The organism is Sphingobium sp. LMC3-1-1.1 (assembly GCF_040676285.1).
Lineage (GTDB): Bacteria > Pseudomonadota > Alphaproteobacteria > Sphingomonadales > Sphingomonadaceae > Sphingobium.
In genome coordinates this window covers 676,553-892,496 of sequence record NZ_JBEGHQ010000001.1, presented here as the reverse complement: position 1 = coordinate 892,496, position 215,944 = coordinate 676,553, and the positions used below count along the sequence as shown (strand labels likewise).

Below are 215,944 nucleotides of genomic sequence, written 5' to 3'. Positions count from 1 at the left end.
GCGCAGGGGTCAGCTTGTGCAATTCCGGCATGCCGTTTGCCTTTGGCCCCTGGAACCGCACCACGACGATCACATCGCGTTCCAGTTCACCCGCCTTGAAGGCGCGCAGCACATCGTCCTGATCGTGGAAGACGGCCGCCGGAGCCTCGATGGTCCAGCGCTCCTTGTCGACCGCGCTCACCTTCATGACGCAGCGCCCCAGATTGCCGGCCAGAAGCCGCATGCCGCCGTCCGGATTGAACGCATCGGACACCGGCCGGAGGATCGACAGATCCCGCGATTCGGGCACATCCTTCCAGACCAGCGCTTCATTCTCCAGCACCGGCTCCTTGCCGTAATCCGCCAGGCCTTGCCGCGCTACGGTCAGGATGTCGCCGTGCAGCAGTCCGTTGCCGAGCAGTTCGCGGATCACATAGCTGATGCCGCCCGCCGCATGGAAATTGTTCACATCGCCCGATCCGTTGGGATAGACCCGCGCCAGCAGCGGCACGACGTCGGAAATCTCCGCGAAATCCGTCCAGTCGATGACAATGCCCGCAGCCCTTGCGATGGCCGGCAGGTGGATCGCGTGATTGGTCGATCCGCCGGTAGCCATCAGGCCGATGATCGCGTTGACGATCGCCTTTTCGTCGACGCAGTGTCCCAATGGTCGATAATCATCATTGGACTGTCCCTCCTTGGTCCAACCGATGCGCGACAATTGATGCACCGCCGCCCGCGTCAGCTCCTGTCGCAACTTAGTACCCGGATGGATGAAAGATGCGGCGGGCATGTGCAGTCCCATCATCTCCATCATCATCTGGTTGCTGTTCGCCGTACCGTAAAAGGTGCAGGTGCCCGCGCCATGATAGCTGGCGCTTTCAGATTCCAGCAATTCCTCCTTGCCGACCTTGCCCTCGGCATAGAGCTGGCGGATGCGCACTTTCTCCTTGTTGGCGAGGCCCGAAGGCATCGGCCCCGCCGGAACCAGAATGGTCGGCAGGTGCCCGAAGCGGAGCGCGCCGATCAGCAGGCCCGGCACGATCTTGTCGCAGATGCCCAGAAGCAGCGCGCCTTCGAACATCGCATGGGACAGGGCGATGGCGGTTCCCAGCGCGATGGTGTCGCGGGAAAAGAGCGACAGGTCCATGCCTGCCTGCCCCTGCGTCACCCCGTCGCACATGGCCGGAACGCCGCCTGCGACCTGCGCGGTGCAGCCGACCTCCCGCGCCGCCAGCTTGATTTGCTCGGGGTAGCGGCCATAGGGCTGATGCGCGGAGAGCATGTCGTTATAGGCAGTGACTATTCCGATGTTCATCGCTCCGCCCGTGCGGATGACAGCCTTGTCTTCGCCGCTTGCGGCAAAGCCATGAGCCAGGTTTCCACAGGAAAGCTGGTCACGATTGGTGCCCGCGTCACGGCCGCGCTCGATCAGGTCCAGATATTTCCGGCGCGACGCTGCGCTGCGCTTCGTGATGCGCTCGGTGACCTCGGTGATCACCGGATGAAGATCAGTCATTCCAACTTGCTCCGTCTCGTTCGATTAGGGCAATGGCTGAGGATGGCCCCCAGTTCCCGGAAGAATAGGGGGAGGGCTTTACGCCCGCTTCCTTCCACCCGTCGATGATCGAATCGATCCACGTCCATTGCGCCTCGACCTCGTCCCGGCGCACGAACAGCGTCGCGTCGCCGACCAACAGGTCCAGGATCAGCCGCTCATAGGCGATGCGGCGGCGTTGCCCGGCAAAGGCGGCGGTCAGCGACACGTCCAGCGTCACCTCCTCCAGATGCACGTCGCGCTCCAGCCCCGGTCTTTTGCTCATGATCAGCAGGCGGATATATTCCTCCGGCTGCAGGCGGATGATGAGCGTGTTCGGTTCCAGGCCGGTTCCGCCGTTGCGCCCGAAAATGGAATGGCGCACCGGCTTGAACTGGATCAATATTTCCGACTGGCGCGTCGGCATGCGCTTGCCCGTGCGCAGGTAGAAGGGGACGCCCTGCCAGCGCCAATTGTCGATATAGGCCTTCAGCGCGACGAAGGTTTCCGTGTCGGACGGCTTGCCCAATTCGTCAGCATAGCCGGTGACGATCTGCCCGCCGACCGCGCCCGGCGTATACTGGCCGCGCACGCTATGGGTCTTGACCGTCTCGGCGGTCATGGGGCGGAGCGAACGCAACGCCTTCACCTTTTCGTCGCGCACGGCCGTGGGGTCCATACGCGCCGGCGGTTCCATGGCGATGATCGACAGGATCTGGAGGACGTGGTTCTGCACCATGTCACGCAACGCGCCCACGCCGTCATAATAGGAAACCCGGCCTTCCAGCCCCACGGTCTCACCCACGGTAATCTGCACATGGTCGATGGCCGTGGCGTTCCACAGCGGTTCGAACATGACATTGCCGAAGCGCAAGGCGAGCAGGTTCTGGACCGTTTCCTTGCCCAGATAGTGGTCGACGCGGAAAATCTGTTCCTCGGCGAACAGGGCGCCGATGCCGTCATTCACTTGCTTGGATGATGCCAGATCCTTGCCGATCGGCTTTTCCATGGCGATTCGCGTGCGGGGGGTGATCAGGCCTGCTTCGGCCAGTCCCTGGGCGGTCGGCGCGAAGAGAGACGGGGGCGTCGAGAGATAAACGGACAGGCCCTTGTCCAGCCGCCCGTCGAGCCGCTCTGCCAACGCCTTGAACTGGGCTCCATTGCCCGCCTCCACCGGTTGATAGACGATGATGTCGCGCAACTGCTTCGCGACTTCCGCATCATAGCGGTCAGCGGCAAGGAATTTCCGCAGCGCCTTGTCGATATCGTCGCGAAACTGGTCATCGGTCAGTTCTGACCGGCCCGACGCGATGATCAGGAAATCCTCCGGCAGCAGGGCGTCGGCCAGCAGATTGTACAGCGACGGGAAGATCATCCTGTGCGCCAGGTCGCCCGTGGCTCCGAACAACAGGAATGTGGCAGACGGTTCGGTCAAAGGTCTTCCCTTTTCCGTTAGTGTTTCAGGTCTGCACGAAAGCGCCCTTACACTTGGCCGCCCTCGTTACGCAAGCAGGCTATCCCGGCAAGGGTCATCTCGCAACCGCGAGAGGATGGAGGGAGTGTTTTTTGGCTGGACGCTGGCCGCCGATTTTGCCATTGGCGCTCCACCCTTGGCGTTTTCGAGGAAGATGGATCATCTTTCTCGCGGAACGCGGTTGAAGGGCATGCGGGCGTGGTGAAACTGGTAGACGCGCCGGACTCAAAATCCGGTTCCGAAAGGAGTGTCGGTTCGATTCCGACCGCCCGCACCATCTTTTTCGGATCCTGGCATCCGGCTGCCGGCCCGATGCAGGTTGCCTTCGTCATGGCTGGCTGATTTTCTGCCTTGACCGGGCAGGTCAATCCCTTGCTGCGCCCTGTTCCCTGAACCAGGGGATCATCCGGGTGATGGCATCCTCGACCCGGTCTGTGGATACCGCGAAGCTGAAACGGATGTGCCGGTGCCCGTCGACCGGATCGAAATCGATTCCGGGCGCTGTCGCTACCCCGGTTTCGCGCAGCAGTTTCTGGCAGAAGGACAGGCTGTCGTTCGTGAGATGGCCGACATCCGCATAAATGTAGAAGGCGCCGTCCGGGGGAGCGATCTCCTTCAATCCCAGGGCGGGCAGGGCAGCGAGCAGCAATTCGCGATTGCGCCGGTAGGTCGCGACATGCACCTCCAGTTCATCGATGCAGTCAAAGGCCTTCAATCCGGCATGCTGGGCCAGGGAAGGGGGCGTCAGGAACAGATTTCCCATGCGCGCCCGCGCTGTTTCTATCAGATCGGGAGGAAAGACCACCCAGCCCAGCCGCCACCCGGCCATGGAAAAATATTTGGAAAAGCTGTTCACGATGATGGCATCCGGCGTGAATTCCAGCATCGAGCGTGCAGGTTCGCCATAGTTCAGCCCGTGGTAGATCTCGTCCGAAATGATGCGAATAGCGCGCGCCCGGCAAATCTCGGCTATCCGCGCCATTTCATCGGCAGGAATGATGGTCCCGGTGGGATTGGCAGGGCTGGCGATAATCGTTCCGTCCACCCCCGAATCCAGCGCCTCCAGCGCCGCCGCGCTGATCTGATATCGTTCGGCGGATCCGCAGTCGATCTCCAGCGGCTCCAGGTAGAGCGCCTTCAACGTGTTGCGATACGCGACATAGCCGGGCCGCGCCGTCGCGATCCGCGCACCGGGTGCGAACAGGCTGGTCAGCGCCAGCACCAGCCCCGGCGACGCTCCGCACGTCAGCAGGATCTGTTCCGCTTCCACCGCCACGCCATAATATTCGCGATAGTGCCGTGCGATCCGCTCCTTCAGCGCCTGGCTTTCCCAATAGCCCATGGGATCGTTGTCGAGCACGGCATGGGCGGCGGCAATGGCAGCCGAGGGCGCACCCGTGGAAGGTTGCCCGAACTCCATGTGCAGGATGGATCGCCCTTCGGCCTCCAGCCTGTGGGCTTCGCGGCTGATGGCGATGGCGTGGAAAGGGTCGACCTGGGCAATCATGCGCTGCCTCTTATCCGCTCGGCAACCTTGTCACAATTGTTGCGTTGGCGATGGATGAATGAAACCATGCTCGATGCGCTACAATATTATGGCGCAGGCGCCGCCACCATTGCCGCCTTCATCGTCTCCCTCAATCTTGGTCGCCGCGTCACGGGCTGGGCGTTCGTCCTGTTCGTGACGTCCTCCATCGCCCTGATCGGCTGGGGCTTTCTCTCGGAGGACAGCGAAGGCATAGGCTTTCAGAATATAGCGCTGCTCCTGATCAACCTCGTCGGCGTCTGGCGTTATCTCATCTCCCGGCACAAGCCGCGCGACTGAATGTCAGGCCGAAATCCAAACCTCCACCGAAACGGCATGCTGGCATAACGCGAGCCTGATCGGCAGTTCCTCGACGGGACCGCCCGCCAGCGCCCGGTCATAGACCGCCTTCTTTGCCGGCCCGCCAATCTGGAGGAAGATATGCCGGCTGGCGAGAATGGCTCTCGCGCTCATCGACATCCGCTGGTGCGGGGCATCGGGCGGCGTGACCGCCAGCGTCAGGGCGTCGGTGGAAAGCCCCTCCGCCAGTTCCTTCGCATCGGGAAACAAGGAAGCGGTATGCCCATCCTCACCCATGCCCAGCAGCACGATGTCGAGCGGCCAGGGCAAGGTCGCAAAGGCGGCCGCGCATTCCGCCTGTCCCGCATAGGCGTCCGCCGCATCGTTCTTCATCGGCACGAAACGCGCCGCCGCAGCCTTTCCCCGCAACAGCGTTTCGCGGATCAACCGTTCATTGCTGTCCGCATGGTCAGGAGCGACCCAGCGTTCGTCGACCAGCGTCACGATCACCTTGCCCCAATCCAGGGTCGTGTCGGAAAGAGCCTCCAGCACGGGCCGGGGCGACCGTCCGCCTGACAGCGCGATGGTCGCAACGCCCCGCCTGGCTATGGCATCGTCCAGAAGCGCGACGATCCGCCGCGCCATGTCCGTTGCAGCCAGCGCGCCTTCAATGAAAAGATGTTCGGTAGGCATGTTGTTCAATCTCGGTGGAAAGGAAGGCGCAGGCAGAACTCGGCGTTCACTCGCCGCGAATCTCGGTCAGCTTGCGCTCCCAGGCGAGGGCGTGGGTGACGATCTGGTCGAGATCGGCGAACCGGGGCGTCCAGGGAAACTCGGCCATGATCGCCCGATTGTCGGAGATCAGCGCATCCGGATCGCCCGCCCGGCGTCCTTCCATCCGCCGGTCGATCTTGAGGTTCGTCACCCGGTCGACCGCGTCCAGCACCTCCAGCACCGAGAAGCCGCGCCCATAGCCGCAGTTGAGCAGGTAATTCTGCTCCGGTCTGGCCATCAACGCCTCCAATGCCAGGACATGCGCCGCCGCCAGATCGGTGACATGGATATAGTCGCGCACGCCGGTCCCGTCGGGCGTATCAAAGTCCGTTCCGAACACCGAAACATGGCTGCGCTTGCCCAGCGCGGCCTCGACCGCCACCTTGATCAGATGCGTTGCCCCCGCGGTCGATTGCCCGGTGCGCCCTTCGGGATCGGCCCCGGCCACATTGAAATAGCGCAGGGCGCAGAAGTTCATCGCATGCGCCGCGCTGACGTCGCGCAGCATATATTCGGTCATCAGCTTCGACATGCCATAGGGGTTGATCGGTCGCTGCGGCGTGCTTTCCTTGACGGGGCTTTCTTCCGGAATGCCATAGGTCGCCGCTGTCGAGGAAAAGATGAAATGCGGCACGCCCACCGCGACCACGCTCTCGATCAGGTCGCGGGTCTTGGCGCTGTTGTTATGATAATATTTGAGCGGGTTCTCGACCGATTCAGGCACCACCACCGATCCGGCAAAGTGCATCACCGCCTTTATGCCATGGTCCCGCAGCGTCTGCCGGACCAGCGGCTGGTCGGAAATGTCGCCCTCGACGAAGGTCACATCGTCGGGCACCGCCCAGCGGAATCCCGTCACCAGATTGTCGATCACGACCACGCCATAGCCAGCGTCCCGCAGCGCCAATACGGCATGGCTACCGATATAGCCCGCTCCGCCCGTGACCAGAACCGTCGGCATTTCGCTCATAAAAATAAGGTCTCCCCGGAGATATCCGGGAAGACCTAAACTAGTGGGGCAACGATTTACAGCCCATTCACGCTGCGGCGCGAGATGAAGCGGGGCGATAGAAGGTCGCGCCGCTTGCCGCCATGTCCAGCAACTGCGCGGTCGGCGCGAAGCGGTCGCCATGCGTGGCGGCCAGCCGCTCCAGAACGGCCACGACATGGCCGATGCCGACCGTGTCCATATGGCTGAACGGCCCGCCGGTATAGGGCGCGAAGCCCCAGCCGAAGATCGCGCCGATATCACCATCCTCCGGCGTTTCCAGCACGCCTTCCTCAAAGCAGCGCGCACATTCGATCAGCTGGCGATAGAGCAGGCGCTCCTTCACCGCCTCCACATCGGGCTGCACGGCGGCGCGGGGGAACATATCCTCCAGACCGGCCCAGAGATGCTTCTTCTGCCCTTCGGGATAGTCATACCAGCCCTTGGCGCTTTTCCGCCCCAGTCGGCCGAGCTCGACCATGCGCGCCATCACTGCGTCGGACGGCTGCGCGACATAGGCATCGCCCAGTTCCTTCCGCGCGGCGACCACGATCTTGTGGCCCAGCTCGATGGAAACCTCGTCCCCGACCGCGAGCGGCCCCACCGGCATGCCCAGTTGCCGCCCGGCATTTTCGATCAGCGCGGGGTTGATCCCCTCGGCCACCATCTCCACGCCTTCCTGCACATAGGTGCCGAAGCAGCGCGAGGTGTAGAAGCCGCGCGAGTCATTGACGACAATCGGCGTCTTCTTGATCTGGGCGACGAAGTCGAGCGCCTTGGCGATGGCGGCAGGCCCGGTTTCCTTGCCAAGGATGATCTCCACCAGCGGCATCTTCTCGACCGGCGAGAAGAAGTGGATGCCGATGAAATTCTCCGGCTTCGACCATGCCTTCGCCAGCCTGGTGATCGGCAGGGTGGAAGTGTTGGAGCCAAAGATCGTATCCGCGCCCAGCACCTCCTCGACCTTCTTGGTCACTTCAGCCTTGATCGCGACATCCTCGAACACCGCCTCAATCACAAAGTCCGCTCCCGCGAGCGCGGCATAGTCTGTCGTGGGCGTCACGCGGGCCAGCGTCTCCGCCATCTTTTCCGGCGTCATGCCCTTGCCCAGGCGCTTCTTCAGCACCTCCTCGACATGCGCCTTGCCCTTTTCCGCAAAGGCCTGATCACGGTCGAACAGCACGACCTCGATGCCCGCCTGCGCGGCAACGGTGGCTATCCCTGCACCCATCATGCCCGCGCCCAGCATGGCGAGTTTCCTCGTCGGGGCCTTGGGCTGGTCCTTCGGGCGCCGCGCGCCACGCTCGGCTGCCTGCTTGTTGACGAACAGGCTGCGGATCATGTTCGCCGCCTGCGGATCGGCGGCGACCTTGGCGAAATATTTGCTTTCGACCCGGATCGCCCGATCGATTGGCAGGAAGGCCCCTTCATAGACGGCGGAGAGCAGCGCGATCGGCGCGTTCATGTTACGCTGCGTCTGCTTGAGCGTCATCGGAAGGGCACCCGCCATGGTCTGCACGAAGGCCGGATTGAACCCGCCCGCGCCGCCGGGGAATTTGAATCCCTTGACGTCCCATGGCTGAACCGAGGCGCTGGGATTGGCCTTCACCCATTCGCGCGCGGCCTGCACCGCCGTGCCCTGCGGCACGACCTGATCGACGACCTTCATCATCGCGGCGTCAGCCGGGCGGAACAGCTTGCCCTGCAACATGTACATCAGCGACGCCTGCACGCCCATGATGCGCGGCAAGCGCTGCGACCCGCCGCCGCCCGGGAACAGGCCGATCAGGATTTCCGGCAACCCAAGCTGCGTCCGGGGACTGTCGCCCACGACACGGCGATGGCAGGCGAGCGCCAGTTCGAACCCGCCGCCGACGCATGTGCCCTCAATGGCGCAGGCTACCGGCTTGCCGCATGTCTCCAGCCGTCGGAACAACTGGTTCAGGACAAAGACCTTGTCGAAGATTTCAGCGGGAGAGGGGCGTCTGCCGCTTTCGCTGACCAGCATGGATCCGAAATATTTCAGGTCCATGCCCGCCATGAAGCCGCTGTCCTTGCCGGATGCGATGACGGCGCCCTTGATCGCCTCTTCAGAGGAGATGCGCGTGATCGCCTCTTCCAGATCGGCTAGGAATTCCGGGCCGATGACGTTCATCGACTGATCGGGAACATCGATCGTCAGGGTGGCAATGCCATCCGCGTCGATGTCGAAAGTGATGGTCTGCATTGGAGGCAACCTTTCCTATCTCCGTTCGTGCCGCTCGGACGCCAGGTCTGTCGAAGACTGGTATCGAAGCATTTAATCCTTCGACCTGCCATTCCGACAGGCTCGATGGTCACTCGGCACGGACGGTTCCTATGTTCAAACGCGTTCGATGATGATGCCGGTGCCCATGCCTGCGCCGACGCACAGGTTGATGAGCGCGGTGCCCTTGCCGCTGCGCTCCAGTTCATCCAGCGCCGTGCCGAGCACCATCGCTCCGGTAGCGCCCAATGGATGGCCCATCGCGATCGCGCCGCCATTGACGTTGATCTGGCCATGGTCGAGGTCCATCGCCTGCATGTAGCGCAACACCACGCTGGCAAAGGCCTCGTTCAACTCCCACAGATCGATGTCGGACTTGCTCATGCCCGCCCGGTTCAGCAGCTTGCCCGCAACGAATTCCGGCCCGGTCAGCATGATCAGTGGTTCCGAGCCGATAGAGGCCATAGCCTTTATCCTGGCGCGGGCCTTCAGCCCATATTTCTCGCCCATCGCCTTGTTGCCGACCAGCACCGCGGCCGCGCCGTCGACGATGCCGCTGCTGTTGCCGGCATGGTGGACGTGATTGACCTTCTCCAGCTCCGGATAGCGCAGCAGCGCCACGGTGTCGAAGCCGGGCATTTCCTCGCCCAGTGCCGCAAAGCTGGGCTTGAGTGCGGCCAGCGACTGCATCGTTGCGTCCGGCCGCATATGTTCGTCATGGTCGAGCACGACCTGGCCGATCACGTCCTTGACCGGCACGATCGACCTGGCGAAGCGCTTCTCATCCCAGGCCGCCTTGGCGCGGCGCTGGCTTTCGACGGCATAGGCGTCGACATCGTCCCGGCTGATCCCGAACTTGGTCGCGATCACGTCGGCGCCGATGCCCTGCGGCGCGAAATAGGTCTTGTATGCGACCGCGGGGTCCATCGCCCAGGCGCCACCATCCGACGCCATCGGCACTCGGCTCATCGACTCCACCCCGCCGCCGATGGCAAGTCCTGCCTCGCCGGAATAGACCTTCGCGGCCGCCATGTTCACGGCCTCCAGGCCCGAAGCGCAGAAGCGATTGATCTGCACGCCCGGCACGGTCTGGGCATAATCGGCATTCAGCACCGCGACGCGGGCAATGTCCGCGCCCTGCTCGCCCACCGGGGTGACGCAGCCCAGGATGACGTCATCGACATCCGCGGTATCGATTTCCGTTCGGTCCCGTACCGCTTCCAGCATCTGCGTCGCCAGCTGGATGGGGGTGATTTCGTGCAGCGACCCGTCGGCCTTGCCCCGGCCTCGGGGCGTCCTGACGGCATCATAGATATAGGCTTCCATGCTATTCGTTCCTCTCCGCTGGGCGCCGGATGTTCGCTGCGAATGTATTTACGTTTACGTAAAGTGCAAGTCTCAATCGCCACCCCGCCCGACCGTAACGTCATCGGGCTGCGACGGTTGCTCTGCATCAACCGGCTGATCGCTTCGTCATTTTACCGATTCGCGGATTTGACCCGTTGGCCTTATTCCGCTTCATGGAGGGCGTGTCAGAATCGGACCCTTCCCAAGCACCTTCGCCCTTGTCGATCCCGATCTTCCGGGCGATCTGGTGGGCCAGCCTCGCTTCCAACTTCGGCGGGCTGATCCAGTCGGTCGGCGCGCAGTGGATGATGACCTCATTGTCCGCCTCGCCCCAGATGATAGCTCTGGTTCCGGCCGCGACGACACTGCCGATCATGTTGCTCTCGCTTTGGGCAGGCGCCGTGGCGGACAATAGTGACCGGCGCGTGGTGATGCTGCTGTGCCAGCTTTTCATGCTCCTCGTTTCCGCCCTGCTGGCTCTGTTCGCCTGGATGGGGTGGGTGACCCCATGGGCGTTGCTGGGCTTCACTTTCCTTGTCGGTTGCGCCACCGCGATCAACGGGCCGGCCTGGCAGGCGTCAGTGGGGGACATGGTGCCCAGGGCGGCCTTGCCCAACGCCGTTTCGCTCAATTCCATGGGTTTCAACATGGCGCGCAGCATCGGGCCGGCGTTGGGAGGGGTGATCGTGGCGGCGGCCGGTGCGGCGGCGGCCTTCCTGGTCAACGCGATCAGCTATGTGGGCTTGGTTGCGGTGCTTGCCCGCTGGCGTCCCGAACGGCCACCTCAGCTCCTTCCGCGCGAACGCATCGGTCTCGCGATGCGGGCCGGAGTCCGCTATGTCGCCATGTCGCCCAATATCCAGATCGTCCTGCTGCGAAGCGCGGCGTTCGGCATCGGGGCAAGCGCGGTGTCGGCGATGATGCCGCTGGTTGCGCGTGACCTGCTGGGTGGTGGAGCATTGACCTTCGGCGCGCTCAGTGGGGCCTTCGGCATCGGTGCGGTGCTGGGGGCGTTGTCGACGGGGCAGTTGCGACGCCGTTTTTCGGTCGAGGCCATTGTCCGCTCGGCTGCCATCGCCCTGGCGGCCGGGACGATGCTGATGGCCGTCAGCCATTGGCTGGTCCTGGCGCTGGCGGGTTTGCTGCTGGCGGGCGCCGGCTGGGTGGTCGCCCTTTCGACCTTCAACGTTTCCGTCCAGATGTCGGCGCCCCGCTGGGTCGTGGCGCGCGCCGTGGCTCTCTATCAGATGGTGGCCTTCGGCGGCATGGCCGGCGGCGCATGGCTGTTCGGCACGCTGGCGGAGGATCATGGCGTGCTCGTAGCGCTCTACGGCGCGGCGGCTGTCCAGTTCGCCTCGGCCATGATCGGATATATCCGGCCGCTCGCGCAAATAGGCGAACAGAATCTCGATCTTCAAAATCTGTGGCGGGAACCGCAGACGATGGTTCCGATCGAGCCCCGGAGCGGTCCTGTCGTCGTCACCATAGAATATCGCATAGCTGCCGGATCGGTGGTGCCCTTCCTTGCAGCGATGAGCGAACGTCGCCGCATACGCCGTCGCGATGGCGCCCATGGATGGTCGCTGCTGCGCGATCTGGGCGATCCGGAACTGTGGCTGGAGCGCTATCATGTGTCCACCTGGCTGGACTATGTCCGCCACAACAGTCGCCGGACGGTGGCCGACAGGGCGAACAGCGAAGCGATCCACGCCCTGCACTGTGGGGCCAATCCGCCGGTCGTGCATCGCATGCTGGAACGTCAGACGGGTTCGCTACCGCTTGGGCGTTCGGCCGATCCGCGGGAAATGGGCGATCCCATGACCGATCCCACCCGTTCCAGCTGATCTACGATTTCGGCTCCGTCCGTGGCTCAGGATCCAGATCCTCGGGCGTGTCGATGTCCCGCAGGTTGGCACCCATGGTTTCGATCTGCACACCGTGGCTGAGCAGCGCCCTTGCCCCCTGGTCGCCGCGCAAGGCCAGAAGTTCGGGAAAATGCTTGCGCCCGATGAATGCGGGGGGCGAGGATGAAAAGCCGTCGGTGCTCGCGACGACGGATCGGATGTCCTCGGCCGCGAGGCAGATCCGGTTGTAATGCGTCTGGGGCACGTCGGGCATGTCCGCCAGGCAGACCAATATGCCGCGGCATTTCCGTATCGGCATGACATGTTCGACGGCGCGGATGATGCTGCCCGACATGCCGTCTTCCGGACGGTCATTGACGATGATGGTATAGCCGCGCCGTTCCAGCCGGCGATGCAGGACCGGGGCTTGGCTTATGGGACGCACCACCGCCACCAATTCCCCAAAGATCATGGAGGCGATGGTTTCCAGCGCATGGACGAAGACGGCCTTTCCGCGCAGGTCGGCCATCAGCTTGTCTTCTTCCCCGAAACGGGAGGAAGTGCCCGCTGCAAGGAGGACGGCGGCGATCTGTTCGGTCCGCATGGTTCCGCTGCGATGATGTGTTGCGACCCCGGTTCACCCGGTTTGGTCAGCATGTGCCACCGACGGCATGGCATGTCCAGCGTGGCAAAGGGGGCTGGCGTTCGTGCGAATCAGTCGCCATATGCCGCTGAGCAACAGAGGAGTGGTGCCGTCCATGGAATATGATCCCGACGCGGAAACTGCGGGCGAGTCGGTCAAGATCCCGGTTCCCGCGAACGTGGCCGATGCTATCCGGACATTGATCCGCTGGTCTGGCGACGATCCGGAGCGGGAAGGACTGATCGAGACGCCTGAACGCGTGGCACGCGCGTGGAAGGAATATTGCCGGGGTTATGAAGATGATCCGGCCTATCATCTTTCGCGCATCTTCCATGAGGTTGGCGGTTATGACGATGTCGTCCTGTTGAAGGACATTCCGTTCCAGTCGCATTGCGAGCATCACATGGCGCCCATCGTGGGTGTTGCGCATATCGCCTATCTGCCTGGCCAATATGTCGTGGGGATATCGAAGCTGGCGCGCGTGCTGCACGCGTTCGCCCATCGCCTTCAGGTGCAGGAGCGACTGACTTCGGAGGTCGCCAATTGTATCTGGGAGAATCTGAAGCCCCAGGGCGTCGCCGTTGTGGTCGAAGCGACGCATGGTTGCATGACCGGTCGGGGCGTTCGTACGCCCAACGTCGTCATGAAGACCAGCCGCATGCTGGGCGTGTTCCGCGATGATGAGAAGAGCCGTGAAGAAGTGCTCAAGCTGATTGCATCGTGACCGAGCCGGAAGTTCCTGCCTATCGGCCCCTTGGGGGCTCCCGGCAGCGCGAGGAACAGGCCGGCGCGCGTCCGCTGGCGCAAAAGCGGCTCGCGCTGGTGACGGGCGGCCATCGGCGGCTGGGTGGCATCATCTCCGCCGCATTCGCGCAGGCCGGCTATTCGCTGGCGATCCACGGCAGTCACGATACCCGGCTGGATTCCCATCTGGCGCTGACGCTGGAAGATAATGCGACTGAATGGGACGGCTTCACCGTCGATTTCGCCGATCCGGAAGGGGCGGAGGAGTTGGTGGCGCTGGTGGCTGAGCGCTTTGGCAGGCCGCCGGACGTGCTCGTCAACAGTGCGGCGATATTCGGACAGGACCGGCTCGACAGTGTCAATGCCGGCGACCTGATGCGCCATTATGCCGTCAACTGCGCCGCGCCCACGCTGCTCACCAAAGCCTTTGCCACGGTTCCTGCGGGAACGGGCGATCGGTGCATCGTCAACATCCTCGACCAGCGGATCGACCACCCGCATGGTGACCAACTCGCCTATACGCTTTCGAAAATGGCCCTGGCGGGACTGACGCGGCTCTCCGCCTCCACACTGGCGCCGCAGATCAGGGTCAATGCCGTCGCGCCGGGTCTTACCATCGCGACGCCGGATTATGACCACGATCAGATGGAAAGACTGTCGACCCTGATGCCGCTGGCGCGTTTGCCGCAGGCGGAGGAGATCGCCCAGGCCGTGCTCTATCTGGCGGGTGCCAGCGCCGTGACGGGCCAGACGCTCTACATCGACGGTGGCGCGCATTTGCGAAGCTATGACCGGGATTTCATGCATCTGTGCCGATAGCGGCTGCGAAGATGCGGCTCCTCAAGGACTGGCCAAGCGCCGTCTCGCTGCATAGAGCGGATCGCAATGGGTCAATGAAGGGAGACTGCAATGGCATTCGAAACGATCCTGGTCGAACAACGGGATGCGGTGACTTTGGTCACGCTCAACCGCCCGCAGGCGCTGAACGCGCTGAACAGCCAGGTGCTGAAGGATCTTGGCGCAGCCTTTGCCGCCTATGATGCCGATCCGGCACAGCGTTGCCTTGTCCTGACCGGCAGCGAAAAGGCCTTCGCCGCGGGCGCCGACATCAAGGAGATGGTGGAGAAGGAAGCAGCGGACTTCTTCCTGGAGGATTTCTTCTCCGGCTGGCAGAGCAAGGTCGTCGCGACCCGCAAGCCGTGGATTGCTGCTGTTGCCGGTTTCGCGCTGGGCGGCGGGTGCGAACTGGCGATGATGGCGGACTTCATCCTGGCGGCCGACACGGCGAAATTCGGTCAACCCGAGATCAAGCTGGGCGTAGCGCCGGGCATGGGCGGGTCGCAGCGCCTGACCCGTGCCGTGGGCAAGGCGAAGGCGATGGAAATGTGCCTGACGGGCCGCATGATGGGCGCGGAAGAGGCGGAAAGCGCCGGGCTGGTCGCTCGGATCGTTCCCGCCGCCGAATTGCTCGACGATGCGCTCAAGACCGCCGCGACCATCGCCGGCATGCCGCCCATGGCCGCGATGGTGAACAAGGAAATGGTCAATCTGACATTTGAGACCGGGCTGGCCCAGGGGATATTGACCGAGCGCCGCCTGTTCCAGATCCTGACCGCGACCGAGGACAAGAAGGAAGGCATGGAAGCCTTCGTCGAAAAACGCGCGGGCGTCTGGAAGGGGCGCTGATCGGCGGGAGGGCGCGCCCTGGAAGCGCGCCTTCGCTAGAGCGATTTCCAAGCGATCGGAACCGATCGCTGGTTAAGAAATCGCGGAAAACAAGGAATCAGAGCGGCGATCTGATTCAATCAGATCGAAACCCGCTCTAAAATCGCTGAGGGAGGGGTAGGCCGCTTACTTCCCCTCCAGCATCTCGATCATCAGCGAAAAGTCCCGCGCCGCTTCACCGCGATTGGTGAGCAATTGATAGAGCGACTCAGCCACATTTCCCATCGGGACGCTCGCCCCCACCGAAGCGGCCGCTTCACTAGCCAGCTTCAGATCCTTCAGCATCAGCCCGACGGCGAAGCCGCCCTGATAGCCATTGTCTGACGGGCTTTGCGGTCCGACACCGGGCACCGGGCAATAGCTGGTCATCGACCAGCTCTGCCCAGACGACACGCTGGAGATATCGTAGAAGGTTTGCGGATCCAGGCCGAGCTTCTTCGCCATGGCAAAGGTTTCGCAAGTCGCGACCATCGTCGCGCCCAGCAGCATGTTGTTGCAGATCTTGGCGGCCTGGCCATTGCCGGCGCCGCCGGCGTGGATCACCGCCTTGCCCATGGCAGACAGGATCGGCTTGGCTCGGCCGAACGCCTGATCGGTGCCACCGACCATGAAGGTCAGCGTGCCGCCATTGGCTGCCGCGATACCGCCTGAAACCGGGGCATCGACCATTTCGAACCCTTTCTTGGCGGCAGCCTCCTCCACGCGCCGCGCCGTCGCGACATCGATGGTCGAACAGTCGAGGAACAGCGCATCCGCCTTCGCCGCGTCGAAGACGTCGCCCGTGTAGACGCCCTCCACATGCTTGCCCGCGGGAAGCATGGTCACGACGGCATCGGCGCCCGCAACCGCCTCCGCCGCGCTGGCGCAGCGCACCGCGCCGGCTTCGGCCGCCTTGGCCAGCGCCTCTTCCGACAGGTCGAAGGCCCGCACGGCAAAGCCGTTCTTCAGCAGGTTGACGGCCATGCCGCCGCCCATGTTGCCCAGGCCGATAAAGGCGATTGTCTGGCTCATTTCAGGCACTCCTCCTGTCTTGGAGCGCGCTGCGTCAAGCCCGACGCAACTGTGCGCTCCCGTTCTTCCTTGCCGCATCCGACCTTGCAGAGGGCCTTTCGTCGCCATTCTGCGCGATGCGCCAGATTCCCAAGTTTCCGCGACTTCCTGACCAGCGACCGGTTGCAATCGCCTGCACATCGCCTCTAACCGTCCAGTTGCGGCAGCGGCGTCCATTCCTTTTCCGGGGGCAAGGGCGCAAACAGGCTGTCGACAAGTTCTTCCGTCACATCCTGCGGCCGGGCCGGGCTCCATTTCGGCGCATTATCCTTGTCAAAGATGACCGCCCGCACGCCTTCAATGAAATCAGGACGGCGGATGACATGATAGCCGATGCGATATTCATTGCGCATATTGTCCGCAAAATCGGTGAAGGCCGCGCCCTCCACCATCTGCCGGAGCGCCACCTTGACCGTCTGCGGCGACTTGGTGGCGAGGGTGGCCGCCTGCTCCCGCGCCCAATCCGATCCGTCCGCTTCCAACGCAGCCAATATGTCCTCGAGCCGATCGGATGCGAAGAGGCGGTCTATCTCTTCCTGATGCGCTTCCCAGGCTGAGGGTGGTGGCACCTCGGCCATCTCATCCAGGATTTCCGCCAATGCATGGGGGCTGGCAATGATCCGGGCCTTCACTGCTTCCAGCTTATCCGACGCCATATAGTGGGTGGCGATGCCGATGGCGGCGCAATCCGCGCCCTTGATCCGCGCACCGGTCGTGGCAAGCCAGACCCCGGTCCGTCCCGGCATGCGCGGCAGGAACCAGCCGCCGCCCACGTCGGGGAACAGGCCGATGCCCGTTTCCGGCATGGCGTAGGTCGTCCGCTCCGTCGCAACGCGATAGCGCGCCGGATCGGAAATCCCGACGCCGCCGCCCATGACAATACCGTCGATGAAGGCGACGATCGGCTTTTCATAGACGAACAGCAGATGATTCATGCGATATTCGGTGAAGAAGAAGCGCTCGGCTTCGGAACAGTCGCCCTTGGCGCTGTTGGCGATCATGGCGATGTCGCCCCCGGCACAGAAACCGCGTGAGAGCCGGGGATCACCATCGGGCGAAGGCGCATGGTCGAGCATGACGGCAACGACCGAATGATCCGTTCTCCATGCCAACAGGGCATCGATGATGGCGCTGCACATCTGCGTGTTCAACGCATGGATTGCCTTCGGCCGGTTCAGCCTGATGCGTCCCACGCCATTGTCGACGGAAATCAGAACTTCATCAGTCATAAAATCTCCCGCGCTCATTGTCGCAGCATGTCGCGGGCGATGATCATGCGCATCACCTGGTTTGTGCCTTCCAGGATCGAATGCACGCGCAGGTCACGCCAGAAACGTTCAATGGGATAGTCCATCAGATAGCCATAGCCGCCATGCAGTTGCAGCGCCCGGTCGACCACGGAGGATCCGGTGTCGGTCGCCATCCGCTTGGCCATGGCGGCGAAGCGTGTCTTGTCCGGCGCATTCTCCGTCACCTTGACGGCCGCCGCATAGAGCAGGGTGCGCGCAGCCTGCAATTCCGTTTCCATGTCTGCCAGCATGAATTGGGTGTTCTGGAAATCGGCTATGCTCTGGCCGAACTGCTTGCGCTCCTTGGTATAGGCAAGGGTTTCGTCGATGCAGCGCTGGGCGCCGCCGAGCGAGCAGGCCCCGATGTTGAGCCGGCCGCCGTCGAGCCCCATCATCGCTATGCGGAAACCTTCGCCCTCACCACCGACCAGATTTTCCACCGGCACCCGCACGCCATCGAAATTGACCTGGGCGGTCGGCTGCGAATGCCAGCCCAGCTTGCGCTCCAGCGCGCCGAAGCTGACCCCGGGCATGTCCTTTTCGATGACGAGGCAACTGATGCCCTTCGGCCCTTCGTCGCCGGTGCGGACCATGACGACATAGATTTCATTTTCTCCGCCGCCGGAGATGAACTGCTTGGAGCCGGTGACGACATAATGATCGCCGTCCCTTGCCGCCCGCGTCTTGAGCGCCGCCGCGTCGGACCCCGAGCCCGCTTCGGTCAGGCAATAGCTGCCGATCCGCTCCATCGGTACCATGGAGGGCAGATATTTGTCCTTCACCGCCTTGCTGCCGAAACGGTCGATCATCCAGGAAGCCATGTTGTGGATCGAAATGAAGGCGCTGGTCGACGGGCAGCCATAGGCCATCGCCTCCATGATCAGCGCCGCCTCCAACCGCCCAAGGCCGATGCCGCCGGACTCTTCCGATACATAAATGCCGCCAAAACCCAGCTCCGCCGCAGCGCGGATGGTGTCGCGGGGAAAGATATGCTTTTCGTCCCACTCCGCCGCAAAGGGCGTGATTGCATCAGCGGTGAACCTGCGCGCCATCTCCTGAATGGCCAACTGGTCCTCGGTGAGATCGAACTGGCTCACAAACTCTCCTGACGTGCGATTTGAACTTCCCTCTAGATATGATGCGGAATTGCACGCAACAACGCAGTTTTGCATAGCATCCCCGCGATTTTGCAGTTAGCGGGCGATGAATGTTCGATTGGGACGATCTCAGGGTATTTCTGGCCGTGGCGCGTACGCGCAAGATCGCGCCGGCAGCGCGGTCCCTGGGCATTGATGCGACGACGATTGCCCGGCGGCTCGCCCGTCTGGAGCGCGCTCTGGGGCCTGAACTGTTCGAAATGGGGGCGGGCGAGCGCATATTGACCGCGCACGGACAGGCGCTGCTGCGCCACGCCGAGAATGTGGAAAGCGCGGCGCTCGCGGCCATGGAGGAGGCGACGGGGCGAGGGCATCATCTGGGCGGCCAGGTGCGCCTGTCCGTGGCGGAGGGGTTTGGCACCTGGGTGCTGGCGCCGGGCCTTGCGGATTTCAACCGGCGCCATCCGGGCATCCGGCTCGATCTCATCACGGCATCGGGATTTCTCAATCCGTCGAAGCGCGAAGCCGACATGGCGGTCATGCTGGCGCGTCCGCAGCGTGGCCGGCTGTCGGTTCGGCGGATGGGCGACTATCGCCTGCATCTCTATGCGTCTCCCGCTTATCTGGCTAAGGCCGGAACGCCGCGCAATCCCGCTGACCTGCGCGCTCATGTGCTGGTCGGCTATGTGCCTGAATTCATCTTTTCGCCCGAACTCGACTATCTGGATGAGGTGGAGGCGGGGCTGGAGGCCAGTCTGCGCGCCACCAGCATCAACATGCAGCATCGCATGATCGCCGAAGGCGCCGGCATCGGCGTATTGCCCGATTTCATCGCCGCCCATGATTCCGCCCTGGTGCCGGTCATCGCCGATCAGGTGGAGATCATGCGCAGTTTCTGGCTGGTCACCCATGGTGACCTCAAGAAACTGCCGCGCATTGCGGCCGTCGCGCAATGGTTGCAGGATCGTATCGAAACCTTGAAAGCATGAGGGCGCTTTGCCAACCGGCTGCCTAAAATTCATCGACGACGCTTGTCCGGCTCGCTAAGGGAGTCCCATGATACGAACATGGTCGCGTTTCGCTCATGCAGCATAAACCAAGGTGGAGTCGGGCAGTTGCCCTGCCCAACAGCGACTTTCGCACGCGGGCGGCCGAATATCTGGATTTCCTGGCCGCTTGGGTGAAGAAACCGCGCCAGACCGCCTCCGTCGTTCCCAGCAGCCGATATCTCGCCAGATTGATGGTGGAACATATCGATCCGGAGGATGGTCGCGTGATCGAGCTGGGCGGCGGCACGGGCGTTTTCACGCGCGCCATATTGGGCACTGGCCTGCCGCCTGAAAAGCTGGAGGTCGTGGAGATCAATCCCGCCTTCGCACGCGGGCTAAGGCGTCACTTTCCGCATGTTTCGGTGCTGGAAACGCCCGCCCAGATCGTTTCCACGGCAACCGCGGGAGAGGCGGGGGAATATCAGTCGGTGATCAGCGGCCTGCCGTTGCTGGCCATGGACCGCCAGATGCACGCCGACATCCTGTCCGAAAGTTTTCGCATGCTTCGTCCGGGCGGGGCCTTCATCCAGTTCACCTATTCCTTGCGCCCGCCGGTGCATCGGGAAATACTGGATGCGCTCGGACTGGACGTGGTCCGGATCGGGCAGACGGTTCGCAACTTCCCACCCGCCACCGTTTTCCGCTTTTTCCGCAAAGGCGAATAGACGGCGGTTGCGCCCGGGGCGCGGCACCCTATCTTTGCGCTTCAAAGAATAGGGGGGCATTGCCGCGCATGGCGTCCATCATCACCGTTTCCGGCCTGACCAAGAGCTATGCTTCGGGTTTTCAGGCGCTCAAGGGCGTCGACCTGGAGATAGAGGAGGGCGAGATATTCGCGCTGCTTGGGCCGAACGGCGCCGGCAAGACGACCATGATCTCCATCATCTGCGGTAATGTAAGGCCGACCGGCGGCACCGTCACCGTAGCCGGGCACGACATCATCCGCGCCTATCGCGGTTCGCGATCGGCCATCGGGCTGGTGCCGCAGGAACTGCATACCGATGCCTTTGAGCGGGTGATCGACACCGTCACCTTCTCCCGCGGCCTGTTCGGCAAGCCGCGCAACGACGCCTATATCGAGAAGGTGCTGCGCGACCTCTCGCTCTGGGACAAGCGCCACAGCAAGATCCTGGAACTGTCCGGCGGCATGAAGCGCCGCGTGATGATCGCCAAGGCGCTCTCGCATGAACCGCGCGTGCTGTTCCTGGATGAACCGACCGCGGGTGTCGACGTCGAATTGCGGCGGGACATGTGGAAGTTGATCGGGGAACTGCGCCAGACCGGCGTCACCATCATCCTTACCACCCATTATATCGAGGAGGCGGAGGAGATGGCCGATCGCGTCGGCGTCATCAACAAGGGGGAGCTGGTTCTGGTCGAGGAGAAGACCGCTCTCATGAAGAAGCTCGGCAAGAAGACGCTGACGATCGTGCTGGCGGAACCGCTGTCCGTCGTCCCGCCGGAGCTTGGCGAATGGCAGGTCACACTGAAGGCGGACGGCCACGAGATCGAATATATATTCGATACCCAGGCGGAGCGAACCGGCGTGTCGTCCCTTTTGCGCAGGCTGGGTGACATGGGTCTGGGCTACAAGGATCTCAACACCGAACAGAGCAGCCTGGAGGATATATTCGTCAGTCTGGTCCATCAGGAGCAGGCGGCATGAGTGGTTTCAATTCCCAAGGGGCAAGTCGATTCAACCACCGTGCCATCTGGGCGATCTACAAGTTCGAATTGCACCGTTTCCGCCGCACATTGCTGACCGGACTGCTGGTGCCGGTGATCACCACCTCGCTCTATTTCGTGGTGTTCGGCGGCGCGATCGGTTCGCGCATGACGCAGATCGACGGCATTCCCTACGCGGCTTTCATCGTGCCCGGTCTGATCATGATGTCGATGTTCACCGAGAGCATCTTCAACGCGAGCTTCGGCATCTACATGCCGAAATTCACTGGCACCATCTATGAACTGTTGTCGGCTCCCGTTTCGGCGGTGGAGACGATCATCGCCTATGTCGGCGCGGCGGCTACCAAGTCGCTGATCGTCGGCACCATCATCTTCGTCACCGCCCATCTGTTCGTCGACATCCATGTCGCCCACCCGGTCGCGATGGTCGCCTTCATGATGCTGATCGCCATCAGCTTCTGCCTGTTCGGTTTCATCCTGGGCATATGGGCGCAGAGTTTCGAGCAGTTGCAGGTCATCCCCCTGCTGCTGATCATGCCGATGACCTTCCTGGGCGGCGCCTTCTATTCTATCCATATGCTGGCGGAGCCGTGGCGAACGATCACGCTGTTCAACCCGATCGTCTACCTCATCTCCGGTTTCCGCTGGACCTTCTTCGGACGGGGTGATGTCGGCATCGAGTTCAGCCTGCTGTTCGTCGCCGGCATGCTGGCGTTGTGCCTGGCCGCGATCGGCTGGATGTTCCGGACGGGCTATCGCCTCAAAAAATAGCGAGCGGGCAGGCTCCCCTCTGACGCCGCTGCCCGGATTCGGGATCGATGGCAGGACGGTTCAGCTCAACCGGTCGATCGCTTCTGCATCCAGGCCGCCGGGAATGATCATGATCGGGCAGGGCAGCTTGCCCGCATCTGCACCCGCGAAGTGGGAGACCAGGACGCCCGGATGGCCACTGGCGGCCGCGCCCAGCACCAGTGCCGCGACATCGTCCATTTCATCCAGCGTGCGGCGTACGATCGTCACCGGATCCCCCTGGCGCACGGTGATGCTGGGACGGATGCCGGATTCGTCGGTCAGCGTGCCAGCGGCGCTTGTCACCAGGGCTTCGGCGCGCTGAAGTGCCTCATCCTCCATGGTTGCCTGCACGCCGCCCCACTGGACGAACTCGGCAGGGGGAATGAGGGCCAGGATGCGAACCGCACCGGCCGTCTTGGCGGCCCGTCGCGCGGCGAAACGGAGCGCCGTCTCCGCCTCTGGTGATTCGTCCACCACAACCAGATATGTCCGCATCTGCTGCGTCCCTACAGAGTAACGACCATTTGGTCTTCTACAGAACCGGCGCGCGCTGAACCCATATGGTTAGCTGTGAACCAGTGTGGTGAAATGTGGCGGATTATGGGCGGCTGCGCAAGGCTTGCCCTTGACCGTTCCGGCCAAAGCGCCGAAACGAAGCCCATCAGCCCCACGCCGGATAAGATGAGAGGCCTTCCACCCATGAGTAAGACGATCCAGATGCCCGCCCTTTCCCCGACGATGGAAGAAGGGACGCTGGCGAAATGGCTGGTGAAGGAGGGGGATACGGTATCCTCCGGCGACCTGCTCGCGGAGATCGAGACTGACAAGGCGACCATGGAATTCGAAGCGGTCGATGAGGGCGTCGTTGCGAAGATACTGGTTGCCGAAGGATCTGAAGGTGTGAAGGTCGGCACCGTCATCGCCATCATCGCGGAAGAGGGCGAGGATGTGTCTCAGGCAGCAGCAGGAAATGCCGCTCCCAAGGCGGCGCCCGCGGAGCGTGCCGCCCCGCAGGCCCAGCCGGTCGCCGCGCAGGCACCTGCGCCCGCGCCAAAGGCGGAACCGGCGCAAGCCGGGGCCGGGAAGGACCGCGTGAAGGCCAGCCCGCTGGCCCGCCGCCTGGCCGAAGCCAAGGGCCTCGACCTTGCTGGCCTTACCGGTACGGGCCCCAATGGTCGTATCGTGAAGGCGGACCTTGAAGGCGCTGCACCTGCAGCAAAGACGCCTGCTCCCGCATCCGTCGCAGCGCCTGCGGCTGCATCTGTGGCTGCTCCTGCCGCTGCGCAGGATTTCGGCATCCCGCATGAAGTCATCAAGCTCAGCGGCATGCGCAAGACGATCGCGCGGCGCCTGACGGAATCCAAGCAGCAGGTGCCCCATATTTACCTGACCGTGGATGTTCAGCTCGACAAATTGTTGAAGTTGCGCGGCGAACTCAACGCCGGCCTGGCCTCGCGAGGCGTCAAGCTGTCGGTCAACGATCTTCTGATCAAGGCGCTTGGCGTGGCGCTGATCCAGGTGCCGGAATGCAATGTGCAGTTCGCCGGCGATCAGATGCTGCAATTCCAGCGGGCGGACATTTCGGTCGCCGTGTCCATCCCAGGCGGACTGATTACCCCGATCGTGACCGAGGCCGACAGCAAGGGCGTTGCCGCCATCTCGACCGCGATGAAGGACCTTGCCAGCCGCGCCAAGGACGGCAAGCTGAAGCCGGAGGAATATCAGGGCGGCACCGCCTCGCTCTCCAATATGGGCATGTTCGGCATCAAGCAGTTCGAGGCCGTGATCAATCCGCCGCAGGGCATGATCCTGGCCATTGGCGCCGGCGAAAAGCGGCCCTTCGTCATCGACGACTCCCTGCAGATCGCGACTGTCATGTCCGCCACCGGCAGCTTCGACCATCGCGCCATTGACGGGGCCGACGGCGCCCGCCTGATGCAGGTGTTCAAGGAGTTGGTCGAAAATCCGATTGGCATGCTGGCCTGATGTCCCCGCTGGATGAGCAGCCACCGACGGAAAGTCCGGCGGTGCGGGTCATCGCCATGCCCGCCGATACCAATCCCTATGGGGATATTTTCGGCGGCTGGCTGATGAGCCTGATGGACTCGGCGGCGGGTTCCGTCGCCGCCCGCCATAGCCATGGCCGCGCGGTTACCATCGCGGTCGAGGGCATGACCTTCCTGCGTCCGGTGGTGGTCGGCGACGAGGTTTCCGTGTTCGCAAAGCTTATTTCGGTGGGCCGTACCTCCATGAAGATTGAGGTCGAAGCCTGGCGACGGACCCGTCATGACGACCGTTCCTATCGCGTGACCAAGGCGACCTTCACCTTCGTGGCGATCGGAGAAGATCGCCAGCCCCGTTCCGTGCCCGCCTTCCCGGCGGCGTAAAAAACAAAAAAGAAAAGCGAGATAGATCATGGCTGAAAATTATGATGTTATCGTTCTGGGTTCCGGCCCCGGCGGCTATGTCGCCGCCATTCGCGCCGCCCAGCTGGGCCTGAAGACCGCGATCGTCGAGCGCGAAAATCTGGGCGGCATCTGTCTGAACTGGGGCTGCATCCCGACGAAGGCCTTGCTCCGGTCGGCAGAAATCTTCCACTATATGCAGCATGCTGGCGACTATGGCCTGGCGGCGGAGAAGATCAGCGCCGACATCGCAGCGGTGGTGAAGCGTTCGCGCGGCGTTGCCAAGCAGCTCAATCAGGGCGTCACGCACCTGATGAAGAAGAACAAGATCACCGTCCATATGGGTGAGGGCAAGCTGACCGGGAAAGGCAAGCTCAGCGTCACGCGCGACGGCAAGACCGAGGAACTGACGGCGAAGAACATCATCCTCGCCACCGGCGCGCGGGCGCGCGACCTGCCCGGTACGCCTGCTGACGGCAAGAGGGTCTGGACCTATCGCCATGCCATGACGCCGCCGGAAATGCCCAGCAAGCTGCTGGTCATCGGATCGGGCGCGATCGGTATCGAATTCGCCAGCTTCTACAACGACATGGGCGCCGACGTGACCGTGGTCGAGATGATGGACCGCATCGTGCCGGTAGAGGATGCCGATGTGTCAGCCTTCCTCGAAAAGGCGCTGAAGAAGCAGGGCATGACCATCCTGACCGGCGCCGGCGTCAGCGATATCAAGGTCAGCGCGAACGGCGTGAAGGCGAAGCTGAAGGACAAGGCGGGCAAGGAGACGGCTGCCGAATTCAGCCATATGATCGTCGCCATCGGCATCGTTCCCAATACCGAGAATATCGGCCTCAAGGAACTGGGCGTCGCCATGGACGAGCGCGGTTTCCTGAAGACCGACGAAATGTGCCGCACCAATGTCGAGGGATTGTGGGCGATCGGCGACATCACCGCGCCGCCGTGGCTGGCGCACAAGGCGAGCCATGAGGGCGTGATCACGGCCGAAGCCATTGCCGGCAAGCATCCACATGCCATGGACCCCCGCAACATCCCTGGCTGCACCTATTGCCATCCGCAGATCGCCAGCGTCGGCCTGACCGAAGCGAAGGCCAAGGAAGCCGGCCATGAGGTGAAGGTCGGCATGTTCCCCTTCATCGGCAATGGCAAGGCCATTGCGCTTGGCGAGGCCGAAGGTTTCACCAAGACGGTGTTCGACGCCAAGACCGGCGAATTGCTGGGCGCGCACATGGTCGGTGCCGAGGTGACCGAGATGATCCAGGGCTACACGATCGGCAAGACGCTGGAGACGACGGAAGCGGAACTGATGCATACGGTCTTCCCGCACCCGACGATCTCGGAATCGATGCATGAAAGCGTGCTCGCCGCTTATGGGCGCGCGCTCCATATCTGATCGGCGTAAAGCCGTGGAGAAAGGCGCGGGGGCTTTGGCCCTCGCGCTTTTTTGCGTTTTGGGGATTGCCCTTCTCCAGCGGCAGGGATGGCTGGATGGGTTGAACTTCGGACTCATGGGCGTTGCGGGACGTGCGCGAGACAGTGGCGTCGGCGTCATGATCACCTGGATCATGCAATTTGCTTCGGCCGTGGGCGGAACGGCCGGGCGCTTCGCATTGCTGGCTGCCTGCTGCGTGGCGCTATGGCGCATGGCGCGGGCGCGTGCCCTGTGGTTGCTTTGCGCGGTTGTGGGCGGGACGCTGCTGAATCTTGCGGCCAAGCAGATATTTGCCGCGCCCCGGCCCGATCTGTTGCCGCATCTCGACCTTGTGCACAGCTACAGTTTTCCGAGCGGCCATGCGGCGGGGAATATGATCTTCTTCGGGGCACTGGCGATGCTGGGCGGGCGGCGCTCTGTCTATGTCCTGATGGCGACGGCAATCGCGCTGATCGGGATCAGCCGGGTGTGGCTGGGCGTCCATTGGCCCAGCGACGTGCTGGCCGGATGGATCGAAGGGCTGGGCTGGCTGGCGCTGTGTCGCGTCTGGCTACCAGCGGGGGGAAGGCAGGAGGAGCTGGCGGATCGGGTCATGATGCGGGGGCATTCCGTCGGCGGTGACGAAGCCATGGACCCAGAAGCTGTCGAACACCGTGGCGGCGGCAATGCACAGTAGCAGCAACGCCGATCCGCCGAACAGCACGCCGGCACCGCGAAAGGGCGCGGCGGGCATGAGGGCGAGTAGCGCGAGAGGCAGGATGGGCAGGAAATAGCGTCCCTGCGTGCCCTGAATATAGTCCGCGCCGAGCGGCGTGCCCGTGAGGTACATGGCGGTTTCTATCAGCAGCGCAACCCCGGCGGCGACGGCGAGCCACCAGAGTCTTTGTCGCCAGGAAAGACCTGTGCCCGCCCCGCTGCAAACCGCGCCGGCCAGCATCGCGAGTGCCAGCGGATAGGCCAGCAAAGGCAGCAGGATAGCGTTCCAGCCAAAGCGGCCCACGATCTGAAACGCATAGACCGGCGCGCGTTCTGTCACGCTGGTCGCCAGGACATGAAGATAGGCCAGCGGGTCGTGCAGGATCACGGCAAATTGCCGGGCGAGCGGGGCTGTCGTGACCATTTCCCCCGTTTTGCGCGACATAATATGGTAAAGCGCCTGGCTCCCGCCGGAGAACTTCATCCACATAAGGAAGGCGAGCGCACCGGCCGCCATCGCGGCAAGAAGGCAATAAGGGCGAAGATCACGGCGGCTCTCTGGCCTGCGCAATCCAGCCGCCATCAACGGCAAGTAGACGCCCTTCGCCAACGCCAGCAAAGGTGCCAGTAGAAGGAGGGCGAGGCCGCGCTTGGCCGTAAACCCCATAAAGCCCGCCCGCAGCGCCAGGGCGAGGCCCAGAAAGCCCGTGCCGTTGATGACCGCATCGGGGGAGAGCGAACCATTTTGATAACAGAAGGTCGGCAGCAACGCCGTGCCGAGCATGGCAAAGCGACCGAAGGGCATGAGGCGGAGCGCAACAGCAAGCGCGATCAGCGCAAACAGCGCATTCACGATCCGGCCGCTGTAGAATGCACCCAAAGGGGGCAGGCCCAAAGCCTCACCGATTGTCAGCCCGATGGCACCCGGCAGATAGAGGGTGGGCGCATAATTTGCCACATTGGGGAAATCGGCAAAGCTGCGCTCGTCGCTACGGGTTTTCCCCTCATTCCATGCCGTTTTCAGCATCGAAGGGTGGAACAGGCGAACACCGGGGGAGGTTTGCGCCGTAAAATGGACATCGTGCAGGTCGATGGCCGAGCGAGGAAGGTCCGCGCCGATCATCTCGCCACGCCTTTGGGCCAGTATGCCGCCCTCGGAAAGGAACAGCGTCTTTACATAATGCTGGTTCTCATCAGGAGCCTGAAAGGGCGGCGTGACGCAGGCAAAGAAGAGCGTCGAGATGCAGATCAACGCATAGAGCCGCTTTTCCAGGCCGGTCCATGGCGCGTGGTCCACCGTCACCGGACCTGCCAAGCTGGATATTCGTCCGTCCCGTCGCATCGATCGCCCCCTTCGTCCCGGGGAGGCCTAGCGGCAAGCCCTTAATATTTCGCGCCGATGGCTGATCTGCATCGACAATTTGAGCAGGGCCTGCGTCAGGGCGGGATCAGTCCTCTTCGCGGATTTCCCGTTTTGCGGGCGGGTGCAGTCGCAGACGGCTGACGCGGCGTCCGTCGCTGTCCAGGATTTCGAGCTTCCAGCCGCTTTGGTCATGCTCGATGATTTCGCCCGGCTCAGGAACGCGACCGGCGATCACGAAGGCAAGGCCGCCCAGCGTATCGACATCCTCCTCGATGTCCGCCAGCCTTTCGTCGATTTCCTTCGCGACATCCTCCAGCTCGGCGCGCGCATCGGCTTCCCAGAGGCCGCCTTCCAGCGGAACCAGCATCGCTTCGGGTTCCTCATCATGCTCGTCCTCCACCTCGCCGACGATTTCCTCGACCAGATCCTCGAAGGTGAGCAGCCCTTCCGTGCCGGAATATTCGTCGAGCACGATGGCGAGATGGGTGCGCTTGGCCCGCATTTCCGCGAGCAGATCGAGCGCGCCCATGCTTTCCGGGACATAAAGCGGCTGGCGGATCAGCGGCTCGAGCGTGTCGGGCACCGGCGCCTTGCCCGCCAATATGGCGAAGGCGTCGCGAATGTGGATCATGCCGACGATGGTGTCCAGATTTTCGCGATAGACCGGAATGCGGCTGTGTCCCGCTTCAGCGAACAGCGCGGCGAGATCGGTGAAACTGGCCTTTTCCTCGATCGCGACGATGTCGGCGCGGGGGACAGCCACGTCATCGACCGTATGTTCGGAAAAATGCAGGAGGTTGCGGACCATCTGGCGTTCGATGGCGGACAGGTCGCCCTTGGCAGGAGGGGCGGCGCCTTCCTCCTGCTCCTCCTCATCATATTCGTCGAGCGCATCCTCCAGCTCGCGGCGGAGGCTGTGGCTTTCCTCATCGCCAAAGAGCAGCGACTTCAGGCCGCTCCATAAACCGCCCTCGTGGCTGCTACTGTCCGATTCCTTCGAACCGTTGCCGTCCTTGGGACCGCCTTCCGCCATTGTACTTCCTGTTCCCTTGTTCAAAGCATCGCGTGTAAAGACCTTGCCCTGACCCTCAAAGGGCAGACGGCCTTCCGCTAAAGCCGATGCCGTGCAATATCAACGGTCCCCATAGGGATCGGAAATGCCCAGACTGATCAGCGACTGGGTTTCCAGCGCTTCCATCGCTTCGGCCTCGGCATCCTCCATATGATCATATCCCAGTAAATGAAAAGTCCCATGGACGATCAGATGCGCGGCATGATCGGCGATGGAGATGCCTTTCTCGGCGGCTTCCCTGGCGCAGACTCCTTCCGCCAGCACGATATCGCCCAGCAGCACCTCGCCATCGTCAGTGTTGGCCGTGCCCTCCAGAAGGTCGGCCTGAACCATGGGGAAAGACAGGACGTTGGTTGGCCGGTCCTTGTCCCGATAGGCGCGATTGAGACCATGCACCTCTTCATCATCGGTCAGCTTTACCGCGACCTCGTAAAAGGCCTCGTCCGTCGCGAAGGACGCATAGGGACTGTGGACGATCGCAGCCGTCACAGCGCGCTGGGCCAGGATTTCCCAGTCGGTATCGGGCCAGCCCTCTTCGTGTAGGACGGCGACTTCAATCATTTCGGGCACTCCACGCCATGCGGATTTCAGGCATCGGGGCCCTCATAGGCCTGGACAATGCGGCCGACGACCGGGTGGCGCACCACGTCGCTGATGCCGAAAGGCACGACGGAGATGCCATCCACCCCCTCCAGTCGCGCAACGGCGTCCGCCAGGCCGGAAATGCCGGGCTGCGGCAGATCGACCTGACGGGGGTCGCCGCAGATGACCATGCGGCTGCCTTCGCCAAAACGCGTCAGGAACATCTTCATCTGGGCGACGGTGGTGTTCTGCGCTTCGTCCAGCACGATGAATGCATTGGACAGGGTGCGGCCACGCATGAAAGCGAGAGGCGCGATCTCGATCTCGCCCGATGCAATGCGGCGTTCGACCTGCTCGGCCGGCAGCGTGTCATAGAGAGCATCATAGATGGGGCGAAGATAGGGGTCGACCTTCTCCTTCATGTCGCCAGGCAGGAAGCCGAGCCGTTCACCCGCTTCAACGGCCGGGCGGGAGAGGATCAGGCGATCGACGCTGCCGGTAATGAGCTGGCTCACCGCCTGCGCGACCGCGAGATAGGTCTTGCCGGTGCCTGCCGGGCCCAGCGCGAAGATGATGTCGTTGCGGGTGAGCGCTTCCATATAGGTCACCTGCGTCGCGGAACGCGGGACGATGGTCTTCTTGCGCGTCCGGATCATGACCTTGGGCGGTTCGGCCACGTCATGCCGAATGATGCCGTCCAGCGTCGGTTCGGCGGACATGGCGATCACGGCTTCCACCGCACCGGCATCGATTTCCTGGCCGGCGACGATGCGGTTGTACAGGCCGGTCATCACGTCGCGTGCGCGCGCCGCAGCCTCGGCGTCCCCCTCGATCTGGAGCTTGTTGCCGCGGGCCGCGATGTAGACGCCCAGGCGGTTTTCGATGGCTACCAGATTCTGGTCATATTGGCCGAAAAGAGCACCCAGCAGGTGCGGCCGGTCGAAAGTGACCTCAAGTCGTGCGCGCTCGGCGACTTCGGCCCGGTGGGTATGATTGGGTTTTTTCGACATTCAGCAGCCTCCCTTTTCATCAGTCACACTCGCGTAGGCGAGTATCCATCTCCTGTCGGCTAAGCCTGGTGGACAGGGCTGGAGATGGGTTCCCGTTGTCACGGGAACGACTGTAAGTAGGTTCAAGCGGCCTTCCTCCTGCTGGGTTGTCCGGCCAGACTGTTCGGGCCGGCGCTGATGATATCGACTTCCGCCATGTCGCCGATGGAAAGTTCCGGCGCGGTGACGTGGACGGACTGAAGCCAGGGCGTCTTGCCGATAAGCTGGCCCGGATGACGGCCCTTGCGCTCCAGCAAGATGTCGGTGCGGCGGCCGACCGTGGCCGCGTTGAACTCGACCTGATGACGGTTGATCAGCGCCTGAAGGCGGGCAAGCCGTTCATCCATTACCTCCGCTGCGATCTGCCCGTCCATGTCGGCGGCAGGCGTACCGGGGCGCGAACTATATTTGAAGCTGTAGCATTGCGCATAGCGGACCTGTTCCACGATCCTCAGCGTATCCTCGAACTCGGCCTCGGTCTCGCCGGGGAAGCCGACGATGAAGTCGCCGGAAAGCGCTATGTCCGGTCGTGCCGCCCGCACGCGATCGATCATGCGCAGATAGCTGTCTGCGCTATGGCTGCGGTTCATCGCCTTCAGCACGCGGTCGTTGCCCGACTGCACGGGCAGGTGGAGAAAGGGCATCAGCTTGGGTTCGTCGCCATGGGCAGCGATCAGTCCGTCGCTCATGTCGTTGGGATGGCTGGTGGTGTAGCGGATCCGTTTCAGCGCATCGATCCTGGCCAGTTCGCGGACGAGGCCGTCCATGCCCTGGGCCCGTCCCTTGTCGTCCTCGCCGGTCCAGGCGTTGACGTTCTGGCCTAGCAAGGTGATCTCCCGCACGCCGCCGTCAACCAGCGCCTTCGCCTCGTCCAGGATCGCCGACCAGCTTCGGCTTATCTCGGCGCCACGCGTATAGGGTACCACGCAATAGGTGCAGAATTTGTCGCAGCCCTCCATGATCGTCAGGAAGGCGGTGGGCCGCGCCTGTTTGGTGCGCGCGGGGAGGGCGCCGAACTTGGACGCCAGCGGCATGTCCGTGTCGACGGCCTGCTCGCCGCGCCGCGCCTGATCGATCAGGTCTGGCAGCCGATGATAGGCCTGGGGGCCGACGACGATGTCGACATTGCGGGCACGACGCTGGATTTCGCCGCCCTCCGCCTGCGCGACGCAGCCGGCGACGGCGATCATTGGGCGGCTGCCGTCCTCGCGGGTCATGCGGCCGATATCCGAATAGACCTTGTCCACCGCCTTTTCGCGGATGTGGCAGGTGTTGAGAATGACCAGATCCGCTTCTACGCCTTCGGCTGCTGCGGTCATGCCGCGCTCTCCCAGCATTTCTGCCATGCGCTCGCCATCATAGACGTTCATCTGGCAGCCGAAGGATTTGACGTGGAATGTCGCTGGAGTCTTTTGGGCGTCGTACCGATTCATGCGATCCAGCTATACAAGGGGTGCGGCTCAAGTAAAAGGCGCCAGGTGCGCGATGATGCTGCTGGCTATTCTTTCCTGTGCCATGGCGGCCAAGGCCTTGCGATCGGGGCAGATTGCCGGATCGAACGGCTCCAGGAAGCGCAGTGTGACGTCAAGCTTGCCGCTGCGTTCCAGCAGTCTCTTGACGTTCGCCCCGGCCGGCTCGTTGCCATGCCAGCTGATCTCGGCGGTCGCCGGGCCATAGTCGATATGGACCGGCTGAATCCGGACTGATCGCGGAGGGGGAAGGAGCACAGCCAGCAGGGCGGGCTTGAACGGCAGGAGGCCGCTGCCGTTGCTGGTCGTGCCTTCCGGGAAAAGCGCAACCGGTTGATGCCCCGCCAAGGCCGCCCGCAGGGTGTCGAGCTGGGAGGAAAGCGCTCCCCGCCTGTCGCGGGCGACAAAAAGCGTATTGTTCTGCGCTGCCAACCAACCGATGATCGGCCAGCGCGCTATGCCGTCATGCGCGACGAAGGCCGCGCCCGTGGCGCCGCCCAGGACCAATATGTCCACCCAACTCACATGATTGGCGATGATGAAGCTGTCGCCCTGGAAGGGATGACCATCGATCCGCACGCGGGCTCCGACGGCGCGGCCTGCCAACGCCAGAAAGCGCGGCGGCCAGGGTGACCGGCGCCCAATCGCGCGCCAGAACAGATGTGGGATCAGGCAGAGCAGCAGGCTCGCGGCCAGGGCCGCCAGGCGCATGATGCGGCGGAATGCAGCCAAGCTGCCTCAGCTCTTGCGGTCGAGCGCGACGCCGTACAGTTCCATCCGATGGTCGACCAGGCGAAAGCCGAGCTTTTCCGCGATCTGCTTCTGAAGCTGCTCCAGTTCAGGATCGACGAATTCGATGACATTGCCGGTTTCGACATCGATCAGATGGTCGTGGTGGGATTCGGGCGCGGCCTCATAGCGGGCGCGGCCATCCCCGAAATCGTGCCGGTCCAATATACCCGCTTCCTCGAACAGGCGGACGGTGCGATAGACGGTCGCGATGGAGATGCCCGGATCGATCGCTGCGGAGCGCCTGTGCAACTCCTCCACATCCGGATGATCGCTCGCGTCGCTCAGCACCTGGGCAATGACGCGGCGCTGTTCGGTGATGCGCAGGCCCTTTTCATGGCAAAGGGCTTCGACGTCGATCTTGCGGTTCATGCAGGCTCACTTGGCTGGAATTCACGTGGACCGGAAAGAGCCTAGCGGCTTTCCTCCCACTATAAAAGGGGCGCGCCATCGGGCGCTCCCCTTTTTCCTTGGGCTTTACCTGTGTTTGCGCGCTTATTTGGGTGCGCGGACGCGACGGCGCTTGGTGCCGAGGCCGATTTTCTTGGCAAGGCTGCGGCGCTGTTCGGCATAGTTGGGAGCGACCATCGGATAGTCCGCCGGCAGGCTCCATTTCGCGCGATAATCTTCCGGCGTCATTTGATAATGAGTCATCAGGTGGCGCTTCAGCATCTTGAGCTTCTTGCCGTCTTCCAGGCAGATGATGTAGTCGGGCTTGATCGAAGATCGGACCGACACCGCCGGTTCCGGCTTCACTTCAGGCACCGCAGCCGGCGAAGCAAGGCCGGAAAGCGCAGCATGCACATTCTGGATCAGGGTAGATACGTCGGAGACGGCGACGCTGTTGTTCGAGACATGGGCCGCGACAATATCCGACGTCAAAGTAATGAGCAGTTCGCTCTGCGCTGATTCGATTTCCATTTCTTTTCCCTGCGAAGGCTATTGGTTGCGCGACCCGCCCGAGGAAAATCATTTCAGGAGCGGTATGGGTCAGCTATACCGATGATTTACGTTTTGCAAGGGCGGATGAAAATCACCTGAGCATATCGATACGAAAGCTCAGTGCATCATGAAGTTGTCCATCGTTGCCGCGATAGTAACCGGGGCGGCGATGTACATATTCAAATCCGGCTTTTTCATACAGGCTTATTGCCGTATTCGACGCGCGCACTTCCAGATTCATCGACGTAATGCCCCGCTTGCGCGCCGTTCTGAGGCTATCGCGCAGCAGTGCCTCGCCAATGCCTCTTCCGCGCCAGAGCGGGCTGACGGCCAGCAACAATAATTCGCATTCGTCGAGCACCGAGCGCACGAGGGCAAAGCCGACCGGCGCGGCATCGATCCGGGCGATGGTGAGCCATGTTCCGGGCATCGTCATCACCCCGGCGAGTTGCGGCAGCGTCCATGCTTCGCCAAAAGCCGGGTCGAAGGCGCGCGCCATGATTTCCATGGCGTCGCTCATGGCGTTCCGTTCGCCATCCTCATAGGAATGGAGCGTCAGGCCTGGGGTCATGGTGCGGCCCGTTCCGCCATAGGCCGTGCATCGGCCCCACGGCAATAAATGGGGGAGGGCGGCAGGGGAGCCAATCCTGCCACCAATGGATAGTCGGCGGCATCGGGATAAAGGCTGACCGCCATGCCATGGCCGCGCGCGGTCACCAATGTTTCGGCGCCGGTGCCATAGATGGTGGAATGCTCCAGTTGGTGCGCCAGTTCGGCAATGGGCGTGGAAGCCGCCTTGCCGATCGGTTCAAGCCCATCTGCGGAAAAGGTCTGCCAGAACAATTCGCCATGGCCGCCCGTGATGGTGACGGCCACAGGTCCGCTTTGATGATATGCGGCGGCGGCCTTCGCAGCGATGATCCCGAGAGCGCTGTAGCCATGCAGCGGAATGCCCCAGGCCAGCGCCAGCGCCCGCGCCGCGGCGACGCCGATCCGCACACCCGTAAAGCTGCCGGGGCCGACATCGACGGCGATCGCATCGGCACGGCCGCCGTCTGGCAAGGCGGCAATGGCGGGCAGCAGGGCCTCCGCGTGCCCGCGTCCGACGATCTCATGAAAATGACCGAGGGGCACATCATCATCGAGCAACGCCACGGACAGCGCCTGTGTCGCGGTGTCGATGACCAATATGCGCAATGAAAACCCCTGTAGACCGCTCGCCTGATGCGATGCCCGGCTATGCGGTTAATCGATCGGCGCGGCTTTGCCAATCATTCCCGGCAAACTGTTTTTTCGCTCAGACAGCGCGAACTTCCGTCACTTCGGGCACATAATGCTTGAGCAGCTGTTCGATGCCGTTCTTCAACGTCGCTGTGGAGGAAGGGCAGCCCGAACAGGCACCCTGCATGCGCAGATAGACGGTGCCCTTGTCGAACCCGCGATAGATGATGTCACCGCCGTCATTGGCCACTGCTGGACGAACGCGCGTGTCGATCAACTCGCGAATCTGCGCGATGATCTCCTCATCTTCCGGATCGTCGGCGAATTCTTCTTCTTCCGGCACGAAAATCTCGCCGGCGGAGCCGGGCGCGAACAGCGGCATGTTGGCAGTGAAATGTTCGAGCAGGACGGAAAGAATGTCGGGTTTCACGTCGCTCCACTGCGCGCCGGGCGCGATGGTGACGGAAATGAAGTCTCCCCCGAAGAAGACGCCTGTCACGTCGCCCAGCCCGAACAGCGCGTCGGCCAGCGGCGATGCTTCCGCCTCTTCCGGTGTGGCGAAATCACGGGTGCCCATGCCCATGACCACGCGGCCGGGAATGAACTTGACGGTGGCCGGATTGGGCGTCGCTTCTGTCTCGATCAACATGCCCGCTATGTGGAGAGAAGACTGCGCAAGATCAAGCTTTCGTGCTAAATTGCGTCTCGCAAAACGCTTGGCGCCGTCGATTGAGCCCCGCCTGATGTCGAAGGGAGAGAGAAGATGAGCAACGAGACCGATATCCGCCACCGCTTCTGGACGGAATTGTCGCAAAGCCCGTTCCTGATGGTCGGCCTGAGAGGATCACCGGATCACAGCATGCCCATGACGGCGCAGCTCGATCCCGGCGCAAATCATTGCTTCTGGTTCTATACGACGCGGGAGAACCGGTTGGCCAAGGGCGGGCCGGCCATGGCGCAGTTCGCGGGCAAGGGGCATTTCCTGTTCGCCTGCGTCGACGGCACCCTGGTTGAGGAGGCGGACCCGGCGGTAATAGATCGCTATTGGACCAATGATGTCGCGAGCTGGTATCCCGGCGGGAGGCAGGACCCGCATCTGATGATGCTGCGCTTCGATCTTGGCCGCGCGGAAATCTGGCGAGCGGACATGTCGTTGGGCGGCATGTTTCGGCAGATGTTCGGCGGAGACGTGCGCGAGGAGATGCGAAGCAAGCATGTCGAGGTGACGCTTTAGGGGAGGCGAAAGCGCCGCTTGCTTTTTCCCGACATTCCCGCCATATGCGCTGCAACGCAGCAGCGGGCTTCATGCCCCCATCAGCGATTGGCAGCGTGATCGCTTCGGCCCGGACGGGTATCGGGGCCGGCCAATGAAAGTCTGCGCCAAGCTTTGAGGCTTCCCTTTTCACGCGGGTCGTTTCGTAACCCGCCTTGCGTCCCGGCCCTGCCGGCAGGCGCCGGGGCCCATTTGTGAGTTATCATTCATGCAATTTACCGACCTTGGCCTTGCCGAGCCGATCCTGAAGGCGCTCGCCGCCAAGAAATATGGTTCGCCAACGCCCATCCAGGCGCAAGCCATTCCCGTGTTGCTCAAGGGCAAGGATCTGTGCGGCATCGCGCAGACCGGCACCGGCAAGACCGCCGCCTTCGCGCTGCCCAGCCTTGATCACTTCGCCCGCAATCCCAAGCCGACACCGCTGCAGGGTTGCCGCATGCTCGTATTGTCGCCGACGCGTGAACTGGCGGCGCAGATCGCGCAGAGTTTCCGTGACTATGGCCGCTTCCTGAAGCTGTCCGTGGAGGTCGTGTTTGGCGGCGTGCCGATCAACCGGCAGATCCGGGCGTTGGGACGGGGCGTCGATATCGTCGTCGCGACGCCGGGCCGTTTGCTCGATCTGATCGACCAGCGCGCCTTCACGATCAAGGATACCGAGATTTTCGTCCTCGATGAAGCCGACCAGATGATGGACATGGGCTTCATCCACCCGTTGAAGCGCATCGCCAAACTGCTGCCGAAGGAGCGGCAGAACCTGTTCTTCTCCGCCACCATGCCGGGTGAGATCGAGGCGCTGGCCAGTCAGTTCCTGCACGATCCGGTGAAGGTCAGCGTTGCCCCGCAATCAACGACGGCCGAGCGGGTCCGGCAGCAGGCGACCTTCGTCAATCAGGTGGAGAAGCAGGCGCTGCTCAACCTGACGATCCAGAATGAGGATATTGATCGCGCGCTCATCTTCACCCGGACCAAGCATGGCGCCGACCGGGTCGTGCGCTTTCTGGAAGGCGCAGGCATTCAGGCGGTCGCGATCCATGGCAACAAGAGCCAGGCGCAGCGCACCACCGCGCTCCAGGCCTTCCGCCATGGCCATGTGAAGCTGTTGGTAGCGACCGATATCGCGGCGCGCGGTATCGACGTGTCGGGCGTCAGCCATGTCATCAATTTCGAGCTGCCCAATGTGCCGGAGCAATATGTCCACCGTATCGGCCGCACGGCGCGGGCGGGCGCGGATGGCGTCGCAATCAGCTTCGTGGCGGACGACGAGCGGCCTTATCTGAAGGCCATCGAGCGCACGACCAAGGTGAAGCTGGACGTTGTGCCGCTGCCGGAGAATTTCGTCGAGGCGGTGCGCAATCTTCCCAAGGCCGCGCCGCAGCGCAAGGGGCGCGAGCAGACGCCGGAGCAGAAAGTGCGCCGCGCCGACGGCCAGCGCCGTTATCAGGACCAGCAGAAGCAGCAGCGCGGCAATGCCGAGCGGGCGCATCGGCCGGACGGCGAAGCCGCGAACCCGGCAAAGAAGAATTTCCGGCGGCGTCGCGGGGGCGGCGGTGTCGGCACCCATAAGGGTGCGGTTCAGAAGACCGGCGGGCGGTGAATGGCGGCCCGACTGCGGGTTTAATGATATCCGATGTGCTCCTGCCCAGGTAGGAGCCCGGTTCGCGCGATAGGATTGCAGATCGGCGGCGGGGGACCAGGTGCTCGCCGCCGCAGAACCTCCGGATGCCCAATCCGGAGGGATTTTGCGCAGCAGTCGGCGCGCTTCGTGCTTTGTCAGTGGCCATTCAGGAAAATCTCTTTAGGCTGCGCGGCCATGAGCTTTCCTTTCCGACGTTCTGCCGCTTCGCTGTCCGTCCTTGCCCTTCTGCTTTCGGGCATTACCGCGCCTCTCTCGGCGAAAAGCGATCCAGCCGCCACGCCGGTCGCGCCGGGTTCCAGCCATGCACAGGTCAGGCCATGGCTCTATGAGAACAGCGACGTGCCCATCGATCCGGCGTGGCGCTTTGGCACATTGTCCAACGGCTTGCGCTACGCTGTCCGCCGCAACGGCGTGCCGCCGGGGCAGGTGTCGGTCAGGCTGCGGATCGACGCCGGCTCTCTGATGGAGCATCCCGATGAACTGGGATACGCCCATTTCATGGAGCATCTGACCTTCCGCGGTTCCCGCCATGTGCCGGACGGCGAATCCAAGCGCATCTGGCAGCGGCTGGGCGTCACCTTCGGCAGCGACAGCAATGCGCAGACGACCGCCACGGGAACGACCTATGCGCTCGACCTGCCGCAGACGACCCCGGCCAGCCTCGGCGAAAGCATGAAGATCCTGGCCGGCATGATGACCGATCCCAATATCGTCGACAGCGCCGTTGATGCAGAGCGGGCCGTCGTGCTGGCGGAAAAGCGGGAAAGCGACGGGCCGCAGATGCGGATTTCCGACGCCACCCGGCGGCATTTCTTCGCTGGCCAGCCGCTGGCCGATCATAGCCCGATCGGCACGGTCGCGACGCTGAATGCTGTCACGGCCGCGAAGATGGAGGCTTTCCACCAGCGTTGGTACCGACCGGAAAATGCCGTGATCTCGATTGCCGGCGATATTGATCCGGCTGTGGCGGAGCAATTGATCAAGGATAATTTCGGTCCCTGGACCGTCCCGGGCAAGGGGGCACCGCTACCCGATTTCGGGGAACCCGATCCCAAGGCGCCTGCGACCCGGGTGACGGTGGAGCCGGGCGCGCCGACGGGCCTGACCATGGCCTGGCTGCGTCCCTGGAAGCCGCATGCCGACACCATCGTCTACAATCAGGACAAGCTGACCGACATGCTGGCGCTGCAGATCATCAGCCGCCGTCTGGAACAGGCTGCGCGCAGTGGTGGCAGCTTTCTTCAGGCGAGTGTGGATCAGCAGGATATCAGCCGTTCCGCCGACGGCACCTTCGTCACCATCGTGCCGGCGGGAGAGAATTGGGAAAAGGCGCTGGGCGATGTCCGCGCGATCATAGAGGATGCGAAGGACACCCCGCCGAGCCAGATCGAAATCGACCGTGAATATGCCCAGATGGACACCGCGCTCGCCATTCAGGTCGAAAATGCGGATACGGAGGCCGGTGCCAAGCAGGCGAGCGACCTGGTAAGCGCGGTCGACATCCGCGAAACCACCGTCAGCCCGCAGGCGGCACTGGAAATCTTCCGTTCCGGCAAAGCGGGCATGACACCGCAGAAGATATTGGATTCCACCCGGCGGCTGTTTTCCGCAGGCGTTTTTCGCGCGCAGTTGATCACCGGCAAGGTGCAGCCGGGGGTCGACGCCCGCCTGGCGGCCGCCGTCGCCGCGCCGGTCAAGGCTGCGACCAACGCCAGGCTGGCGGACAAGGTCGTGACCATGGCGGACCTGCCCAAGCTTGGCGCGCCGGGCAGAGTCGTCTCTCGCACGCCCATCGGTCTGCCGGGAATGGAGAGCATCACCTTTTCCAACGGCGTCAAGCTGACCCTGTTCGCCAATGATGCGGAGACGGAGAAGGTGCGGATCAACGTCCGCTTCGGCCATGGCCAGCAGGCCTTTTCTCCTACCAGGCCAGTGCCGGGCTGGGCAGCCGACTATGCGCTGGTGGCGAGCGGGATCGGAAAGCTTGGTCAACGGGAACTGGACGATCTGACCAACGGGCGTCGCATGGGCATGGACTTCTCCATCGACGACGACGCCTTTGAAATGCAGGCGGTGACGCGGCCGGCGGATTATAAGGACCAGTTGCTGCTGTTCGCGACCAAATTGTTCGCGCCGGGATGGGATCCGGCGCCCATCGCGCGTGTGAAGACGGGGGCCGGGGTTGCCTATGATGCGATGGAACGGGCACCGGATTCGGTTTTGGCGCGTGACCTCAACTGGTTGCTGCACGACAAGGATGTGCGGTTCCGCACGCCATCACGCAATGAGATCGATGCACTGACGCCGCAGGCCTTTCGTGCCACCTGGGAGCCGCTGCTGGCTTCCGGGCCCATCGAGATTCAGATATTCGGACAGGTGAAGGCCGATGACGCCATTGCGGCCGTAGCCGCGACCTTTGGTGCCTTGCCGCAGCGGACCGATGTACCTGTTCCCGCCGCGAACAAGGTCATGCGCTTTCCCGCGCATGTCGAGGCGCCGGTGGTCCTGCGCCACAAGGGTGACAAGGAGCAGGCGGCGGCTGTCATGGCCTGGCCGACCGCAGGCGGTTTCGCGCTGACCAAGGAAGCGCGGCAGCTGGAAATCCTGACCCAGATTTTCAATGATCGGCTGTTCGACAAGCTGCGCTCTACCGAAGGGGCGGCCTATTCACCCAGTGTCCAGAACAACTGGCCATTTTCCTATGAAAGCGGCGGCTATATTCTGGTGACGAGCCAGGTCCGCCCGGATCGGGTCAATTATTTCTACGGCGTGGTGAAGGATACGGCGGCGGATCTGGCCAAGAATCCGGTAAGCGATGATGAATTGCAACGGGCGGTCGCGCCGATGCGGCAACTGCTGATGCGGGCCGGGACAGGCAATGCCTTCTGGATGAACCAGATGGAGGGAGCGACCCATGATCCGCGTTATGTCCAGGCCATGCAGACCATGGCGCAGGACATGCTGACGGTCACTCCGGCCGACATTCGGGCCCTTGCTGCCAAATATCTGGTATCCGCCAGAAGCTGGTCTGCGGTCGTGTTGCCCGAAGGTGTTGCCGCCAGATGATGGATCAGGCCGGCGGGCGACCCTGTTCCAGCAACTGGCTGTAGAGCCGGACATATTCCATGTGGATCGCCCGAATTTCCGGATTGCGCGAGCCGGCGGCCAGCCGTCGGTTGCGATCCAGCCGCGCTTCGAAATAGCTGCGGTTGAACGTCATATCCATGTTCATCTCATGCCTCCCGGAACGATTTCGAGGCGAGAATGTTCATGGGCTGACAAAGTTGCCGCTTCGCGTGCAGCTATCTGCTGCAATGCGGTAGAAGGAGGGGAACCGAGGGCGGGTCGATTGGTCGTCGGTGCTGGCGCGGACATCGACCTGGTTGAGCCAGATGGCCTTCCTGAAATCCTATAGCCCGCGATTTCTCGACCAGCGATCGGTCCGGTCGTTTGGAAATCCTTCTACTTCATGGCTCGCAGGGCAGCGACGATCATGAATGCCGCGCATCGCGCCGTGCGTTCGTCGTTGATCGAAGGTCTCGACAGGCTGCGATGACCAAGGCCGAAAAGACAGGCAAGGATCATTTCCTCGGCGCTCTTCAACGCTTCCCCTGACAGGCCGGGGTTGGCCAGGCAGGCAAAATCGCTGAGGGATTTGCGCAAGCCGTTGCACATGTCGGCTATCATGTCTGCGACCCGCCCGTTGCGAAAACCTTCAGCCAGAATGTCGAAGGACAGGGCTTCGTGCGGGTTGTCCATGACATCCAGCATCAGCAGTTCGAATGTCTGCTCCACGCTGATATCGCCTGCATCAAGCCGATCCTGCAGGTGTTGGATCGTCCTTTCCCGCTCTTGCGCGTCAGCTTGGACGATCGCCTCGATAATATCTTCCTTGCCTTTGAACAGGCGGTAGATCTGGCCGACCGACACTTGGGCGGCGGAGGCCAGTTCGGCCATGGCGGTCTGGTGAAAACCATTGGCGGCGAACAGGTTTCGAGCCGCGCCCAATATGCGGTTTCTCGCATTCTGTTCATGTTGCGGCGCAACCAAAAACTTTCCCCCAGGCTTTTTTACTCTTGAACAAATTGTGGCATGTTCCTACCTGCGCCGCAACCGGAATGAACGTTCATTCCGGTAGAATGCCATTGTTGAAGACGGAGCACGGCCGATGCAAAAGGGGATATTCGTCGGATTGCTGGCCTGTGCATCCGCTCTGGCTCTGGGTGGTTGCGGGGAACAGTCACCGCCTGCGCCGCCGCCTCCCTCCGTGGGCATTGTGGAACTTACGGTGCAGAACGCGCCCCTGATGACCGAACTTCCTGGCCGTATCGCCGCGCTGGAGACGGCCGAGGTTCGCCCGCAAATCAATGGTATAATCCGCCGTCGGTTGTTCGCGGAGGGCGCACAGGTGCGCGCCGGCCAGATGCTTTACGAGATCGAGGATGCGCCCTATCGAGCCGCTCTGGGTCAGGCTCAGGGCGCGCTGGCGCGGGCGCAGGCATCCATTCGCGCAACCGCCCTTCAGGCGCAGCGCTACCGGGATCTTGTCGGCATCAACGCGGTCAGCAGGCAGGAGGCCGACAATGCCGCGGCATCCGCTCAGCAGGCCCGCGCGGATGTTGCGGCGCAACAGGCGGCTGTCCAGGCAGCGCGGGTGAACCAGGATTTTACGCGCATCAGGGCTCCGATATCGGGACGTATCGGGCGCTCCCTTTTCACGCCTGGCGCCCTGGTGCAGGCGGGGCAGGCCGATCCCCTGGCCACGATCCAGCGCACCGACATCGTCTATGTAGACGTCACGCAATCGGCCGCGCAGATCATCGACCTCAAGCAGGCGATGAAGGCCGGTGGAGTCGGCGTTGCCGCTGGCGCGCGCGTGCAATTGCTGCTGCCCAATGGCAGCACTTATCCGATCGAGGGGCGTCTGCAATTTTCCGAGGTGACGGTCGATCCCAGCTCGGGCGCCGTGACGTTGCGTGCGACCTTCGCCAATCCGGACGGGCTGTTGTTGCCGGGCATGTATGTCCGCGCCCGGCTGGTCGAAGGAGAGCGGAGCCAGGTGGTCCTGGCGCCGCAGCAGGGCATTTCCCGCGACGCGCGGGGCCGGGCGACCGCCATGGTCGTGGGCACGAACAACAAGGCTGAACTGCGTCAGGTCGAAACCGACCGGGCCGTGGGCGACAAATGGATCGTCACCAAAGGCCTGAAGGCTGGAGACAGGCTGATCGTGGAAGGCCTGGTCAACCTGCGGCCCGGAACGGTCGTGAAACCGGGCCCGGCTCAGCAGGTCACCGTCGCCCAGAAGCAGGCAAATGCTGGCGGGGCGAACTGACCCATGTCCCGCTATTTCATCGACAGGCCCATTTTCGCCTGGGTCATCGCCATCGTCATCATGCTGGCCGGCATGCTGGCCATACGCTCGCTGGCCGTGGCGCAATTTCCGCAGATCGCGCCGCCCGCGGTGACGATCGCCACCAGCTATCCGGGCGCGAATGCCGAAACGCTGGAAAGCACGACCACCCAGATCATCGAGCAGCAGCTGAAGGGCATCGATAACCTTCGCTATTTTTCGTCGAGCAGCGATTCCGCAGGCAATCTGAACATCACCCTGACCTTCGAGCAGGGGACCGATGCCGACATCGCGCAGGTCCAGGTGCAGAACAAATTGGCCCAAGCCACGCCCCTGCTGCCCCAGGAAGTGCAGCAGCAGGGATTGCGCGTGACCAAGTCCGCCTCGACCTTCCTGACGATCATGGCCGTCTATTCCGATGACGGCATTCACGACCAGCAGGATGCTGGCGACTTCATCGCCTCCACGTTGCAGGATCCCATCAGCCGCGTTCCCGGCGTGGGCGACACCCAGTTGATCGGTGCGCAATATGCCATGCGTATCTGGCTGGACCCTTATAAGATGGCCAATCTGGGCGTCACCACCGGCGACGTCAAATCCGCCATCAGGGCCCAGAACGCCCAGGTTTCGGCTGGTCAGATCGGCGGCACGCCGTCGCCCAGGGGGCAGGCGCTGAACGCGACCGTCACCGCGCAGTCGCGGCTCAGAACGCCCGAAGAATTCCGGCAAATCCGGCTGCGCAGCAACAGCAATGGATCGGTCGTCTATCTGGCGGATGTCGCCAGGGTCGAACTGGGTGCGGAAAGCTACAGCTTCAGCGCGAAGTTCAACGGGCATCCCGCCGCCGGCTTTGGCGTGAGATTGGCGCCGGGTGCCAATGCGCTCGATACCGTCGAAGGCGTGAAGAGCCGGGTCAAGGAATTGTCCAAGACCTTCCCAAGCTGGGTCAAATATGACTTCCCGGTCGACAATTCCACCTTCGTGAAGCTGTCGGTGGAGCAGGTCATCCATACGCTGTTTGAAGCCACGCTGCTTGTCTTCGTGGTGATGTTCCTGTTCCTGCAGAACTGGCGTGCCACGCTGATCCCCACCATCGCCGTCCCGGTCGTGCTGCTGGGATCGCTGGCGGTCCTCTATGCGGCAGGTTTCACCATCAACACCCTGACGCTGTTTGGCATGGTACTGGCGATCGGGCTGCTGGTGGATGATGCGATCGTCGTGGTCGAGAATGTGGAGCGCATCATCCAGGAGGAGGGGCTGAGCCCAAGGGAAGCCGCCAAGAAATCCATGGATGAGATCAGCGGCGCGCTGATCGGCATTGGCCTGGTGCTGTCGGCGGTATTCCTCCCCATGGCGTTTTTTGGCGGCTCGACGGGGGTAATCTTCCGCCAGTTCTCCATCACCATCGTGTCGGCGATGGTATTGTCGGTGTTGGTCGCGCTGATACTGACGCCTGCGCTTTGCGCGACGATTCTGCGGCCCAAGGGACACAGCCATATCTGGACGGGCCCTTTGGGATCGCGGTTCGGCCGGTTTTTCGACTGGTTCAACGGTAGCTTCGACCGCAATGTCGTGCGCTATGGCGCCACTGTGCAAAAGGTCGAACGGCGCTGGGGCCGGACGATGCTGGTTTATGCGTTGATCGTCGTCGGCATGGGGATCATCTTCCTGCGTCTGCCCGGCGGCTTTCTGCCGGACGAGGATCAGGGGATCATCATTACCCAGGTATCGCTGCCGGCCGGGTCCACGCTGGGGGAAACCGAAAGAACCCTGCTGAAGGTGCGCGATCATTTCGTGAAAGCCGAGGGGAATAATGTCGCGGCCGTGTTCACCATTTCCGGCTTTGGCTTTGTGGGGCAGGGACAGAATGTCGGGCTCGCCTTCGTCCGGATGAAGGATTGGTCGAAGCGGAAGGGCGCCGATAACAAGGTGTCCGCCATCGCTCTGCGCGCCAATGCCGCCTTCCGCAAGTTGACCGCCGGCATGGTGATCGCCTTCGTACCGCCCGCCGTTCAGGAACTGGGCAATGCCACCGGCTTCGACTTCCAGCTCGTCGATCGGGCCGAGCTCGGCCACGACAAGATGCTGGAGGCGCGCAACCAATTGTTGGGCATGGCGATGGCGGACAAGCGGCTGGCGCAGGTCCGGCCAAATGGACTGGAAGATACACCGCAGCTCAAGCTGAATGTCGATCAGGCGGCAGCCGGCGCGTTGGGCATTGCGCAGTCCGACGTCAACGACACCATCAGCACGGCGATGGGCAGCAGCTACGTCAACGACTTCATCGACCGCAACCGGGTGAAACGCGTTTATGTGCAGGCCGACGCACCCTTCCGCACCACGCCGGATGCGATCGGCGTGCTGCACGTGCGCGGCAGCAGCGGCGTGATGGCGCCGATTTCTGCCTTCGCGACCACCGAATGGACCCATGGTCCCGCCAAGCTGGAACGTTACAACGGCGTGCCGTCGATGCAGATCATGGGGGCGCCGGCACCCGGCGTTTCCACCGGCGAGGCCATGAGGGCGATGGAGGAGATGGCAGCAAAGCTGCCGGCTGGCGTGGGCTATGAATGGAACGGGATTTCCTATGAGGAAAAGACATCGGGCGGGCAGGCGCCGGCGCTCTATGCGCTGTCCATGCTGATCGTCTTCCTGTGCCTCGCTGCTCTCTATGAAAGCTGGTCGGTGCCGATCGCGGTGATGCTGGTGGTGCCGCTTGGCGTGTTCGGGGCGGTTGTCGCGGCGACCCTGGTGGGCCTCAACAACGACATCTATCTGCAGGTCGGCCTGATCACGACCATTGGCGTGTCGGCCAAGAATGCCATCCTGATCGTCGAGTTTGCCGAGGAAAAGATGCGTGAGGGGCTATCACCCGCGCAGGCGGCGCTGGAAGCCGGCAAGCTGCGCCTGCGGCCGATCCTGATGACCAGCTTTGCCTTCGTCTTCGGCGTGCTGCCGCTGGCGGTGGCGAAGGGCGCGGGCGCCGGTGGTCAGAACGCCATCGGCTGGGCGGTAGTCGGGGGCATGCTGGCCGCCACGATATTGGCGATATTCTTCGTGCCGGTCTTCTTCACGGTCGTGAAGCGGCTGTTCCGCGAACATCATGGCAAGGACGGGGAAGGGCAAGCGGGCAACGCTCTGCCCGGCTCGCAGGAGGCACCATGACGATGAACAAGATCAAGCCGTTCTCGGCGGCTGTGCTGGTGCTGACGCTGGCGGCCTGCGACATGGCGCCCAAATATGTGCGTCCCGCCTTGCCTGTGCCGCAGGAAAGCCCGCAGGGGTCGGCCTATCCGGCCGGGCCGGGGCAGGCGATCGTCCCGGCGGATACGGCCTGGAAGGATTTCTTCGTCGATCCGCGGCTGACACGGGTCATCGAGACGTCGCTGGCCAATAATCGCGACCTGCGCATTGCCCTGGCCAATGTCGAGCAGGCGCGGGCGCAATATCGGGTACAGCGCGCAAATATATTCCCCAGGGTGACCGCCAACGGCAGCGCGACCTATCAGGACACGCCCTTCTCTCAGGTCGGGACGGGCCGAATGGACATTTACTCGGCGTCCGTCGGTGTTTCGGCATGGGAAATCGACCTGTTCGGACGACTGCGCAATCTCAGCGAGGCGGCGCAGGAGCAATATTTCGCATCAATGGAAAACCGCAATGCCGCGCAGACGGCGCTGATCGCGGAGGTTGCGAACGCCTGGCTGACCATGGCGGCCGATCAGGAGCGGTTGAGGATCGCGCGCGATCTGGAGAAGGCGTTCGGTCAGACGCTGGACCTGACCCGGGCGCGCTTTGCCAAGGGCATAGCGTCCGAACTGGAGGTGCGGCAGGCGCAGACCAGCCATGATCAGGCGCGATCCGACATCGCCCAGGCGACCACATTGGTCGCCCAGGATCAGAACGCGCTGAACCTGCTGGCCGGTACGACGGTCGCAGAAGGGGATCTGCCGGCGGCGATGCCTGAAGGCGACATCACTCTTTCCAACCTGCCCGCCGACTTGCCTTCCGCAGCCTTGCTCCGCCGCCCGGATATCATGGCGGCAGAGCATCAATTGTTGGCGGCGAACGCCAATATCGGCGCGGCACGCGCGGCCTTCTTCCCGAACATCTCGCTCACCGCCGCCTTCGGCACGTTGAGCCTTGGTCTCTCCAACCTGTTCAAGTCGGGCAGCGAGACCTGGTCGGTGGTCCCTTCCGCCAGCCTGCCGATCTTCGATTTCGGCCGTAACCGGGGCAATCTGCGCTATGCGCGAGCAACCTATGACGCCATGGTCGCGACCTATGAGAAGAGCGTGCAGACCGGCTTTCGGGAAGTGGCCGATGCGCTGGCGCGCCGCGGCACGATGACCGAGCAGCTGGAGGCGCAGAGTTCGTTGCGGGACGCGGCGCGGGTCGGCTATCGCCTGTCCGAAGCGCGCTTTCGGGCGGGCGTCGACCCGTTCCTGACCACATTGGACGCTCAGCGCACGCTCTATAATGCCGAACAGAGCCTGCTCGCGACCCGCCTGACCCGCGCTGTGAACATGATCGAACTCTATCGCGCCATGGGCGGCGGCCTGAAATAATTTTTGGCCGCAAGCAGCGGGAAGGCAGTCCGGCAGGTCATGCCCCATGCAGGTTCGGGCAAGGATTTGGAAGGGAAGGCATGACCTACGCCTGTCGCATGATGACCTCTCCGGTCGGCGAATTGACGCTGGTGGCGAACGAAGCGGGCCTGATGGCGGTGCTGTGGCAGGACGATGATCCCCACAGGGTCCGCTTGAACCAGCGGGTTGAGCATCGCGACCATCCGGTGTTGGACGAAGCCGCGCTCCAACTGGCGGAATATTTCGCCGGGCAGCGGGAAGCGTTCGATCTGCCGCTTCATTTCGTCGGAACGGATTTTCAGAAGAGCGTTTGGACTGCGCTGCTGACAATCCCTTTCGGGGAGACGCGAAGCTATGCCGACATTGCCCGCCAGATCGGGAAACCGTCCGCCTGCCGGGCCGTGGGTGCCGCCAATGGCCGTAACCCGCTTTCCATCATTGTCCCGTGCCATAGGGTGGTGGGTGCAAACGGCGCTTTGACAGGCTTTGCAGGTGGTTTGAAGGCCAAGAGCCATCTGCTTGGCTTGGAACGGAAATTTATCTGATTTCCATTCGCAAATGGCGCACCCAAGAGGATTCGAACCTCTGGCCTTTGCCTTCGGAGGGCAACGTATCCCCATAGTTTCATAGTATATCCGGCGATCTCCTCGCTGAAATCACAGGAACACTGTGCGAACATCGAGCGGTTTGCGGACCCGGTGCGGTCCCAGATTGGCGGTGCGGCATGAAGGTGCAGCACTTCGTTTCGATCAGCGGCGGCAAGGACAGTACGGCGGTTGCCTGCTTGGCTGTCGAGCGCATGGAGCGCCGGCCTGACTTCAGACCGCGGTTCTTGTTCGCGGACACGGGCAATGAGCATGATGTGACGCTGGAGCAGGTGAACTATCTCGCCGGCGCGCTCGGCATTGAGATCGAAACCGTTCGCGCCGATTTCTCTGACCGCTTCGCCGCTCGGCGCGAGGCGATCGCGCGAGACTGGCCGAAGGAATTGCGGCGGAAGCAGCACACGACGGAATGTCGGGAGCAGCAGGCCAACGACCTGAGCTATGCCGAGAAGGCGGCCCTGCGAGAGGAGTGCGACTGTCCGATTAAGATCAGCCCGCCAGTGCCTGATCACCTGATCCGGCGCGCCATCTCCTTTATGCACCCGACAGGCAATCCGTTTCTAGACATGGCGAAGCTGCATGGCCGCTTTCCCGGTTCAAAGACGCGCTTCTGCACGCAGGAACTGAAGCTGGACCCGATGGAGTTCATCAAAAGCCCAATTCGCATGGCTGGCACGCCTGTTGTGGAATGGGTGGGCGAGCGCGCCGAGGAAAGTCAGGCACGCGCGAAGAAGCCAATGATCGAGACGGTTCGCTGTTCATGGCGCGCGCCGGCCGTGATCTATCGTCCAATCCATCAATGGAAGGCAGCTCAGGTTTTCGAGATTGCCAAGCGACACGGCGTGAAGCCCAACCCGCTCTATCTTTTGGGCATGTCCCGCGTGGGCTGCTTCTGCATCATGGCGCAAAAGGAAGAGGTACGGCTGACCGCGATACATTTCCCCGAGGTGATCGAGCGGATCGCCGGATGGGAGGTCGAGTGTGGCAACGTCGCTCGCCACGCGAACACGTCGGTTGCGCTGGGTGAGCGCGACGAGTTCATTTCCAGTTTCCTGCCCACCGACAAGCTGCCGCCTGATGAGAACGGCAAGGTGCGGGCGAGGATCGACCGTGCTGTTGAGTGGTCGAAGACCTCGCGCGGCGGCCGGAATTACGACCTGCTCAACACCCTGGACGAAATTGAGCAGCTTTCGGACGGCCCGAAATGTTCCAGCAAATATGGGCTGTGCGAATAATGGGCCGCGTCCTAGTTGCCTGCGAGCGAAGCGGCGTCGTCCGCCGGGCCTTCGAAGCGCGCGGGCATGATGCTTGGTCATGCGACATCGAGCCGGCCGATGATGGCAGCAACCGACACATTCGCGGCGATGTCCGTGACTATCTCGATGAGGGCTGGGATCTGCTCGCCGTCATGCACCCGCCCTGCACGATCCTCTGCAACAGCGGGGCCAAGCACCTCTACATCGGCGGCCGGAAAGAGAACGGACGGAACGAACAGCGCTGGGCCGAACTGGAGGAGGCGGCGGCCTTCTACCGCAGCCTGCGCGACGCGACCCAGATCCCGCGCCGCGTGGTGGAGAACCCCGTCATGCACGGCCACGCGATCCGGCTGACCCGGCGCGGGCGGACGCAGTTCGTCCAGCCCTATTTCTTCGGCGAGCCCTTTTTCAAGAATACCGGGCTGGAGCTGATCGGCCTGCCGGACCTGAAGCCGACCAACATGCTGACACCGCCGAGGCCGGGGACCGAGGAGCACAAGGCTTGGTCGCGCTGCCATCGGGAACCGCCGGGGCCGGACCGCGCGCGACGCCGGTCGGAGACCTATCCGAACATCGCCGAAGCCATGGCCGAGCAGTGGCACCATCTGCTGCCGGACCCGCAATATGATCTGTTCCAGGTGGCGGCATGAGGCGGGAATCGAACCCGCCTGCCGGGCCGTCTACCGGAGGCGCCTTGCAAAGCGATCCGTTGAACGGTGGACCGGCGCGCAACCCAGCGCCGTGGGACGCTTAGCATGACTTGGCCCTTCGGCGACATCCCCATGTTCAGCCAGCGCGTGATCCACATTGATCCGCCGTGGGCCTATGAGATGCGCACGCCCAAGGGATACGAGAAATCCCCGCAGGCGCATTATGATTGCATGACGCTCGACCAGTTGAAGGAACTGCCGGTCGGTCACCTCGCCATGCCCGATAGCGTCATGGTCATGTGGGGCGTCTTCTCCATGATGCCGCAGGCGATCGAGCTGCTGGCGCACTATGGCTATCGCTATTGCACCGGAGGGCCGTGGGCCAAGCAGTCCAGCACCGGCAAGAAGTGGGCGTTCGGCACCGGCTATGTCTATCGGAACGCGGCCGAGTTCTGGATCGTCGGCAAGATGGGCAACCCCAAGGAGCGGTCGAAATCGGTGAGGAACCTGATTGTCGCGCCGGTCCGCGAGCATAGCCGCAAGCCGGATCAGATCTATTCCGACATCGAGGAGCTTTGGGAGGGGCCGTATATCGACATCTTCGGACGACAGCAGCGCGAGGGGTGGACAGTTTGGGGGAATCAAGTGAACAAGTTCGGCGGCCACACGGCCGGAGCTTGCCAACAATCTCCTATGCTCACATGCACATAAGGATGGGGTGCTATATCGATTGGGCGATTCTCAGGGATTTCGCCAAAATTATCTTTGATTTTGCCGGCGCTGCTGCGTGGCCACTAGCGGGCTTCAGCATCGCATTTCTATTTCGAGATGCGATAAGGACTGCAATTGGCCGCATTAAGGGCGGATCAGCCATGGGCGTTTCCGTGGAGCTAAATCCAGCCGCGCAGGATGCGCAAGATAACGCGCCTGACGCTGCCATCGCGTCCACGACACGCCAGCTTACCGTTTCCCCCGAACCGCCGGTTCATGACATTCTCTCGCCGTGCGACGCACATTATCTCTCTCTGGTGCGCTCCGAGGATTTAACGCAGGAGCAGCGTGAAAAGTGGCTCGCCCGAATCGCTAGCTCGTATACGGATTTGTGGCGTCAGGAAAATCACTACCGATTGATATTTGGCTCGCAGATCGCCTTTCTCAAAAGGCTGCATTTGTTCGGCCCGCAACCTGTCGACAGTGTAAAAGAGTTCTATGAGGCCAACGGTGCAATTCCTCCTCCCATTCCAACGTACACGTTCGAAAATTGGTTTGGGTGGCTGATCGAATCCAAAGATGTCGCGGTTGAAGTGGACCAGGTATTTATCACCCCGCTCGGCAAGCGTTTCCTTCAGTGGATGACTGAAGCGGCGGTCGTCGATCAGAAGGCTTTTTAGTCTCATGATCGCCACTCTCCTCCTTCTCGCCGCAGCCGTGACCGTCGTCGACGGTGACACCATCCGAGCCGGCGGTGAACGCATCCGCCTCCTCGGCATTGACGCGCCCGAGATCCACGGTTGCCGACAGGGCAGGGTGTGCGTCCCCGGCGATGGGCAGGCCAGCAAGCGCAGCCTCGAAGCGATGATGGGCGGCAGGATCAGTGTCCAGCGCGTCGGGCAGGACCGCTATGGCCGCACGCTCGCTCAGGTCTATGTCGGCGGCCGGAACGTCGCCTGTGAGCAGATCCGACGCGGGCAGGCGCAATATGTCGCGAAATGGGACAACGGTGGCCTGCTGGCGGCGGATTGCCGGTGAAAGACCTGCTGTTCAAGATCGAGGTCGTGGTCATCGGCGCGCTCACACTGCTGGGCAGCGCCATGATGATCTGGGGGAAGATCGGGTGGCTGTTCAACGCTTGACCGACTCGCGAACAATACGCGAACATGAGCCATGGACCAGACCGAAATCTACCGCCGCGGCAATGACCCTGCCATGCAGGAATATCACGCCATCGTGAAGCAGATCGAGGCCGGATACCCGATGCACCCGCAAGAGGTCCAGGATGTGATAGATGCACTGAACGAGGAGGGTCATCCGTCGCAGGCAATCCTGCTGGCGGCGATGAAGATCAATTGGGATCAGGGCTGATCTGACCACGCCTTCACCGCCGCCACCTTGTTCCGGCAGTCTGAACCAGCCTCCAGCGCGTCGATCAAATAGTTTGACGCCTGCTCGTCCGTGAACTTGCCGCCAGTGCCCGCAGGTGGCGGAGGAACCGGCTCGGCAGCGCAGGACAGATATTGCGGCGGAACCGGGATCTTAGCGGGCGGAGCGCTGCCGCAGGCGCTGCATAACAGCATCAACGCCAGGGCCGGCATTGTCATCGGTCGCTTTGGCATGAACAATCTCCCGCAGTTCTGCCGCTTGGGCTTTCGTCTTGGTGGTCAGGGATATGTCGATCAGCGCCGCGGCCTTTTCAGCGCGAGCAGATGCCGCCTTCAGGCGCTCAGCCGTGGCGAGGTTCTTCAGCGCCACCTTCTCATTGGCGTTGCTCTGGCCGGCGCAATAGCCGAGCGTGAGGCAGAGTGCGCTGGCACCAACGACATAGCCGATGGTCTGAAGGTTGATACCAGTGACCAGAGATTGCGCTTTGTCGATCAGTTTGGCGATCATGTGTTCAGATCCTTCCAGATCGCGCAGGCTGCGATCACGAGGCAACCGATCGCCGTTCCAGCGCCCATGACGAATCCGGCGCAGAACATCATGGCTTCGGCTCCGGTGCTGGCGGATCGACCGCTGGAGCATTGGCGAGGCTCTGGCCCATCCGATCGAGGCTGCGCTGCGTCCACCGCTCCTTGATGGCCGAGACGATCGCCATCAGGATTGCGGTATAGGCCGAGGCTTCACCCGCATGGTTCGCCGCGATCGCGCCGTGCATCACATACAGGACGCCGCCCGCGATGACGGTCAGCAGCAGGATCTCGCTGAAATGATCCGTCGGCGGCTTGATGACGACGAGGGGGCGGGTCATGCCGCCACCCGTGCGAGCCAGCCATAGAGGAAGGCTTCGTTCGCGGATCGGCCCTCGCACAGCGATAGATAGCGTTCGCCCTGCAAGGCGTTCAGAAGCAGCAGTAGACGGCGTTCGCCCTCCGCACCGCGCTTCTTCAGGAATGCGGCCAGCCCGTCGCGGGTCTTCTGCCCGGCAGCACCATCGACCACCAGGTCGGCGAAGTCCTTGCCCTGATTGTTCAGCCCATTGAGGGCGCGTTGAAGGAACTGCGCTGCGACCTTCGGCCCCATGTTGACGCCGGTATCGACCAGTTCGGCCGCGATCGGCAGGGAATGCTTGGCGATCTGGTCGAAGCCGGGCGCGATGACATACATCTTCATATAGACGCCGCGTGCGAAATCGCGCGTCATGGCCGCCATTGGTCCGGCGTAGCCACCGGCGCGCGCGGTTGCGATCGTGATGCCGAAGTTTGTCTCGCCGCCGGCGTCGCGCGTGTCGTTCACATAGCCGCCCTCGGCTTTCAACACGTCATCAATGATCGCTTCGATCGTTGCCATTACTCGCCTCCAATCGGGCGCTTGCCCTGCGCGATGTCGCGCAACGTCCGCTCCGCGCTCAGCTCCATCTGCGCCGCCTGCCGGATCTCACCCTTGACGTGCTGCTCGAGATAATCGTCAGCGCGCTTGAGGAACCACTGACGGACGAGGCGGATGATCCGTTCGGAACTCAGCCCTATGAGAGCGGCGATGGTGGCCGCATCCCCCGCATTCAGGCCGAGCCTTTCGATGATCCACCGCGCGAGCAGGACAACGAACCCCATCAGCAACAGGTCGATGAGGATCATGCGCGGCGTGATCTTGCGGCCTTCGCCGAGCGTCAGACCATATTTCGCAGCGGTCCCAATCGCCCAGCCGGCGATGATGGTCCCGTATTTGGCGGTTGCCGCCTCAAGAAATGGGCTCACCGCCGTTGTTCCCCCATGCGTTTGCATGGGGTCAACGTGTGGAAATACCGAGGCTTCCTCTACGGACGGCGCGGCCTATTTACGCGAGCAAGAAAAGTCGTCACCATCTCGTCACGAGTCTGCAAAGGGGGTGCGACTATGAAATTCAGGGCATTGGCATCGGTCATGATCGTCGCAACGGTGGTGAGTGGCTGTGCGACAAAGCGGTATGGTCGGGTGCAGCCAATTACTGGCTTCGAGAAGGTCCAGTACACTTGCCGCGACGTCGAACTGGAGATTGCCAAGGTCCAGTCGTTCCAGCAGCAGGTGACGGAAGGCGCTGAGTTCAACGCCGCTTCGGCGCTGGGCATCTTGGGTGATTTCGGGATCGGCAACTCAATGGAGAAAGGCTCGGCGATGAAGTCGGCCGCGATCCGGTTGGGGCAGCTGCGGGATCTGCAGGCTGAAAAGCACTGCGGGGCATCGTCGTCAAACGCGAGCCAAGCGACCTATAGCGGCGGCAGTGGCGGCATCGTCGACTTGGGCGATGTGCGGAAGATCCCGGCCAAGACGCCGTCAGGCTACTGCCTCATGGCGCCGGCTGACTATCGTGGCACGGGTGCGGTCAACAGCCCGGCGATCACGGACGCACTGCCGCGCTGCGGGGCTGGGATGTAGCTTAGCCGGTCAATTCTCGCCACGGCGTCATTTTTGGCGTTGCGGCTCTATATCAGGAAAATGGTTCTGCCGGGACAACCATCCCGCGATAAACCGGGTTAAAGCGCGTTGACCGCCTGCTCCTTTAGCTCGCCAGGCGTCGTCCCGGCATATGCCGAGAAGGTCATGCCATAGGCGGCCTTGTCGTATTTCGTGCCGTCAGCGCTCAGGTAGAGGTCGAACAGCGTCGGGCCTTGCAACTCGTTACCCGCGCCACCTGCGGAGCCACGGATGGAGAGATAGCGGACCCCGTGCGACCCGTTCGATCCGAGATCGACATCGAACCAGAGCGGTCCCTGATTCTGCCCGCCACCGTTCTGCCCCGACCATTTGGTCGATGTGTTACCGTCAATCCCCTTACTCGGCGTGTCCGTGCCATAAGTGTTCTGCGCCGTGGCCGCCCCCCCAGAGAGGACATTCGATCCGCCAGAGGTTGCCGACAGGCTGAACTCAGCGAAGGAGTGCCCATAATATCCGAGCGAGCGAATATAGATGCGAGCCGACCGGAAGGTGTCACGGTCGGCAGAGAGCGCGTCGCTCCAAGCCGCATAGCTGGTATCGCCGGTATAGGTGAACGGCCCCGCGAAATTGCAGGTCACGGCGCTGTTCGCGGCATAGAGGTAGACCGCCGGGATCATGGCGGGGGCGGCGGAACCAAAACTGATGGCACTCGAAAGAGAGCCGCCGTTCTTCGCGTAACGAATTTGCTTGGCATCGACATCGACATAGACATCGATCACGTCGCCCGCCGCATACGAGGCGAGACTTGCAACCGTCACATTGGTATAGACAACGTGCCCGTTACTGACATAGCCGATGCTATTGGCGTCGAGGCCGAGATAGCTTTCTCGATTGCCATACATACCGACGACACCGATGGACATTTCCGGTGGCAACAGAGCATCGATCGTAACCTGAAAACGCCACTTCCCGGTCGTCTTTCCATGCTTGGCAACGACCATCGCCACCGAGGCGCTGGCACTCTTGGTGGCTGTCCGGTTGCTGTTGGACAGCGTGACTGAGGATGTCTTGTCGTTGGGGTCAAGGCTCGTCGGGTTGGAAATTGGCGCGGATTGTCGCCCTTTGGCATTGAGGAAACTGAGCGCCCATGTGTTGGCGAGTCCCGGCATTAGCTGTCATCCGCTGCATTGGTGGTGAAGTTCAAGCGGATGCCGATCAGCTTGGCGTCGACCGAGCAAGTGTCCGATCCATTCGACGCATCGCGGTAGACCTGGAAGCAGACCAGATCGCCCTCAGCAGGCGAGCCGCCGATCGTCATCGCGGACGTGAAGGCCGACTGCATCACATCGGTCGTAGCCGTCACGCCGTCCGTGACGGTCTGCGCGGTGCCGAAGCTCGCGTCGATCACGTCATCGTCGGAGATCGCCACGCCCTGGATACCCCACACCACATTCCCGGTGTTGGAGGCTGACCAGATGAATTGCGCGGTAATCGTGCTTTCGTTCCAGGACTTGGGCATCGGGAACATGAACTGCGCATATTCCGCTGTCGAAGCGTCGAAATCGAGCGTCACCAGCATGACCTTGTTGGTGCTGCTCTCGCTTGTCCCCGCCGAGGGGCCGTTGGTCGTGCGCGATGTCATTGCCGCCGCAAGGATCGGCGTTGATTGGACCCCGCCCGAATAGCTGCTGCCCCCCGACACCGCCTGCCCGTTCGCCTTCTGATAGGCAACGCAGCGCACGACATCAGAACCCTCGGACACGAAGCAGGCCGTATCGCCCGCCGCAGTCGTGATGCTCGCGCCGCCAGGCAGGATCAGGGTCGAAGCATTGTGGGTCAAGGTCAACGCGCCGGCGAATTTGACCCATGCCGTGCGACCAGCCTTGTCCGTGGCGAAGTCAATGTCGGTGATCGTCGTGGTGCCGGTGATGTGGAAATAGCCACCTTCGCCCAGCGAGACGGTGCCGGCGCTGGCGACGTCGCTGCCCTGTTCCCACAGAGCGGCGATGGCATCGGGCGTGGCGAGCTTGCTGCTGTCGGCGCCGGTCAGCACTTCAGTCGTTGACGCGGTAGCGCCGGTGAGGGCGGAAACGAGATTGTGCTCCATATGGCCCCAGGATGCGCCCACGCTTGCCTCGGTGCCGCCGGCATTGTCGGCTGTCGCGATATACCAGTCGCCGACATCGACGGTCGTGCCGGACGCGCCGCCGATCTTGCCCGACACCGAGACGACATAGACATCGCCCTTGCTTGCCGCCGGATAGTTGGGATTGCCCGAGCAGTCGGTCGCGCCCTTGAACTCGAGCAGGCCGGTCAATGCACCATAGAGTTCGGTGAAGTTGTCGTTGATCTTCTGGCCGGCAGCACGCAGCGTGTCACCGGTTCCGTCATTGGCGGTGGCGCCAAGGTTGATTGTCTGCATTGTCATCAGTCTTGATCCATCGTCCAAGTGTCGCTGTCGAAGGTGATCCGGGTGCTGTCGAACGTCGGCGGCGCGACCTGCACCCAATGCGAGAAGGATTGCAGGCTGACGAAGTCGCCATCGTCATCTGATCGCTCGGAATAGACCCGCAATTCTACGAACATCTCGCCGCCGAAGCTCGCGTCGGGCACATCGAAGCTCGTTCCCGAAAGACCGTCATGCGTGGTGAGCAGAACGCCGTCGAAATCACGGATCTCGATGGTGGTGGTCTGTCCCGTCTCCGGCGTCATGGTCGCATCGGTCCAGGTCAAAATGACCGTGTCCTCGTCTAGCCGGTTGCGGTTCGCCCAGGTGACAGTCACCCAGGGATCGGTGCGCGCCGTCGCGTCGATATAGTCGACCTGCGTGGACCATGCTTCGCCATAGGCGGTGACATTGGCGGGCCGGTTCGGCAGCCAGGGGCGATCGGTCAGCGTGTAGCTCTGGAGCGTGGCGGCTTCGAGCGCGAGCAGGTTGACCGATGTCCGCGTCAGGATCTTGTAATCGACGACCTCCGCCGACGAGCGCACGAGGCTGTCCTCGAACAGCGTGGACTCGTCGACGAACCAGACCTTGGTGCCAGCCGGCCAGGCGCGCGGCACCGTGTCGAGCACCCCGCGCGCCAGGTCATAGTCGCCATCGTCGGCGGTGATCTGCGCGATCTCGTTCCCCGCCTCGCCATCCTCGCCGATGATGACGAAGCCCGCGTTGGTCGGGAAGGTCTGGCCGATTATGTTCTCGAAGGTGACGCTCGCCGTGGTGGCCTCGAACGGCAGGTCCGCCACCAGCTCGCCGCGCCCGATGATGTTGAGCGTCCCCAAGCTCTGCCATTGCGGTGTGCTGTTGGAGAGGGTGACCTCGTCCCACAGCTCAGCCTCGTAAATGTCGTCATTGTCGCTGGTCGCCAGCACCCCGGAGAGAACCTCGGGATATTCGGGCGTGTCGACAAAGGCCGCGACGGTCGAGTTGGCCGCGAAGAAATAGGGCAGGGTGAGGATCTCGATCTCGGAGGCTTCCTCTGGATCGCTCGAGACGTCCTCCCAGCTGGTCGTGGGCGGCGCGGCATATTCGCCGACATCGAGCCCATAGACGTCCTCCATCAGCTCGAGCTTGATGGTCGGATCGCCCGGCTTGCCATATTCGACGCTCTGGACGCGCATAACCAGCTCGGAGAGCCCATATTCGGGCCAGGTGAGCTTGACGACGCTGGCCGGGCGCTTGCTCCAGAACTCGCGGGAAACCTCGGCGGTGCAGGACGCGAGCGGCTGGCCCGCCGAGCGCAAGTCGCGCATCGCCAGATCCATCGCCAGCTGTGCGTTGCGGACGCCGTAATAGTTGCGGCTGTCCGAGACGACGCCGCCCTGGGTGGCGATGCTGGCATCGTCCTGGACGGTGATCGTTTCTTCCTGCTCGTTCTCCGGGTTCGTCCATGTCACGATGATCTCGTTGACGATGTCGCCCCACAGCTTGCGGGAGAAGTTGGTCAGGTCGCAGTTGTCGGGCGTCAGCTCGTCGAGCGTCTCCGCGTCATAGTCGCCGCGCACCAGCGAGAGCGTGAGCAGCCCGGTCGATGGGTCGACGTAGAGGACGCCCTGGATGTGATCGAGGATCTCCTGCACGAAGTCCTCGATCTTGCTCTGGCGCACCCACAGCAGGGACAGGCCGAAGCTCTCATCAAACAGCGTGTCGGCCGCAGCGGTGAAGCTGTCGTCGTCGATCGCGGGTTCGGGTGTTCCCATGCCCCATACGGTATCGGTCAGGCACTCGCGGATGATGTGCGCCGGGTTCATGTCGGCGTTGGTCGAATAAACATCAGCCTGGAGGGACAGTCCCTCGCGGTCGTCACCCGGATTATCGTCCCAGATCCAGATCGTGTAGGAACTGGCGCCGGTCAGATCGAGCGGCAGCACCGCCGCCAGTGCCGTCTCGGCGGCTGCCTTGGTTGGGTAGAGGGTCGGAAAATAATGCGTGTCAGCGCCGTTGGCATAGACGCTGATGCGCCCCATCCAGGTATTGCCGCCGTTCGAGCCGTCCGTGGGCCAGGCGCTCCAGACGGTATAGGCGCCGCCCACCTTTTGCGTGATGCGGACGATATCGCTGGGTGAAAAGCCGCTGATGGTGTAGCCGCCGCGCGCTCCGGGGACGCCAGATTCACTGGACGCGGTCAGCTCGATCGTGTGCGTGGCGCTCGGCGCGGCGCCAGATCCGATGCTGCCGATCGCCGCCTTCTCGGGATACCATTGCTCGGTGCCATCGGCGCGCTTGAAGATGCGCTGGATCTTGGCCCATACGCCCGGCAGATAGGGCGTGTTCGCGGTCCAGTAGAATCCGCGCCCGGCGACCGCCTTGGTGATGATCCCGCCGATCAGGCTGGAGAGCCCGGTCGAGCCGGTGAAGAAGATCGACGCAATGCCGCGATAGCCGGGACAGCTCGCGCCATTGGGCCGGCCGAGCTTCTGCGCCAGCCCATCGGGAAGCACCTGGTCGGCATTGCCGGGGAGATAGGTGACGATCCCGCCAATCCCCCCTTCCTTCTTGATCCCACCGAACAGATCCGGCTGGTTGACCTCGAAGCTCGCCTGCTCGGTGAGCGATCCGGTCCAGACCGTCTTTTCCTTGATGACGAGCCCCTTCAACGCATCGACCGGGCCGATGCAGATGCCGAAATGGTCCGACATGTAATATTCGGTGACTTCGACCTTCGGTTTCGACTTACCCATTGCGTGCCCTCACCGCCTGCCGCACGACCTCGAGCGCCTCGGGATCGCCGGTGGCGACCAGGTCGGCAGCGGGCAGCCCCTCCAGCACGAACCGGCGCCAGTCGAGCCCGACGCGCCCCGCGAACGTCTCCATGCCGTCGGCGCATTTGCGGCTGGCCCGCGCATCGTCGAGCGTGATGATGATGTCGGTCAGATCTACTCCGACCAGCAGGCGTTCGATCGTCCGCCGGACGACGTTGATGCCCTGCCCATCGCCAGTGTCGAGCATGTCCTGCGCGCGGATGCCAGCCGCCATGAAGGCGCGGAAGTCGAGGCCCTGCTCGTTGAACCACCGCCGCACCCCTTTCGGGCAGTGACCGGCCTTGACGCAGTCGTCCATCGTAATGCGCAGATCGTCGATCATGCCTTCACCTTGTAGGTTTTCTTGCCCTTCTCGCCGTACCAAAGGAAATTCAGTCCCTTGATCGTGATGGTCCCGAACGGCACCGGGATCGGTCGGCCCGCCTCCGATGTCGGGTCTTCGAGATCCTTGACTGTCTCCGGCTTTGACGCCTTGGGATGCGACATGAGAAGGAACTGGACCGCTGTGAGCGCGACCGCGACAAGAACAAGAACCCACCAGGGCATCGGGCTTCCTTAGTAATAGGGGTTGCGGTTGATGATGTTCTTGACGGGAATCCACTTACAGCCGCCGTAATTCACGATGTTGTCGTGCAGACCTTCGCAGTCGCCGCCCTCGTCTTCGAAAGCGTGGTGATTGCAGCCCAGGACGACATTGACCGCGTCGTCCGCCGCCAGGTCGAGCGGGAGGCCCGAGAGCGTGAGCACATTGCCCGACACGCGGATGATCGTGCGGCGCTTGGTCGACGCGCCGGCCGGGGTCCATTCGAACTGGCCGCGCAGAAACTTCGCGGGCGGCAGTGATCCCTCCCAGCCCGCATCGAGCGTGACAGCGGTGCCGGAGATCGAGGCCACGGTCGCGGCGGACGTCGCGGCTGCCTTGTTCGCCCCGCAGACGGTCGAATAGAGCGCATGGGGGCAGCCATATTGATAATGGCGCCGCAGCCCCGGGCGCTTCATCTGCGTCGAGATCGGCTCGCCTTGCAGCTCCAGCTCGCTATGCGCGCGGCTGGCCGACACGACCCGGCCCGCCCAAATGACCTTGAACTCGCTGTCGGGGTCGTCGACATGTCCCTGGTAGACGATCAGGTTCACGACATTGTCGGGCGGATAGACGCGGAACAGCTCGGCCAGATCGGTCGAGACGTCGAGCCCCAGCTTCATCGAGGACCGATCGAGCGTCCCGTTCGAGACGATCTCATCGCGTTCGACCGGCACCGGCTGATAGGCAATCTCGCCTACGCTGCCGCCATGGTCGACGACGACCTCGTCCGTATGATCGGTATAGGCGAAGAACTCGCCGACCTCGGTGCCATAGGTGAAGCGATAGAGCTGGATCGGCGCCCCGCTCTCCCGGCTGGCCTCATAGGCGTTGAACGTCATGCCCGCCCCCTCACTCGTCGACCGTCTGGAAGACGGCGCTGATGTTGGCGAAGCGCGGGCTCACCCATTCGGTCGTCAGGTCATCGGACGCGAAGCGGGTGCGCGGGAGCCAGCTGATCCGCGCGACGTTTGCCGTGGTGATGGTGACCGCACTGTTCAGCACCAGCGCCGTGTTGCCGCCGCTGGCGTTGATGTCGGTCACCAGCCGCCGCAACCGGGTGCCGTCGCGCTTAATGATCTCGATCGCCTGGGAGACGCTGGCGAAATTTACTGTGCTGAAATCGTCGGCGATGTCCCGGCCTTGCACGACGATGGTGGTGCTCGCGGTGGCGTTCGCGTTCAGCGCCATGTCGGGCTTGCAGGTCGAACGGTAGAAGCTACCGCGCATCCCCTTGGCCCGCAGGAAAACCTGCTCGAACGCCTGCGCCTGTGCTGCCGAGAGGCCCTTGAACTGCTGCTCGATGATGCCCTGCATCCGCGTGACCGGCCGGAACTGCGCCGTCCGCCCATAGCTGAAGTCCACCTGCTCGACCGGCCATATATGGTCCATGCTCGGAGTGCCCGACCAGTCGGGCTCGATTGTCACGACCTCCAGCCCGTTGAAGGTGTCGGTTGCCGTACCCTCGTCTTCGGGCGGCTCGCCGCCGGGATAGGCTGCCAGCTCAATGTCGAAGGTGGACGCGCTCGGTTTATGCCACGATGTCCTGGTCGTGTCCTTCATCAGCCCGAAAATGCCTGGACGGACAATGCGACCGGATGCCCAGGCATTGTCGAGCGTGTCGACGGTGGTGATGGTCGATCCCGCCACCGCCTCGACGACAACCGCCTCGCGGGTGCCGTTGGGCCCCATCAGGACAAGGATCTGCCCCACCGCCACCCAGGCGGGCGGGGAGGCCATGGTGAGGGTCGACGCCCCGGCCGAGCTGGAGCCGGTGAGGGCCGCAGAGCGCGAGAAGTCGGGCACCACGGCTGGCGCGTTCTGCCCGCCGCGCATGAACTGGTCGGCGGCGCGCTGGTTCACATCGGAGACGATGACGTTGAAGGCAACCGTCAATCGGGGCTTGTCTGTTCGCAGCGCGCGACGGCGTTCCTTCTTCGATCGGCTGGTGGTGATGTCCGTCAGGAAGGACCGCTTCACCTTATAGGGCTGCGACCAATCCGGCTCATGGCTCCACAGCCGCGCCAGCGAGGGGGTGGCGAGATCATAGGTCATCGGTCGAGGCTCGAGCGGAACGCGCCGCTATTCTTGCTGACCGTTTCGAACATCGCCTTGCGCCCGCCTGGCGTGTTGAACGCAGCCCGAACCACGCTGGCAGGGTCGAGCGTCGGATAGAGCTGGATCGGCGGCATCGCGGTGGTGGCCTTGCCCAGCATGTCGGCGATCATCGCCTTGAACGAGCCGTCGATGCCGAAGCCGCCGGCGCGGGACGGGGTCATGCCGTTGGGCAGCGCCCCCATGTTGGCAGGGAGAAACGGGGCGATAGGCCCGCCACCCGCCCGCGTGACGGCGGGAACCTCGCCAAACTGGTTCATGTAGGTGAGTGCCTGTGCACCGATCTTCTTGGCCGAGGACGCCTTGACGATGAACTCGCCGTCCGAAAGCATGATCGGTCCACGCGGCCCGATGGTTGTGATGCTGTCGGAGAGGCCGGTGCCACGCCCGCGCAGCAGTCCGCCGCCGGTCCGCCCGCCCATGGCATAGCCCTCGATCTTGCCGCCGGTCGCCTTGCCCTGCACCGAGCCGCCGGTGGCAATGCCGATGCCGATCGCTTTCAGGGCTTTGAGGACGAGCATGCGGATCGCCAACTCGATCAGCATTTGCGTGATCTGCGTCAGAACGCTCTTGGCTACGTCACCCAGCGACTTGAAGTTGACGATCGCATCCGCGATGCCGCTGGCGAAGCTGTCTAGGCCATGGGTGGCGATGCCTTCAAGCGCATCATTGATCTCGCCCCCGGTCTGCGGGACCGACTGCATCCACTTGCCGAGCGGCCCGACCTCGCCGCGCTCGGCGCCCTTCTTGTCGGCTTCCTGCTTGGCGCGCAGCAACGCCCGGGCCTTGTCGGCATCGGCGATCTGGCCGTTGGCGATGGCCTGCTCGAGCAGCGCGGTTTCGATCTTCTGCTGGATCTCAAGCGCCCGCATGGCGAACTCGCGGTGCGACTTGCTGTCGGTGGCGATGTCGGCCTGCGCCTCGAGCGTCTCCTGCTCGCGCTGGAGCATGTCCTGCGCCAGCCGATTCCGCTCGTCTTGCAACTCTTTTTCGACCTGCTTGCCGTAGAGCCCGCGATCAGGCGCGCTGACCGTGATCTCGCCATCTAGCCCGGTCTGCCCCTGCGCGTCGGGGTTGCCATAGAGCCGCTTGAGGGCCTCGACCTGCGCCTTCTTCTGCTCGTCGGTGAAGTGCTTGTCGTTCTCGATCTGGAGCACACGCTCCCGATATTCCTGCGCGTAGAGATCGTGCATCAGCTGCGCGCGGTCAGCCGCATCCGTCGATAGCTGGATGCGGGCCTGCAATTCCTCCTGATTGGTACGGGCGAGCGCCTCCTGGTGCCGCGCCTCGATTTCCTCGGCGGTCGACCCGGTGGGCTTCTTCGGGGCCTTCACCTTTTTCGGCTTGCCTGCGGGCGGTGCGGCCGGCGCCTGCTTGAAATCGGCGAGCCCCTGCTGCTGAGTCTTCCGCAACTCCTTTGCCGCCGTCTCCCAATTCCTCGCCGCCTCGAGCATGAGCTGCGCCTCGGGCGCGGCGCCCTTCAACGCGGCCGCGCGGGCAGCCTCGGGATTGCTCGGCAACAGATCGCGACCGAGGCCACGCTCGGCAACCGGGCGCGGCGCGGCGCGGAAGCCCTCGTCGACCTTCTCGTCGAACCGCTTTTTCGCCAGTTCGTAATTTGATTTGGCCGACATCGCCGCAGCACGGGCTTGCTCGATCGCCGCAGCCTTGGCTTCCGCGGCAACGCGCGCCCAGGCGTTCGCCAGCAGCCCTACTTCGCCTGTCAGGTTCGCCGTCGCCGTCTGGAGTTGGCGCTGCTTGCTCGACATGTTGCCGCTCTCGGCGGCTGCTTCATTTTGCTTCTGTCGCAGCGAGGCAAATTGCTGGGTTTGACCGTGGATCGAGGCGGTGAGATCGTCGGCCGCCGCTTCCGCCTCATGGTTCTTTTCGACGAGGTAGCCGACCCCTAGTGTCAGCGCGGTGATGGCGAGCCCAACCGGCCCACCGAACGCAGCTAGCATGGCGCGACCAGCCGTGGCGCCTGCAAGGCCCAGCGCCTCCATCGTCGTCGCTGCTCCAGCCGCACGGGCCTGCATGGCGAAGATCGCCGTCGACACGACCGTGGTGGACCGCGCAGCCGCCACGGCACCCGCGACATAGCGGCCGAGCAGCAGCGCCGAGATCACGCCGATGGCCTTCACCACGACATCGAGGTTCTCGGACAGGGCGATGATCGCTGCGCTGATCCGCTGTGTCGCGGAAAGCGACTGATCCGTCTCTCCGACGAACTTGCCCAGCGCATTGTTGAGCACAGTGAAGCTGTTGCCGATGGTCAGCGTCGTTTTCTCGGCGGTGGCCTCCAGTTCGCTAGCACCATCCAGGAAGGCGCGGAAGAATTGCTGGCTCGACACCTTGCCGTCATTCACCAGCGCCTTGAGCTTGCCGACGGATCCGCCGGCAGCATCGAGGTTCTGCGCCACGGCCTTGAGGATCGGCAGCGCGCCCTCGTTGACGGAATTGAACTCTTCGGCCCGCACCGTGCCCGACGCGAGCAGCTGCGAAAGCTGGAGCAGCGCGCCCTGCGCTTCGGTCGCGCTCGTGCCCTGGATCTTGAGCGCGGCAGAGACGCCGTCGGAGAATTTGATGAGGTCGGCCTGGTTGGCGCCCAGCTCCTTCGCCACCTGAGAAGAGCGAGAATAGAGGGTGCCGAGCGATTCCAGCTCGACGCCATATTTCTGTGCGATCCCGAACAGCTGCTCCTGCGTCTGGCCGAGCTTCGCGCCCTCCAGTCCTGCAACCTTCAGCTGATTGGTGAAGCGGGTATAGCCGTCCGCGAGCTGCTGCACCTGTTGCGCCGAGAAGGCCGAGGCGAAGATGCCAGCAAGGGACCGCAACTGGCTGCCGATCGCGCTGGAACTGGCGGCGATCTGCCGCTCAAGCCGCGCCATCTGGTCGCGCTGGGAGTTGGTCGCGGTCTCGAAGGTCTTGGTCGCCCGCTTGAGGTCAGCCTCATATTTGCCGACCCGCGCCTCGAATTCGACAATGACTTCGTCTGCGGTCGGCATCAGTAGAGAACCTTCACCCCTTTGGCCTCGAGCGCCCGACGCCGTTCGGCGACCTTCTGGGGATCGGGCAGTTCAAGCTCATCTTCCTCGCCGCCCTGCGCCTTGTTCCAGTGGTGCAGGAGGCCCTGATATTCAGCGAGCGTGAGCTGCTTGGCTTCGCTCGGTTGGATGTTCATCAGGGCGCAGTTGGCGAGGATCTCGGCTGGGTCGATCCGATCGGCTCCAGATCGTCCTCGTCCTCCCTTTTTTTTTGAGCCGCTTCGTGCCCGACCATGAAGGTGTTGAGGATCGCCTTGGCGACATTCCAGCTGTCGGCGAAGGGGGGAGCATCAACGCTGGTGACGTAGCGTTCGATCAGCGCGTTCACGACCGGCGGCTTCGTCTCGATCGGCTGCCCGTCCACCGCGCCACCCGCGCCGCCGAGAAGACCCTGGCGGATGATCTCGATCACGTCGGACAGATAAGCGCCGCCGAGCATCACGCGCTCGTAGATCGCCTGGATCGAAGCATTGCTCTTGCGCTCGATCTCCGCGCAACCGGACCAGGTCAGGCGAAAATCATAGGAACCATCGGCCCAATCGAGGGACAGATGCGTCTGCATGTCGCACCGTCCCCGCTTATGCCGCGTCGGCCCAGGTCAGCAGCCCCATGCCGGTGATGGTCAGCGAAACCTGCGTGTATTCGCCGTCATTGCCATCGACCTTGAAGCTCGAAATCATGCCCGGCCCCTGCCACCAGCCATCATCGACACTCTCCGTCGAGGGTTCGTCGATGGCGAAGCGCCAGTTCTGCGAAGCCCCCAGCAGACCGCGCAGTGCAGCCATCTGCGTCCGGTTGTAGAGGCCGGAACCGGAGATCGACCAGTCCTGCGCCCCGACGTCGCGGAGCGTCTGCGCCGCGGCTTCGGGATCGGTGCAATCATAGTCGGTTGCCTCGAAGGCATTGGCATAGGTGACTTCCAGACCGCGGGTATTGATGCCGCAGAGCTGGGTGAACGTCTCGGAAGGCGAGCCGCCGTCCCCATAGAGGATGTCGGCGTAATTGCCCTTCACGCGGCCAGTCGTGTAACCCATGGTGCAAACCCCTTCGCTTGGGCGAGATTAGAAGACCGGGCAACTTTGAACCGGGCTAGGAGCAGGCTCTACGGACGCCCATCGCCTGCGGGAGGATCAGCATCTCCAGTCGATGGAGCCGCATCCTGCTCAGGTGCCGGGACAGTCTCCGCCTCCCGGTCGGCTGCATCGCACTCGGCCTTCGTGGCGAAACGCGCATAGCCACCTTCGAGCGCGGCCTTCTGCACCTCCCGCTTGACGAGCTGCGGCATCCCAGATGCCCGAAACTCGGTGATCGCCCGCGAGGGCCAGCGGTGATTATAGGTCCGTTCGAAGATGATGCGGCGGCCCATGTCAGGCCACCACAGACCGAGCGACGATCAGGACATCATATGTCACGCCGGTCGCGCCGCCGCTGTTGGCAATGTTCAGCAGGTCGCCGGTGCCAGCGGTCACGGGCCATCCCGCCTTCGACTGGAAGACGGCCCATTCGCCGGGCGCGATCTTCACGCCGTCGCCGGCTGCGAGGAAGGGACCGGCGAAGCCATTGGACGCGGGCCGGGTGACATTGACATTGTTGGTGTTGCCCGATGCCGCCTTGATGAAGATCAGCACCACTTCCGCGGCAGTGATGGTGGCGCCGAAGGCATTGGCGAGCGCGCCGGCGAGATCCAGATCCTCGTTGGCCGAAGCGGCGATCGTCCGCGTCGCGGTATAGAGCAGGTCCGCTTTGCCGGTCGTGTTGGTGCCCGGGGTCAGCTCCAGCGATTCGAGGATGTCATCGAGCTTCAGCTTCATGCTGCCCTTGGCGGCAGTCCCTTCGAGGCCCCCGATGATCGACAGCTTGGTCTGGAGGGTAACGCCTGCGGTCATGTGCCTGGCTCCTGCGAGAAAGGATGGATTGTCCTCCCTCACATGGAACCAGCAGGCCGCATCCTCTACGGACGATTAGATTTCGGCAAGGGCGGTAAAGGCGAACTGGATGACGCCGTGCCAGAGATCGGCTTCCTCACCATCCTCCAGCAGCTGGGTCCGCTCGACATAGCAATCCGGCAGGGCGTCGATGACCTCGGCGACGGCCTCGACGCATTGCTCGCAGTAGGTCTTGGGGTCGGGGATCGCGTCCGTCACGCCGACCCAGACATGATAGGCCCCCGACACCTCGCCGCCGCGCCAGCCCGAAGGGCGCGAAGGAATGTTGGTTTCGACGCCATAACGCCCGAAGGGCTTGGTCGGATTGTTCGGGGTCTTGCTCGGATAGAGGCTGTCGGCCGGGATCAGCGCGGCGACGGCTGCGTCAGCCTGGAGGGCCGTCAGGATCGTCTCGCGGACATGGAAGGTTGGGGAGATCGTCATTGTCCGGCCCCAGAAAACGGGGAAAGACCAGCGCATCGCCCAGTGCCGCGAGCAGATTCCAGTTCGTCGGTTCGTGCTCGGTTTCCAGACGCGCTAGGATGGCGTCGAGCCAAAGGCCCAGATGGTCGAGGTTGAGCCGAAACGCCACGACGCGGACATGTAGCACGATCTGGCTTTACCGTATATTCATGTCGGCGCTGGATGTGGGTCATGTCGTTCATGCTAGACCAGCGCGCTCGCTGGGATACGGACGGCAGGAAAGGGGGGAATATGCGTCAAATAGCGGTGATCGCATCCATCATGCTTGTAGGTTGTGCCAGTAAGCCAGCGTGCGAGAACGATGTCATGGCCTTCGTGATGTCGCAGAATTTCATCCGCGATCAGTTGAAATCGCCAGCCAGTGCCCAATTCCCCAACGTCACGGACAAAGATGTTCATGTGACACCATCCAAGAACGCTGGGAAATGCTCCTTCACGGTTCTAACCCCCGTCGACTCTCAAAATTCGTTCGGTGCGATGATGAGGACGCGCTTCCTGGTCGAGCTGGCACCGGATGACGAAAGCGGGAAGTCGTGGCGGCTGATCCACATAGGATCGTATTAGAGCTTACCGCCCTTCACGATCCGGTCGACGGCAGCCTTGGCGAGCTTGTCCGCCTGTTTCCGTACCTTTTTCGCCGCCGGGCGCATGAAGGGTCGCTCCGGGAGTGTCGACGACCCGAATTCCTGCGCGGCGGCATAGGGCGCGTCCGCAACCGAGTTGGCCTGAAGCGGCCCGACCTGTTCGACATGAACCGAGCGATCGAGCTGGCCGGTGTCGGCATTGGGTGGTTGGCCCGGTGATGACGGCTTGTGGTTCTTGCCTGAGACAGACCCGGATGTGATGCTCAGAGCCGCCTCGGTCGCATGCATGTCGGCCAGCGTATAGACGAGCTTCTGCGCCTCCTTCCGCATGCCGGTCGTCATCTTACGGAGGCGCTTGAGGTGTCGATCAGCGAACTTGAGTGCCATTCAGATGCGCCGTCCCCGGCAGATCCAGTGCGATGCGGCCGCATCCAGTTCGGCTGCCTGAAGGCTGTAGGTCGTGGCGCCGATGGTAATGCGATGGTCGCTGGTCACAGGGCCGATCCCCTGCGCGAGAATGATGATCCGGACATCGCCTTCAGCGAAGCCGTCGGCGCGGCGCATGGCGTCAGTCGCGGCGTCCACCTGCACCTTGATCGGCACATCGCCGCCGCCGGCATAGCCGGTGATCACGCCACCAGACGCATAGATCGGGGAGCCGGTGCCTCTGTGCAGCGTGCCGTCGAGATAGAGGCCGCTGAACGCCGCCCCGAAAATCGCCGCGATGCCGCCGTCGAGCAGGCCCATATCAGCTTCCCCAGGGCGGGATCACGCCCGCGAAGCCGTTGAACCCGTTGCCACCCACGACGCATCCGGTGCCGGTCACGCGCGGCCCGCCGACGCAAGCCTTCAGCAACGGATAGAGCTGGACGCCGAATGACGTCGTGCCCCAATCGCCCATGCCGGAAACCGCGGGATTGTCCGCCTTCTCCAGTTCAAGGCTGCCCGACTTGATCCGCTTGAACCCGCTGGCGCCCTGGGCGGCCATCTGCGCGTCTGTGCCGGTGCCGATGCCCTGCTGGGTCAGATAGTGGGCCGTCGCCAGCATGCAGGCCAGTTCGGCATCATCGGCAAGGCATGTCTGGATCGGATCGACGATGCACGCGGCGCGGGCGGACCAGAAGGCATAGGCCTCGTCCGTGACGGCCGCAAAGGCCGGGAAAATGCCGGTAAAGGTTGCCTTGGCGGGCGCGGTGAAAGCCATCTGTGATCCTTACGAAAAGGGCCGCCGCCCATATGAGCAGCGGCCCGTCACCCCCGGAGCGTTCCGGTTATTCCTTGCCAGCTTCCTCGCGGGCCAGTTCGATCGCGGCGATGATGTCGAGCTTCTTCGTAGCGTCGCCGAGGTCGATCTCTTCCTTGGCAGCGAGTTCCTTCAACGCGTTCACAGACAGCTTCGCCAGATCCTGCGCCGGTTCGTGGTCGCCTGCCTCAACAGGCTTTACCGACAGCGTTTTGCTGGCCCGCTTTGCCTGCTCGTCCGACAGGGCAAGAGGCACCGAAGCGCCCGGCTTGACCCATGCATGGCCGTTTTCGGTCCACACACCAACGGCCGCAGGGCCTTTGTTTTCGACTTGGAAATCCATAAATCCTCCTGAAACCGAAGGCCGGACCAGTTCAGGCCCGGCCCCTTGGCTCAAATCAGCTCGGAACGTCGCTGATCTCGTCGATATAGGCCATCGCACCCGGCAGGCGGATTTCCGTGCCACCCGTGCGTGCAATGACGCCCTGCTGATAGTGCATCAGTCCGGCCCGATAGACCGGCAGAACCCGGCGCGGCATTGGCAGATGGAAGCGCAGAACCTGCGGATCCTTGCGGTAGACAGCCATGCGGCCGCCACCGTCCTGCGAAGCCGAAGCCAGGTCACGCAGGGGACGAATGTCGAGCGGCTGCCCGGTCTCGGCCGTATAGTTGTTATTACGCCGGATATATTCGAGCGCGCTGATGACACCGCCGGCATCGGTAAGGCGCCGTTCCGAGGCCGCACGAAAAGCCGAAGGAGGCAAACGAACAGTATCAGCCCATTCGACCTCATTCGAGTTCTCGCGGACAGCGTTCAGGCCAGCATTAACGTCCGCCGCCATCTCGTCGGCATCCTTGTTGGCCCAGAAGGTGGAGCCGCCAACCGTCGCGGCGTCGGTGCGCTGGACAATCGCGCTGTTGACGAGGCCGGTCGTGTTGATCTCGTCCGAACCCGACATGCCGATATTGTAGAGCAGACGCTCCACATCGTCGCCAGCGTCCATGGCATCATCCTCGACGGCGTTGATGCCGTAGAGCGCGCCCTGGTTGATCTCCTCGTCCGACCATTCCCAGCCTGCGCCGACCATGAAATAGTCATGCGTGCCGAGATTGTGGGTCGACTTCCCGAAGGGCATATCGGCGGCCTTGCCCGAGATGATCTTGGCCGCGCCTGTGTGATCCTTCAGGCGGAACTGCGTGCCGATGCCCCAGGCATTGCCCTGAGTGACCACAGGGATATGGTCGGCATAGTTGAAAGTGGGATAGCGGCGCTTGTAAATAGCCGCCTCGATCTCCCGGCCCTGCGCAACGACGAGGCCATAGGCGGCCTGTTCGTCAAGCATTTGCGTCTGCTGGTACAATGGCCCGCCCTCCTTAGCGCAGCTTCAAGGAGACTTCGACGACATCGCCGTTGCCCCCGGTTTCTTCGAAAGTGCAATCCGGAATGCGGATGTGCGTGGTCGTCTTGGTGAAGCGCTTGGTCGCCGGGTTCCAGTAAACCGGATCGCCGGGACCAACGCTCTCGCCCGCAACCACGGCGATCGGCCCCAAGGTCATGAGCGCCGCCTTCACATATTGCGGGTAGCGGTCCTGTGAGGAGGCGCCGACGATTGCCGGAACCGCACGATTCAGAATTGCAAGGCCAAGGAATTCGGCGTTTGCGGTGTATGACACAGCGATCATGAAACTATCGCCCGCCACAAAGTCGGTGACACCGTCCGCCAACGTGAAAGCGAGACCACCCGCCGAGAAGGCCGCAGCAACGGCGCCATCACCAATCTGCACGCCATCGGGGTCAACCACAACGAACGTCCCCGCGTTGGTGGCCGGTTCGATGATCGTCAGGGTGTAATTGCCCTGCTTCGCGCCAGCCGAAACGGTGATCGCGCCAAAGGTGCCGTTGCCGGTGTTGGTGCCAAGCGCCGAAGCAATCGCGGTCGCGGCGAATGCCTCACCGACAATGCACCCCTGATCATTTGCGCCGCGGAACGCGGGCTGCCCAAATTCGAGGCCGGCAGCGGATTCAACCGTGCGGCTGATCCGGTTCGCCTTTTCCTCGCTGGTGATCTGACCCGGCAGCCACTTGGCCGGCGCGTCCGAATAATCGGTCTGATACGTCGCCATAAATTCCTCCTTAGGCGGCCTTGGGCTTCCACGCATCGGTCAGTTCAGAGACCATCGCGTCATAAGCGGTTGCAACTTCGGCATACGTGTCGTTGACACGGAGACCATCCTTCAGCGCATCGCGCAGCGGATCGGGGGCCTTCGCGTCCTTGGTGAAGGCGAGGAAAGCGCCCTCGATCGCGGCGTCAGCCATGTCCTTTGCGGAGTCGCCCAGCTTGGCGGACACGGCCTCCTTGCGGATTTCTGCGTCGGTCTTGCCGTCCACGACGATGTTCGGCGCGAGGATCTTCGCCTTGCCGATCACATCAGCGCGGGCGTCGGCCAGCTGCTGAAGCTTCGCCGGGGTGACTTCCGCATCGGCCAGCTTCTGGGTCAGGGCAGCAATCTCGCCGTCCTTCGCCTGGATGCTGGTATTGGCGGTTGCCAGGTCAGCGGTCAGCGAACCGACCTTGCCGAGCGCATCCGTCAGATTTGCGTTCAGAGTGCCGACAGCGAGAGCAACAGCGGCGCCGTCGCTCAGGTCGACATCAGCGTCGCCGATCTTGATCTTCATCGTTGGTTTCTCCGAAAGGGGCGGGCGTTCATCGCTAATCTTGAGTTCGGCCCCGCCCCGAGCGGCGCGAACTGCGGCGATATGGTTGATGCGGATGTTCCGCTGCACGGCGTCGTAGGCCTGCCCGTCGGGAGCGGTGCCCGGCGTCCAGTCGAGGGTGCAGGAATAGCCCATGGAGAGCTGCTTGTGGGTCGTGCGAACCTTCTCGACCGATGCGGCATCGCGGACGATCACCGGCACGCGGACGAAGCCGCCATCGCGGACAACATCGCCGTTCACCTCGCCGACACCGAGCTTGCGCCAGTTGTCGGCGTTCACATCAACCGTGGGATGGTCGATCGTGAAGGGCGCAGCGGCGAAGGATGCCATGCTGTCGCGGTTGAAAACCTCTTCCTCAGGCCGATAGACGCGGACGATGTTGTCCTTGAAGTGGGCTGGGGCGCCAGCCTCGGAGGCGAGATAGGTCTGGATGCCGATGCGGGCGGCGCGAACATCTGCGACAAGGGAACCGTCCGCGCAAATGCGAGCGGTCGTTGTAGCGTCAAGGGTGTCGCAGAGTTGCACCATGGGGCTTGTGTGCCCCATGGCGGGAAATGGGTTCTACGGACGCCAGATTGTTGTAAGTGGATCGAGAAAGGGGAAAGATATGACGCAATTAGAACTTCTTGGCCTCGCCGGCGCTGGAGGTGGCATTGACATCAGCGTGCGCGGCTTCAAGCAAATAGACCTGTTGGGGATCGCGGGCGCCGGTAAGTCGAAGGGAGCAAAGCTAATTCTGCGGGATGCTGGTCTCTTGTCTTCGCTGGATCGTCTCGGCATCGCTGGAGCTAATCCAGGCAACGTGACCTTCGTTTTCTAATCCACCTCATCCAGCAGCGCGATATAAGCCTGCTCCCGACACCCGCACCACGGCGCCATCCCGGCACGGTCGTCTGAAGGGATGGCATCGCCACCTCCAACAGGCTTGCCGGTGCGGCTGTCATAGACCTTGCCGTCGCGGGCACGGTGCCATGCGCGCGGGTGGACCTTCCCCGAGTGACGCCATTTGAACTGCGTCAGGCCGGCCTGCGCCTGGCGTTCCCGGTCGAGCTGGGATGATAGCTTGCTGTTCTGGTCGGCGGCGATGTTCGTCGCCCTGTCTCGGCCCATGCCGGTCGCCTCCTGGATTTCCTTTGCCACCTCGCGGGCCGTCGCGCGCCGCTCATAGCCGCGGAACACAGCATCGGAGATCCGGCCCTGCGCCTGATCGCTGACGTTGCGGACCAGGGCAACATTCCGCGCCATGAAGGTCGAGAGCGTCTCCTGCACCTCGCCAGCATTGAGGATCAGGTCGAGATCGACGCCGACGCCAGCCTTAATCGCGGCGGCCCACTTGTCGCGGTGGACCCGCTCGGCCGAGATGATCCACCGTTGCAGCGCGGGCGTGATCCGCGCCGTGAGGATGGTCAGGAACTCGTTGGCCACGCCCTCGATGGCGGACTGGACCTGGTCGGCGGTGTCGATCGTCAGCGCGTCGGCTGTGGGCAGGGGCTGCGGATCATAACCCGCAAGGATGCGGTCGATGTTCTGCTGCCATATTTGCCAAGCGGGGGCGTAGATGGCTGCCAGGTCCGTTGCCTGCGCCTGCGTCGGGATGATCGGGCGCAGGGTGATGTTGCGGCGCTTGCCGGCGCGGCGGGCGAGGGTGGGCAGGGAGAAGGGCATTAGCGCGTCGGTCGGGATGCAGGCTTGCTTCCGGGTGGCGCTGGAGGAGGAGCTATTGGCCGGATTGCCCGGTTCGTCCGCCGATCACGACGCAGCATAGCAACTTGAGCACACAGACCGAGGATGGTGAGTGACTGCAGCACATCGATGATCGCCTGTGTCGTCATTCCTCCGTGACCTTCCGCTTCCAATCCAGATCCAGCGGCTCGAACAGTTCCGGCCCGAACTCCAGCGCGCCTGCGTAAGGCTTGATCGCCGCCAGAACGACGTCAGCCGGAACCTCGTAGGACAGCGTGACGTGCGGGTGATAGTCGCCGAAGTCATGGCTTCCGCCGGCATCAACCATGGACCTGTGACGGCTCTCCAGCTCCCACGACGCGAATAGTAGCACGACAGCATTCTCGCCAAACCGCTCGATCGCGCGCGGGCCGCCGGGCTTCACGCGCATGCGTCCCTGCTCGTCGCCGGACCAGCTTTCGCCCATCTTCATCGGATCGACCGGGGACCGGGAGTAAAGCACCGTGACATGCATGTCGTCGGCGGCCAGCGTCGACTTGAACCCGTTGTCCTTGGCCCATGCAATCAGGTCGGCGGCGTTCAGCAGCTTGCGCTGGACGTAGAGCGGGCGAGGCGCAGCGTCGGCAAAGAACACAGCCGCATCATTCACAGCACGGCGGGCGGGAGAATTTACGGGGGTTCCCCCGCCAGCACCGGCAGATGTCCGATCACCTTCCTTTCCGCTGTTTCCGCCAACTGGAACGATGCCCAGATCAGCCTCTCCGCCGTCAGGCAGACCTTCGCCAGCCTTCTCCGCGTCCTCAATGTTCTTCTTCAGGCCAGGGAATCTGCCGCTCTCGATCATCCGGTTCTGGACGGTCTTGGCAAGCGCGCTTTCCGGTACGACGGCGAGGCCGACGTATTTCTCCAGCGCCTGCGCTTCCTTCAGTTCGATGTCAGCTGCCTGCGCCTCGGTCAGCACCATGAGCGTCGAGAAGGTCCAGGGCAGATCGGCAGGGACACCAGCGGACGGCAGCACCACCGCGTCGAGCTGCTGCATCGCTGGCCGCAGCTGCATGTCCTGCTTCGCGCCGATCGACTGGAAGTAGTTGGCGAGATCGCCTTCGCCGGTCGCGTTCATGCCGTCAGGCGCCTTGCCGAACAGCCGCGTTGCCGGGATGTCGGCCGCGCCCGCCACCCGTGCATCATACGTGATGATGACGTCGCGGACACCAGCGAGCGACAGTTGGCGCTGCTCCCATTCGTCCTCCTTGTCGAGGATGACGGCGCGGTGGACGCTCTTGCCGGTGTTGGTCAGCTCAACGCGCTTCATCAGTTTTTCTTCGCCGCCGGGCAAGGAAAGCTGCTCCACGGTCCCGTTGAACCGGAACACATCGATTTTCGCCTCATCGATCAGCGAGGCGAACCCGGCGCATGCAGTCGTCGCCTGCTGCACCGCCTCGTCCACGGCCTCCACGACGGACATGCCCCAGAAGCGATCTTCCCAGCTGGCGACGCGGATCGCCGGGATAGGCAGGCCCTTGAAGCAGACGACGCGGGACGGATGAATGTCGATATTGCGGGAGGTGCCGGCGAGGCGGAAATAGCGTGGCTGGCCGAATGTGGGCAGCGCCGGGTCCAGTTCCATGTCGCCGATCGTCAGCTGCCACCGGGACAGCACGGTCAGGTATTGTATCTGGTTCGGGCGGATGGTGGTGGGCAGGGGGCGGGACGGGTCATCGCCCAGGCCAATCAGGATGACACCACCACCAAGGCGACCGAGGGTCAGCGCTTCATAGAGTTTGGCCCAATAGCCGAGGCGCTTTTCCTCTTTCTCGATAGCGGCGATCTGGTCGTCTTCCGCGTCCCAATCGCGGCCGGCGCGCACCATGTCTTGCGCGGGGGTGTCGACGATCTTCCGATGCAGCCAGGAGCCGAGATAGGCATTCTCGATCTGTTCGGGAGTGGTGAAGCGGCGTGCCCAAAAATTGAAGCTGCTGCGGTCTACGGTCGTGCCGCGACCGGTGAGGACATTCGCCAGGCCATCGGCGAAGCGGCGGAGCGGCGAGACGGTTCCCATGCTTGCGACGGTGCGCAGCGTCGGGCAGGAAAGCTACGGACGCCAGAAGGGGTGAAAATGGACTATAAGATCAAGCTCGACGGTCAGGATGTGGTTGTGACCGTCCTTCAGACAGCCAAAACGGTGTGGGAGGCTTCGGGCGCATTCGAAGGCTCGAATGTCACAGTGAAAGGCTCGAGCGCGCAAAATGCCCTCAGTCGTTGGCGGAAAGTCGCGCCGCGGCAGGGGGATTGATCAAAGCACGTCGAAGGCCGATCCCTTCCGCAGTGATACGATGTCGAAGGCCCGCGAGGTAGAATCAGCTTCATCGTCGTGCTTGGCGACCGGGAATCCCTCCAGCGCGTTGAACCAGCCATCATTCCACGGCCCGCGCATCACATCGACGTTGCCCGCCTCAGCCTGCGCGGAGAACGGCCCGAACCGCGTCACCTTGTCGCCAGTCTCGGTCGAGGATCGCACCGTATAGCCGCTCAGCATCTTGGTCATCGCGGCGACCTGGCTCTTGCCCGCCTGCCCCGGATCTTGCGGCAGGGATATTTCGACAGCGTGCCCGTCCTCGCTGGCCGTGTTCATGATGAACCGCTCGACGCCGGCAGGCGTGGTCATCACCTTGCGGCAGTCGACGACGATGTAGCGCCCATCCGGCATGCGCCCGATCTTTGTCGATGCCGTGGCATCAGGGTCGGGATTGTCCGCGGTCGGAGGTGTGGCCGCAAGGTCATAACCGCGCCCGAAGATCGTACCCGCCGGCACCGCATCGACAACCCGGCACCAGGCCCGCTGGAAATACAGCCCAGCGGCCGGCCTGATCTTCCAATTGCCGCCGAGCAGCCGTTCCCGCTCGACCAGCGGCAGCGCCAGCAGCGAGGCCATATAGCCGGGGTCCGCCGCCATCAGCGCCTTATTGTCGGTCAGCTTTGCCGGGATGAATGTCAGCGACTTTGCCGGGATCGGAACCGTCTCGCCCGCGTCGTTCAGCATCGTGTAGCAAGCGAGTTCTTCCGGGCTGTCCGCCCATTTCAGATCCTCGCCGACGCGCACGAACCAGCGCAGCACGCCCGCACGCTCGGGAATCGGCAGACCGGTATCCTGATCGATCCACCACGCGATGAGTTCGGCCACCCAGCTATCAGCATCGGGGTTACAGGTGGCGCGGATGTAGGGCCGGACCCCGCACATGGAGCGGTTGCGGCTGACCATATACCAGAACTGGATCGCGCTGAAATGCGTCAGCTCATCGAAGCAGATGAGCGGGATCTGCGCGCCCTGGTAGTTGAAGCGTGTCTTGTCATGCTCGAGGTGCGCGAAGCTGACAGCAGCACCGCTGGGAAACTTCCACCATAATTCGTGCTCTTTGGGATCGCCGCCGATCTGCGGGTAGAGGGTGGCGCTTTCGTCCCAGAGACCGCCTTCATTGCGGATCTGGACCGTGGAGCGTCGGAAGAAGACGGCGCCGAAGCCGGGATTGCTGACATGGCGCAGCGGCTCCATCAGCAGGCCCCAGGTCTTCCCGCCGCCGGCGCCGCCGCCGTAGATGGCGATGTCAGCGGGCGAGGAGAGGAAGGCGGTCTGGGGGCCGGGCTGGGGGCGGATCGTCTCGGGGCCGATTGCGGGGGTGATGGTGGTGTGGGCGTTCACAGCCGATACAAGCGAGGCTCTTTGCGATCGCGCCTACCACGACCAATGCCAATCACATCGCCCGCATCGACTCCCGCGCGAACGGCCTCCCAATGCGCTATTTCATCCCGATCGGCATACTGCCATTTATTCGAAGCCAATCCGCGAATGGTATGCGCTCGCTTGCCACCCCTTGGCCTGCCTTGATGCAGGATTTGTATCCCGACCATCTCCCCCTTTAGGGGGTCATCTTGGCCGGCGACCGGATCGAACCAAAGGTCGGTAACAATCGCATATTGGAACCCATGATCCCGCTCGTGTCGCTGCCAGCCTGCATCGTTTGCGGCTAGATCATCGCGGATCGGCGAATCCCAACGGCTAATCACCCGGCACATCAACTGATCGCCTACCTTCACGTCAGCGAACCGGCCACGACCGCGCTTGCGCTTTACCCGTGCCTGCGGCTCAACCCATCGCCGCCCATTTTCGTCAACAATCCAGGTCACCCATCCCTCCCATTGTCCGGCAGCGCGAAGATGGCGACCGCAGGCGCGGCGACGGGTAGATCCTTCCCGTCCTTGCCCGTTAATTCGCGCCGGTTCGTGTAGGCGTTGCCCATCTCCTCGGCCGCCTGCTTGTTCAGGGCCGCCGCCAACGGGAAATTGCCCTTCGCCTCAGCCTTCGCCGCCATGCGCTGGAGAGCGCGGAGCCGGGTGGCACGGTGCGCGATAGCGATCTGCGACGTATCCTCGATGAAGGCCTTGCGCGCCTGCTCGAACAGAGCCCGCCATTTTGGCGCCACCTTCGCGCCGGCTACCTTTGTCGGGTCATATTTTTCAACGCTCTGACGGCTGATCTGGATCTTGAATTCCTGGTTGACGGCCTCGACCACCTGCGACGGCGTGTCGAAGCAGGCGAGGGCTTGCACGATGAAGGTTTTGACGTCTTCGGACAGGCGGGTTTCAGCCATGGTTTCGTCTCCCCCCGGTCAACTAGGCGGCTTCGCGGCGGCAGGTGCCGCACACACCCGCGATCGATGCCTCGCCGATTAACGGCCTGCGGTTCGCCGCCTCCACCATTTGCTCGACCCCTGCGGCTTTGGCGCCATAGCGCGCCACGACCCCAACGAATTCCTCCACATCATGCCCCTTGATCGCGAACACGGGAGATCCGTCCTTCCGAAACTTCGGCATCCCGAACATGTCGAGCGCTTGGCCGCAGTGGTAAAGCTCATGCTCGACCAGCGCGCAGAAGCTCGCATCATCCATTCCATGCGCAGCCGGCGCGCTGAAAGTCAGCAGGAAGTCCGGCACCTCCCCGAACCATTCCTCGACCTGCTGCGCGGCGCGGGCCTTCTGCCATTTGCCCATGGCCGTCGGCGGCATCAGTTCCGCCTGGCCGATGACGCTGCGCATGTTCCGGCCGTTGTCGCAGTTCGTCCAGAGAACGCCCAGCGAGGCGTCTCGCAGGTGGGCATGATCGGCGTTGAACAGTTCGCTATCCTCACTCACGAACGTCTCGACGATCCAATCGCGCAGATCGAACGCGGGAACGAACCGGTCGGCCATCTCGATTTCCGAGAAGGTGGCGAGGTCTTGGGGCGGGTATGGCCTCATCGCCCAATCGTCCTCCCCACATTGCGCGCCTTGGCGATCACGGTCACGACGACGCCGTTGCGGACGACCAGGCGCTCGCCATTCTTCCCGATCACCACCGGGCAGCCGAACTCCTCCGCAACCGCAAGAGCAGGGCTCTGCATCTCAGCGCGCAAGGCCGCGATGTCGACGCCCTTCACCCGCTCTAGGTATCGAATGACCGCATGGTCGGAGATGTCGGTCACAGCATCCTCTCCCCTCGCGAATTGCCACCAATCCGCCGCCCGAGCAGGAATTCGGAACTCACCACCTCGCCAAGGTCCGGCCATGCAACCGACATACCGTCCTCCGCGATGACGAAGTCGTCCAGCTGGCCGCCGCGGGCTGCATTCAGGATCGGGAACCATTCGAGGGGCGCGCATAGGAAACGACCGTCGCCGAATTCGACGCACAGGGCCCGGCGCTCGAACCGCACGTCGCAAATTGTGTGATCAAGCGGCACGATCATGCCTAAGCTCCCTGAGTCTGGAACGATATTCGCGCCGGCGCTTCAGCAGTTCACCACCACCGCATTGCTCCACCCAGCGCTTGTTGCAGTTGGTGCGCGAGCCGAAAACGGTCTCGATTCCGCGCCAGCCCCAACGGACGAAGACCTCCGCAAAGCCCGGCGGCGGCGGCTTGCTGCGTGATGATATTTCGGTCATGCGGTCCCCCTCTGTTGGGCGTTTATGGAGCTATCGCGCCCTGACCCGGCCAGTTTCCTCCAGCCAGCGATCGAAGTGGCGCTTGCGGATCCGGTTGCGGCGGATGCGCGCGCCTGCTTTCCACGCAGACCAGGCAACGACGGGCAGCACATTCAGAGCGAAAAACAGTTCGGTCATTTTGGAAATTCTCCCATTCCATCAGGCTTCTTGCAGTTCCAGCACTGCCGCGGGAGGGGCTGGCCGGTGTCGGTTTCGCGGGCGCCGCAGAGACAGGCCAGTTCGATGATCTTCGGCTTCATGCGGCCCTCCGGTTCCGGTCACGGATGTCACGAGCCTCATCGGGTGTGCAGCGCGGTTCATCACGGCGCCGGAACTCGTCCAGCGGGACGAGATGCATGGTGTCCGCCTTCTCGTTGTAGACCCACCGCAGCGCCTTGCCCTCGCCCTGGAGGCGGGTGTTGTAGTTCTCCGCAACACGGCGGCCGATGGCGGCCAAGTCATCCGGATCGGACAGCGCCTTCTGGCGCAGGTCGCCAGCGAGCGAACGAAGCTCCGAAGCTTTGGGCATGAACGCCTTGGTCCTGATCCATTCCCGGACCGCTGCCTCCAGCTGATCTTCGATCATGTCGGCGACGTCGCTGGCGAGGAGCAGGACGCGGGCTTCCCGGTCTTCCTCGCTGATCGTGGCGTTGGGCGGGAAGCGGACATCAAGCTCCCGGATCATCCGCTCAATGCGGACGCTCGGCTTCCTCCGCTGCGATTGCGGCAAGGAGGCGGCCGGAAGCGCTGGAGCGGGTCGACGATCGAACAGGGGATTGGCGTGTTCCATGGGGGTTCTCCCGGCGGGCAACGGTTTGGCGGATGGCTGGATCGAGGTATCGGAAGGTGCGGATCGGTTCGGAATTGCTGGCGCAGACGCGCCGGGCGCATTCGGTCATCTCTTCGACCGTGGCCCCTAGCTTCATCCATTCCCGAACGTGGGCAAGGTTGTCGGCGTAGCGGCCGGAGTCGTTCGCCGGATTGTGGTTGATGCCTCCGGCATTGCCGATGAGGCGGGCGACCTCTTCCACGCTGTCGGGCTTCGCACCTGCGCGCTCCTCTTCTTCCTCTTCTTCATGTGAGGTGGAGGTGGAGGTGGAGGGGCATCCATCCGGCATTGCGTCCGCATGTGCGTTCGCATCATCAACTTCGTTATTTTTCAGTGACTTATCGTTCCAACGACTATTTGCGGACTGACGATTTTGCTCTGACTTTTTAGCGACGAACCGGAACTCTTTTGTGAGCCGTTCTTGCTGCCAACCAGTTGCGGTCAGCTTCCAGAACGCCATGACGGATGGCTTCAGCTTCGCCCACTTCTTCGGGGTGATGCCCAGCATCCTGGCAAGGCGCGCGTCATCATCGGGCAGCGAGCAGTCAGGTGACCGCCATGCGATGAGGAGCAGCATCAGATAGGCGCCATGCTCCTCAAGCGTCAGATGGCGCGTGTCGGCCATATAGGCATCGCCGAAGAGGGGAAGGGCGGCGGGGCGGGCTGTCACGGTTCGATCGCCCCTTTCGACCATGCGGCGCGGTAATGGGCGTCTTCGAGGTAGTTCAGGGCTTGGCGGGCGCAGGCCAGCGCATCCTTCCAGATCTCCGATCCAGTGAAGCGCATGACGTGATAACCGGCTTCCAGCATGGCGCGGTCGCGGCTGCGATCCGCCGCGGCCTGCTGCTTGGTCCGCTCATGATAATCATGGCCGTCGCACTCCACGACCAGCGCCGTCGCGCCCAGCTGGAGCAGGAAGTCCACGCGATACTGCCCGATCTGGACCTGTGGCATGATTTGCAAATCATTCTCGCCCGGCGACAACGCGATCAGCGACACGAACATCGCCAGTTCGATCGGCGATTCCGTCTGCCGGTCATAGGTCGGCAGGGCTGCGGTCAGGACGCGGCTATAGTGATCGACGGCAGCGACGACGGCGCGCTCGACGGTTTCGGGATAGAGGCTCATATCGCAACCACCTCGATCACGAACCGGCCACCCTTCACGCGCTCGGCGAAGCGGATCTCCGGCTCCGCGAAGTGGCGATCGTCGACGCCCAGGGCCCAAGCGATTCCGTCCTGGTACGCCTTCAGCGCGGCGGAGGAATTATCCTTGTCCGGCGCCGGGCCGGCTGGCTTGGGATGGATGGTGGCGACCAGACGCAGCCGATCACCGGCAGGCGCGTTCCTGCGCTCAGCCAGAGCGGCGGCGCGCGCCCAGCCCTTGTGCTTCTTAGCCGCTTTGTGCCGCGTCATGTGATGCCCGCGACCGTTCGGCCACAGGATCTTCGCGGGGAAGGGGAGGTCTAAAATCATTGTAGCACTCGCTGAATTCATCCTCGCCCCGGCGCGTAGCCGGGGTCCGGTGAAATCAGCCAGCGACCGGCGTATCTGCGGGCGCATCGGGAAGAGAGCCGCCCTCGACCTTCTCGTCCGACAAGCCGGTCGCATCCGCATGCAGTTCGCGGACGGACAGCGAGCAGTTGCTGCTGATGTGGAAGAGCCGCTTCGTTTCCTTGGGAACAAAGGTCGTGGTGTCGCGATAGCCATGCGACTGGACGACGTTGTCAGTATGGTGGAAGCTGTCGCTGGTCGTGACGGCGACGGGCCAGCTATGGGTTTCGATGGTGATGGTCGTGGTCATAAATTCTCCTGTAAAAATGCGCGTCGGTGACCAGATTTACGGCTGTATCCGCCTCCCCCTGACCGAACCGATTGGCCCCTTGCGGGACATCTGGCCTTGTTCGCACCCGGGCCGACGCGGCGTCCGGGCAGTCTATCGATCGGGGGTAGCTGGTTACTCGGGCGAACCCGCGAAGATCGGCAGGCCGGTTTCGGCGGCGACCTTTTCGATAGCCTCGTTGAACGCTGTCTCGAACGTCAGGTCTGGACGCCACAGCTCGTACCAGAACACGAGGCCTTCGCCGGTCTTCCGATAGCGGAAGCGCGCGATCAGGCGGAACGCGTCGATGGAGCGGGCGAACACAGGGATGGTGATCGAGAACATTGTGGGCAGCGTCAGGGGCTTGCCGTCGCCATCCGTATGCTCGCTGTCGAAGGTGAATTGCGCTTCGCCGGTCGAGAGGTTCTTGGCCTCCTTGATGACGGCGCGTTCATAGACCTGAAGGCCGCGCGAAATTTCGACCAGCTTGGACGGCGTTGCCAATGTCCCACGATTGGCCCGCACGAAATCCTGTGACGCCTGCGCGAAGGATTCCACCGGATCCGCAGATACGTCCACGATATGATCTTCGATGAAGCGGGCGAAGTCGCCCATGCCCATCGGAGCGGCATTCTTGCCGATCCACGCCTGCCACTCCTTGGAGAGCGGGAACGCATATTCAGCTTTGTGCCGCATGGCCTGCACGGGATTGGCAGCGAACACGACATCGCCGGGTTCGTTGTCCGGGTGATAGTCGAAGATCGCTGTCAGCGAGGGCTTCGTGAAATCGTCGCAGGCGAAGATCGCCGAGTTCTGAAATTTGAAGCGGTTCACCAGCGCGATAAACGAAGGCAGTTGCGTCAGCGACGCCGTGCCGGTGCGGTGGAGCGGGAAGGCGCGCAGCTCGTCCCAAGAGTTGGCCGGAACCGGCGCGATACCGTTCGCCGATACGACGAAATGCGCCTTGGTGCCGTCGCGCGGGTCGGCCAGTTCGACAGGCTTGGCCTGAATATGCTGGGCAGCAATGTCGAACGCCGCTTCCATCAGTTCGCCGGTGCGATCTGCCACTGTATTGGTGCTGGTCATAATTATGTCCTTAATCAGCCGCGAACGACGCGGGCTTCGGTGTTGATTTCGCGGATGGTGCCGAAAAGGTTGCCCTGGTTCGGCTTGTTCGGACTCATGCGGCCGTCACTGGTGAACCACGCGACGGTCGCGCCGTGCTTCTCGACCGGCAGCTTGAAGGCGAGGCTGGGCGTCAGGACTGAAAATTCGCGGTCGTGGTCGTAATCAACCTCGATGGTCAGCGTGATCTTGCCCTTGGCCTTCTTGCCGGTGTCGATACCGACAGCTTCCAGCTTGGTCGCGAATTCGCGCAGGGGTTCGCAGCTATCAGCGTTGAACTGCCCATCCTTCAGCATAAGGATCAGGTCAGAAAGAGTTGACGCGGCGGGATAGCGCTGGCCGCCGTCCGCCGCCTTCGTCTCGATTATTTCCCCGGTTTCCTGATCAACCGTATCCATCTATATTCTCCTTCGGCGTAGTAAGGGCCGTGTCTCGCTTTCCTCGGGGCGCGGCCCAATCCGCCCCGGCGAAATTCACCGGCTGCGCGCCTTCCGCTTCAGGTTCTTGATCGACCAGCAGTTGCGGCACATGCCGGTTTTCGGCACGCGCTTGGGATCGAAGGGCTTGCCGCATTTGCAGCTGGCGGGAGCGGCGATCATGCGACGGCTTCCAGCTTCGCCTGATCCAGTCGGGCCAGCCGAGCGCGCAGCGCATCGATCGCGCGCGAAGCCTCGTCCAGTGCGTCAGCGCCGATCTCGCGAAGCTCACCCTCATCAACGGAGCCGGGCGTCTCCATGTCGGTCATGGCTGCGCTCAGCATGTGGGCGAGACGGAGGATGCGGCACAGCTTCTCGCCGTCGGAGGTGGCGTCGCTGCCGATCTCGGTCAGCTTCATGCCAATCAGGGACAGCACGCCATTAGCGAAGCGGCCATTCCACTCTCGGCAACCGAGCAGGAAAGCCGACACCGGCATCTCCGACAGCGCCGTGGCATAGTTGGACGCGCGATCCTCGCTCTTGCCCAGCACGCGACCGACGTCTTTCCACGTCAGCCCGTCTTCCTTGCGGATGGCGGAGAGGTCTTCGCCTAGTTGCGACAGCGCAACAGACGCGGAAAACGAAGCGCGCCTGCCGTGGATATGCGGCTTGCTACTCATCTAAAAGCATCCTCATGACAGGGGGAAAGATCAGAATTGCAGCCGGGCCGGCCGTGCAGGACCGACCCAGCTGCGCCCGCGGTGCGACCCTCGGGGACTTGTTTGCCCGCCGCGGGAATGCGACCCGACGTGACGGGATGAACCGCGGGGCCGGGCATGCGCTCGGTCCCGACTTTTCTGATGGTGAAGGTCATGCTGCGTTCGCCGTGGGCAGAATCAGATCTGCCTCAGTTACCGCGCCCTTGGTCGCCGCGGCGATTTTCACGGCCAGCGGAAGTGAGGGCTGTCGTTGACCATAAACGATCTTGCGAACCGTATTCTCGCTCTCGCCGATCTGTTCGGCAAAGGCGGCGACCGTTTTTTCAACAGCCTTCAGGTGATCGATGAGTTTCATGAACCCTGAGTTACCCTATTTGGGTACATCAGGCAATCGAGAAAAGCGCCCTACTGGTGTTCTTACATTTTGTGCCCCATTTGGGCACGAACGCCGGATGGTCCCAAACTTTGTATCAGCGTGGCGGAAGCATCGTAACCTCTCACAAGATGAGGCTGCGGAGGCGATTGGCACAACCAAGAGCATGTATGGGAAGTTGGAGCGAGGCGAACGAACTCTCGACACTGACTGGCTTGATAAGATGGGGCGCGCTTTTCGATGCGAACCTTATCAGATCATCGCAGCGGCTCCCGGCCACGAGCCTAACGACCGGACTTCAGCCTCCCTGGAGGACGTTGCCGCAGAACATAACCTTGCATTCGTCGAGGAAATTGACCTCGCACTGGGCATGGGCGCCACCTATCTTGATGGCAGTCAGCCTGAGGTGCTTGGCCTTGTCCCCTTTAAGCAGGATTGGCTGCATGGCCTCTATGACGGGCCACTCGATAAACTGAAAGTCGTTCGCGGGCGGGGCGATTCCATGGAGCCGACGATCCGCGAAGGCGACACGATCCTCATTGATACGTCGCAACGCAGGCTGGACGATCAGGACCGTATTTGGGCCGTGGCCTATGGTGAGCTGGGGATGATCCGGCGGATCAAGGCGACACCGCGCGGAACCTGGCTTTTGATCCCCGACAACAAGGTCGTGAACCCGGATGAGGCGACCGACGGCGAGGCGACGCTGCTCGGCCGCGTTATCTGGATCGGCCGGCGCATATGAGCGGGCATATCAAACTGTGGCAATTCGCTCTCGCCACCTTCCTCGCCACTCAGATCCTATACGGCGTCGGCGGCTGGATAGCATGGCTCGTTTCGCTGCTCATTGCGTGGGCGGTGACCAGATCGCAGCCAGCCGGTGAAAAACGGTTCGTTTGGCCCCTGATCGTTTGGATCGGGCTGATGATAATCATGCATATCGGGCGTTCTTAGCACATCTGATGAAGCACCTTTCCCTCGCGATAGTCGGCGCTGACTTCGAAAATAAAACTGGCCCCGGCCGCCGTTTCGAGATCGCTCTTTGCATCCCCGGCGAGCCGGTTGAACTGCGTCCCGAGCCAAATAACCCCGCTGATAAGAATGCGATCGCCGTCTATTCTGCCCGCAGTATTCAGATTGGTTATATCCGGGCCGAACGCGCGCCGTTGATCGGGGCCGCCATGCACCGGGGTATCGTCCAAGCCATCTTCCAGAAGAAAGAAAAGTGGGGCGCCACGATCCGTGCCCACCTCGACGGGACCGTTCCGGTTCTGCCGCTGGTCGATGATTCGCGCGCCAACGACTGGCCGCCTCCGGGGTCCGAAGATGCTGACTGGTGGCCTGACGAAGTTTGGCCAGATGATTAAATACCCTAACAGGGCATTTTAGTATTTGACAGATACCCCAATAGGGTACATATACCTCCCATCAACGGCACGATGCCGATGGGAGAAACACCGTGGCCCAGTCCACCAACCACCAACCCCGCAGCCTGACGCACGACGATGCGTCTCGCGCCTGGGAAGACGCCTACGCTTACAAGGCTGAGATCGAGCGCCGGGAAGCCGAGATCGACGAACCCGCGCCGTGGGCGACGATCGCGTTTCTGCTGAGCCTTTCCGCCATCTCTTATGTGGCGGGAATGATCTGGCTGGGTGGCCTGTAATGCACGCCGCCGACCGCACCCGCGAAGAAGCCGCCCGTGCCCAGCTGCTCCTCAACAGCCAGATCGCCCGTATCGACGCGGCCCTGGCATTCATGGAGCAGCGCAAGGCCGTCTACCTGCCGAGCATCTATGAGAACCTGAAGGCGGCGCTCACTGAGCATCGCAACAAGGCGCTCTGGTATCTCGATCAGCCCAACAGCGGCGGCAGGACCGCGCTTGGCATGATGGGCGTCAACGGTCGTGGACCGCTGCTCGATCGCACCATTTCCAGCGTCGATTTTCACGCCAACCGGACGCGCTACGTGCCGCCGGCGCTTCGTCAGGAGAAGGCGGCATGATCGGCGCTGATCTCACCCGCTACTGCGCGCTGAAGGCAGCTGAATATCAGCATGATCTGGAAGGGCAGGGTGACCGCGCCCAGCGCTGCGCCAACGAGGCGTCCGACCTGGCTTATAACATCAGGTTTCGCGTCAATGCGATCCTCGCGGCTGAGGGCGTTACGCTGTCCCAGCTTGAACAGGCGGAATTGGCATGACCCGCGCGCGCGTCGACTATTCCGACCGTCGTGACGTCCGTGCAGCCGGGTTCGATCCCGATCAGCCGATCGCCGGTCATTACCGCTTCCGGATGCGCTCGGGTGCTGCCTTTTGCGGCGTCCGCATCTGGCACGGTGCCCCGCTCGATCCGGTCACCGGCGAAGAACTGGACCGCTCGCCGCGCTGGCAAGCACTTGTTAACGACGAGCCGGTCGATCTGGAGCGCGTCTGGCCGCGGTGCGCCGCCGATCCGATCGACATCGATGAATATCGCCACCTTTGCACCGTGCAGGATTGGGCGCGTGAGCATGCGCCGAGCAGTCCGCTCGCGAACCCGCACCGCAAGGCTGATCCCCTGACTTCCCCTATTTTGTTCTGAAGGAGCCGACATGACGACGATTGCCGCGCCTCGGCGCACCGACACCGAAAACCCCCGCGCCGTGATGGGCGGCAACCGTCCGCCGCTGGACGTCGAGGCGCGCTTCGCCTTCGACGAGGCGCTGGAGGCGACGAAGCCGGGCCTGCGCGAGCGCATCGACCAGCTGCTGGCCGCCAGCGATCGGGCCAGCGCCACCGACGAGGAAAGCGCTGGTAAGTGCGGCGAGCTGGTGAAGCAGATCCGCGCTGCGGCCAAGGCCGTCGACGATGCTCACACGACGGCTAAGGGGCCATACCTCGCCGCCGGTCGCGCTGTGGATGCCGCCAAGAACGAACTGCGCGGCCCCCTCGATACCGCCAAGGGCAAGGTCGAAGCGAAACAGACGCAGTTCCTGCGCGAGCAGGAAGCGATCCGGCAGGCGGAATTGCGCCGCCAGCGTGAGGCCGAGGAAGCGCGCCGCCGCGAGGAAGCTGAGCGCGCCGCCGCCGAGCAGGCCAGCACCGCTGCGCCGGTCGAGGTCGCGCCCCCGCCACCTCCACCGCCCGCCCCGGAACCGGAGCGTCAGGTAATTCGTGGCGATTACGGCGCGACCGTCAGCGGCCAGAAGGTCTGGCTCAGCCAGGTCGAGGATTACGAGGTCGCGTTCATCGCCGTCGCCAACAACAGCAAGGTCCGCGAAGCCATAGATACCGCGATCAAGGCGATGGTGCGCGGCGGTGTCCACGAGATCCCCGGCGTCCGCATCTGGTCGGACGTCAAAGCCAGCAACCGCTGAGGAGGAAAGCCCATGCCCCGCCAATATGTCGCCTGCAAATTCCGCCCCGAAGACCGGCGCAGCTACACCTATCACAACGATGGCGAGCCGGTTGCCGCTGGCGATCAGGTGAAGATCGCCGGTCGCGAGGAAGATAGCTGGCAGCGCGTCCATGTCGTGTCCGTGAGCGACGAAGAGCCGTCGTTCCCGACCAAGCCCATCCTCGGGAAGGTCGAAGCGGACGAGCCTGCACTTGATCTCGGCGCCGACGCCGAAACCCCGGAGAATTGAGAATGAACGCGCTTTCCAACCGGCCCGCTCGGGCCGCCGCCGTCTCCCGCCAGGACGAGCAGATCCAGCAGAACGTCGCCAAGATCGAGGAGCAGAGGAGGCGCCCGAGCGCGCTCGCCCTCATGGCGTCCCGCCTTGGTGTCAGCGAAAGCAACCTGTCCGGCACCCTGAAGGCGACCGTCTTCAAGAACTGTTCCGACGCCGAGTTCGTCGCGTTGGTGATCGTCGCCAACGAATATGGCCTCAATCCGCTCACCAAGGAAATGTATGCTTTCCCACAGAAGGGCGGCGGCATCGTTCCCCTTGTGTCGATCGACGGCTGGATCAGGATCATGAACGGCCATCCGCAGTTCGACGGGATCGACTTCACCGACATTCCCGATGGTGACGGCAAGCTGCTGGCGATCGAGGCGGTGATCTATCGCAAAGATCGCAGCCGCCCGATCCGCGTCACCGAATATCTGGACGAGTGCAAGCGCAACACCGAGCCGTGGAACAAGTCGCCGGCGCGCATGCTGCGCCACCGCGCTCTGATCCAATGCGCTCGCTATGCATTCGGCTTCTCCGGCATCTATACCGATGATGACGCCGAGGTGCAGATGATGGGCGACCCGGTTGAGGCGCGCAATGTCACGCCGCCGCCTAGTCGCCAGCAGACCGCCTCGCCGGCGATCACGCACGACCCGCGGACCGGCGAGATCATTGACGATGAGGAATCAGCCCGCGCGCTCGATGCGCAGACGCAGGGTTGGCAGGAAGGGCCGGCCGACAGCCAGCGCGGGGAACGCTTCAACGGCCTGACGCTCGAGCAGGCAATGGAGGAAATCGACGTCTGCCAGACCGTCATCGATGTCAATGCTCGGGTTGAGGAACTGGCACAGCAGCTGAGCCAGGAAGACGGCGACGAGTTGTTCGTCCATGCCGGCGTCCGCAAGACCGAGTTGGGAGCGAAGTAACATGCGCTCCCGCACCGCCAACCCCGAGGATATCAGCCGGTGGATCGACGCCACCGGCTGGACCTGGAACGAACTTCCCGCCGCCATGCGCGCCGTCGGCCTGTCGCACACCACCAGCGCCACCGCGATCCGCGAATGGACGGAAGGGAAGGGCGCTCTGAACCGCGATCACATGGTCTGCCTGGCGCGCTTCATCGAGGAGCATCCGCAGCCCGGCCCGGCCGCCGCGTTCATGGACGGCGTTGCCGCCCGTGCCCGTGCCGCTGCCTGGGCGAAGAGTGCGGAAATCCAGAAGCGTCGGGATGCTGTCGAGCAGCAGCGGGCAAGGTGGCGCCGGGAGAACCTCGCCCGGGAGCATCAGCCGAAAGTGCCTCATCGTGGCCCGCTCTACGGGCTGGACCGTGATACTGTGCGCGCGCTGCGCGGATATTAGATTTCACCAAGGGAACGGGGCGTCAGCCGAACAAGCGGCCCCGGATAATTCGATGAGCGACCCCATCCAAAACCGCTACCGCGCCGGGATGAACGCGATCGCCGAAGGTCTGGACAAGGCCTTCAATGGCGATGCCCAACCCAAGAAGATCGGCTTCGTCCTGTTGATGGCGGAGTTCGGCCAGATCGAGGGCGGGCGCGTCAATTACATCAGCAACGGCGAGCGCAGCGACATGATTGCCATGATGAAGGAATGGCTGGCTCGCGCTGAGGGCCGCTATTCGGAGCAGGGAGGGCAGGCATGACCCCCGCGCCCCGCAGCACCGCCGCCCGCTACCGCCCCGCCTGGCGCACGCCGGCCGGTGAAACCCGCACCGTCAAGAATGTTGGCGACGTCGAGATGTCGGCAACCGGATCCTTCCGCCGAACCAAAGACGGTTTTGAGCGGATCGCTTGATCGCATCATCCAAGGAATCATCCATGACCAAGATTTCCGATGAGACGGTCGCCCTGATCCGCAAGATGAAGGTTGAGCCATGCCCGCATTGCGAAGGATTCCTGACCAACAAGGCGATTGCCCGCCGGCTTGGCCTCAATCCTGGGACCGTCAGGAACATCACCGGAGGCAACAATCCGCGCAGCGGGGCAGGGGAGCGTCGGGGATGAACGACAATGATCGAGCAGGCAACCAGTGCGTCGAATGCGAAGGCTGGACGGTCAATCGCAGCCACATCTGCAACGCGTGCAAGCCGCTCTATCCCGACCGGCTGATAGATGACGTCGACCCGGCCGCCCGCGAACCGAAGGAACCACAGGCATGACCCACCCCCATGAAGGACTTCAAGAGCGGGCGCTGAAACCCTGCCCGTGGTGCGCTGGCCGCGCCGTCATGCGGCGGGACGATGACCCCGGTTATCCATGGTATGTCACGTTCGATCATGCGGATAGCTGCCCGATGTATGCTGTTCCGACTGACTTGTTCCGGTCATTCTCCACGGAAGCGGAGGCCGTTATCGCATGGACCCCGCACGCCACGTGTCCGGCAGTTCAGGACCAGGGATTATGCGATGCGCTGGAGCGGATAGCTGGCAAGAATGACCTGTCGGGCGTTCCCGACGATGAGGTTGAGGCTGCTGCCCGCAATGCTCTCTACGAGTGCGAACTTATTGCCCGTGCAGCCCTTTCCGCTCTCCCCCAGCAAGTAGCGACCGACGAAGGGGATGAATTATCCGAACCCGCCCGTAAGCGGATCGCAGAGGTGGATTTGACGCTGTCCCCGCCCAGCTTCGGCTTTGGGATCGTAGCGCTGGATGACACCCCCACAGCCCAGCCACCCGCAGCAGAAACGAGGCTGGCTTTGGAGGCGCTGCTTGAAAAGCGTGTGCCAAAAGGAATGGACCAATGGGTCCGCGATCTTGCACGGGAGGCGTTTGAACTCGCCACCCTCACGCAACCCGAACCCGCAGCAGAAACGAGGCTGAGGGATAAAAGCGAGGGCGTGGAAGATGCCTAAGCACATTCCCTATCCGATCCCTGACGGTGTAATGGCTTCGTTCTGGTCCAGAGTCCAGATCGGCGGTGAAGATGAATGCTGGCCGTGGACTGGCTCGTGCTCATCGAAAGATGGTCGTGGATTTTTCTCATACCACGGAAACCGTTCAGCACCTCGCATTGCTCTCATCATCAGCAAGGGCCCGCCAACGGATGATGAATATTTCGCCTGCCACGCCTGCGATAACCCGCCCTGTTGCAATCCGAAGCATCTGTGGTGGGGCACCAACCAAGAGAACTCGCAGGATGCATCCGTCAAAGGTCGTCTTCTTTTCAGGACACATTGCCCCAACGGGCACGAACTAAACGAGGCGAACACGCAGGTGAGGTTCGAACGTGGTTGGCGTAGCAGGAATTGCCGCATCTGCTTGGGCATCCGCCGTGAAGCCATCATCCTTAAACGCAAGCTCCGCGCAGCAGGGCTGGACCGAGAGATGACGCCTTTCGAGGCGCTGGCTCAAATCGAACACGCCAGGAGTGTGCTGGTCGCCCGCCATCTGGCGAAGGTCGCCCTGACCGGCTTGAAAGGGATTTCCAATGACTGATGTTTTGAGAAAGGCTCTTGAGCCATTCGCCGCTATCAAGATGGGTGACGATGCAGATTGCAAGACGGAGATTGTTCCGAACGGCTATTCCGACCCAAGGGACTGGCGCAACCACATCAAGCAGGCCCGCGCCGCCCTCACGCAACCCGAACCCGCAGTCCAGCAGGCGACTGACCCGGACGTTATGATCGGGCAATTCATCGCGCAATACAATGAAGGCGCGGCGGGCTGCCTGATGGAAACCGACGACGCCCAGGCGCTCGCCCGCGAGTTCGAACGGATGCAGGGCTTGATCTACTGTCCCGGCGTTCTGCGCTGCGCTAAGTGCGACTTCCGGCTGATAAAGACGACACTGACGCCTGCCGGAGCCTTTGCCAACGAGGAGCCGGATACCTGCCCGAACTGCAACGTGCCGATGTGGCGGGTCACATGGCAGGATGAGACGAAGGAAGCCTACCGAACAGCAGAAAGCCAGATGGATCGCGCCATTGAGGCAGAGAAAGCCCTGCCAGCCCAGCAAGCAGCGGGGGAGGCAGAGGCGGTGGCGTTCCTTTACCAGACCGATCAGGAAGAATGGCTGTCACGCCGTGATGACGACGCTCCCAAGGCTGACTGCGACTTCAAGGTTATCCCCCTCTACGCCACCCCACAGCCGACAGAGACGCAGCGGATCGTTGCGTGGCTGCGGGATCTGTTCGGCAATCACGAAAAGCCGTTCGGACTGGTCGAGGACTATGGCTCGCGCTGGGCACTGAAACATGCCGCCGACGCGATTGAGGCGGGCGAGCATCTAGCGGGGGAGGGGGAATGAACCTCATGAAATGGTGCTTGATCGGGTGCAGCACTGGATGGGTGGCGGCTACCTTGCCGTGGATCGTGAACGGTCGCGCCAATGCCGGTACTGCTCTTGTCGGCGTCGTCCTGATAATCTGGTGGATCACCTATGCCCTGATGCTGGACGCGCCCACTGATGCTTCGAGAGAGGGGGATAAGGCATGAGCGAGGAACTGGAGCCTTGCGCCCATTGCAGGAGCTGCGATGTTGAAGTCGCGCGGTCACTTACTGACGCCTGTATCGTTTGCAACAACTGCGGATGCCGGACCGGCTTCGTCTATCTGGGCGCGGATGATGCGGCCAACGCGGCGAAGATCAGAGAAGCGGTGACCATCTGGAACACCCGCACCCCACCACCCCCATCCCTGCATCGTGAGCCGATAGAGGCTGACCGGGAGGCGGATTACACGGCGGCCGAAATCGAGTTCATGCAATGCCTGCTCGACCGCTATTCAGAAGGCGGAGGGGCAATCCCCCTGGTTGACGATCACAGATCGTTCATGGCGATCGTTCGCAAACACTATCCAGCCCACCGCCTTGCGTTCTCCACGCCAGCAGCAAGCGATGCGGAGGCTATGGCGAGGGCATTGAAGGCGGCTCACGAAGCCCTGTCCCGCGCCAATGTGACCGCCTATCTCGACATGCCGGAGGACACAGCGGACGTAGTTGCGCGCGCTGTTATTGCCGCCCTCCTTCTACCCAAGGCCGGGGAGATGGAGACGGAAACGGCGTTCGAAATCTGGGAAGATGACCTGATGGTCGCCAGCGCCAGTACCGAGGCAGAGGGGCTGCATTATTTCGCGGTATATTCGCAGGATGGGCCGGTCAAACTGGTCCGCGCTGAAACCGTGCGGCAGGTGATCACCACCCCTTCAACCGAAGGGCGCAAGGGGGAGGATCAGGCAGATGGTTGATGCCTTCATGAGAGACATGTTCGCGGACATGTGGGACGACTTCACGGAATGCGAATATCGACTGATCGAGGATGTGGACGTGTTTCTTGAAAGCGCTGAAGTTCTTGGCTTGGCGGAATTCATTCCCGTTGATGATGATGCTCTGAGAGACCCATTCGCTTCCGAGCGCGGCCTAGAGAAGGGCGGAATGATGTGGTCCCTGACCAAGGCCGGTCAGACGCGATATCACGCCGCCAGGTTTCCCACGCACCCTTGCACCTTGAAAGCCAAGGAGGCGACCGATGGCGAGTGAGCAAATTGCAGAAAACGCAAATTGCCCAACTGGTGCAGAAATTGCACAGGTTGGACGCCAATTCGACGGCGAGGGCCTGACCATCGCCTACATGATGGGCGTTGCCGACGAAAAAGCGAGAGGCCGCGCTGCTGTGGCTGAACTGGTGGAGGTGCTGGACGATCTAGCGGGAACGATAACGGAGGCATGGCCGGGACTGGCTGATCTCCCGCCAATCGCTCGCGCTCAATCGTTGATCTCCCGCCATCAGGCAGGACTAGGGAAGGGGGAAGGCGGCTGATGGGCATGGTCTTCACCGAAATCCTCGCCAAGATCGATCGCGCCGCCGTCAACGGACAGAAGCTGCACCTCGATATCGAACACGTCCGAGCGCTGGCCACGTCTCCGGTGTATGCATCTATCGCCGAGATGAAGGCCAAGGAGTTTGCAGATCTATGGGAAAAGGAACCGGAGCAGGAGGCGACAAGCCCCCGCGCATCCAACTCGGGGAGTTCTGGCTCGAACCCCGCACCGAGCGCGGAGAGTGGGTCATCGCCTGGTACGATGCTGACGCTCGTACACGTCGCCGCCGAAAGACAGGCGTCCGCTACAGCGGAGAAGATCGCCCGCCTCTCGAAGCACAAGAGGCGCTAGCCGACCATTTCGCTGCGCATTCGCGCCCGACCGAGCCGGTATCGATCAAGGACATGGCCGTCGCCACGCTGATCGATATCTGGCTGACCGATCACGTCGCCACGAAGACCGAGGCGCCGATTCGCTACACGACGTCGGTGAAGCACATCCTCCGCTTCTTCGAGCAGGAGCGGAAGCTGGGCCGGGTGGCGTCGTCCGTTATGGTATCGGACGTCAACAAGAAGCTGGTCGACCGCTTCATCAAGTTCCGCAAGGCCGAGGGCGTCGGCGGCTGGACGATCAACCGCGATCTCAAAGCCCTGCGCGGCGCGCTTAATCATGGCTGGAAGAATGAACTGATCGAATCGGCGCCGTTCGTCCATGATGTCGAGGCGCGCGACAAGGCGAAGCCCCGCGATCTCGTCTATACGCCCGAGCGCGTTGCGGCGCTGCTGGAGGCGGCGGCCAGTCGGGAAGATCGCAAGCACCTGCTGCTCTATATCCTGATCGCGCTCAGCACCTGCGGGCGCTCCTGGGCAATCCTCGATCTCGACAGCTCGCAGATCCGCGACGGGCGCATCCACTTCCTGGCCGACGATCGCAGCCAAACCAAGAAGCGCCGCTCCATCGTGCCGATCGCGCCGACGCTGGCACCGTGGCTGGAGGGCATCAAGGGCAAGGTGATCGTGTCGCGCAAGCCCAAGGCGGAACGCAACTGGGCCGACCCGGCCGTCCCTGAGTTTTTCGAATATCCCTGCTACGACCTGGGCGATTCGTTCGAGAAGTGCCTGATCGAGGCCGGCATCTGCCGCGAGGTTTTCGACGACGAGGGCAATCAGGTCTTCCTGCCGGCGCGCAAGAAGCTGGGCGAGACGCAGCCGCGGCCGAAGCTCAAGGGGCTGGGGACGCCGAACACGCTGCGGCACACCGCCATCACGGAAATGCACCGCCGGGGCGTGCCCGAGGCGCAGATCGATGCGGCGGCAGGTCACGTCGGCGAAGGCACCGGAAAGCGCAATTACAGGCACGTCAGGCCCGACTATCTGGCCGAGTTCATCGCGGGTGTGGAGGCCTATTGGGCCGAGATTTCACGCTACACCGAAGTGCACCTGCGGTCCCACGGCGGTCCCAAAATCGCTTCAATCGCTACCGCTCGGGCCAAGGCCCGGACCAAAACAAAGGAATAACAATGCTTTGTAATGGCGCACCCAAGAGGATTCGAACCTCTGGCCTTTGCCTTCGGAGGGCAACGCTCTATCCAGCTGAGCTATGGGTGCGTATTGCTGGTACGAAGGGGCGCTTAGCAAAGCCCAATCGCTCACGCCAGCATCTAAATCGCCTCAGGCCAAAGTTATTTCGCCATTTTCTCCATTGGCTGGAATTTTCCCAGGCCGCAGCTTGGTCCCCGCTGAAGGCCGCCAGTCTGATAGAGCACGGTGATGATGTCCACCGAGCAGAGCTGGGACAGGCTGGTCTTGTACATGAACCGTTTCTCGGAACCCAGGCTTGGGCAGCTCATGGGCAGGGTGTTTCGATAGACCTTGTTGCCGTTCATGATGAAGTCGATGGTCCGGTCGTCGCGAACCTCGGTGGAGCGGATCGCGGTCAGTTGGACGCAGTCGACCGCCTTTCCTGCAGGAACCAGGTTGTCGGGAGCTTTGCGGGCGAGTGCAGGGCCTGCGACGCAGACGAGCGCCGCCGCCAGGGCGAGTTTGCGGATGAGGGGGGCAGACATATCGTCTCTCCTGTTGACTGTCTGGATGACGTCGCGGAAACGCATCATCCGTCCTGTCGCTCCTTCTACCGCGCGGCGCCTGAACCGCACAATAATCAAGGATTGGCGTCGGGCGCGGGCGTCTTGGGCTTGAAACGGCAGAGATCGGCCACGATGCAGCGCCAGCATTCGGGTTTCCGAGCCTTGCAGACATAGCGGCCGTGCAGGATCAACCAGTGGTGGGCATCGCGGCGGAAGGGGCCGGGAACCCGCTTTTCGAGCTTCAGCTCGACGGCGAGCGGCGTCTTGCCCGGTGCCAGGCCAGTGCGGTTGCCGACGCGGAAGATATGGGTGTCGACCGCGAACGCCTCCTGCCCGAAGGCGGTGTTGACCACGACATTGGCGGTCTTGCGCCCGACGCCGGGCAGGGTGGTCAGGACGTCGCGGTCGTGCGGCACCTCTCCCCCGAAATCGCGCACCAGGATTTCGGACAGGGCGATGACGTTTTTCGCCTTGGCGTTGAACAGGCCGATCGTCTTGATATGCTGCTTCAGGCCCTCCTCGCCCAGGTCCACCATCTCCTGCGGTGTGTGGACCTGGCGGAAGAGTACACGCGTCGCCTTGTTGACGCCCACGTCCGTCGCCTGCGCGGAAAGGACGACAGCGACCAGCAACTGATAGTCATTGCCATATTCCAGCTCCGTTCTGGGCGCTGGATTGGTTTCAGCGAGGCGGCTGAAAAAATCGAAGATCTGCTCCTTCTTCATCGGCGCTTACAAACCCAGCACGCCCTTCATGTCATAGCGTCCCGTGGGCCGGCCGATCAGCCATTGCGCGCCCTTCACCGCGCCCCTGGCGAAGATGGTGCGGCTTTCGGCGCGATGACCGATTTCGATCCGCTCGCCCTCTGTCGCCAGGATGACCTGATGATCACCCGCCACCGAACCGCCGCGTAACGCAGCAAAGCCGATCGCGCCCCTTGCACGTGCTCCCGTAATGCCGTCACGACCGCGCTCGCTATGATCCGCCAGAGCAATGCCGCGTCCTCGCGCCGCAGCCTCGCCCAGAAGCAGGGCAGTGCCGGACGGTGCGTCGACCTTGTGGCGGTGATGCATTTCCACAATTTCTATGTCCCAATCGTCGCCCAGGCGCGCCGCCGCCTGTTCCACCAGCGCCGCCAGCAGATTGACGCCCAGCGAGGTATTGCCGGTCTGGAGGATCGGAATCTGTGCCGATGCGTCGTCGATCAGCGCATGATGCGCAGGTTCCAGCCCGGTGGTGCCGATTAGGATCGGCTTCTTCGCCGCGATGCAGGCATTCAGATGGGCCGAAAGCGCGGCGGGCACCGAAAAGTCGATCAGCACGTCGCTTTTTTCAGCCAGCGCGATCGGATCGGTGCCGATGGGGATACCGGGAGCCAGTTCACCTTCGCCTTCGCGGTCCGTGCCTCCTGCAACTTCCAGGCCGGACTCCAGCGCGATCTGCGCGATGGCGCGGCCCATGCGCCCTGCCGCTCCGTAAATGCCGATCCGTGTCATCAATCTCATCCCCAATCTGGTCGCACGGCCGATGCCAGAACGGGGTGGCCTTGTCATCCCCGTGCCGCAAAAGCGGCTCCATGGAAATCGGCGAATGCGTTGTAGTGGCGGACAGACTGGGCTCGCGAAATATTGCCGGAACAGCGCTCCATGAGGCATAGGCCCTTCACGCCGCCATCGCACGGGACCATGACATGGACGACATTCGCAACATCGTGATCCTGACTGGAGCGGGGATTTCGGCCGAAAGCGGCCTTGCCACCTTTCGCGGACCCGACGGATTGTGGGAAGGGCATCGGGTCGAGGACGTCTGCACCCCTGAAGCCCTTGAGCGGAACGCCGCCCTGGTGCATCGCTTCTATGATGAGCGGCGAGCCAGGCTGGCCGAGGTGGAGCCCAACGCCGCGCATGAGGCGCTGGCGGCGCTTGATGCGGAATGGCCGGGCGAGTTGCTGATCGTTACCCAGAATGTCGACGATCTGCACGAGCGGGCAGGGGCGCAGCGGCTGGTCCACATGCATGGGAAGTTGCTGTCCGCCCTTTGCGCGGCTTGTGGCAAGGCCATGCGATGGACACATTCCTTGCCGCCGGGATCGATTTGTGATGGGTGCGGCAGTCGAGCGTTGCGGCCCGATATCGTGTTCTTCGGAGAAATGCCGTACCAAATGGATCTGATCGACGACGCACTGCGACAAGCCGACCTGTTCGTTTCGGTCGGCACTTCCGGAGCGGTCTATCCGGCTGCCGGATTCGTGCAGACCGCGCGCCATGTGGGCGCCCGGACGCTCGAGTTGAACCTGGAGCCGTCGGCCGGCAGCTTTTATTTCGAGGAAAGCCGGATGGGCGCTGCGAGCGTCCTGGTGCCTGCGCTGGTGCGCGAACTGCTGGCTTGATCCGGAGCGATTGGGCCGCCGCGCATGGTCCGAAGATTCGCGCCCTTATTTGTTGGCGCCATCCGCCGCAATGTCTTCCTCGTCCTGATACAGCAGCATGACGGAGCCGTCCTGACCGTCGACCACGCGGATCGGCAGGCTCGATCGGAGTGCCGAGAGGAATGCCTTGCTGTCGGTGATGCGGAAGCGTCCGCCGACGCGGAGAGAGGAAACCCGCGTGTCGCCTATCAGGATCGGCGCCACGCGGTAGCGGTTGAATTCGTTGGCCGCCTGTTCGATCGTCTCTCCGTCCAGTTCCACCATATGCTCGCGCCAGGCAGTGCGCTGATCGATCAGACGCGGATGCAGATGGGTGAGCGATACGCTGCGCGGCTGGATCACGGCACCGCTTCCGGCGCTGATCTGCTGGCCCGGCGTGTTGCCCGTATAGGCCGTGACAGTGCCTTGCGTGACTGTCAGTTCCACCACCGCCGGACGAAGCCGCACGTTGAAGGCCGTGCCCACGGCTCTGATGACGGCGGAACGGACCTCCACGTCGAAGGGACGGGAACGGTCGTGTGAGACGTCGAAAGAAGCTTCGCCTTTCAATATGCGGACCTTGCGACCACGGTCGGTGAAACGCACTTCGGCGGCGCTGTCGCTGTTGAGGTGCAGGGTAGAGCCATCGTTGAGCGCGATGTCGCTGATCTGCCCTATCCTTGTTTCATAATGGTCCACGCCGCTGAATGTGCGAATAGTGACGATGGCGGCAATGATGAACAGCATCACCGCAATGGCGGCGGCGACCATGATGTTGCGCGAGAGGCGGCGCTGCTGCTCCTCGCTGACAATGGCCTCCAGCGGGGGCAGGTTGACTTCGGCGGCGGCGCTCTTCAGTCGCTCGGCCGCCTCCCAGGCGGCTTCGGCGCGGGCGAATGCCACGGCGTGGCGGGCATCGGCTGCGATCCAGCGGCAGACTTCAATTTCGGTTTCGGTTCCGTGGGCGCTGTTAAGCCTTGCCAGCAGGCGCGCGGCTTCCGCCTCGATCTCGTCCCTGCTTTCGCAGCTCGATTCTGGTCCCGACGCCCGCACGTTCGAAATCCGTTTCCTCACGTTCCGCCCAGGCCCGCATAACTATTGTGATCGCTTTGGCCAGATGTTTTTCAACAGTAGAAACGGACAGGGACATTTCGCCCGCTATTTCCAGCATCGATTTTTCGTGGATGCGGCGGAGAATGAAGACCCGGCGGCATTGCGGGGGAAGCGCGTCGACCATCGCCTCGACCTGGCGCAGGGCTTCACGGGCGTGGAGTTGCGCTTCCACATCATTTTGGCCCTGCAGCAGCTCCAGATCGGCGATGGTTTCGAAACTCACCACCTTGTTCCGCCGGGCCGTATCGATCACCAGATTGCGGGCAATGGTGAAAAGATAGGCGCGACCCGTGGTCACATTTTCCCAGTTGTCGGTAGCGTAGGCGCGGGCAAGAACCTCCGCGACCATATCCTCCAGTTCCTGATTGGCGGGCAGGATCCTCCGGAGACGCCCCCTGAGAGCAGCTTCCTGTGGCAGGATCACTGCCTTGAACCATTTCAGCTTAGCGCGAACCCCTTGCACGATGACCCCCTTGTTGTCAGCCGCGCCTCTCCCGCATTCATCTGTTTGTCATAGTTCAATCATGGATGCAGGGGCCTGTCCAGCGCCTGCGCAACCATTATTTCCCTTGTCTGTGGAAAACCCGCCCGCTGTGGCCAAAATATCGGTCAGCCGGGAGGAAGTTCGGGGGGGGTCCGGTCAGGCTGGTCGAAATCGGGACTATCGGGCAGGATTTCGGGCGGCTGGCCGGCCGGCGTCTCTTGCGGCGCGTCGGGGGCGGGGGCTTCGGGCGGCGATTGGGGGTTGATCCGGTCGGGGGGCGGCAATATGTCCGGCGCAGTATCGGGTCTGGTGGCCATCGTTTTTCTCCTTGGCATGGCTACGCGCGGGCGTGCAAATGGGTTCCGTTTGGACTTATCCACCGGTTATCCACAGGCTGGACCGCTTGCCCTTGCTTCATGGGCAGCTTTTCTCTATGCCGCGCCGACCGGCGACCGATGCGGGCGTGGCGAAATTGGTAGACGCGCCAGATTTAGGTTCTGGTATCGCAAGATGTGGGGGTTCGAGTCCCTTCGCCCGCACCAGTGCGCCAGACTCATGGATGCGCAGGCGCCAACGAAATTCAGCTGAAGAAAGCGTTTGAGAGAAGAGATGCAGACTGTCGAGACGTTGAACGAGGGCCTGAAGCGCGCCTACACCGTGACCATCACGTCGAAGGATATCGACGCCCGCGTGGAAAAGGAAGTGGCCGCCATCGCGCCGCAGGTGCGCATGCCCGGCTTCCGCCCCGGCAAGGTGCCCGCCAATCTCGTCAAGAAGATGCACGGCGAGTCGTTGCAGCGTGACGCGCTCAACAGCTCCATCCAGGACAGCATCCAGAAGCTGATCGCTGACCAGAAGCTGCGCCCCGCGATGCAGCCTTCGGTCGAGCTGGACGAGAATTTCGAGTTCGGCAAGGACGCCGAGGTCAAGGTCGCTCTGGAAGTGCTGCCTGAAATTACCGCGCCGAGCATCGAAGGTCTGAAGCTGGAGCGTCTGACCGCCGAAGTCGCCGACGCGCAGGTCGATGAGGCCGCCGGCCGCATCGCGACCCAGCAGGGCGCTCTGGAAGAGCATTCCGCCAGCCACAAGGCCAAGGATGGCGACACGCTGACCATCGATTTCGTCGGCAAGATCGGCGACGAAGCCTTTGAAGGCGGTTCGGCCGAGGATGTGAAGCTGAAGATCGGTTCGGGCCAGTTCATCCCGGGCTTCGAGGAGCAGCTGACCGGCGTCAAGAAGGGCGACGAGAAGACCATCACCGTCACCTTCCCCGAAGATTATGGCGCTGCGCACCTTGCGGGCAAGGAAGCGACCTTCGACATCACCGTCAAGGCGATCCTGAACGCTGACAAACCCAAGCTGGACGATGATTTCGCCAAGTCGCTGGGACTGGAAGGTCTGGACAAGCTCAAGGAGCTGCTGAAGGGCCAGATCGAGCAGGAACATAACGGCCTGACCCGTACCTATATGAAGCGCAAGTTGCTCGACCAGTTGGCCGCTTCGCATGATTTCGACGTGCCGCCCAGCATGGTCGAGGCCGAATTCAACCAGATCTGGGCCCAGCTTCAGCATGAAGCGAGCCATGAGGAAGATCCCGAAGCGGCCCTCAAGGAAATGGAAGCGGAGAAGGAAGACTATCGCGCCATCGCGGTGCGTCGCGTCCGCCTCGGCCTGCTTCTTTCGGAAATCGGCCAGGCCAATGGCGTGGTCGTCAGCGAGCAGGAAATGAATCGCCTGATCATGCAGGCGGCGCAGCAGTACGGCCCGCAGGATCGCGAGCGTTTTGTCCAATATGTCCGTCAGGACCCGATGGCCGCCGCGCAGCTTCGCGCGCCGCTCTATGAGGACAAGGTCGTCGATTTCCTCTTCGAAAAGGCTGAAATCACTGATCGTGCCGTCAGCCGCGAGGAACTGGAAGCAGCGATCGAGGCGGAGGATGGCGATCTGAAGCCGCATGTCCATGGTCCGGACTGTGGCCATGATCACGATCATGACGAGAAGCCCAAGGCGAAGAAGGCTGCACCGAAGAAGAAGGCTGCCGATGCCGAGGCCGCGGCGCCCGTAGAGGCTGCTGCCGAAGAGGCTCCCGCCAAGAAGGCGCCGGCGAAGAAGGCCGCTGCCAAGAAGGATGAGGCCGTCGCTGAAGAGGCCGCAGCCGAGGAAAAGCCCAAGGCCAAGAAGGCTCCGGCCAAGAAGGCCGCCGCCAAGGCTGAGTGAGCTCTGCCGATATGGATGGACAAGCGCCCGGCTTCGCAAGGAAGCCCGGGCGCTTTTCATTTCGGACGCGGCATGGCAGAGGAAATCCCAAGCGGTTCCGCCATCTCCGCGAAGATGGGGCAAGTCGCCTTTGCGAGAGCATGGATCGTCTCTGGGCAATGTGCGGGGCAAGAAGGTTTGTGGGGCGATGAAGGAATTTCCGGCAGCAGGAAGCGAAGCGGGCGTAGCCATGCCGCGGGTCGCGGTCATCCTGCCCTGTTATAACGAGGCCGGCGCCATTGTTCGGACGGTGGAGGATTTCCGCCAGGCGCTCCCTTCTGCCGAGGTTTATGTCTTCGACAACAACAGCACGGACAGCAGTCGCGAACTGGCGGCGGGGGCAGGGGCGATCGTCCGGCGCGTGGCGCAGCAGGGCAAGGGCCATGTGGTCCGGCGCATGTTCGCGGATGTGGACGCCGACATCTACATCATGGCTGATGGCGACGCGACCTATGAAGCGGCTGCCGCGCCGAAGATGGTGGCGGCAATGCTCGAAGACAATCTCGACATGGTCGTGGGAGCAAGGCGCAGTGAGATTGAGGAGGCCTATCGGCGCGGGCACCGCTTCGGCAACTGGGCGCTCACCAGCCTGCTCAAGCGGCTGTTCGGGCGGAGTTTTACCGACATATTGTCCGGATATCGCGTCTTTTCCCGGCGGTTCGTCAAGAGCTTTCCTGTCCTTTCCGCCGGTTTCGAGATCGAGACGGAGATCAGCGTGCACGCGCTGGAACTCGCCATGCCGGTGTCGGAGGTGGTCACGGCCTATGGCGCGCGGCCGGAAGGATCGGTGAGCAAGCTCAGTACATATCGGGACGGCTGGCGCATTTTGCGGACGATCATCACGCTCTATCGCATCGAACGGCCAATCCTCTTCTTTGGCATCATCGCCGCGCTGCTGGCATTGACAGGGCTGGTCCTCGCGGCCCCGCTGATCGTCACCTATATGAAGACGGGGCTTGTGCCGCGCTTCCCGACCGCCATATTGGTGACGGGCCTCATGATCCTCGCCACGCTTTCGGGCATGTGCGGCCTCATATTGGATACGGTGGTGCGCGGCCGTCGAGAGATTCGCCGGCTTGCCTATCTCGCCTTCAAGGCGCCTTCCGACTTCGCCCGGCGCGACTGATTGCGCCCCGTTCAGCCAAGCAATCCGACCGCGTTTCACGCGACCCCTTGAACAGTCCGTCTTTTGTGCCGATGTAGAGCACGGGCAAAAGCAACACACCCTGAAAGAGCAAAATGACCGATATCATGTCCGATCCCATGGCCGCTCTGGTCCCCATCGTCATCGAACAATCGAACCGGGGCGAGCGCAGCTTCGACATCTATTCGCGCCTCCTCCGCGAGCGGATCATCTTCGTGACCGGGCAGGTCGAGGATCATATGGCCTCGCTGATCGTCGCTCAGTTGCTGTTCCTTGAGTCGGAAAATCCGAAGAAGGACATCTGGATGTACATCAACTCGCCCGGCGGCGTGGTGACGTCCGGCATGGCGATCCACGACACGATGAAATATATCCGTCCCCAGGTCGGTACCGTCTGCATCGGCCAGGCGGCCTCCATGGGCAGTTTCCTGCTTGCCGCTGGCGAGCCGGGCAAGCGCATCGCGCTTAGCAACGCCCGCATCATGGTGCACCAGCCATCGGGCGGCGCCCAGGGCATGGCGTCCGACATCGAGATTCAGGCAAAGGAAATCCTGCGCATCCGCAGCCGTCTCAACAACCTCTACGTCCAATATACGGGGCGTTCGCTGGAGGAAGTGGAGCGCGCCATGGACCGTGACACCTTCCTGGAGGCAGAAGAGGCCAAGGCGTTCGGGCTCGTGGACGAGGTGTTCGACCGCCGCCCGGCGTTGGCGGAAACTGCCGAGGGCTAAACCCATATTTGCCGCACGCGCCCTTTTCTCCCCTTGTGAAACGGGCGCGTCGCGGTCTAGGATGATCCTAGGACCACCATATCCCTCACCACAGGCGGCAGTTCGCCTGGCAGAGGGAAGAGAGAATGGCGAATGACTAAGCTTACGGGCTCCGATTCTAAAAGCACGCTTTACTGCTCCTTCTGCGGCAAGTCGCAGCATGAGGTGCGTAAGCTGATTGCGGGGCCGACCGTGTTCATCTGCGATGAGTGCGTGGAACTGTGCAACGACATCATCCGCGAGGAAACCAAGGGCGGTCTCGTCGGCAAGAAGGATGGCGGCGTGCCGACCCCGCAGGAAATCTGCGATGTGCTGGACGATTATGTGATCGGCCAGAACCGGGCGAAACGCGTCCTCTCCGTCGCTGTTCACAATCATTACAAGCGCCTCAACCACGGCACGAAGCCGGGTGAGGTGGAACTGGCCAAGTCGAATATCCTGCTTGTCGGCCCTACCGGCTGCGGCAAGACGCTGCTGGCCCAGACCCTGGCCAAGACATTTGACGTGCCCTTCACCATGGCTGACGCCACCACGCTGACTGAAGCCGGCTATGTGGGCGAGGATGTGGAGAACATCATCCTCAAGCTGCTCCAGGCATCCGACTATAATGTCGAGAAGGCGCAGCGGGGCATCGTCTATATCGACGAGATCGACAAGATCAGCCGGAAGGCGGAGAACCCCTCGATCACGCGCGACGTGTCGGGCGAAGGTGTGCAGCAGGCGCTGTTGAAGCTGATGGAAGGCACGACTGCCTCGGTTCCGCCGCAGGGCGGCCGCAAGCATCCGCAGCAGGAATTCCTGCAGGTCGACACTACGAACATCCTGTTCATCTGCGGCGGGGCGTTCGCAGGCCTGGAAAAGATCATCGGCGACCGTCTGGAAGCCAAGTCGATCGGCTTCGGTGCCCATGTCGCTGCTCCCGAAGAACGCAAGACCGGGGAATTGCTGCGTCAGAGCGAACCGGAGGATCTGCTGAAATTCGGCCTCATCCCGGAGTTTGTCGGCCGTCTGCCTGTGATCGCGACGCTGGAGGATCTGGATGTGGCCGCGCTGGTCAAGATCCTGGTCGAGCCGAAAAATGCTTTGGTGAAGCAATATGCCAAGCTTTTCGACATGGAGAATGTCGAACTCAGCTTCACCGACGATGCTTTGACCGCGATCGCCAGAAAGGCGATCGAGCGGAAGACCGGTGCGCGCGGACTGCGGTCCATTCTTGAGGCGATCCTGCTCGACACGATGTTCGACCTGCCCTCGATGGAAGGCGTGGGCGAAGTGGTGGTCGACAAGGATGTGGTCGCCGGCAATAAGGAACCGATTCGCGTATTCAGCGAGAAGGACAAAAGGGCCGAAGACGCGGCCTGAATCCAACCTTCAGGAATTGAAATTTGGGGGTCGGCGATGTTTCGCCGGCCCCTTTTTCATAAACTTCGACGCGGTCGCACAAAAAATCCTGCTGCGTTGCAAAACTGCACCACTGTTAAACAGCGAAATTGGCCGCAATTATAATCATTTGAAAACAATGAGTTATGTAAAAGGCGGAAAGTCCCTTGAACCCGCTTTCTGGCGATACGCGGCTGCGGTCATCCTGATGCTATTATATTGTCGTAAAACTGTAATCAGAGCATCACAGGGCCGTTGCTATCGGCTGCCACAGGCGGCGCCAGCTCCACAGAGCAAAATAAGAGCTGGCACGATACGCCAACTTCCAAAGGGACAAAAATCATATGAAACAGCTTCTTATGTGTAGCGCAGCGCCTGTCGCTGCCGTCTTTGCCGTGGCTGCGCCTGTCGCTGCACTCGCTCAGTCGACCGGATCGATCGACTTCGAAAATGAGATCGTCGTCACGGGCGCGACCGTCGACAAGGGCGTCGCTGGCGTGCTGCTGCCCGACACCAGCAAGGCCAAGGTCGTGCTGGGCGCGGAGTTCATCCAGGCGCAGACGCCGGGCCAGAGCATCAACGAAGTCATCAACCAGCTGCCGGGCGTCAGCTTCCAGAACAACGATCCTTTCGGTTCGGCTGGCGGTACGCTCACCATTCGCGGTTTCGACGACAGCCGCATCTCGCAGACCTTCGACGGCCTGCCGCTGAACGACACCGGTGGCTATGCGCTTTATTCGAACCAGCAGCTCGACCCGGAAATCATCGATCAGGTAAACGTCAATCTGGGGACCACGGACGTCGACAGCCCGACTGCCGCAGCGACAGGTTCGACCGTCAATTATCGTTCGATTAACCCGAGCGAGGAATTCGGCGCAAAGATGGTCGCTTCGGTCGGCGATTTCAGCTTTTTCCGTCTGTTTGGCATGGTTCAGACCGGCAATTTCACCCCATGGGGCACGCGGGCCTTCTTTTCGGCCAGCCGGGCAAGCAACGACGCCATCTATGGCGGCATCGGCGAGATCAACAAGCAGCAATATAACGCCAAGATCTATCAGCCGATCGGTAGCAACGGTGACTTCATATCGCTCGCCGGTCATTATAATAAGAACCGCAACAATTTCTTTGGCTCGGTGCCGCTGCGTGTCGATGGTGGTCGCGTCGTGGGCAGCTCCAGCGCCAACCGCTTCCCGACCAGCAAGGACGAGCGCTTCTACGAAACCGCGCGTTGCACCATTCCGAACCCGGTCGCGGGCGTGGCAGATGTCGCGAGCGCCTGCGGTTCCGACTATGAATATCGCTACAATCCGTCCGACACGGGCAATATCCGTATCAACTCGCGCTTCACCTTGGCTGATGGCCTGATCCTGACGGTGGATCCGAGCTATCAATATACCAAGGCCAATGGCGGCGGTACGAGCATCGCTTCGGAAGGCCGCACTCCGGTCAGTTCGGGGCTGGCAGGGCAGGTCGGCTTCATTCAGGGCTCTTCGAGCGCCACCCAATATTATTTCGGGCGCGATCTCAACGGCGATGGCGATACGCTGGACACCATCCGCCTTGTGACGCCGAGCCAGACCCAGACGCATCGCTATGGCCTGATCGCATCGCTACGTTACGACATCAACGATCATCACACGATTCGCGTGGCCTACAGCTATGATCGCGGCCGTCATCGCCAGACCGGCGAAGCGGCCTATCTGCGCACCGATGGCTTCGGATCGGAATATTTCGCGATCGACGATCCGATCGCGGACGTGAACGGCAATCTGGTCGAGAAGCGCAATCGCCTCTCTTATGCAATCCTGCATCAGGTTTCGGGCGAATATCGCGGCGAATTCGATGCGCTGACCGTGAATCTTGGTCTGCGTGCACCTTTCTTCAAGCGCGACCTCAACAATTATTGCTTTACCGCGACGGCGGGCGGCAATCTGCGGTGCTTTGGCGACGATGCAGCGTCGGTTGCCTATGCGGCGGCCAATCCGACCATTCAGGGGCCGCAGCGGCGCGTCTTCAAATATGACAAGCTGTTACCGAACGCAGGCATCGTGTTCGATCTGAGCGGGGCTGCCAGCCTGTTCGCCAACTATTCGAAGGGTTTGCAGGTGCCGGGTACGGACAATCTGTACAACAGCTTCTTCTATGCTCTCGATACCGAAGGGGCTAATCCCAGCCCGGAAACCACCGACAATTTCGATCTGGGTGTCCGTTACCGCACCAGCAAATTGCAGGCGCAACTGTCGGGTTGGTACACCATCTACCATAACCGTCTGGCGCAGGCCTATGATCGTGATCTCAACGTCACCATCTACCGCAATCTGGGCCGGGTCGACAAATATGGCGTTGATGGGAGCGTGACCTATCAGCCGATTCCGGAACTGATGTTCTACGCCTTCGGCTCTTACCTCAAGTCCGAGATCAAGGACGATGTCCAGCTGAATGCCACTACGGTCGGCCAGACGGCGGGCAAGCGGGAATCGGGTGCGCCGGTCTATACATTGGGCGGCCGTGTGCAGGGTGAGGTCGAGGGCTTCCGGCTGGGCGTCCAGGCGAAGCGCACCGGTCCGCGTTATGTGAACGACCAGAATCTGCCGGTATATCAGACGATCAACGGGGCCTTGACCCAGGTCTATGGCGCCAAGGCCCCGGCCTATACGGTGGTCGATCTGGACGCACGCTATTCGCTGGAAAAATTCGGGGCACCGGGTGTGGCGATCCAGCTGAACATCACCAACCTGTTCGACAAATTCTATGTCGGTGGTTTTGATGGCACCCTGTCCAACACTAGCATCACCTTCGCGCAGATCGGTGCGCCGCGCACCTTCATTGGGTCTGTGGTCGTCGGTTTTTAAACCAGCGTCACAGTAGGGATATGGGAGGGCGCGGAGTGATCCGCGCCCTCTTCATTTCAGGCAGCTATCCAGCCCGTCACGCTGCACGATGCCGATGCGGGCGGAAATGCTGTTGCCGTAGCGGCGGGTGAAGCCGTGCGGGTCGATGGCTTCGCGCTTCTTGGGAAGCGGCAGGACGGCGGCCAGGCGGGCGGCTTCGGGGCGGGTCAGATGCTGGGCGCCATGGTGGAAATAGCGGATGGCACCCGCCTGCGCGCCATATGTGCCGATGCCGGTTTCCGCGACGTTGAGATAGACTTCCATGATCCGCCGCTTGCCCCAGATCGCTTCGATGAGGAGGGTGAACCAGGCTTCCAGCCCCTTGCGGATGAAACCGCCGCCCTGGAAAAGAAACACATTCTTTGCCGTCTGTTGGCTGATGGTCGAGCCGCCGCGTATGCGCCCGCCGCTGGCATTGTGGCGCATCGCCTGGGCAATGGCGACCGCGTCGAAGCCGTGATGGCTGCAAAAGCGGCTATCCTCTGCGGCGATGGCGGCGCGCGCCATGTTCGGATCCATCTTGTCCAGGCTCATCCAGTCCTTGGTGATGCCGTTGGGGTCCAGCAGCATTGTCCAGGTCACGGGCGGGGGGATGAAGCGATAGATCACCACCATCAGCAGTGAGAGTGCGACGAAACCACCGACGATCTTGAGGATGATCCGGATCCAGCGGGAGCGGCGGCGAGGGGAAGCGGACTTGGAGTTCATATTGCCGTGGTAACGCCGTTGCGCGGCGGTGCAAGATGGAGCGGGATGGCTCGCAATTGCACCATGAGGGAAAATTTCGGACGTGAGCGCGCCCTCCACCGGACTGTTTTTGCCGGGGTGACGGCGCGAAACGAGCAGGCACGACAAAGCCCCGGATGTTCATCCGGGGCTTTGTCCTTTACCCAATCCGATCAGATGGTGGCGAGGCGGGAAATCTTGCCCAGCTTGTCGCCTGCAATCCGCATCATGGCCTTTTGCAGTTTCTCGAACGCGCGCACCTCAATCTGGCGAACACGCTCGCGGCTGACGCCATAGACCTGCGAAAGTTCCTCCAGCGTCTTGGGTTCCTCCGCCAGGCGGCGCTCGGCCAGAATATGCTTCTCCCGGTCGTTCAGGTCATCCATCGCTTCGACCAGCATGTCGTGGCGCAGTTCGCTTTCCTGCTGGTCGGCGACCCGTTCGTCCTGAAGCGGATCGGTGTCGGCCAGCCAATCCTGCCACTGGCCCTCGCCATCTTCGCGCATCGGGACGTTGAGCGACGTGTCGCCGCCCATCGCCATGCGACGATTCATGGAGATGACATCCTCCTCCGTCACGCCCAGATCGGTGGCGATCTTCTTGACGTCGTCGGGATGCAGGTCGCCATCCTCGAAGGCTTCGATATTGTTCTTCATCCGGCGCAGGTTGAAGAACAGCTTCTTCTGCGCGGCGGTGGTGCCCATCTTCACCAGGCTCCACGACCGCAGGATGAATTCCTGGATCGAAGCGCGAATCCACCACATTGCGTAGGTCGCCAGACGGAAGCCGCGATCCGGCTCGAATTTCTTCACGCCCTGCATCAGGCCGATATTGCCCTCGCTGATCAGTTCGCTGACGGGCAGGCCATAGCCGCGATAACCCATGGCGATCTTCGCCACGAGGCGCAGATGCGAGGTCACCAGTTGCGCCGCCGCTTCCGAATCAGCATGTTCGGCATAGCGTTTTGCGAGCATATATTCCTGCTCGGGCGTCAGGATCGGAAATTTGCGGATCTCCGACAGATAGCGGTTGAGGCTGGCTTCACCGCCCAGCGCAGGAACCGCGGGGACATTGGTCTTTCCGGCCATGTCGTCACCTTTCCCTTTCATGCGCGGCGGGACCCAGAAGAGGCGTCCAAGGCGCCGTCGCAAACTTGTTCAAATCTATACGTGAAGCTCGCTTAACAGTTCCTGCATATCGACAGGGAGTTTGCTGTCGAAGCTGAGTGCCTCACCCGTTAATGGATGTATGAACCCCAGCCTTTTTGCGTGCAATGCCTGCCTTTTGAAACCCAGCGTTTCCAGTATCGATTTGAAACCTTTTCTTTCTCTACCGTAAACCGGGTCACCGATCAAGGGGTTGCCGATATGCGCCATATGAACGCGCACCTGATGCGTTCTCCCGGTCTCCAGCCTGCATTCCACCAGGGCGGCGGCGCGCAGCTTCTGCAATGTCCGATAATGGGTCACGGCATGTTTGCCGCGTCCTTCCCGATGAACCGCCATCTTCTTTCGATCGGCGTCGGAACGGCCGATCCATGTGTCGATCGTGCCCGACAATGGTTGAGGTACGCCATAGACGATCGCAGCGTATAGCCGGTCGATCGAATGCGCCTTGAACTGCTGCGCCAACCCCTCATGAGCGCGATCGGATTTGGCTACGACCAGCAGGCCCGACGTATCCTTGTCGATGCGGTGGACGATGCCTGGGCGCGCCACCCCGCCGATCCCGGACAGCCGACCCTGACAATGATGAAGCAGCGCATTGACCAGGGTTCCGTCCAGGTTGCCCGCAGCCGGATGGACCACCAGGCCGGCAGGCTTGTCGATGACGATCAGGTCGGCATCTTCATGGATGATGTCGAGCGGTATGTCCTGTGCAGCGGCCTCCGCCGCGATCGGCGGAGGCAGGACGATGGCGAAGGCCTGTCCGGTTGTGACCTTCATTGATGGGTTTGGCATTGATGGATTTGGGAACCGGCCTGCGTTCGCATGCCGACCTTCCGTCACATGGCCCTCCAGGATCAGCGTCTTCAAGCGCTCGCGCGAAAGGTCGGGAACCAGTTCGGCAAGGGCCTTGTCGAGCCGCATGCCATCCTGCGCCTCGCTTATGGTCGCTTCAATGATGGAAACCCCCGAACCCATTGGGTAGGAACGTAGGAATGAAGGTTGCGATTTCAAGGGGTCTGCTGGAACAAATCATGTCCGAAGCGGCGGCGGACAGGCGGGAGGTCTGCGGCTTGCTGCTGGGGACGCGGGCGCGGATCGAGGCAGTTCGGCCCGCGGCCAATGTCGCGGCCGACCCGGAACGCCATTTCGAACTCGATCCCGTGGTGCTGATCGCGGCTCATCGTGCGGCGCGTGCCGGCGGGGCGCGGATTCTGGGGCATTACCATTCGCATCCAGCCGGTCAGGCCGTGCCCTCCCGGACAGATGCAGCCTGCGCGGCGCCCGACGACAGCCTCTGGTTGATCGTGGGAGAGGGGATGGCCCGCCTGTGGATTGCCAGGGCGGGGCAAGACGGACGGGTGCAATTTGTCGAGGCTTTGCTCGACATCATGTGAGGGAGGGTTGCATCGCGCGGCGGGGCAGCGCATTAGCCTTTCATTCCTTCCTGTTCATTTTTCCGGCGGCAGCGAACCTTCATGACCAATCCGATCGACAGCATCGATTTTGCCAGCCTGCTCTGCTCGCGCCTGTGCCATGATCTGCTGAGTCCGGTCGGTGCGCTCAACAACGGGCTTGAACTGATGGCGGATGAGACGGATCCGGAAATGCGCCAGCGTTGTCTGGACCTGCTGGCTGACAGTGCCAAAACCTCTGCGAACAAGCTGAAATTCTTCCGCCTGGCATTCGGTTCTGCGGGCGGCTTTGGCGATGCCGTGCCGACGCATGAGGCGCGGGTGGCCATAGAGGGCATGTTCGCGGCTTCGGGACGGGTGAAGATCGGCTGGCTGGTCGAGGATGACATGCTGGAAAAGCTGCCCGTGAAGGTGCTGCTGAACCTGGCGCTGATCGCGGGCGATGCGCTGGTGCGCGGCGGTCAGCTCGACATCGGGGCGGAAAAGAGGCCAGGCGTGACAGAGATCGTCGTGCGGGCGGAAGGACCGAAGCTGGTGCTTGATCCCGACCTGCGCGCCGCTCTGGCGGGCACTTTGCCGCTGGAGGGGCTTGCGTCGCGCACATCTGCGGCTTGGATGGTGCGAACTTTGGTGACGAGCGTCGGTGGCGAGATCGCATTGTCGCCCGCCGGCGAGTCGATATTGCTGTTCGGCGCATCCATTCCTGAAGTCCGTTAAGCGCTTTCCCGCATTTCCCTGGCCAGAAGGTCGATAAGATCGGCGGCTGGCATGGCGCGAGCCAGTGGCGCACCCTGGCCTGCCCATTGCGCGCCGAAGCCGCCTTCGCCCCTGGCCCTCGCGGCAGCATTGAGCGCTTTGCCGGCATCATAGGCAATGGGATAGGCGGGGGGCTGCGCTGCTGCCTCGGCACCCCAGGCGGTGAAGCGATTGGCGAGGCAGCGGGCCGGGCGACCCGAAATGACGCGGGTCATCACAGTGTGATGGGCGGCGGCACTGGCGAGTGCAGCGCGATAGGCTTCGTCGGCGCTGCTTTCGGAGCAGGCGATGAAGGCAGTGCCAAGTTGCGCCGCGACTGCGCCAAGCGCGAGTGCGGCGCGGATGCCCTGTCCGTCCATGATGCCGCCCGCCGCGATCACGGGCAGGCTGCATCGAGTGGCGAGCAGACGGGTGAGGGCGAAGGTGCCGAGCTGGTCGTCAAGGGCTTCCGGATCAAAGGCACCTCTATGGCCGCCAGCTTCATAGCCCTGGGCGACTATGGCGTCGACGCCTGCTTGCTCTGCGGCACGCGCCTCCACCTCATTGGTCGCCGTGGCAAGCAGCAGACATCCCGCCTGTTTGAGCGCGGCGATGGCGGCCGGATCGGGCAATCCGAAATGGAAGCTGACAACCGCCGGGGCGAGGTCGATCAACATCGCAAGCATCGCATCATCTTCGACGAAGCTGCGGTAGATTTCGCGCAGGGCCGCTGGAGGGCGGGCGTCATAGGCTCGAAACATCGGCGTCAGGGCAGTGAGCCAGGCCGCTTCCCTGACGGGGTCATTGCGGGCAGGCGCATGCGCGAAGAGGTTGACGTTGAACGGGCGACCGGTCTGTGCGCGGACAGCCTCTATCATCGAACGGCCGCTTTCGGCGTCGGCCGCACCCACGGCGATGGAACCAAGCGCATCGGCGTTGGAGACAGCCGCCGCCATGGCGGGCGTCGACACACCGGCCATGGGTGCCTGGATAATCGGATGGGACAGGCCTAGCGACTCGATGAGCGACATGGACCGATTGTCGGATTTCTACTGGAGGCAGGCAATGGGCGGATTCGAGGGTAGATTCGGGCTGAAGCTGAACTTGCCGATAGGCTCATCAGGCGCGCTGCGCCTCTGCCAAGGCGTCTGATGGCCTATGAGAGTCCGTCCCGGCTGCGCAATAATCGCAACCTGTGAACTGGGCTCCTGCCTTCGCCTGAGCACGGCTTATCCACAGCGGATATCGGCGTAATTATCCCCGCCCAATCGGAAGGGGCCCGGCCGCTTGCGCGACCGAGCCCCTTTCCTCGACAGTTCCGAACGGATCAGGCCTGAATTGCTCAGGCCTGAACTGATCAGGCGCTGTAATACATGTCGAATTCGACCGGCGAGGGAGCCATTTCCCAGCGGTACACTTCGGGCCACTTGAGTTCGAGATAGGCCTCGATCTGGTCCTTGGTGAACACGTCGCCCTTCAGCAGGAAGTCGTGGTCGGCAGCCAGCGAGTTCAGCGCTTCACGCAGCGAACCGCAAACGGTCGGCACCTGGCTCAGTTCTTCCGGCGGCAGATCGTACAGGTTCTTGTCCATCGCGGCGCCCGGATGGATCTTGTTCTCGATGCCGTCGAGGCCAGCCATCAGCAGCGCCGAATAGCACAGATAGGGGTTGGCCATCGCGTCGGGGAAGCGGAATTCCACGCGCTTCGCCTTGGCGCCCGCGCCGTAGGGAATGCGGCAGGAGGCCGAACGGTTACGAGCCGAATAGGCCAGCAGAACCGGCGCTTCGAAGCCCGGCACCAGACGCTTGTAGCTGTTGGTGGTCGGGTTGGTGAAGGCATTCAGCGCCTTGGCGTGCTTGATGACGCCGCCAATGAAATAGAGGCAGGTGTCTGACAGGCCCGCATAGCCTTCGCCTGCGAAGAGGGGCTTGCCGCCTTCCCAGATCGACATGTGGGTGTGCATGCCCGATCCGTTGTCCTGGGCGATCGGCTTCGGCATGAAGGTCGCGGTCTTGCCATAGGCCTGGGCGACCATCTGCACGACATATTTGTAGATCTGCATGCGGTCGGCGGTCTGGACCAGCGTACCGAAGGTCAGGCCGAGTTCGTGCTGGGCAGCGGCCACCTCGTGGTGGTGCTTGTCGCAGGGCAGGCCCATTTCGAGCATGGTCGAAACCATTTCGGCGCGAATGTCGGTGCAGGGATCGACCGGCGCGACGGGGAAATAGCCGCCCTTGGCGCGCGGACGGTGGGCGAGGTTGCCGCCCTCATATTCCTTGCCAGTGTTGGTCGGCAGTTCGATATCGTCGATCTTGAAGAAGGATTCGCTATAGTCCGAGTTGAAGCGGACGTCGTCGAACATGAAGAATTCGGCTTCCGGACCGACATAGACGGTGTCGCCGAAGCCGGCCGACTTGACGAAGGCTTCCGCGCGCTTCGCGGTCGAACGCGGGTCGCGGCTGTACAGTTCGCCGGTGTCGGGTTCGACGATGTCGCAGAACAGGATCAGCATCGGCGTGGCGCTGAACGGATCGACATAGACGGCGTCCAGGTCGGGCTTCAGGATCATGTCCGACTCGTTGATCGCCTTCCAGCCTTCGATCGACGAACCGTCGAACATCAGGCCCTGGGTCAGTTCATCCTCGCCCAGCACCGAAGACACCATGGTCAGGTGCTGCCACTTGCCCTTGGGATCGGTGAAGCGGACATCGACCCATTCGATCTCCTTTTCCTCGATCATTTTCAGGATGTCTTTAGGCGTGTTAGCCATGTGAACCTTGCCCTTCTTTCATGATACCCCCCCGAAGGGGTAGGTTGATGTGGTCAGCCGCCAGGCCCCTGTAAGCCGGCGAGAAGTCGGTAAAATCAGATGGCGTCGCTGTCGCGCTCACCGGTGCGGATGCGGACCGCGCCTTCGATGTTGGAAATGAAGATCTTGCCATCGCCGATGCGCCCGGTCTGTGCGGCAGCCGAGATCGCTTCCACCACCCGTTCGGCCAGCGAGTCGTCGACGACGACCTCCAACTTCACCTTGGGCAGGAAATCGACCACATATTCAGCGCCGCGATACAGTTCCGTATGGCCTTTCTGACGGCCAAACCCTTTGGCTTCGGTAACGGTGATGCCCGAAACGCCCACTTCGTGAAGAGCTTCCTTCACTTCGTCGAGCTTGAACGGTTTGATGATCGCTTCGATCTTCTTCATCTCTAGGTATCCCAACTCAAACGCGCGCCAGATGACGGGTTTCATCCCGCCCTTCGTCCTGATCGAGCGACGGTCTTCATGCCCCCCTAAGGCACGCGCCGCCTCTCTTCCTAATCAACTACCGTGCCAATTAGCGAATCGCCGGAAACTGCTTTCCGCGATGCAGCAACTTTTGTCCATATTGCCCGAAATACGGGCAATATCATGACGTCATGCCCATTTTTTAGGCATATCCTGGAGTCAGAGCCGATAGGGCGGCGCGTCGAGACCCGCAGGGCTCTTGGTAAAGATCTCGCAGCCGGTTTCGGTAATGCCGATGCTATGCTCGAACTGCGCGGAAAGCGTGCGATCGCGTGTCACGGCCGTCCACCCGTCCTCCAGCATCTTCACGCCCGGCTTGCCGATGTTGATCATCGGTTCGATGGTGAAGAACATGCCAGGCTTGAGCTCCGGCCCGGTGCCCGGGCGGCCGACATGGACCACCTCCGGACTGTCATGAAACACGCGGCCCAGACCATGGCCGCAGAAATCGCGCACGACGCCATAGCGGTGCTTTTCCGCGTGGCGCTGGATGGCATGACCGATGTCGCCCAGAGTGTTGCCGGGTCGCGCCTGTTCGATCCCCAGCATCAGGCATTCATAGGTAACTTCGACCAACCGCCGCGCCTTGATGGGGGCTTCACCGCAAATGTACATGCGGCTGCTGTCGCCGTGCCAGCCGTCGACCAGCGGTGTCACGTCTATGTTCAGGATATCGCCTTCCTTGAGCTTCTGCTCGCCCGGAATGCCGTGACAGATGACATTGTTGAGCGAGATGCAGCAACTGTGGGTATATCCGCGATAGCCCAGGGTCGCGGGCACGCCGCCGCCATCCAGTGTCATGCGGCGAACAATATCGTCCAGTTCGCCGGTGGTGACGCCCGGCACGACATGGGGGACCAGCGCGTCCAATATTTCCGCCGCCAATCGCCCCGCCTTGCGCATGCCATCGAAACCGGCCGCGTCGTAGAGCTTGATCGCGGTCGAGCGGGAAATCGGCGCGTCCGCCGTCATCGTCATATATTCGGTCATGGGGTGATTATAGGCGGTGAAGCCGCATAATGCGAGGGGGCGGCTAGGCATGGCGCACGGCAGAGGCTATGGCCTGCCCATGGCCGACCCAACCCGCATATGGACCGCCGCACTGATCGTGATCGGCGACGAGATTCTCTCGGGAAGGACGCAGGACAAGAATGTGTCGCAGATTGCGACATGGCTCAATGTGCAGGGCATTCGCCTGCGCGAAGTCCGCGTCGTCGCGGACGAGAGCGACGCGATCGTCGAGGCTGTGAACACGCTTCGGGCGCGGAACGATTATCTGTTCACGACCGGCGGCATCGGGCCGACCCACGACGATATCACCGTGGATGCCATCGCTGCGGCACTCGGGGTGCCTGTGGAAATCCATCCCGAGGCGCGAGCAATGCTCTCAAACTACTATGAAACGCGCGGCGGCCTGACCGAGGCGCGTCTGCGCATGGCCCGCGCGCCGGCCGGATCGAGCCTGATCGAAAACCGCATGTCCGGCGCTCCGGGCATCCGGCATGGCAACATCTTCATCATGGCCGGCGTTCCGCATATCACGGCGGGGATGCTGGACAGCCTGACGGGAACGCTGGAAGGTGGTTTGCCTGTGCTGTCCACCACCATAGGCTGCTGGGTGGCGGAAAGCGAGATCGCAGACCTCCTCGGCGCTACAGAGCGGGCGCATGAAGGGTGCCAGATCGGCAGCTATCCCTTTTTCCGCGAAGGACGGACAGGCGCGAATTTCGTGATCCGATCTGTCAATGCGGAGGATCTGGGCCAGTGCGTGGCGGATCTGGTTGCCGGGCTGGAACGCGGCGGCTGGCCTGTAGTCGCCGGGGGTATTTAAGCGTCCCTTCGGTTGCTTTCCGAAGGGGAGCATTCCTGGTCTGGGCGGGTCAGGCGCCCGCCCCAGCGGTGATCGATCGAATAATATTCCACATTGGACATGCTTTCGACGCCGCCTGCGATCACCATGTCGGCCGCGCCGGTCCGGATACGCATGGCAGCGTCGATCACCGCCTGGAGGCCGGAACCGCAGCGGCGGTCGAGCTGAACGCCGGGGATGGATTCCGGCAGTCCCGCCGCCAGAGCTGACCAGCGGCTGATGCAGGGCGCCTCGCCATTGCCATAGCCCTGGCCGAACGCGACATGGTCGATTCGTTCAGGGTCGATCTTCGTTCGTTCCACCAGCGCCTTGATGATGGCACCCAGATCGCCCGCCGTCATCGACTTGAGGGAACCGTCCATTTGCACGTTGCGGTCCGCCATATCCCGGGCAGTTTCAGATGTATGATATTTTGAGCGGCGCGTTTTCATGTTTCGCTTGCGCCTCGGCTCAGCCCGAATTCCTGAACGATCCGCTTCCAGATCCGCGTCCATATGTGTGCGAAGAGCGGCAAGTCGCGTTGCATCCATGCTGCGCAGCGTTATGCTGCGCTGCGTCAATTGCCGGCTGGATCCGGCCATTGGGCAACAGGCTAGGTCGCCTGACGCTCAGCCTATGATGAGGGATGAAGATCGCCACGTCGGGGTTTCCCGTAATGGCCTCGTGCGTCCTTTCATGATCGGTTGGCGGTTGTTCGAAAGCCGTTTGAAGAAGGAGAATAGTGATGCGGATCGTTATGACCGGCTCGGGCTATGTCGGCCTGGTATCCGGTGCCTGTCTCGCGGACTTCGGCCATGATGTCATCTGTGTGGACAAGGATGTGCGCAAGATCGAGTTATTGCAGGGTGGTGGCGTGCCGATTTATGAGCCAGGCCTTGCCGATCTGATCGCGCGCAATGTGAAGGCGGGTCGCCTGACTTTCACGACTGATCTTGCCGGATCGGTCAGCCAAGCCGACGTGGTGTTCATCGCCGTGGGCACGCCCGCCCGGCGGGGTGATGGTCATGCCGACCTCAGCTATGTTTACGCCGCTGCGCAGGAAATCGCGTCCAATCTGAGCGGCTTTACCGTAATCGTTACCAAGTCCACGGTTCCGGTTGGTACGGGCGATGAGGTTGACCGCATCGTCCGCGAAACCAATCCCGATGCGCAGTTCGCCGTCGCCTCCAATCCCGAATTCTTGCGCGAAGGCGCTGCGATCCAGGATTTCAAGCGCCCCGACCGCATTGTCGTCGGCATAGAGGACGAACGTGCCCGTCCGGTTATGGAGGAGGTCTATCGCCCCCTCTATCTCAATCAGGCGCCGATCCTGTTTACGGGCCGCCGGACAAGCGAGCTCATCAAATATGCCGCCAACGCCTTCCTGGCGATGAAGATCACCTATATCAACGAAATCGCCGAACTATGCGAAAATGTCGGCGCGGACGTTCAGCAGGTGGCACGCGGCATCGGTCTGGATAACCGGATTGGTTCGAAATTCCTTCATGCAGGCCCCGGCTATGGCGGCTCCTGCTTCCCGAAGGATACGCTGGCGTTGGTCAAGACGGCGGAGGATGCCGGCGCGCCGATCCGGTTGATCGAGACGACCGTGGCAATCAACGAAAGTCGCAAGCGGGCCATGGCGCGCAAGGTCGTAGCCGTTTGCAACGGATCGGTGCGCGGCAAGACGATCGCTGTGCTGGGACTGACCTTCAAGCCCAATACGGATGACATGCGCGACGCGCCGTCGATCGCGATCATCCAGGCCCTGCAGGACGGCGGCGCGCAGGTGCGGGCCTATGATCCTGAGGGGATGGATGCAGCCCGCATGATGATAACGGATGTCGACTTCTGCGATAATCCCTATGTCGCCGCGCAAGGGGCCGCCGCTGTCGTGATCGTTACCGAGTGGGATGCGCTGCGGGCGCTGGATCTGCCGCGTCTCAAGGGCGTCATGAGCGGCGACGGTCTGGTCGACCTGCGGAATATCTATCGTCCCGCCGATGCGGAGGCAGCCGGCTTTGTCTATGTCAGCGTTGGTCGCGGTGCCACTCCCGAAATAGAGGAACTGGTGCAGGCAGCAGAATAGGCTGCGGCGCACATTCCATTCCCCTGTAGGGAAGCATGGAGCAGAAGCGCTCCCGGCTTTGCGCCGGGGGCGTTATTCGTTTTCGCGAAGTCTCCGCGCAAAAAGATATCATATCGATTCTGGAAATATCGCGGATTTGGGCGATCTTCAGGCATGTTGTTCAACAACTCGTCGCAAATTTCCAAAGGATATGACGAGTCGTCGTTGACCCGAGGTTTTTGTTAACCTTCTTGGGAGACCCTATAGGGGTAACTTTGGGGGTCGCAAACCATGCCTGTCAAAATGACTGGCTCCGTTATCGGAGCCGGAATGCTTTGTATTTTCGCAGCGGGAGCCGCTACGATCATGACAACAACGTCGACATCAACCATGACGTCGACCACAACCACCAGCTCGCAGCTTGTTGCAGCCACGAGTTCGACGACCACAACGTCGACGACGAACAGTGGTTCCACGACGACGAACACTGTTTCGGATTTTTCCACCTTTGATTTCGCCAATGGGACGAGGATGCCGGAAAAGGCGACGCTTTCCCTGGGCGATGCCAGTTTTCGTCCGGGCAGCAGCGTAGCCTATGTTCCAGTGTCGCTCGACCGGCCAACACCCAATACGGTGATTGCGCGGATCACCACCGTCAACGGATCGGGTACCTATCGCGCACTGTCGGGCTATAATTACCAGACGGTCGACACTGTGGTGATCTTCCGTCCGGGCGATCCATTGGTGCAGACGGTCACGGTTCCCATCATCGGCGCCACGGAAGGCCAGCAGTTCCAAGTAAAATTGCGGGAGGCGCCCTGGGGCGGGCTTCAGGGGCAATCGACCGCGACGGTCACGGCCAGCAGCACGGCGACGGTAACGGCCAAGGCGGCGGGAACCTTCCGGGCACCGCGCACCTTCGCGGCGACCGGCACGCTTCAGTTCGAATTGCTCAAGGGCACGCACAAACGATCGCCCGATGGCGGTTGGGATCGCTGGGCGACCTCCCTTGCCAATGGCCGGACCCAGGTCGCCAACGGGGAAACCGGTCTCTATCTCGATTCCAGTATTTTCCCTGGTATCGAGGGGCCAGTCTATTGGAGCGCCTATGGCCTCGTCCTCCACACGCAGAAGCTGAAGACGCCGATCAGCTATGGCGGGCAGAACTGGTATTATGGATCGTCGGTGCTCGATGGCCGCAACTTCCTGGCGACTCAGATCGGCTACGGCCAATATGAATGGGAAGCGAAGATGCCCAACCGGCGCGGATCATGGCCGGCATTCTGGCTCGTATCCACCAGCGGCTGGCCGCCCGAGATCGATATTTACGAGGGGTTCGGCTATCAGAGCTACTGGGATTTCGATCGCCATGTCGCCCACACCCTTCATGTCGGCACCAACAGTACCCGATATGACCAGCGGGGCATCACGATCCAGACGCAGCAGGCCTATGGCCTCAGCGGCTATTCGCAGGGCTTCCATCGTTTCGCCGTGGACATCCAGCGCGACTACATCACCTGGTTCGTGGATGGCGTCGAAACCTATCAGTCGGTCAATCCCTTCCAGGGTTTCCGCTTTTATCCGATCATGGATGTCGCGGTGAAGACCAGCGGCGCCTATGATGACGGATCGGGCGACATGGTCATCAAGAGCTTCAGGATCTACAGCGCGCCATAATGGCCCGCCCCGCGACGGGAGCGCCCGCGGCCCGCGAGGGCATAGAGGCGCCCCCAGCTCTTGACCCACTGCCCGGCGATGTCCACCCGACGCGCGCCGGGCAGCAGCAGGGTGGCCAGACCAGCGGTTCGCAATCCCAATATCGCGATGGATCGGACCAGCAATCTGGCGGTGCCGGCCCAGCCGGGCAGGGCCTTTTGCCGAGCCAGCGTTTCCGTGCAGCCGATGCGCCACATCCGTTTCAGCACCCAGGATAGCCGTGCCCGCTCAACCGGCACCCATTCGCTGACCCGGGCGTCGGGCGACCAGCCGAAGCGCGCTCCAGCCTCATGCAGTCGCGTCAGGAAATCCAGATCCTCTCCGCCGCTGCGGTTGAAGCGCGCATCGAAGAAGGGGCGTGCGATCATCTCGAAAGCCCGGCGGGTTACCAGCAGGTTGTTGCTTGCCCATAGCATGCCGGTCGCGCCCCATGGGCGTTGCTCGGCACGGAAAACCAGTGTTTCCCTGGCCCAGCGCGGCGCTGTCCCAACGAAGCAGCTATCCACCGGTCCGGCGACCACGTCGGCGCCCACCTGCGCCTGACAGATGAGGAGTGCATCAAGCCAGCCCGGCTGGGGCCACTCGTCATCGTCGATCATCGCCAGGAAGCGCATCGCCGGATCCTCCAGGGCGGCGTCGGCGATGGCGTTGCGGACCGCGCAAAGCCCCGGCTGCGCGACCGTCAGGAGCGTCACGGGCAGGCCATATCCATCGGCCAGCAGGGCGCGGACGACGGCGGACCCTTCCTGCCGAACCGGATCATTATCGGCCACCAGCACCATCACGTCGTGGCGATCGACCACGCCCGGCAGGGTCTCCAGCAGGTGGCGGAGTTGGTCCGGTCGACGGAAGGTGGGAATGGCGATCCAGATCGACGCCATCAGGCGGCTGCCTCGACCGTGGGCTTGCGGCTGCGCCCGCCACGCTGGAGCCATTTGATGAGTTGATGCCCGCGCACCTCCACAAGCGCATAGCTCGCCCAGCAGAGCAGCCAGGTCGCCACCAGCATGGCGATGATGATCAGCCCGTCGAATTCAGTGATGCCATGCCTGTGTGCGATCCCCATGCCGCGGGCGAAAACGTCACGCACCAGCGGATGCCAGAGGTAGATGGAATAGCTGATGAGGCCCAGATGGAAGCTCACCGGATTGGCCATCACCGCCCGCGCCGCCGTGCCGTTATAATAGCAGCTCAGCACCAGGGTCGGCATCAGGCATACCACCAGCAGATCGACTTTCCCCGGCAGCAGCAGCGCCAGCGCAATCAGGCCGCAGATCATGGCGAAAGCGCCGGTTCGGTCGATCAACCGCCTGCACCAGCCCTTCTCCGCACAGCGATAACTCAGCACGCCCAGCGAGAAGCCGGCCAGACAGCGCAGGAGCGTCAGCACCGTGTCGCTGTCATTGACGTCCAGCGGACCGCTGGAACCTCTGCCGGACAGTGCCACCAGGCCCAATATCCCGACGCACAGCAATGCCTGGATCCACGCCGCCCGCGAAAAGGCGATGATCGCGATCAGCGGATAGATGAGGTATGCCGCGACCTCCGTGCTGACGGACCAACTGTTGCCCGCGATCGGTTCTGTTCCCCAACCCCAGCTCTGCACCATCAGCAGGTTGGAAAGAATGTTCGGTGCGTCGAGCGCGATCGCCTGGTTGCCGGATATGTTCAGGACGATCCGCGCCATGAACACCAGCGTCACGATCAGGTGCAGCGGCCAGACCCGCGCCATGCGATTGACGAGGAAGTCGATATAGCTCGACCATCCAGGATGATTCACCACCCGGTCGTGATAGCCGAAGGAAATGACGAAGCCGCTGAGGATGAAGAAGAGATCGACCGCCAGATAGGCGCGCGAGAATAGCGGCAGGCGAAAGGCCTCGAACGCCGGATTGTGCGGAATATGGTAAAGCAAAACGGATACGGCCGCCACGCCGCGAAGGCCGGTCAGCGAGGAAATCCTCATGCGCCCGCGCTCCTCAGGACGGGGGCCGCGTCGAAAGCGGCGGCAATGGCATCCCACATCGGCTTGCGATGCATCCCTGAATCGAGGGGCAAGCCGCGCGACAATTGGCCGTCGGGCCATTTATAGTCCTTGAAATTCGACAGCCAGCTATAGCGGTCCGACAACCCCCAGCAGAGCACCGAGCGCATCGCTGGATTGTCCAATGCCACATCTAGAAAAGCTTTGGCGAAGGAGGCGACTTCCTTGTCCCGCTTGTCCGGATTGGGCGGGCCGCCCTTGTCCGCCACGTCGAATTCCGTGATGGAGAGGACCAGTCCATAGCCGCGAAGCTGATCCAGAAAGCGCGCGAATACCGTCTGGCTGAAGCCTTCCTTATATGGCTTGAGATGCCCCTGAATGCCGATTGCATCCACGGGCACTTTGCGCGCCATCAGTCGGTCGAGCAGCTTCAGCATGGCGGTTCGGCGCCTCTCGCAGCGTGGAGAGTCCTGCTCCAGTCCGAAATCCGTCAGGAACCGCAGGGGCCGGGGATCGATCTCCCGCGCGCGGTGGAAGGCAATGTCGATATACTCTTCGCCCAATGCCTGCATCCACATGCTTTTTGCGCGGATGCCATCAGCGCGGCCATCATTGGGCTCAATGGCTTCATTGACGACGTCCCATTCGTCGATCTTGCCAGCGTAGCGGCGCATGGCCGTGTCGATATAGCTGGTCATCAGGGTCTGTCGCTCGGCCTGGTCGGCGGCTTGCAGAGCAGGCTCCAGCCAAGGCGGCTGCGCCGCGTACCATACCAGTGCGTGGCCCCTGGCCAGCATGCCATGCTGCTGGGCGAATGCGATGATCTGGTCAGCGCCGCTGAAATCATATTGGCCGGGCTTGGGCTCGGTCGTGCCGCGCTTCAGTTCATATTCCTCCACCACCATGTCGCATTCGCGGGCGACGGCGGCGGTGAAGTCCGGGTCTTCCCGCAACTGGCGTGACTTGATCGCGGCGCCGAAATAGCGGCCAGACCTGCGGGCATGGGCGGCAAGCCCGGCCGTGCCGCCGACTTGCGCGGCGCTCGGTGGAATCGGAGAACAGGCGGAGAGCATTGCTGCGCCAGCCAGGAATTCACGCCTTCTCATAACCTTTGTCCCTTGCCGGCCAATATGTGGGAAAGGTCGATCCAACGATCGGAAATGCGGCGATAGACCGGGTCCGGCATCACGATCTGCAACAGCACCGTCGCGGCCAGCCGAGGCCCGAATGCGCCGCGGCATACAGCACCCAGATAATAGCGCATCGCCTGCCGCCTGCTGGTCGGCCAGATGCTCTTCGCTGCATGCCAGCCCATATAGGCGGAGAAGGCGCGAGGGCTGATATGAGGGCGAAGGTCCCTCAGCCAGGTCAGGCTGCCGATACTGCCGCGGACGTGGGAAAGCCGGTCGTCGGCATGGCGATCCGCCCATATGGTGCCGGGTCGTTCCGTCATCAGAAAACGCGCCCCAGCCAGCGACAGGCGCAAGGCAAAATCTGTATCGTCGCCGAATTTCACATCTTCGCGATAGCGGACCTTCTCCGCGAGCGTTCGGCTGAGCGCCATGCTGCTGGTCTGGATGAAGCCGCGATCGCACATCAGATAGCGATCCATGGTCTCGTCATGGGCGATGGCGCGCGGCGGCTTCAGGAAATTGCGTCCCTGGCCGCGATCGGCGAGCACCTGACCATAGGCGACGACATCCCCGCTTTCCTGCAGCAACGGCAGGAGGTCGGCCAGATGGTGGGGCAGGAAACGATCGTCGCAATCCAGAAACGCGATGTAGCGCCCACGGGCATGGTCGATGCCCTTGTTGCGTGCCGCCGCCGCGCCGCGATTTTCCTGCACGATGACCTTGAGGCGCGGATCGTTGATCGCGCCCAGGGCAACCTCTGTCCCGTCGGTGGAACCGTCCACCACCACGATTACCTCGATGATCGCGATGGTCTGTTCCAAAGCGGACATGACGGCGGCGACAGCGGAATCGCGCCGCTGATAAGTGGGGATCACCACGGAAAACAGCGGTGCAGCGATGGCCGCCTTCAGCCTGGATGGAGGTTGCCAGGCGGTCATCACGAACTGGCTCCACTTGCGACGGTCTCAGCCTTGCCAAAGCGCAGGACGAAGCCGTTGACCAGCGAACGATAAAAGGGCTTGGGCAGATAGGATCGCAGCACCTGCCGGGCGATCACGCGGGGAGGGACGCCGCCGGCCACCATGCCGACGGCCAGATCCTTGATTGCCACCACCGGCCTGACTGGCGCCATATGATAGGCGAGCACCGTTGCGCGATAGCCGCGTCGCGCGCGGGTGGTGAGCATGTGGCCGCAGCGATCGAGCCAGTCGAGCGAGGTTTCATAGCCCTTCACATAGGATGTCCGCCCCGCCTCCGTGGCGTCGAGCCAGATGGTCAGCGGCTGGTCGATCATCCGGAAGCGCGCGCCGGCGCCCTGGAGGCGAACGCAGAAATCAAGATCCTGACCCTTTTTCAGCGCAGGGTCGAACAGGACCTGCTGCGCCATGCCGGTTGGCACGACCATGGTGCTGGTCTGCATGAACTGGTTGGCGCAGAACAGATATTCCCCGACATCCTCGCCTTCCCGAATGCCGCGATCGGGCCTGATCCAGTAGCGGTCGACCCCCCGGTCCACCTTCATCCGGGAATAGAGCACCGTTCGCCCGTCATCTCCCGCCAATGCCTTCGCCATGATGGAAAGCTTGCCGGGAAGGAACAGGTCGTCGGAATCCAGAAACGCGATATAGCGTCCGTCCGATGCCATGATCCCCGCGTTGCGGGCCGCGCCGCCACCCGCATTGTCCTGCCGGATATAGCGGACGCGGGGATCGCCTATGGCATCGATCACGGGACGGGGATTGTCTCTTGAACCGTCGTCGATCACGACGATCTCGAAATCCTGCCAATCCTGCGTCAGCACCGACCGGATGGTGTCACCGACGATCTCCGCACGATTGTAGAGCGGGATCACGACGGAGAAAAAGGGTTGCTTGCCCAGCGCGGCCTTGGTCATGCGCCATGCACCTTTCGATATTCTTCATAATGGATTCCGGCGAGCCCAGCGATCTTGCCCGCCGCGCGATAGAGCTTGCCAAGCCGTTCGACCCGCTTGCCCCGGTCAAGCGTGGCAATGGCGCCCAGCGACCCGACAATGAAACCTGCAACAATGCGTGGCGCTTCGTTCAGCAGCGTGCGCAGCCGCCCCTTGTGGAACCGCTCCACCATCATGTCGGTCATGCCGACCCGATAGCCGCGCATCAGCAGCCATTTGGCGGTGACGCGGCTGGCGGGGATGAGTTCGGTGACGACCGCCTCCTCCGACCAGGCGAAACGGACGCCGGCGCGCTGCATGCGGGTAAACAGCTGCTTGTCCGATCCCCCGGTGAGCGCCATGCGCTCGTCAAAGGGACGCTCCCCCATGGCGCGCAGGGCCGTGACGGCGATCAGCACATTGGCGGTGCTGTCCACCAATGCGACCGGCCCGGACTGCCCGCGCTGTTTGGGTGCAAGCAGGGGATGGTGGGCGGCCCAGGGCGCGATGGCGCTGTCCATCTCGCGCAGCACCGCGCCGCCCACTACGTCCGCCTCCCAGCGCTGCGCGGTTTCCGCCATGGCGTCGATCCAGCCAGGGGAGGCGGCCTCATCATCGTCCAGCATGGCGATATGGGTCGCGCCTGGCCGGGCCAGCGCTGCGGCGACGAGCGCGTTGCGCACGAGTGGAATGCCGCGTTCGGTAACCAGCAGGGCCTTGATCGGCCAGCGATAGCCCTTGGAGGCAAGCTTCTCGACCATGGCCATCCCTTCCTGTCGAATGGCGTCATTATCCGCCACAAGCACTTCCAGCTTGTGCCGGGTTTGTTGGGCAGCCAGGGATTCCAGGGTTCGCTGCAATCCCTGGGGTCGGTTGCAGGTGGCGATGCACAGGATGATGTCAGCCATGAACGCGCTCCTGCGGGAGATGATACCGCCGCGTCCATTGCGGACGCGGTTTGGCCTTGAAGGTGGCGTGCGCGGCCGCGATGGCCGCAAGGAAGATCACCCAGACTTGGCGATCCTTGTCGAAAAAGCTGGTTTCCAGAAGATTCTGGTACATGACGAAAACCCAGATGGCGAAGGCTGGCACCATCAGCGCCTGATTCTCCTTGGTCGAGCCGGTGAGGAACCAGTAGACCGGCAAAGCAAGAAAGCTGACCAGCAGCATGGCGAGGCCCAACGGTCCGGTGGTCACCCAGATTTCCAGATAGCCATCATGCGAATGGGCGGTCAGCATCTGGAATTGCTGATTCAAATAATCATGCGCCGGGCTGTTGGTGCCGACCTGCCAGAAGCCGCCGAAACCAGCGCCCAGATAGGGGTGGTCGGCCAGATAATCGAAGACCACCCGCCAGATCGAAACCCGGCCGGTAAAGCTGGTGGGGTCCGCGAACAGCCGTTCGATAGTCGGCTGATAGGCGATGTAGAGGCCAAGAAACCCCACCATGCCGAAGCCCAGCATCAACAGCAATATCGCGCGCTTTTGCGTATTGTCGCTCAGCGCCCGATAGATATTGCTGATAGCCAGCATGCCGACGCACAGCGCCAGCGAGGTCTTGCTCTTGGTCCCGATCACGAAAACGAAGGCCATGACCGCGAACAGTGCATAATACCATTTGCGCCGGTCGATCCATGCATTGCCGCAGACTATGAAGGTCAGAGCCATGACGGCGCCGGCGATATTCTTGTGGAAGAAGAAACCGCGCCATGCACCGATCAGCGCCTTGTCACTTTCGGTCGGAGGATGGACGGCTGCGGGTGTCAGCGGCAGAGATATCCAGCAGATGAGAAGCGAAACGATCAGCGCGGCCCGGAGAGCGTCGAAAAGCCGCTCCGGCCCGATCAGGGACAGCGCGCAGAAGGTGATATATATCACGATGAGCTGCTGCATCGCCCGCTTGAAGGATACGAACGGGTCCACGCCCCAGGTGCAGGAAATGAAGAACCAGGCCAGCATGATCGCCAGCGGCCAGAAGGTGAACCTATATTGAAGAGGATGCTTGCGGATGATCTGCACGCCAGTCAGCAGCAAGGCGAAGCCGATGAACAACAACTGCTTGAACAGGTCCGACCCGTCATTCTCCTGCGCCATCGCCACGAGTTCGTCCTGGGTGCGGGAGGCGAAGGGCTGTTGCCCGATGAAGACCATCATGAGGAAGACGAAATAGAAGATCTGGGTGATCCAGATCATGCGTATACTCTGACCCCCGCCGGTCTGCACGGGCGGGGCGGCTATGCCGCTGCGATGCCAGCTTGTTGCCATGATCAACCAGCTCCCTGCTGATCACGCCGCCATTTTCGATCGAGCCGCCAGATGCCGAGCATCATCACAAGCTGCGACAGTACGACGCCGCCGATCGAGAAGACCGGTGCGGTGCCCAGCACGATCAGCGTCACGGCGATCAGCCCGACACCGCAACTGCGCATGCTTTGCGCGGCGAGCGGGCGGAACGCCTTGCGTGCCTGGGTCATCACGCTCATCGGCGTCTGCACGCATTGAACGAGGGACAGGAGCGCGCACAGGCCCACGGCGATCATCACGAGCCGGTGATCCAGCGTCGGTTTCAGGATCAGGCCGGGAAAGGCATAGAGGGCGATGGCCGCCACCGCGCAGGTCGCCAGCCACAGCAGGACCAATGCCGCCATGAAGACCCGTTCCGACCTGATCGCCGCGCCGTGATCGCCGCGCGCCACGGCGCGGGTCAGGCGGGGACGCTCCAATTGGGTGAGGGCGGTGATGCAGACGTTGACCGGCCGGAAGAACAGCATGCCCACGGCGATCGGCGCAAAGGCCGTCGGCCCGGCAAGCAGCGTCACGATATAGCTGTGCGAATTGGAGGTCGCCTCCGTCGAGAGCACCCCGACCAGCGTCCAGGCCGACTGCTCCTTCCATACCGGGCGATAGGCGCCCAGAGCGTGGCCGGGCGCCATGGCGAAATGTCGCCGCAGATAGGCAAGGCCGAAGGGGAGAAGGCCGATGAGGCTGGCCGCCACCAGCATGCCGCCAATGGCCGACATGTCCGCGCCGGTTCGCATCGCAATCAGCAGTCCGGCGAGGATCGTCCCCGCATAAGCGAGATCCGATCGCGCGGCCCGTGCGGGCGTGTGATGCGCATAGGCATTGGAACGCCCGAACCAGCGGATCAGCGAAAGCATGCCGGCAAGGCCGAACAGCAGGGCTGCCGACGGGGAGGCTGTCGCCCATGCGATCGCTGCGCAGATCAGCCCCTGGCTGGCCGCCAGCATCAGGTTGACCGGGAAGAAGAAGTCGAAGCTCCGCGCATCGACATCGTCTCCCTGGTTCACCACGATGGTGTAGGGCGTCGACACCAGTGCATTGGACAAGCCATAGCCGAACTGGATGATCACCAGCAGGAAGGCCAGCGTGCCGATGGCCGCCGTCTCCAGATGATGGATGGAAAAGAGCTGGATCAGCAGGTGACTGACCGAGACGATCGCGGACGACAGGCTGGCCAGACCGAAGCGGCCGAACAGGCTGCCCAGGCGCTGGACGCGCCCTGTCGCAATATTTTCAGCCGCCCGGGCTTCAGCCATGGCGATGTTTCCAGATCAACCAGAGAGCGTGCGGATTCGTCGTGATATAGCGCCAGGCCAGTTCCCTTGGCCGCGTTGCCATGCGGTGCAGCCATTCGAAACCGGCCTTCTGCATCCAGATCGGCGCGCGCGGATAGTCGCCGGTGATGTAGTTGAACAGGCCCCCGCAAGTGATGATCCAGCCCGCCTTGATCCGCTCGCGATTGCGCACGCAAAATGCCTGCTCGCGCGGCTTGCCGGTGCCGACCCAAAGGACGTCGGGCGCAACCGCGTTGATCGCGTCGATTACCGCATCTTCCTCTTCGGGTTTCCAGAAGCCATTGCGTCGCCCGGCGAGGCGAAGGCTCGGCGCCAGCCTGAGGATTTCCTTCGCGCAGGCTGCGTTCACCGTCTCTTCGCCGCCCAGGAGGTAATAGCTGACCTGGGCCTCCGCCGCCGGTTTCAGGCTGTCGATGAACATGTCCGTCGTGCTCGAACGATCCGCGATAGGCGGCCCGCCGAACCAGCGGGAAGCCGCAACGACGATCTGTCCGTCAGCGTGGATCAGGTCCGCCTGCGCCAAGTTCGCCCGAAAATCGGGATCGGTGGCGTTCATCGACAGGCCCTGACCATTGGCGTCGAACACCAGAAGGGGCGATTGCTCCAGACCTTTGCGCAAGGGCGCTTCCACCAGCATCTTGGCGATCAGCGCATCCAGCGACAGGGTGGACACGGGCAATCCGCCGACATGGGCGACGGGAGCCCCAGCTCCTATGCCGGGACCAATGCCGGGGGAGGGAAGGGACTGGCGATGCGCCAGCGCCTGGTCGGCACTCATGCGATCACCGTTCCGGCGATCGGCACGCTATGACGGTCAAGATCGTCGATGACCCGGCGCATGTCGGCGATGGCGGTATCGCCCCGCCGCGCAACGATGACGACAGCGTCAAATCCCGCCAAGATGCTGCCATAGGGGGTCTGATCGCCCTTGCGCTCGGCAAGGTAGAACAGCATCGACGTATCGCGCAGGCCCCAGCCATTGGCCGTTTCCGCCAGGGGGCCGCGCGTCACCAGGCTCGCCGCGCTGCCCGACGCGCGGCCCGCAGTCATCAGCCAGAGGCCCTCTACCGCTGTTTTGGCCGCCGGCAGCAATGCGGCGCTGCCCATCAGCTGTTCGGCCAATCCGGCCTTGTTGGCGATGCGGAACAGCCGGTCGAGCGAAGGCCGACCCATGTCGACGTCGATCAACATCGTCTGCCCGTCCATCTGGGCCAGCACGACGGCAAGGTTCGCCGCCATGATGGCCGCTTCGTCGCCGGCATCTATGGCCAGCACGGCCAGCCGGAGCGCGGCGGGATCACCTTCCTTGGCGACGGCGCGGATCTTTGCGCGGACCGTCCGTACCTTGGCGGCATAGGGATCGGCGGGATCGAAGGCCGCGACGACCAGCGGATCGACCCGCTGGTCGTTCTCCGACAGCAGGGCGAAGCCGCCCTGCAAGGCCGCGAGCATGCCGGCGTCGTCCGGATTAAGCAGCCCCAGGTCCACCGCCGCGTCATGCAACGCCAAGCCCTGCGACCGGGCATGGGCCTCAACCTGATGTACCTCGGTCTCTGCGAGGAACCCATGCTCTACCGCCAGCCGGGCGAAATTATGGCTGTCCCGGGCACGGGGACGGAGCGTGGAACCGCTGCCTGCCGGACCGCCCGACGCCAGTTGATGCGGGGCGCCCGCCGTGGAACGCAGTCTCATGCGGCCTCCTGTTGCTTGAAGAATTTGGCCTGGCGCGCAGTGACTGGCACCAATTCGGTGATGACTTCGACCTCGGTCGCGCGGGTCACGCCGCCGGCAGAGCGAACGCGGGGATGAATGATTTCCATCATGATCACGGCAGCCACGCCGCCGATGAGGCCAAGCGCGATCCCGCCGATCAGCCACAGGATGACATTAGGCTTGGCAGGCAGCAGCGGCACTGTCGCCTCGTCCAGCGGACTGGCATTGGGCTGCGAGATCTGGCTCTTGAGCACCGCTTCATTGAAGCGCTGGCGCACCGTATCATAAGTCTGCCGGGCCGCGTCGACGTCCCGCTGGAGCACCATGAGCTGGTCCTGCACGTCCGACATGCGGATCATGCGGTCCTCCTGGCCAGCCATGTTGGACTTGAGATCGCCCTCCCGTCGGCTGGCTGCCACGCTGTTGGCGTTGACCGCGCCAGCCTGGCTGGCGCGGGCTGCGGCCAGCTTTGACTGAAGCTCGGACAATTGTGCCGCCGCCGCCGCCATGGTCGGGTGGTTGGGCCCCAGCGTTTTTTGCAGCTCGGACACCTTGGCGGATTGCTCCGCGACCTGCTCCTGCAAATTCTGGACGATCAGCGATCCTTCGATGTCCGATACGCTGCCCGCGCCAGCCTTGGACCGGGCTGCGGCCGCTTCCGCCTGCGCCTGGGTAAGCTGGTAGGACATGTTCTTGAGCTTCTCGGCCTCAAGGTCCATGCGGTTGATGCCGATGATGTCGTGCGCCCGCTGGAAATCGGACAGCTTCTTTTGCGCGATTTCATAGCGACGGCGCACTTCTTCCGTCTGCTCGTCGAACCATCGGGCCGATCCGCGTGCGGGAGAGGCGCGCAGTTCCACCTGTTCGCGCATGTATATCTTGGCGATCAGGTTCGCGACCTTGGCGGCGACCTGCGGATCGGCGTCCAGATACTGGATCTGGAGCACGTTGCTCTGCCGGCCGGTGGTGATGGTCATTTTCTTCGCGACCAGGTCGGCCGCCGCCTGCACCCGTGCATCTGCGGGCATGTCAGTCGGCATCGCATCGACGAAGCCCGCTTCGCGCGCCACGGCATTCATCACCTTGCCGCTGCGGATGATGTCCGTCTGCGTACCCAGGATGGCATCCGTATCCGGCTTTGGACCCTGCACCGTATTGGTGTCGGTCGGATCGGTTTGCGAAAGGTCCAGCAACAGCGACGCTGTTCCCATATATTGGCGCGGTTGCAGAAAGGCGGCGATCGCGACGAGCAGGAACAATATGCCCCCGATCATCGCCGCCGTGCGCCAGCGCGCCTGAAGCGCCGCCAGCAAGTCCATCGGGTTCATGGTCATAGCCCATCCACTCCCTTGAGCAGTGCACGCATTTCCTCCGCGGGCGATTGCACGGGCGGTGCGCTTTGCACCGGCTGTTTCGCCATCAGCAGCAGGAATTGCGGCGCCAGCGTGTCTTCGAACATCCAAAGCTCGCCATTGGGCGTCGCCACCAGGGCGGGTTGGAGCCGGATCATGGCATCGCGGGCCTGGCTTTCATTGACCGGCCCGCCGCCCAGCACCTCATGGCCGAGCTTCACGAGCCGCTCATAGCTGATGGCGGACATTTGCGATGCGACCACCGCCGCAAGAGCGATCATCCGGCGGGCCGAACCGGCTTCCCACAGGATGCGCCGGAATAGCGCGTGGGTCTGTCTGCTCATTTCCTCCCAATCTTCCAGGGCGGAAACCAGCCCCTGTTCGACGTCGGAAAGCAGCATCCGCTCGCGCCCCGCTGCCTCCGTCACCAGGGCCGCGGACATTCCGAAGAGCCGTGCATGATAGGGTGACCCCATCGCGGCGCTCGCCAGAGCGTCGAGTGCATCCTCGTCGATGGAAAGCCGGGCATTGCCTGCGCAGGACAGCAGCAGCCGTTCCAGCTCCGGCTTGGGGATTGGCGCAACCCGCTGCGGCACCAGGTGGCGGCGGAGCGAGGGATGGGCAGCGATCAGCCCCTCTATGTCGCTGGCGATGCCGACCAGCACGACCTGGACGGGAGAATGGATGTCGGTCAGCAGCTTCAGCAGCGTCGCGACATCCTGCTTGGCCGTTTCGGACTGCACCCGGTCATATTCGTCGATGATAAGGATGGAACGTTCACGCACTTCCTCCACCAGCAGGGCGGAAAGGCGCGACACGTCCAGCGGCTCGCCCATCATCCTGCGTGCCCGTTCCTGTCCCGCGCCGCTCATCGGCAATTCGGTCAGGAAGGGACGGAAGAGAGAGTCGAAATCCGCTTCTCCATTGGCTGAGGCGTAAAGCGCGACGCATCCGGCTTCATCCGCCAGATCGCCGAACACGCGGGCGAGCGAGGTCTTGCCCGAACCGCGCGTGCCGAAGATCACGGCATGCTTGCGTTGCACGACGATCGCCTCGACCAGCTTTTCCAGTTCGCTGTTGCGCCCCGCCAGCCCATGGCGGTCCGTCACGGGCATGGCGGTGTTGAACGCGGCATAGATGCTGTCGCGGCGCAGACTGATGGGCTTGATGGGCGCAGCCATCGCGCTCATGGAAAGAGGCCTGTGGGTCGGTTCCTCCAATTGCGCTTCCAGCGCGTCATGTCGGAAGCCTGGCAATGCCGGTACGTCCAGGTGCAGCGGCACGTCGTCGGGGATGGTGCGTTCGTTGCGCCTTTCCCCACTTCGGGCGAGCGACAGGAAACGATCGAAAATGCCGGATTTCTGGCCAGGCCGTGTTTGTGCGAAGCCTTGATCGAGGGTCGTCAAAACAGCTTCTCCCGGATGATGAGGACGTCCTCAGGCTTCACTGGATCATCCAGCTTGGCCTGTATTTCCTTCCCCTCCCGCCGGACTTTTATCCTTTTCGTGGAACCTGCCAGTGTCGGTCCGCCGGCGAGCGCCAATGCCTGCCGGAAACTTTGCCCCGGCACGTAGGAAAAGGCTCCGGGCTGCTGGACCTGGCCATAGACATAGATTTTTTCCGCAGGCGGCACGAAGAGCGTGTCGCCGGCCTTCAGCGGCCGCATCGCGCCTGCGCCCATGTCGGCCAGCGAAATGCGCACTGGCCCGCTGCCGTCGGCGGGCGTCAGGATCACGGCATTGGCGCCGTCCTTGGTCGATCCTCCCGCCTTGGCGAGCATCGATGCTACCGTGTAATCCCGGTCAAGCGGGTAATTGCCCGCCTGCGGCACATTGCCGAGCACCGTGACGAACCGGCTCACATAAGTGCTGACATCGACGCTGACGGACGGCTTGGTCAGATAGCCGCCGCTGGCATAGCCGGCCGCAATATCCTGCGCCAGTTGCGAGGTAGTCTTGCCCCTTGCCGGCACCGGGCCGATGAGCGCGAGAAGGACGGTGCCATCCTCCTTGATCCGGGTGGTCGTCGACAGATCCGGCTGGCCGAAGACGGAAATCTTCAGTTCGTCGTTCGGACCGAGTTGATAGCCCGAGCCAACCGCAGACGCCGCCGTGTTTTCGGCAGCGGTCTGGGCAATCGCCGTCATCGGACCCGCAATGATCAGCGGGATTAGTATGGATTTAACGAGAGTATCGGCTTTCACAGCTCATGCTCCCAATATATTGGTGTTCTAGAAATGCAGAGCAGCGCTCAATGTTATTTGCGTGCCGCTATAGTTCGAGACACTGGTGTCTGTTCTGCGAGTATAATGCTGGGCATCCAGCGTAAGATCGAAGCGATCGGAAAGTTTCCTCCTCAACAGGCCGCCAAAACGACGATTACGATCGGCCGTGATTGAATAGGGACGAAGTGCAGCATCCTGCCGGAACTTTCTGCGGTCCCATTCCGCATACAGACCGCCCGACGTCAATTCGGAGATCGAAAATTCGCCCTGGATGCGATAACTGCTATCAATGGTGAAGCCGGCGGCGATCAGGCTGTCGTTTATGATCGCACGCTCCGTCGTCGCCGTCAGCTTCAGGCGGGGAATGGCCTGTGTAGAGAGGCTGACTTTCCACCCCAGACCGTCATAGCTGCCCACGGCCGCGCTATCGCTGCTGACGTCGAGCCAGCGGACATCCGCGTCGATCTGCGTGATCGGCGTCACCGCGCGCTGGAATCTCAAGCCATAGCTGTTGATGCGATTTTCGATGCCCAGCGCGTTGCGCTTGCTGTTCACTCGCTCATAATAGGCGGTCAGCGTACCAAAACTGGGCATGGCATAGCCGACACCGCCCCGGAACGTATCGCTGGTCTGGTCGGCATAGTCGAACTCTGCGGCGTTGCGGGTCGTGTCATGCTCATAGCTTGCCACCGGGAAAAGTCCTGGCCGCTCGCACGTGAAATCCGCACCGATCGTGGAGAATTTCTGAAGATTTTCCGTCACCGCATTGATGTCGCCATAATCGGCGCGCTGCTGGCGATAGGCGGCCCTTGGGGTGATCAGGCAGGTAGCGCCGAAGCGGATATTGGCCTTTGCCTCCGTATCCAGACGCAGCTTGCTCCGCTGCTCTTCGGAAATGAAACGGTCATATCCGATCTTGCCGCGCAGGAGGATGTCGTGTCGTCCGATCGGCATGCCATAGGCCGCCTCCAGAGAGGGCGTGACGATCAGATCGGCGGTGGGCTTTTCGATGTTATCGTTCACGCGATAGATATTGTCGTCATAAAGTAGATCCAGGCCAGCCGTAAGGTGTAGGCCGTAATCACTTATTCTTTTTTCCTCCGCTGCATTTTCAATGCGCTTTGGCTCGGTTGTGTTGTCATTTTCCTGTGCACGCGAAACTGCAGGCGAGGCCGTGAGCATTGCGGCACCACTTATGGCTGCCGCAAAACAGGTGCGCGACCATGAATTCTGTCGATCGCTGGGCGCAGAATTCCGGCCCCGCAATCGCGGATTATTATATTTGTCCAAAACCAATCGACCCTTATTGCATTGCAGCAATCAGGGCATGCTAGAAGTATTTTTGCGTAAAACCACTGCCGGAAAAACAGCTTGTCGCGTCAAAACAACGGCTCGGTTCATCGCAAAGAAGGCGCGTCGGGACCAGTCCCGGCGCGCCCTGCTGCTGTTAATCTGGGAGAAAGCTTGAGCCGGATGAATCCGGTCAGAAGATCAGCCAGGCAATTGCCGATAAAGCACCGACAAAGGTCAGTATGCCGGCCCAGCGCGATAGCAGTTGCACGCCGCTCTCGGCGCGATCGACGAAAGTCGTGCTGCCGGCATGCACCGGAATCTCGCGGCGTACCTCCGCCGTTTCGATCAAAGAGGGTGCCGCTGCAACTGCTGCAAATTCTTCCGCCACGTCGATATTCCGCCGCCCATTGGTGATGACGTTAATATCCGATTTTGCGGTTAACAAATAGTTCGGACGATGGCGGCTTGGCCATCAGTTCGTCGCATATGGAGGCGAATCAGGTTCGAAATCCTGATCTGGGATAAGATAATTTGCGACGAACCGATTTTATGAGCAGTTTGTCGCAAATCTCGATTTTTCAGAGGAACCTTTTCCGCCGATCTGCGTGTTGGCGCTTCCTCGATTCGCCATCGATGTCAGGGTGCTGAACTGTATCACATACTAATAGGCGTTTTTGTGAACCAGCACGTTGAGCGTACCGAACAGGATCGCAATATCGCGCATCAGGCTCCAGCCGTGCAGATATTCCAGGTCGGCCTCGACCCTGTTCAATATGTCGCGGCGCGTTTCAGTAGCGCCGCGAAAGCCGCGGATCTGCGCCAGCCCGGTAATTCCCGGCTTCAGCGCATGGCGGTGCCAATATTGCCGGTCTACCTGCCAGAACAGTTGCTCCTCTGCCGTTGATCCCAAGGCGTGGGGGCGTGGCCCCACCAGGCTCATCTCGCCCAGCAGGACGTTGATGAGCTGCGGCAGTTCATCGATGCTGGTCTTGCGGATGAATGCCCCTACACGCGTGATGCGATTATCATCCCGCTGCGTGGAGGTTGCGCCAGCGCCGTCGCACTGCTCCACCTTCATGCTCCGGAACTTGAGTATGTGGAACAGCATGTTGCCGCGCCCGATCCGTTCCTGCTTGAAGAAAATGGGGCCAGGCGAATCCAGTTTGATAAGGATCGCGACCACCGCCATCAGCGGCGCGATCAGGATGAGCACCGGGACCGTCAATGCGATGTCCAGCAGACGCTTCTTCGCGCGGTTGGCAAGGTTCAGCGGACCGCGCGACACCACGAGCGTCGGGCTGCCGCCATAGGATTGAACGGCAAGCGGAGCCATCGGGTCCAGTTCCGGCACGATGATCTCGCCCAATATGTTGCCGCCCTTCAGCATCTGCGCCCAATCCGCCTTGCGGTCGGCGGGGCAGGATATCACCGCGCGATCATAATCGCGGAGCAGGGTGCCCAGGCGGTGCAGCATATATGGATCGTCCAGATCGGCCTTCAGTCCGACGGCTGATGCATCGACGATCACCATGCCGCTGACGTCGTCCGGAATGGTGCCGTCGTCGATGATCAGAAGTTGGGCGAACAGTCCGTCCGCAAAATTGCGGCGGACCATTTGCACGATCATGAACCGTTGCAGCACCAGCAGGCTTCCGCTGCACAATATCCCTGCCGAAACGCCAAGCCGCGACAGATGGCCGGTCGCCTTGAGCGAGAACACGACGAGCAGGAAGATCAGCAAAGTGCCAGCCAAGGCCATTGTTGCGCTGCGGCATGATTGGGTCATGCGCATCAGGCAATGGGGGTTATATGCCTGGTTGTGAAAAGCCAGGACGGCATAAACGATCATGCCGCCCGCCAGCGGTTGCCACTGCCCGTTGGCCAGCCATTGCAGCCCTGCCGCGCGCAGGCCAAGGGCGAAGCCCGTTGCAAGCGCAGCCATGTCGGCAACCAGCAGCAACAAACAAAGCCAGAGCCGCGCATTCCGCTGACCTGCGGCCGTGGCGGGCTGGCGACTGGGGATACCTTTGATCGCCAGATCAATTTTCGACATCTGCAACCCTTTTTTATGTCCTGACGTCAAACCGTGCACCGCCGTGCGGCAGCGTGTTAACCATCAGACATCCGCAGTGTTTTGATTTATGTTGCGCAGCAGCAGGGCATAAATGTTTTGGGCTGACAATCGGGCTTTAGGTGCGCGGACCCGCTTTTCCGATGATCCGTTGGTCCTGAAGGATGCTCTGCCCCAGATTTGCGACGACCCGAAATGCAGGGCGATGCCATGGCTTGCAGCCGGAGGCGCGCAGCGCATCGCCAAACCCGAATCAGCGGCAGTTTCAAGCTATTGTCCACCACCCCAGCAGAAGCAGAGTAGCAATCAGTGCCAAAGGGCCGGCCCATCGCGAAATGCGCTGGATCCCGGCTTCCATCCGTTCGTGCGGAAAATGCCAGCGGGAGGGCCTTGCCTCGCCGTTGATGCTTTCCCCGTGCACAGGATCATGCTGAGGCGCGACGGAGGCCTTCTTTCCGTCCTGGCCCTGTTCGTGTGATTTCGATGAAAGGTCGATCATGTCGCTGTCCAACCGTGCATGATGCGGCCTGCCGACAGAATAGCCCGGTTGGCCGAAAAAGAAAGCAGATTCGCATTCTGGGCAACTCGCAAGATCATCTGCGACGCATCTGCGCTCTTGGATGAAACCGCTGCGGTGATTATCCTCCCTCTCATGAAACAGGACCGACAAATCGATGCGATCGACCGCAAGATTATCGCGGCGCTGCAGGAGGACGCCACCCTTAGCCATTCCGACCTGGCGGAACGGGTTGGGGCCTCCAGCGCTTCCTGCTGGCGCCGGATCAAGGCGCTGGAGATTGCGGGTGTCTTCGCCGCTACCGTCAGGCTTGTGGATCCTGAAAAGATCGGCCGTGGCGTTAATGTCCTTTGCCACATCCGCATGCGCAGCCACGCGCAGGATGCGCGCCGCGCATTCGAGCAATTCGTTGAGAGCCGGCCAGAAATCGTCGAATGTTTTTCGATGTCTGGCGAATGGGATTATCTGATACGCGTCGTCGTGGCGGACGTCGCGGACTATAATCGCTTCCTGATGATGACCCTGTTGGGACATCCATCGGTCGCGGGCGCAGCTTCCCATTTCGCGCTGTCCATGACCAAGTTCACCACGGCATTGCCAGTCTGAAGCGGTTTTCAGTCAGATTGAACGGGATCGATCAATCGGTTGCTTTGCTTTATCGTGAACACTTGACTGGAGCGAGCAACCTGCGCCGCGATTTAACGCGGCGCGCCAAATCGGGCCGTGGTAGGGCGTGGAAATCAAGTTGTGGCAAGGAGGTCTGGTGGACGCACTAGGGCTCGAACCTAGGACCCGCTGATTAAGAGTCAGCTGCTCTACCAACTGAGCTATGCGTCCATGCCCGCGTTCGGCCTAAGCCTTGATCGTCGGGAATTTGGTGGACGCACTAGGGCTCGAACCTAGGACCCGCTGATTAAGAGTCAGCTGCTCTACCAACTGAGCTATGCGTCCACATCCGCTTTCAGCTAGTCCCGGACGGGCCGTCGCTTTGGCGTGGCCGGGCTGGTAGCAGCCGCATGGGACTTTGCAAACAGGAAATCGTGTCCTTCGGCATATTTTTGCGGGAGCGCTGGCTTTCAGCTCCAGCTTCCCGGACGATGAGGGCGCTTACCCGACCGGTCGATCGCCATGATGATGCCGACGCACAGCATGACTGTCAGCATCGATGACCCGCCATAGGACATGAACGGCAGGGGAATGCCCACCACCGGCGCCAGGCCCATCACCATCATCAGGTTGATCGCAACGTAGAAGAAGATCGTCGTGGTCAGCCCGGCCGCCACCAGCCGCGCATATCGGTCCTGCGCGCGCAGCGACACGCCTATGCCCCAGCGGAACAGCAGCATGAACGCGCCTATGAGCAGCACCCCGCCCAGCATTCCCCATTCCTCCGCCATGGTGGCGAAGACGAAATCGGTGTGCCCTTCGGGCAGATAGTCCAGATGGCTTTGCGTACCTTTCAGGAAGCCCTTGCCGAATATCCCGCCCGACCCGATGGCGATCTTCGACTGGCTGATATGATAGCCTGCACCCAGCGGATCGCTTTCGGGGTCAAGAAAGATGAGGACGCGGTTCTTCTGGTAATCGTGCAGGAAACTGAAGGCTATGGGCACGACGGCGGCCAGCGTCAGTCCCGATCCCACGAAAAGGCGCAGAGGCAATCCTGCAAGGAACATCACGGTGACCCCGCCCGCGGCGATCATGGTCGCGGTGCCGAGGTCGGGTTGAATCAGCACCAGCGACCAGGGCAGGCCGATCAACACCAGCGCGGGCCAGATGGCATTCCAGCGCCTTATCTCGCCCACTGGAAGCAGCGCATAGAAACGCGCGACCGCCAGCACGATGATCGGCTTCATGAATTCGGAGGGCTGGAGTTGCATGAAGCCCAGGTTGATCCATCTCTGGCTTCCCCCCGCGACTCCTCCGATCAGTTCGACGAGGAACAGGAAGACCAGAACGGTGCCATAGGCGGGAAAGGCAAGGCGGGCGAAGGTTTCCATGGATATCCGGCTCAACACCAGCGCCATGCCTGAAAAGATGACGAAACGAACACCCTGATTGATCGCCCAAGGGGTGATGCTGCCGCCGGCGGCGCTGTAGAGCACCAATGTCCCAAAGCCGGCGATCGCGAGCAATATGCCCAGCACTCGCCACGGGAATTGGGTCAGGGGCTCAGGTACGATGCTCATGGCGCGCTGTCTGCCGGAGGAGGAACGTCATCCGCGTCGGCTGCCGGCGCCGCCGTTGAAGCCGGGGGGCGGGGAGACGCAGTTGCCGCACCGTTGCCCTCGGCTGCGTTCATTGCATTGGCTGCTTCGGCGGGGGGGGGCTGCCCCTTCTCGATCGCTTTCGCCAGCTTGTAGGCCGCCATCTGCCGGGCCATCCGTTCGGCCGGCGGACCGCCCCAATCCTTCTCTATGGTTTCCAGCTTCTCCATCGCCTTTGCGGGGTCAAAGAGGAAGGTCATGGTGTCCGCCGCGATCATGGGCGCGTCCTCGATCCGGTTGATGTGTCCGCCATGCTCGATGATGCAGGCGATGGCATAGCGTGGATTGTCGAACGGAGCGAAGCCCTGGAACAGCGCGTGGTCGCGCAGCTTGAAGGGCAGCGAGGCGTTGCTGCGCACGCCGCCGCCGCGTTCAGCCATGGTGATGCGGCGGACCTGCGCCGTTCCGGTCTTGCCTGCCATCATCACGCCGGGCAGGGGGATGCGGGCCGCGCCGCCCGTTCCGCCGCCGTTCACCACCGCGCTCATCGCGTCGCGGATGGTCACCAGATGTTCCTCATTCACGCCCACAGGGGCTGGCGCGGGTCGGTGCGCGCCGAAGATGAAGTTGGGCATCAATTGCCGGCCCGTCGCCAATCGCGCGGCCATCACCGCCATCTGCAACGGATTGATGAGCATGTAGCCCTGACCGATGGTGGCGTTGACCGTGTCGTACACCTGCCATTTCTGATTATATTTTTTGAGCTTCCACGCCGGATCGGGGACCGTGCCGAAACTCTGGCTGGGGAAGGGAAGGTCGAACTTCTGCCCCATGCCGACGCGCCGCGCCATGCTGGCGATCCGGTCCATGCCGATCCGCTGCGCCATCTGGTAGAAATAGATATCGCAGCTTTGCGCGATCGCCCCGCGCATGTTGAGCGAACCGTGCCCGCGACGCTTATGGCAGTGGAACAGCGTGTTGCCGACCCGGATCGCACCGGGGCAGTTCACTGTGTCCATGGGTGAAATCCCCGCCTCCAGCAACGCGAGCGCCACCATCGGCTTGACCGTCGATCCTGGCGGGTAAAGCCCCTGCAGCGTCTTGTTGCGGAGCGGGACATGGTCATCCTTTGACAGCATGTCCCATTCCAGATGGCTGATGCCGTCCGAAAAGCTGTTCGGATCGAAGCTTGGCATCGACGCCATCGCCAGCACGTCGCCATTGTGGCAGTCGATCACCACCACGGAACCGCTTTGCGTCGCCAGCCGGCGCCCGGCATATTCCTGAAGGCCCGCGTCTATGGTGAGCTTGATCGCATTGCCGGGCGTGTCGGGCCGGGTGGTGAGTTCCCGCACGATCTTGCCCCGCGCCGTTACTTCTACGCGCTTGGCGCCCGGCTTGCCCGTCAATTCGCTATCGAATGCGCGCTCCAGCCCGTCCTTGCCGACCTTGAAGCCCGGCGTGATCAACAGTGGGTTCTTGCGCTCTTCATATTCCTTGGCCGACGCCGCGCCGACATAGCCGAGCAGATGCCCCACGGTCGCGCCCGCCGGATAATTGCGGGAAAAGCCCTGGCTTGGCGACACGCCGGGCAGGTCGGGCAGCCGAACGCTGACCGCCGCGAATTGGTCGTAGCTCAGCTTTTCCGCCACCTGGACCGGGCGAAACCCCGCCGATTTGTCGAGTTCCTCCTTGATCCGCTCAACCTCATCATCGCCCAGCGCCAGCAGATGGGCCAGGCTGCGGATCGTATTCTCCGCATCTGTCACCCGTTCCGGGATCAGGTCGACGCGAAAGTCGGTGCGGTTATTGGCGAGGGGGCGTCCATTGCGATCGATGATCCACCCGCGCCGGGGAGGGATCAGCGTCAGGTTGACGCGGTTGCTTTCCGAAAGGAGGTTGTATTTCTCATTCTCCGCAACGCTTATCCAGCCCATCCGTCCCACAAGCAGCGCGCCGATCGCCCCCTGCAAACCGCCCACCACCATCGCCCGGCGCGTGAAGGTGAAGGACAGGGAGGCTTCGGTAACGGTCTTCTTCTTGAGAAAAGGCAGCTTCATGCCATCACGCGCCAGCGGTCGATCCGGGCGCATTGCCGAACGACGAAGGGAAAGAGCAGGACAGTCCAGACCATTTGCGGTGCGACCAGCAGCAGTTTGATGTCTCCTCCGCCGGTGATCCGCGCGAAGAAGACGCCGCCGGCGATGCAGAAGATAATGGCGATGGCCGCGATTAACCAGTCCTGCCGATAGCTGCGCCAGACCATGCGATGTTCGATGGCGTCGATGCCAATCAGCATTATGGTCCACAGGCACATGGCCGAACCGATGGGTTGGCCGCTGGCGATATCGTCGAACAGGCCGAGCGGGACGCCGATCCAGGTGCGCCACAATTCGGGGCGCAACAACCGCCAGGAAAGCAGCAGCAGCAGACCGAAAGGAGGCATGACGGGCGATTGCGCGATCACCGGCAAAGCCGTCGCCAGCGATCCCAGCATGACCGTGATCACCGGAGTCCCCGCCAGCCGAAAGCGCGAGGGATGACGGCCAAGGCGCGGCACATGCTGCAAATGGGGATCGATCATGGGGCGGCTGCGTTCTGCGTGGCCTCCGGCACGACTGGAGCAGTCGTAGCACCGCCCTCCGGCCGGGTGACGGCTTCCTCGAAGGAGCGCTCCACCACCACCGCGTCGACCTTGGACGGGTTGGCGAGCGGCACGCCATAAGCGATCTCCCCCGCGATGCGGACGATTACCGCCACGGGAATGTTGGGCTGATAAACTCCGCCCACCCCGGATGTCACAAGCAGGTCACCTGGCTTGAATGGGTTACGCCCCGCAGCCAGCGCGCGAATCTCCAAAGTGCCGTCGCCCAGTCCCGTCGAGATGGCGGGCACGCTGTCATTGGCCCGCCGCACCGGCACGATGTTGCTTGTATCCGTCAGCAGCAACACTTCGGCCGTATTGGGCGTGGTGGTGTGGATGCGTCCGATCAGCCCCTCCGGCGCGCGCACCGGCATTCCCGGTCGAACACCCTGCCAGCGTCCGGCGTTGAGCCGCGCCAGCCGCCGCGTGCTGGTGGAGGAAGAGGCGATCAGCCGCGCCGTCAGCAATTCGCTGCCATCATCCTCGACCAGCTTCAGCAGCTTTTTCAGGCGCAGATTTTCCTGCGCCACCGCCTTTGCTTCTATGATGCGGTTGCGATCGTTCTCGACCTGCCGGCGCAGCGCCACATTCTGGGAACCCGCGTGCCAGTAGCTGGCCAGCACCTCGTCGACTGATGAAACGCCGCTCACCATATTCTTGAGCGTGACCGACGCCGGACGAGTGACCTCCGCCGTCGCGATGCGGATCGCGGCGAAGCCCGTCGGATCGAAAATGGCGACAACCACCAGAAGCAGGCCGACGGCGGCGCCCGTCATCGCCACGACATAGGAGGCGAAGAGGCTATATTGCGCCTTCCGGTTATGCCCGGGGCGTCGGCTGGGTGGCCGCGCCATGCTGCCCCCTTCAAGCGGTCTGGAGAACGCCCCGGAAGATCGGGTCCTCCATCGCCCGGCCAGTGCCGATGGCGACGCAGGTCAGCGGATCTTCAGCGATAGTGACCGGCAGGCCGGTTTCGTCACGCAGTTCATCGTCGAGCCCCTTGAGCAGCGCGCCCCCGCCGGTCAGGACGATGCCCTGGTCGACGATATCCGCAGCCAGTTCCGGCGCGGTATTTTCCAGCGCAATGCGGACGCCTTCGACGATGGTGCTGATCGGTTCGGCCAGCGCGTCCGCGATCTGTCCCTGATTGATCGAGATTTCCTTGGGCACGCCGTTCACCAGGTCACGGCCCTTGATATGGATCGTCTCGCCAACACCGTCTTCGGGTGGTTGCGCGACGCCGAACTGCTTCTTGATCCGCTCGGCTGTCGCCTCGCCGATGAGCAGATTATGGTGGCGGCGAACGAAGGAAACGATCGCTTCGTCCATCTTGTCGCCGCCCACGCGAACGGAGGTGGTATAGGCCAGGCCGCGCAGAGAAAGTACGGCGACTTCCGTCGTGCCGCCGCCAATGTCGACCACCATCGAACCAATGGGTTCCGTCACGGGCATGTCGGCACCGATGGCGGCGGCCATAGGTTCCTCGATCAGGAACACCTGGCTGGCGCCGGCATTGCTCGCCGCGTCGCGAATCGCGCGGCGCTCGACGCTGGTCGATCCCGACGGCACGCAGATCACGATCTCGGGGAAGCGCCACGGCCGCGACTTGCCGCCATGCACCTTGGTGATGAAATGCTTGATCATCTGCTCGGCCACGTCGATGTCCGCGATCACGCCGTCCCGCAGGGGGCGGATCGCTTCGATCGAATCGGGTGTCTTGCCCATCATCAGCTTGGCGTCGTCACCGACGGCCTTCACCCGCTTCACGCCGTTCAGCGTCTCTACCGCCACGACCGAGGGTTCATTGAGCACGATGCCGCGCCCCCGCACATAGACCACGGTGTTCGCCGTGCCGAGATCGATGGCCATGTCCTGAGAGGAAAGTTTGAAGAGACGCGAGAAGATCGACATGCCTGTTCCTGTGCAGCCCGCATGCCCCGGCGAAGCGAACCGGGACAGTCGGAAAGTTCGCCCCGCAATTCACATGCCCTGCAGTCGATTTTGGTTGACCAAAATTTATGGGGCTTGCGTCTCGCGGAAAGCGCTCGCTTGGGCTAGTCACTAATCAATGTCAATACGCCGTCTGCCCGAACATCTGGTCAATCGCATCGCCGCGGGCGAAGTGGTCGAAAGGCCTGCCAGCGCGCTCAAGGAAATCGTGGAAAATGCGTTGGATGCGGGATCGCGCCGGATCGCCATTCGCATCTCCAGCGGCGGGCTCGACCGGATAGAGGTAAGCGATGACGGCTGCGGCATGGCTCCCGACGAAATCGCGCTGGCGCTGGAGCGCCATGCGACGTCGAAATTGCCCGACGACGCGATCGAGAATGTCGCGACGCTCGGTTTCCGGGGCGAAGCCTTGCCTTCCATCGCCAGTGTCGCCCGTCTCTCCATCGACAGCCGTCCGCAGGGGCAGGACGGTTGGAACCGCACCGTCGACAATGGCGCTGTTGTGAACGAAGGGCCTGCCGCGCTGCCTCCAGGCACGCGCGTCACGGTCGAGCAGCTTTTCGCCCGCGTTCCCGCTCGCCGCAAGTTCCTGCGTTCGGCCAAGGCGGAATATGCCGCATGCCTCGACGTCGTTCGCCGCCTTGCCATGGCGCATCCGTCTGTCGCCTTCAGCATGGAGCATGACGGACGGCGCGTGCTGGGCGTGCAGGGGGGCGAGGCGCGGGAGGATCGCGTTGCCGCACTCACCGACCGGGCGCTGGCCGACAATCATGTCATCGTCTCGCTGGAAAGGGAGGGGGTGCGCCTGTCCGGCGTGGCCTCGCTGCCGACCTATAATCGCGGGGTGGGCGATCATCAGTTCCTGTTCGTGAATGGCCGTCCGGTGCGCGACCGGCTGCTCGTCGGGGCGGTCAGGGGTGCCTATGCCGATATGCTGGCGCGGGACCGGCATCCTGTCGTCGCGCTTTTCCTGGATGTCCCGCCGCTTGAAGTGGACGTCAACGTTCATCCCGCCAAAACCGAAGTGCGCTTTCGCGACCCGGCGCTGATCCGGGGTATGATCGTGTCCGGATTGCGCAGGGCACTGGATGCGGAGGGCTTTCGCGCCGTCCAGCATGCCGACCCGGCGGCCCTCTCCGCGTGGAAGCCGGAGCCGATCTCGCCCACACCCATCGGCGCGATGCCGATCTTCGAGGCGGTCGGCACGACCACGCCGACCTATTCGGTGGCGGAACGTCGCCCCACTTTCCTGACGCCGCCGCCCCAGGCACGTGCGGAACCCGCCGCCGCGCCAGCGCCGGAAAGCGCGAGCTTTCCCCTTGGCGTTGCTCGTGGACAGGTTGCCCGCACCTATATCGTCGCGGAGGCGGAAGATGGCCTCGTCATCGTTGACCAGCATGCCGCGCACGAAAGGCTCACGCTGGAGCGGATGCGCCGCGCCATGGAGGGGCAGGGCGTCGCCGCGCAGGCGCTGCTGCTGCCCGAAGTGGTCGAACTGGACGAGCCGGCATGCGACCGGCTGGAGGCGCGGATCGAGGAGCTCAAGGAATTCGGGCTGGAGTTGGAGCGGTTCGGTCCCGCGGCCATTCTGGTCCGCGCCACGCCTGCCATGTTGGGGCAGGGGGATGTGCAGGGTCTGGTGTCTGATCTAGCCGATGATCTGGCTGCCTATGACAGCGCCCTTGCCCTGAAGGAACGGCTGGATCTGGTCGCTGCAACCATGGCCTGTCACGGCTCCGTGCGCGCCGGCCGCATGCTGAGCGTGACCGAAATGAACGCTCTGCTGCGCGAGATGGAGATCACCCCACGCAGCGGCCAATGCAATCACGGCCGCCCGACCTGGGTGAAACTCGGCCATGGCGACATAGAAAAGCTCTTCGGCAGGAAATAGTGCCGATATTCTTCCAGAAGGACTTGCCCTGGCACTCGCCCCTTGCGCCCGCCGCCGGTTGAGGCAAGTTTCAAGCATTGCTTGGCCAGGGACAACGGAAATGAAGCGACTCCTCCTACTCCTGACGGTCCTGCCTCTGAGTGCGCAGGCTGCCCCAGGCACCTGCGCCAACCCGCTGCCCCTGGCCGAGCCATGGACAAGCTGGCCGCAAAGCGGCGACGTCATGGCCGGAGCCACGGTTTCCACAGCGCCGCGCATCATCCTCGGCAAGCCGGTGACTGCAACGCTCCGCCCCGGCGCGCAGGTTCAGTTCGCCGTTCGATCCGGCAAGTCCGCTGCGAAAAGCTATGGCGGCCTGTTTACACTGGCGGTCAAGGACGCCGCGCGTATCGGTGTGGCCCTGTCCACCGCCGGATGGGTGGATGTCGCAACCGGAACGACCGTGCGCGCATCCGTCGGCCACGGCCATGGTCCGGACTGTTCCGGTATCCGCAAGATCGTATGGTTCGACCTTCCGCCTGGCCTGCATATCATCCAGCTAAGCGGCGCGATGGCATCCTCTATCCGCATCATGGCCGCCGACTCCCGCGCCAACCAACCGCGCTAGGTAAAAGATGTTTCCTGCCGATCCGAAACCTGCGGGTGGGGAGAGCCGGGCAATCCAGACCCGGCGGCAATCATTCGGAATCAGGCCGATCGCGTCCGGAACATGGCAATGGGCTTCATCGACAGAACCGGTTCGTCGCGCTGGTTGAACAGGGTGATGTGGGTCTTCACTATTCCCATTTCCGGCCTGCTGCGCGAAGCCTTGAGATCGATCACCTCCGAAACGCCGCGCAGCGTATCGCCTGGCCGAACCGGCTGTAACCAGCGCAACTCGTCCACGCCCAGCGCGCCCAGACTGGCCGCCTGAACGCCGGGATTGCGCTGCCACATCGCCACCATCATCTTCATCGACAGGGCCGTCGTATGCCAGCCGCTGGAGGCGAGGCTGCCGAAGTGGGTTGCTGCCGCAGCTTCATCGGACAGGTGAAAGGGCTGGGGATCGAATTCGCGCGCGAAGGCAATGATCTCCTCCCGGCTGATGGTGACCGGCCCGAACTCGTTTCGGTCGCCCAGCTTCACATCTTCGAAATAGACGATCTCACTCATACCCGTTTCCTTCCGCAACGGGTGTACAGATAGTTTCCGTTTACGAAAACGTCAATTCTTGACGAGTCCGGCCAAGACCGCCTGATCCCCGTCACTCGGACGTGCTGTGATGCCCAGCAGGCGTGCCAGGACCGGGTAGACATCGACATTGGTGAAGTCGGCGGGCATCCTGAACGCCGTGTCGAAGGCGGGCCCGCTGGCGATGAACAGCGCTTGCATCTCCGGTGCCCGGTCGTCCCAACCATGATCCCCGCCGATGAAAGGCTTGGCCGGCGCAGCTTGCTGTATGGTCCAGCCGGTTTCGGCGAGGCAGAAATAGGGCGGAATGCGCCGATGCGTTCCATAGTGGAAGCGCGTCGGCATCGCGCCCTTGCGCCAGCATTGCATATGCGGCTGTGGCTTCAGCAGTGCAGCCTCCAGCGCTGCTTCATGACCCGGTTGCGCGCTGAGGCTGGCATAAGGTCCGCTTTCCACGATGCGATAGTCCGCCGGGTTCGCAATCTTGTCCAACGCGACGACCCTTTTGCTCGATTTCTGCGCCATGCCATGATCGGAAAGGATGAGAAGATTGGCTGATTGTCCCAGCGTCCTCAACCCGTTCACCAATTGGCCGATCTCGCCATCGACCTCCGCCACCGCCTGCGTCGTCTCCGCCGCATCTGGCCCAGCCGCGTGCCCGGCAGTATCTACTGCGTCGAAATAGAGCGTGAGGAAGCGTGGCCGGATCGCAGCGGGACGCCGCAACAGGTCCAGAACGCCATTCACCCGCTGCGTCCCGGAAATGGCCTGGTTGAATTGCGCCCAGTCGCTGGGCCGTGTGCCGCCGCTGATCTTGTGCGGCCATTCCGTCGCTTCGGTCCCGCCCCATGCTACATTGGAACCAGGCCAGAACAGTGTCCCTGTCCGAACGCCGGCCTTTTCGGCCGTGACCCAGATCGGTTCGGCTTCGTTCCACCAGAAGGGATCGTCCGTCGCCATCGTGAAGGTTTCACCGGGACGCGAGGTATCCTCCATCTTGTTGGCGACGATGCCGCTGCGGTCGGGCCGGTCCCCGGTCACGATGGCCCAATGGTTCGGAAAGGTCTTGGTCGGAAAGGAAGGCCGCATGGCTGCCGAGACCCCGGCGGCCGCGAGAGCCGATAGATGCGGCGTCACGCCCCGCTTCAGATAATCGGGCCTGAAGCCGTCAATCGACACCAATATCGTCACTGGCTCCCGTCGCTCGACCTGCGCGGCAGCGGATACCGGCCGTTCGCGAGCCGGCGTGCAGCCGGCCAGCGTTGAGAGGATGAGGAGGCTGGCGAGCGAAGAACGGCGTGAAAACATGTCCCGCCTTACCAGACGGACCATGACGGTAAAGTGACGAGCGCCCTATGCGTCCCCAATATGCGGCGCCATCGCCATCCATGCGCTCCGCTTCGCTTCCCGCGACATGCTGGCAAAGGCGCCGCTGGAGGAGGGAAGGTCGATCAGCGCCAACCCCGGCCGCATCCCGATCTGCCGTCGCCCGTGCAGGGCCGCCGTCCTGCCGTTGAACGCCACCGCCTCCAGTGCTGGAAGCCTGTCGATGAAAGCGGCCAGGTCACGCAGTTCCGCGCCCCGGATCGCGCTGTCCAGGCTTCCCTCCCGGTCGGCGCTCTCGATCACGTCCCACAGGCCCACGCGCCGGGCCTTCAATCGTTTCAGCCGCATGGCGTAGGGCTGGCCGCGCAGATCCTCGCCCAATACGTCGCCCATCAGCGCCCAGAAGGCATTGCCACGATGAGCATAATATTCGCCCTGCCTGATCGAAGCATCGCCCGGCAGGCTTCCCAGTATCAGCAGCCGCGTGCTTTCATCGACGCTGGGCGGAAAGGCCGCCTTGCGCCTGGCGGGCATTTGTCCCGGCCGCAGCATCAGTCGTCAGACATTGAAGCGGAACAGCATGATGTCGCCATCCTGCGTCACATATTCCTTGCCTTCGGAGCGCCACTTGCCCGCTTCCTTTGCCCCGGCCTCCCCGTTGAACTGGACATAGTCCGCATAGGCCATGGTTTCGGCGCGGATGAATCCCTTTTCGAAATCGGTATGGATCGCGCCGGCCGCCTGGGGCGCTTTCGATCCCTTGGCCACAGTCCAGGCGCGTGCCTCCTTGGGGCCCACGGTGAAGAAGGTGATGAGGCCCAGCAGTTCGTAACCCGCGCGGATGATGCGCGCCAGGCCCGCTTCCTCCAGCCCCAGGGCTTCCAGATATTCAGCGCGCTCCTCCACCGGCATGGTGATGAGTTCCGCTTCGATCGCGGCCGATACGATCACCGCCTTCGCGCCTTCGGCGGCAGCCTTCTCGAACACCCGCGCCGAATGGGCATTGCCTGCGGCCGCGCTCTCCTCCTCGACATTGCAGACATAGAGGACGGGCTTGGCGGTCAACAGTTGCGCCTGGCGAAAGATGCGCTCCTCCTCATCGTCGGCCGGCTGGGTCAGCCGCGCCGGCTTGCCGTCCCGCAGCAGGTCCAGCGCCTTGCCCAGCACGGAAGCCGCCGCCTTTGCCTCCTTGTCGCCCTGCGCAGCCTTCTTGGCGAAATTGGGGACGCGCTTCTCCAGGCTCTCCAGATCAGACAGCATCAACTCGGTCTCGACCGTATCGGCATCGGCGATCGGATCGACCTTCCCCTCGACATGGGTGATGTCGTCATCCTCGAAGCAGCGCAGCACATGGACGATGGCGTCGACCTCGCGGATATTGGCCAGGAACTGGTTGCCCAGCCCTTCGCCCTTGGACGCACCGCGCACCAGACCGGCAATATCGACGAAGGCGAGCTGCGTCTCGATGATCTTGGCCGAACCGCCGATCTTCGCGATGGTCTGCAGGCGCTGGTCGGGTACCGCGACCTGACCGACATTGGGCTCGATCGTGCAGAAGGGATAGTTCGCGGCCTGCGCAGCCTGCGTCTCCGTCAGCGCATTGAAGAGGGTGGACTTGCCCACATTGGGAAGCCCGACGATACCGCAACGAAAACCCATGATAATGCCTTCACGTCAAAACCGATGGCCGCGCCGATAGCGCTTTCGCCGCGGCTTGGCCAGAGCGCGTGCAGAGCCTGTGACGATGTCAGCGGCGGAAGAACAGCGTGACGGACGCGACGTGATTGATGCGCCGGTTGCCGCCTCGCTGGTCGATCAACTGGTTGAGATAGCCGATCTCCGCCGTCGATGCGCCGCCCAGTCCAATCTCGGCCCCGGCAAAGCTGCGCAACTGGTCGAACCCGCCCTTAGCGCCCCAGTCCGTGCTGTTGAGCGCCACAAAGCCCTCGCCATAGATGAGCGCGTTGACAGCCGTCCTGCCCAGCGGCTTTTCGTAACGCAGCATCTCCCGCAGGCGCCACCCCATGTCTCCGCCGTCGGAGCGCCAGCGCTGTTCCAGCCGCGTGCGTGATGAAAGTTCCCCGCCCCAGGGCTTGCCGATCGCCCAATTGGCCTGCTGGAAGCTGCGCTCCTCATTCACGTCACGACCGTCCCTTACCGGCAGCACGACATGGGCATAGCCCTGATAAACGGTGACGCTGGACGAGAGCTTCCAGCCCAGGGCGCCGCGCAGGAGGGTCTGATCGGCCCGCGATATGCCGTCCCCGATGCGCGGCTGAATCTCCGCAAAATAGACGAGTTTCCCGGATATCGGCCCCATGGCGGTGAGGTTCAGCCAGAACTGCTCATCCTGAACGGTCCGGGCGTTGGCGGGCATGGCGGTGGCGAACAGGGCCGAGAAGAGAGAAGGGAGCAGGCGCCGCATCAAATCCTCGAAAAAAGGAAACATGCCGCTCCTGGTGGATATTCCCGCAAAGGCAGGGACACGAAGAGCGCCGGTCATTGCCCGCGCTCTAATGGCCCATTATTTCTCCGTGATTTCCAGAAGGTAAGCTTTGGCGGCTGGCCTCAGGTAATGACGCTCGGCCGCTCCATGCCGGTGAAGCCCGATATATCGGCAACCTCCTGTGCTGCCTTCACCAGCGGCGCGAGCGCTTCGCCCGTCTCCAGCGCCAGATCGCCGTCCTTGCCCACAAAGCGTTCTATATAGACGCGCAGGGTGGCGCCCTCGGTCCCCGTTCCGGACAGGCGGAACACCACCCGCGAGCCATCGTCGAACAGGACGCGCACGCCCTGGTTGCGGCTGACGGACTGGTCGGTAGGATCGCTATAGGCAAAGTCGTCGGCGCTCATCACCGTGCCGCCGCTGTTCGTCGTGCCCGGCAGCGTTCCCAGCCCGTCCCGCAGCGCCACCATCAGCGCGTCGGCCCTGTCCTTCGCGATCGCTTCATAATCATGTCGCGCATAATAGTTGCGGCCAAAGGCGGCCCAATGCTCCGCCATGATCTGGGCGACGCTCTGTCGCCGGGCGGCCAGGATGTTGAGCCACAGCAGCACCGCCCAGATGCCGTCCTTCTCACGCACATGATCGGAGCCGGTGCCGGCGCTTTCCTCGCCGCAGATGGTGGCCATGCCGGCATCCAGCAGATTGCCGAAAAATTTCCACCCAGTCGGCGTCTCATAGAGCGGGATACCCAGCTTTTCCGCGACGCGATCGGCCGCGCCGCTGGTCGGCATGGACCGTGCAATGCCCTTGAGGCCCGTCGCATAGCCGGGTGCCAGATGCGCATTGGCCGCCAGCACGGCGAGCGAATCCGAAGGCGTGACGTAGCAATGTCGCCCGATGATCAGGTTGCGGTCGCCGTCACCATCCGAAGCCGCGCCGAAATCCGGTGCGTCCGGCCCCATCATCCGGTCGTACAATTCCCTGGCGTGAACCAGATTGGGATCGGGATGATGATGGCCGAAGTCGGGAAGGGGGGTTGCGTTGCGCACCGTGCCCGCTGGCGCGCCGAGCCGCTTCTCGAAAATCTCCACCGCATAGGGGCCCGTCACCGCGCTCATCGAGTCGAAGGAGAGGGTGAAGCCTTCCGCAATCATTGCCCGGATCGCGCCAAAGTCGAACAGCTTTTCCATCAGATCGGCATAGCTGGCGACCGGATCGACCACCTCGACCGTCATGCCGCCCAGGGTGGCGATGCCCAACGTATCGATGTCGACATCGTCCGCCTCCCATATCCGATAGCTGTCTATGGCAAGCGTTCGGGCATGAATGGCGTCGGTCACCTTTTCAGGCGCCGGGCCGCCGTTCGAGACATTATATTTGATCCCGAAATCCTCGTCCGGCCCGCCGGGATTATGGCTGGCCGACAGCACCAATCCGCCAAAAGCGCCCGACGAGCGGATCAGATGCGACGCCGCCGGGGTCGAAAGGATGCCGCCGCGTCCCACCAGCACCCGGCCGAACCCGTTGGCCGCAGCCATCTTCAGGACGATCTGGATGACCTCTCGATTGAGGTAGCGGCCATCGCCGCCGACGACCAGAGCGTGGCCTTCGAAACCTTCCAGGCTATCGAACACCGACTGGACGAAATTTTCCGCATAATGAGGCTGCTGGAAAATCCGCACTTTCTTGCGCAGGCCGGATGTGCCCGGCTTCTGATCGCTGAAAGGCTTCGTCGCGATGGTCTGTATCACCCGGATCCCCTTGGAGAGTGGAAAGTCAGGCTTACTCTATGGCGCGGGAGTGCGACATTCCGCAATCCACTCCGGCCATTTTACCGCGAGGGCAGGGCGGGCGGGCGCGCATCGCTGCCATTCGCCGCTCTGGTTCGGGACTGCGGAAGGGCAGGGCGGTGCCTAATCCGCCAATCGCAGCGCGACTTCATTCATGAACCGCGCATCGTCTCCCTGCGCCAGCCATGCCGCCTCGGCCCCGATCGCGCCCAGCATGTCGGCCAGCGCATCCATTTCGCTCTTGTGATAGTTGCCTAGCACATAGCCGTGCACCCGGTCCTTGTGACCCGGATGGCCAATGCCGATCCGCACGCGCCGAAACTCCGCCCCGATATGCGCGTCGGTCGAGCGCAGGCCATTGTGTCCCGCATTGCCACCGCCGCGCTTCACCTTGACCTTCATCGGCGCCAGATCGAGTTCGTCGTGAAAGACGGTCACATCCTGCGGCGCCAGCTTGTAGAAGCGCATCGCCTCGCCTACCGATCGCCCGCTCTCGTTCATGAAGGTCGCGGGTTTCAGCAGGATGATCTTCTCCGATCCGATGCGTCCTTCCTGCACCCAGCCCTGGAACTGCTTCTTCGGCGGCGAAAACCGATGCATGTCCGCGATCAGGTCGATTGCCATGAAGCCGACATTGTGCCGGTTCATCGCATATTGGGTGCCAGGATTGCCGAGGCCCACCCAGATCTGCATCGCCTGTCTTCTCCCAAGAAAAATCCCGCCCGCCGGTTAGGCGAGCGGGACCGTGATTTCCAGCCCGGAAAGGCTTGGCCGTAAAGCGATCAGGCGCCTTCGGCGGGGGTTTCGTTGTCGCCTTCGGCGCTCTTGAGAGCCGATGGCGCAACGATGGTCGCGACGGTGAAGTCGGTCTCGTCATGCGCGGCCTTGGCGCCCTTGGGCAGCTTCACGGCGCTGATGTGGATCGATTCGCCCACGTCGAGACCGGTCAGGTCGACAACGACGTCATCGGGAATTTCGGCCGCATCGACGATCAGTTCGATCTCATGCGCGACGATGTTGAGCACGCCGCCCCGCTTCAGGCCCGGCGAAGCCTCTTCATTCTTGAAGATGACCGGCACATTGACGTGAACGGTGGCATGTTCCGAAACGCGCAGGAAGTCGGCGTGCAGCGGACGGTCGGTCACGGGATGGAATGCAACGTCCTTCGGCAGGGTGCGGACGGACTTGCCGCCGACCTCGACCATGACGACCGAATTGAAGAAGTGGCCGGTGCCGAGCAGCTTGTTGAGGAGCTTTTCCTCGACATGGATCGACTGCGGTTCTTCATTGTTACCATAGATGACGGCGGGTACGCGGCCCTCACGGCGGAGAGCGCGGGAGGCTCCCTTGCCTGCCCGATCGCGTGCCTCTGCCGACAGCGTAAGCTGCTCGCTCATTGCGTGTCTCCAAAAGCAAATTGATGTAGGTGCCCGCCACGCCTCCAGGGATGACCATGCCGGGACCGCGGCCCAATAGCAGAAACATGTGGGAAAGCAAGGGCCGGCACTACTGCACCCGCGTCACCCTGTACCCATCGGTCCGCAACAGGTCGACCAGATTGTCCTTGCCTGCTAGATGCCCCGCACCCACGGCGATGAAGGGACGGCCCTTTAATGTGGCTACCGACTTCACCCAGTTGCGGTTGCGATCGACGAGCACGGCTTGTTCGACCACCGGATCGGGTTCCTCGTTCAGCCTGTCGACCTTCGCCAGCGCCGGCACATCACCCATGATCCAGGCATGGAGGATGCGGTCGAAGAGCGGCCGCATCTCCTTCGCCTCCCGAACCGTGTCGACCAGCAGTCGCTGCTGCGCATCAGCAGGGAGCGTGTCGAAGGCCCGGAATTGCCGCTCGACCGTCTCCAGCCCGCTTATCGGCTTGCCCGCTCCTTCGAACGCCGCAATCAGCACCGGTTCCACGCCATGATCCTGGCTGACATGCAGGGACTGCTGCGCCGCTGCCGATAGGAGCATAGCCGCCGCCCAATTTTCATAGGCCGAGAGGGTCTGGGTACTGGTGCCGCCATCTTTGACGATTGTCTCCAGCGTGGCCCGGTCCTGTTCCGGAACGCGGTTCTCCAACAGTGGCAGTCCCTGGCTCCGCCCCATCTTCTCGAACTGCGCCAGGGTTCGCGCCCGATCGCGTATCTCGGCTGATTCCAGCACCAGCCTGTCGGCCTGTCCGATGGCGTCCCGGATCCGCTGCGTCTGCCATTCGACACCCGCGGGGAGCACATGGATGGTGCCGAACAGCCAGCCGTCGATGCCTTTGCCCTCCACCCGCCAAAGCGCAGGCCCTCCGCCTGGCGGCGGGGCAGGGGGATTTTCCCCACATGCCGACAACAGGCACAGGGCGGCCAGCCCCAGCCAGCATGCCAGAACGCGGATCATCCTATTGCGTCACCCGCGCCGAAGCGACTCCCAGCGCTTTCAACTGCTCCTGCACGCTGCCCTTGCCCGCCAGATGTCCGGCGCCCACGGCAATGAAGACCGTACCCGGCTGATCGAGCCGCTGCCTGATCCACTTGGCCCAATTGGCATTACGCTGGATCAACAGCACGCGGGCCAGTTCCGGCGTCGCCTCCAGCGATTCGTTCATTTCTGCGGCCAGCTTGTCCGGTTCCCCGCCCTGCCAGTGCGCGACAAGGCTGGCGAATTCCCGGTCCATGTCCGGCAGGCCCTCGACGGTGGCTGTCAGGAACTTGACCTGTTGTTCCATCGGCAGGCCGGCGAAATAGCCCAGTTGCTGCTCCACCGTTTCCAGCGCGCCGACCTTCTTGCCGGACGCTTTGGCCGCCGCCGTCAGTACCTTTTCCGCACCGAGATCAGATTTATAGCCCAGCGCTTCCAGCGGTTTGACTGAAAGGGCCATGCCGGCCATCCAGGGATTGAACATCTCGAACGCCTGCCAGGGAAGCCCGTTCGTGCTCATTGCGGCCTGATAGCTGGCGCGATCCGCGGTGCCCAGTCGATCCGACAGCTTCACGCCATCCCGCGCCAGCGCAGCACCGGCCATGGTGGACGCCAGCCCATTGGGATCTTCCGGCTCGACGATCTCCAGGACCAGTTCGTCCGATCGATCGAAGGCGGATTTGACGCCGCCTTTGAACCAGTCGACGCCCGGCTTCATTACATGAACGGTACCGAACAGATAGATGGTTGTGTCGGCATCCTTCACCTCCCACAAGGCCGGCGTCACATAAGTGGAGCGCGCCGTGGCATCGCGGGCCGAGACGGGCTGTTCGAGCGCGCATCCGCCAAGCAGCATCATGGCGGGCGCCAGCCAACGGAAAGAGAGCCATTTCATCGGAGTTGCGGGTCCGTTTCCTGAAGGGTTTTTACTTCCATGCGTGCCGCCGCCCGCCAGGGCAAGCGGATTTACGGTTAAGGCCGCCCTCTTTTCCTTGACCCTGCGTCCTTGCTGCGCCAAGGCGCGCCGCAATCAAACCGTCATTTTTATAGCCATGATTTCTGGGGACCGCCGGTGGCGACAAGCAAAGCGCTTTCCTTTCAGGACCTGATCCTGACCCTGCACGCCTATTGGGGACGGCAGGGCTGCGTGATCCTGCAACCCTATGACATGGAAGTAGGCGCGGGGACTTTTCACCCGGCGACCACGCTGCGCAGCCTTGGCCCCGATGCATGGAACGCCGCCTATGTCCAGCCCAGCCGGCGCCCGACCGACGGCCGCTATGGCGAGAACCCCAACCGGCTCCAGCATTATTACCAGTATCAGGTGATCATGAAGCCGAGCCCGGCCAACCTTCAGGAACTCTATCTGGGATCGCTGGCGGAAATCGGCATCGATCCGCTGGTCCACGACATCCGCTTTGTCGAGGATGATTGGGAAAGCCCCACCTTGGGCGCCTGGGGTCTTGGCTGGGAGGTGTGGTGCGACGGCATGGAAGTCACCCAGTTTACCTATTTCCAGCAGATGGGCGGTTTCGACTGCAAGCCGGTGGCGGGCGAGCTGACCTATGGTCTTGAACGTCTGGCCATGTACATTCAGGGCGTCGACAGTGTGTACGACCTGCGCTTCAACGACGCGGGCGTCACCTATGGCGACGTGTTCCTCGCCAATGAGCAGCAGATGTCGAAATGGAATTTCGAGATCGCCGATACGGAAAAGCTGTTCCGCTGGTTCAAGGATGCAGAGGCCGAGTGCAAGGCGTCGCTGGAGGCTGGCGTTCCGCTCGCCGCCTATGACCAGGCGATCAAGGCGAGCCACGTCTTCAACCTGCTTCAGGCGCGCGGCGTCATCTCGGTGCAGGAACGCGCCAGCTATATCGGCCGCGTGCGCGATCTTGCGAAGGGTGCCTGCGAAAAGTGGATGGAAGTGAACGGGTGGGCCGCGTGATGACCGATTTCCTGCTCGAACTGCGTTGCGAGGAAATTCCGGCGCGGATGCAGTTGAAGGCGTCGGACGACCTCGCCCGCCTCTTCACCGAGGAACTGGCGAAGGCCGGGTTGAAGCCCGAAAGTATCGACAGCTTCGTCACGCCGCGCCGCCTTGCGCTGATCGCTCGCAACCTGCCGCTGGAAACGGCGGCTGTCAGCGAGGAGTTCAAAGGCCCGCGCACCGCTGCTCCGGCACAGGCGCTGGAAGGTTTCCTCCGCAAGACCGGCCTCGCCCAGGACCAGCTTGAGGACCGCGACGGCGTGTGGTTCGCAACCGTCAACAAAGCCGGCCGCGCAACAGCAGAGGTGCTGGCCGAAGCGATTCCCACCATCATCCGCGCCTTTCCCTGGCCCAAGTCCATGCGCTGGGGCACCGCCTCGCAGACCACCGAAAGCCTGCGCTGGGTCCGCCCGCTGCAAGGCATCGTCGCGATCCTTGGCGAGGATCTTGTGGATATGGAGATAGAAGGCGTCCGCAGCGGCTACGCCACGCTCGGCCATCGCTTCCATCATCCTGGTGAGATCACCATAGGCAGCGCGCATGACTATGTCGAAAAGCTGCGCGCCTGCCATGTGATCGTCAGCCACCAGGAACGCCAGTTGATCATCGAGGCGAAGGCCGCCGACGCCGCTGCCGCCCATGGCTATAGCGTGATCGAGGACAAAGGCCTCGTTGCCGAAAATGCAGGGCTCACCGAATGGCCGGTGCCGCTGCTGGGCGATTTCGACGCGGCTTTCCTTGAGGTTCCACCTGAAGTCATTCAGCTAACCCTTCGTATCAACCAGAAATATTTTGTCCTGCGTGATGCGTCGGGCCAGCTCGCGCCTGCCTTCATCTGCACCGCCAATATCGAGGCGAAGGATGGCGGCGCGGCGATCATCGCGGGTAATCGCAAGGTCCTTGCCGCGCGTCTGTCCGATGCACGCTTCTTCTGGGACCAGGATCGCAAGACGAAGCTGGAGGATCACGCCAGGAAGCTGGAACGCATCACCTTTCACGAAAAGCTCGGCACTGTGGCCGACAAGGTGGAACGGGTCGCAAAGCTTGCCCGCTGGCTGGTGGAAGAGGGGATCGTCAAGGGCGCGGACGCCGATCTGGCCGAGCAGGCGGCGCGCCTTGCAAAAGCAGACCTTGTCACCGAGATGGTGGGCGAATTCCCTGAACTGCAGGGCGTGATGGGCGGCTATTACGCGCGGGCCGAAGGGTTGCCTGATGCGGTGGCGGATGCCATCCGCGATCATTACAAGCCGATCGGGCAGGGCGATGAAATCCCCTGTGCGGCTACGACGGTCGCGGTTTCCCTTGCCGACAAGCTGGATACGCTGGTCGCCTTCTTCGCGGCCGGCATGTTCCCGACAGGGTCGAAGGATCCTTTCGCCCTGCGCCGCTCGGCGCTCGCGATCCTCAGCCTGCTGACGGAAAACGGCCTGCGCATGCCGCTGGCGTCGGCCATCTCCTACAGCTTCGATCTCATTCGCCGCTCCTTTCTGAACACGCAGTTGATGACCGAACTTTCCAAGCTTCGGGGCAAGGATATTGCGGGGAATCAGGAGCATCTGGACCGCCTGATGGTCAGCATCATGGCCGGCTTCAATCCAGATCGGGCCTGGACGGATATGGAACGTGACGCGGCGACGGCACTTGTCGGCGAACTGCTCGACTTTTTCGCCGATCGGCTCAAGGTGCAGCAGCGCGAAGCCGGCGTCCGTCATGATCTGATCGATGCGGTGTTTGCCCTGGGCGGCGAGGATGACCTTGTCCGCCTGCTGGCCCGCGTTACCGCTCTCCAATCGCTGGTTGCTACCGATGACGGCACCAACTTGCTCGCGGGATACAAGCGCGCCGCGAACATCCTGAAAAAGGAAGGCGTCAAGACCGCCGACAAGGTTGAACTCACCTATGTCCCCGAGCAGGCGGAGGCGGGCCTGATCGCCGCGCTTGATATCGCCGAACCGCGTGCCACGGCTGCGGTCAGGGCTGAGGATTTCGAAGGGGCCATGGCCGCACTTGCAACATTGCGAGCGCCAATCGACGCATTTTTCGAGGCCGTTACGGTCAATGACGTCGATCCGGCCAAGCGCTCTGCGCGCCTGGCGCTGCTTGCAAGAGTGCGCGAGGCGGTTCATGCGGTCGCGGACTTTTCGAAAATTACGGGCTGAAACCGAAAGATACCCGGACAACCGGGAAAATCAGTGAAGTAAGAGAGCAATTATCGTAAAAGCAGGTGCGTTTGTCGCCTGCTTGTTGTTTAAATTTTGTTGCATCGCACAAATACACGGCAATCAGTGCAGGAGAGCCGCGATTATGTTGACAATGGAAGAGGCCAGCATGAGCACGACCGCTACCCGTTATGTTTATCGTTTCGGCGGTGGCGTCGATGACGGCGGCAAAGGTGACAAGAACCTTCTTGGTGGCAAGGGCGCAAATCTGGACGGCATGGCCGCCATTGGCCTGCCGGTGCCTCCAGGCTTCACCATCACGACCGAAATGTGCACCCGCTATTATCAGGACGGCGGCGTCTATCCTGAAAGCCTGAAGGCCGAAGTCGCCAACGGAATTGTGCATATCGAGGGCATCACCGGCAAGAAATTTGGCGACAAGGCCGACCCGCTGCTCGTGTCCGTCCGCTCCGGCGCGCGCATTTCGATGCCCGGCATGATGGACACGGTGCTGAACCTTGGTCTCAATGATGAAACCGTGCTTGGTCTGGCTGCTACCTCGGGCGACGAGCGGTTCGCCTGGGACAGCTACCGACGGTTCATCCAGATGTATTCCGACGTGGTCCTGGAACTCGACCATGGCGCCTTCGAAGAGGCGCTGGAGATCGCCAAGGAAGACCAGGGATACACGCTCGACACCGAAATGACCGCCGACGATTGGAAGGCGCTCGTTGCGGAATATAAAGGTCTTGTTTCAAAGCTTTGGAACAAGCCTTTCCCGCAGGATGTCAATGACCAGCTATGGGGCGCGATCAGCGCCGTGTTCGGATCGTGGCAGGCTGATCGCGCCAAGGTCTATCGCCGCCTGAACTCGATCCCGCATGATTGGGGCACCGCCGTCAATGTGCAGGCGATGGTGTTCGGCAATATGGGCGATAGCTCGGCCACCGGCGTTGCCTTCACCCGCGACCCGGCCACTGGTGAGAATGCCTATTATGGCGAATATCTGATCAACGCCCAGGGCGAGGACGTGGTGGCGGGCATCCGCACGCCGCAATATCTCACCAAGCAGGCGCGCGAACGGGCAGGGGCCAAGCCGCTGTCGATGGAAGAGGCGATGCCGGAAACCTATGCCGAGCTGGCGCGGGTGTTCCATATCCTCGAAACCCATTATCGCGACATGCAGGACATCGAATTCACGGTGCAGCAGGGCAAGCTCTGGATGCTCCAGACCCGATCGGGCAAGCGCACCGCCAAGGCTGCGCTCAAGATCGCGGTGGACATGGCGAGTGAGGGTCTGATCACGGAGGAAGAAGCCGTGGCCCGCGTTGATCCCGCCGCGCTCGACCAGCTCCTGCACCCGACGCTCGACCCCAAGGCGCCTCGCGATGTGCTGACCAAGGGCCTGCCTGCTTCTCCGGGCGCGGCGTCGGGCGCGATCGTGTTTGACGCCGATACCGCCGAGCGCCGGAATGAACTGGGTGATTCCGTCATCCTCGTCCGCGTCGAAACCAGCCCTGAGGACATTCATGGCATGCATGCGGCCAAGGGCATCCTGACCGCGCGCGGCGGCATGACCAGCCACGCCGCCGTGGTCGCGCGCGGCATGGGCCGTCCCTGCGTCTCCGGTGCGGGCAGCCTGTCGATCGACAATGCCGCCAGGACTTTGCGCATCGATGGCCGGACGCTGAAGGAAGGCGACATCCTCACCATCGATGGTTCAACAGGCGAAGTGATGGCCGGTGAGGTCCCGACCGTGCAGCCCGAACTGGCAGGTGATTTCGGCACGCTGATGGGCTGGGCCGACAAGGTTCGTCGCCTCAAGGTCCGCGCGAATGCCGAAACTCCGCTGGATTGTCAGACAGCCCGGGATTTTGGCGCGGAAGGCGTCGGTCTCTGCCGCACCGAGCATATGTTCTTCGACGCCGCCCGCATCACCGCGGTCCGCGAGATGATCCTCGCCGACACGGAAAAGGGACGCCGGATTGCGCTGGAAAAGCTGTTGCCGGAACAGCGCGACGATTTCGCGCAGATTTTCATGGTGATGGCCGGTCTGCCCGTTACCATCCGCCTGCTCGACCCGCCGTTGCATGAATTCCTGCCGCATGGCGAAGCTGAGTTCGAGGAAGTGGCGAAGGCGGCTGGCGTGGGTGTGGAAGCGCTGAAACGCCGTGCCGCAGAATTGCATGAATTCAACCCGATGCTGGGCCATCGTGGTTGCCGTCTGGGCGTCACTTATCCCGAAATTTATGAGATGCAGGCCCGCGCCATCTTCGAAGCCGCGCTGATCATCAAGCAGCGTAGCGGCGACGCCCCGATCCCGGAGATCATGATCCCGCTCGTGGCCACGAAGAAGGAACTGGAATTGATGAAGGCGATCGTCGACAGCGTCGCCAAGCAGGTTTTCGAGGAACAGGGCGCCAGCGTCGAATATCTGGTCGGCACCATGATCGAGCTGCCCCGCGCTGCACTCAAGGCCGGCGAGATCGCTGAAGTCGGCGAATTCTTCTCCTTCGGCACCAACGACCTGACGCAGACCACGATCGGCATCAGCCGCGATGACGCCGGGCGTTTCCTGACGCAATATGTCGACAAGGGCATATTCGCCCGCGACCCCTTCGTCAGCATCGACGTGGAGGGCGTGGGCGAATTGATCGAGCTTGCCGCCGAGCGCGGCCGCGCCACCCGCGACGGCATCAAGCTCGGCATCTGCGGCGAACATGGCGGCGATCCGGCGTCTATCGCCTTTTGCGAAAAGACGGGTCTCGATTACGTATCGGCCTCGCCTTATCGTGTGCCGATTGCCCGCCTTGCTGCCGCTCAGGCAGCGCTGGCGAACCGGAAGTGACAGGAAAGGGGGCGGTTTTTCGCCCCCTTTCCTTTTAAACTGGCGTGGCGCGATGATCATGGTCCCGTGCACGGCCATGTTCGGTGCGTCCATCTAATAATCGGGCCTGTTCCCGCCATTCCTCACGGGAAATAACGCCGGGTTTGAGGCCGAGGCGTGTTTCCAGCGCGGCTTCTTGCTCTGCGCTGATTGCCGCGATCTGGTCATAGCGGTGGTAGCCGGCTTTATTGAGCGCGATTTCGTCCTGTGGCGTAATGCCGCTTATGCGGCTGAAATCGTCCCGGTCATGCGCGCGCTCAATGGTACCGACGGCAGTGCTTCCATGAACAGGAACGGATTGCCGTTCCAGTTCCGCAATCCTCTGCTGCGCAGCGGTCAGCCGGACATCCCGGTCTTTGGCCGTCTGGGCATGGGCAAGCTGTTCATCGCGCCACCAGCGCTTGTACTTGCCACGCCCGCTCATGATAAGGCCCAGCAGGAGCCCGATCAGCAGCGCAATCGCCAGCAGCGCGATTTCGTTGGGGGTAAAGGTCATTTCAGCATCCTTTCCTGCCCGTCGAACGACCGGCGCCGAACAAGGTTGCGGTTGGACATCTCCAATCGGGCAGCCTGCCAAAAAAGTGCAAAAAGAGCTTGCCCAAATGTCTGGTCGCTTCTATCTGCGCCACTCCAACGCACCCGTAGCTCAGCTGGATAGAGCATCAGACTACGAATCTGAGGGTCGGACGTTCGAATCGTTCCGGGTGCGCCATTTCCCTTGTAATCATCATTACCGCTGGCATCCGGCATGAGTTCGCCGGCACTATGCGTGCTCTGCTGCGGCATCATTTTTTTAATTGGCGACGGGCGTGTTTTGGGCTTGCCAGACTGTCCGGCCCCTTCTATCTGCCCATCCACAACGCACCCGTAGCTCAGCTGGATAGAGCATCAGACTACGAATCTGAGGGTCGGACGTTCGAATCGTTCCGGGTGCGCCATTTCCCTTGAAACGTTAAAGCAGGCGCATTCCCGTCAGGCGTTTGCGATCCGGATCAGGCCTTCCAAGTCGGCATGATCTTCCAACTGCATTGCAATCTGGTCCAGGGCATCATTTACAGATGCCTGATAATCGCCGGACGCAGCCTTGTGACCCAATCGCGCGAGAAAGGCGGAGCGCAGCGCGGTGCTGGCGAACAGGCCGTGGATATAGCTCCCCATCACCGTGCCATCGCCGTTTGATGCGCCGTCCGGACGATCGCCCTCCAGCAGCGCGAACGGGTGCAAGCAATCGGGGCCGTCGGTGCGTCCGACATGCATCTCATAGCCAGAAAAGGCCTGCCCCAGCGCGACTCCGTTCGTTCTTTCCAATATCTTGATCGCTGTGAGCCGGGTTTCCACGTTCAGCAGGCCAAGCCCTTCGACGCTGCCGGGCGATCCCTCGATCCCGTCCGGGTCTTCAATCCTGCGGCCCAGCATCTGGTAACCCCCGCAAATCCCCAATATCGGTCGCCCGCGCCGATGATGGGCGCGAATGTCGATGTCCCATCCCTGATCGCGAACCGCCTGCAGATCGGTGATCGTCGCCTTGGAACCCGGCAGGATGATGAGCGTGGCCTCAGCCGGAATGGGCTGTCCCGGCGGCACCATCATGACCTCCACCCCCGGCTCCAGTTTCAGGGGATCCAGATCGTCGAAGTTGGCGATCCGCGGCAGGATGGGGCAAGCGATCAGCAGCTTTTCGTCCAGTCCCCCCCGCCGGCGTTCGAGCACCACCGCATCCTCGCTGGGCAGGCGGCTGGCCTCGCCAAGCCAGGGAATGACGCCAAAGCCCTGCCAGCCGGTCAAATGCTCGATATGGCGATAGCCATCCTCGAACAGCGCCGGATCGCCCCGGAACTTGTTTATCAGAAAACCTCGGATCATAGCCGCATCGGCGGGATCGATCACGGCCTTGGTTCCGGCGATGGCGGCGATCACGCCGCCGCGGTCGATGTCCCCGACCAGGATCACCGGCACATCGGCTGCCCGGGCGAAGCCCATATTGGCGATGTCGCCCGCCCGTAGGTTCACTTCAGCCGGTGATCCGGCGCCCTCCACGACGACGACGTCGCATTGCGCCTGCAACCGATGATAGCTGGCGAGCACGGCCTCCAGCAATTCTCCGCGCGCCGACCGGAAATTCCCGCTGCCGAGCTTGCCGCGAACCTGGCCGTGGACGACAAGCTGCGACGTCCGGTCGGCCTGAGGCTTCAACAGTACCGGGTTCATGTCCGTATGCGGCTCGACGCCCGCGGCCATGGCCTGAAGCGCCTGCGCGCGCCCGATCTCTCCGCCATCACTGGTGACGGCAGCATTGTTGGACATGTTTTGCGGCTTGAAAGGCCGGACGCTATATCCACGCCGAACCAGTGCCCGGCAAAGGCCGGCCACCAGCAAGGATTTGCCGACGTCCGAGCCTGTTCCCTGAAGCATGATTGCAGCCATGGAGTCGCTCCTGCATGGAGCAGGCGGCAGATACAAGTCTACAGAGAGTTAAAGGGCGCTGCGTCGCAGTTCTACCGCATCCAATATCATGCCGCCGGCCATGAACACGCTGCCGGTGCAGGCCAGGGCAAGCAGATGTCCACCCGTGCCCGGATATTGCTGCATATAGACGAATCCGCGCTCGGTCGCGCCCAGGGCCAGGGCGTAGATCACCAGAAACGCCTCGAACTTCGTCTTGATCGTGAAGAGGCGCTTGATCCGTTCCATTTGGTCCCACCCGGCCTGCTTGCCGTCAGGGAACTAGATCGCCCGAAAGTTGCAAATGGTCAACAAGGGTTAACCATGATTGTTCGATGCGGGCGATCAAACGGGTATCGACAAGATCGTCGGGCACAATGGTTTCGGGCCAGTAATTTCGGACGATGTCGGCAATGCCGTCCAGCTTTGCCTCATCGACCAGGAAGCGGGGATCGATATTCGCCGGATCGGCCACCACGCGCAGGCGAAGGCAGGCGGGACCGCCGCCATTGGCCATGGACTGCCGCACGTCGACGGGGACGAGCCTGCGGATCGGACCGTTGCCCGCCACCATCTGTTCCAGCCATGCCCAGATGGCCGGCATGTCTCGCGCCTCGGTCGGCAGGATCAGCGCCATGCCTGCCCCGGGCGAAGACGAGCCGCCGTCATCGGGCAGGGTCACGAGTTGCGCATTGAAGATATAGCTGCGGATTGCGTCGGAGAGGCTTATGGCACTGGCTGGAACCTCCACGATTTCAACCGACGGCAGCTTGGCGCGGAGATCGGCGTAGAAACGCTCCTTGTCGGCAAAGGCGTGCTCATGGGTGAAAAGCACGCGCTCGTTGGCGACGGCGACGACATCATTGTGGAACGCGCCCGCCGCGATCGCTTCTTCCGACTGCATGACGAACAGGGTGCGATCCGGATCCAGCCGATGCAGCCGGGCGACAGCCTTGCTTGCCTCTATATGCTGGCGAGCGGGAAAGGGGCCGCCCGATTGGCCATAGACGAATATTTCCACTCCCGCTTCGCCATGGCTGTTACACAGGCGCATATGATTGGCCGCGCCCTCGTCGCCAAAGGGGGCGGGGACGGGGCCATGGACGGCAAAGGCCCGGCGGTCGGAAAAGACGAGTCGCAACTGAGCGAGCGTTTGCGGCCATTCATGGCTGCGATGTGGCATGGTGACGAGATTGGCGACGGTCAGATGCGTGCGCCCATCCGCCGTATCGGGAGCGGGTGAGACGGTCGCGGCATTGGCCGCCCACATGGAGGATGCCGACATCGCGGCCGCCCGGATATGCGCCTCCGCATTGCCGACATCAGTCCCCAGCGCCGACAGCCAGGCGCCATCCGGGCGCCATTGGGGCAGGAATAGGCCCTGCGTCAGTCCAAGCCGCAGGTTGGACCGCATCTTTTCTATGCCCTGCAACGCCGCCGCCCTGGGATAGGAGATCGCTCCCGCATTGCGCGCCGACGCTAGATTACCTGGGCTGAGGCCGGCATAATTGTGGCTGGGACCGACCAGGCCGTCGAAATTGATCTCTCTTGCCCTCATGCCCGTTCCGCCATGGTGAATGACTGGCCCGGCTCCAGCCCCAGCAGTTCCGCAGACGCCCGGTCGAGCGAGATGCCGCCATCGTCGCACTCCATCACGAAGGCGTAGGTGCAGCGGAAATCCGCGAGCCGTCCGGTGGTCACCAGCATCTTTTCTCCGCCCTTCTCATGCACGGCCCCCAATCGCGCATCAGACGCGTGGGCTATGGTGCGCAGCGCGTTGATCTGCCCCACCATCGTCGGGCCGCCATCGAATATGTCGACATAACCCGGATTGGTGAAACCTTCCGTCTCCAGCATGCGCATGGCCGCGCGGCCATTGGGATGGGGCATACCGATGACGCCGCGGGCACTGTCGGTCAGCATGGCGGTGTAGATCGGCGTCTTGGGCATCAGGTCGGCAATGAACTGGTTACCGTTCACTGCATTGAACTCGTCCGCTTCCTGAAAGCTCATGCCGAAAAAGCGACCCGCGAGACCATCCCAGAAGGGGGAACCGCCCGCCTCGTCGATGACCCCCCGCAGTTCCGCGATGATCCGTTCCCCAAAGCGCGCCCGATGGTTGCGGATGTAGAGATAGCGGCTGCGCGCCAGCAGCAGGCCAAGGCCCTCGGCGCGCTCGCGGGGGTGCAGGAAGAGGCCGCCAACCTCCGTCGACCCTTCCAGATCGGTGACGAGCGAGAGCATTTCCGCCCTGAAGGTGCGCGACAGTTCCCGGCTATGTTGGGTCAAAACGCCCAGCCGATAGGAATAGAAGGGCCAGCTTTGCCCTACCTTGCTGAAAATCTGGCAAGTGCCGCGGACCTGCCCCGTCTGGCCGTTTTCCAGCACCATGACGATCAGTTCGTCCTCAACCCCCTCGCTTTGCCGGGCCAGCGCCTGTTCCGTACGCTCCAGCTTCGCGACCAGCGACTTTCGGTCGGGCGGCAGATTGGTGAAGCCGCCGCCGGTCAGCTTCGCCATTTCATAGAGGGTCTGCAGATCGTCGGCGCGCGCCGTACGCATGAAAAAACTCACGCCTTCACCCCCGTCCTGAAATGCCCTTGTGCAATACGCAGCAACGTCAGCGCCGATAATTGCGCCCGTTCGGCCAGGCTGTCGACGATCAGATATTCCTTATCGCTGTGAATATCGCCGCCGCGTACACCCATGGTGTCGACCACGGGCACGCCGCAGGCCGCAATATTATTCCCATCGCACACCCCGCCGGTATCGCGCCAGGCAATGGAAATACCCAGATCGGCACCGCATTGCCGGACCAGTCCGAAAAGGGCTTCCGCCTGCGCATCCATCGGCTTGGGCGGCCGGCCGAAGCCGCCATGCAGGTGGAGCATGACTTCGTGCTCCCGCGCGATCATCGCCATGACGTCTTTCAGCAGCAGGTCGGCAGCCTGTTGGTCCGCGAAGGTCTTTGGCCGGAAATTGACGTGCAGAACCGCATGATCGGGCACGACATTATTGGGACTGCCACCCTCGATCCGTGCGGGATTGCAGGAAAAGCCGGCACCGCTCGCCGCCTTCAGCCGCAGCGCCAGGTCGGCCGCGGCGACGATGGCGTTGCGGCCCTCCTGTGGATTGCGGCCAGCGTGCGCGCTGCGCCCGGTGATGACAATAGCAAAATTGCCGCTACCGGCGCGTGCCCCCGCCAGCGTGCCGTCAGGCAATGCCGGTTCATAGGTGAGGGCGGCGAGCTTGCCCGTTGCAACCTGCTGCAACAACGCCGCCGATGAAGGGCTGCCGACCTCCTCATCGCTGTTGATGATGACGTCATAGCCCAACTGCATTACATCCGGTGCGGTTTCCACGGCACGCAAGGCTGCCAGCATGACGGCCAGCCCGCCCTTCATATCCGCCACGCCCGGTCCATTCAGCGTGACCGGATCGATCCATCGCAACGCCTGAAAGCTGTGGTCGGCGGGAAACACCGTATCCATATGGCCGGTGAGCAGGATCTGCACCGGGGCTTCAGGCCTCACCGACAGGCGCAGGTGGCTGCCATGCGCGACCATGGCCAGAGCGCCGTCGGGCCGGACTGTCTCCACCGGCGCTGGATCGACAAGGGAAATGGCGCCAGGAAGGCTGGCAAAGGCGTCGGCGAGCATGGTTGCCATGGCGGCAAGCCCGGGAAGATTGCGCGACCCGCTGTTTACCGCCGCCCATTTTTCAGTCTGGGCGAGCATGGGCGCATCTGCCGCGCTTTCCATGACGCTCTGTTCGAACGACGAAAGACCTCTCATCCTGCGAACCCTATCAGAGCGGAGGGCGCCCCTCCACCCCGCTTCTAAAAGTCGTAGGTAAGGGTCAGGCGGCTCATCGTGTCGGAATCCCGAGCCGACAGCAGCGTTTCCGATTCATATTGCACATTGTAGGAAAAGGCGGCCGACCAGCGTGTTCCGACCTTCGTCACCAGCGAAGTCAGCGAATTGAGCGTGTAGACGTCACTTTCCGCATAGCCGGACGCTGTCTGCTTGAATGTCAGCACCGGCGTCAGTCGCCAGGCGACATCCATCGATGCACGGGCGCCCAACTTGGTTTCCTGTTCACCTGCCACATATCGCGCATGCCGAATCGACGGGCCGGCATCCAGCGCCAGATCGACCGGATCGCTGACAATCAGCTTGTAACCGATACCCGCCGACGCGGTGTATCGCGCGTCATAGCCGATCGACGTGTCCCGTTCGAATTGAGTCAAGCCATAGGCAAAGCCTCTGGGATCGAACTCATAACGCGGCTCATAGCTGGCGGTGTAGCGTTCGCGCGACGTGATCCCGTTGGCGCGACGGTAATCGACGCTGGCGGCCAGCTTGTGCGACCACTGGATTCCGTTGCGTTTGACTGCGGCACTGGCGCTGATGCCGATCTCTCTTGTGGAGCCGGTGGAACGGAATCCGCCCGCTTCGAACTTGCCGGTCCACAAATCGGTAAAGCGCGCTTCTCGGATCACGGCTTCGTGCGTGGCCTTGGTCCGCGCCTTCCAACTGTTGACCATTCGCTGGATTTCGTCGGCGGAACCGGGGTTGGTCTGCTTGGCGATCTTGGCGACGGTCGCGATCTCGGTCTCATTGCCGTTGGCAATCGCGGCTTCCATCATTTCCCGGACCGACGGCGGTAGAAGCACGGGATAATCGGCCAGCGCCGGCGTGGAGAGGAGGAGAGGGAGAGGGGCCAGCCAATAACGCATGCGCCCCTTCATACCGAGACGGCAGAGGATTTTAATCCCTGTTTTCAGATCAGATCCCTGAATTCCTGAAGAATATCCCGATACAGCTTGCGCTTGAAGGGCACGATCAGGTCCGGCAGGCTGTCCGGATCGGTCCATTTCCATTCGCGAAATTCCGGATGCGCCGTCTGGATATCGATATCCTCGTCCGAACCCAGGAAGCGGGCGAGAAACCAATATTGCCGCTGGCCACGATATTTGCCGCCCCACAGCTTGCCGACCAATTCGGGCGGAAGGTCATAAAAATGCTCTTCGCGCGCCTTGGCTATGATCTCGACATGATCGCGGACGATGCCGGTTTCTTCGTTCAGTTCGCGAAGGGCAGCGGTCTTCATGTCTTCACCGTCATCGATGCCACCCTGCGGCATCTGCCAGGCCTCCACCGCATTGTCGATTCGCTGGCCGACGAACACCTTGCCCTCCATGTTGACGAGCATGATACCCACACATGGCCGATAGGCGAGTTCTGATTCATTTGGCATCGACGCCATCATAGTCCCTGGTCGTTAATCCCGAAAAGCCGGATCCGGCTCGTTGATTGTGCAGTGCAAGAATAGGCGGCAAGCGGCCGCACGTCCATGCCGGAAAAAACCCGACGCGGCGATTTGTGCTTTGCTTCGCTTCAAATGGGCGAGGGCTTGGAACAGCAGGCGGGTCATGGCATGGCCGCGTGCATGTCGGATCCCGTCATCCTCTGGTTTCGCCAGGACCTGCGTCTTGCCGATCAGGCCGCACTGGCGGCCGCCGTGCGTGATGGGCCGGTGATTCCCGTCTATGTGCTGGACGATCACGCGCCGCGCCAATGGAAAATGGGCGGCGCATCGCGCTGGTGGCTGCATCACAGCCTGGAAAGCCTGGACAATGATCTTCGGGAAAAGGGATCGCGCCTGATCCTGAGGCAGGGCAGAAGCATCGATCAGATTATCCAGATCGCCGAAGAAACAGGCGCCCGCCGTGTCCACGCACTGCATCATTATGAGCCTTGGTGGCGCAATGCGGAGAAGGCGATCGCCAAAAAGCTGGACCTCTGCCTGCATGACGGCGCATTGCTGCTTCCACCCGGCGCTGTGCGGACCGGCACGGGGACCAGTTACCGGATTTACACGCCGTTTGCCCGCGCGGTGATGGAGCATATGCCGCCGGCCGGGCCGGTTCGGGCACCTTCGCGGATTGATGGGCCACGACATTGGCCCCAGGGTGAGTCGCTGGAGCAGTGGGCGCTTCTACCCACGAAGCCTGATTGGGCTGCCGCCTTTTCGCAGGATTGGACGCCGGGGGAGGCTGGCGCGCGGGCCAATGTCGCCGCATTCCTGGATGAGGTGGCCCAATATGACCATGCCAGAAACCTGCCGTCGCGGGAGGGAAGTTCGCGCCTGTCGCCTCATCTTCATTTCGGGGAAGTCTCACCCGCCCATGTCTGGCACCGGGTTGCCGAAGCGCCCGGCGATGCGACGACTTTCCTCAAGGAACTGATCTGGCGCGACTATGCCCATAACCAGATCTGGGCCATGCCCACCTATGGTTCGGAAAATGCGAGGCCAGCTTTCAATCACCTGCCCTGGCGCGATCTCCGCGAGGCGGGAGGCGACTTCAGCGCCTGGAAGACCGGGCGCACCGGCTATCCCATCGTCGATGCGGGCATGCGGCAGCTTTGGGCCACCGGCTGGATGCATAATCGCGTCCGCATGATCACGGCCAGCTTTCTGATCAAGCATCTGCTGATCGACTGGCGGCATGGCGCGCGCTGGTTCTGGGACACGCTGGTCGATGCGAGCTACGCCAACAACAGCGTCAATTGGCAGTGGGTTGCAGGCAGCGGCGTGGATGCCAATATATTTTCCCGGATCATGGCGCCCTTGACCCAGTCGGAGAAGTTCGATGCCGCGGCCTATATCAGGACCTGGGTGCCGGAACTGGCGCATCTGGAAGATGACATCATTCACGATCCCAACGCCCATGATGCCAGACCGCCCGATTATCCGGCCAAGTGCATCGGTCATCGGGAGGGGCGCGAAAGGGCGCTCGCCGCCTGGCGCGGGATCAAGCCATGATTGCGACGCAGTAGACCATTGGGCAGAGTGAAGGCATGAACGTCATGGAACCCCGCCGCGGCCGGGCGGCAGTGCCGATCAAGCGGCCGCTGGAGCGCCGTGCTCACGGCTGGCCGGATCATCTCGTCGCGCGGCAGTTTCACAAACTGCTCGACCGCATTGATTTGGGGCTGGAGCAGGGGGCTCTGCATGCCATTCTGCCCGACGGCAGCCAGCGCCTGCTGGGTGGTCGTGCGCCGGGGCCGGAATGCGAGGTCCATCTTCGGCTCTGGCGTGCGTTGCTTCGTCTGGCCGCGGGAGGATCGGCGGGCTGGTACCGTGCCTGGGCGCGAGGGGAGTGGACCAGCCCCGACCCGGTTCCGCTGTTCGCCCTGTTCATGGCCAACGCCGCCAGTCTGGGCAATGTCGCCCGGCCGCATGGACCAGCGCGCTGGATCGGCCGATCGCTCCATTGGGCAAGGCGCAACAGCCGCAAGGGATCGCGGCGCAACATCGCCTATCATTATGATCTGGGGAATGACTTTTACCAGCTATGGCTGGACAAGGGCATGCATTATTCCAGCGCCCTTTTTCGCGACCCTGATGATCGGATCGAAAGCCTGGAATGTGCGCAACATCGAAAGGTTGATGCCATTCTCGACAGGCTCGACCTTCGTGAAGGCGATGCGCTGCTGGAAATCGGTTGTGGCTGGGGCGGCTTGGCCGAACAGGCGATGGCGCGTTGTCCGATCCGCTATGATGGCCTCACCCTTTCGGTTGAGCAGGCCGATTTCGCGCGTGACCGCCTGGGGCCGGGCGCGAACATCATATTGCGCGATTATCGTGATGCCCAGGGCCAATATGAGGCCATCGCCAGCGTGGAAATGGTGGAGGCGGTGGGGCAACGCTACTGGCCTGCCTATGTTGAGGCGATCGAGCGGCTGCTCAAACCGGGCGGCCGGGCAGCGATCCAGTATATATTGATCGATGATGCGATATTCGAAGGCTATGCCAGAGGCGCGGATTTCATCCAGACCTATATTTTTCCCGGCGGCATGCTCATGTCGGAAAGCCGGTTTCGGGCGCTGGCCGAGGCGAAAGGCCTGGTGTGGCGCGATGTACGCCGTTTTGGCCTGCATTATGCTGAAACGCTGCGGCGCTGGCGCGAACGCTTTGATCGAGCTGTGGACAAAGGCTGGTTGCCGCCCGGTTTCGACCAGCATTTCGTCGACCTCTGGCGCTATTATCTGATGTATTGCGAAGGCGGCTTTCGCGGTGGAACTATCGACGTGGCGCAGGTTACGCTGGTGAAACCGGATGATGAAACCGGATGAGGTGAGGATTGGCGGATAGCCGGTGCTCTCCGCCGGACATGGCGCGTTACGGCAGAACCATGGCCCAATCCTGCCGGCCCGCCCTCAATCCATGCGGGTCCGAAAACCGCCCGGTGTATCGGCAATCACCAGATCGACGATAGCCTGTCCCACCAGTTCAGGCGCCTTGAGCGCCGACGGATCTTCGCCGGGGAATGCACGTGCCCGCATGGCGGTGCGGGTGGCGCCAGGATCCATGATATGGGTGCGAATGGCAGAGATGTTCTTCACCTCCTCGCCATAGGCTCCCACCAGCGTTTCGAGCGCCGCCTTCGAAGCACCATAGGCGCCCCAATAGGCCCGCGGTTGCGCCCCTACCGAAGAGGTGATCGCCACCACGCGTGCATCGCCGCTCGCCCTCAGCATGCCGTCGAAAGCAGCGATCAAGGCCTGAGGCGCCGCGACGTTGAGCGTGAGCAACCGGGCAAATTCCTTGGCGTCGATGGCCGGGATCGAAGCCAGGCTGCCCAGCGTCGCGGCATTCAGCACCAATATGTCGAGCGCCTGCCACCGGCCGGAAATCGCTTGCGCCAGCCGCCCGATGCTTTCGCCGTCGATCAGGTCGAGGGGCGCGATCGTCGCGCTGCCCCCCGCCCGATGAATGCGCTCCTCCACCTCTTCCAGTCCGCCCGTGGTGCGCGCGGTCAGGATGACATGGGCGCCCGCGGCGGCAAGCGCCTCCGCAGTGGCGGCGCCGATGCCGCGGCTTGCGCCCGTGATGAGGGCGAGCTTACCGGAAAGGGACTGGGACGACATGAATATCCCTCTTGGAATCAGGAAGAAGCGAGCCCCGGAGTGGTAAAGCGCCGGGTCATCGGTATCGAGGTGGGAAAGACGATCAGACCACGCGCTCGGCCAGCAGTTCGAGCTGGTTCTGCACCACAGCTTCATCCTGGTCGGTCAGCGTCGTGGGATAGTCGCCGGTGAAGCAGGCATCGCAATATTGCGGCCGGATGTCGGCGCGCTTCGCTTCACCCAGCGCCTTGTACAAACCATCGATGGATATGAACGACAGGCTGTCGGCATGGATGAAGTCCTGCATCCCGCCGATATCCAGGCGATGCGCCAGCAACTTGGTGCGCTCTGGCGTATCGACGCCATAGAAGCAGCTATGCTTCGTCGGCGGGCTGGCGATGCGCATGTGCACTTCCTTGGCGCCTGCTTCACGCATCATTTGAACGATTTTCAGCGAGGTAGTTCCGCGCACGATGGAATCATCGATCAGGACGATGCGCTTGCCCTCGATCAGCGCGCGATTGGCATTATGCTTCAGCTTTACGCCAAGGTGCCGGACCTTGTCGCCCGGCTGGATGAAGGTACGGCCGATATAATGTGAACGGATGATGCCCAGCTCGAACGGAATGCTCGATTGCTGGGCATAGCCGATCGCCGCCGGCACACCGCTGTCGGGCACGGGAATGACGAAGTCCGCCTCGACCGGGTTTTCGATGGCGAGTTGGGCGCCGATGGCCTTGCGGACTGAATAGACGCTGGATCCGTCAACGACGGAATCGGGGCGGCTGAAATAGACATGTTCGAATATGCAGGGGCGTGCATGCGTGTCGCCAAAGGGACGATGACTGCGTACTTCGCCGTCATGGGTGACGATGACGAGTTCGCCTGGGTCGATCGAACGGACATGTTCCGCGCCCACGACGTCGAACGCCACGGTTTCCGAAGCGAAGATGATCGACTCGCCCAGCTTGCCCATGACCAGCGGACGGATGCCCAGCGGGTCACGGCAGGCGACCATGCCTTCGGGCGTCATCACGATCAGCGAATAGGCGCCCTCGACCTGCTTCAGCGCGTCGATGAACTTGTCGAGCAGCGTCCGGTAAGTGGACGTCGCCACCAGATGGATGATGACCTCCGTATCGGAGGTGGACTGAAAGATGGAACCTCGGCGGATCAATTCGCGACGCAGTTTCATGGCATTGGAGATATTGCCGTTGTGCGCGACGGCGAAACCCCCTGAACTCAATTCCGCGTAAAGCGGCTGGACATTGCGGAGCGATGTCTCGCCTGTAGTGGAATAGCGGACATGGCCGCAGGCGGCGGTACCGGGAAGGGCCCGAATCACTTCGTCCCGATCGAAATTGCCGGCCACATGTCCCATTGCCCGATGGGTATGGAAATCATGGCCGTCCCAGCTGGTTATGCCTGCGGCTTCCTGACCACGATGCTGGAGGGCATGAAGGCCAAGGGCGACCATGGCAGAAGCGGTTTCAGCGTTGAAGACGCCGAAAATGCCGCATTCCTCACGCAGTTTGTCGTCGTCGAACGGGTTGGTCGTAAACATGGGTTCTTGATGGTCCACTGCCGATCCTGTCCGCACCTGTCGGGCGGCTTTCGCGCGCATATAGTGCGTCAGGGACAGTTTGTCGCCTGCCTGTCACAAAAAAGGGGGGAGGTGGTTCCGGCCGGCCGCCGTTTTCGGGCGATGAAATTGGGAAAAAGGCCTACTGGCCTTGAGCCCACGGGGAAGCTAATAGCCTCGTCTCATGCATCGTTTCGCCAATCCTGCACGCTTCCTCAAAATTGCCCGGCCGTTGACCGCCTGGCTGTTCTGGCCGGGGCTTGTCCTGTTGCTGACAGGCGCGGCATGCGGCCTGTTCGTGACGCCCGCGGACTATCTGCAGGGCGATACGGTGCGCATTCTCTATATTCATGTGCCTGCAGCATGGCTGGGGATGGGTGGATGGACCGGGATCGCCATCGCGGCCCTCATGCAACTCGTCTGGCGTCATCCTCTGGCGTCGATCGCGGGCCGCGCCATCGCCATGCCCGGCGCATTCTTCACGGCGATCTGTCTCATCACCGGATCGATCTGGGGGCGGCCGACCTGGGGAACCTGGTGGGAATGGGACGGGCGGATGACATCCATGCTCGTGCTGTTGTTCCTTTATCTGGGCTATATCGCGCTCGCCAACGCCAGCGCGCGACAGGGCAACGGCGGAGTGAGCCCGGTGACCGCCATTTTCGGGCTCGTCGGCGCGATCAATATCCCGATCATCAACCGCTCGGTCGTGTGGTGGAACAGCCTGCATCAGGGGCCCAGCATCACGTTGCGGGGATCAAGCATCGATGGAGCGCTTCTCTGGCCGCTCGGCTTTACCTTGATCGGATTCACCTTGCTTTTCGCCGCGATCGTGTTGATGCGCATGCGCGCCATATTGGCGCAGAACAAGATCGAAGCGCGCATGCAAAGGCTGGCGCGGGGGTGAGGATATGAACCAGTGGGCTTTCGTGATCGGCGCCTATGCGCTCACCTTTCTGGGTACGGGCTTAATCAGCCTGCTCAGCTGGCGGGCGATGCAGGGCGCTGAAAGCAGGGCATCGGCGGACAGGCCATGAAGGCAAAGCATCAAAGGCTGGTCCTTGCCGTGGTGGCGCTCGTCGCGCTCATTGGTGCGGGTCTGCTCGCCGCTTCCGCGCTGAAGGATGAGGCGGCCTATTTCTACGCGCCCTACGACGTGAAGACGAAGGGCGTCGAGCCGGGCAAGGCGATCAGGCTGGGCGGAATGGTGGTGAAGGGGAGCCTGAAGCGCGCCAGCGACGGCGTCACCATCCGTTTCGACGTCACCGATGGCAAGTCCACCGTTCCCGCGAGCTTCAAGGGAATCACCCCCGACCTTTTCCGCGAAGGATCCGGCGTCGTCGCTGAAGGAGCGTTCGATGCCGCCGGCACTTTCCAGGCGACAAACCTGCTGGCCAAGCATGACGAACGTTACATGCCTCGTGAGCTGGAAGGCATGAGCTATGATGAGAAGACCCACAAGATGAAGGTGGATCGGTGAAGCGAGGCGTACATGATCGCTGAAGCCGGCCTGGCCGCATTATGGTTGGCCGCATCGTTGGCGCTGCTGCAACTGGCTCTCGCGGCGATCGGCCTGGCAGGGGGCAAGAGCGATCTGCTCGGCGCGGTCCGTCCCGTGGCGGTGGCGCAGGGCGTGCTGACGGCACTGGCGTTCGCCCTGCTGATAACCCTGTTCCTGCGGTCCGACATGTCGGTCCTGCTGGTCGCCAGCAACAGCCATTCCATGAAACCATGGCTGTACAAATTCGCTGGAACCTGGGGCAATCATGAAGGGTCGATGCTGCTGTGGGTCACGGTGATGGGCGTCGCCGGTTCGGCCGTCGCCCTGTTTGAGCGCGCCTTGCGACGCGACACGCATATGGCGACGTTGGGCGGGCAGGCTGCGATCAGCCTCGGCTTCTATGCATTTCTGCTTTTCGCCTCCAATCCCTTTGCGCGGATCGATCCGCCTGCCCCGGATGGGCAGGGGTTGAACCCGCTGTTGCAGGACCCCGGCCTGGCGTTTCACCCACCGACGCTTTATCTCGGCTATGTCGGCTTGTCCGTCGCCTTCTCCTTTGCGGTCGGCGCCTTGTTGACCCGGCAGGTCGACGCGGCCTTTGCGCGCGCAATGCGGCCCTGGGTGCTGGGCGCATGGATATTGCTGACGCTTGGTATCACGGCAGGCAGCTATTGGGCCTATTATGAGCTGGGCTGGGGTGGCTGGTGGTTCTGGGATCCCGTGGAAAACGCCTCGCTCATGCCGTGGCTGGCGGCGACAGCGCTGCTGCATAGCGTAACGGTGCTGGCAACTCGGGACGCGCTACGGGCCTGGACAGTGATGCTGGCGGTGATCGCCTTCTCCATGTCGATGGTGGGCACGTTCCTCGTCCGGTCGGGCATTTTGACCAGCGTTCATGCCTTTGCCGTCGATCCGGAGCGCGGTACCTTCATCCTGGCGCTTTTGGGCATCTACATTGGTGGTGCGCTGGCGCTGTTCGGCTGGCGCGTGGGCGCAGTCCGCGAGGGTGCGCCGTTCGAACTGGTCAGCCGGGAAACCATGCTGGTCGTCAACAACCTGCTGCTGTCCGTGATTTTAGGGCTGGTGCTGGTCGGCACGCTCTATCCGCTGCTGACTGAGGCCTTTGGGCACAAGGTGTCGGTGGGCGCACCCTATTTCGACCGCATCGCCGGACCCGTGGCGTTGGTGCTGATGATCGCCATGGTGCTGGGGCCGCTGACTCGCTGGCGGCGTGACCGGATGCGGGAGGTGACCCGCCGCATTACCGTTCCAATGGTGGCGGCCGGGCTGGTGTTCCTCGCCCTGGCGGTATTTGCCTGGGGCCGGATCGGCATATTGCCCTTTCTTGGTCTGGTGATCGCTCTGGCCGTCGCGGTGGGCAGCGTCGCACCTCTTTGGAAGCGCAATCTGCGGCGGACGCCACTTTTCACCTGGGGCATGGTGATCGCGCATCTGGGCTGCGCGGTCAGCCTCGTCGGCATGGCTTGCGATTCGGCGTTCACCGTGGAAAAGCTGGTCGCTGCCCGGCCGGGCGATAGGGTGGAGACCGCGGGCTGGACGCTTCGCTTCAGGCAGATCCTGCCGATCGCGGGCGATAACTGGACCGCGCTCCAGGCGGATATGGAAGCCAGTCGAGGCGGTGGGGAGCCGGTCCTCATCCATCCGCAGTCGCGCTTCTTTGCTTCGCCACCGACCACCACGACGGAGGCGGCTCTGCTCACGCGCTGGGACGGGCAGCTTTATGTCGTATTGGGGCAGGAGGCGGACGAAGGCCGCTGGCAGCTTCGCGTCTGGTGGAAGCCGTTCGTGACGCTGATCTGGTTCGGTGGCTTCCTGATCGCCCTTGGCGGAGCGCTGGCGCTGGTCGGACGCGAACGACGCGGATGGCTGCTCAAATGGCGCGCGCGCAAGGCTACGGAGAATGCCGCATGAAAAAGCTGCTGATCTGGCTGCCGCTGGCGCTGTTTCTTGGGTTTTTCGGGCTGTTTGCAAGCGGGCTGCTGCGCCCGGACGATCGGATCATCAGCTCGAAACTGGTGGGCAAGCCATTGCCGGCCTTCGCCCTGCCTGCTGCCGCGAGCGACCGCCCACCGCTGCAAAGCGGGGAGTTTGCGACCGGCAAGCCGCGCCTGCTCAACATCTTCGCGAGCTGGTGCGTGCCTTGCGCGGCCGAAGCGCCGCAGTTGCTGGCGCTCAAGCAGGCCGGTGTGGAAATAGACGCCATCGCCATCCGCGACGCCCGGCCCGATGTCGATGCCTTCCTCAACCGTTACGGCAATCCCTATTCCCGCATTGGGCTGGATGCACGCAGCGAGGTGCAGATCGCCATGGGATCGTCCGGCGTTCCCGAAAGCTTCATCATCGATGGCAAAGGGCGCATCGCATATCAGCATGTCGGCGACATTCGCGAGGATGACGTTCCGATGATCCTCGACCGGCTGAGGAATGCCCAATGAGGATGCTGATCGTCCTCCTGGCGCTGCTGCTGAATGCGCCTGCGCTTGCGCAGTCGGCGCTGCCGCCCGCGCCCTATGCCGACCGGCAGATCGAGGATCCGGCGCTGGAAAGAAAGGCGCGGACGCTGATGGAAACGATTCGCTGCCTTACCTGTCAGAGCCAGTCCATAGCCGACAGCAACGCCAGCATGGCCGGTGACATGCGTTCCCAGATCCGCGAACGCATCATGGCCGGCGAGGAGCCGGAACATATCCGCGCCTGGCTGATCGAACGCTATGGCGACTGGGTGAGCTATGAGCCGACGGCCGATCCGATCCTCTGGCCGCTCTGGGCCGCGCCGCTGATTCTCCTGGGATTGGGGCTGCTGCTGCTGCGCGGGCGGATCAGGCGGAGACGCCGGTCATGATCGGCTGGATCATCGCCATTGGGTTGTTGGCCCTGGTCAGCATCGCGCTGGTCGCAATCGGCCGCATACCGCGGACAGCTTGGGAAATTACGGCCGCTGCGCTGTTGTTGGGACTGGCCGGCTATGCCTGGCAGGGGCGTCCGGGGCTGGCGGGTTCGCCCCGGCAGCCGGCAGCAGAGGGCGCTGTCGCCTTCGACGAAAGACTCGCCGAGCAGCGCCGCGGCCTTGCCGAGCGCTATGGCAAGGCAGGCCCGTGGCTCATGGTCTCGGACGGTCTCGGGCGGCAGGGGAAAACGAAGGAAGCGGCCAATGTGTTGCTGTCCGGCCTGCGCGAGGCGCCAGACGACCCCAATCTTTGGCTGGGATTTGGTAATGCGCTGGTCGCGCATGCGGGCGGCGTGCTCTCTCCCGCTGCCGATTTTGCCTATCGCCGGTCCATGGCGATTGATCCTGAAGGGCCAGCGCCGCGTTATTTCTACGGATTGGCGCTGGCCCGCGCGGGCCAGCTCAAGGAAGCCCGCGCGCTTTGGACGCCACTTGCCGCCAGCGCGCCTGAAGACAGCGAGGTCAAGAAGGAACTCGAAGCCAATATTGCGCGTATCGATGCCATGCTGGCGTCTGGAAGCCAGTAGCCGGTCGCGGCGTCTGCGGCATCATTGCCACCATCCCGCAGCCGTGATAGGGCGCGGCGGTTTGCGGGGGCTTATGGAATGACAAGACGGGCCGCTTCCCCGTTCGGGTATCCAAAGATCATGACAATTCGGCATTTTCTTCATGGCTGACGAGATCGCGGGCACCGCGCGCGCCGATGACGAAAGCGCCCAGGATCACGGCCATGCCGGGCAAAAAGCGACGATGAAGCTGGTCGTCGGCGCGATCGGCATCGTGTTCGGCGACATCGGCACCAGTCCGCTCTACGCATTCCGGGAAACCTTTGCCGGGCATCATCATCTGGATCTCGATCCAGACCATATATTGGGTGTCATCAGCCTCATGTTCTGGTCGATGATGCTGGTTGTGACGCTCAAATATGTGACCGTCATCATGCGTGCCGACAACAAGGGGGAAGGGGGCAGCCTGGCCCTGCTTGCCCTCATCAACGGTCAAACCAGGACTCAGCGATGGTCCCGCGGTATCGTCCTGCTGGGCGTCTTTGCGACGTCACTGTTCTACGGCGATTCGATGATAACACCGGCGGTGTCGGTGCTGTCCGCGGTCGAAGGGCTGGCGGTTTACAACAGCAACCTTGCGCCTCTCATTCTGCCGGCCGCGATCATCATCCTTCTCGGCCTGTTCTGGATACAGGGATTGGGGACCAACCGCGTGGCATCGCTGTTCGGGCCGATCATGATGTTCTATTTCGTCACCATCGCGGTCCTGGGCATCATCAGCATCGTCAGGACACCGGGCATTCTTTATGCCTTCAATCCCTATTGGGCGGTCATGTTCTTCGTCACCGACCCGCTGCCCGCATTCCTGGCATTGGGTGCTGTCGTGCTGGCGGTTACGGGCGCCGAAGCACTTTACGCAGATATGGGCCATTTCGGGCGCAGCCCGATCCGCGTGTCGTGGCTGGCCTTCGTGCTCCCGGCGCTGATGATGAACTATATGGGGCAGGGCGCGCTGCTGTTCCGCGAGGGTACGGCAGCTCTTCATAGCCCCTTCTATTATCTGGCGCCGCAATGGGCGCAATTGCCGCTGGTCGGTCTGGCGACGCTTGCAGCGATCATCGCCAGCCAGGCGGTGATCTCCGGCGCTTTCTCCGTCACGCAGCAGGCGATCCAGCTTGGTTTCATGCCGCGCCTGCGGATCGCGCACACCAATGCCTCGACTGCCGGGCAGATCTACATACCCCTGATCAATTGGGGGCTGATGGTCATGGTGATCCTGCTGGTGCTGGTGTTCCAGACCTCGTCCAATCTTACCGCAGCCTATGGCATCGCGGTCACGGGCGCGATGTTCATCGACAATGTTCTGCTGACGGTGCTGCTCTATCGCCTGTGGAAATGGCCGTGGTATTATTCTGCGCCGCTGTTGACCGTGCTGTTCCTGGTGGACGGCGCCTATCTTGCGGCCAACTTCACGAAGGTGCCGGCCGGCGGCTGGTTCCCGCTGTTAATTGGTTTCGTGATCTTCACCCTGCTCACCACCTGGTCGCGTGGGCGCCGGCTGGTGCAGGATCGTTTGCGCGAAGCCGCCATGCCTATCCCGGTCTTCGTCGCTTCCGCTGCGAACAGCGCGGTTCGCGTGCCCGGGACGGCGGTGTTCATGACCTCCACGCCGGACGGTGTGCCCCACGCCCTGTTGCATAATCTCAAGCACAACAAGGTGCTGCATGAGCGCGTCATCCTTCTGACCGTCAAGATCAGGGACGTGCCGGCCGTCGAGGATGACGGACGCTGCAAGCTGGAGGATCTGGGTCGCGGATTCTTCCGGCTGGTCCTGCAATATGGCTTCATGCAGGAACCCGACGTTCCCGCCGCGCTCAAGAATGTCACGGGCTGCGGTCAGGCGTTCAGGATGATGGACACCAGCTTCTTCCTGGCCCGCCAGACTCTGCTGCCGTCCGCCAAGCCCGGCATGCCGCTATGGCGTGAGAAGATTTTCGCGTGGATGCTGCGCAATGCGGAAAGTGCGATGGAATTTTTCCGCCTGCCGACCAATCGCGTGGTCGAATTGGGTAGTCAGGTCGAAATCTGAAAAAAGGCGCGGCAGAACTGCCGCGCCCCATCGTTCAAAGCGGCGTATCAGGCCGCGTCGCGGTCGGCATTGATTTCAACGAGCTGACCGCCGTTGATCGCAATCTTCTTCGGCTTCATGGCCTCTGGCACTTCGCGGACGAGTTCGATCGTCAGCAGACCATCAGCCAGATCGGCCTTTTCGACCCGCACGAAATCAGCGAGTTCAAAGCGGCGCTCGAAGCTGCGATTGGCGATGCCGACATGCAGGAAACGCGAGCGGTCGCCGCCCTGCGAATCTTCCTTGCGCCCGGTGACCTGAAGCAGGTTCTGTTGGGCAGTGATGTCGATCTCGTCCGTACGGAAGCCTGCGACGGCCAGCGTGACGCGATAGCGATCTTCGGAAATCCGTTCGATGTTGAACGGGGGATAATTGTCGCCCTGGCTCAACCGGGCGTTGTTTTCGATAAGGTCGAAAAGACGGTCGAAGCCGACGGTCGAGCGACGATAGGGGGTAAGATCAAAACCACGCATTGTCATAATCTCCCAAAGAGCAAAATGAACATGCCGGACCCAGAACAAGGCATCCGGCGGTACCATGTCCAACCCCATGTGGCGGCCGGACGGATGGGATATGGTTTGGGAGAAAAGGGTTTCAAGTGGTCGGATAACGGGATTTTCGATGGCAGGACGAAGGTCATGTCAGGCCGCAATCCTCGTTATGCCTGCGTCAGAAAGCGTCCGGATGGCGGGCAGTTCATGTTTGAAAATAAAAGTACCCGGGCCGCGCTGCCACGACCCGGGTACTGATGGACGATTTCTCGTCTCCCCCTTGGCCTGCCTCAACCACTTCTCAGCCCCCTAAGCTTGAAGCGGGATGCAGTATCCCTGAACCACGGCCATTTACCTGTGCTTCACAGCATGTGCTATGGATAGAGCAGGCCGCTGTCACGGGCTATTTCCGGGCGCCGATATTTTCCCTGAGAGGCTGTGGCCCCATTGCAACAATTCGGCAATGCTTGCCGTCGGTCGAGAGCATGCTAGACGGGCTGCCTGTCCCTATCGAGAGGCCATTCGCGCCATCATGATTCTGACCCGATACGAACGCATGATTGCAAAGCGATATCTGCTGCCCGGAAAGGGGGAGGGTTTCATCTTCCTCGTCGCCGGCATCAGCCTGGTCGCGGTGATGCTGGGCGTTGCGGCGCTGATCATCGTGATGAGCGTGATGAACGGTTTTCGCGCGGAACTTTTCGACAAGATTGTCGGCCTCAACGGCCATGCCGTCGTCCAGGGCTATGGCGGGCGGTTGCCTGACTGGAAGGCCATATTGAAGGAAGCGAAGGCGACGCCCGGCGTCACCAGCGCCACGCCCCTGATCGAGCAGCCGCTGCTCGGCAGCTTTCAGGGGCGGGTCGAAGCGGTGCTGGTGCGGGGCATGACCGTGAACGACATCCGCAATAATGCAACACTCAAGGCAAAGGTCGTCGCGGGCAGCCTGAGCGCGCTCACGCCCAATAGCGGCAAGGTGGCGATTGGATCGCGCCTAGCCGAAAATCTGGGCATCCAGTTGGGCGACAATATCACCATCATCAATCCGGCTGGCCGTTCGACGCCCTTCGGCACCGTACCGCGACAGGTTTCCTATCAGGTGGCCGCCATTTTCGAGGTCGGCATCTACGATTATGACAAGGCCTTTGTCGTCATGCCGGTGGAGGATGCGCAGACATTGCTGCTGCTGGGTGACGTTGTCAGCATGATCGAGGTCGAGACGGTGAACGCCGATCAGGTGGCCGCCATATTGGAGCCGCTGGCAGGAAAGGTCGCCGGTCGCGCAATCATCACCGACTGGCGGCAGATGAATGCGTCCCTGTTCGAAGCGCTTGCGGTGGAGCGCGTCGCGATGTTCGTCGTGCTTTCCATCATCGTGCTGGTGGCCGTGTTCAACATCCTCTCCTCCTTGATCATGCTGGTGCGCGCCAAGACGCGCGATATCGCGATCCTGCGTACGATGGGTGCCAGCCGCGGAGGCCTGGTGAAGATCTTCATGACCGTCGGCGTGACGATCGGCGCGCTGGGCATGGCGGCCGGGATGGTGCTGGGATTCACCTTCCTGTTCTTCCGTCAGAGCGTGGTGAACGCCATCCAGTTCCTTACGGGACAGAATCTCTGGGATCCCTCGATCCGCTTTCTCACCGAATTGCCTGCCAAGCCCGATCCTGTGGAGATTGCCACCATCTGTCTAATGGCGCTGATCTTCAGCTTCCTGGCGACGCTTTACCCAGCGTTCAAGGCGGCCAACACCGATCCTGTGCAGGTACTGCGTTATGAATGAAATATTGCAGGTCGCCGGCCTGAAGCGCAGCTTCACCCAGGGCGGCGTTACGATTGAAGTGCTGCGGGGCGTCAACCTGTCTGTAGGGCAGGGTGAGATCGTCGCGCTGCTCGGCCCGTCGGGATCGGGAAAGTCGACGCTGCTCCAGGCGGTCGGACTGTTGGAGGGCGGATTTGACGGGTCGATCCGCATTGCGGGTGAGGAAGCGGCGAAGCTGGACAATGACGGGCGGACGCGGCTGCGGAGGGATGCGCTTGGTTTCGTTTACCAGTTCCACCATCTGCTGCCGGACTTCAACGCAGTGGAGAATGTCATATTGCCGCAGGTGATCCGCGATGCGGAGATGGCGGTAGCCCGCGTCCGCGCAGAATCGCTGCTCGGTTCATTGGGGCTGGGCCATCGGCTGGAGCATCGCCCGAGCCAACTTTCGGGCGGGGAGCAGCAGCGGGTGGCCGTGGCGCGGGCGCTGGCAAATCGGCCGGCACTGGTCCTGGCGGATGAGCCCACCGGCAACCTGGACGAGCGGACCGCCGATGTCGTGCTTGCCGAATTCCTGCGACTGGTGCGCGAGGAAGGCTCCGCAGCGCTGGTGGCGACGCATAATGAACGACTGGCGGAGAAAATGGACCGGGTCGTGCGTCTTCACGAAGGGCAGCTGGAGGAAAGCTCAGGCGTGATGTGACGCCGCATCGCGGATCGTCGCGATGACGATCTGATCGCGTCCCTGGTTCTTGGCGCGAAGCAATGCTGCATCCGCCGTCCGGACCAGCGTTTCCGCACGGCCATGTTCGGGGAAGACCGCAAGGCCGAAGGAGGCGGTGACCGGCCCCAGTTCTTCGCCCTCATGATGGACGCGCAGCGCCTGCAATTTCTGCTGCACCTGCAGGGCGCGGTCGATGGCCTGATCCTGCGCGAAGCTGGGCATCAGCAGCACAAACTCCTCTCCACCCAGGCGGAAGGCGCAATCCTTCTCCCGCAAGGCGTCGTTCAGCACGCCGCCCACGGCGCGAAGTACGGCGTCGCCCGCATCATGGCCATGCGCATCGTTGAACCGCTTGAAATGGTCTATGTCCACCATCAGGCAGGCCAGCGGTGACAGGGAATTTTCGGCGTGGGCCACCTGCTCCTTGAACACCGCATCGAACCGGCGGCGGTTCGCAAGGCCGGTCAACGGATCCGCCATCGCCATCTGCCGCAATGCATCGCGAAGCCGCAGATTGGCGAGTGCCAGGCCGATATTTTCCGCCAGCATTTCCAGATATTTTTCGGTGCGCCCGATCTGTTCGGCTGTCCGATCCTCGGGTTCCTCGACATAGAGTAGCCCGATGCTTTCACCCTGCGCCGACAGCGGGATGCAGATTGTGCGTATCTGCGGAGCCGCGTCGAAATGTTCGCAGGGAATGTCGATCAGCTCGCCGGTCGGTTTGTGTATCTGCCCGCGCCGCAGCGCCCAGCAGGTCGTCGGCGCGAATTCCTGGCCCGACTCACGGGGCGTCAACCAGTCGCACGCCTGCACCATCATGTTGCGTCGCGCGTCGTGAATGTAGAGCCGTCCGGCGAAACCGGGGGCGATCTCCGGGGCGAAACGCCGGACAACCTCGACCAGGTCGCCGGTGCAGTCACAGCCCTGGAGGCGTTGGGTCATGCGTGAGAGCTGGTCGCGCGTGATCCGGTCGGCATCCCGTTCCTGCTCCAGTCTTTGCCTTTCCAGGCCGTTTTCGCGAAAGATGCGGATGGCCTGGGCCATGTCGCCGATCTCGTCCACCTGAGGAAAGTCCGGCGGAACGGCGGCATAATCCTGCGCGGCGAGGCGCGTGACGACATCGCTCAACCGCACCACCGGCCGCAATATGCGCTGTTTCAGGATGAAGTAGAGCACGCACAGGAACAGCAGGGCGGTTGCACCCATCATGATTTCCGACACGAACCGCCATCGGCGGGCCGCTTCGGTAGCCTGACTGACGATATTCTCTGTCCGCTGGTCCAGCATATACTGGAACTTGCCAATCTGGGCGGCGATCCGATCCAGTTCGCGGCCATATTCGTCACCGAAGAGGATGGTGCGCGCGGTTTCCCCGTCGCCCCTCTGGGCAGCGCTGATCGCCGCTTCCTGCTCAGCCGTCAGCGCATCGGCCCAATGCAGTCCCTGCTGCAATGCTGCGAGTTCGCTGACGCTGGCCCCGCGATCGCGCAGATGGGCGATGCGTTGCTCGACAGAACGGAGCATCGCCTTCTCCCGTTGATAGGCGATGATATGCGACGGATCGCCCGTAATCACATAGGCACGGGCCTGTTCGGTTTGCCTGTAGGCGTCTTCCGCCAGCGTGGCGGTCAACTGGTCGAAAATAGCGCGCTGTTCGACGGCAGCCCGTTCCTTCTCCTCCGCGCTGGACGCCATCAGCATGACCGCACCCGAAGCCAGGGTGAGGGCCACGGTGGCGCCATAAGCATAATTGGTGATGGTAGACAGGCGCATGATCATCCCGAGCGATAGCGTTTGCCGGGCGGATGAGATCACCGGCCGGCTCAGACGATCTTGCGACTCAAAAGTTGGAGATATGTTAACCATCGGGCCAGGGTGGCGTGATTTACCCACGACTTTCTGCATCTGGGGGCTGGTGCCGAATCGACGGCAATGCCTAAATGAGCGCATGCCTCATGCCGGTTTCGTTCCCCTTCGCGTCTTTTCATCTTTCACCATGCTGGAAGGGGCGATCGATCCCAAGAAGATCGCCAAACAGGCAAAGGCACTGGGCTTTCCGGCCGCCGCGATCACGGACCGCAACGGCCTTTATGGCTCCATGGCCTTTTCCGACGCCTGCAAGGACGAAGGGGTGCAACCGATCATCGGCGCCATGGTCGGCATTTCGCGGCCCGATCGACCGGCCAATGCGGCGCCGGTTCACGACTGGATCGCGCTTTATGCGCAGGATACGGCCGGCTATGACAATCTCTGCGCGCTTGTGTCGATGGCGCATCTTGACCGTCCGGTTGAGGAAGTGCCGCATATCAGTCTCGACATGCTGGCGGGGCGTACCGACGGCCTGATCGCCCTGACGGCTGGAGCGGAAGGCGCGCTGGCGCGGCTCTTTGCCGAGGATCAACCGGTTGCGGCGCTCGCCTATGCCAAGCGGTTGGAAGCGCTGTTCCCGGACCGGCTCTATATCGAGATATGTCGCCGCTTCGACCCGGTCGAGGGAAAGGCGGAACATGAACTGCTCGACCTTGCCTATGCACGCAACCTGCCGCTGGTCGCGACCAACCCCACCTGCTTTGCCGAGCCGCACTTCCATGAAGCGCATGATGTGATGCTTTGCATCGCCGACAGCGCCTATGTCGAGACGCCCGACCGGCGGACCAGTTCGCCCGACGCCTGGATGAAGCCGGCGGCGGAAATGAAGCGGCTGTTCGAGGATCTGCCCGAAGCACTCGCCAACACCCTGGTGGTCGCACAGCGCTGCGCCGTCGCGGCACCCAAGCGCAAGCCCATATTGCCCAGCCTGGCCGGAGACATAGAAGGCGAAGCGAAGATGCTGCGCGAGCAGGCGACGGCGGGGCTGGAGGCGCGGCTCGCAAAGGCCGGCATCACCGGGGAGGAAGCGCGAAAGCCCTATTTCGACCGGCTTCAGTTCGAAACCGACATCATCATCCAGATGGGCTTCCCCGGCTATTTCCTGATCGTGGCCGACTTCATCAAATGGGCGAAAGATCATGACATTCCGGTGGGGCCGGGACGTGGTTCGGGTGCGGGGTCGGTCGTCGCCTGGGCGCTGACGATCACGGATCTCGATCCGCTGCAACTGGGGTTGCTGTTCGAACGCTTCCTGAACCCGGAACGCGTTTCCATGCCGGACTTCGACATCGACTTCTGCGAAACGCGGCGGGGCGAGGTAATCCGCTACGTCCAGCAGAAATATGGTGCGGACCATGTCGCACAGATCATCACCTTCGGAAAGCTGAAGGCGCGCGCCGTTCTGAAGGATACCGGGCGCGTCCTGCAGATGAGCTATGGCCAGGTCGACCGTCTGGCCAAGCTGGTGCCCAACCATCCGACCGACCCCTGGACGCTGGAGCGCTCCCTGAACGGCGTTGCGGAGTTCAGGGCGGAATATGACAATGACGCGCAGGTCAAACGGCTGATCGATTACGCAATGAAGCTGGAGGGGTTCCCCCGCCACAGTTCGACCCATGCGGCCGGTGTGGTGATCGGCGACAGGCCATTGTCCCAGCTTGTGCCGCTTTACCGAGATCCCCGATCGGACATGCCGGTGACGCAGTTCGACATGAAATATGTCGAGGGCGCGGGGCTGGTGAAATTCGACTTTCTGGGCCTCAAGACGCTGTCCGTCCTGCAGAAGGCGGTACAACTGCTCGCGGGCCGAGGTGTGGCGATCGACCTTGATGCGCTCGGCTGGGATGATCAGGCCGTCTATGAACTGCTTCAGCGGGGCGACACGGTCGGCGTGTTCCAGTTGGAATCGGAGGGCATGCGCAAGACGCTGGCCGCTGTGCGCCCGACCAATTTCGGCGACATCATCGCGCTTGTTTCGCTCTACCGCCCTGGGCCGATGGACAATATCCCGATGTTCGGCCGTCGCAAGAACGGGCAGGAACAGATTGAATATCCCCACATCCTGCTGAAACCGATTCTCGAAGAAACCTATGGCATCTTCGTCTATCAGGAGCAGGTGATGCAGGCCGCGCAGATCCTGGCAGGCTATTCGCTGGGCGACGCCGACCTTCTCCGTCGGGCCATGGGCAAGAAGATCAAGGCGGAGATGGACGCGCAGCGCGCGCGCTTCGTCGAAGGATGCGCACAGAGCGACATCGCGGCCGCGAAGGCAAATGAGCTTTTCGACCTGATCGACAAGTTTGCGGGCTATGGTTTCAACAAGTCGCATGCCGCCGCCTATGCGCTGCTCGCCTATCAGACGGCTTGGCTGAAGGCGCATTTTCCGGCGGAATTCTACGCCGCCTCCATGGCCTTCGACATCCATCTGACGGATAAGCTGACCGTTTTCGTCGATGACATGCGGCGTATGAGGCTGAACTGTCTTGCGCCGGACATCAACCGCAGCCTTGCGGATTTCTCGGTCGAAGCGGTGGAATATGACGGCGACGATCCGCGCCTGGGCTTTGCCGTGCGTTATGCGCTCGGCGGCCTGAAAGGCGTAGGTGAGAAGGCGATGGAGCAACTCGTGGCGGAGCGGGACGCTGGCGGACCGTTCAAGTCCCTGGACGATTTTGCCGATCGGATCGAACCGCGGCTGCTCAATCGACGACAGTTGGAAAGTCTGGCGGCCGCGGGCGCATTTGATGGCGTGCATGCCGACAGGGCGGGTGTCCATGCGGCGGCGGAGACTATCCTCAGTGTTGCCTCCAGCGCTGCAGAGGCGAGGGAAAGCGGGCAGGGCGGCCTGTTTGGAGATGTCGAAACGCCGCATGCCGACGTCCGCATTCCGCCGCATCAGACCTGGTCGACGGCGGATCGCATGGCGCAGGAAAAGGAGGCATTCGGCTTTTATTTCTCCGCGCATCCGGTCGACCGCTACCGGCATCTGGCGGAAGCCCGTGGCGCGAAAAGCTATGGCGCCATATGCACCGAACCTGTGGCGGAGGGCGGGCGCGCCAATGGCGTGATGGCGGCAATGGTCGAGGATGTCCGCTGGCGCGAAACCAAGCGGGGCGCGCGCTATGCTTCCGCCACATTTTCCGACAGCAGCGGTCAGTTTCAGGCAAGCTGCTTCGATGAAGATGCGTGCAGGGCGATCGAGGATATGGTGCGCGAAGGCGATTGCGCGCTGTTGATGGTGGAATTGGACCGTATGCCGGGCGAAGAAACGCCGCGCGTTACGATCCGGGGGGTCGAGCCCTTCCGCCAACTGGCCAACAGTTCGCGGATGGAACTGGTGGTTGATGTGAGCGATGCAGCGGCGATCGACACGCTCGCCCAGCTGCTCGGACGGGCCAAGGGAGGGCGGAGCGAAGTCTTTCTGCGAGCGCCCGTGGGCGGGGGCAGAGCGGTGCGACTGTTCCTTGGCGACGATTATCTGATCGGCGCCGATCAGGTCGACAGCATCGCGACCATAGCAGGTTTGCGCATCGGATCGTTCGAACGCATGGAGCCCAAGGCCGATGGTTATCGCGCCCGCAACCGCCGTTCGGGTTTGCGACTGGTCGCTGGATAGGCGACAGTTCGGGGTGGCGTCCCGCAGTGAAATCTGACGGTTGTCAAAAAAGGCTCATCTGATCGCCCTCCGGCGGTCGGAACAGGTCGGTACGCAACGTCACCCGCTCGCCGGTAAAGCCCGCTCTTCGGCGCGCTTTCTGGAAACGGGCGCGGATCAGGTCGGCCCACACACCGCGTCCGCGCATTCGGCTGCCAAAGTTCGGGTCATTGTCCCGGCCGCCCCTTATGTCGCGAATGATCGCCATCACCTTGGCGGCGCGATCGGGATAATGTTCCTCCAGCCAGGCGCGGAATAGAGGTGCGACTTCATGCGGCAGACGGACGGGAATATAGGTGGCGTCCAGTGCACCGGCTGAGGCGACGCGCTCGATAATATCCTCTATTTCATGATCGGTGATCGCAGGGATGATCGGGGATATGCTGGCCACGACCGGAACGCCCGACTGCGCCAGCGTCCGGATAGCCTCCACGCGCCGGAGCGGATGCGGCGCTCGCGGCTCCAATGTTCGGGCCGTGAGCGGGTTCAGCGAGGTCACCGAAATCATCACCGCGACCAGCCGCTCCTGCGCCAACCGGGTCAACAGATCCAGATCGCGCACTATGCGGTCGGATTTGGTAGTGATATAGACTGGGTGTCGACATTCCCATAATATTTCAAGGCATTGCCTGGTAATCTTCCAATCTCGTTCGATCGGCTGATAAGGATCTGTGTTGGTGCCCATCGCGATCGGGCTGACCAGATGAGACTTTCTGGAAAGCTCCTTGCGGAGAAGTGCCGCAGCATCGGGTTTGGCAAACAGGCGGGTTTCGAAATCGAGGCCCGGGGACAGGTCGTGATAGGCATGGGTCGGACGGGCAAAGCAGTAGATGCAACCATGTTCGCAGCCCCGATAGGCGTTGATCGATTGGCTGAAGGCGATATCGGGAGAATTGTTCCGGCTGATGATGGTGCGAGCGCGTTCGATGGTCACCTCTGTGCGTCGCCTTGGCGGAGCGCCGTCAATCTCGGTCAGGGCATCCAGCCAATCGCCGTCCTCCTTCCGCTCGGGCATGTTGAAGCGACGGCTTTCGCCGTTCGCCGTCGCACCTCTGCCTTTCTCCGTCGCCATGGCTCAATTAGAACATAAAGAGAACATATTGACAAGGCCCCACCCGAAGGTTCATCTAAACCCTTTGAAAAATGGGGGCATCATGCGGAAGATCATCGTCGCGGCAGGTTTGTGGATGGCGGCGCTGGCGTCGCCTTGTCTGGCGGCCGACAAGGAAGCCTGCGGCACAGGACTGATATGCGCGAGTGATCCGCAGACGGTGGTGCAGGCGTTGCAGGCCGCTGGATACAAGGCGTTGCTGAGCAAGAGCAAGCAGACCGGCAATCCGAAGATCGAAAGCGCGGCGAGCGGCTATGATTATTCGATCTTCTTCTACGAATGCGAGCAGACGCGCCATTGCGGCTCGCTGCAATTTCAGGTGAGTTTCGAGGATGACGGCGGCAATACGCCTGAGCTTGCCAATAAATGGAACAAGGACAAGAGATTCGCGCAGATGTCGGTCTGGGACGACGGGTCTCTGGCGGTTGCCTATGATGTGACGACGGTAGGCGGCCTCAACCAGAAGAATTTCGAGGATGTGATCGATTGGTGGACGGTCATGCTGGGCGAGGCGAGCAAATTCTTCAAGGAAAACCCCGCCCCTGATAAATGAGGCCGCGACCTGCGGCGATGTGTCAGCGCTCGGTCAGGCGCGGCATGAGTTCCACGAAGTTGCAGGGCCGGAAACGACTGTCCAATTGGCTGACGAGTATGCCATCCCAGGCATCCTTCACCGCGCCGGTGGATCCGGGCAGAGCGAAGATATAGGTACCCCGAGCCACGCAGGCGGTCGCCCGCGACTGGATGGTCGATGTGCCGATGCTCTGATAGCTGAGCCAGCGGAACAGTTCGCCAAAGCCCGGAATCTCCTTGTCCTGCACCTGTGCCAGCGCTTCGGGGGTAATGTCGCGGCCCGTCACGCCTGTTCCCCCGGTTGTGATGATGCAATCGATCTGCGGATCGTCTATCCAGGCATGCAGGCGCGCAACGATGGCCGAGCGTTCGTCCTTCTCTATATGGCGGTCCGCCAGGATATGACCAGCGCCTGTGATGCGTTCCGCCAGTGTGTCGCCGGAACGGTCGTCGGCAACCGTGCGGCTGTCCGACACTGTCAACAATGCGATCCTGACCGGCAGGAAGGCCCGGCTTTCATCGATCGGCATCAGTCGGAACCGCCCGCGATGCTGGAGGCGATGCTGGCGCTCGCCATCGGCCTCTTCGGCGTCAGGCGCACCAGGCGCGACCCCTTGGTCCCCGGAAATGTCGGCCATAGGCCCTGCGCGATGCCGGCCAGGGAGTCCGCACTGCCCTTCGCCTGAATCTGATACATCCAGTAATTGCGCATCACGATGTTCACATAGGCGCGCGTCTCGTAATAAGGCAGGGATTCGATAAACAGCAGCGGATCGCCATTATCCTTCACTTCGCTGTTCCACCGTTCGACAGGTGCCGGACCGGCATTATAGGCGGCCATAACCTTGGGCAGCAGCCCGCCGGTCGCGCTCATGTCGCGCAGGTTTTCAAGATAGCGCTGGCCATATTCCATATTGGTCGACGGCACGAACAATTGGTCGGACGCGGAAAGGCCCATCAGGTTGCCTGTGCTGGGTAGTACCTGCATCAGCCCCCTGGCGCCCGCGCTGCTCACGACATCCCGCCGGAACCCCGATTCCTGAAGCGTATGGGCATAGATGAGCGCCGGGTCGACGCGCCACCCGCCATCGGGCCGCCAATTGGGTGCGGGAAAGCGCGCGAAACTGCCAGGCTGCTTGCCGGCTGGTCCGTTATGGGCCAGCCAGAGCTGCGTTTCGGGCATGTTGAGCGTGCTCGCCAGCCGGATCAACGCCTCATACTGGCCGGTACCGCCGATCTTCGCCTGATAACGGAGGATCTGGTCGGCCCGTGCCGTTTCCCCAATTGCGGAAAGAGCGATCGCAGCCCGGACATTCGGACTATCCTTGAGCTGCTGCCATTCAGCAGCGCCGAAGCGGGTGGCGGAGGGCACGCCGCCCAGCGGTTCCGCCAGCGTTTCCCGGGCCAAGAGGCCATAGAAGCTTTCTTCAGAACGGGCTGCGGTTTTCAGCAGGTTTTCGACGCGCTCTGGCTCCCCGCAGACCATATAGGCACGTGCAGCCCAATAAGCGCCGGCTGCGCGCATGTCGCTGTTGCCGGCAAGCGCAGCGACATTGCCAAAGGCGGAGGCAGCAGCGCGACAGTCATTCTGTCGCCAGGCTGCAAGTCCTGTCGTCCAATGGGCCTGGACTGTCCAATCACCGCCGCCCCGGCTTTCGAGAGCCTTTGCCGCCATGCGCCGCGCGTTCGCATCATCGCTTTCGATATAATAGGCCCAGGCGACGCGCTGTCGCACTTCGGTCAGGCCCTCCGGCGTCAGCCCGGCCTCTCCGGCACCGAGCACAGCTTCGGCGCCGGCTGGATCGTCATTCTTGATGAACGTCTGAATCTGGCCGACCAGCGCCTGGGCCAGAGGATCTGTCTTCACCGCGGCGACATATTCGCGGCGCGGCGCAGCGCCCAGCCAGACCATTTTCTGCACCTGGGGCAGGGTAGGCAGGATCGTGGCGCCGCGCTTTTGCGCGAGGCGGGAAAGCTGATCAGCCTTGTCCAGCCATGGCGCCTTGTTGATGAGGTCGAGCAATTCGAACAGTTCGACCCTGGGCGAATTCTTTGCGAGATAAAGCTCGGCCAAGGCCACCGGACGGAATGCATCCTGCGCATCGAGCGTCGCGATCATCGCCTTCGCATCGATCCACCGCTGGTCCCGCAAAGCCGCGTAGATGGAACTGTACCGGCCTTTGTCCCCATCGCTCAATTGCAGGGGCGAGGACGACAGATCTCTGTATGTCGCTGGAATGGAGTTAGCCGTATCGGCCTGTGCCGGCATCACTGTAGCTGCCGTGAAGGCCAGCGCTGCGACGCATGACGAAAAGGCGGTGGCGCGGATCACTTAGTCATTTCCTCGATCAGACCTTGCATGACACGCCAGCATTCTGCCTTTGCCGCGGGCTGGCCAAGCAGCAAACGCGGGTGAAATGTGGCGAAGGCGGGTAAAGTGCCGCCATCATGGTTAAATTTCCGTAAACCTGAATCGGCCGTGGGCATCAGCGTGCGGATCGTCCGATCGCCCAACAACAGCAATCTTTGCGGTGAAGCAAACATCACATGTGTGCGCATGCGCGTTGCGGCCAATGCAAGATCCGTCGCCTCTACCATCGCACCTGGCGGGCGGGACAGGAAAAGGGAGGCCAGATGGACGTCCTGCCGATCGAGGCCAATCGCCCGCAGCATGGCGTCGAACAATTGTCCCGCACGATCGCTGAACAGGACTCCTGCCTCTAAATCGGCGGGATCGGGCATGTCGGTAATGACCATGAGCGGCGCATTGACAGGCCCCGCAGGCATGATGGCAGCGCCCGGCCAGCGCCGCTCCGGCTGCGCAGCGCCTTCCGCCAGCCAGGTCATGAAGGCTTCGAAAGACTGGGGCCGGGTCAGGGTGGCACCATCATCCGCAGCGGAAATCCGCGGGCGCGCCGCGTCCTGAACAGGGCGCAGCCAATTCATCGGCTCCTCCCCGACGGCGCAATCAACGCCGGCCAGACTCCACCATGCCATATAGGCATTGGCGGTTTCCGCCAGATTTTCCATCAATAATCCCCGCATCGATTGTCTTGGGCCAGAGGTTGACGCCGTGGTCAAGTTTCTTCATCGCCCTGAATGGCAAAACGTTTGGGTAGCGCGGCGACCGGATCGGGAAGGAAAGCCGGCGCTGTCGACGGAATGGAGGGAATATGAGCGAACGGGATTCGATGCCCTATGACATCGTCATCGTCGGTGGCGGGCCGGCGGGCCTGTCTTCGGCCATCAGGCTGAAGCAACTCGCGAACGAGGCGGGGCAGGAACTGTCGGTATGCGTGCTGGAAAAGGGCTCGGAAATCGGCGCCCATATCCTGTCGGGCGCGGTCGTCGATCCCAAGGCGCTGGATGAACTATTCCCTGAATGGCGCGACATGGGCTGCCCGATGGCAGAGGTGCCGGTCACGGACAATCAGCACTGGTTCCTCAGCAAGGGCGGCAAGGTCAGCATGCCGCACATCATGACGCCGGGCTGGATGCACAACAAGGGCACCTATACCGGATCTCTGGGCAATCTCTGCCGTTGGCTGGCCGAACAGGCCGAGGGGCTGGGCGTTGAAATCTTCCCCGGCTTCGCGGCCGCGGAAATCCTCTACAATGAGGACGGGTCAGTCAAAGGCGTGGCGACCGGCGACATGGGCGTTGACCGGGAGGGCAACCGCAAGCCCGACTATCAGCCTGGGTTGGAATTGCATGCGCGCTACACCTTCTTTGCGGAAGGCGCGCGTGGCCATCTCACCAAGATCCTGAAGCGCCAGTTCGCGCTCGACGCCGACAGCGAGCCGCAGGTCTATGGCCTGGGAATGAAGGAATTGTGGGACATCGACCCCGCCAAGCACAAGCCAGGCCTGGTGATCCATACGCAGGGATGGCCGCTGACCGACGCCTATGGGGGCGGCTTCCTCTATCATCAGGCCAATGGGCAGGTGGCGCTCGGCTTTGTGGTGGGCCTTGGCTATCGTAACCCCTATCTGTATCCCTTCGAGGAATTCCAGCGCTGGAAGCAGCATCCGGAAATCCGCAAATATCTGGAGGGCGGCCGTCGCGTCTCCTATGGCGCGCGGGCGATCAACGAGGGCGGTTGGCAGTCTATTCCCAAGCTCGCCTTCCCGGGCGGCGCGCTGATCGGTTGTTCGGCAGGCTTCGTCAACGTCCCTCGCATCAAGGGCACGCACACAGCGATGAAGTCGGGCATGCTGGCGGCCGAAGCGGCGTTCGCTGCTATTCAGGGTGAGCGGTCGAGCGACGTGCTGGACGATTATGAGGCGAATCTTCGGTCGAGCTGGATCGCGACCGAGCTGCAACTGGTGAAGAACGCGGAGCCTTTGCTGTCGAAGTTCGGCAACACCATCGGTACCGCGCTGGCGGGCATCGACATGTGGATGCGTACGCTGAAGATCGGCCTGCCCTTTACGATGAAGCACAAGCCCGATGCCGAGAAGCTTTGGCGCAAGGACGCGTCGATGAAGATCGACTATCCCAAGCCCGATGGGGTGATCAGCTTCGACCGGCTGTCGTCGGTGTTCCTGTCGAACACCAATCATGAGGAGGATCAGCCGGTTCATCTGCAGCTCAAGGATCCGGCGATTCCGATTTCCTACAACCTGCCCCTATATGACGAACCGGCGCAACGCTATTGTCCCGCGGGCGTCTATGAAGTGGTCGGGGTGGATGAGGGTAATCCGCGCTTCCAGATCAACGCGCAGAATTGCGTTCACTGCAAGACCTGCGATATCAAGGATCCGACCCAGAACATCAACTGGGTCGTGCCAGAGGGCGGTGGAGGGCCGAACTATCCGAATATGTAGGCGTCTGTTTGCTTCGATGATGCTGGTGCTGCCCGCCGCGGCGGGTGCATCGGTGGATCCCGGCAGCGCATTGCATGCCTATATGCGGGGGCGGCTGGCCGATGAGGATGGTGCTCCCGGCCTTGCGCTCAAGAGCTATCGGCAGGCGCTGGCCAGTGACCCGGCCAGCCTGGAGGTCGCAAGGCGCTCCTATTTCCAGGCGGTGATAAGCGGCGACATGGCGCTGGCGCTGCGTTCCGCCGCCGTGCTGGAGAGCGAGGGCATTCTCCCTCGCGACGGCACCCTGCTTCGGATTGCGGACGCGCTGAACCGCAAGGATTGGCCAGGCGCCCGTCTGTTGGTCGACCATATGGTTGCGGAGGGCAATTTCGCCTTTCTCGCGCCGATCATGCGCAGTTGGATTTCGGTGGGGGAAGGGCGTTATGCCGCGCCTGTCATCGATCCTGATGACCGCTTCGCTTCGCTGGCAAGGCGTTATCTGGGCGAGCATCTGGCGCTGCAGGCCCTGGGCAGGGGCGATCTTCAGGCCGCCCAGCCGGCGATCAATCGGGCCCTCGCGCTTCGGACTGCGGACACGGACGAAATGCGGCTGCTTTTCGCCGGGCAGTTGGCGGCGCGAGGCGCGAAGGCGGAGGCGCTTGCGCTTCTGCCTGAAACCCAGGCCAATTTCACGCGGGCGCGCGACGACATCGCCAGCGGCAGGGCTCTCTCGCCCTATGGCAGGGCGCTGACGGCGGGGCAGGGTTTTGCCCGGCTGCTTGCCCGGTTAGCTGTCGATATATCCTCGGATGGCAGTACGGGGTCGCTGGGGATCAGGCTTGCGCGAATCGCCGCCTTTGCCGATCCCAACGGGGCTGTGCCGCGCATCGTCGCCGCAGATCTGCTGAGCCGCGGCGGCTATGTGGCCTATGCCGTCGAGGAAGCCCGGATGGTTCCCGGTGCCGGCTGGTATGGTGCGCTGGCCCAGGCTGAACTGGTCGAGGCGTTGGCGGCGGCGGGCCAGCGGCCGGAGGCGATAGCGCTTGCTCGCAAACTGGCGGCCGTGCCCCATGCGGAGCCGGAGCGCCACGTTCGGTTGGGTCAGTTGCTGATGCAGGAAAAGGACTACCGGGCGGCCGCAGAGGCCTTCCGCACGGCGCAGGCCGGCTATTCGAACGACGCCGTTCCCTGGACGCTGCTGTTGTTCGAAGGTAGCGCGCTGGAACAGGGCGCGCGCTGGGACGAGGCGCGTGCCGTGCTGGAGCGGGCCGCGAGATTGGCGCCCGATGAACCCGCTGTGCTCAACTATCTGGGCTATGCGCAGATCGAGCGGCGGCAGAATATGGACGCGGCGCTGGCGCTGCTGAAGAAAGCGAGCGCGCTGAAGCCGGAGGATGCATCGATCACTGATTCCCTGGGCTGGGCGCAGTTCGTGACGGGTGACATCGATGCCGCGGTGCCAGTTCTGGAGCGGGCAGCGGCCGGAGCGCCGTCGGACGCTACCATCAACGAACATCTGGGTGATGCGCTTTGGGCCGCGGGACGCCGATATGAGGCCCGCTATGCCTGGCGCGCGGCAGCCATCTTCGCTGAGGGAGAGACGGCGCGGCGCCTGGCTGCCAAGACGAGAGAGGGGATGAAGCCCGAATATGCCGCACGCTGAAGCGGAGAATTTTGCCGGCTGCCCGTTTGAGGCCCGCGAACTGGTTGAAACCGCATTTGCCAAGATCAATCTGGCGCTGCATGTCCGCGGGAAACGGGCAGACGGTTATCATGCGCTGGAAAGCCTGTTCGTCTTCACCGAATTGGGTGACCGGCTGACCGGCCGCATATGCGCCGATGGTCAAGTCAGCCTTGAAATAGACGGGCCCTTTGGATCGCTGCTGGATGCCGGCCCGGATAATCTGGTGATCCGCGCCGCCCGCGCGTTGCAGGCGCATCTGGGGGAAGATCTTGGCGCTGATCTGAAATTGACCAAGATTCTGCCCGTCGCGTCGGGAATTGGCGGAGGTTCGGCCGATGCCGCGGCTACACTGCGGTTGCTGACGCGGCTCTGGAACGCTCCCATGCCGCCGGAGGTCCTGGAGCGCATCGCCTTGTCCCTTGGGTCGGATGTACCAGCATGTATCGGCAGCATCCCGCAAATGGTGCGCGGAAGGGGCGAGATATTGCAACCGCAAGCCGTCGAAAACCTCTCCGCGATGCCGATCCTGCTCGTCAATCCCGGCGTCGCCCTGTCGACCGCGCAGGTCTTCGGTCGCTGGGATCAGCGTGATCGAGGACCGCTTGAGGCAATGGGGCTGGAGCAGCTTGTGAGCGAGGGACGCAATGATCTGGAGCAGCCCGCCATTGCCATGGAGCCGGTCATCGCGGATGTGCTGGCGGCGCTGGGTGCCTGCGCCGGATTGCGCCTTGCCCGGATGTCCGGATCGGGCGCGACATGTTTTGCCCTGTTCGATACGGATCGGCGGATGGCGGAGGCGGCGACCGCCCTGCGTGCCGCTCAAAGAGGATGGTGGATTGCGGAGACAAGGATCAGGGCGGCATGAGCGAGGCCTTCACACAGATCGACGACGGCGACCTCAACATCCTGATCATTGCTGATCATGCGTCGGCTCACGTCCCAACGGACATCGATCTGGGAATTGATGCCGCCTTGCTGAGAGATCATATCGCGATCGACATCGGCGTGGCGGAGGTCAGCGCGCTGCTGGCGAGGGAATTGGGCTGCAAGGCGGTGCTGGGTGGCGTTTCGCGCCTCGTCATCGACCTTAATCGGGAAGAGGATGCGCCCGGCCTGCTGCCCGTCATGAGCGACGGCCACGTCATTCCGGGAAACCGTCATGCCGACCTGGCCGAACGGATGATACGCTTCCATCATCCCTATCACCATCATGTGGCGCGGCTGCTCGACGGCATGGCTTCGCCGTTCATCCTGTCGGTCCACAGTTTCACGCCCGGCCTTGCCAGCGATCCCAGCCAGAAGCGCCCCTGGGATATCGGCGTCCTCTATAACCAGGACGGCAGGGCAGCGCGGATCGCCATTCCCATGCTGGAGGAGGCGGGTCTTAATGTGGGTGATCAGTTGCCCTATTCGGGCAAGGTGCTGAATGCCACGATGAACCGCCATGCGGAGGGGAACGGCATTCCCTATCTGGGGATAGAGATGCGACAGGATCTGGTCGGCGATGCTGAGGGGCAAAGGCGATTTGCCGGCATATTGGGGCCCGTGGTCCTGGAATGCCGCAGGCGTTTGGCCTGATGGCCGGCGCGCAGGAATGACAAGGCCCGGCGTCCTGGTGGGCAGTTTCTTCCTGTGCCTGGCGCTGGCCGGATGCGGCCGTCGTTCAGGGGCTGGGGAACAGGCTGGCGAAGGACAGGAAAGGATTTCCTGCGCAATCGGTCCAGGCGTAGGGTGGACAGAGGATTGCCTGGTCGAACAGGATCGCGATCTGCTGACCGTGCGTCACGTGGATGGCGGCTTCCGCCGCTTCCAGATAGTCCATGACGGGCGCGGGGTCGTGCCCGCGGATGGAGCCGAGCAGGCCGCGATTGTGGTCGTCGGCAAGGGCATGATCGAGTTGAGCGTCGGACAGGATCGCTATCGCCTGCCCGCGCGCCTTTCCGAAAGGAAGAGTTGATGCAGAGCCATGCGATCCTGACGGCAGCCGAGATGCGGCAGGCGGAACAGGCCGTCATCGCCGCCGGCGTCCCCGAATATACGCTGATGGAGCGCGCAGGGGCCGCAACTGCAGAGATTATCTGGCGTGCAGGTGGCAAACGCGATCTGCTGGTTCTCTGCGGTCCCGGCAATAATGGTGGCGACGGGTTCGTGATCGCGCGACTCCTTCGGGCGCGTGGCGTGCCGGTGCGCGTTGCTGCTCTTGGCGAAAGCCGGACGGAATCGGGCATGAAGGCGCGCACGGCATGGGGTGGTCCCGTTGAAGCCTTGGTTGATGCCGCGCCGGCGACGCAGATCGTGGACGCATTATTCGGGACAGGCCTGTCGCGTGGATTGGACGCGAAGGTCGCGACGACACTGTGCGCCCTAACCGATCAGGCGAGCTCCAGCTATGCCGTGGACCTGCCGAGCGGCGTGGAGACGGATGGCGGCGCACTTCTGTCCCATGTACCCGTCATGGGGGTCTGTATCGCACTGGGTGCGCTCAAGCCCGCGCATCTGTTGCAGCCGGCGGCCGGATGCTGGCGGCGGCTGGTCTGCGCTGACATCGGCATCGACGTCTCCGGTGCGAAGATGCACCGGCTGGCGCGGCCGCAACTGGATCCGCCGGGCGCTGCCGCGCATAAATATAGCCGTGGGCTGGTGGCAATTGTCGGCGGCGAAATGGCCGGCGCAGGACTGCTCGCGAGCGAGGCGGCTGCGCGCGCAGGGGCGGGCATGGTCCGTCACTTGGTTCAGGAAGTGGCCCATGGCGGTCCGGCCGCCATCATCGCACAGCATACCCGTGAGGCGGACGATGTGGTGAATGCTCTGGATGACGGCCGGTTCAGGGCCGTCCTGGCAGGGCCGGGGCTGGGGCGCGGGAGCGTGGCTGCCGATCGGTTGAAGGCAGCGCTTGCCGCTGGGCATCCCCTCATTCTGGATGCCGACGCATTGGTCCTGCTCGCGGAACAGGGGTTGGACGCCATCCCGCCGAATTCGATCCTGACACCCCATGAGGGGGAATTTGTCCGCCTGTTCGGCGACTTGCCGGGCAGCAAGGTGGAGCGCGCGTTGGCGGCGGCGAAGCGGGCGCGCTCCACGTTGATCTACAAGGGCAGCGATAGTGTCATCGCAGCGCCCGACGGTCGCGCCGTTCTTTCGCCACCGGGTTCCTCCTGGCTATCGACGGCAGGGACGGGAGACGTTCTGGCGGGACTGGTCGCCGCTCGGCTCGCCGTCACGGGAGACGGATTCCGGGCGGCGTGCGAAGCGCTGTGGCTGCATGGTGAGGCGGCAAGGCGGGCGGGAGCGGCCTTCATCGCGGACGATTTGCTTGTGGAACTGCCAGCGGCTATCGCATCCCGCCTGTGACCGATCCTGATACCGAAACCATCGTCCGCGTCGCCGCCAAGGGCGATGGCGTGACCGCCCATGGCCGCCATGTTCCGCTTGCTGCGCCGGGCGACCGGATAGCGGAGGATGGCGGCGTGCTGCGAGGGCCGCATCATGTCGACGCGCCATGCGTGCACTTTCCGGCCTGTGGCGGATGCGAGTTGCAGCATATTGACGACGCAAGCTACGCAGAGTTCGTGGCCGCGCGCGTTACGGGAGCCCTGGCGGGACAGGGCGTGACAGCCGACCTGCTCCTGCCGCCGCATATCTCCCCGCCGAAGGTTCGCCGCCGCGCATCGCTGCGGGCGAGCAGACAGGGACGCAAGGTCGTCGTCGGCTTTGCTGAATCGGGCAGTCACAGGTTGATCGACCTCACGATGTGCGAAGTCCTTGATCCCCGGCTGTTCGCGCTGACGGAGCCGCTGAGGAATCTGTGCGCAGTCATCCTGCCGGAAAAGCAGGCCGCACATGTGCGGATGTCGCTGACCGATCAGGGCGTCGACCTTTTGCTGGAAGGCGTGCGGATTGAAGGGCTTGCCGCCGATGAGGCGCTTCTGGCCTTTGCGCAGAACCATCGACTCGCTCGCGTGACCATCGATGAGGGGGACGGGCCGCAGACCCGATGGGAGCCGGAGCCGGTCACGGTCAGCTTTGGCGGCGTGCCGGTCGCCTTTCCGCCTTTCGCCTTTCTTCAGGCAACACCTGATGGTGAAGCTGCGCTTGCGCAGGAAGCGGGGGCAGCCATGCCGGCGGAGGGGGCCATCGCCGACCTCTTCTGCGGCCTTGGCACATTCGCCCTGGCGCTGGGGGACGGGCGCCCGGTCTATGCGGCGGAGGCTGCGCGTGATCTTGTCCTCTCCCTCAAATCGGCGGCAAATCGCGCGCAGCGCCGGATGGTGGCCGATCATCGCGATCTGTTCAGGCGGCCGTTGACGACTGCGGAGATCGACCGCTTTGCCGGGGTCGTCATCGATCCGCCGCGCGCTGGCGCCAGGGAACAGGTGATGCAGCTTGCCGCGTCGCGCGTGCCGGTCATCGCCTATATCTCCTGCAATCCTGCCAGTTTCGCGCGGGATGCGGCGCACCTGGTCGCGGGTGGCTACCGACTGGAAAGAGTGCGTCCGGTGGGGCAGTTCCGCTGGTCCACTCATGTGGAGCTGGTCGGCATCTTCCGGCGCTGAAAGCATTAGCCCCTCGCCGCGGGGGAGTGCGGCGAGGGGCCTTGCATCCTCTCCTTTAGGGGGAGGCCTTCGCCTCTACCCGAGCTTGATGACAGTTGCGCGACGACGGGCCGGAACCGCATCGACATAGAGGCTGGCCATCGGCTCATCCTCCACTTCGACGACCGCTTCCGACGTGAAGCCGTTGAAGCCGGTGCGCATCGCAGCGCCATAGGCGCCGAGCATGCCGATCTCTATATAATCGCCCGCCTGCACGTCGTCCGGCAGCATGAAGGGGCCGACCATATGGTCCATATCGTCGCAGGTGGGACCATAGAAGGAGAAGCCGGTCAACTCCGCCTCGCTCTCTTCCCCACGCAGCAAGGCCACCGGGAAGCGCCAGCCGATATGAGCCGCGTCGAACAGGGCGCCATAGGCACCGTCATTGATATAGAGTTCGTTGCCCCGACGCCGTTCGACGCGCACGACGACCGAGCTGTATTCGGCGGACAGGGCGCGGCCGGGTTCGCACCACAGTTCGGCCGAATAGCTGATCGGCAGGCTTTCGAACCCGCGGTGGATCGCATCGAAATAATTTTCGAGCGCGACCGGCTCCATGCCCGGATAGATGGACGGGAAGCCGCCGCCGACATCGATGATGTCGACCGTGACCGCCGCATCGACAATGGCGGCGCGCACGCGCTCTATGGCGTCGCTATAGGCCTGCGGGCTCATCGCCTGGCTGCCGACATGGAAGCAGATGCCCAGCGCATCGGCCGCCTGACGCGTCGCCAGCAGCAGTTCGCGGGTCTCGCCCAGCTCGGCGCCGAATTTCGACGCAAGGCTGAGTTCGGAATGTTCGGAAGAAACGCGCAGCCGCACGCACAGCTCAAGATCGGTCGCATCGTTCGTGGCGCGCATGATCTTCGCCAGCTCGTCCAGCGTGTCGAGCGAGAAGGTGCGCACGCCATGGACGTGGTATGCCTCCGCAATCGCTTCCTCTGCCTTCACCGGGTGCATGAAGCACAGCTTGCCTTCGCCTTGCAGCGTCTCCGCCACCAGGCGCACCTCCGCGATGGACGCCACGTCGAAATGCGTGATGCCCGAAGCGAAGAGAGTGTGGATCAGATCGGGAGACGGATTCGCCTTGACCGCATAGAGCGAGCGTCCCGGAAACTTCTCAGAGAAGAAGCGGGCGGCCCGGGCCGCAGCCTGGGGACGAATCAGCGTTACCGGTGCTGCCGGTTTGAGGGCGGTCGCTACCCCCAGCGCGCTATGATGCTTGTGCAACTCAAGGGACCTCCAGTGTAGTCGTTGGCAAAGAAGCTGCCTTGCGGTGGAAGTCCCATGGGGCAGCGGAAGGGCGATATATGCGGCAGGGGTCCCGCTGTAAAGCGCGTGTGTAAAATTTGTTGCGCTGGCGGCTATGAGATGTGCGTCAGGAGAGACGGGACTTGAAATCCTGGTAGGAAAACTGCCGGATTTGCCTGAGTTCGTCGGTTTCGGAGTTCCAGAGCCAGATGGCGGGCAACGGCACGCCATTGAATGTGTTGGTCTTTACCATGGAATAATGGGCCTGATCGAGGAAGGCGATCCGTCGTCCCGGAGTCGCGCCGCCGGGCACGCGATAGTCGCCGATGATGTCCCCGGCGAGGCAGGATGGACCGCCGAGTCGCGTGACGGGCCCATCGGATTGCTCATGCAGCATGGCCGGGCGGTAGGGCGCCTCGATCACGTCGGGCATGTGGCAGGTGGCGGAGATGTCCGTGATCGCGACGGGCATGCCGTTGTCGATCACGTCGAGGATTTCACCGACCAATATGCCCGCGTCCAGCGCCATCGCCTCACCAGGCTCGATATAGAGTTCAAGGCCGGTTCGGGCCTTTGTCGCCTGGAGGAAGGCGATCAGTTCGTCGATCTGGTAATCGGCGCGCGTGACATGGTGCCCGCCGCCGAAGTTCAGCCATTTGAGGCCGCCGACATGAGGCATGATGCGCGATTCGATCGCGGCCCAGGTACGTTGGAGCGGCAGGAAATCCTGCTCGCACAGATTGTGGACATGAAGCCCGTCGACGCCCACCAGATGTTCGGCGCGCAGTTGGTCGATGGGAAAGCCGAGGCGGCTATGGGGTTGGGACGGGTCATATTTGGGCACCTCGCCCTCGGCATGGAGGGGGTTGAGGCGCAGGCCGATGTCGAAGTTCACACCGTTCATTCGAGCATCGTCGATGATCGGGCGCAGGCGTGCGATCTGGCCGGGGCTGTTGAAGATGACATGGTCCGAAATGCGGAGGATTTCGGCCAGATCTTCGGGTTTGTAGGCAGCGCAGTAAGTGGCGACTTCGCCGCGATATTCTTCCCGGCCCAGGCGCGCTTCATAAATGCCGGAGGCGCAGACGCCGTCGAGATACTCGCCGATCACCGGCCCAAGCGACCACATGGAAAAGGCCTTGAGCGCGCCCAGCACCCTGATCCCCGCGCGGTCGCGAATGTCGCGCAGGACCGAGAGGTTGCGGCGCACCGCAGCCTCGTCCACCACGAAGGCGGGCGAAGGGACGCGGTGCAGGTCGAAATGGGCGAAGGCGGCGGGATCGCCGGCTTTGGTTTCCATCTACGTTCCATTCGATGCCGTGTTCCTGCGCAGGCAGGAACCCAGTTCAGACGGCGGGACTGGGCTCCTGCCTTCGCAGGAGCATGTTGATTTAAAAGTCCAGCGGCGCGGCCAGTTCCTTCACCTGCCAGGGCAGGCCGTGCGCGTTCAGCATGTCCATGAAGGGATCGGGATCGAACTGTTCGATGTTGAACACGCCGCCACCTTCGGATTGCGGGGCCTTCCACGCGCCGGTGAGCATCAGCGCGGCACCGATCATCGCCGGGACGCCGGTGGTGTAGCTGACCGCCTGGTTGCCGGTTTCGGCATAGGCGTCCTCATGGTCGCAGACATTGTAGACATAGACCGTCTTCTGGTTTCCGTCCTTCAAGCCGGTGGCGATGTCGCCGATGTTCGTCTTGCCCTTTGTGGTCGGACCCAGGCTGGACGGTTCGGGCAGAACGGCCTTCAGGAACTGGAGCGGGATGATCTCCTGACCGTTGTACATCACGGGATCGATGCGGGTCATGCCGACATTCTGGAGCACTTCCAGATGCTTCAGATAGGCGTCGCCAAAGGTCATCCAGAAGCGGATGCGCTTGATTTCGGGATAGTGTCTGGCGAGGCTTTCCAGTTCCTCATGATACATGAGGTACATGTTCTTTTCGCCGACCTGATCGAAGTCGAAGACCTGCTTGTGCTTGAGCGCCGGGCCCTCGACCCATTTGCCGCCCTCCCAGTGGCGCGACGGCGCGGTGACTTCGCGGATGTTGATTTCCGGATTGAAGTTGGTGGCGAAATGCTGGCCGTGGTCGCCGCCATTGCAGTCGAGAATGTCGAGCGTGTCGATCCGGTCGAGCAGATGCTTCTTGATGTAGGACGCAAAGACGCTGGTCACGCCGGGGTCGAAGCCCGAACCCAGCAGGGCCGTGATGCCGGCTTCCTTGAAACGCTCCTGATAGGCCCATTGCCAGCTATATTCGAACTTGGGCGTGTCGCGCGGTTCGTAATTGGCGGTGTCGAGATAGTCGGTCTTGGTCGCGAGGCAGGCGTCCATGATCGCCAGGTCCTGATAGGGCAAAGCGAGGTTGACGACCAGCCTGGGCTGCACCTTCTCGATAAGGGCAATGGTTTCCTCGACATTGTCGGCGTCGACCTGCGCCACGTCGATGGTGACGCCGGTGCGGGCCTTGACCGATTCGGCGACCTTTTCGCAAGAGACGATGCGGCGGCTGGCGAGCGTGATGTGGCTGAAGATATCAGGGTTCATCGCCATCTTGTGAACCGCGACAGACCCGACGCCGCCCGCGCCAATGACCAGAACCTTGCTCAATTCAACTGCTCCATAGCTGTGCCGCGCCTGACGCGCGAAAGCGCCCATATAGGGGCTGTGCGTGACAGCGCAAAGTCAGTCTGTTCAGAAGCTGGCGCCGTCGACTTTTTTGATTTTGAGCGCGTCGATATCGACGTCCGGCACGCAGCGCAGGTTGATGGCGCGCATCGGGCCATCGGGGGACTTGCCGAGCGCGAAGGGCTGCGTGCCGCAGGTGGCGCAGAATTGATGGGTGATGTTGTGCTTGTAGAATTGATAGTCGGTGAGCTTGTCCGCGCCGCTGTCGAGGGTGAACTGGTCGGCGGGTACGAAGGTCAGCACGAAGCCTTTGCGGCTGCAATGGGAGCAGTTGCAGGTCATGGCTTCGCTGGGCGCGTCGGCGGCGACGGTGAAGGTGACTGCGCCGCAGTGGCAGCTTCCGGTGTAGGGCATGGGGACTCTCCTTTTGAGGGGAGTTTATGGCGTTGAGATGTTTAAGGGAATGACGGAGTTGGGTGGGACAGTCGCTGTTCGACTATGGGAGCTTACGAACGCTCCCCAGATAGTCACGCTTGCCAATCGGGACGCCGCTCATGCGAAGAATGTCATAGGCTGTGGTCACGTGAAAATAGAAATTGGGTTGGGAAAAGCTCATGAAGAAGTCCCTTCCTATGAAATTCCAGAGCAGCTTGTCCCCGATCGTGAATGTCATCGGTTTGTCGCTCAACTTGTCCAAGTCGGCGACGCTGAGCGCCTCAAGCGCCTTCATCGCTTCGCCGACCCTGGCCTTTAGGCCGTCGAAGCTGTCGGGCGGCGGCGTAGTATCCGGCGAAAAATTCCCATGCTGGACGCCATGGATCGCGCCGATTGAGTGGACCGTGCAGCTTTTTACCTGATAGGCAAAGTCGAACATGTCAGGGGCAAGCCTCGCATAGATCAATTGCCCAGCCGGGAGCCCCTGCTCATTGCAATAGGCTTCCGCTTTTTCAAGCAGTCCCAGGACCGACTTCAACAGTTGAAGGCAACCCGGCACGAAGGCATCGTAGAGCGTCATTGTCTATCTCGTCCTTTGCGGAAGGCATGAAACAGGATGGACTATGTGATGGCGCATCTCACCGAGGTCCGCAATTGGTCGCTTTCATCCAACTGCGCCTGACTTCGCTTCGCTCAGCAAGGCTTCAATCCTTCTCCCGCCGAGTGAGAAGGATATGGGGCGTCAGCTTACCAGCCACTTCAATCCCGCCACCGTATCCGCTTCCGCCGCAGGCTTGTCCCGCCTGATCCGGGCGATGCGGGGGAAGCGCATCGCCAGGCCCGATTTGTGGCGTTTGCTCTCATGGATGCTGTCGAAGGCGACCTCCAGCACCAGCGATTTCTCCACCTCGCGCACCGGGCCGAAGCGGTTTGTCGTATTGGTGCGCACGAAGCGGTCGAGCCATTTCAGCTCCTCGTCGGTGAAGCCGCTATAGGCCTTCCCAACCGGCAGCAGTTCGCCATCCTCCGTCCAGCAGCCAAAGGTATAGTCCGAATAGAAGGATGAACGTTTACCGTGGCCGCGCTGGGCATACATCATCACGCAATCGGCGGTCAGGGGATCGCGTTTCCATTTATACCAGAGCGCGGCCTTCCGCCCGGCGACATAGGGGCTGTCGCGGCGTTTGAGCATCACGCCTTCGATGGCGGCGTCGCGGGCGCCTGCGCGGATGTCGGCTAGCTGGGAGAAATCCTGCGCTTCTATGAGGACGGAGATGTCGAAGCGGTGGGGTGCCAGCTGGGGGACGATGATTTCGAGCCTTGCGCGGCGCTGAGCCCAAGGAAGGGCGCGCAGGTCTTCGTCGGCGTCGAGCAACATGTCGTAGAGACGGACGAAGGCGGGATAGTCCTCCATCATCTTCGTCGTGACCGCCTTGCGGCCCAGGCGTTGCTGGAGCGCGTTGAAGCTGGCGGCCTCGCCACCCTGAAATTCGCCTTTGACGAGCAGTTCGCCGTCGAGGACCGCGTGATGGTGGAAGGCTTCGGCTATGTCGGGGAAACTGCCCGTGATGTCGTCGCCTGCGCGGCTGTAGAGGCGCGTCTGCCCGCCCGTGCCGACGATCTGGACGCGAATGCCGTCCCACTTCCATTCGGCGGCATAGTCGGAGAGGTCGACGCTCTCCACCTCCAGCGGGTGGGCGAGCATGAAGGGCCGGAAGAAGGGCGTGCCGGCGGGGTCGGGGCGATCGGAGCGGCCCTCCGCCCAGGCGAACAGTTCGGCATAGGGTGGCGCCAGAGCGTGCCAGCATTCTTCCACATCGTCGACATCCAGGCCGAAGGCCTGGGCGAAGCCGGTCTTGGCGAGGCGGGCCGAAATGCCTACGCGCAGGCCCCCGGTCGCCAGTTTGAGGAGGGCGAAGCGGCCCGGGGCGTCGAGATGGTCCATCATCTTCGCCAATGTCGCGGGCGCGGCGGCCCGGCTGGTGTCATGGAGGCGGTCGACCATGGCGGAAAGGGTGAGGGAGCCGTCATCCACCTCCTGCGGCTGGTCCTGCGCCTTGGGCCAGAGGAGGGCCACGGTTTCGGCGAGGTCGCCGACATAGTCGCGGCTCATGTCGAACAGCACCGGATCGACGCGGGCGCGGGTCATTTCCGCTATGGTAGAGGCCTTGACGGTTTTCAGGTCCAGATTGCCGGTGAGGGCGGCGAGCGCCCAGCCACGGTCCGGGTCGGGGGCGTTGCGCATATAGCTGGCGATCAGGTCCAGCTTGCCGTTGCGGGAGCGGGTGTAGACGAGGCCGTCGAGGAGTTGGGAAAATTGTCTCATCTCACCAGCCGCACGCCTTTCTCTGGAAGATTGGCGATGGCGTCGAAGGGGGCAGTCCAGAGGAGGAGATCGCCAGGCGCATCACCCCTCATCCTCATCTTCGCGGCCGACCAGCGCGAGGGCGCGGGCGCGCATCTGGTGGGTCATGCACCAATGGAGCAGGGCTTCCTCCCGGCCATGGGTGATCCAGGTTTCTGCGGGGGCGACTTCGCGGATGGTGTCGGTCAGCTCGTCCCAGTCGGCATGGTCGGAAATCACCAGCGGCAATTCCACATTGCGTTGCCGGGCGCGCTGGCGGACGCGCATCCAGCCTGACGCCATGGCGGTGATGGGGTCGGGCAGGCGGCGGCTCCAGCGGTCATTGAGGGCGGAGGGTGGTGACAGGATGATGCGGCCGCGCATTTCTCCGGCGGGGAGGCCGGTTGCCGGGCGGAGATCGCCCAGGGGGACGCCGAACTGTTCGTAAAGGGCGCACATCCGCTCCAGTGCGCCATGGATGTGGATCGGGTCGTGATGCCCCCTGGCGCGCAGTTCGCAGATCAGGCGCTGCGCCTTGCCAAGGGCATATGCGCCGACCAGGATGCAGCGTTCCGGATTGGCGTGCAGGGCCGCAAGCAGCCGGTCGACCTCGCTGCCCGTATCGGGATGGCGGAAGACGGGAAGGCCGAATGTCGCTTCGGTGACGAAGATGTCGCACGGCACGGGTTCGAACGCCTTGCAGGTGGGATCGGGGCGGCGCTTGTAATCGCCGGTGACGACGATGCGTTCGCCTGCATGGGACAACAGGATCTGCGCCGAACCCAGCACATGGCCGGCGGGCACATAGCTGATCGTGACCCCGTTCATGCGGATCTCTTCGCCATAGGAGACCGCCGTGCCCGATGCGGTGCCGTAGCGCAGGGCCATGATCGCCAGGGTTTCCCGCGTCGCCCAGACATGGCCGTGCCCGCCGCGCGCATGATCGGCATGGCCATGGGTGACGAGTGCGCGTTCCTGCGGGACGGAAGGATCGATCCAGGCATCCGCGGGGCGGACATAGATGCCGGTGGGGTGTGGTTCGATCCAGTGAGGCATTGCTGAGGAAGAAGGTGGAACGCGCCGCTTGGTTCCGCAAGGGCTTCATATTGTCGTAACCGGATCGTCACGGGGACGACATGCCATTGCCCTAAGCGCGCCGGGACGACCGATGGCGAGGAGGCGCGGCACATGGCATCTACGGCTCACCAGAATGTAATCCGCGCGGTGCACCGGCATCGGCATCTGTCAAGGCAGGGGTTGTTGGAGCGGGCCTTCACCTTCGCCTTCCGGGGCCTTGTCTACGCGCAGATCTGGGAAGATCCGCAGGTCGACATGGAAGCGCTGGCGATCGGGCCGGACAGCCATGTCGTCACCATCGCTTCGGGCGGGTGCAATGTCCTGAGCTATCTGACGGCCAATCCCGCGAGGATCACCGCGGTCGACCTTAACACCGCGCATATCGCGCTCAACCGGTTGAAGCTGGCGGCGGCGCAGGCGCTGCCCGACCATGAGGCGTTCCATCGCTTCTTCGCCAGGGCGGACAGCAAGGAGAATGTGGCGGCTTATCGCGCCTTCGTCGCGCCTGTGCTGGACGATGCGACGCGGCGCTACTGGGAAGGGCGGGATTTCATCGGGCGGCGGCGGATCGGCGGCTTTGCGCGGGGGATCTACCGGCATGGGCTGCTCGGGCGCTTCATCGGTGCGGCACATCTGCTGGCGCGGCTGCATGGCGTCGATCCGCGCCGGATGCTGGACGCGAAGTCGCGCGAGGAGCAGCGGGCGATCTTCGAAACCGAACTGGCGCCGGTGTTCGACAGCGCGTTCATGCGGTGGCTGACGAGCCAGCCTGCTTCGCTCTTCGGCCTTGGCATTCCGCCCGCGCAATATGAGGCGCTGGCCGGGGACGAGCGGATGGACAGCGTGCTGAAGGCGCGGCTGGAGAAGCTGGCCTGCGGTTTCGACCTCAAGGACAATTACTTTGCGGTGCAGGCCTTTGGACGCGGTTATGCCGGCGGGACTGGCCCCTTGCCGCCCTATTTGCAGGCGGCGAACCATGCAGCCGTGGTGGAACGGGCCGGGCGGGTGGACGTCCGGCATGGGAATTTCACCGACTTCCTGGCGTCGCAGCAGGCAGGGTCGGCGGATCGCTACATCCTGCTCGACGCGCAGGACTGGATGGATGATGCGCAGTTGAATGCGCTCTGGGCGCAGATCACGCGGACGGCCAGGCCCGGTGCGCGGGTGCTGTTCCGGACGGCGGGCGAGCCGAGCATCCTGCCGGGCCGGGTCGATGAGGCGTTGCTGGCGCGCTGGGTCTATCGGGCCGGGGAATCACGCGACTATACGGCGCGGGATCGTTCGGCCATCTATGGCGGCGTCCACCTTTATGTGCTGGGCGACGCGTGAT

Annotated in this window: 236 protein-coding genes, 7 tRNA genes and 1 pseudogene (2 of these 244 cut by a window edge); 99 read left to right on the top strand and 145 right to left on the bottom strand. The window is 62.6% G+C overall.

The genetic code is table 11. From position 1 onward, the window contains the following. Both edd and zwf read right to left on the bottom strand, forming a co-directional pair. On the bottom strand, positions 1 to 1,498 hold the 5' portion of the coding sequence (edd, locus tag MRBLMC3_RS04500) for a phosphogluconate dehydratase (protein ID WP_363826167.1). Its footprint begins 344 nt before the window's first position; only the first 1,498 of its 1,842 coding nucleotides appear in the window; its start codon is at positions 1,496 to 1,498; the stop codon falls past the left edge of the window. Next, the gene (gene zwf, locus MRBLMC3_RS04495; RefSeq protein WP_133652186.1) at positions 1,491 to 2,951 is read right to left on the bottom strand and encodes a glucose-6-phosphate dehydrogenase; all 1,461 of its coding nucleotides are present in this window, start codon (positions 2,949 to 2,951) and stop codon (positions 1,491 to 1,493) included. The genes edd and zwf overlap by 8 nt, the downstream gene beginning before the upstream one ends. Before the next feature lie 231 nt (positions 2,952 to 3,182). Here zwf and MRBLMC3_RS04490 point away from each other — a divergent pair. Further along, positions 3,183 to 3,267: transfer RNA gene (locus MRBLMC3_RS04490), tRNA-Leu, on the top strand. A gap of 87 nt (positions 3,268 to 3,354) precedes the next feature. Here the strand turns inward: MRBLMC3_RS04490 and MRBLMC3_RS04485 are convergent. Beyond that, positions 3,355 to 4,497, bottom strand: coding sequence for an aminotransferase class I/II-fold pyridoxal phosphate-dependent enzyme (locus MRBLMC3_RS04485; RefSeq protein ID WP_363826163.1), 1,143 nt, complete (start codon positions 4,495 to 4,497; stop codon positions 3,355 to 3,357). A 54-nt stretch (positions 4,498 to 4,551) separates the two neighbouring features. On the opposite strand from MRBLMC3_RS04485, the gene MRBLMC3_RS04480 reads away from it, so the two are divergent. After that, the gene (locus MRBLMC3_RS04480) at positions 4,552 to 4,815 is read left to right on the top strand and encodes a hypothetical protein (protein WP_133652184.1); all 264 of its coding nucleotides are present in this window, start codon (positions 4,552 to 4,554) and stop codon (positions 4,813 to 4,815) included. Between the two features lie 3 nt (positions 4,816 to 4,818). On the opposite strand, the gene pgl is transcribed toward MRBLMC3_RS04480, so the two are convergent. The 4 genes from pgl to MRBLMC3_RS04460 all read right to left on the bottom strand — a co-directional run bounded on the left by pgl (position 4,819) and on the right by MRBLMC3_RS04460 (position 10,148). Further along, positions 4,819 to 5,508 carry a 6-phosphogluconolactonase gene (gene pgl / locus MRBLMC3_RS04475; RefSeq protein ID WP_363826160.1) on the bottom strand — a complete coding sequence of 230 codons (690 nt, stop codon included), beginning with the start codon at positions 5,506 to 5,508 and terminating at the stop codon, positions 4,819 to 4,821. A 46-nt stretch (positions 5,509 to 5,554) separates the two neighbouring features. Then, entirely contained in the window at positions 5,555 to 6,559 is a 1,005-nt protein-coding gene (gene galE / locus MRBLMC3_RS04470; protein ID WP_363754755.1) for a UDP-glucose 4-epimerase GalE, read from the bottom strand. A gap of 67 nt (positions 6,560 to 6,626) precedes the next feature. Beyond that, positions 6,627 to 8,804, bottom strand: coding sequence for a 3-hydroxyacyl-CoA dehydrogenase NAD-binding domain-containing protein (locus MRBLMC3_RS04465; RefSeq protein ID WP_363826157.1), 2,178 nt, complete (start codon positions 8,802 to 8,804; stop codon positions 6,627 to 6,629). A 135-nt stretch (positions 8,805 to 8,939) separates the two neighbouring features. Next, positions 8,940 to 10,148 carry an acetyl-CoA C-acetyltransferase gene (locus MRBLMC3_RS04460; RefSeq protein ID WP_363826154.1) on the bottom strand — a complete coding sequence of 403 codons (1,209 nt, stop codon included), beginning with the start codon at positions 10,146 to 10,148 and terminating at the stop codon, positions 8,940 to 8,942. 194 nt (positions 10,149 to 10,342) lie between these two features. Here MRBLMC3_RS04460 and MRBLMC3_RS04455 point away from each other — a divergent pair, with 194 nt between their 5' ends. Beyond that, a complete protein-coding gene (locus MRBLMC3_RS04455) occupies positions 10,343 to 12,013 on the top strand; it encodes an MFS transporter (RefSeq protein ID WP_363826641.1) in 1,671 nt (556 codons plus the stop codon). Position 12,014: 1 nt separating this feature from the next. Here MRBLMC3_RS04455 and MRBLMC3_RS04450 read toward each other — a convergent pair whose 3' ends face one another. Next, the gene (locus MRBLMC3_RS04450; protein WP_363734627.1) at positions 12,015 to 12,617 is read right to left on the bottom strand and encodes a nucleotidyltransferase family protein; all 603 of its coding nucleotides are present in this window, start codon (positions 12,615 to 12,617) and stop codon (positions 12,015 to 12,017) included. Positions 12,618 to 12,771: 154 nt separating this feature from the next. Between MRBLMC3_RS04450 and folE the strand changes: the two genes are divergently transcribed. From folE to MRBLMC3_RS04435, 3 genes are all read left to right on the top strand, one after another. Beyond that, positions 12,772 to 13,380 carry a GTP cyclohydrolase I FolE gene (gene folE / locus MRBLMC3_RS04445; RefSeq protein WP_363734628.1) on the top strand — a complete coding sequence of 203 codons (609 nt, stop codon included), beginning with the start codon at positions 12,772 to 12,774 and terminating at the stop codon, positions 13,378 to 13,380. Continuing rightward, positions 13,377 to 14,219 carry an SDR family oxidoreductase gene (locus tag MRBLMC3_RS04440; RefSeq protein WP_363826151.1) on the top strand — a complete coding sequence of 281 codons (843 nt, stop codon included), beginning with the start codon at positions 13,377 to 13,379 and terminating at the stop codon, positions 14,217 to 14,219. The genes folE and MRBLMC3_RS04440 overlap by 4 nt, the downstream gene beginning before the upstream one ends. A 90-nt stretch (positions 14,220 to 14,309) precedes the next feature. Then, positions 14,310 to 15,086, top strand: coding sequence for an enoyl-CoA hydratase-related protein (locus MRBLMC3_RS04435; protein WP_363826149.1), 777 nt, complete (start codon positions 14,310 to 14,312; stop codon positions 15,084 to 15,086). Between the two features lie 165 nt (positions 15,087 to 15,251). On the opposite strand, the gene mmsB is transcribed toward MRBLMC3_RS04435, so the two are convergent. From mmsB to MRBLMC3_RS04420, 3 genes are all read right to left on the bottom strand, one after another. Beyond that, complete coding sequence (gene mmsB, locus MRBLMC3_RS04430; RefSeq protein ID WP_363826146.1) at positions 15,252 to 16,214, bottom strand: 3-hydroxyisobutyrate dehydrogenase; 963 nt, start codon at positions 16,212 to 16,214, stop codon at positions 15,252 to 15,254. A 107-nt stretch (positions 16,215 to 16,321) separates the two neighbouring features. Then, a complete protein-coding gene (locus tag MRBLMC3_RS04425; RefSeq protein ID WP_363826144.1) occupies positions 16,322 to 17,404 on the bottom strand; it encodes an enoyl-CoA hydratase/isomerase family protein in 1,083 nt (360 codons plus the stop codon). A gap of 14 nt (positions 17,405 to 17,418) precedes the next feature. Then, the gene (locus tag MRBLMC3_RS04420; protein WP_363826141.1) at positions 17,419 to 18,561 is read right to left on the bottom strand and encodes an acyl-CoA dehydrogenase family protein; all 1,143 of its coding nucleotides are present in this window, start codon (positions 18,559 to 18,561) and stop codon (positions 17,419 to 17,421) included. Between the two features lie 110 nt (positions 18,562 to 18,671). Here MRBLMC3_RS04420 and MRBLMC3_RS04415 point away from each other — a divergent pair, with 110 nt between their 5' ends. The 4 genes from MRBLMC3_RS04415 to MRBLMC3_RS04400 all read left to right on the top strand — a co-directional run bounded on the left by MRBLMC3_RS04415 (position 18,672) and on the right by MRBLMC3_RS04400 (position 22,067). Continuing rightward, positions 18,672 to 19,550 carry a LysR family transcriptional regulator gene (locus MRBLMC3_RS04415; protein ID WP_363826138.1) on the top strand — a complete coding sequence of 293 codons (879 nt, stop codon included), beginning with the start codon at positions 18,672 to 18,674 and terminating at the stop codon, positions 19,548 to 19,550. A gap of 95 nt (positions 19,551 to 19,645) precedes the next feature. After that, positions 19,646 to 20,275, top strand: coding sequence for a class I SAM-dependent methyltransferase (locus tag MRBLMC3_RS04410; protein ID WP_363734635.1), 630 nt, complete (start codon positions 19,646 to 19,648; stop codon positions 20,273 to 20,275). 68 nt (positions 20,276 to 20,343) lie between these two features. Continuing rightward, positions 20,344 to 21,276: an ABC transporter ATP-binding protein gene (locus MRBLMC3_RS04405; RefSeq protein WP_133652169.1), complete on the top strand. Its 933-nt coding sequence runs from the start codon at positions 20,344 to 20,346 to the stop codon at positions 21,274 to 21,276. Continuing rightward, positions 21,273 to 22,067: an ABC transporter permease gene (locus MRBLMC3_RS04400; protein WP_133652168.1), complete on the top strand. Its 795-nt coding sequence runs from the start codon at positions 21,273 to 21,275 to the stop codon at positions 22,065 to 22,067. The genes MRBLMC3_RS04405 and MRBLMC3_RS04400 overlap by 4 nt, the downstream gene beginning before the upstream one ends. Before the next feature lie 60 nt (positions 22,068 to 22,127). Here MRBLMC3_RS04400 and MRBLMC3_RS04395 read toward each other — a convergent pair whose 3' ends face one another. Next, positions 22,128 to 22,583, bottom strand: a complete 456-nt coding sequence (locus MRBLMC3_RS04395; protein ID WP_363734638.1) for a universal stress protein — start codon at positions 22,581 to 22,583, stop codon at positions 22,128 to 22,130. 204 nt (positions 22,584 to 22,787) lie between these two features. On the opposite strand from MRBLMC3_RS04395, the gene MRBLMC3_RS04390 reads away from it, so the two are divergent. From MRBLMC3_RS04390 to MRBLMC3_RS04375, 4 genes and pseudogenes are all read left to right on the top strand, one after another. Next, positions 22,788 to 24,074: a pyruvate dehydrogenase complex dihydrolipoamide acetyltransferase gene (locus MRBLMC3_RS04390; protein WP_363754747.1), complete on the top strand. Its 1,287-nt coding sequence runs from the start codon at positions 22,788 to 22,790 to the stop codon at positions 24,072 to 24,074. After that, positions 24,074 to 24,475 carry an acyl-CoA thioesterase gene (locus MRBLMC3_RS04385; RefSeq protein ID WP_363734640.1) on the top strand — a complete coding sequence of 134 codons (402 nt, stop codon included), beginning with the start codon at positions 24,074 to 24,076 and terminating at the stop codon, positions 24,473 to 24,475. The genes MRBLMC3_RS04390 and MRBLMC3_RS04385 overlap by 1 nt, the downstream gene beginning before the upstream one ends. A 28-nt stretch (positions 24,476 to 24,503) precedes the next feature. Continuing rightward, complete coding sequence (gene lpdA, locus MRBLMC3_RS04380) at positions 24,504 to 25,901, top strand: dihydrolipoyl dehydrogenase (RefSeq protein ID WP_363826135.1); 1,398 nt, start codon at positions 24,504 to 24,506, stop codon at positions 25,899 to 25,901. Further along, positions 25,858 to 26,436, top strand: a pseudogene (locus MRBLMC3_RS04375) (phosphatase PAP2 family protein); the annotation flags it as partial. The gene lpdA and the pseudogene MRBLMC3_RS04375, both read left to right, overlap by 44 nt. 54 nt (positions 26,437 to 26,490) lie before the next feature. Here the strand turns inward: MRBLMC3_RS04375 and MRBLMC3_RS04370 are convergent. From MRBLMC3_RS04370 to MRBLMC3_RS04320, 11 genes are all read right to left on the bottom strand, one after another. Beyond that, the gene (locus tag MRBLMC3_RS04370; protein ID WP_363826133.1) at positions 26,491 to 27,978 is read right to left on the bottom strand and encodes a DUF2142 domain-containing protein; all 1,488 of its coding nucleotides are present in this window, start codon (positions 27,976 to 27,978) and stop codon (positions 26,491 to 26,493) included. A gap of 106 nt (positions 27,979 to 28,084) precedes the next feature. After that, complete coding sequence (locus MRBLMC3_RS04365) at positions 28,085 to 29,032, bottom strand: hemolysin family protein (RefSeq protein WP_363734643.1); 948 nt, start codon at positions 29,030 to 29,032, stop codon at positions 28,085 to 28,087. 99 nt (positions 29,033 to 29,131) lie between these two features. Then, positions 29,132 to 29,632: an rRNA maturation RNase YbeY gene (ybeY, locus tag MRBLMC3_RS04360; RefSeq protein WP_363734644.1), complete on the bottom strand. Its 501-nt coding sequence runs from the start codon at positions 29,630 to 29,632 to the stop codon at positions 29,132 to 29,134. A 26-nt stretch (positions 29,633 to 29,658) separates the two neighbouring features. Beyond that, positions 29,659 to 30,663, bottom strand: a complete 1,005-nt coding sequence (locus tag MRBLMC3_RS04355) for a PhoH family protein (protein ID WP_363734645.1) — start codon at positions 30,661 to 30,663, stop codon at positions 29,659 to 29,661. A 122-nt stretch (positions 30,664 to 30,785) separates the two neighbouring features. Beyond that, a complete protein-coding gene (gene miaB / locus MRBLMC3_RS04350) occupies positions 30,786 to 32,135 on the bottom strand; it encodes a tRNA (N6-isopentenyl adenosine(37)-C2)-methylthiotransferase MiaB (RefSeq protein WP_363826131.1) in 1,350 nt (449 codons plus the stop codon). Between the two features lie 27 nt (positions 32,136 to 32,162). Next, the gene (locus MRBLMC3_RS04345) at positions 32,163 to 32,903 is read right to left on the bottom strand and encodes a lysophospholipid acyltransferase family protein (RefSeq protein ID WP_363826129.1); all 741 of its coding nucleotides are present in this window, start codon (positions 32,901 to 32,903) and stop codon (positions 32,163 to 32,165) included. A gap of 6 nt (positions 32,904 to 32,909) precedes the next feature. Beyond that, entirely contained in the window at positions 32,910 to 33,332 is a 423-nt protein-coding gene (locus tag MRBLMC3_RS04340; RefSeq protein ID WP_133652157.1) for a Fur family transcriptional regulator, read from the bottom strand. Positions 33,333 to 33,455: 123 nt separating this feature from the next. Beyond that, positions 33,456 to 33,881, bottom strand: a complete 426-nt coding sequence (locus MRBLMC3_RS04335) for a MucR family transcriptional regulator (RefSeq protein WP_363734648.1) — start codon at positions 33,879 to 33,881, stop codon at positions 33,456 to 33,458. A gap of 112 nt (positions 33,882 to 33,993) precedes the next feature. After that, positions 33,994 to 34,473 (bottom strand): ribosomal protein S18-alanine N-acetyltransferase, encoded by a 480-nt coding sequence (gene rimI / locus MRBLMC3_RS04330; RefSeq protein WP_363734649.1) that lies wholly within the window; start codon positions 34,471 to 34,473, stop codon positions 33,994 to 33,996. Next, positions 34,470 to 35,099, bottom strand: a complete 630-nt coding sequence (gene tsaB / locus MRBLMC3_RS04325; RefSeq protein ID WP_363826126.1) for a tRNA (adenosine(37)-N6)-threonylcarbamoyltransferase complex dimerization subunit type 1 TsaB — start codon at positions 35,097 to 35,099, stop codon at positions 34,470 to 34,472. The genes rimI and tsaB overlap by 4 nt, the downstream gene beginning before the upstream one ends. A gap of 100 nt (positions 35,100 to 35,199) precedes the next feature. Further along, positions 35,200 to 35,772 carry a NifU family protein gene (locus MRBLMC3_RS04320; protein WP_133652153.1) on the bottom strand — a complete coding sequence of 191 codons (573 nt, stop codon included), beginning with the start codon at positions 35,770 to 35,772 and terminating at the stop codon, positions 35,200 to 35,202. Between the two features lie 114 nt (positions 35,773 to 35,886). On the opposite strand from MRBLMC3_RS04320, the gene MRBLMC3_RS04315 reads away from it, so the two are divergent. From MRBLMC3_RS04315 to MRBLMC3_RS04305, 3 genes are all read left to right on the top strand, one after another. After that, complete coding sequence (locus tag MRBLMC3_RS04315; RefSeq protein ID WP_363734651.1) at positions 35,887 to 36,357, top strand: pyridoxamine 5'-phosphate oxidase family protein; 471 nt, start codon at positions 35,887 to 35,889, stop codon at positions 36,355 to 36,357. A 247-nt stretch (positions 36,358 to 36,604) separates the two neighbouring features. Continuing rightward, positions 36,605 to 37,990: a DEAD/DEAH box helicase gene (locus MRBLMC3_RS04310; RefSeq protein ID WP_363734652.1), complete on the top strand. Its 1,386-nt coding sequence runs from the start codon at positions 36,605 to 36,607 to the stop codon at positions 37,988 to 37,990. A 216-nt stretch (positions 37,991 to 38,206) separates the two neighbouring features. Further along, entirely contained in the window at positions 38,207 to 41,098 is a 2,892-nt protein-coding gene (locus tag MRBLMC3_RS04305; protein ID WP_363826122.1) for a M16 family metallopeptidase, read from the top strand. Between the two features lie 4 nt (positions 41,099 to 41,102). Here MRBLMC3_RS04305 and MRBLMC3_RS04300 read toward each other — a convergent pair whose 3' ends face one another. Further along, positions 41,103 to 41,264: a hypothetical protein gene (locus tag MRBLMC3_RS04300; RefSeq protein ID WP_363754735.1), complete on the bottom strand. Its 162-nt coding sequence runs from the start codon at positions 41,262 to 41,264 to the stop codon at positions 41,103 to 41,105. Positions 41,265 to 41,494: 230 nt separating this feature from the next. Then, a complete protein-coding gene (locus MRBLMC3_RS04295; protein ID WP_363826120.1) occupies positions 41,495 to 42,082 on the bottom strand; it encodes a TetR/AcrR family transcriptional regulator in 588 nt (195 codons plus the stop codon). A gap of 118 nt (positions 42,083 to 42,200) precedes the next feature. Here MRBLMC3_RS04295 and MRBLMC3_RS04290 point away from each other — a divergent pair, with 118 nt between their 5' ends. The 10 genes from MRBLMC3_RS04290 to MRBLMC3_RS04245 all read left to right on the top strand — a co-directional run bounded on the left by MRBLMC3_RS04290 (position 42,201) and on the right by MRBLMC3_RS04245 (position 52,564). After that, positions 42,201 to 43,364, top strand: a complete 1,164-nt coding sequence (locus tag MRBLMC3_RS04290) for an efflux RND transporter periplasmic adaptor subunit (RefSeq protein WP_363754731.1) — start codon at positions 42,201 to 42,203, stop codon at positions 43,362 to 43,364. Between the two features lie 3 nt (positions 43,365 to 43,367). Then, positions 43,368 to 46,547 carry an efflux RND transporter permease subunit gene (locus MRBLMC3_RS04285; RefSeq protein ID WP_363826118.1) on the top strand — a complete coding sequence of 1,060 codons (3,180 nt, stop codon included), beginning with the start codon at positions 43,368 to 43,370 and terminating at the stop codon, positions 46,545 to 46,547. 2 nt (positions 46,548 to 46,549) lie between these two features. Beyond that, complete coding sequence (locus MRBLMC3_RS04280; protein ID WP_363826638.1) at positions 46,550 to 47,950, top strand: efflux transporter outer membrane subunit; 1,401 nt, start codon at positions 46,550 to 46,552, stop codon at positions 47,948 to 47,950. 80 nt (positions 47,951 to 48,030) lie between these two features. Then, a complete protein-coding gene (locus MRBLMC3_RS04275; RefSeq protein ID WP_363826116.1) occupies positions 48,031 to 48,516 on the top strand; it encodes a methylated-DNA--[protein]-cysteine S-methyltransferase in 486 nt (161 codons plus the stop codon). A 179-nt stretch (positions 48,517 to 48,695) separates the two neighbouring features. Next, a complete protein-coding gene (locus MRBLMC3_RS04270) occupies positions 48,696 to 49,811 on the top strand; it encodes a phosphoadenosine phosphosulfate reductase family protein (protein WP_363826113.1) in 1,116 nt (371 codons plus the stop codon). Beyond that, positions 49,811 to 50,482 carry a hypothetical protein gene (locus MRBLMC3_RS04265; RefSeq protein ID WP_363826111.1) on the top strand — a complete coding sequence of 224 codons (672 nt, stop codon included), beginning with the start codon at positions 49,811 to 49,813 and terminating at the stop codon, positions 50,480 to 50,482. Before MRBLMC3_RS04270 ends, MRBLMC3_RS04265 begins: the two co-directional genes overlap by 1 nt. Positions 50,483 to 50,587: 105 nt before the next feature. Further along, the gene (locus MRBLMC3_RS04260) at positions 50,588 to 51,193 is read left to right on the top strand and encodes an MT-A70 family methyltransferase (RefSeq protein WP_363826109.1); all 606 of its coding nucleotides are present in this window, start codon (positions 50,588 to 50,590) and stop codon (positions 51,191 to 51,193) included. A gap of 2 nt (positions 51,194 to 51,195) precedes the next feature. Next, positions 51,196 to 51,873 carry a hypothetical protein gene (locus MRBLMC3_RS04255; RefSeq protein WP_363826106.1) on the top strand — a complete coding sequence of 226 codons (678 nt, stop codon included), beginning with the start codon at positions 51,196 to 51,198 and terminating at the stop codon, positions 51,871 to 51,873. Positions 51,874 to 51,877: 4 nt separating this feature from the next. After that, positions 51,878 to 52,231, top strand: coding sequence for a thermonuclease family protein (locus MRBLMC3_RS04250; protein WP_363826103.1), 354 nt, complete (start codon positions 51,878 to 51,880; stop codon positions 52,229 to 52,231). A gap of 135 nt (positions 52,232 to 52,366) precedes the next feature. After that, positions 52,367 to 52,564 (top strand): hypothetical protein, encoded by a 198-nt coding sequence (locus MRBLMC3_RS04245; RefSeq protein ID WP_363826100.1) that lies wholly within the window; start codon positions 52,367 to 52,369, stop codon positions 52,562 to 52,564. A 171-nt stretch (positions 52,565 to 52,735) separates the two neighbouring features. Here MRBLMC3_RS04245 and MRBLMC3_RS04240 read toward each other — a convergent pair whose 3' ends face one another. The 4 genes from MRBLMC3_RS04240 to MRBLMC3_RS04225 all read right to left on the bottom strand — a co-directional run bounded on the left by MRBLMC3_RS04240 (position 52,736) and on the right by MRBLMC3_RS04225 (position 54,393). Next, the gene (locus MRBLMC3_RS04240) at positions 52,736 to 53,089 is read right to left on the bottom strand and encodes a hypothetical protein (RefSeq protein ID WP_363826097.1); all 354 of its coding nucleotides are present in this window, start codon (positions 53,087 to 53,089) and stop codon (positions 52,736 to 52,738) included. 88 nt (positions 53,090 to 53,177) lie between these two features. Beyond that, positions 53,178 to 53,447 carry a hypothetical protein gene (locus MRBLMC3_RS04235; RefSeq protein WP_363826095.1) on the bottom strand — a complete coding sequence of 90 codons (270 nt, stop codon included), beginning with the start codon at positions 53,445 to 53,447 and terminating at the stop codon, positions 53,178 to 53,180. After that, positions 53,444 to 53,986: a glycoside hydrolase family 108 protein gene (locus MRBLMC3_RS04230; protein ID WP_363826092.1), complete on the bottom strand. Its 543-nt coding sequence runs from the start codon at positions 53,984 to 53,986 to the stop codon at positions 53,444 to 53,446. Before MRBLMC3_RS04230 ends, MRBLMC3_RS04235 begins: the two co-directional genes overlap by 4 nt. Beyond that, positions 53,986 to 54,393: a hypothetical protein gene (locus MRBLMC3_RS04225; protein WP_363826089.1), complete on the bottom strand. Its 408-nt coding sequence runs from the start codon at positions 54,391 to 54,393 to the stop codon at positions 53,986 to 53,988. Before MRBLMC3_RS04225 ends, MRBLMC3_RS04230 begins: the two co-directional genes overlap by 1 nt. Before the next feature lie 138 nt (positions 54,394 to 54,531). Between MRBLMC3_RS04225 and MRBLMC3_RS04220 the strand changes: the two genes are divergently transcribed. Continuing rightward, positions 54,532 to 55,050 (top strand): hypothetical protein, encoded by a 519-nt coding sequence (locus MRBLMC3_RS04220; RefSeq protein WP_363826087.1) that lies wholly within the window; start codon positions 54,532 to 54,534, stop codon positions 55,048 to 55,050. 98 nt (positions 55,051 to 55,148) lie between these two features. Here the strand turns inward: MRBLMC3_RS04220 and MRBLMC3_RS04215 are convergent, their stop codons facing one another. From MRBLMC3_RS04215 to MRBLMC3_RS04145, 15 genes are all read right to left on the bottom strand, one after another. Then, entirely contained in the window at positions 55,149 to 56,219 is a 1,071-nt protein-coding gene (locus MRBLMC3_RS04215) for an SPRY domain-containing protein (protein ID WP_363826085.1), read from the bottom strand. After that, on the bottom strand, positions 56,219 to 57,478 hold the full coding sequence (locus MRBLMC3_RS04210; protein WP_363826082.1) for a hypothetical protein: 1,260 nt from the start codon (positions 57,476 to 57,478) through the stop codon (positions 56,219 to 56,221). Before MRBLMC3_RS04210 ends, MRBLMC3_RS04215 begins: the two co-directional genes overlap by 1 nt. Then, the gene (locus tag MRBLMC3_RS04205; RefSeq protein ID WP_363826079.1) at positions 57,478 to 60,231 is read right to left on the bottom strand and encodes a phage tail protein; all 2,754 of its coding nucleotides are present in this window, start codon (positions 60,229 to 60,231) and stop codon (positions 57,478 to 57,480) included. The genes MRBLMC3_RS04210 and MRBLMC3_RS04205 overlap by 1 nt, the downstream gene beginning before the upstream one ends. Further along, a complete protein-coding gene (locus tag MRBLMC3_RS04200) occupies positions 60,224 to 60,634 on the bottom strand; it encodes a hypothetical protein (protein ID WP_363826077.1) in 411 nt (136 codons plus the stop codon). Before MRBLMC3_RS04200 ends, MRBLMC3_RS04205 begins: the two co-directional genes overlap by 8 nt. Further along, complete coding sequence (locus MRBLMC3_RS04195) at positions 60,631 to 60,858, bottom strand: hypothetical protein (protein ID WP_363826074.1); 228 nt, start codon at positions 60,856 to 60,858, stop codon at positions 60,631 to 60,633. The genes MRBLMC3_RS04200 and MRBLMC3_RS04195 overlap by 4 nt, the downstream gene beginning before the upstream one ends. Positions 60,859 to 60,867: 9 nt before the next feature. Next, positions 60,868 to 61,734, bottom strand: a complete 867-nt coding sequence (locus tag MRBLMC3_RS04190) for a phage BR0599 family protein (RefSeq protein WP_363826071.1) — start codon at positions 61,732 to 61,734, stop codon at positions 60,868 to 60,870. A 10-nt stretch (positions 61,735 to 61,744) separates the two neighbouring features. Then, entirely contained in the window at positions 61,745 to 62,947 is a 1,203-nt protein-coding gene (locus tag MRBLMC3_RS04185; protein WP_363826068.1) for a hypothetical protein, read from the bottom strand. Further along, positions 62,944 to 66,012, bottom strand: a complete 3,069-nt coding sequence (locus MRBLMC3_RS04180) for a tape measure protein (RefSeq protein WP_363826065.1) — start codon at positions 66,010 to 66,012, stop codon at positions 62,944 to 62,946. Before MRBLMC3_RS04180 ends, MRBLMC3_RS04185 begins: the two co-directional genes overlap by 4 nt. Further along, positions 66,012 to 66,188 (bottom strand): hypothetical protein, encoded by a 177-nt coding sequence (locus MRBLMC3_RS04175; RefSeq protein ID WP_363826063.1) that lies wholly within the window; start codon positions 66,186 to 66,188, stop codon positions 66,012 to 66,014. The genes MRBLMC3_RS04180 and MRBLMC3_RS04175 overlap by 1 nt, the downstream gene beginning before the upstream one ends. Next, positions 66,188 to 66,613, bottom strand: a complete 426-nt coding sequence (locus MRBLMC3_RS04170; protein WP_363826060.1) for a gene transfer agent family protein — start codon at positions 66,611 to 66,613, stop codon at positions 66,188 to 66,190. The genes MRBLMC3_RS04175 and MRBLMC3_RS04170 overlap by 1 nt, the downstream gene beginning before the upstream one ends. A gap of 16 nt (positions 66,614 to 66,629) precedes the next feature. Beyond that, on the bottom strand, positions 66,630 to 67,085 hold the full coding sequence (locus MRBLMC3_RS04165) for a phage tail tube protein (protein WP_363826058.1): 456 nt from the start codon (positions 67,083 to 67,085) through the stop codon (positions 66,630 to 66,632). Between the two features lie 68 nt (positions 67,086 to 67,153). Further along, positions 67,154 to 67,417 (bottom strand): hypothetical protein, encoded by a 264-nt coding sequence (locus MRBLMC3_RS04160; protein ID WP_363826055.1) that lies wholly within the window; start codon positions 67,415 to 67,417, stop codon positions 67,154 to 67,156. 1 nt (position 67,418) lies between these two features. Next, complete coding sequence (locus tag MRBLMC3_RS04155) at positions 67,419 to 67,937, bottom strand: hypothetical protein (protein WP_363826052.1); 519 nt, start codon at positions 67,935 to 67,937, stop codon at positions 67,419 to 67,421. A gap of 75 nt (positions 67,938 to 68,012) precedes the next feature. Beyond that, a complete protein-coding gene (gene gp17, locus MRBLMC3_RS04150) occupies positions 68,013 to 68,420 on the bottom strand; it encodes a tail completion protein gp17 (protein WP_363826050.1) in 408 nt (135 codons plus the stop codon). Next, on the bottom strand, positions 68,362 to 68,586 hold the full coding sequence (locus tag MRBLMC3_RS04145; RefSeq protein ID WP_363826048.1) for a hypothetical protein: 225 nt from the start codon (positions 68,584 to 68,586) through the stop codon (positions 68,362 to 68,364). Before MRBLMC3_RS04145 ends, gp17 begins: the two co-directional genes overlap by 59 nt. A gap of 44 nt (positions 68,587 to 68,630) precedes the next feature. Between MRBLMC3_RS04145 and MRBLMC3_RS04140 the strand changes: the two genes are divergently transcribed. Next, positions 68,631 to 69,023 carry a hypothetical protein gene (locus MRBLMC3_RS04140; protein ID WP_363826046.1) on the top strand — a complete coding sequence of 131 codons (393 nt, stop codon included), beginning with the start codon at positions 68,631 to 68,633 and terminating at the stop codon, positions 69,021 to 69,023. Here MRBLMC3_RS04140 and MRBLMC3_RS04135 read toward each other — a convergent pair. The 7 genes from MRBLMC3_RS04135 to MRBLMC3_RS04105 all read right to left on the bottom strand — a co-directional run bounded on the left by MRBLMC3_RS04135 (position 69,020) and on the right by MRBLMC3_RS04105 (position 73,548). After that, entirely contained in the window at positions 69,020 to 69,430 is a 411-nt protein-coding gene (locus MRBLMC3_RS04135; RefSeq protein ID WP_363826044.1) for an HK97-gp10 family putative phage morphogenesis protein, read from the bottom strand. The genes MRBLMC3_RS04140 and MRBLMC3_RS04135 overlap by 4 nt on opposite strands. Beyond that, positions 69,431 to 69,790 carry a hypothetical protein gene (locus MRBLMC3_RS04130; RefSeq protein WP_363826043.1) on the bottom strand — a complete coding sequence of 120 codons (360 nt, stop codon included), beginning with the start codon at positions 69,788 to 69,790 and terminating at the stop codon, positions 69,431 to 69,433. It abuts the gene before it with no gap. Position 69,791: 1 nt separating this feature from the next. Next, a complete protein-coding gene (locus MRBLMC3_RS04125) occupies positions 69,792 to 70,247 on the bottom strand; it encodes a DUF4054 domain-containing protein (RefSeq protein WP_363826041.1) in 456 nt (151 codons plus the stop codon). A 67-nt stretch (positions 70,248 to 70,314) separates the two neighbouring features. After that, the gene (locus tag MRBLMC3_RS04120) at positions 70,315 to 70,629 is read right to left on the bottom strand and encodes a hypothetical protein (protein WP_363826039.1); all 315 of its coding nucleotides are present in this window, start codon (positions 70,627 to 70,629) and stop codon (positions 70,315 to 70,317) included. 55 nt (positions 70,630 to 70,684) lie between these two features. Then, positions 70,685 to 71,629: a DUF2184 domain-containing protein gene (locus MRBLMC3_RS04115; protein WP_363826037.1), complete on the bottom strand. Its 945-nt coding sequence runs from the start codon at positions 71,627 to 71,629 to the stop codon at positions 70,685 to 70,687. Positions 71,630 to 71,660: 31 nt separating this feature from the next. Then, a complete protein-coding gene (locus MRBLMC3_RS04110) occupies positions 71,661 to 72,446 on the bottom strand; it encodes a structural cement protein Gp24 (protein WP_363826035.1) in 786 nt (261 codons plus the stop codon). Further along, a complete protein-coding gene (locus MRBLMC3_RS04105) occupies positions 72,421 to 73,548 on the bottom strand; it encodes a DUF2213 domain-containing protein (protein WP_363826032.1) in 1,128 nt (375 codons plus the stop codon). Before MRBLMC3_RS04105 ends, MRBLMC3_RS04110 begins: the two co-directional genes overlap by 26 nt. Before the next feature lie 61 nt (positions 73,549 to 73,609). Between MRBLMC3_RS04105 and MRBLMC3_RS04100 the strand changes: the two genes are divergently transcribed. Next, complete coding sequence (locus MRBLMC3_RS04100) at positions 73,610 to 73,822, top strand: hypothetical protein (RefSeq protein ID WP_363826029.1); 213 nt, start codon at positions 73,610 to 73,612, stop codon at positions 73,820 to 73,822. Here MRBLMC3_RS04100 and MRBLMC3_RS04095 read toward each other — a convergent pair. Next, complete coding sequence (locus tag MRBLMC3_RS04095) at positions 73,819 to 74,667, bottom strand: phage minor head protein (protein WP_363826027.1); 849 nt, start codon at positions 74,665 to 74,667, stop codon at positions 73,819 to 73,821. The two genes, MRBLMC3_RS04100 and MRBLMC3_RS04095, sit on opposite strands and share 4 nt — an antisense overlap. Before the next feature lie 163 nt (positions 74,668 to 74,830). Beyond that, on the bottom strand, positions 74,831 to 76,744 hold the full coding sequence (locus MRBLMC3_RS04090) for an anti-CBASS protein Acb1 family protein (RefSeq protein WP_363826026.1): 1,914 nt from the start codon (positions 76,742 to 76,744) through the stop codon (positions 74,831 to 74,833). Positions 76,745 to 76,801: 57 nt separating this feature from the next. Between MRBLMC3_RS04090 and MRBLMC3_RS04085 the strand changes: the two genes are divergently transcribed. Further along, positions 76,802 to 76,978, top strand: coding sequence for a hypothetical protein (locus MRBLMC3_RS04085; RefSeq protein ID WP_363826024.1), 177 nt, complete (start codon positions 76,802 to 76,804; stop codon positions 76,976 to 76,978). Here MRBLMC3_RS04085 and terL read toward each other — a convergent pair whose 3' ends face one another. From terL to MRBLMC3_RS03990, 19 genes are all read right to left on the bottom strand, one after another. After that, positions 76,979 to 78,382: a phage terminase large subunit gene (gene terL / locus MRBLMC3_RS04080; RefSeq protein ID WP_363826021.1), complete on the bottom strand. Its 1,404-nt coding sequence runs from the start codon at positions 78,380 to 78,382 to the stop codon at positions 76,979 to 76,981. It lies immediately after the preceding gene. Continuing rightward, positions 78,379 to 78,867, bottom strand: coding sequence for a hypothetical protein (locus tag MRBLMC3_RS04075; RefSeq protein WP_363826018.1), 489 nt, complete (start codon positions 78,865 to 78,867; stop codon positions 78,379 to 78,381). Before MRBLMC3_RS04075 ends, terL begins: the two co-directional genes overlap by 4 nt. Continuing rightward, positions 78,864 to 79,331, bottom strand: a complete 468-nt coding sequence (locus MRBLMC3_RS04070; RefSeq protein ID WP_363826016.1) for a DUF2280 domain-containing protein — start codon at positions 79,329 to 79,331, stop codon at positions 78,864 to 78,866. The genes MRBLMC3_RS04075 and MRBLMC3_RS04070 overlap by 4 nt, the downstream gene beginning before the upstream one ends. 22 nt (positions 79,332 to 79,353) lie before the next feature. After that, complete coding sequence (locus MRBLMC3_RS04065; protein ID WP_363826014.1) at positions 79,354 to 79,977, bottom strand: putative metallopeptidase; 624 nt, start codon at positions 79,975 to 79,977, stop codon at positions 79,354 to 79,356. Then, complete coding sequence (locus tag MRBLMC3_RS04060; protein WP_363826012.1) at positions 79,974 to 80,201, bottom strand: hypothetical protein; 228 nt, start codon at positions 80,199 to 80,201, stop codon at positions 79,974 to 79,976. Before MRBLMC3_RS04060 ends, MRBLMC3_RS04065 begins: the two co-directional genes overlap by 4 nt. Next, complete coding sequence (locus tag MRBLMC3_RS04055; protein WP_363826009.1) at positions 80,198 to 80,464, bottom strand: DUF2442 domain-containing protein; 267 nt, start codon at positions 80,462 to 80,464, stop codon at positions 80,198 to 80,200. The genes MRBLMC3_RS04060 and MRBLMC3_RS04055 overlap by 4 nt, the downstream gene beginning before the upstream one ends. Then, positions 80,448 to 80,660, bottom strand: coding sequence for a hypothetical protein (locus MRBLMC3_RS04050; protein WP_363826008.1), 213 nt, complete (start codon positions 80,658 to 80,660; stop codon positions 80,448 to 80,450). The genes MRBLMC3_RS04055 and MRBLMC3_RS04050 overlap by 17 nt, the downstream gene beginning before the upstream one ends. Before the next feature lie 30 nt (positions 80,661 to 80,690). After that, positions 80,691 to 80,837 carry a hypothetical protein gene (locus MRBLMC3_RS04045; protein WP_363826006.1) on the bottom strand — a complete coding sequence of 49 codons (147 nt, stop codon included), beginning with the start codon at positions 80,835 to 80,837 and terminating at the stop codon, positions 80,691 to 80,693. Continuing rightward, complete coding sequence (locus MRBLMC3_RS04040; RefSeq protein ID WP_363826004.1) at positions 80,834 to 80,959, bottom strand: hypothetical protein; 126 nt, start codon at positions 80,957 to 80,959, stop codon at positions 80,834 to 80,836. Before MRBLMC3_RS04040 ends, MRBLMC3_RS04045 begins: the two co-directional genes overlap by 4 nt. After that, positions 80,956 to 81,384, bottom strand: a complete 429-nt coding sequence (locus MRBLMC3_RS04035; protein ID WP_363826002.1) for a hypothetical protein — start codon at positions 81,382 to 81,384, stop codon at positions 80,956 to 80,958. Before MRBLMC3_RS04035 ends, MRBLMC3_RS04040 begins: the two co-directional genes overlap by 4 nt. A gap of 4 nt (positions 81,385 to 81,388) precedes the next feature. Then, a complete protein-coding gene (locus tag MRBLMC3_RS04030; protein WP_363826000.1) occupies positions 81,389 to 82,198 on the bottom strand; it encodes a YdaU family protein in 810 nt (269 codons plus the stop codon). Continuing rightward, positions 82,195 to 82,656, bottom strand: a complete 462-nt coding sequence (locus MRBLMC3_RS04025) for an endonuclease domain-containing protein (protein WP_363825998.1) — start codon at positions 82,654 to 82,656, stop codon at positions 82,195 to 82,197. The genes MRBLMC3_RS04030 and MRBLMC3_RS04025 overlap by 4 nt, the downstream gene beginning before the upstream one ends. Then, positions 82,653 to 82,943 carry a hypothetical protein gene (locus MRBLMC3_RS04020; RefSeq protein ID WP_363825995.1) on the bottom strand — a complete coding sequence of 97 codons (291 nt, stop codon included), beginning with the start codon at positions 82,941 to 82,943 and terminating at the stop codon, positions 82,653 to 82,655. Before MRBLMC3_RS04020 ends, MRBLMC3_RS04025 begins: the two co-directional genes overlap by 4 nt. 115 nt (positions 82,944 to 83,058) lie before the next feature. After that, positions 83,059 to 83,331, bottom strand: coding sequence for a hypothetical protein (locus tag MRBLMC3_RS04015; protein WP_363825994.1), 273 nt, complete (start codon positions 83,329 to 83,331; stop codon positions 83,059 to 83,061). A gap of 153 nt (positions 83,332 to 83,484) precedes the next feature. Beyond that, entirely contained in the window at positions 83,485 to 84,435 is a 951-nt protein-coding gene (locus MRBLMC3_RS04010; protein ID WP_363825991.1) for a DUF2303 family protein, read from the bottom strand. A gap of 14 nt (positions 84,436 to 84,449) precedes the next feature. Continuing rightward, a complete protein-coding gene (locus MRBLMC3_RS04005) occupies positions 84,450 to 84,872 on the bottom strand; it encodes a hypothetical protein (protein ID WP_363825988.1) in 423 nt (140 codons plus the stop codon). A gap of 75 nt (positions 84,873 to 84,947) precedes the next feature. Beyond that, positions 84,948 to 85,073, bottom strand: coding sequence for a hypothetical protein (locus MRBLMC3_RS04000; RefSeq protein ID WP_363825985.1), 126 nt, complete (start codon positions 85,071 to 85,073; stop codon positions 84,948 to 84,950). After that, positions 85,070 to 85,570, bottom strand: a complete 501-nt coding sequence (locus MRBLMC3_RS03995; protein ID WP_363825982.1) for a hypothetical protein — start codon at positions 85,568 to 85,570, stop codon at positions 85,070 to 85,072. Before MRBLMC3_RS03995 ends, MRBLMC3_RS04000 begins: the two co-directional genes overlap by 4 nt. A gap of 190 nt (positions 85,571 to 85,760) precedes the next feature. Continuing rightward, entirely contained in the window at positions 85,761 to 85,964 is a 204-nt protein-coding gene (locus tag MRBLMC3_RS03990) for a helix-turn-helix transcriptional regulator (RefSeq protein WP_363825979.1), read from the bottom strand. On the opposite strand from MRBLMC3_RS03990, the gene MRBLMC3_RS03985 reads away from it, so the two are divergent. The 23 genes from MRBLMC3_RS03985 (at position 85,954) to MRBLMC3_RS03875 (ending at position 96,931) form a co-directional block, all read left to right on the top strand. Further along, positions 85,954 to 86,727 (top strand): XRE family transcriptional regulator, encoded by a 774-nt coding sequence (locus MRBLMC3_RS03985; protein WP_363825977.1) that lies wholly within the window; start codon positions 85,954 to 85,956, stop codon positions 86,725 to 86,727. The two genes, MRBLMC3_RS03990 and MRBLMC3_RS03985, sit on opposite strands and share 11 nt — an antisense overlap. A 217-nt stretch (positions 86,728 to 86,944) precedes the next feature. After that, entirely contained in the window at positions 86,945 to 87,349 is a 405-nt protein-coding gene (locus MRBLMC3_RS03980; RefSeq protein WP_363825974.1) for an HIRAN domain-containing protein, read from the top strand. 92 nt (positions 87,350 to 87,441) lie between these two features. Beyond that, positions 87,442 to 87,648, top strand: a complete 207-nt coding sequence (locus tag MRBLMC3_RS03975; protein WP_363825971.1) for a hypothetical protein — start codon at positions 87,442 to 87,444, stop codon at positions 87,646 to 87,648. Beyond that, on the top strand, positions 87,648 to 87,986 hold the full coding sequence (locus tag MRBLMC3_RS03970) for a hypothetical protein (protein ID WP_363825969.1): 339 nt from the start codon (positions 87,648 to 87,650) through the stop codon (positions 87,984 to 87,986). The genes MRBLMC3_RS03975 and MRBLMC3_RS03970 overlap by 1 nt, the downstream gene beginning before the upstream one ends. Beyond that, complete coding sequence (locus MRBLMC3_RS03965; RefSeq protein WP_363825966.1) at positions 87,983 to 88,183, top strand: hypothetical protein; 201 nt, start codon at positions 87,983 to 87,985, stop codon at positions 88,181 to 88,183. Before MRBLMC3_RS03970 ends, MRBLMC3_RS03965 begins: the two co-directional genes overlap by 4 nt. Beyond that, a complete protein-coding gene (locus MRBLMC3_RS03960) occupies positions 88,180 to 88,563 on the top strand; it encodes a hypothetical protein (protein ID WP_363825964.1) in 384 nt (127 codons plus the stop codon). Before MRBLMC3_RS03965 ends, MRBLMC3_RS03960 begins: the two co-directional genes overlap by 4 nt. A 10-nt stretch (positions 88,564 to 88,573) precedes the next feature. Beyond that, positions 88,574 to 89,338 carry a hypothetical protein gene (locus MRBLMC3_RS03955; protein ID WP_363825962.1) on the top strand — a complete coding sequence of 255 codons (765 nt, stop codon included), beginning with the start codon at positions 88,574 to 88,576 and terminating at the stop codon, positions 89,336 to 89,338. A gap of 12 nt (positions 89,339 to 89,350) precedes the next feature. Continuing rightward, positions 89,351 to 89,608, top strand: a complete 258-nt coding sequence (locus MRBLMC3_RS03950; protein ID WP_363825959.1) for a hypothetical protein — start codon at positions 89,351 to 89,353, stop codon at positions 89,606 to 89,608. A gap of 2 nt (positions 89,609 to 89,610) precedes the next feature. Further along, positions 89,611 to 90,564, top strand: a complete 954-nt coding sequence (locus tag MRBLMC3_RS03945; protein WP_414714618.1) for a RecT family recombinase — start codon at positions 89,611 to 89,613, stop codon at positions 90,562 to 90,564. Between the two features lies 1 nt (position 90,565). Next, on the top strand, positions 90,566 to 90,997 hold the full coding sequence (locus tag MRBLMC3_RS03940; protein WP_363825957.1) for a hypothetical protein: 432 nt from the start codon (positions 90,566 to 90,568) through the stop codon (positions 90,995 to 90,997). Between the two features lie 52 nt (positions 90,998 to 91,049). Continuing rightward, positions 91,050 to 91,301 carry a hypothetical protein gene (locus MRBLMC3_RS03935; protein WP_363825955.1) on the top strand — a complete coding sequence of 84 codons (252 nt, stop codon included), beginning with the start codon at positions 91,050 to 91,052 and terminating at the stop codon, positions 91,299 to 91,301. After that, on the top strand, positions 91,298 to 91,453 hold the full coding sequence (locus MRBLMC3_RS03930; RefSeq protein ID WP_363825953.1) for a hypothetical protein: 156 nt from the start codon (positions 91,298 to 91,300) through the stop codon (positions 91,451 to 91,453). Before MRBLMC3_RS03935 ends, MRBLMC3_RS03930 begins: the two co-directional genes overlap by 4 nt. 23 nt (positions 91,454 to 91,476) lie before the next feature. After that, positions 91,477 to 91,662 carry a hypothetical protein gene (locus MRBLMC3_RS03925; RefSeq protein ID WP_363825951.1) on the top strand — a complete coding sequence of 62 codons (186 nt, stop codon included), beginning with the start codon at positions 91,477 to 91,479 and terminating at the stop codon, positions 91,660 to 91,662. Continuing rightward, positions 91,659 to 91,817, top strand: a complete 159-nt coding sequence (locus tag MRBLMC3_RS03920; RefSeq protein WP_363825949.1) for a hypothetical protein — start codon at positions 91,659 to 91,661, stop codon at positions 91,815 to 91,817. Before MRBLMC3_RS03925 ends, MRBLMC3_RS03920 begins: the two co-directional genes overlap by 4 nt. 68 nt (positions 91,818 to 91,885) lie before the next feature. Then, entirely contained in the window at positions 91,886 to 92,509 is a 624-nt protein-coding gene (locus tag MRBLMC3_RS03915; protein WP_363825947.1) for a hypothetical protein, read from the top strand. Then, positions 92,502 to 93,092, top strand: coding sequence for an HNH endonuclease (locus MRBLMC3_RS03910; protein WP_363825944.1), 591 nt, complete (start codon positions 92,502 to 92,504; stop codon positions 93,090 to 93,092). The genes MRBLMC3_RS03915 and MRBLMC3_RS03910 overlap by 8 nt, the downstream gene beginning before the upstream one ends. Beyond that, on the top strand, positions 93,085 to 93,903 hold the full coding sequence (locus MRBLMC3_RS03905; protein WP_363825942.1) for a hypothetical protein: 819 nt from the start codon (positions 93,085 to 93,087) through the stop codon (positions 93,901 to 93,903). Before MRBLMC3_RS03910 ends, MRBLMC3_RS03905 begins: the two co-directional genes overlap by 8 nt. Further along, entirely contained in the window at positions 93,900 to 94,091 is a 192-nt protein-coding gene (locus tag MRBLMC3_RS03900; protein ID WP_363825940.1) for a hypothetical protein, read from the top strand. The genes MRBLMC3_RS03905 and MRBLMC3_RS03900 overlap by 4 nt, the downstream gene beginning before the upstream one ends. Continuing rightward, positions 94,088 to 94,840, top strand: coding sequence for a hypothetical protein (locus tag MRBLMC3_RS03895; RefSeq protein ID WP_363825937.1), 753 nt, complete (start codon positions 94,088 to 94,090; stop codon positions 94,838 to 94,840). The genes MRBLMC3_RS03900 and MRBLMC3_RS03895 overlap by 4 nt, the downstream gene beginning before the upstream one ends. Beyond that, the gene (locus MRBLMC3_RS03890) at positions 94,833 to 95,132 is read left to right on the top strand and encodes a hypothetical protein (protein WP_363825935.1); all 300 of its coding nucleotides are present in this window, start codon (positions 94,833 to 94,835) and stop codon (positions 95,130 to 95,132) included. The genes MRBLMC3_RS03895 and MRBLMC3_RS03890 overlap by 8 nt, the downstream gene beginning before the upstream one ends. Then, entirely contained in the window at positions 95,122 to 95,412 is a 291-nt protein-coding gene (locus MRBLMC3_RS03885; RefSeq protein WP_363825932.1) for a hypothetical protein, read from the top strand. The genes MRBLMC3_RS03890 and MRBLMC3_RS03885 overlap by 11 nt, the downstream gene beginning before the upstream one ends. Beyond that, positions 95,412 to 95,765: a hypothetical protein gene (locus tag MRBLMC3_RS03880; protein WP_363825929.1), complete on the top strand. Its 354-nt coding sequence runs from the start codon at positions 95,412 to 95,414 to the stop codon at positions 95,763 to 95,765. The genes MRBLMC3_RS03885 and MRBLMC3_RS03880 overlap by 1 nt, the downstream gene beginning before the upstream one ends. A gap of 53 nt (positions 95,766 to 95,818) precedes the next feature. After that, a complete protein-coding gene (locus MRBLMC3_RS03875) occupies positions 95,819 to 96,931 on the top strand; it encodes a tyrosine-type recombinase/integrase (protein WP_363825926.1) in 1,113 nt (370 codons plus the stop codon). A gap of 13 nt (positions 96,932 to 96,944) precedes the next feature. Here the strand turns inward: MRBLMC3_RS03875 and MRBLMC3_RS03870 are convergent. From MRBLMC3_RS03870 to dapB, 4 genes are all read right to left on the bottom strand, one after another. Then, positions 96,945 to 97,021 (bottom strand) — tRNA-Arg (locus MRBLMC3_RS03870). Between the two features lie 74 nt (positions 97,022 to 97,095). Further along, positions 97,096 to 97,479 (bottom strand): hypothetical protein, encoded by a 384-nt coding sequence (locus MRBLMC3_RS03865; protein WP_414714617.1) that lies wholly within the window; start codon positions 97,477 to 97,479, stop codon positions 97,096 to 97,098. Between the two features lie 95 nt (positions 97,480 to 97,574). Then, positions 97,575 to 98,225 (bottom strand): endonuclease III, encoded by a 651-nt coding sequence (gene nth / locus MRBLMC3_RS03860; RefSeq protein ID WP_363825924.1) that lies wholly within the window; start codon positions 98,223 to 98,225, stop codon positions 97,575 to 97,577. A 6-nt stretch (positions 98,226 to 98,231) separates the two neighbouring features. Next, positions 98,232 to 98,996 (bottom strand): 4-hydroxy-tetrahydrodipicolinate reductase, encoded by a 765-nt coding sequence (dapB, locus tag MRBLMC3_RS03855; protein WP_363825921.1) that lies wholly within the window; start codon positions 98,994 to 98,996, stop codon positions 98,232 to 98,234. 194 nt (positions 98,997 to 99,190) lie between these two features. Here dapB and MRBLMC3_RS03850 point away from each other — a divergent pair, with 194 nt between their 5' ends. Beyond that, positions 99,191 to 99,889 carry an NAD-dependent deacylase gene (locus tag MRBLMC3_RS03850; protein WP_363825919.1) on the top strand — a complete coding sequence of 233 codons (699 nt, stop codon included), beginning with the start codon at positions 99,191 to 99,193 and terminating at the stop codon, positions 99,887 to 99,889. A 45-nt stretch (positions 99,890 to 99,934) separates the two neighbouring features. Here MRBLMC3_RS03850 and MRBLMC3_RS03845 read toward each other — a convergent pair whose 3' ends face one another. The 3 genes from MRBLMC3_RS03845 to MRBLMC3_RS03835 all read right to left on the bottom strand — a co-directional run bounded on the left by MRBLMC3_RS03845 (position 99,935) and on the right by MRBLMC3_RS03835 (position 101,821). After that, positions 99,935 to 100,960, bottom strand: coding sequence for a FecR family protein (locus MRBLMC3_RS03845; protein ID WP_363825917.1), 1,026 nt, complete (start codon positions 100,958 to 100,960; stop codon positions 99,935 to 99,937). Then, positions 100,878 to 101,483, bottom strand: a complete 606-nt coding sequence (locus tag MRBLMC3_RS03840) for an RNA polymerase sigma factor (protein ID WP_363825914.1) — start codon at positions 101,481 to 101,483, stop codon at positions 100,878 to 100,880. Before MRBLMC3_RS03840 ends, MRBLMC3_RS03845 begins: the two co-directional genes overlap by 83 nt. A gap of 146 nt (positions 101,484 to 101,629) precedes the next feature. Continuing rightward, the gene (locus tag MRBLMC3_RS03835) at positions 101,630 to 101,821 is read right to left on the bottom strand and encodes a hypothetical protein (RefSeq protein ID WP_363734662.1); all 192 of its coding nucleotides are present in this window, start codon (positions 101,819 to 101,821) and stop codon (positions 101,630 to 101,632) included. 140 nt (positions 101,822 to 101,961) lie between these two features. On the opposite strand from MRBLMC3_RS03835, the gene MRBLMC3_RS03830 reads away from it, so the two are divergent. The 6 genes from MRBLMC3_RS03830 (at position 101,962) to MRBLMC3_RS03805 (ending at position 109,906) form a co-directional block, all read left to right on the top strand. After that, positions 101,962 to 102,046 (top strand) — tRNA-Leu (locus tag MRBLMC3_RS03830). A gap of 67 nt (positions 102,047 to 102,113) precedes the next feature. Next, entirely contained in the window at positions 102,114 to 103,721 is a 1,608-nt protein-coding gene (gene tig / locus MRBLMC3_RS03825; protein ID WP_363734663.1) for a trigger factor, read from the top strand. Positions 103,722 to 103,908: 187 nt separating this feature from the next. After that, on the top strand, positions 103,909 to 104,886 hold the full coding sequence (locus MRBLMC3_RS03820; RefSeq protein ID WP_133652137.1) for a glycosyltransferase family 2 protein: 978 nt from the start codon (positions 103,909 to 103,911) through the stop codon (positions 104,884 to 104,886). A 113-nt stretch (positions 104,887 to 104,999) separates the two neighbouring features. Further along, positions 105,000 to 105,635, top strand: coding sequence for an ATP-dependent Clp endopeptidase proteolytic subunit ClpP (gene clpP, locus MRBLMC3_RS03815; protein ID WP_363734664.1), 636 nt, complete (start codon positions 105,000 to 105,002; stop codon positions 105,633 to 105,635). A gap of 132 nt (positions 105,636 to 105,767) precedes the next feature. Then, positions 105,768 to 107,036, top strand: coding sequence for an ATP-dependent Clp protease ATP-binding subunit ClpX (clpX, locus tag MRBLMC3_RS03810; RefSeq protein WP_176590957.1), 1,269 nt, complete (start codon positions 105,768 to 105,770; stop codon positions 107,034 to 107,036). Between the two features lie 362 nt (positions 107,037 to 107,398). Next, positions 107,399 to 109,906, top strand: coding sequence for a TonB-dependent receptor (locus tag MRBLMC3_RS03805; protein WP_363825912.1), 2,508 nt, complete (start codon positions 107,399 to 107,401; stop codon positions 109,904 to 109,906). Positions 109,907 to 109,957: 51 nt separating this feature from the next. On the opposite strand, the gene mtgA is transcribed toward MRBLMC3_RS03805, so the two are convergent. From mtgA to MRBLMC3_RS03790, 3 genes are all read right to left on the bottom strand, one after another. Further along, entirely contained in the window at positions 109,958 to 110,653 is a 696-nt protein-coding gene (mtgA, locus tag MRBLMC3_RS03800; RefSeq protein WP_363825910.1) for a monofunctional biosynthetic peptidoglycan transglycosylase, read from the bottom strand. A 191-nt stretch (positions 110,654 to 110,844) separates the two neighbouring features. After that, complete coding sequence (rpoH, locus tag MRBLMC3_RS03795; RefSeq protein ID WP_133652132.1) at positions 110,845 to 111,759, bottom strand: RNA polymerase sigma factor RpoH; 915 nt, start codon at positions 111,757 to 111,759, stop codon at positions 110,845 to 110,847. A gap of 75 nt (positions 111,760 to 111,834) precedes the next feature. After that, entirely contained in the window at positions 111,835 to 112,815 is a 981-nt protein-coding gene (locus tag MRBLMC3_RS03790) for an RluA family pseudouridine synthase (RefSeq protein WP_363825908.1), read from the bottom strand. A gap of 17 nt (positions 112,816 to 112,832) precedes the next feature. On the opposite strand from MRBLMC3_RS03790, the gene MRBLMC3_RS03785 reads away from it, so the two are divergent. Both MRBLMC3_RS03785 and MRBLMC3_RS03780 read left to right on the top strand, forming a co-directional pair. Beyond that, positions 112,833 to 113,234: a M67 family metallopeptidase gene (locus tag MRBLMC3_RS03785; protein WP_363825905.1), complete on the top strand. Its 402-nt coding sequence runs from the start codon at positions 112,833 to 112,835 to the stop codon at positions 113,232 to 113,234. A gap of 81 nt (positions 113,235 to 113,315) precedes the next feature. Continuing rightward, positions 113,316 to 113,969 (top strand): histidine phosphotransferase family protein, encoded by a 654-nt coding sequence (locus MRBLMC3_RS03780; protein WP_363825902.1) that lies wholly within the window; start codon positions 113,316 to 113,318, stop codon positions 113,967 to 113,969. On the opposite strand, the gene MRBLMC3_RS03775 is transcribed toward MRBLMC3_RS03780, so the two are convergent. The 4 genes from MRBLMC3_RS03775 to map form a co-directional block, all read right to left on the bottom strand. Next, entirely contained in the window at positions 113,966 to 115,018 is a 1,053-nt protein-coding gene (locus tag MRBLMC3_RS03775; protein ID WP_363825900.1) for an NAD(P)H-dependent flavin oxidoreductase, read from the bottom strand. The two genes, MRBLMC3_RS03780 and MRBLMC3_RS03775, sit on opposite strands and share 4 nt — an antisense overlap. A 326-nt stretch (positions 115,019 to 115,344) precedes the next feature. After that, the gene (glnA, locus tag MRBLMC3_RS03770) at positions 115,345 to 116,757 is read right to left on the bottom strand and encodes a type I glutamate--ammonia ligase (RefSeq protein ID WP_363734670.1); all 1,413 of its coding nucleotides are present in this window, start codon (positions 116,755 to 116,757) and stop codon (positions 115,345 to 115,347) included. Between the two features lie 95 nt (positions 116,758 to 116,852). After that, the gene (locus tag MRBLMC3_RS03765) at positions 116,853 to 117,191 is read right to left on the bottom strand and encodes a P-II family nitrogen regulator (RefSeq protein ID WP_007685085.1); all 339 of its coding nucleotides are present in this window, start codon (positions 117,189 to 117,191) and stop codon (positions 116,853 to 116,855) included. 240 nt (positions 117,192 to 117,431) lie between these two features. Then, on the bottom strand, positions 117,432 to 118,262 hold the full coding sequence (gene map, locus MRBLMC3_RS03760) for a type I methionyl aminopeptidase (protein WP_363735370.1): 831 nt from the start codon (positions 118,260 to 118,262) through the stop codon (positions 117,432 to 117,434). Between the two features lie 79 nt (positions 118,263 to 118,341). Here map and MRBLMC3_RS03755 point away from each other — a divergent pair, with 79 nt between their 5' ends. Continuing rightward, positions 118,342 to 119,103: a competence/damage-inducible protein A gene (locus MRBLMC3_RS03755; RefSeq protein ID WP_363735371.1), complete on the top strand. Its 762-nt coding sequence runs from the start codon at positions 118,342 to 118,344 to the stop codon at positions 119,101 to 119,103. Here the strand turns inward: MRBLMC3_RS03755 and MRBLMC3_RS03750 are convergent. Further along, the gene (locus MRBLMC3_RS03750; protein WP_363825898.1) at positions 119,100 to 119,525 is read right to left on the bottom strand and encodes a beta-ketoacyl synthase N-terminal-like domain-containing protein; all 426 of its coding nucleotides are present in this window, start codon (positions 119,523 to 119,525) and stop codon (positions 119,100 to 119,102) included. The genes MRBLMC3_RS03755 and MRBLMC3_RS03750 overlap by 4 nt on opposite strands. A gap of 341 nt (positions 119,526 to 119,866) precedes the next feature. Between MRBLMC3_RS03750 and MRBLMC3_RS03745 the strand changes: the two genes are divergently transcribed. Further along, complete coding sequence (locus tag MRBLMC3_RS03745) at positions 119,867 to 121,210, top strand: UDP-glucose dehydrogenase family protein (RefSeq protein ID WP_363825896.1); 1,344 nt, start codon at positions 119,867 to 119,869, stop codon at positions 121,208 to 121,210. A gap of 221 nt (positions 121,211 to 121,431) precedes the next feature. Here MRBLMC3_RS03745 and MRBLMC3_RS03740 read toward each other — a convergent pair whose 3' ends face one another. After that, the gene (locus tag MRBLMC3_RS03740; RefSeq protein ID WP_363825894.1) at positions 121,432 to 121,695 is read right to left on the bottom strand and encodes a hypothetical protein; all 264 of its coding nucleotides are present in this window, start codon (positions 121,693 to 121,695) and stop codon (positions 121,432 to 121,434) included. Between the two features lie 25 nt (positions 121,696 to 121,720). On the opposite strand from MRBLMC3_RS03740, the gene MRBLMC3_RS03735 reads away from it, so the two are divergent. After that, positions 121,721 to 122,866, top strand: coding sequence for a glycoside hydrolase family 16 protein (locus MRBLMC3_RS03735; protein ID WP_363825892.1), 1,146 nt, complete (start codon positions 121,721 to 121,723; stop codon positions 122,864 to 122,866). Here the strand turns inward: MRBLMC3_RS03735 and MRBLMC3_RS03730 are convergent. From MRBLMC3_RS03730 to MRBLMC3_RS03665, 14 genes are read right to left on the bottom strand one after another with little or no spacing between them, the layout of a single operon-like run. After that, positions 122,851 to 123,786, bottom strand: coding sequence for a glycosyltransferase family 2 protein (locus MRBLMC3_RS03730; RefSeq protein ID WP_363825889.1), 936 nt, complete (start codon positions 123,784 to 123,786; stop codon positions 122,851 to 122,853). The genes MRBLMC3_RS03735 and MRBLMC3_RS03730 overlap by 16 nt on opposite strands. Next, a complete protein-coding gene (locus MRBLMC3_RS03725) occupies positions 123,786 to 124,871 on the bottom strand; it encodes an acyltransferase family protein (RefSeq protein ID WP_363825886.1) in 1,086 nt (361 codons plus the stop codon). The genes MRBLMC3_RS03730 and MRBLMC3_RS03725 overlap by 1 nt, the downstream gene beginning before the upstream one ends. Beyond that, positions 124,868 to 125,995: an endo-1,4-beta-xylanase gene (locus MRBLMC3_RS03720; protein WP_133652120.1), complete on the bottom strand. Its 1,128-nt coding sequence runs from the start codon at positions 125,993 to 125,995 to the stop codon at positions 124,868 to 124,870. The genes MRBLMC3_RS03725 and MRBLMC3_RS03720 overlap by 4 nt, the downstream gene beginning before the upstream one ends. After that, positions 125,992 to 126,960 (bottom strand): glycosyltransferase family 2 protein, encoded by a 969-nt coding sequence (locus MRBLMC3_RS03715; RefSeq protein ID WP_363734677.1) that lies wholly within the window; start codon positions 126,958 to 126,960, stop codon positions 125,992 to 125,994. Before MRBLMC3_RS03715 ends, MRBLMC3_RS03720 begins: the two co-directional genes overlap by 4 nt. Then, on the bottom strand, positions 126,960 to 127,916 hold the full coding sequence (locus tag MRBLMC3_RS03710) for a glycosyltransferase family 2 protein (protein ID WP_363825883.1): 957 nt from the start codon (positions 127,914 to 127,916) through the stop codon (positions 126,960 to 126,962). Before MRBLMC3_RS03710 ends, MRBLMC3_RS03715 begins: the two co-directional genes overlap by 1 nt. Next, positions 127,913 to 128,842 carry a glycosyltransferase family 2 protein gene (locus MRBLMC3_RS03705; RefSeq protein WP_363825880.1) on the bottom strand — a complete coding sequence of 310 codons (930 nt, stop codon included), beginning with the start codon at positions 128,840 to 128,842 and terminating at the stop codon, positions 127,913 to 127,915. Before MRBLMC3_RS03705 ends, MRBLMC3_RS03710 begins: the two co-directional genes overlap by 4 nt. Then, positions 128,835 to 130,199 carry an O-antigen ligase family protein gene (locus tag MRBLMC3_RS03700; RefSeq protein ID WP_363734680.1) on the bottom strand — a complete coding sequence of 455 codons (1,365 nt, stop codon included), beginning with the start codon at positions 130,197 to 130,199 and terminating at the stop codon, positions 128,835 to 128,837. Before MRBLMC3_RS03700 ends, MRBLMC3_RS03705 begins: the two co-directional genes overlap by 8 nt. 2 nt (positions 130,200 to 130,201) lie before the next feature. Further along, positions 130,202 to 131,491 carry a polysaccharide biosynthesis protein gene (locus MRBLMC3_RS03695; RefSeq protein ID WP_363734681.1) on the bottom strand — a complete coding sequence of 430 codons (1,290 nt, stop codon included), beginning with the start codon at positions 131,489 to 131,491 and terminating at the stop codon, positions 130,202 to 130,204. Further along, a complete protein-coding gene (locus MRBLMC3_RS03690) occupies positions 131,484 to 132,308 on the bottom strand; it encodes a WecB/TagA/CpsF family glycosyltransferase (protein ID WP_363825878.1) in 825 nt (274 codons plus the stop codon). The genes MRBLMC3_RS03695 and MRBLMC3_RS03690 overlap by 8 nt, the downstream gene beginning before the upstream one ends. After that, positions 132,305 to 133,222, bottom strand: a complete 918-nt coding sequence (locus MRBLMC3_RS03685) for a capsular biosynthesis protein (RefSeq protein ID WP_363734684.1) — start codon at positions 133,220 to 133,222, stop codon at positions 132,305 to 132,307. The genes MRBLMC3_RS03690 and MRBLMC3_RS03685 overlap by 4 nt, the downstream gene beginning before the upstream one ends. Then, positions 133,219 to 134,571 carry a GNVR domain-containing protein gene (locus MRBLMC3_RS03680; protein WP_363734686.1) on the bottom strand — a complete coding sequence of 451 codons (1,353 nt, stop codon included), beginning with the start codon at positions 134,569 to 134,571 and terminating at the stop codon, positions 133,219 to 133,221. The genes MRBLMC3_RS03685 and MRBLMC3_RS03680 overlap by 4 nt, the downstream gene beginning before the upstream one ends. Positions 134,572 to 134,573: 2 nt before the next feature. Then, complete coding sequence (locus MRBLMC3_RS03675) at positions 134,574 to 136,001, bottom strand: ATP-binding protein (RefSeq protein ID WP_363825876.1); 1,428 nt, start codon at positions 135,999 to 136,001, stop codon at positions 134,574 to 134,576. Further along, positions 135,998 to 136,798 carry a polysaccharide biosynthesis/export family protein gene (locus MRBLMC3_RS03670; protein WP_363734690.1) on the bottom strand — a complete coding sequence of 267 codons (801 nt, stop codon included), beginning with the start codon at positions 136,796 to 136,798 and terminating at the stop codon, positions 135,998 to 136,000. Before MRBLMC3_RS03670 ends, MRBLMC3_RS03675 begins: the two co-directional genes overlap by 4 nt. 27 nt (positions 136,799 to 136,825) lie before the next feature. Then, entirely contained in the window at positions 136,826 to 138,001 is a 1,176-nt protein-coding gene (locus tag MRBLMC3_RS03665; RefSeq protein ID WP_414714616.1) for a hypothetical protein, read from the bottom strand. Here MRBLMC3_RS03665 and MRBLMC3_RS03660 point away from each other — a divergent pair. Next, complete coding sequence (locus MRBLMC3_RS03660) at positions 137,994 to 138,287, top strand: hypothetical protein (protein ID WP_363825872.1); 294 nt, start codon at positions 137,994 to 137,996, stop codon at positions 138,285 to 138,287. The two genes, MRBLMC3_RS03665 and MRBLMC3_RS03660, sit on opposite strands and share 8 nt — an antisense overlap. Before the next feature lie 15 nt (positions 138,288 to 138,302). Here MRBLMC3_RS03660 and MRBLMC3_RS03655 read toward each other — a convergent pair whose 3' ends face one another. The 3 genes from MRBLMC3_RS03655 to MRBLMC3_RS03645 form a co-directional block, all read right to left on the bottom strand. Further along, positions 138,303 to 138,557 carry a hypothetical protein gene (locus MRBLMC3_RS03655; RefSeq protein WP_363754715.1) on the bottom strand — a complete coding sequence of 85 codons (255 nt, stop codon included), beginning with the start codon at positions 138,555 to 138,557 and terminating at the stop codon, positions 138,303 to 138,305. Positions 138,558 to 138,773: 216 nt separating this feature from the next. Continuing rightward, the gene (locus tag MRBLMC3_RS03650; RefSeq protein WP_363734696.1) at positions 138,774 to 140,165 is read right to left on the bottom strand and encodes a sugar transferase; all 1,392 of its coding nucleotides are present in this window, start codon (positions 140,163 to 140,165) and stop codon (positions 138,774 to 138,776) included. 283 nt (positions 140,166 to 140,448) lie between these two features. Then, positions 140,449 to 140,682: a hypothetical protein gene (locus tag MRBLMC3_RS03645; RefSeq protein ID WP_363825869.1), complete on the bottom strand. Its 234-nt coding sequence runs from the start codon at positions 140,680 to 140,682 to the stop codon at positions 140,449 to 140,451. A 153-nt stretch (positions 140,683 to 140,835) separates the two neighbouring features. Here MRBLMC3_RS03645 and MRBLMC3_RS03640 point away from each other — a divergent pair, with 153 nt between their 5' ends. Then, the gene (locus MRBLMC3_RS03640) at positions 140,836 to 141,306 is read left to right on the top strand and encodes an Lrp/AsnC family transcriptional regulator (RefSeq protein ID WP_133652386.1); all 471 of its coding nucleotides are present in this window, start codon (positions 140,836 to 140,838) and stop codon (positions 141,304 to 141,306) included. A 155-nt stretch (positions 141,307 to 141,461) separates the two neighbouring features. Here MRBLMC3_RS03640 and MRBLMC3_RS03635 read toward each other — a convergent pair. The 7 genes from MRBLMC3_RS03635 to MRBLMC3_RS03605 all read right to left on the bottom strand — a co-directional run bounded on the left by MRBLMC3_RS03635 (position 141,462) and on the right by MRBLMC3_RS03605 (position 147,462). Continuing rightward, positions 141,462 to 141,537 (bottom strand) — tRNA-Lys (locus MRBLMC3_RS03635). A 38-nt stretch (positions 141,538 to 141,575) separates the two neighbouring features. After that, positions 141,576 to 141,651: transfer RNA gene (locus MRBLMC3_RS03630), tRNA-Lys, on the bottom strand. 125 nt (positions 141,652 to 141,776) lie between these two features. Beyond that, the gene (rodA, locus tag MRBLMC3_RS03625) at positions 141,777 to 142,889 is read right to left on the bottom strand and encodes a rod shape-determining protein RodA (protein ID WP_363734697.1); all 1,113 of its coding nucleotides are present in this window, start codon (positions 142,887 to 142,889) and stop codon (positions 141,777 to 141,779) included. Further along, positions 142,886 to 144,967 (bottom strand): penicillin-binding protein 2, encoded by a 2,082-nt coding sequence (gene mrdA, locus MRBLMC3_RS03620; protein ID WP_363754713.1) that lies wholly within the window; start codon positions 144,965 to 144,967, stop codon positions 142,886 to 142,888. Before mrdA ends, rodA begins: the two co-directional genes overlap by 4 nt. Further along, entirely contained in the window at positions 144,964 to 145,491 is a 528-nt protein-coding gene (gene mreD / locus MRBLMC3_RS03615) for a rod shape-determining protein MreD (RefSeq protein WP_133652103.1), read from the bottom strand. Before mreD ends, mrdA begins: the two co-directional genes overlap by 4 nt. Further along, complete coding sequence (gene mreC / locus MRBLMC3_RS03610) at positions 145,488 to 146,405, bottom strand: rod shape-determining protein MreC (RefSeq protein WP_363825867.1); 918 nt, start codon at positions 146,403 to 146,405, stop codon at positions 145,488 to 145,490. Before mreC ends, mreD begins: the two co-directional genes overlap by 4 nt. Before the next feature lie 10 nt (positions 146,406 to 146,415). Beyond that, positions 146,416 to 147,462 (bottom strand): rod shape-determining protein, encoded by a 1,047-nt coding sequence (locus MRBLMC3_RS03605; RefSeq protein WP_007685698.1) that lies wholly within the window; start codon positions 147,460 to 147,462, stop codon positions 146,416 to 146,418. Positions 147,463 to 147,619: 157 nt separating this feature from the next. Here MRBLMC3_RS03605 and mutL point away from each other — a divergent pair, with 157 nt between their 5' ends. After that, positions 147,620 to 149,392 carry a DNA mismatch repair endonuclease MutL gene (gene mutL / locus MRBLMC3_RS03600; protein WP_363734704.1) on the top strand — a complete coding sequence of 591 codons (1,773 nt, stop codon included), beginning with the start codon at positions 147,620 to 147,622 and terminating at the stop codon, positions 149,390 to 149,392. A gap of 100 nt (positions 149,393 to 149,492) precedes the next feature. After that, on the top strand, positions 149,493 to 149,999 hold the full coding sequence (locus MRBLMC3_RS03595; RefSeq protein WP_363825865.1) for a hypothetical protein: 507 nt from the start codon (positions 149,493 to 149,495) through the stop codon (positions 149,997 to 149,999). Between the two features lie 80 nt (positions 150,000 to 150,079). Here the strand turns inward: MRBLMC3_RS03595 and MRBLMC3_RS03590 are convergent, their stop codons facing one another. The 10 genes from MRBLMC3_RS03590 to MRBLMC3_RS03545 all read right to left on the bottom strand — a co-directional run bounded on the left by MRBLMC3_RS03590 (position 150,080) and on the right by MRBLMC3_RS03545 (position 159,431). After that, on the bottom strand, positions 150,080 to 150,544 hold the full coding sequence (locus MRBLMC3_RS03590) for a MaoC family dehydratase (protein ID WP_133652099.1): 465 nt from the start codon (positions 150,542 to 150,544) through the stop codon (positions 150,080 to 150,082). A gap of 51 nt (positions 150,545 to 150,595) precedes the next feature. Next, on the bottom strand, positions 150,596 to 151,870 hold the full coding sequence (locus MRBLMC3_RS03585; protein WP_363825862.1) for an ectonucleotide pyrophosphatase/phosphodiesterase: 1,275 nt from the start codon (positions 151,868 to 151,870) through the stop codon (positions 150,596 to 150,598). 45 nt (positions 151,871 to 151,915) lie between these two features. Then, positions 151,916 to 152,440, bottom strand: a complete 525-nt coding sequence (locus MRBLMC3_RS03580) for a DNA-deoxyinosine glycosylase (RefSeq protein ID WP_363825859.1) — start codon at positions 152,438 to 152,440, stop codon at positions 151,916 to 151,918. Positions 152,441 to 152,446: 6 nt separating this feature from the next. Further along, the gene (gene ychF / locus MRBLMC3_RS03575; protein ID WP_363734714.1) at positions 152,447 to 153,547 is read right to left on the bottom strand and encodes a redox-regulated ATPase YchF; all 1,101 of its coding nucleotides are present in this window, start codon (positions 153,545 to 153,547) and stop codon (positions 152,447 to 152,449) included. A gap of 88 nt (positions 153,548 to 153,635) precedes the next feature. Then, the gene (locus MRBLMC3_RS03570) at positions 153,636 to 154,313 is read right to left on the bottom strand and encodes a DUF2490 domain-containing protein (protein ID WP_363735372.1); all 678 of its coding nucleotides are present in this window, start codon (positions 154,311 to 154,313) and stop codon (positions 153,636 to 153,638) included. 143 nt (positions 154,314 to 154,456) lie between these two features. After that, positions 154,457 to 156,085 (bottom strand): alpha-D-glucose phosphate-specific phosphoglucomutase, encoded by a 1,629-nt coding sequence (locus MRBLMC3_RS03565; RefSeq protein ID WP_363825857.1) that lies wholly within the window; start codon positions 156,083 to 156,085, stop codon positions 154,457 to 154,459. A 162-nt stretch (positions 156,086 to 156,247) separates the two neighbouring features. Continuing rightward, positions 156,248 to 156,817 (bottom strand): aminoacyl-tRNA hydrolase, encoded by a 570-nt coding sequence (gene pth, locus MRBLMC3_RS03560; RefSeq protein ID WP_363754709.1) that lies wholly within the window; start codon positions 156,815 to 156,817, stop codon positions 156,248 to 156,250. 89 nt (positions 156,818 to 156,906) lie between these two features. Further along, positions 156,907 to 157,521, bottom strand: coding sequence for a 50S ribosomal protein L25/general stress protein Ctc (locus tag MRBLMC3_RS03555; protein ID WP_133652093.1), 615 nt, complete (start codon positions 157,519 to 157,521; stop codon positions 156,907 to 156,909). A gap of 109 nt (positions 157,522 to 157,630) precedes the next feature. Beyond that, positions 157,631 to 158,515, bottom strand: coding sequence for a TraB/GumN family protein (locus tag MRBLMC3_RS03550; RefSeq protein ID WP_363825854.1), 885 nt, complete (start codon positions 158,513 to 158,515; stop codon positions 157,631 to 157,633). A gap of 1 nt (position 158,516) precedes the next feature. Beyond that, a complete protein-coding gene (locus tag MRBLMC3_RS03545) occupies positions 158,517 to 159,431 on the bottom strand; it encodes a TraB/GumN family protein (protein ID WP_363825851.1) in 915 nt (304 codons plus the stop codon). 177 nt (positions 159,432 to 159,608) lie between these two features. Between MRBLMC3_RS03545 and MRBLMC3_RS03540 the strand changes: the two genes are divergently transcribed. The 3 genes from MRBLMC3_RS03540 to ppdK all read left to right on the top strand — a co-directional run bounded on the left by MRBLMC3_RS03540 (position 159,609) and on the right by ppdK (position 165,530). Then, positions 159,609 to 160,481, top strand: a complete 873-nt coding sequence (locus tag MRBLMC3_RS03540; protein WP_133652090.1) for a glycine--tRNA ligase subunit alpha — start codon at positions 159,609 to 159,611, stop codon at positions 160,479 to 160,481. Beyond that, positions 160,481 to 162,682 carry a glycine--tRNA ligase subunit beta gene (gene glyS, locus MRBLMC3_RS03535; RefSeq protein ID WP_363825848.1) on the top strand — a complete coding sequence of 734 codons (2,202 nt, stop codon included), beginning with the start codon at positions 160,481 to 160,483 and terminating at the stop codon, positions 162,680 to 162,682. The genes MRBLMC3_RS03540 and glyS overlap by 1 nt, the downstream gene beginning before the upstream one ends. A gap of 145 nt (positions 162,683 to 162,827) precedes the next feature. Further along, a complete protein-coding gene (gene ppdK, locus MRBLMC3_RS03530; protein WP_363825845.1) occupies positions 162,828 to 165,530 on the top strand; it encodes a pyruvate, phosphate dikinase in 2,703 nt (900 codons plus the stop codon). Positions 165,531 to 165,564: 34 nt separating this feature from the next. Here ppdK and MRBLMC3_RS03525 read toward each other — a convergent pair whose 3' ends face one another. Continuing rightward, entirely contained in the window at positions 165,565 to 166,065 is a 501-nt protein-coding gene (locus MRBLMC3_RS03525) for a hypothetical protein (protein ID WP_363734724.1), read from the bottom strand. A 139-nt stretch (positions 166,066 to 166,204) separates the two neighbouring features. On the opposite strand from MRBLMC3_RS03525, the gene MRBLMC3_RS03520 reads away from it, so the two are divergent. Both MRBLMC3_RS03520 and MRBLMC3_RS03515 read left to right on the top strand, forming a co-directional pair. After that, a tRNA-Arg gene (locus tag MRBLMC3_RS03520) sits at positions 166,205 to 166,281 on the top strand. A gap of 149 nt (positions 166,282 to 166,430) precedes the next feature. Continuing rightward, positions 166,431 to 166,507: transfer RNA gene (locus tag MRBLMC3_RS03515), tRNA-Arg, on the top strand. A 34-nt stretch (positions 166,508 to 166,541) separates the two neighbouring features. Here the strand turns inward: MRBLMC3_RS03515 and MRBLMC3_RS03510 are convergent. Genes MRBLMC3_RS03510 through MRBLMC3_RS03480 form a run of 7 tightly spaced genes read right to left on the bottom strand, consistent with a single transcriptional unit; the run spans position 166,542 to position 173,279 of the window. After that, positions 166,542 to 167,993: a cobyric acid synthase gene (locus MRBLMC3_RS03510; RefSeq protein WP_363825842.1), complete on the bottom strand. Its 1,452-nt coding sequence runs from the start codon at positions 167,991 to 167,993 to the stop codon at positions 166,542 to 166,544. A gap of 48 nt (positions 167,994 to 168,041) precedes the next feature. Beyond that, entirely contained in the window at positions 168,042 to 168,260 is a 219-nt protein-coding gene (locus MRBLMC3_RS03505; protein ID WP_133652086.1) for a hypothetical protein, read from the bottom strand. 25 nt (positions 168,261 to 168,285) lie between these two features. After that, the gene (locus MRBLMC3_RS03500; RefSeq protein WP_363734728.1) at positions 168,286 to 169,569 is read right to left on the bottom strand and encodes an N-succinylarginine dihydrolase; all 1,284 of its coding nucleotides are present in this window, start codon (positions 169,567 to 169,569) and stop codon (positions 168,286 to 168,288) included. After that, positions 169,566 to 170,585, bottom strand: a complete 1,020-nt coding sequence (locus tag MRBLMC3_RS03495; protein ID WP_363754695.1) for an arginine N-succinyltransferase — start codon at positions 170,583 to 170,585, stop codon at positions 169,566 to 169,568. Before MRBLMC3_RS03495 ends, MRBLMC3_RS03500 begins: the two co-directional genes overlap by 4 nt. Continuing rightward, positions 170,582 to 171,805: a hydrolase gene (locus MRBLMC3_RS03490; protein WP_363825839.1), complete on the bottom strand. Its 1,224-nt coding sequence runs from the start codon at positions 171,803 to 171,805 to the stop codon at positions 170,582 to 170,584. Before MRBLMC3_RS03490 ends, MRBLMC3_RS03495 begins: the two co-directional genes overlap by 4 nt. Positions 171,806 to 171,849: 44 nt before the next feature. Then, the gene (locus MRBLMC3_RS03485; RefSeq protein WP_363734734.1) at positions 171,850 to 172,749 is read right to left on the bottom strand and encodes a DUF481 domain-containing protein; all 900 of its coding nucleotides are present in this window, start codon (positions 172,747 to 172,749) and stop codon (positions 171,850 to 171,852) included. Between the two features lie 44 nt (positions 172,750 to 172,793). Beyond that, on the bottom strand, positions 172,794 to 173,279 hold the full coding sequence (locus tag MRBLMC3_RS03480; protein WP_363825837.1) for an RNA pyrophosphohydrolase: 486 nt from the start codon (positions 173,277 to 173,279) through the stop codon (positions 172,794 to 172,796). Between the two features lie 183 nt (positions 173,280 to 173,462). Here MRBLMC3_RS03480 and MRBLMC3_RS03475 point away from each other — a divergent pair, with 183 nt between their 5' ends. Both MRBLMC3_RS03475 and MRBLMC3_RS03470 read left to right on the top strand, forming a co-directional pair. Next, a complete protein-coding gene (locus tag MRBLMC3_RS03475) occupies positions 173,463 to 174,839 on the top strand; it encodes a cryptochrome/photolyase family protein (RefSeq protein ID WP_363825834.1) in 1,377 nt (458 codons plus the stop codon). A gap of 35 nt (positions 174,840 to 174,874) precedes the next feature. Beyond that, a complete protein-coding gene (locus MRBLMC3_RS03470; RefSeq protein WP_363825832.1) occupies positions 174,875 to 176,152 on the top strand; it encodes a cyclopropane-fatty-acyl-phospholipid synthase family protein in 1,278 nt (425 codons plus the stop codon). Positions 176,153 to 176,236: 84 nt separating this feature from the next. On the opposite strand, the gene MRBLMC3_RS03465 is transcribed toward MRBLMC3_RS03470, so the two are convergent. Together MRBLMC3_RS03465 and purF are read right to left on the bottom strand one after the other, a co-directional pair. Next, the gene (locus MRBLMC3_RS03465) at positions 176,237 to 176,947 is read right to left on the bottom strand and encodes an SDR family NAD(P)-dependent oxidoreductase (RefSeq protein ID WP_363825831.1); all 711 of its coding nucleotides are present in this window, start codon (positions 176,945 to 176,947) and stop codon (positions 176,237 to 176,239) included. Between the two features lie 82 nt (positions 176,948 to 177,029). Beyond that, positions 177,030 to 178,490 (bottom strand): amidophosphoribosyltransferase, encoded by a 1,461-nt coding sequence (gene purF, locus MRBLMC3_RS03460; RefSeq protein ID WP_363735376.1) that lies wholly within the window; start codon positions 178,488 to 178,490, stop codon positions 177,030 to 177,032. A 202-nt stretch (positions 178,491 to 178,692) separates the two neighbouring features. On the opposite strand from purF, the gene ccmC reads away from it, so the two are divergent. The 8 genes from ccmC (at position 178,693) to MRBLMC3_RS03420 (ending at position 185,572) form a co-directional block, all read left to right on the top strand. Continuing rightward, on the top strand, positions 178,693 to 179,415 hold the full coding sequence (gene ccmC / locus MRBLMC3_RS03455) for a heme ABC transporter permease CcmC (protein WP_363734743.1): 723 nt from the start codon (positions 178,693 to 178,695) through the stop codon (positions 179,413 to 179,415). A 4-nt stretch (positions 179,416 to 179,419) separates the two neighbouring features. Then, positions 179,420 to 179,545, top strand: coding sequence for a hypothetical protein (locus MRBLMC3_RS03450; protein ID WP_363734745.1), 126 nt, complete (start codon positions 179,420 to 179,422; stop codon positions 179,543 to 179,545). Then, the gene (gene ccmE / locus MRBLMC3_RS03445; RefSeq protein ID WP_363825828.1) at positions 179,542 to 179,988 is read left to right on the top strand and encodes a cytochrome c maturation protein CcmE; all 447 of its coding nucleotides are present in this window, start codon (positions 179,542 to 179,544) and stop codon (positions 179,986 to 179,988) included. The genes MRBLMC3_RS03450 and ccmE overlap by 4 nt, the downstream gene beginning before the upstream one ends. 12 nt (positions 179,989 to 180,000) lie before the next feature. Then, positions 180,001 to 181,941 (top strand): heme lyase CcmF/NrfE family subunit, encoded by a 1,941-nt coding sequence (locus MRBLMC3_RS03440; RefSeq protein ID WP_363825825.1) that lies wholly within the window; start codon positions 180,001 to 180,003, stop codon positions 181,939 to 181,941. Beyond that, positions 181,938 to 182,465 (top strand): redoxin family protein, encoded by a 528-nt coding sequence (locus MRBLMC3_RS03435; RefSeq protein WP_363825823.1) that lies wholly within the window; start codon positions 181,938 to 181,940, stop codon positions 182,463 to 182,465. The genes MRBLMC3_RS03440 and MRBLMC3_RS03435 overlap by 4 nt, the downstream gene beginning before the upstream one ends. Beyond that, positions 182,462 to 182,872: a cytochrome c-type biogenesis protein gene (locus tag MRBLMC3_RS03430; protein ID WP_363825820.1), complete on the top strand. Its 411-nt coding sequence runs from the start codon at positions 182,462 to 182,464 to the stop codon at positions 182,870 to 182,872. Before MRBLMC3_RS03435 ends, MRBLMC3_RS03430 begins: the two co-directional genes overlap by 4 nt. Next, on the top strand, positions 182,869 to 183,504 hold the full coding sequence (locus MRBLMC3_RS03425; protein ID WP_363825817.1) for a tetratricopeptide repeat protein: 636 nt from the start codon (positions 182,869 to 182,871) through the stop codon (positions 183,502 to 183,504). The genes MRBLMC3_RS03430 and MRBLMC3_RS03425 overlap by 4 nt, the downstream gene beginning before the upstream one ends. A 142-nt stretch (positions 183,505 to 183,646) precedes the next feature. Beyond that, the gene (locus MRBLMC3_RS03420) at positions 183,647 to 185,572 is read left to right on the top strand and encodes a potassium transporter Kup (RefSeq protein WP_363825814.1); all 1,926 of its coding nucleotides are present in this window, start codon (positions 183,647 to 183,649) and stop codon (positions 185,570 to 185,572) included. A 47-nt stretch (positions 185,573 to 185,619) separates the two neighbouring features. Here the strand turns inward: MRBLMC3_RS03420 and MRBLMC3_RS03415 are convergent, their stop codons facing one another. Beyond that, entirely contained in the window at positions 185,620 to 186,084 is a 465-nt protein-coding gene (locus MRBLMC3_RS03415; RefSeq protein WP_363734755.1) for an Hsp20 family protein, read from the bottom strand. Positions 186,085 to 186,108: 24 nt separating this feature from the next. Here MRBLMC3_RS03415 and MRBLMC3_RS03410 point away from each other — a divergent pair, with 24 nt between their 5' ends. The 3 genes from MRBLMC3_RS03410 (at position 186,109) to MRBLMC3_RS03400 (ending at position 188,567) form a co-directional block, all read left to right on the top strand. Further along, entirely contained in the window at positions 186,109 to 186,360 is a 252-nt protein-coding gene (locus tag MRBLMC3_RS03410) for a hypothetical protein (protein WP_363825811.1), read from the top strand. 274 nt (positions 186,361 to 186,634) lie between these two features. Then, positions 186,635 to 187,885 carry a lipoprotein-releasing ABC transporter permease subunit gene (locus tag MRBLMC3_RS03405; RefSeq protein WP_363754682.1) on the top strand — a complete coding sequence of 417 codons (1,251 nt, stop codon included), beginning with the start codon at positions 186,635 to 186,637 and terminating at the stop codon, positions 187,883 to 187,885. After that, the gene (locus MRBLMC3_RS03400; RefSeq protein ID WP_133652068.1) at positions 187,878 to 188,567 is read left to right on the top strand and encodes an ABC transporter ATP-binding protein; all 690 of its coding nucleotides are present in this window, start codon (positions 187,878 to 187,880) and stop codon (positions 188,565 to 188,567) included. The genes MRBLMC3_RS03405 and MRBLMC3_RS03400 overlap by 8 nt, the downstream gene beginning before the upstream one ends. Here MRBLMC3_RS03400 and MRBLMC3_RS03395 read toward each other — a convergent pair. Next, entirely contained in the window at positions 188,553 to 190,361 is a 1,809-nt protein-coding gene (locus MRBLMC3_RS03395; RefSeq protein ID WP_363825808.1) for a diguanylate cyclase, read from the bottom strand. The two genes, MRBLMC3_RS03400 and MRBLMC3_RS03395, sit on opposite strands and share 15 nt — an antisense overlap. Positions 190,362 to 190,536: 175 nt before the next feature. On the opposite strand from MRBLMC3_RS03395, the gene dnaE reads away from it, so the two are divergent. Continuing rightward, positions 190,537 to 194,073 carry a DNA polymerase III subunit alpha gene (gene dnaE / locus MRBLMC3_RS03390; RefSeq protein ID WP_363825805.1) on the top strand — a complete coding sequence of 1,179 codons (3,537 nt, stop codon included), beginning with the start codon at positions 190,537 to 190,539 and terminating at the stop codon, positions 194,071 to 194,073. A 43-nt stretch (positions 194,074 to 194,116) separates the two neighbouring features. On the opposite strand, the gene MRBLMC3_RS03385 is transcribed toward dnaE, so the two are convergent. Next, complete coding sequence (locus tag MRBLMC3_RS03385; protein WP_363825802.1) at positions 194,117 to 195,184, bottom strand: PA0069 family radical SAM protein; 1,068 nt, start codon at positions 195,182 to 195,184, stop codon at positions 194,117 to 194,119. An 82-nt stretch (positions 195,185 to 195,266) separates the two neighbouring features. Between MRBLMC3_RS03385 and MRBLMC3_RS03380 the strand changes: the two genes are divergently transcribed. Further along, positions 195,267 to 195,776 (top strand): YbjN domain-containing protein, encoded by a 510-nt coding sequence (locus MRBLMC3_RS03380; RefSeq protein ID WP_363734762.1) that lies wholly within the window; start codon positions 195,267 to 195,269, stop codon positions 195,774 to 195,776. A gap of 22 nt (positions 195,777 to 195,798) precedes the next feature. Here MRBLMC3_RS03380 and moaB read toward each other — a convergent pair whose 3' ends face one another. The 3 genes from moaB to MRBLMC3_RS03365 are packed head-to-tail and all read right to left on the bottom strand — an operon-like array spanning position 195,799 to position 198,841. Beyond that, a complete protein-coding gene (gene moaB / locus MRBLMC3_RS03375) occupies positions 195,799 to 196,326 on the bottom strand; it encodes a molybdenum cofactor biosynthesis protein B (RefSeq protein WP_363734763.1) in 528 nt (175 codons plus the stop codon). After that, positions 196,326 to 198,128 carry a lytic transglycosylase domain-containing protein gene (locus tag MRBLMC3_RS03370; RefSeq protein ID WP_363825799.1) on the bottom strand — a complete coding sequence of 601 codons (1,803 nt, stop codon included), beginning with the start codon at positions 198,126 to 198,128 and terminating at the stop codon, positions 196,326 to 196,328. Before MRBLMC3_RS03370 ends, moaB begins: the two co-directional genes overlap by 1 nt. Next, positions 198,125 to 198,841 (bottom strand): uracil-DNA glycosylase family protein, encoded by a 717-nt coding sequence (locus tag MRBLMC3_RS03365; protein ID WP_363825797.1) that lies wholly within the window; start codon positions 198,839 to 198,841, stop codon positions 198,125 to 198,127. Before MRBLMC3_RS03365 ends, MRBLMC3_RS03370 begins: the two co-directional genes overlap by 4 nt. A 128-nt stretch (positions 198,842 to 198,969) precedes the next feature. On the opposite strand from MRBLMC3_RS03365, the gene MRBLMC3_RS03360 reads away from it, so the two are divergent. From MRBLMC3_RS03360 to MRBLMC3_RS03330, 7 genes are read left to right on the top strand one after another with little or no spacing between them, the layout of a single operon-like run. Beyond that, complete coding sequence (locus MRBLMC3_RS03360; RefSeq protein WP_363825794.1) at positions 198,970 to 200,622, top strand: electron transfer flavoprotein-ubiquinone oxidoreductase; 1,653 nt, start codon at positions 198,970 to 198,972, stop codon at positions 200,620 to 200,622. Between the two features lie 19 nt (positions 200,623 to 200,641). Further along, positions 200,642 to 202,264 carry a tetratricopeptide repeat protein gene (locus MRBLMC3_RS03355; protein ID WP_363826630.1) on the top strand — a complete coding sequence of 541 codons (1,623 nt, stop codon included), beginning with the start codon at positions 200,642 to 200,644 and terminating at the stop codon, positions 202,262 to 202,264. Further along, positions 202,251 to 203,150: a 4-(cytidine 5'-diphospho)-2-C-methyl-D-erythritol kinase gene (locus MRBLMC3_RS03350; protein WP_363825791.1), complete on the top strand. Its 900-nt coding sequence runs from the start codon at positions 202,251 to 202,253 to the stop codon at positions 203,148 to 203,150. The genes MRBLMC3_RS03355 and MRBLMC3_RS03350 overlap by 14 nt, the downstream gene beginning before the upstream one ends. Further along, positions 203,147 to 203,863: an N-formylglutamate amidohydrolase gene (locus MRBLMC3_RS03345; protein ID WP_363825788.1), complete on the top strand. Its 717-nt coding sequence runs from the start codon at positions 203,147 to 203,149 to the stop codon at positions 203,861 to 203,863. Before MRBLMC3_RS03350 ends, MRBLMC3_RS03345 begins: the two co-directional genes overlap by 4 nt. A gap of 16 nt (positions 203,864 to 203,879) precedes the next feature. After that, entirely contained in the window at positions 203,880 to 204,242 is a 363-nt protein-coding gene (locus tag MRBLMC3_RS03340; protein WP_363734769.1) for a hypothetical protein, read from the top strand. Then, complete coding sequence (locus MRBLMC3_RS03335; RefSeq protein ID WP_363825785.1) at positions 204,242 to 205,636, top strand: NAD(P)H-hydrate dehydratase; 1,395 nt, start codon at positions 204,242 to 204,244, stop codon at positions 205,634 to 205,636. The genes MRBLMC3_RS03340 and MRBLMC3_RS03335 overlap by 1 nt, the downstream gene beginning before the upstream one ends. Further along, positions 205,633 to 206,838 carry a class I SAM-dependent RNA methyltransferase gene (locus MRBLMC3_RS03330; protein ID WP_363825783.1) on the top strand — a complete coding sequence of 402 codons (1,206 nt, stop codon included), beginning with the start codon at positions 205,633 to 205,635 and terminating at the stop codon, positions 206,836 to 206,838. Before MRBLMC3_RS03335 ends, MRBLMC3_RS03330 begins: the two co-directional genes overlap by 4 nt. Before the next feature lie 75 nt (positions 206,839 to 206,913). On the opposite strand, the gene MRBLMC3_RS03325 is transcribed toward MRBLMC3_RS03330, so the two are convergent. From MRBLMC3_RS03325 to MRBLMC3_RS03295, 7 genes are all read right to left on the bottom strand, one after another. Beyond that, positions 206,914 to 208,107, bottom strand: a complete 1,194-nt coding sequence (locus MRBLMC3_RS03325) for a type III PLP-dependent enzyme (protein ID WP_363825780.1) — start codon at positions 208,105 to 208,107, stop codon at positions 206,914 to 206,916. A gap of 148 nt (positions 208,108 to 208,255) precedes the next feature. Beyond that, entirely contained in the window at positions 208,256 to 209,428 is a 1,173-nt protein-coding gene (locus MRBLMC3_RS03320; protein WP_363734773.1) for a carboxynorspermidine decarboxylase, read from the bottom strand. A 91-nt stretch (positions 209,429 to 209,519) separates the two neighbouring features. Next, positions 209,520 to 210,740 carry a saccharopine dehydrogenase family protein gene (locus tag MRBLMC3_RS03315; protein ID WP_363825777.1) on the bottom strand — a complete coding sequence of 407 codons (1,221 nt, stop codon included), beginning with the start codon at positions 210,738 to 210,740 and terminating at the stop codon, positions 209,520 to 209,522. A gap of 84 nt (positions 210,741 to 210,824) precedes the next feature. Continuing rightward, complete coding sequence (locus MRBLMC3_RS03310) at positions 210,825 to 211,172, bottom strand: GFA family protein (RefSeq protein ID WP_363754311.1); 348 nt, start codon at positions 211,170 to 211,172, stop codon at positions 210,825 to 210,827. An 82-nt stretch (positions 211,173 to 211,254) separates the two neighbouring features. Continuing rightward, on the bottom strand, positions 211,255 to 211,773 hold the full coding sequence (locus MRBLMC3_RS03305; protein ID WP_363734777.1) for a DUF1993 domain-containing protein: 519 nt from the start codon (positions 211,771 to 211,773) through the stop codon (positions 211,255 to 211,257). 162 nt (positions 211,774 to 211,935) lie between these two features. Continuing rightward, positions 211,936 to 213,519, bottom strand: a complete 1,584-nt coding sequence (locus MRBLMC3_RS03300) for a cisplatin damage response ATP-dependent DNA ligase (protein WP_363825774.1) — start codon at positions 213,517 to 213,519, stop codon at positions 211,936 to 211,938. 81 nt (positions 213,520 to 213,600) lie between these two features. Next, positions 213,601 to 214,593 (bottom strand): ligase-associated DNA damage response exonuclease, encoded by a 993-nt coding sequence (locus MRBLMC3_RS03295; RefSeq protein WP_363825771.1) that lies wholly within the window; start codon positions 214,591 to 214,593, stop codon positions 213,601 to 213,603. A 132-nt stretch (positions 214,594 to 214,725) separates the two neighbouring features. Between MRBLMC3_RS03295 and MRBLMC3_RS03290 the strand changes: the two genes are divergently transcribed. Both MRBLMC3_RS03290 and MRBLMC3_RS03285 read left to right on the top strand, forming a co-directional pair. Then, on the top strand, positions 214,726 to 215,943 hold the full coding sequence (locus MRBLMC3_RS03290; protein ID WP_363825769.1) for a DUF3419 family protein: 1,218 nt from the start codon (positions 214,726 to 214,728) through the stop codon (positions 215,941 to 215,943). Continuing rightward, a protein-coding gene (locus MRBLMC3_RS03285) for a class I SAM-dependent methyltransferase (protein ID WP_363825766.1) crosses the window boundary here: on the top strand, positions 215,943 to 215,944 show a 2-nt sliver of it. It continues 646 nt past the right edge of the window; just 2 of its 648 coding nucleotides fall inside the window; its start codon straddles the right edge of the window (only 2 of its three bases are visible, at positions 215,943 to 215,944); the stop codon falls past the right edge of the window. Before MRBLMC3_RS03290 ends, MRBLMC3_RS03285 begins: the two co-directional genes overlap by 1 nt.

Excerpts from the sequence above, each read along its gene's own strand:
- MRBLMC3_RS03835 (WP_363734662.1), bottom strand. The coding sequence starts at position 101,821 with ATGGCCACCAGACCCGATACTGCGCCGGACATATTGCCGCCCCCCGAC.
- MRBLMC3_RS03395 (WP_363825808.1), bottom strand. The coding sequence starts at position 190,361 with ATGCGCCTGTCTACCATCACCAATTATGCTTATGGCGCCACCGTGGCC.
- MRBLMC3_RS03680 (WP_363734686.1), bottom strand. The coding sequence starts at position 134,571 with ATGAACCCGATGGACTTGCTGGCGGCGCTTCAGGCGCGCTGGCGCACG.
- MRBLMC3_RS04035 (WP_363826002.1), bottom strand. The coding sequence starts at position 81,384 with ATGATCCGGGAGCTTGATGTCCGCTTCCCGCCCAACGCCACGATCAGC.
- MRBLMC3_RS04280 (WP_363826638.1), top strand. The coding sequence starts at position 46,550 with ATGAACAAGATCAAGCCGTTCTCGGCGGCTGTGCTGGTGCTGACGCTG.
- MRBLMC3_RS04140 (WP_363826046.1), top strand. The coding sequence starts at position 68,631 with ATGTCGTTCATGCTAGACCAGCGCGCTCGCTGGGATACGGACGGCAGG.
- MRBLMC3_RS04240 (WP_363826097.1), bottom strand. The coding sequence starts at position 53,089 with ATGATCGCCAAACTGATCGACAAAGCGCAATCTCTGGTCACTGGTATC.
- MRBLMC3_RS03950 (WP_363825959.1), top strand. The coding sequence starts at position 89,351 with ATGCCCCGCCAATATGTCGCCTGCAAATTCCGCCCCGAAGACCGGCGC.
- MRBLMC3_RS03605 (WP_007685698.1), bottom strand. The coding sequence starts at position 147,462 with ATGTCGATCTTCTCGCGTCTCTTCAAACTTTCCTCTCAGGACATGGCC.
- MRBLMC3_RS03890 (WP_363825935.1), top strand. The coding sequence starts at position 94,833 with ATGGTTGATGCCTTCATGAGAGACATGTTCGCGGACATGTGGGACGAC.
- MRBLMC3_RS03715 (WP_363734677.1), bottom strand. The coding sequence starts at position 126,960 with ATGACCGCCTGGCAACCTCCATCCAGGCTGAAGGCGGCCATCGCTGCA.
- MRBLMC3_RS04390 (WP_363754747.1), top strand. The coding sequence starts at position 22,788 with ATGAGTAAGACGATCCAGATGCCCGCCCTTTCCCCGACGATGGAAGAA.
- mreD (WP_133652103.1), bottom strand. The coding sequence starts at position 145,491 with ATGATCGATCCCCATTTGCAGCATGTGCCGCGCCTTGGCCGTCATCCC.
- dnaE (WP_363825805.1), top strand. The coding sequence starts at position 190,537 with ATGCCTCATGCCGGTTTCGTTCCCCTTCGCGTCTTTTCATCTTTCACC.
- MRBLMC3_RS03700 (WP_363734680.1), bottom strand. The coding sequence starts at position 130,199 with ATGGCAACAAGCTGGCATCGCAGCGGCATAGCCGCCCCGCCCGTGCAG.
- MRBLMC3_RS03595 (WP_363825865.1), top strand. The coding sequence starts at position 149,493 with ATGAAGCGACTCCTCCTACTCCTGACGGTCCTGCCTCTGAGTGCGCAG.
- MRBLMC3_RS03645 (WP_363825869.1), bottom strand. The coding sequence starts at position 140,682 with ATGATCGACCTTTCATCGAAATCACACGAACAGGGCCAGGACGGAAAG.
- mrdA (WP_363754713.1), bottom strand. The coding sequence starts at position 144,967 with ATGAAGCTGCCTTTTCTCAAGAAGAAGACCGTTACCGAAGCCTCCCTG.
- MRBLMC3_RS04340 (WP_133652157.1), bottom strand. The coding sequence starts at position 33,332 with ATGAACCGCAAGATCGACGTCGAAGCCCTTTGCCATGAAAAGGGCCTG.
- MRBLMC3_RS03970 (WP_363825969.1), top strand. The coding sequence starts at position 87,648 with ATGCACGCCGCCGACCGCACCCGCGAAGAAGCCGCCCGTGCCCAGCTG.
- MRBLMC3_RS04025 (WP_363825998.1), bottom strand. The coding sequence starts at position 82,656 with ATGAGCCTCTATCCCGAAACCGTCGAGCGCGCCGTCGTCGCTGCCGTC.
- MRBLMC3_RS04250 (WP_363826103.1), top strand. The coding sequence starts at position 51,878 with ATGATCGCCACTCTCCTCCTTCTCGCCGCAGCCGTGACCGTCGTCGAC.
- MRBLMC3_RS04115 (WP_363826037.1), bottom strand. The coding sequence starts at position 71,629 with ATGCTTGACGAACAGGCCGCCTATGGCCTCGTCGTTGCGCAGGGCCGG.
- MRBLMC3_RS03310 (WP_363754311.1), bottom strand. The coding sequence starts at position 211,172 with ATGCCCTACACCGGAAGCTGCCACTGCGGCGCAGTCACCTTCACCGTC.
- MRBLMC3_RS03335 (WP_363825785.1), top strand. The coding sequence starts at position 204,242 with ATGCAGAGCCATGCGATCCTGACGGCAGCCGAGATGCGGCAGGCGGAA.
- MRBLMC3_RS04450 (WP_363734627.1), bottom strand. The coding sequence starts at position 12,617 with ATGCGGACCGAACAGATCGCCGCCGTCCTCCTTGCAGCGGGCACTTCC.
- MRBLMC3_RS04155 (WP_363826052.1), bottom strand. The coding sequence starts at position 67,937 with ATGACCGCAGGCGTTACCCTCCAGACCAAGCTGTCGATCATCGGGGGC.
- MRBLMC3_RS04400 (WP_133652168.1), top strand. The coding sequence starts at position 21,273 with ATGAGTGGTTTCAATTCCCAAGGGGCAAGTCGATTCAACCACCGTGCC.
- folE (WP_363734628.1), top strand. The coding sequence starts at position 12,772 with ATGGAATATGATCCCGACGCGGAAACTGCGGGCGAGTCGGTCAAGATC.
- MRBLMC3_RS03340 (WP_363734769.1), top strand. The coding sequence starts at position 203,880 with ATGACAAGGCCCGGCGTCCTGGTGGGCAGTTTCTTCCTGTGCCTGGCG.
- MRBLMC3_RS04290 (WP_363754731.1), top strand. The coding sequence starts at position 42,201 with ATGCAAAAGGGGATATTCGTCGGATTGCTGGCCTGTGCATCCGCTCTG.
- MRBLMC3_RS03780 (WP_363825902.1), top strand. The coding sequence starts at position 113,316 with ATGACCAATCCGATCGACAGCATCGATTTTGCCAGCCTGCTCTGCTCG.
- MRBLMC3_RS03295 (WP_363825771.1), bottom strand. The coding sequence starts at position 214,593 with ATGCCTCACTGGATCGAACCACACCCCACCGGCATCTATGTCCGCCCC.
- MRBLMC3_RS04245 (WP_363826100.1), top strand. The coding sequence starts at position 52,367 with ATGGACCAGACCGAAATCTACCGCCGCGGCAATGACCCTGCCATGCAG.
- MRBLMC3_RS03755 (WP_363735371.1), top strand. The coding sequence starts at position 118,342 with ATGGCCGACCCAACCCGCATATGGACCGCCGCACTGATCGTGATCGGC.
- MRBLMC3_RS04210 (WP_363826082.1), bottom strand. The coding sequence starts at position 57,478 with ATGACAATGCAGACAATCAACCTTGGCGCCACCGCCAATGACGGAACC.
- MRBLMC3_RS03905 (WP_363825942.1), top strand. The coding sequence starts at position 93,085 with ATGACTGATGTTTTGAGAAAGGCTCTTGAGCCATTCGCCGCTATCAAG.
- MRBLMC3_RS03345 (WP_363825788.1), top strand. The coding sequence starts at position 203,147 with ATGAGCGAGGCCTTCACACAGATCGACGACGGCGACCTCAACATCCTG.
- MRBLMC3_RS04015 (WP_363825994.1), bottom strand. The coding sequence starts at position 83,331 with ATGACCACGACCATCACCATCGAAACCCATAGCTGGCCCGTCGCCGTC.
- MRBLMC3_RS03900 (WP_363825940.1), top strand. The coding sequence starts at position 93,900 with ATGAACCTCATGAAATGGTGCTTGATCGGGTGCAGCACTGGATGGGTG.
- galE (WP_363754755.1), bottom strand. The coding sequence starts at position 6,559 with ATGAGCGAAATGCCGACGGTTCTGGTCACGGGCGGAGCGGGCTATATC.
- MRBLMC3_RS04265 (WP_363826111.1), top strand. The coding sequence starts at position 49,811 with ATGGGCCGCGTCCTAGTTGCCTGCGAGCGAAGCGGCGTCGTCCGCCGG.
- MRBLMC3_RS04185 (WP_363826068.1), bottom strand. The coding sequence starts at position 62,947 with ATGACCTATGATCTCGCCACCCCCTCGCTGGCGCGGCTGTGGAGCCAT.
- pth (WP_363754709.1), bottom strand. The coding sequence starts at position 156,817 with ATGCAGATCTGGGTGGGCCTCGGCAATCCTGGCACCCAATATGCGATG.
- MRBLMC3_RS04070 (WP_363826016.1), bottom strand. The coding sequence starts at position 79,331 with ATGGCTGAAACCCGCCTGTCCGAAGACGTCAAAACCTTCATCGTGCAA.
- MRBLMC3_RS04110 (WP_363826035.1), bottom strand. The coding sequence starts at position 72,446 with ATGCGTGGAAGCCCAAGGCCGCCTAAGGAGGAATTTATGGCGACGTAT.
- MRBLMC3_RS04485 (WP_363826163.1), bottom strand. The coding sequence starts at position 4,497 with ATGATTGCCCAGGTCGACCCTTTCCACGCCATCGCCATCAGCCGCGAA.
- MRBLMC3_RS04095 (WP_363826027.1), bottom strand. The coding sequence starts at position 74,667 with ATGCCCTTCTCCCTGCCCACCCTCGCCCGCCGCGCCGGCAAGCGCCGC.
- ccmC (WP_363734743.1), top strand. The coding sequence starts at position 178,693 with ATGCATCGTTTCGCCAATCCTGCACGCTTCCTCAAAATTGCCCGGCCG.
- MRBLMC3_RS03925 (WP_363825951.1), top strand. The coding sequence starts at position 91,477 with ATGACCAAGATTTCCGATGAGACGGTCGCCCTGATCCGCAAGATGAAG.
- rpoH (WP_133652132.1), bottom strand. The coding sequence starts at position 111,759 with ATGGCCGGAAAGACCAATGTCCCCGCGGTTCCTGCGCTGGGCGGTGAA.
- MRBLMC3_RS04275 (WP_363826116.1), top strand. The coding sequence starts at position 48,031 with ATGACCTACGCCTGTCGCATGATGACCTCTCCGGTCGGCGAATTGACG.
- MRBLMC3_RS03920 (WP_363825949.1), top strand. The coding sequence starts at position 91,659 with ATGAACGACAATGATCGAGCAGGCAACCAGTGCGTCGAATGCGAAGGC.
- MRBLMC3_RS04385 (WP_363734640.1), top strand. The coding sequence starts at position 24,074 with ATGTCCCCGCTGGATGAGCAGCCACCGACGGAAAGTCCGGCGGTGCGG.
- MRBLMC3_RS04435 (WP_363826149.1), top strand. The coding sequence starts at position 14,310 with ATGGCATTCGAAACGATCCTGGTCGAACAACGGGATGCGGTGACTTTG.
- MRBLMC3_RS03865 (WP_414714617.1), bottom strand. The coding sequence starts at position 97,479 with ATGTCTGCCCCCCTCATCCGCAAACTCGCCCTGGCGGCGGCGCTCGTC.
- MRBLMC3_RS04310 (WP_363734652.1), top strand. The coding sequence starts at position 36,605 with ATGCAATTTACCGACCTTGGCCTTGCCGAGCCGATCCTGAAGGCGCTC.
- MRBLMC3_RS04020 (WP_363825995.1), bottom strand. The coding sequence starts at position 82,943 with ATGACGCGGCACAAAGCGGCTAAGAAGCACAAGGGCTGGGCGCGCGCC.
- MRBLMC3_RS03750 (WP_363825898.1), bottom strand. The coding sequence starts at position 119,525 with ATGGCGGACCGCAACGTGCAAATGGACGGTTCCCTCAAGTCGATGACG.
- MRBLMC3_RS03425 (WP_363825817.1), top strand. The coding sequence starts at position 182,869 with ATGATCGGCTGGATCATCGCCATTGGGTTGTTGGCCCTGGTCAGCATC.
- MRBLMC3_RS04255 (WP_363826106.1), top strand. The coding sequence starts at position 51,196 with ATGGGGTGCTATATCGATTGGGCGATTCTCAGGGATTTCGCCAAAATT.
- MRBLMC3_RS03430 (WP_363825820.1), top strand. The coding sequence starts at position 182,462 with ATGAGGATGCTGATCGTCCTCCTGGCGCTGCTGCTGAATGCGCCTGCG.
- MRBLMC3_RS04480 (WP_133652184.1), top strand. The coding sequence starts at position 4,552 with ATGAATGAAACCATGCTCGATGCGCTACAATATTATGGCGCAGGCGCC.
- MRBLMC3_RS03995 (WP_363825982.1), bottom strand. The coding sequence starts at position 85,570 with ATGAGTAGCAAGCCGCATATCCACGGCAGGCGCGCTTCGTTTTCCGCG.
- MRBLMC3_RS03910 (WP_363825944.1), top strand. The coding sequence starts at position 92,502 with ATGCCTAAGCACATTCCCTATCCGATCCCTGACGGTGTAATGGCTTCG.
- gp17 (WP_363826050.1), bottom strand. The coding sequence starts at position 68,420 with ATGACGATCTCCCCAACCTTCCATGTCCGCGAGACGATCCTGACGGCC.
- ybeY (WP_363734644.1), bottom strand. The coding sequence starts at position 29,632 with ATGATTGAAGTCGCCGTCCTACACGAAGAGGGCTGGCCCGATACCGAC.
- MRBLMC3_RS04425 (WP_363826144.1), bottom strand. The coding sequence starts at position 17,404 with ATGACTGATGAAGTTCTGATTTCCGTCGACAATGGCGTGGGACGCATC.
- MRBLMC3_RS03705 (WP_363825880.1), bottom strand. The coding sequence starts at position 128,842 with ATGGCTGACATCATCCTGTGCATCGCCACCTGCAACCGACCCCAGGGA.
- MRBLMC3_RS04090 (WP_363826026.1), bottom strand. The coding sequence starts at position 76,744 with ATGGGAACCGTCTCGCCGCTCCGCCGCTTCGCCGATGGCCTGGCGAAT.
- purF (WP_363735376.1), bottom strand. The coding sequence starts at position 178,490 with ATGTTTACGACCAACCCGTTCGACGACGACAAACTGCGTGAGGAATGC.
- MRBLMC3_RS04000 (WP_363825985.1), bottom strand. The coding sequence starts at position 85,073 with ATGATCGCCGCTCCCGCCAGCTGCAAATGCGGCAAGCCCTTCGATCCC.
- MRBLMC3_RS04190 (WP_363826071.1), bottom strand. The coding sequence starts at position 61,734 with ATGACGTTCAACGCCTATGAGGCCAGCCGGGAGAGCGGGGCGCCGATC.
- MRBLMC3_RS03365 (WP_363825797.1), bottom strand. The coding sequence starts at position 198,841 with ATGCGGGGATTATTGATGGAAAATCTGGCGGAAACCGCCAATGCCTAT.
- MRBLMC3_RS03550 (WP_363825854.1), bottom strand. The coding sequence starts at position 158,515 with ATGATCCGCGTTCTGGCATGCTGGCTGGGGCTGGCCGCCCTGTGCCTG.
- MRBLMC3_RS03485 (WP_363734734.1), bottom strand. The coding sequence starts at position 172,749 with ATGCGTTATTGGCTGGCCCCTCTCCCTCTCCTCCTCTCCACGCCGGCG.
- MRBLMC3_RS03300 (WP_363825774.1), bottom strand. The coding sequence starts at position 213,519 with ATGAGACAATTTTCCCAACTCCTCGACGGCCTCGTCTACACCCGCTCC.
- MRBLMC3_RS04200 (WP_363826077.1), bottom strand. The coding sequence starts at position 60,634 with ATGATCGACGATCTGCGCATTACGATGGACGACTGCGTCAAGGCCGGT.
- MRBLMC3_RS03875 (WP_363825926.1), top strand. The coding sequence starts at position 95,819 with ATGGCCGTCGCCACGCTGATCGATATCTGGCTGACCGATCACGTCGCC.
- moaB (WP_363734763.1), bottom strand. The coding sequence starts at position 196,326 with ATGCCGATCGATGAAAGCCGGGCCTTCCTGCCGGTCAGGATCGCATTG.
- MRBLMC3_RS03880 (WP_363825929.1), top strand. The coding sequence starts at position 95,412 with ATGGGCATGGTCTTCACCGAAATCCTCGCCAAGATCGATCGCGCCGCC.
- MRBLMC3_RS04365 (WP_363734643.1), bottom strand. The coding sequence starts at position 29,032 with ATGGCGGAAGGCGGTCCCAAGGACGGCAACGGTTCGAAGGAATCGGAC.
- tig (WP_363734663.1), top strand. The coding sequence starts at position 102,114 with ATGCAGACTGTCGAGACGTTGAACGAGGGCCTGAAGCGCGCCTACACC.
- MRBLMC3_RS04160 (WP_363826055.1), bottom strand. The coding sequence starts at position 67,417 with ATGGGCCGCCGCATCATCTTCGAACGGACCTATAATCACCGCTGGCCC.
- MRBLMC3_RS04065 (WP_363826014.1), bottom strand. The coding sequence starts at position 79,977 with ATGAGGCCATACCCGCCCCAAGACCTCGCCACCTTCTCGGAAATCGAG.
- mutL (WP_363734704.1), top strand. The coding sequence starts at position 147,620 with ATGTCAATACGCCGTCTGCCCGAACATCTGGTCAATCGCATCGCCGCG.
- MRBLMC3_RS03420 (WP_363825814.1), top strand. The coding sequence starts at position 183,647 with ATGGCTGACGAGATCGCGGGCACCGCGCGCGCCGATGACGAAAGCGCC.
- MRBLMC3_RS04305 (WP_363826122.1), top strand. The coding sequence starts at position 38,207 with ATGAGCTTTCCTTTCCGACGTTCTGCCGCTTCGCTGTCCGTCCTTGCC.
- MRBLMC3_RS04235 (WP_363826095.1), bottom strand. The coding sequence starts at position 53,447 with ATGACCCGCCCCCTCGTCGTCATCAAGCCGCCGACGGATCATTTCAGC.
- MRBLMC3_RS03820 (WP_133652137.1), top strand. The coding sequence starts at position 103,909 with ATGAAGGAATTTCCGGCAGCAGGAAGCGAAGCGGGCGTAGCCATGCCG.
- MRBLMC3_RS03350 (WP_363825791.1), top strand. The coding sequence starts at position 202,251 with ATGCCGCACGCTGAAGCGGAGAATTTTGCCGGCTGCCCGTTTGAGGCC.
- MRBLMC3_RS03470 (WP_363825832.1), top strand. The coding sequence starts at position 174,875 with ATGAACGTCATGGAACCCCGCCGCGGCCGGGCGGCAGTGCCGATCAAG.
- MRBLMC3_RS04040 (WP_363826004.1), bottom strand. The coding sequence starts at position 80,959 with ATGAAGCCGAAGATCATCGAACTGGCCTGTCTCTGCGGCGCCCGCGAA.
- MRBLMC3_RS03590 (WP_133652099.1), bottom strand. The coding sequence starts at position 150,544 with ATGAGTGAGATCGTCTATTTCGAAGATGTGAAGCTGGGCGACCGAAAC.
- MRBLMC3_RS04405 (WP_133652169.1), top strand. The coding sequence starts at position 20,344 with ATGGCGTCCATCATCACCGTTTCCGGCCTGACCAAGAGCTATGCTTCG.
- MRBLMC3_RS04125 (WP_363826041.1), bottom strand. The coding sequence starts at position 70,247 with ATGGCTTTCACCGCGCCCGCCAAGGCAACCTTTACCGGCATTTTCCCG.
- ccmE (WP_363825828.1), top strand. The coding sequence starts at position 179,542 with ATGAAGGCAAAGCATCAAAGGCTGGTCCTTGCCGTGGTGGCGCTCGTC.
- MRBLMC3_RS04460 (WP_363826154.1), bottom strand. The coding sequence starts at position 10,148 with ATGGAAGCCTATATCTATGATGCCGTCAGGACGCCCCGAGGCCGGGGC.
- MRBLMC3_RS03305 (WP_363734777.1), bottom strand. The coding sequence starts at position 211,773 with ATGACGCTCTACGATGCCTTCGTGCCGGGTTGCCTTCAACTGTTGAAG.
- MRBLMC3_RS04180 (WP_363826065.1), bottom strand. The coding sequence starts at position 66,012 with ATGCCGACCGCAGACGAAGTCATTGTCGAATTCGAGGCGCGGGTCGGC.
- MRBLMC3_RS04370 (WP_363826133.1), bottom strand. The coding sequence starts at position 27,978 with ATGCGACGGGACGGACGAATATCCAGCTTGGCAGGTCCGGTGACGGTG.
- MRBLMC3_RS03745 (WP_363825896.1), top strand. The coding sequence starts at position 119,867 with ATGCGGATCGTTATGACCGGCTCGGGCTATGTCGGCCTGGTATCCGGT.
- MRBLMC3_RS03450 (WP_363734745.1), top strand. The coding sequence starts at position 179,420 with ATGAACCAGTGGGCTTTCGTGATCGGCGCCTATGCGCTCACCTTTCTG.
- miaB (WP_363826131.1), bottom strand. The coding sequence starts at position 32,135 with ATGAATCGGTACGACGCCCAAAAGACTCCAGCGACATTCCACGTCAAA.
- ppdK (WP_363825845.1), top strand. The coding sequence starts at position 162,828 with ATGTTGACAATGGAAGAGGCCAGCATGAGCACGACCGCTACCCGTTAT.
- MRBLMC3_RS03475 (WP_363825834.1), top strand. The coding sequence starts at position 173,463 with ATGTCGGATCCCGTCATCCTCTGGTTTCGCCAGGACCTGCGTCTTGCC.
- MRBLMC3_RS03990 (WP_363825979.1), bottom strand. The coding sequence starts at position 85,964 with ATGAAACTCATCGATCACCTGAAGGCTGTTGAAAAAACGGTCGCCGCC.
- MRBLMC3_RS03410 (WP_363825811.1), top strand. The coding sequence starts at position 186,109 with ATGAACATGCCGGACCCAGAACAAGGCATCCGGCGGTACCATGTCCAA.
- pgl (WP_363826160.1), bottom strand. The coding sequence starts at position 5,508 with ATGCCTACCGAACATCTTTTCATTGAAGGCGCGCTGGCTGCAACGGAC.
- MRBLMC3_RS04355 (WP_363734645.1), bottom strand. The coding sequence starts at position 30,663 with ATGTCGAAAAAACCCAATCATACCCACCGGGCCGAAGTCGCCGAGCGC.
- map (WP_363735370.1), bottom strand. The coding sequence starts at position 118,262 with ATGACCGAATATATGACGATGACGGCGGACGCGCCGATTTCCCGCTCG.
- MRBLMC3_RS03805 (WP_363825912.1), top strand. The coding sequence starts at position 107,399 with ATGAAACAGCTTCTTATGTGTAGCGCAGCGCCTGTCGCTGCCGTCTTT.
- MRBLMC3_RS04335 (WP_363734648.1), bottom strand. The coding sequence starts at position 33,881 with ATGGAAATCGAATCAGCGCAGAGCGAACTGCTCATTACTTTGACGTCG.
- MRBLMC3_RS03735 (WP_363825892.1), top strand. The coding sequence starts at position 121,721 with ATGCCGGAAAAGGCGACGCTTTCCCTGGGCGATGCCAGTTTTCGTCCG.
- MRBLMC3_RS04260 (WP_363826109.1), top strand. The coding sequence starts at position 50,588 with ATGACTTGGCCCTTCGGCGACATCCCCATGTTCAGCCAGCGCGTGATC.
- MRBLMC3_RS03960 (WP_363825964.1), top strand. The coding sequence starts at position 88,180 with ATGACCCGCGCGCGCGTCGACTATTCCGACCGTCGTGACGTCCGTGCA.
- MRBLMC3_RS03465 (WP_363825831.1), bottom strand. The coding sequence starts at position 176,947 with ATGTCGTCCCAGTCCCTTTCCGGTAAGCTCGCCCTCATCACGGGCGCA.
- MRBLMC3_RS03525 (WP_363734724.1), bottom strand. The coding sequence starts at position 166,065 with ATGACCTTTACCCCCAACGAAATCGCGCTGCTGGCGATTGCGCTGCTG.
- MRBLMC3_RS03415 (WP_363734755.1), bottom strand. The coding sequence starts at position 186,084 with ATGCGTGGTTTTGATCTTACCCCCTATCGTCGCTCGACCGTCGGCTTC.
- MRBLMC3_RS04055 (WP_363826009.1), bottom strand. The coding sequence starts at position 80,464 with ATGATCGTGCCGCTTGATCACACAATTTGCGACGTGCGGTTCGAGCGC.
- MRBLMC3_RS04105 (WP_363826032.1), bottom strand. The coding sequence starts at position 73,548 with ATGGGGCACACAAGCCCCATGGTGCAACTCTGCGACACCCTTGACGCT.
- mtgA (WP_363825910.1), bottom strand. The coding sequence starts at position 110,653 with ATGAACTCCAAGTCCGCTTCCCCTCGCCGCCGCTCCCGCTGGATCCGG.
- MRBLMC3_RS03730 (WP_363825889.1), bottom strand. The coding sequence starts at position 123,786 with ATGGCGTCGATCTGGATCGCCATTCCCACCTTCCGTCGACCGGACCAA.
- MRBLMC3_RS04395 (WP_363734638.1), bottom strand. The coding sequence starts at position 22,583 with ATGCGGACATATCTGGTTGTGGTGGACGAATCACCAGAGGCGGAGACG.
- MRBLMC3_RS04320 (WP_133652153.1), bottom strand. The coding sequence starts at position 35,772 with ATGTTGATCGAGACAGAAGCGACGCCCAATCCGGCCACCGTCAAGTTC.
- MRBLMC3_RS04270 (WP_363826113.1), top strand. The coding sequence starts at position 48,696 with ATGAAGGTGCAGCACTTCGTTTCGATCAGCGGCGGCAAGGACAGTACG.
- MRBLMC3_RS03965 (WP_363825966.1), top strand. The coding sequence starts at position 87,983 with ATGATCGGCGCTGATCTCACCCGCTACTGCGCGCTGAAGGCAGCTGAA.
- clpX (WP_176590957.1), top strand. The coding sequence starts at position 105,768 with ATGACTAAGCTTACGGGCTCCGATTCTAAAAGCACGCTTTACTGCTCC.
- MRBLMC3_RS03650 (WP_363734696.1), bottom strand. The coding sequence starts at position 140,165 with ATGTCGAAAATTGATCTGGCGATCAAAGGTATCCCCAGTCGCCAGCCC.
- rimI (WP_363734649.1), bottom strand. The coding sequence starts at position 34,473 with ATGACCCCAGGCCTGACGCTCCATTCCTATGAGGATGGCGAACGGAAC.
- MRBLMC3_RS03400 (WP_133652068.1), top strand. The coding sequence starts at position 187,878 with ATGAATGAAATATTGCAGGTCGCCGGCCTGAAGCGCAGCTTCACCCAG.
- MRBLMC3_RS03640 (WP_133652386.1), top strand. The coding sequence starts at position 140,836 with ATGAAACAGGACCGACAAATCGATGCGATCGACCGCAAGATTATCGCG.
- MRBLMC3_RS03290 (WP_363825769.1), top strand. The coding sequence starts at position 214,726 with ATGGCATCTACGGCTCACCAGAATGTAATCCGCGCGGTGCACCGGCAT.
- ychF (WP_363734714.1), bottom strand. The coding sequence starts at position 153,547 with ATGGGTTTTCGTTGCGGTATCGTCGGGCTTCCCAATGTGGGCAAGTCC.
- MRBLMC3_RS04165 (WP_363826058.1), bottom strand. The coding sequence starts at position 67,085 with ATGGGTTACACGACTGGCCGCGTGAAGGGCAATTACGCCGACATCCTC.
- MRBLMC3_RS03935 (WP_363825955.1), top strand. The coding sequence starts at position 91,050 with ATGAGCGACCCCATCCAAAACCGCTACCGCGCCGGGATGAACGCGATC.
- MRBLMC3_RS03955 (WP_363825962.1), top strand. The coding sequence starts at position 88,574 with ATGACGACGATTGCCGCGCCTCGGCGCACCGACACCGAAAACCCCCGC.
- MRBLMC3_RS03775 (WP_363825900.1), bottom strand. The coding sequence starts at position 115,018 with ATGTCGCTCATCGAGTCGCTAGGCCTGTCCCATCCGATTATCCAGGCA.
- MRBLMC3_RS03580 (WP_363825859.1), bottom strand. The coding sequence starts at position 152,440 with ATGCTGCGGCCGGGACAAATGCCCGCCAGGCGCAAGGCGGCCTTTCCG.
- MRBLMC3_RS04100 (WP_363826029.1), top strand. The coding sequence starts at position 73,610 with ATGACGCAATTAGAACTTCTTGGCCTCGCCGGCGCTGGAGGTGGCATT.
- MRBLMC3_RS04130 (WP_363826043.1), bottom strand. The coding sequence starts at position 69,790 with ATGGGCCTGCTCGACGGCGGCATCGCGGCGATTTTCGGGGCGGCGTTC.
- mreC (WP_363825867.1), bottom strand. The coding sequence starts at position 146,405 with ATGGCGCGGCCACCCAGCCGACGCCCCGGGCATAACCGGAAGGCGCAA.
- glyS (WP_363825848.1), top strand. The coding sequence starts at position 160,481 with ATGACCGATTTCCTGCTCGAACTGCGTTGCGAGGAAATTCCGGCGCGG.
- MRBLMC3_RS03710 (WP_363825883.1), bottom strand. The coding sequence starts at position 127,916 with ATGACCAAGGCCGCGCTGGGCAAGCAACCCTTTTTCTCCGTCGTGATC.
- MRBLMC3_RS03555 (WP_133652093.1), bottom strand. The coding sequence starts at position 157,521 with ATGAGCGAGCAGCTTACGCTGTCGGCAGAGGCACGCGATCGGGCAGGC.
- MRBLMC3_RS04195 (WP_363826074.1), bottom strand. The coding sequence starts at position 60,858 with ATGCCCTGGTGGGTTCTTGTTCTTGTCGCGGTCGCGCTCACAGCGGTC.
- MRBLMC3_RS04175 (WP_363826063.1), bottom strand. The coding sequence starts at position 66,188 with ATGAACATCCAACCGAGCGAAGCCAAGCAGCTCACGCTCGCTGAATAT.
- MRBLMC3_RS03665 (WP_414714616.1), bottom strand. The coding sequence starts at position 138,001 with ATGCTCACGGCCTCGCCTGCAGTTTCGCGTGCACAGGAAAATGACAAC.
- MRBLMC3_RS03405 (WP_363754682.1), top strand. The coding sequence starts at position 186,635 with ATGATTCTGACCCGATACGAACGCATGATTGCAAAGCGATATCTGCTG.
- dapB (WP_363825921.1), bottom strand. The coding sequence starts at position 98,996 with ATGACACGGATCGGCATTTACGGAGCGGCAGGGCGCATGGGCCGCGCC.
- MRBLMC3_RS04285 (WP_363826118.1), top strand. The coding sequence starts at position 43,368 with ATGTCCCGCTATTTCATCGACAGGCCCATTTTCGCCTGGGTCATCGCC.
- MRBLMC3_RS04415 (WP_363826138.1), top strand. The coding sequence starts at position 18,672 with ATGTTCGATTGGGACGATCTCAGGGTATTTCTGGCCGTGGCGCGTACG.
- MRBLMC3_RS04315 (WP_363734651.1), top strand. The coding sequence starts at position 35,887 with ATGAGCAACGAGACCGATATCCGCCACCGCTTCTGGACGGAATTGTCG.
- MRBLMC3_RS03435 (WP_363825823.1), top strand. The coding sequence starts at position 181,938 with ATGAAAAAGCTGCTGATCTGGCTGCCGCTGGCGCTGTTTCTTGGGTTT.
- MRBLMC3_RS03695 (WP_363734681.1), bottom strand. The coding sequence starts at position 131,491 with ATGGCTGAAGCCCGGGCGGCTGAAAATATTGCGACAGGGCGCGTCCAG.
- nth (WP_363825924.1), bottom strand. The coding sequence starts at position 98,225 with ATGAAGAAGGAGCAGATCTTCGATTTTTTCAGCCGCCTCGCTGAAACC.
- MRBLMC3_RS04135 (WP_363826044.1), bottom strand. The coding sequence starts at position 69,430 with ATGGCACTCAAGTTCGCTGATCGACACCTCAAGCGCCTCCGTAAGATG.
- MRBLMC3_RS03980 (WP_363825974.1), top strand. The coding sequence starts at position 86,945 with ATGAAGCACCTTTCCCTCGCGATAGTCGGCGCTGACTTCGAAAATAAA.
- MRBLMC3_RS03505 (WP_133652086.1), bottom strand. The coding sequence starts at position 168,260 with ATGGAACGGATCAAGCGCCTCTTCACGATCAAGACGAAGTTCGAGGCG.
- MRBLMC3_RS04205 (WP_363826079.1), bottom strand. The coding sequence starts at position 60,231 with ATGGGTAAGTCGAAACCGAAGGTCGAAGTCACCGAATATTACATGTCG.
- rodA (WP_363734697.1), bottom strand. The coding sequence starts at position 142,889 with ATGAGCATCGTACCTGAGCCCCTGACCCAATTCCCGTGGCGAGTGCTG.
- MRBLMC3_RS03380 (WP_363734762.1), top strand. The coding sequence starts at position 195,267 with ATGCGGAAGATCATCGTCGCGGCAGGTTTGTGGATGGCGGCGCTGGCG.
- MRBLMC3_RS03690 (WP_363825878.1), bottom strand. The coding sequence starts at position 132,308 with ATGAGTGCCGACCAGGCGCTGGCGCATCGCCAGTCCCTTCCCTCCCCC.
- MRBLMC3_RS03725 (WP_363825886.1), bottom strand. The coding sequence starts at position 124,871 with ATGAGGATTTCCTCGCTGACCGGCCTTCGCGGCGTGGCGGCCGTATCC.
- MRBLMC3_RS03785 (WP_363825905.1), top strand. The coding sequence starts at position 112,833 with ATGAAGGTTGCGATTTCAAGGGGTCTGCTGGAACAAATCATGTCCGAA.
- MRBLMC3_RS03320 (WP_363734773.1), bottom strand. The coding sequence starts at position 209,428 with ATGGAAACCAAAGCCGGCGATCCCGCCGCCTTCGCCCATTTCGACCTG.
- MRBLMC3_RS03915 (WP_363825947.1), top strand. The coding sequence starts at position 91,886 with ATGCGGCGGGACGATGACCCCGGTTATCCATGGTATGTCACGTTCGAT.
- MRBLMC3_RS03720 (WP_133652120.1), bottom strand. The coding sequence starts at position 125,995 with ATGAGAAGGCGTGAATTCCTGGCTGGCGCAGCAATGCTCTCCGCCTGT.
- MRBLMC3_RS04300 (WP_363754735.1), bottom strand. The coding sequence starts at position 41,264 with ATGAACATGGATATGACGTTCAACCGCAGCTATTTCGAAGCGCGGCTG.
- MRBLMC3_RS03545 (WP_363825851.1), bottom strand. The coding sequence starts at position 159,431 with ATGAAATGGCTCTCTTTCCGTTGGCTGGCGCCCGCCATGATGCTGCTT.
- clpP (WP_363734664.1), top strand. The coding sequence starts at position 105,000 with ATGACCGATATCATGTCCGATCCCATGGCCGCTCTGGTCCCCATCGTC.
- MRBLMC3_RS04050 (WP_363826008.1), bottom strand. The coding sequence starts at position 80,660 with ATGACCGAAATATCATCACGCAGCAAGCCGCCGCCGCCGGGCTTTGCG.
- MRBLMC3_RS04220 (WP_363826087.1), top strand. The coding sequence starts at position 54,532 with ATGAAATTCAGGGCATTGGCATCGGTCATGATCGTCGCAACGGTGGTG.
- MRBLMC3_RS04465 (WP_363826157.1), bottom strand. The coding sequence starts at position 8,804 with ATGCAGACCATCACTTTCGACATCGACGCGGATGGCATTGCCACCCTG.
- MRBLMC3_RS03585 (WP_363825862.1), bottom strand. The coding sequence starts at position 151,870 with ATGTTTTCACGCCGTTCTTCGCTCGCCAGCCTCCTCATCCTCTCAACG.
- MRBLMC3_RS03440 (WP_363825825.1), top strand. The coding sequence starts at position 180,001 with ATGATCGCTGAAGCCGGCCTGGCCGCATTATGGTTGGCCGCATCGTTG.
- MRBLMC3_RS03685 (WP_363734684.1), bottom strand. The coding sequence starts at position 133,222 with ATGAGACTGCGTTCCACGGCGGGCGCCCCGCATCAACTGGCGTCGGGC.
- MRBLMC3_RS03355 (WP_363826630.1), top strand. The coding sequence starts at position 200,642 with ATGCTGGTGCTGCCCGCCGCGGCGGGTGCATCGGTGGATCCCGGCAGC.
- MRBLMC3_RS04005 (WP_363825988.1), bottom strand. The coding sequence starts at position 84,872 with ATGGATACGGTTGATCAGGAAACCGGGGAAATAATCGAGACGAAGGCG.
- MRBLMC3_RS03385 (WP_363825802.1), bottom strand. The coding sequence starts at position 195,184 with ATGGCGACGGAGAAAGGCAGAGGTGCGACGGCGAACGGCGAAAGCCGT.
- MRBLMC3_RS03885 (WP_363825932.1), top strand. The coding sequence starts at position 95,122 with ATGGCGAGTGAGCAAATTGCAGAAAACGCAAATTGCCCAACTGGTGCA.
- MRBLMC3_RS03510 (WP_363825842.1), bottom strand. The coding sequence starts at position 167,993 with ATGGCTGCAATCATGCTTCAGGGAACAGGCTCGGACGTCGGCAAATCC.
- MRBLMC3_RS03480 (WP_363825837.1), bottom strand. The coding sequence starts at position 173,279 with ATGGCGTCGATGCCAAATGAATCAGAACTCGCCTATCGGCCATGTGTG.
- MRBLMC3_RS03945 (WP_414714618.1), top strand. The coding sequence starts at position 89,611 with ATGAACGCGCTTTCCAACCGGCCCGCTCGGGCCGCCGCCGTCTCCCGC.
- MRBLMC3_RS04120 (WP_363826039.1), bottom strand. The coding sequence starts at position 70,629 with ATGGATTTCCAAGTCGAAAACAAAGGCCCTGCGGCCGTTGGTGTGTGG.
- MRBLMC3_RS04230 (WP_363826092.1), bottom strand. The coding sequence starts at position 53,986 with ATGGCAACGATCGAAGCGATCATTGATGACGTGTTGAAAGCCGAGGGC.
- MRBLMC3_RS04045 (WP_363826006.1), bottom strand. The coding sequence starts at position 80,837 with ATGACCGAACTGTTTTTCGCTCTGAATGTGCTGCCCGTCGTTGCCTGG.
- MRBLMC3_RS04010 (WP_363825991.1), bottom strand. The coding sequence starts at position 84,435 with ATGACCAGCACCAATACAGTGGCAGATCGCACCGGCGAACTGATGGAA.
- MRBLMC3_RS03500 (WP_363734728.1), bottom strand. The coding sequence starts at position 169,569 with ATGAGGGCAAGAGAGATCAATTTCGACGGCCTGGTCGGTCCCAGCCAC.
- MRBLMC3_RS04170 (WP_363826060.1), bottom strand. The coding sequence starts at position 66,613 with ATGCAGACGCATCTGTCCCTCGATTGGGCCGATGGTTCCTATGATTTT.
- MRBLMC3_RS04455 (WP_363826641.1), top strand. The coding sequence starts at position 10,343 with ATGGAGGGCGTGTCAGAATCGGACCCTTCCCAAGCACCTTCGCCCTTG.
- MRBLMC3_RS03985 (WP_363825977.1), top strand. The coding sequence starts at position 85,954 with ATGAGTTTCATGAACCCTGAGTTACCCTATTTGGGTACATCAGGCAAT.
- MRBLMC3_RS03850 (WP_363825919.1), top strand. The coding sequence starts at position 99,191 with ATGGACGACATTCGCAACATCGTGATCCTGACTGGAGCGGGGATTTCG.
- MRBLMC3_RS03360 (WP_363825794.1), top strand. The coding sequence starts at position 198,970 with ATGAGCGAACGGGATTCGATGCCCTATGACATCGTCATCGTCGGTGGC.
- MRBLMC3_RS03570 (WP_363735372.1), bottom strand. The coding sequence starts at position 154,313 with ATGCGGCGCCTGCTCCCTTCTCTCTTCTCGGCCCTGTTCGCCACCGCC.
- MRBLMC3_RS04410 (WP_363734635.1), top strand. The coding sequence starts at position 19,646 with ATGCAGCATAAACCAAGGTGGAGTCGGGCAGTTGCCCTGCCCAACAGC.
- MRBLMC3_RS03790 (WP_363825908.1), bottom strand. The coding sequence starts at position 112,815 with ATGGGTTCGGGGGTTTCCATCATTGAAGCGACCATAAGCGAGGCGCAG.
- MRBLMC3_RS03930 (WP_363825953.1), top strand. The coding sequence starts at position 91,298 with ATGACCCCCGCGCCCCGCAGCACCGCCGCCCGCTACCGCCCCGCCTGG.
- MRBLMC3_RS04085 (WP_363826024.1), top strand. The coding sequence starts at position 76,802 with ATGGACTATAAGATCAAGCTCGACGGTCAGGATGTGGTTGTGACCGTC.
- MRBLMC3_RS03895 (WP_363825937.1), top strand. The coding sequence starts at position 94,088 with ATGAGCGAGGAACTGGAGCCTTGCGCCCATTGCAGGAGCTGCGATGTT.
- glnA (WP_363734670.1), bottom strand. The coding sequence starts at position 116,757 with ATGGCTAACACGCCTAAAGACATCCTGAAAATGATCGAGGAAAAGGAG.
- mmsB (WP_363826146.1), bottom strand. The coding sequence starts at position 16,214 with ATGCGGCAAGGAAGAACGGGAGCGCACAGTTGCGTCGGGCTTGACGCA.
- lpdA (WP_363826135.1), top strand. The coding sequence starts at position 24,504 with ATGGCTGAAAATTATGATGTTATCGTTCTGGGTTCCGGCCCCGGCGGC.
- MRBLMC3_RS04215 (WP_363826085.1), bottom strand. The coding sequence starts at position 56,219 with ATGCCGGGACTCGCCAACACATGGGCGCTCAGTTTCCTCAATGCCAAA.
- MRBLMC3_RS03490 (WP_363825839.1), bottom strand. The coding sequence starts at position 171,805 with ATGAGAGGTCTTTCGTCGTTCGAACAGAGCGTCATGGAAAGCGCGGCA.
- MRBLMC3_RS03940 (WP_363825957.1), top strand. The coding sequence starts at position 90,566 with ATGCGCTCCCGCACCGCCAACCCCGAGGATATCAGCCGGTGGATCGAC.
- MRBLMC3_RS03765 (WP_007685085.1), bottom strand. The coding sequence starts at position 117,191 with ATGAAGAAGATCGAAGCGATCATCAAACCGTTCAAGCTCGACGAAGTG.